This window comes from Paenibacillus luteus, assembly GCF_006542765.1.
GTDB classification, from domain to species: domain Bacteria; phylum Bacillota; class Bacilli; order Paenibacillales; family Paenibacillaceae; genus Pristimantibacillus; species Pristimantibacillus luteus.
Genome location: NZ_SKCD01000007.1, coordinates 1 through 179,888, shown reverse-complemented (window position 1 = coordinate 179,888; position 179,888 = coordinate 1). Strand labels below are relative to the sequence as shown.

148 protein-coding genes are annotated in these 179,888 nt (G+C 49.3%); 105 read left to right on the top strand and 43 right to left on the bottom strand.

The window, feature by feature from the left end; translation table 11 throughout:
- Positions 1 to 665 (top strand): IS3 family transposase (locus E0496_RS05695; protein WP_141500677.1); only part of this gene is annotated, 665 nt, incomplete at its 5' end.
- Between the two features lie 128 nt (positions 666 to 793).
- Here E0496_RS05695 and phnE (E0496_RS05690) read toward each other — a convergent pair.
- From phnE (E0496_RS05690) to E0496_RS05675, 4 genes are all read right to left on the bottom strand, one after another.
- The gene (gene phnE, locus E0496_RS05690; protein WP_141500676.1) at positions 794 to 1,597 is read right to left on the bottom strand and encodes a phosphonate ABC transporter, permease protein PhnE; all 804 of its coding nucleotides are present in this window, start codon (positions 1,595 to 1,597) and stop codon (positions 794 to 796) included.
- Complete coding sequence (gene phnE, locus E0496_RS05685) at positions 1,594 to 2,385, bottom strand: phosphonate ABC transporter, permease protein PhnE (protein ID WP_141500675.1); 792 nt, start codon at positions 2,383 to 2,385, stop codon at positions 1,594 to 1,596. Before phnE (E0496_RS05685) ends, phnE (E0496_RS05690) begins: the two co-directional genes overlap by 4 nt.
- Positions 2,382 to 3,155, bottom strand: coding sequence for a phosphonate ABC transporter ATP-binding protein (phnC, locus tag E0496_RS05680; RefSeq protein ID WP_139996718.1), 774 nt, complete (start codon positions 3,153 to 3,155; stop codon positions 2,382 to 2,384). Before phnC ends, phnE (E0496_RS05685) begins: the two co-directional genes overlap by 4 nt.
- Before the next feature lie 401 nt (positions 3,156 to 3,556).
- Complete coding sequence (locus tag E0496_RS05675; protein ID WP_175598016.1) at positions 3,557 to 4,519, bottom strand: phosphate/phosphite/phosphonate ABC transporter substrate-binding protein; 963 nt, start codon at positions 4,517 to 4,519, stop codon at positions 3,557 to 3,559.
- A 193-nt stretch (positions 4,520 to 4,712) separates the two neighbouring features.
- Between E0496_RS05675 and E0496_RS05670 the strand changes: the two genes are divergently transcribed.
- The 8 genes from E0496_RS05670 (at position 4,713) to E0496_RS05635 (ending at position 17,027) form a co-directional block, all read left to right on the top strand.
- Positions 4,713 to 6,305 (top strand): bifunctional metallophosphatase/5'-nucleotidase, encoded by a 1,593-nt coding sequence (locus tag E0496_RS05670; protein WP_141500674.1) that lies wholly within the window; start codon positions 4,713 to 4,715, stop codon positions 6,303 to 6,305.
- 106 nt (positions 6,306 to 6,411) lie between these two features.
- Positions 6,412 to 8,469 carry a methyl-accepting chemotaxis protein gene (locus tag E0496_RS05665; protein WP_141500673.1) on the top strand — a complete coding sequence of 686 codons (2,058 nt, stop codon included), beginning with the start codon at positions 6,412 to 6,414 and terminating at the stop codon, positions 8,467 to 8,469.
- A gap of 174 nt (positions 8,470 to 8,643) precedes the next feature.
- On the top strand, positions 8,644 to 9,642 hold the full coding sequence (locus E0496_RS05660) for a LacI family DNA-binding transcriptional regulator (protein ID WP_141500672.1): 999 nt from the start codon (positions 8,644 to 8,646) through the stop codon (positions 9,640 to 9,642).
- Between the two features lie 574 nt (positions 9,643 to 10,216).
- Complete coding sequence (locus E0496_RS05655) at positions 10,217 to 12,736, top strand: glycosyl hydrolase family 8 (protein ID WP_241674607.1); 2,520 nt, start codon at positions 10,217 to 10,219, stop codon at positions 12,734 to 12,736.
- A gap of 3 nt (positions 12,737 to 12,739) precedes the next feature.
- Entirely contained in the window at positions 12,740 to 13,672 is a 933-nt protein-coding gene (locus tag E0496_RS05650; RefSeq protein ID WP_338016158.1) for a carbohydrate ABC transporter permease, read from the top strand.
- Positions 13,669 to 14,550: a carbohydrate ABC transporter permease gene (locus tag E0496_RS05645; protein ID WP_141500670.1), complete on the top strand. Its 882-nt coding sequence runs from the start codon at positions 13,669 to 13,671 to the stop codon at positions 14,548 to 14,550. Before E0496_RS05650 ends, E0496_RS05645 begins: the two co-directional genes overlap by 4 nt.
- 45 nt (positions 14,551 to 14,595) lie before the next feature.
- Entirely contained in the window at positions 14,596 to 15,942 is a 1,347-nt protein-coding gene (locus tag E0496_RS05640) for an ABC transporter substrate-binding protein (RefSeq protein ID WP_141500669.1), read from the top strand.
- An 89-nt stretch (positions 15,943 to 16,031) separates the two neighbouring features.
- The gene (locus E0496_RS05635) at positions 16,032 to 17,027 is read left to right on the top strand and encodes a LacI family DNA-binding transcriptional regulator (protein ID WP_139996726.1); all 996 of its coding nucleotides are present in this window, start codon (positions 16,032 to 16,034) and stop codon (positions 17,025 to 17,027) included.
- 70 nt (positions 17,028 to 17,097) lie between these two features.
- Here the strand turns inward: E0496_RS05635 and E0496_RS05630 are convergent, their stop codons facing one another.
- Both E0496_RS05630 and E0496_RS05625 read right to left on the bottom strand, forming a co-directional pair.
- Complete coding sequence (locus E0496_RS05630) at positions 17,098 to 17,937, bottom strand: carbohydrate ABC transporter permease (protein WP_139996727.1); 840 nt, start codon at positions 17,935 to 17,937, stop codon at positions 17,098 to 17,100.
- On the bottom strand, positions 17,937 to 18,827 hold the full coding sequence (locus tag E0496_RS05625; RefSeq protein WP_139996728.1) for a carbohydrate ABC transporter permease: 891 nt from the start codon (positions 18,825 to 18,827) through the stop codon (positions 17,937 to 17,939). Before E0496_RS05625 ends, E0496_RS05630 begins: the two co-directional genes overlap by 1 nt.
- 74 nt (positions 18,828 to 18,901) lie before the next feature.
- Here E0496_RS05625 and E0496_RS35510 point away from each other — a divergent pair, with 74 nt between their 5' ends.
- From E0496_RS35510 to E0496_RS05600, 6 genes are all read left to right on the top strand, one after another.
- A complete protein-coding gene (locus E0496_RS35510) occupies positions 18,902 to 19,039 on the top strand; it encodes a hypothetical protein (protein ID WP_161601324.1) in 138 nt (45 codons plus the stop codon).
- Positions 19,040 to 19,095: 56 nt separating this feature from the next.
- Positions 19,096 to 20,928: a sensor histidine kinase gene (locus E0496_RS05620; protein WP_141500668.1), complete on the top strand. Its 1,833-nt coding sequence runs from the start codon at positions 19,096 to 19,098 to the stop codon at positions 20,926 to 20,928.
- Positions 20,921 to 22,564, top strand: coding sequence for a response regulator transcription factor (locus E0496_RS05615; RefSeq protein WP_141500667.1), 1,644 nt, complete (start codon positions 20,921 to 20,923; stop codon positions 22,562 to 22,564). Before E0496_RS05620 ends, E0496_RS05615 begins: the two co-directional genes overlap by 8 nt.
- A 130-nt stretch (positions 22,565 to 22,694) precedes the next feature.
- On the top strand, positions 22,695 to 24,014 hold the full coding sequence (locus E0496_RS05610; RefSeq protein WP_139996731.1) for an ABC transporter substrate-binding protein: 1,320 nt from the start codon (positions 22,695 to 22,697) through the stop codon (positions 24,012 to 24,014).
- 96 nt (positions 24,015 to 24,110) lie between these two features.
- A complete protein-coding gene (locus E0496_RS05605) occupies positions 24,111 to 26,210 on the top strand; it encodes a glycoside hydrolase family 36 protein (RefSeq protein ID WP_141500666.1) in 2,100 nt (699 codons plus the stop codon).
- 271 nt (positions 26,211 to 26,481) lie between these two features.
- Positions 26,482 to 27,507 carry a DUF3137 domain-containing protein gene (locus E0496_RS05600; RefSeq protein ID WP_141500665.1) on the top strand — a complete coding sequence of 342 codons (1,026 nt, stop codon included), beginning with the start codon at positions 26,482 to 26,484 and terminating at the stop codon, positions 27,505 to 27,507.
- Between the two features lie 127 nt (positions 27,508 to 27,634).
- Here the strand turns inward: E0496_RS05600 and E0496_RS05595 are convergent, their stop codons facing one another.
- A complete protein-coding gene (locus tag E0496_RS05595) occupies positions 27,635 to 29,674 on the bottom strand; it encodes an acyltransferase family protein (RefSeq protein WP_141500664.1) in 2,040 nt (679 codons plus the stop codon).
- A gap of 318 nt (positions 29,675 to 29,992) precedes the next feature.
- Between E0496_RS05595 and E0496_RS05590 the strand changes: the two genes are divergently transcribed.
- The gene (locus tag E0496_RS05590; RefSeq protein WP_206669715.1) at positions 29,993 to 31,249 is read left to right on the top strand and encodes a TolB-like translocation protein; all 1,257 of its coding nucleotides are present in this window, start codon (positions 29,993 to 29,995) and stop codon (positions 31,247 to 31,249) included.
- Positions 31,250 to 31,309: 60 nt separating this feature from the next.
- Here E0496_RS05590 and E0496_RS05585 read toward each other — a convergent pair whose 3' ends face one another.
- Together E0496_RS05585 and E0496_RS05580 are read right to left on the bottom strand one after the other, a co-directional pair.
- Positions 31,310 to 32,278 (bottom strand): MraY family glycosyltransferase, encoded by a 969-nt coding sequence (locus E0496_RS05585; protein ID WP_420799853.1) that lies wholly within the window; start codon positions 32,276 to 32,278, stop codon positions 31,310 to 31,312.
- 83 nt (positions 32,279 to 32,361) lie between these two features.
- A complete protein-coding gene (locus tag E0496_RS05580) occupies positions 32,362 to 33,714 on the bottom strand; it encodes an MATE family efflux transporter (protein ID WP_241674605.1) in 1,353 nt (450 codons plus the stop codon).
- A 251-nt stretch (positions 33,715 to 33,965) separates the two neighbouring features.
- Between E0496_RS05580 and E0496_RS05575 the strand changes: the two genes are divergently transcribed.
- The 4 genes from E0496_RS05575 (at position 33,966) to E0496_RS05560 (ending at position 37,396) form a co-directional block, all read left to right on the top strand.
- Positions 33,966 to 34,874, top strand: a complete 909-nt coding sequence (locus E0496_RS05575; protein ID WP_141500661.1) for an NAD(P)/FAD-dependent oxidoreductase — start codon at positions 33,966 to 33,968, stop codon at positions 34,872 to 34,874.
- 192 nt (positions 34,875 to 35,066) lie between these two features.
- Complete coding sequence (locus tag E0496_RS05570; RefSeq protein ID WP_141500660.1) at positions 35,067 to 35,876, top strand: GNAT family N-acetyltransferase; 810 nt, start codon at positions 35,067 to 35,069, stop codon at positions 35,874 to 35,876.
- Between the two features lie 40 nt (positions 35,877 to 35,916).
- Positions 35,917 to 36,855: a helix-turn-helix transcriptional regulator gene (locus E0496_RS05565; protein WP_141500659.1), complete on the top strand. Its 939-nt coding sequence runs from the start codon at positions 35,917 to 35,919 to the stop codon at positions 36,853 to 36,855.
- Between the two features lie 64 nt (positions 36,856 to 36,919).
- Positions 36,920 to 37,396, top strand: a complete 477-nt coding sequence (locus tag E0496_RS05560; protein WP_141500658.1) for a GyrI-like domain-containing protein — start codon at positions 36,920 to 36,922, stop codon at positions 37,394 to 37,396.
- Positions 37,397 to 37,485: 89 nt separating this feature from the next.
- Here E0496_RS05560 and E0496_RS05555 read toward each other — a convergent pair whose 3' ends face one another.
- Positions 37,486 to 38,052: a beta-class carbonic anhydrase gene (locus E0496_RS05555; RefSeq protein WP_141500657.1), complete on the bottom strand. Its 567-nt coding sequence runs from the start codon at positions 38,050 to 38,052 to the stop codon at positions 37,486 to 37,488.
- A 407-nt stretch (positions 38,053 to 38,459) separates the two neighbouring features.
- On the opposite strand from E0496_RS05555, the gene E0496_RS05550 reads away from it, so the two are divergent.
- The gene (locus tag E0496_RS05550; protein WP_141500656.1) at positions 38,460 to 46,034 is read left to right on the top strand and encodes an S-layer homology domain-containing protein; all 7,575 of its coding nucleotides are present in this window, start codon (positions 38,460 to 38,462) and stop codon (positions 46,032 to 46,034) included.
- 164 nt (positions 46,035 to 46,198) lie between these two features.
- Here E0496_RS05550 and E0496_RS05545 read toward each other — a convergent pair whose 3' ends face one another.
- From E0496_RS05545 to E0496_RS05535, 3 genes are all read right to left on the bottom strand, one after another.
- Positions 46,199 to 48,355 carry a YhgE/Pip domain-containing protein gene (locus tag E0496_RS05545; RefSeq protein WP_141500655.1) on the bottom strand — a complete coding sequence of 719 codons (2,157 nt, stop codon included), beginning with the start codon at positions 48,353 to 48,355 and terminating at the stop codon, positions 46,199 to 46,201.
- Positions 48,356 to 48,604: 249 nt separating this feature from the next.
- Entirely contained in the window at positions 48,605 to 49,627 is a 1,023-nt protein-coding gene (locus E0496_RS05540) for an LLM class flavin-dependent oxidoreductase (protein WP_141500654.1), read from the bottom strand.
- 142 nt (positions 49,628 to 49,769) lie between these two features.
- Positions 49,770 to 50,489: a 3-ketoacyl-ACP reductase gene (locus E0496_RS05535; RefSeq protein WP_141500653.1), complete on the bottom strand. Its 720-nt coding sequence runs from the start codon at positions 50,487 to 50,489 to the stop codon at positions 49,770 to 49,772.
- Between the two features lie 288 nt (positions 50,490 to 50,777).
- Here E0496_RS05535 and E0496_RS05530 point away from each other — a divergent pair, with 288 nt between their 5' ends.
- The 4 genes from E0496_RS05530 (at position 50,778) to E0496_RS05515 (ending at position 53,365) form a co-directional block, all read left to right on the top strand.
- Entirely contained in the window at positions 50,778 to 51,143 is a 366-nt protein-coding gene (locus E0496_RS05530) for a winged helix-turn-helix transcriptional regulator (protein ID WP_175598015.1), read from the top strand.
- A gap of 132 nt (positions 51,144 to 51,275) precedes the next feature.
- Positions 51,276 to 51,908 (top strand): 3-hexulose-6-phosphate synthase, encoded by a 633-nt coding sequence (gene hxlA / locus E0496_RS05525; RefSeq protein WP_139996747.1) that lies wholly within the window; start codon positions 51,276 to 51,278, stop codon positions 51,906 to 51,908.
- A 5-nt stretch (positions 51,909 to 51,913) separates the two neighbouring features.
- Positions 51,914 to 52,471, top strand: coding sequence for a 6-phospho-3-hexuloisomerase (gene hxlB, locus E0496_RS05520; protein ID WP_338325824.1), 558 nt, complete (start codon positions 51,914 to 51,916; stop codon positions 52,469 to 52,471).
- Positions 52,472 to 52,651: 180 nt separating this feature from the next.
- Complete coding sequence (locus E0496_RS05515; protein ID WP_141500650.1) at positions 52,652 to 53,365, top strand: HAD family hydrolase; 714 nt, start codon at positions 52,652 to 52,654, stop codon at positions 53,363 to 53,365.
- A gap of 10 nt (positions 53,366 to 53,375) precedes the next feature.
- Here E0496_RS05515 and E0496_RS05510 read toward each other — a convergent pair whose 3' ends face one another.
- A complete protein-coding gene (locus tag E0496_RS05510) occupies positions 53,376 to 55,148 on the bottom strand; it encodes a PucR family transcriptional regulator (protein WP_141500649.1) in 1,773 nt (590 codons plus the stop codon).
- A gap of 180 nt (positions 55,149 to 55,328) precedes the next feature.
- Here E0496_RS05510 and E0496_RS05505 point away from each other — a divergent pair, with 180 nt between their 5' ends.
- From E0496_RS05505 to E0496_RS05455, 11 genes are all read left to right on the top strand, one after another.
- Complete coding sequence (locus E0496_RS05505; RefSeq protein ID WP_141500648.1) at positions 55,329 to 56,567, top strand: amidohydrolase family protein; 1,239 nt, start codon at positions 55,329 to 55,331, stop codon at positions 56,565 to 56,567.
- Between the two features lie 32 nt (positions 56,568 to 56,599).
- Positions 56,600 to 57,847 (top strand): ABC transporter substrate-binding protein, encoded by a 1,248-nt coding sequence (locus tag E0496_RS05500; protein WP_161601322.1) that lies wholly within the window; start codon positions 56,600 to 56,602, stop codon positions 57,845 to 57,847.
- 27 nt (positions 57,848 to 57,874) lie between these two features.
- Positions 57,875 to 58,756, top strand: coding sequence for a branched-chain amino acid ABC transporter permease (locus tag E0496_RS05495; RefSeq protein WP_161601321.1), 882 nt, complete (start codon positions 57,875 to 57,877; stop codon positions 58,754 to 58,756).
- 25 nt (positions 58,757 to 58,781) lie between these two features.
- Positions 58,782 to 60,611 (top strand): branched-chain amino acid ABC transporter ATP-binding protein/permease, encoded by a 1,830-nt coding sequence (locus tag E0496_RS05490; RefSeq protein WP_141500645.1) that lies wholly within the window; start codon positions 58,782 to 58,784, stop codon positions 60,609 to 60,611.
- Entirely contained in the window at positions 60,598 to 61,314 is a 717-nt protein-coding gene (locus E0496_RS05485) for an ABC transporter ATP-binding protein (RefSeq protein ID WP_206669714.1), read from the top strand. The genes E0496_RS05490 and E0496_RS05485 overlap by 14 nt, the downstream gene beginning before the upstream one ends.
- Positions 61,315 to 61,342: 28 nt before the next feature.
- A complete protein-coding gene (locus tag E0496_RS05480) occupies positions 61,343 to 62,530 on the top strand; it encodes an amidohydrolase family protein (protein ID WP_141500644.1) in 1,188 nt (395 codons plus the stop codon).
- Positions 62,531 to 62,719: 189 nt separating this feature from the next.
- A complete protein-coding gene (locus E0496_RS05475; protein WP_141500643.1) occupies positions 62,720 to 63,052 on the top strand; it encodes a FlxA-like family protein in 333 nt (110 codons plus the stop codon).
- A 129-nt stretch (positions 63,053 to 63,181) separates the two neighbouring features.
- The gene (locus E0496_RS05470) at positions 63,182 to 63,619 is read left to right on the top strand and encodes an RrF2 family transcriptional regulator (RefSeq protein ID WP_141500642.1); all 438 of its coding nucleotides are present in this window, start codon (positions 63,182 to 63,184) and stop codon (positions 63,617 to 63,619) included.
- A gap of 117 nt (positions 63,620 to 63,736) precedes the next feature.
- Complete coding sequence (locus E0496_RS05465; RefSeq protein WP_141500641.1) at positions 63,737 to 64,111, top strand: DoxX family protein; 375 nt, start codon at positions 63,737 to 63,739, stop codon at positions 64,109 to 64,111.
- A 168-nt stretch (positions 64,112 to 64,279) separates the two neighbouring features.
- Positions 64,280 to 64,708, top strand: a complete 429-nt coding sequence (locus E0496_RS05460; protein WP_141500640.1) for an SRPBCC family protein — start codon at positions 64,280 to 64,282, stop codon at positions 64,706 to 64,708.
- A 1-nt stretch (position 64,709) separates the two neighbouring features.
- Positions 64,710 to 65,090: an ArsR/SmtB family transcription factor gene (locus E0496_RS05455; protein ID WP_141500639.1), complete on the top strand. Its 381-nt coding sequence runs from the start codon at positions 64,710 to 64,712 to the stop codon at positions 65,088 to 65,090.
- Between the two features lie 89 nt (positions 65,091 to 65,179).
- Here E0496_RS05455 and E0496_RS05450 read toward each other — a convergent pair whose 3' ends face one another.
- The 8 genes from E0496_RS05450 to E0496_RS05415 form a co-directional block, all read right to left on the bottom strand.
- Positions 65,180 to 66,010, bottom strand: a complete 831-nt coding sequence (locus tag E0496_RS05450; protein ID WP_141500638.1) for a 1,4-dihydroxy-6-naphtoate synthase — start codon at positions 66,008 to 66,010, stop codon at positions 65,180 to 65,182.
- Entirely contained in the window at positions 66,007 to 66,717 is a 711-nt protein-coding gene (locus E0496_RS05445) for a futalosine hydrolase (RefSeq protein WP_141500637.1), read from the bottom strand. The genes E0496_RS05450 and E0496_RS05445 overlap by 4 nt, the downstream gene beginning before the upstream one ends.
- Before the next feature lie 87 nt (positions 66,718 to 66,804).
- Positions 66,805 to 68,172 carry a TrkH family potassium uptake protein gene (locus E0496_RS05440; RefSeq protein WP_141500636.1) on the bottom strand — a complete coding sequence of 456 codons (1,368 nt, stop codon included), beginning with the start codon at positions 68,170 to 68,172 and terminating at the stop codon, positions 66,805 to 66,807.
- Positions 68,173 to 68,200: 28 nt separating this feature from the next.
- Positions 68,201 to 69,805, bottom strand: a complete 1,605-nt coding sequence (locus E0496_RS05435; RefSeq protein WP_161601320.1) for a histidine kinase N-terminal 7TM domain-containing diguanylate cyclase — start codon at positions 69,803 to 69,805, stop codon at positions 68,201 to 68,203.
- A 147-nt stretch (positions 69,806 to 69,952) separates the two neighbouring features.
- The gene (locus tag E0496_RS05430) at positions 69,953 to 72,220 is read right to left on the bottom strand and encodes a PAS domain S-box protein (protein ID WP_175598014.1); all 2,268 of its coding nucleotides are present in this window, start codon (positions 72,218 to 72,220) and stop codon (positions 69,953 to 69,955) included.
- A gap of 128 nt (positions 72,221 to 72,348) precedes the next feature.
- Complete coding sequence (locus E0496_RS05425; protein WP_141500633.1) at positions 72,349 to 72,834, bottom strand: hypothetical protein; 486 nt, start codon at positions 72,832 to 72,834, stop codon at positions 72,349 to 72,351.
- A gap of 182 nt (positions 72,835 to 73,016) precedes the next feature.
- Positions 73,017 to 73,520 carry a hypothetical protein gene (locus tag E0496_RS05420; protein ID WP_141500632.1) on the bottom strand — a complete coding sequence of 168 codons (504 nt, stop codon included), beginning with the start codon at positions 73,518 to 73,520 and terminating at the stop codon, positions 73,017 to 73,019.
- Positions 73,521 to 73,636: 116 nt separating this feature from the next.
- A complete protein-coding gene (locus tag E0496_RS05415; RefSeq protein ID WP_141500631.1) occupies positions 73,637 to 74,653 on the bottom strand; it encodes a cupredoxin domain-containing protein in 1,017 nt (338 codons plus the stop codon).
- Between the two features lie 285 nt (positions 74,654 to 74,938).
- On the opposite strand from E0496_RS05415, the gene E0496_RS05410 reads away from it, so the two are divergent.
- From E0496_RS05410 to E0496_RS36825, 5 genes are all read left to right on the top strand, one after another.
- Positions 74,939 to 75,157 carry a hypothetical protein gene (locus E0496_RS05410; RefSeq protein WP_141500630.1) on the top strand — a complete coding sequence of 73 codons (219 nt, stop codon included), beginning with the start codon at positions 74,939 to 74,941 and terminating at the stop codon, positions 75,155 to 75,157.
- Positions 75,158 to 76,074: 917 nt separating this feature from the next.
- Entirely contained in the window at positions 76,075 to 77,478 is a 1,404-nt protein-coding gene (locus tag E0496_RS05405) for an MATE family efflux transporter (protein ID WP_141500629.1), read from the top strand.
- Between the two features lie 277 nt (positions 77,479 to 77,755).
- Positions 77,756 to 78,289 carry a YceI family protein gene (locus E0496_RS05400; protein ID WP_139996770.1) on the top strand — a complete coding sequence of 178 codons (534 nt, stop codon included), beginning with the start codon at positions 77,756 to 77,758 and terminating at the stop codon, positions 78,287 to 78,289.
- A 257-nt stretch (positions 78,290 to 78,546) separates the two neighbouring features.
- Positions 78,547 to 80,541 carry a GTP-binding protein gene (locus E0496_RS05395; protein WP_141500628.1) on the top strand — a complete coding sequence of 665 codons (1,995 nt, stop codon included), beginning with the start codon at positions 78,547 to 78,549 and terminating at the stop codon, positions 80,539 to 80,541.
- A gap of 139 nt (positions 80,542 to 80,680) precedes the next feature.
- Positions 80,681 to 80,812, top strand: coding sequence for a hypothetical protein (locus E0496_RS36825; protein WP_277755827.1), 132 nt, complete (start codon positions 80,681 to 80,683; stop codon positions 80,810 to 80,812).
- A gap of 83 nt (positions 80,813 to 80,895) precedes the next feature.
- Here the strand turns inward: E0496_RS36825 and E0496_RS36425 are convergent, their stop codons facing one another.
- Complete coding sequence (locus E0496_RS36425) at positions 80,896 to 81,117, bottom strand: hypothetical protein (RefSeq protein ID WP_338325823.1); 222 nt, start codon at positions 81,115 to 81,117, stop codon at positions 80,896 to 80,898.
- Between the two features lie 422 nt (positions 81,118 to 81,539).
- Between E0496_RS36425 and serS the strand changes: the two genes are divergently transcribed.
- Positions 81,540 to 82,829 carry a serine--tRNA ligase gene (gene serS, locus E0496_RS05385; RefSeq protein WP_141500627.1) on the top strand — a complete coding sequence of 430 codons (1,290 nt, stop codon included), beginning with the start codon at positions 81,540 to 81,542 and terminating at the stop codon, positions 82,827 to 82,829.
- A 267-nt stretch (positions 82,830 to 83,096) separates the two neighbouring features.
- On the opposite strand, the gene E0496_RS05380 is transcribed toward serS, so the two are convergent.
- The 3 genes from E0496_RS05380 to E0496_RS05370 all read right to left on the bottom strand — a co-directional run bounded on the left by E0496_RS05380 (position 83,097) and on the right by E0496_RS05370 (position 86,471).
- The gene (locus tag E0496_RS05380; RefSeq protein WP_141500626.1) at positions 83,097 to 83,516 is read right to left on the bottom strand and encodes a DUF1284 domain-containing protein; all 420 of its coding nucleotides are present in this window, start codon (positions 83,514 to 83,516) and stop codon (positions 83,097 to 83,099) included.
- 93 nt (positions 83,517 to 83,609) lie between these two features.
- Entirely contained in the window at positions 83,610 to 84,128 is a 519-nt protein-coding gene (locus E0496_RS05375) for a DinB family protein (RefSeq protein WP_141500625.1), read from the bottom strand.
- 66 nt (positions 84,129 to 84,194) lie between these two features.
- Positions 84,195 to 86,471 (bottom strand): AraC family transcriptional regulator, encoded by a 2,277-nt coding sequence (locus tag E0496_RS05370; protein ID WP_241674602.1) that lies wholly within the window; start codon positions 86,469 to 86,471, stop codon positions 84,195 to 84,197.
- A 173-nt stretch (positions 86,472 to 86,644) separates the two neighbouring features.
- On the opposite strand from E0496_RS05370, the gene E0496_RS05365 reads away from it, so the two are divergent.
- The 5 genes from E0496_RS05365 to E0496_RS05345 all read left to right on the top strand — a co-directional run bounded on the left by E0496_RS05365 (position 86,645) and on the right by E0496_RS05345 (position 93,586).
- Entirely contained in the window at positions 86,645 to 88,162 is a 1,518-nt protein-coding gene (locus E0496_RS05365; RefSeq protein WP_241674599.1) for an extracellular solute-binding protein, read from the top strand.
- 739 nt (positions 88,163 to 88,901) lie between these two features.
- The gene (locus tag E0496_RS05360; RefSeq protein WP_141500622.1) at positions 88,902 to 90,461 is read left to right on the top strand and encodes an extracellular solute-binding protein; all 1,560 of its coding nucleotides are present in this window, start codon (positions 88,902 to 88,904) and stop codon (positions 90,459 to 90,461) included.
- 96 nt (positions 90,462 to 90,557) lie between these two features.
- Positions 90,558 to 91,508 (top strand): ABC transporter permease, encoded by a 951-nt coding sequence (locus E0496_RS05355; protein WP_141500621.1) that lies wholly within the window; start codon positions 90,558 to 90,560, stop codon positions 91,506 to 91,508.
- A 37-nt stretch (positions 91,509 to 91,545) separates the two neighbouring features.
- A complete protein-coding gene (locus E0496_RS05350) occupies positions 91,546 to 92,421 on the top strand; it encodes a carbohydrate ABC transporter permease (protein ID WP_141500620.1) in 876 nt (291 codons plus the stop codon).
- A 49-nt stretch (positions 92,422 to 92,470) separates the two neighbouring features.
- Positions 92,471 to 93,586: a glycoside hydrolase family 88/105 protein gene (locus E0496_RS05345; protein WP_141500619.1), complete on the top strand. Its 1,116-nt coding sequence runs from the start codon at positions 92,471 to 92,473 to the stop codon at positions 93,584 to 93,586.
- 173 nt (positions 93,587 to 93,759) lie between these two features.
- On the opposite strand, the gene E0496_RS05340 is transcribed toward E0496_RS05345, so the two are convergent.
- Together E0496_RS05340 and E0496_RS05335 are read right to left on the bottom strand one after the other, a co-directional pair.
- Positions 93,760 to 94,482, bottom strand: coding sequence for an amino acid ABC transporter ATP-binding protein (locus tag E0496_RS05340; protein WP_141500618.1), 723 nt, complete (start codon positions 94,480 to 94,482; stop codon positions 93,760 to 93,762).
- Positions 94,475 to 95,980 (bottom strand): ABC transporter substrate-binding protein/permease, encoded by a 1,506-nt coding sequence (locus tag E0496_RS05335; protein WP_141500617.1) that lies wholly within the window; start codon positions 95,978 to 95,980, stop codon positions 94,475 to 94,477. The genes E0496_RS05340 and E0496_RS05335 overlap by 8 nt, the downstream gene beginning before the upstream one ends.
- A gap of 254 nt (positions 95,981 to 96,234) precedes the next feature.
- On the opposite strand from E0496_RS05335, the gene E0496_RS05330 reads away from it, so the two are divergent.
- From E0496_RS05330 to E0496_RS05315, 4 genes are all read left to right on the top strand, one after another.
- The gene (locus E0496_RS05330) at positions 96,235 to 96,558 is read left to right on the top strand and encodes a hypothetical protein (protein WP_141500616.1); all 324 of its coding nucleotides are present in this window, start codon (positions 96,235 to 96,237) and stop codon (positions 96,556 to 96,558) included.
- A complete protein-coding gene (gene yidC, locus E0496_RS05325) occupies positions 96,528 to 97,352 on the top strand; it encodes a membrane protein insertase YidC (protein WP_141500615.1) in 825 nt (274 codons plus the stop codon). The genes E0496_RS05330 and yidC overlap by 31 nt, the downstream gene beginning before the upstream one ends.
- Before the next feature lie 18 nt (positions 97,353 to 97,370).
- Entirely contained in the window at positions 97,371 to 98,195 is an 825-nt protein-coding gene (locus E0496_RS05320; protein WP_141500614.1) for a sugar phosphate isomerase/epimerase family protein, read from the top strand.
- A 190-nt stretch (positions 98,196 to 98,385) separates the two neighbouring features.
- Positions 98,386 to 98,565, top strand: a complete 180-nt coding sequence (locus E0496_RS05315) for a hypothetical protein (protein ID WP_141500613.1) — start codon at positions 98,386 to 98,388, stop codon at positions 98,563 to 98,565.
- A 143-nt stretch (positions 98,566 to 98,708) separates the two neighbouring features.
- On the opposite strand, the gene E0496_RS05310 is transcribed toward E0496_RS05315, so the two are convergent.
- On the bottom strand, positions 98,709 to 99,221 hold the full coding sequence (locus tag E0496_RS05310) for a hypothetical protein (protein WP_141500612.1): 513 nt from the start codon (positions 99,219 to 99,221) through the stop codon (positions 98,709 to 98,711).
- A gap of 327 nt (positions 99,222 to 99,548) precedes the next feature.
- Here E0496_RS05310 and E0496_RS36820 point away from each other — a divergent pair, with 327 nt between their 5' ends.
- A complete protein-coding gene (locus tag E0496_RS36820; protein WP_277755826.1) occupies positions 99,549 to 99,671 on the top strand; it encodes a hypothetical protein in 123 nt (40 codons plus the stop codon).
- A gap of 342 nt (positions 99,672 to 100,013) precedes the next feature.
- Here E0496_RS36820 and E0496_RS05305 read toward each other — a convergent pair whose 3' ends face one another.
- Genes E0496_RS05305 through E0496_RS05295 form a run of 3 tightly spaced genes read right to left on the bottom strand, consistent with a single transcriptional unit; the run spans position 100,014 to position 101,667 of the window.
- The gene (locus E0496_RS05305; RefSeq protein WP_141500611.1) at positions 100,014 to 100,559 is read right to left on the bottom strand and encodes a chromate efflux transporter ChrA; all 546 of its coding nucleotides are present in this window, start codon (positions 100,557 to 100,559) and stop codon (positions 100,014 to 100,016) included.
- Positions 100,546 to 101,181: a chromate efflux transporter ChrB gene (locus E0496_RS05300; protein WP_241674598.1), complete on the bottom strand. Its 636-nt coding sequence runs from the start codon at positions 101,179 to 101,181 to the stop codon at positions 100,546 to 100,548. The genes E0496_RS05305 and E0496_RS05300 overlap by 14 nt, the downstream gene beginning before the upstream one ends.
- Positions 101,182 to 101,184: 3 nt before the next feature.
- Positions 101,185 to 101,667 (bottom strand): chromate efflux transcriptional regulator ChrS, encoded by a 483-nt coding sequence (locus E0496_RS05295; RefSeq protein ID WP_139996794.1) that lies wholly within the window; start codon positions 101,665 to 101,667, stop codon positions 101,185 to 101,187.
- A 255-nt stretch (positions 101,668 to 101,922) separates the two neighbouring features.
- On the opposite strand from E0496_RS05295, the gene ggt reads away from it, so the two are divergent.
- The 5 genes from ggt to E0496_RS05270 all read left to right on the top strand — a co-directional run bounded on the left by ggt (position 101,923) and on the right by E0496_RS05270 (position 106,836).
- Positions 101,923 to 103,503, top strand: a complete 1,581-nt coding sequence (gene ggt, locus E0496_RS05290; RefSeq protein ID WP_141500610.1) for a gamma-glutamyltransferase — start codon at positions 101,923 to 101,925, stop codon at positions 103,501 to 103,503.
- A gap of 39 nt (positions 103,504 to 103,542) precedes the next feature.
- Positions 103,543 to 104,742, top strand: coding sequence for an amidase (locus tag E0496_RS05285; protein ID WP_141500609.1), 1,200 nt, complete (start codon positions 103,543 to 103,545; stop codon positions 104,740 to 104,742).
- A 13-nt stretch (positions 104,743 to 104,755) separates the two neighbouring features.
- A complete protein-coding gene (locus E0496_RS05280) occupies positions 104,756 to 105,616 on the top strand; it encodes a fumarylacetoacetate hydrolase family protein (protein WP_141500608.1) in 861 nt (286 codons plus the stop codon).
- A 108-nt stretch (positions 105,617 to 105,724) separates the two neighbouring features.
- Positions 105,725 to 106,423 carry a pirin family protein gene (locus E0496_RS05275; protein WP_141500607.1) on the top strand — a complete coding sequence of 233 codons (699 nt, stop codon included), beginning with the start codon at positions 105,725 to 105,727 and terminating at the stop codon, positions 106,421 to 106,423.
- An 86-nt stretch (positions 106,424 to 106,509) separates the two neighbouring features.
- On the top strand, positions 106,510 to 106,836 hold the full coding sequence (locus tag E0496_RS05270; protein WP_141500606.1) for a hypothetical protein: 327 nt from the start codon (positions 106,510 to 106,512) through the stop codon (positions 106,834 to 106,836).
- Positions 106,837 to 107,046: 210 nt separating this feature from the next.
- On the opposite strand, the gene E0496_RS05265 is transcribed toward E0496_RS05270, so the two are convergent.
- Positions 107,047 to 107,178 (bottom strand): DUF4023 domain-containing protein, encoded by a 132-nt coding sequence (locus E0496_RS05265; RefSeq protein ID WP_141500605.1) that lies wholly within the window; start codon positions 107,176 to 107,178, stop codon positions 107,047 to 107,049.
- Between the two features lie 485 nt (positions 107,179 to 107,663).
- Here E0496_RS05265 and E0496_RS05260 point away from each other — a divergent pair, with 485 nt between their 5' ends.
- The gene (locus tag E0496_RS05260; protein WP_141500604.1) at positions 107,664 to 108,338 is read left to right on the top strand and encodes a hypothetical protein; all 675 of its coding nucleotides are present in this window, start codon (positions 107,664 to 107,666) and stop codon (positions 108,336 to 108,338) included.
- 151 nt (positions 108,339 to 108,489) lie between these two features.
- Positions 108,490 to 108,720 carry a cold-shock protein gene (locus tag E0496_RS05255; RefSeq protein ID WP_139996802.1) on the top strand — a complete coding sequence of 77 codons (231 nt, stop codon included), beginning with the start codon at positions 108,490 to 108,492 and terminating at the stop codon, positions 108,718 to 108,720.
- Positions 108,721 to 108,929: 209 nt separating this feature from the next.
- Here E0496_RS05255 and E0496_RS05250 read toward each other — a convergent pair whose 3' ends face one another.
- Both E0496_RS05250 and E0496_RS05245 read right to left on the bottom strand, forming a co-directional pair.
- Positions 108,930 to 110,552: a response regulator transcription factor gene (locus E0496_RS05250; RefSeq protein WP_141500603.1), complete on the bottom strand. Its 1,623-nt coding sequence runs from the start codon at positions 110,550 to 110,552 to the stop codon at positions 108,930 to 108,932.
- The gene (locus tag E0496_RS05245; protein ID WP_141500602.1) at positions 110,549 to 112,408 is read right to left on the bottom strand and encodes a cache domain-containing sensor histidine kinase; all 1,860 of its coding nucleotides are present in this window, start codon (positions 112,406 to 112,408) and stop codon (positions 110,549 to 110,551) included. The genes E0496_RS05250 and E0496_RS05245 overlap by 4 nt, the downstream gene beginning before the upstream one ends.
- A 183-nt stretch (positions 112,409 to 112,591) precedes the next feature.
- On the opposite strand from E0496_RS05245, the gene E0496_RS05240 reads away from it, so the two are divergent.
- The 8 genes from E0496_RS05240 (at position 112,592) to E0496_RS05205 (ending at position 122,454) form a co-directional block, all read left to right on the top strand.
- Positions 112,592 to 113,479, top strand: a complete 888-nt coding sequence (locus E0496_RS05240) for a carbohydrate ABC transporter permease (protein ID WP_139996805.1) — start codon at positions 112,592 to 112,594, stop codon at positions 113,477 to 113,479.
- Positions 113,479 to 114,312 carry a carbohydrate ABC transporter permease gene (locus tag E0496_RS05235; RefSeq protein ID WP_139996806.1) on the top strand — a complete coding sequence of 278 codons (834 nt, stop codon included), beginning with the start codon at positions 113,479 to 113,481 and terminating at the stop codon, positions 114,310 to 114,312. Before E0496_RS05240 ends, E0496_RS05235 begins: the two co-directional genes overlap by 1 nt.
- Positions 114,313 to 114,460: 148 nt before the next feature.
- Positions 114,461 to 115,774, top strand: coding sequence for an ABC transporter substrate-binding protein (locus tag E0496_RS05230; protein ID WP_141500601.1), 1,314 nt, complete (start codon positions 114,461 to 114,463; stop codon positions 115,772 to 115,774).
- A 215-nt stretch (positions 115,775 to 115,989) separates the two neighbouring features.
- Positions 115,990 to 116,862 carry a PP2C family protein-serine/threonine phosphatase gene (locus E0496_RS05225; RefSeq protein WP_206669713.1) on the top strand — a complete coding sequence of 291 codons (873 nt, stop codon included), beginning with the start codon at positions 115,990 to 115,992 and terminating at the stop codon, positions 116,860 to 116,862.
- Between the two features lie 98 nt (positions 116,863 to 116,960).
- Positions 116,961 to 117,335, top strand: coding sequence for a hypothetical protein (locus E0496_RS05220; RefSeq protein ID WP_141500599.1), 375 nt, complete (start codon positions 116,961 to 116,963; stop codon positions 117,333 to 117,335).
- 356 nt (positions 117,336 to 117,691) lie between these two features.
- The gene (gene hisB / locus E0496_RS05215; RefSeq protein WP_141500598.1) at positions 117,692 to 118,276 is read left to right on the top strand and encodes an imidazoleglycerol-phosphate dehydratase HisB; all 585 of its coding nucleotides are present in this window, start codon (positions 117,692 to 117,694) and stop codon (positions 118,274 to 118,276) included.
- Between the two features lie 411 nt (positions 118,277 to 118,687).
- On the top strand, positions 118,688 to 119,581 hold the full coding sequence (locus tag E0496_RS05210; RefSeq protein WP_141500597.1) for an AraC family transcriptional regulator: 894 nt from the start codon (positions 118,688 to 118,690) through the stop codon (positions 119,579 to 119,581).
- A gap of 557 nt (positions 119,582 to 120,138) precedes the next feature.
- Positions 120,139 to 122,454 carry an ATP-dependent DNA helicase gene (locus E0496_RS05205; RefSeq protein ID WP_141500596.1) on the top strand — a complete coding sequence of 772 codons (2,316 nt, stop codon included), beginning with the start codon at positions 120,139 to 120,141 and terminating at the stop codon, positions 122,452 to 122,454.
- Here E0496_RS05205 and E0496_RS05200 read toward each other — a convergent pair.
- Positions 122,437 to 122,919, bottom strand: a complete 483-nt coding sequence (locus E0496_RS05200; protein ID WP_141500595.1) for an HPP family protein — start codon at positions 122,917 to 122,919, stop codon at positions 122,437 to 122,439. The genes E0496_RS05205 and E0496_RS05200 overlap by 18 nt on opposite strands.
- A gap of 183 nt (positions 122,920 to 123,102) precedes the next feature.
- Between E0496_RS05200 and E0496_RS05195 the strand changes: the two genes are divergently transcribed.
- Positions 123,103 to 123,609 carry a Crp/Fnr family transcriptional regulator gene (locus tag E0496_RS05195; protein WP_141500680.1) on the top strand — a complete coding sequence of 169 codons (507 nt, stop codon included), beginning with the start codon at positions 123,103 to 123,105 and terminating at the stop codon, positions 123,607 to 123,609.
- Positions 123,610 to 123,651: 42 nt separating this feature from the next.
- Here the strand turns inward: E0496_RS05195 and hmpA are convergent, their stop codons facing one another.
- Positions 123,652 to 124,884: an NO-inducible flavohemoprotein gene (gene hmpA, locus E0496_RS05190; RefSeq protein WP_141500594.1), complete on the bottom strand. Its 1,233-nt coding sequence runs from the start codon at positions 124,882 to 124,884 to the stop codon at positions 123,652 to 123,654.
- A gap of 616 nt (positions 124,885 to 125,500) precedes the next feature.
- Here hmpA and E0496_RS05185 point away from each other — a divergent pair.
- Complete coding sequence (locus E0496_RS05185; RefSeq protein WP_141500593.1) at positions 125,501 to 127,246, top strand: ABC transporter ATP-binding protein; 1,746 nt, start codon at positions 125,501 to 125,503, stop codon at positions 127,244 to 127,246.
- 21 nt (positions 127,247 to 127,267) lie between these two features.
- Positions 127,268 to 129,289: an ABC transporter ATP-binding protein gene (locus tag E0496_RS05180; RefSeq protein WP_141500592.1), complete on the top strand. Its 2,022-nt coding sequence runs from the start codon at positions 127,268 to 127,270 to the stop codon at positions 129,287 to 129,289.
- A gap of 164 nt (positions 129,290 to 129,453) precedes the next feature.
- Here E0496_RS05180 and E0496_RS05175 read toward each other — a convergent pair whose 3' ends face one another.
- Positions 129,454 to 131,199 carry a methyl-accepting chemotaxis protein gene (locus E0496_RS05175; RefSeq protein WP_141500591.1) on the bottom strand — a complete coding sequence of 582 codons (1,746 nt, stop codon included), beginning with the start codon at positions 131,197 to 131,199 and terminating at the stop codon, positions 129,454 to 129,456.
- Positions 131,200 to 131,533: 334 nt separating this feature from the next.
- On the opposite strand from E0496_RS05175, the gene E0496_RS05170 reads away from it, so the two are divergent.
- Positions 131,534 to 132,742, top strand: coding sequence for a hypothetical protein (locus E0496_RS05170; protein WP_206669712.1), 1,209 nt, complete (start codon positions 131,534 to 131,536; stop codon positions 132,740 to 132,742).
- Positions 132,743 to 132,835: 93 nt separating this feature from the next.
- Here E0496_RS05170 and E0496_RS05165 read toward each other — a convergent pair whose 3' ends face one another.
- On the bottom strand, positions 132,836 to 135,490 hold the full coding sequence (locus E0496_RS05165; RefSeq protein WP_141500589.1) for a putative bifunctional diguanylate cyclase/phosphodiesterase: 2,655 nt from the start codon (positions 135,488 to 135,490) through the stop codon (positions 132,836 to 132,838).
- 255 nt (positions 135,491 to 135,745) lie between these two features.
- Between E0496_RS05165 and E0496_RS05160 the strand changes: the two genes are divergently transcribed.
- Entirely contained in the window at positions 135,746 to 136,192 is a 447-nt protein-coding gene (locus E0496_RS05160) for a MarR family transcriptional regulator (RefSeq protein WP_338325822.1), read from the top strand.
- A gap of 28 nt (positions 136,193 to 136,220) precedes the next feature.
- Positions 136,221 to 139,436, top strand: coding sequence for an MMPL family transporter (locus E0496_RS05155; RefSeq protein ID WP_141500587.1), 3,216 nt, complete (start codon positions 136,221 to 136,223; stop codon positions 139,434 to 139,436).
- Positions 139,437 to 139,520: 84 nt separating this feature from the next.
- Here the strand turns inward: E0496_RS05155 and E0496_RS05150 are convergent, their stop codons facing one another.
- The gene (locus E0496_RS05150; RefSeq protein WP_141500586.1) at positions 139,521 to 140,123 is read right to left on the bottom strand and encodes a PadR family transcriptional regulator; all 603 of its coding nucleotides are present in this window, start codon (positions 140,121 to 140,123) and stop codon (positions 139,521 to 139,523) included.
- Between the two features lie 242 nt (positions 140,124 to 140,365).
- On the opposite strand from E0496_RS05150, the gene E0496_RS05145 reads away from it, so the two are divergent.
- The 7 genes from E0496_RS05145 to bcp all read left to right on the top strand — a co-directional run bounded on the left by E0496_RS05145 (position 140,366) and on the right by bcp (position 146,238).
- Entirely contained in the window at positions 140,366 to 140,671 is a 306-nt protein-coding gene (locus E0496_RS05145) for a hypothetical protein (protein ID WP_206669711.1), read from the top strand.
- Positions 140,672 to 141,664: an FAD:protein FMN transferase gene (locus E0496_RS05140; RefSeq protein ID WP_141500584.1), complete on the top strand. Its 993-nt coding sequence runs from the start codon at positions 140,672 to 140,674 to the stop codon at positions 141,662 to 141,664. It abuts the gene before it with no gap.
- On the top strand, positions 141,657 to 142,211 hold the full coding sequence (locus E0496_RS05135; RefSeq protein WP_141500583.1) for a ferric reductase-like transmembrane domain-containing protein: 555 nt from the start codon (positions 141,657 to 141,659) through the stop codon (positions 142,209 to 142,211). Before E0496_RS05140 ends, E0496_RS05135 begins: the two co-directional genes overlap by 8 nt.
- A gap of 159 nt (positions 142,212 to 142,370) precedes the next feature.
- Positions 142,371 to 143,696: an ABC transporter substrate-binding protein gene (locus E0496_RS05130; RefSeq protein WP_206669710.1), complete on the top strand. Its 1,326-nt coding sequence runs from the start codon at positions 142,371 to 142,373 to the stop codon at positions 143,694 to 143,696.
- A gap of 316 nt (positions 143,697 to 144,012) precedes the next feature.
- Positions 144,013 to 145,071 (top strand): asparaginase, encoded by a 1,059-nt coding sequence (locus tag E0496_RS05125; RefSeq protein ID WP_161601318.1) that lies wholly within the window; start codon positions 144,013 to 144,015, stop codon positions 145,069 to 145,071.
- Position 145,072: 1 nt separating this feature from the next.
- On the top strand, positions 145,073 to 145,753 hold the full coding sequence (locus tag E0496_RS05120; RefSeq protein WP_161601317.1) for a VOC family protein: 681 nt from the start codon (positions 145,073 to 145,075) through the stop codon (positions 145,751 to 145,753).
- 14 nt (positions 145,754 to 145,767) lie between these two features.
- A complete protein-coding gene (bcp, locus tag E0496_RS05115; RefSeq protein WP_141500579.1) occupies positions 145,768 to 146,238 on the top strand; it encodes a thioredoxin-dependent thiol peroxidase in 471 nt (156 codons plus the stop codon).
- 106 nt (positions 146,239 to 146,344) lie between these two features.
- Here the strand turns inward: bcp and E0496_RS05110 are convergent, their stop codons facing one another.
- Entirely contained in the window at positions 146,345 to 148,207 is a 1,863-nt protein-coding gene (locus E0496_RS05110) for an LTA synthase family protein (protein ID WP_141500578.1), read from the bottom strand.
- Between the two features lie 341 nt (positions 148,208 to 148,548).
- On the opposite strand from E0496_RS05110, the gene E0496_RS05105 reads away from it, so the two are divergent.
- The gene (locus E0496_RS05105) at positions 148,549 to 149,445 is read left to right on the top strand and encodes a M15 family metallopeptidase (RefSeq protein WP_241674597.1); all 897 of its coding nucleotides are present in this window, start codon (positions 148,549 to 148,551) and stop codon (positions 149,443 to 149,445) included.
- A gap of 103 nt (positions 149,446 to 149,548) precedes the next feature.
- Here the strand turns inward: E0496_RS05105 and E0496_RS05100 are convergent, their stop codons facing one another.
- A complete protein-coding gene (locus E0496_RS05100) occupies positions 149,549 to 149,704 on the bottom strand; it encodes a DUF1540 domain-containing protein (RefSeq protein ID WP_139996831.1) in 156 nt (51 codons plus the stop codon).
- 72 nt (positions 149,705 to 149,776) lie between these two features.
- On the opposite strand from E0496_RS05100, the gene E0496_RS05095 reads away from it, so the two are divergent.
- A complete protein-coding gene (locus E0496_RS05095) occupies positions 149,777 to 150,751 on the top strand; it encodes a nucleoside hydrolase (RefSeq protein ID WP_141500577.1) in 975 nt (324 codons plus the stop codon).
- Between the two features lie 93 nt (positions 150,752 to 150,844).
- Here E0496_RS05095 and E0496_RS05090 read toward each other — a convergent pair whose 3' ends face one another.
- Complete coding sequence (locus E0496_RS05090) at positions 150,845 to 152,161, bottom strand: deoxyguanosinetriphosphate triphosphohydrolase family protein (RefSeq protein ID WP_141500576.1); 1,317 nt, start codon at positions 152,159 to 152,161, stop codon at positions 150,845 to 150,847.
- A 228-nt stretch (positions 152,162 to 152,389) separates the two neighbouring features.
- Here E0496_RS05090 and cls point away from each other — a divergent pair, with 228 nt between their 5' ends.
- From cls to E0496_RS04980, 23 genes are all read left to right on the top strand, one after another.
- Positions 152,390 to 153,838 (top strand): cardiolipin synthase, encoded by a 1,449-nt coding sequence (gene cls, locus E0496_RS05085; RefSeq protein WP_206669716.1) that lies wholly within the window; start codon positions 152,390 to 152,392, stop codon positions 153,836 to 153,838.
- Positions 153,839 to 154,501: 663 nt separating this feature from the next.
- Positions 154,502 to 154,633 carry a hypothetical protein gene (locus E0496_RS36815; protein ID WP_277755825.1) on the top strand — a complete coding sequence of 44 codons (132 nt, stop codon included), beginning with the start codon at positions 154,502 to 154,504 and terminating at the stop codon, positions 154,631 to 154,633.
- Positions 154,634 to 154,895: 262 nt separating this feature from the next.
- Complete coding sequence (locus E0496_RS05080) at positions 154,896 to 155,288, top strand: Fur family transcriptional regulator (protein WP_141500574.1); 393 nt, start codon at positions 154,896 to 154,898, stop codon at positions 155,286 to 155,288.
- Positions 155,267 to 156,100 (top strand): winged helix-turn-helix transcriptional regulator, encoded by an 834-nt coding sequence (locus E0496_RS05075; protein WP_141500573.1) that lies wholly within the window; start codon positions 155,267 to 155,269, stop codon positions 156,098 to 156,100. The genes E0496_RS05080 and E0496_RS05075 overlap by 22 nt, the downstream gene beginning before the upstream one ends.
- A 179-nt stretch (positions 156,101 to 156,279) precedes the next feature.
- Entirely contained in the window at positions 156,280 to 157,734 is a 1,455-nt protein-coding gene (locus E0496_RS05070) for a catalase (RefSeq protein ID WP_141500572.1), read from the top strand.
- Between the two features lie 576 nt (positions 157,735 to 158,310).
- Complete coding sequence (locus E0496_RS05065; protein ID WP_161601316.1) at positions 158,311 to 159,474, top strand: GntR family transcriptional regulator; 1,164 nt, start codon at positions 158,311 to 158,313, stop codon at positions 159,472 to 159,474.
- Positions 159,475 to 159,682: 208 nt separating this feature from the next.
- Complete coding sequence (locus E0496_RS05060; protein WP_141500570.1) at positions 159,683 to 160,993, top strand: glycoside hydrolase family 125 protein; 1,311 nt, start codon at positions 159,683 to 159,685, stop codon at positions 160,991 to 160,993.
- A 68-nt stretch (positions 160,994 to 161,061) separates the two neighbouring features.
- Entirely contained in the window at positions 161,062 to 162,435 is a 1,374-nt protein-coding gene (locus E0496_RS05055; RefSeq protein ID WP_161601315.1) for an extracellular solute-binding protein, read from the top strand.
- A 73-nt stretch (positions 162,436 to 162,508) separates the two neighbouring features.
- The gene (locus E0496_RS05050; protein WP_141500568.1) at positions 162,509 to 163,420 is read left to right on the top strand and encodes a carbohydrate ABC transporter permease; all 912 of its coding nucleotides are present in this window, start codon (positions 162,509 to 162,511) and stop codon (positions 163,418 to 163,420) included.
- Between the two features lie 86 nt (positions 163,421 to 163,506).
- Positions 163,507 to 164,361 (top strand): carbohydrate ABC transporter permease, encoded by an 855-nt coding sequence (locus tag E0496_RS05045; RefSeq protein ID WP_141500678.1) that lies wholly within the window; start codon positions 163,507 to 163,509, stop codon positions 164,359 to 164,361.
- Positions 164,362 to 164,725: 364 nt separating this feature from the next.
- Positions 164,726 to 165,559: a DUF427 domain-containing protein gene (locus tag E0496_RS05040; protein ID WP_141500567.1), complete on the top strand. Its 834-nt coding sequence runs from the start codon at positions 164,726 to 164,728 to the stop codon at positions 165,557 to 165,559.
- 362 nt (positions 165,560 to 165,921) lie between these two features.
- A complete protein-coding gene (locus E0496_RS05035) occupies positions 165,922 to 167,058 on the top strand; it encodes a betaine/proline/choline family ABC transporter ATP-binding protein (RefSeq protein ID WP_141500566.1) in 1,137 nt (378 codons plus the stop codon).
- Entirely contained in the window at positions 167,055 to 167,705 is a 651-nt protein-coding gene (locus E0496_RS05030) for an ABC transporter permease (RefSeq protein WP_141500565.1), read from the top strand. The genes E0496_RS05035 and E0496_RS05030 overlap by 4 nt, the downstream gene beginning before the upstream one ends.
- Before the next feature lie 27 nt (positions 167,706 to 167,732).
- Entirely contained in the window at positions 167,733 to 168,674 is a 942-nt protein-coding gene (locus tag E0496_RS05025) for an ABC transporter substrate-binding protein (protein WP_141500564.1), read from the top strand.
- 25 nt (positions 168,675 to 168,699) lie between these two features.
- Positions 168,700 to 170,058 carry an LLM class flavin-dependent oxidoreductase gene (locus E0496_RS05020; RefSeq protein ID WP_141500563.1) on the top strand — a complete coding sequence of 453 codons (1,359 nt, stop codon included), beginning with the start codon at positions 168,700 to 168,702 and terminating at the stop codon, positions 170,056 to 170,058.
- Between the two features lie 21 nt (positions 170,059 to 170,079).
- Positions 170,080 to 170,907 (top strand): DUF427 domain-containing protein, encoded by an 828-nt coding sequence (locus tag E0496_RS05015; protein ID WP_206669709.1) that lies wholly within the window; start codon positions 170,080 to 170,082, stop codon positions 170,905 to 170,907.
- Positions 170,908 to 170,935: 28 nt separating this feature from the next.
- Positions 170,936 to 171,850, top strand: coding sequence for a DMT family transporter (locus E0496_RS05010; protein ID WP_141500561.1), 915 nt, complete (start codon positions 170,936 to 170,938; stop codon positions 171,848 to 171,850).
- A gap of 67 nt (positions 171,851 to 171,917) precedes the next feature.
- Entirely contained in the window at positions 171,918 to 173,291 is a 1,374-nt protein-coding gene (locus E0496_RS05005) for a dihydroorotase (protein ID WP_141500560.1), read from the top strand.
- Positions 173,288 to 174,586: a Zn-dependent hydrolase gene (locus E0496_RS05000; RefSeq protein WP_141500559.1), complete on the top strand. Its 1,299-nt coding sequence runs from the start codon at positions 173,288 to 173,290 to the stop codon at positions 174,584 to 174,586. Before E0496_RS05005 ends, E0496_RS05000 begins: the two co-directional genes overlap by 4 nt.
- Positions 174,564 to 176,207: a urocanate hydratase gene (locus E0496_RS04995; RefSeq protein ID WP_241674608.1), complete on the top strand. Its 1,644-nt coding sequence runs from the start codon at positions 174,564 to 174,566 to the stop codon at positions 176,205 to 176,207. Before E0496_RS05000 ends, E0496_RS04995 begins: the two co-directional genes overlap by 23 nt.
- A 26-nt stretch (positions 176,208 to 176,233) precedes the next feature.
- Positions 176,234 to 177,331, top strand: coding sequence for a DUF917 domain-containing protein (locus tag E0496_RS04990; protein WP_141500557.1), 1,098 nt, complete (start codon positions 176,234 to 176,236; stop codon positions 177,329 to 177,331).
- A gap of 4 nt (positions 177,332 to 177,335) precedes the next feature.
- Positions 177,336 to 178,856, top strand: coding sequence for an HAL/PAL/TAL family ammonia-lyase (locus E0496_RS04985; protein WP_141500556.1), 1,521 nt, complete (start codon positions 177,336 to 177,338; stop codon positions 178,854 to 178,856).
- Between the two features lie 92 nt (positions 178,857 to 178,948).
- Positions 178,949 to 179,686, top strand: coding sequence for an IclR family transcriptional regulator (locus E0496_RS04980; protein ID WP_141500555.1), 738 nt, complete (start codon positions 178,949 to 178,951; stop codon positions 179,684 to 179,686).
- The last annotated feature ends 202 nt before the right edge of the window (positions 179,687 to 179,888 follow it).

Genomic DNA, 179,888 nt, shown 5'->3' with positions numbered 1-179,888 from the left:
GTTATCGCCAAATGCGTATCCAATTGAACCGTAAACTGAAAAAGACTTACAACAAAAAGCGATACTACGGGATCATGAGAGCTCTGGGATTGAAAGCAGTGATTCGGAGGAAACGTCCAAGTTACGTGAGAGCCACGGAAACACATGTTGCCGAAAACGTCATGAACCGTGACTTTCAAGCCGCTGCTCCGAACCTGAAGTGGTGTACAGATGTCACTGAACTGAAGTATGGGAACGGCCGAAAGTCCTATTTAAGCGCCATTATTGATGTGCACGATAACTCCGTCGTTTCGTGGGCGCTCAGCCACTCCAACAACAACAAATTGGTCATGGACACGGTAAAGAAAGCATATAGGGGAAAACGTGGGATCACGCCACTTCTGCATAGTGACAGAGGTTTCCAATATACCTCGCATGAATATAATCGCTTGAAGGTGAAATACGGTTTCACAACAAGCATGTCTCGTGTGAGTCGCTGCCTGGATAACCAGCCGATAGAGCGATTTTGGGGCACATTCAAGGCAGAAAGCTTTTATTTGAAGAAATACGATACCTACGATGAAGTTCTAGAAGATGTAAGGAACTATATTCGATACTACAACAACTACCGATATACGGAGCGACTTAACGGCTTGTCTCCCCGTGAGTATCGCCGAGCTTCGTAATGAAATAATCCCCCAGTTCTCTGTACTTGAACTGAGGGATAGGCCTAACCGTTTTTTGTTTTTTTCACTGTCTACTTGACAGGGAGCACTTCATTCATCAACCGGTACGGGCTGTTTGTGCTTTCCGATCAGACTAGGCGTCTGCGGATCGCTCCTGAGATCAGGTCGATGATCGTAATCAGAATGACAATACCGAGCAGAATAATGCCAACGCGGTCCCAGTTGCGAGTACTGAGGGCGAAGATCAGCGGCGTACCGATGCCGCCTGCGCCGATTACGCCAAGAATGGTTGCAGATCGCATATTAATTTCAAAACGGTAGAGCATATATGATAGAAAGCCTGGCAGTACTTGCGGGAGAACGGCAAACCATAAGATTTGCAGCCGGTTTGCCCCAGAGGACAACAGCGCTTCGACGGGGCCTTTGTCCATATTTTCGACTTCATCGGCAAACAGCTTGCCAAGCATGCCGACCGAATGCAAGCCAAGCGCAAGCACGCCGGCGAAGGAGCCAGGTCCAACGGCTTTAATAAACATGAGTGCGAGCACCATTTCGGGAACGGCCCGAATGAAGCTGAGCAGCATTTTGCCTGAGCCGGAGATGGCCCTGGAATTGCTCATGTTCACCGCAGCCCAGAAGGCAAGCGGCAGACAAAGCAGCGTGGATATAAACGTGCCTAAGACGGAGATGGCGAGCGTATCCAGCAAGCCTCGCAGTAAGTCCTCCCCTTCGGGCAAATAAACGAAACCCCAATCGGGCGAGAAAATGCCGCTTACAATTGACTTCGTAATTTGTACGGCTGTCTCCTTGATGCCTGTAAAGGGGACGCCTGCGAAAGCCCAAACATAGACGGCGGCAAGCGCCAAATAAATTAGCCAGCGGTAACGGTTCTTTTTCGGCCTCTGAACGAGGGTATTCCAAGGTTTGGTCATAATAGCTTCTCCCGCAGTTTCGTGCTTGAATAGTCAATGAGCAAGACGATGCCTAATGTAAAAAGAATAATGACGCAAGTCTTGTCGTATTCCAGAAATCCTAGCGTGATCTCATAATAATGCCCGATGCCGCCTGCGCCGACGAGCCCAAGCACGGCAGCTGCGCGGACGTTGATTTCAAAGGTATAAAGCGTAAAGGACATGAAGTGGGCCTGTATTTGCGGAATAACCGCATACCAGATCTGCTGCAGGCTGCCCGCGCCGACGGCGGTCATCGCTTCGAGCGGACCACGGTCGATGGACTCCAAAGCTTCATAGGAGAGCTTGGCGATCAGGCCCAATGAAAAGACGGCCAAAGCCATCGTTCCCGGCAGCGGGCCGATGCCGACGATGGCGACAAAGATTGCTGCTAGCAGCAAATCAGGAATCGTGCGGATGAGATTAAGCACAAAACGTACAGGATGGCGCAGCCACCAGCTTTTCGTAATGTTGCTGGCGCTTAGCAAGGCAACAGGAATGGCAAGAATTGCGCCAATGGTCGTGCCAATAAGCGCCATGCGAATAGTCTCCAGCATAGCTCCGACAATATTGTCGAAATACGTCCATTTGGGCGGGAACATTTCGGCTAGCAGGTCGAACATATTAGGAAAACCTTCGATCAGTTCACCCATTGTCGCTTCGGTCTGAACGGAGCTTCCCCATAGCAGCAGGATAACAATGGCTGCCGTCAAATAATGCTTGAGCTTGCTTGGCGGCTTCGGATGCGGAAGAGATTTATTGGTATTCATGCGCGCCGTGCTCCCAGCAGCTCGTCCTCTTCAATCGGGCGACCGTAAATTTCCGCGAATATCTCGTCCGTGGCTTCTGCTACCGGTCCGTCATACACGACCTGTCCACCTCGCAAGCCGACGATACGTGTCGCATATTGCCTAGCTAGATCGACGTAATGCAGGTTTACAATCGTTGTGATGCCCAGCTCTAGATTGATTTTTTTTAAATCGTCCATGACCTGCTTCGTCGTTAGCGGATCTAGCGAGGCAACAGGCTCGTCTGCCAAAATAATTTTGGCTTCCTGCGCGAGTACCCGCGCGATCGCCACCCGCTGCTGCTGTCCGCCGGAGAGCTCGTCGGCACGTGAATAGGCTTTCTCGATAATGTTGACGCGGTTCAGCGCCTCAAAGGCCAGGTTCATGTCCCGCTCGGGAAACCGGCCCGTCATGGTGCGGAGAGTGGAATGATAGCCTACGCGTCCAGCAAGGACGTTGCGAAGCACGGATGAGCGCTTAACAAGGTTAAAGCTCTGAAAGATCATGCCGATATTGCGGCGAATCAAGCGCAGCTGCCTGCCCTTGGCGCTGGTAATGGATTTGCCATCGATCAAAATATCGCCCTCCGAGATGTCATGGAGGCGGTTAATGGAGCGCAACAGCGTTGATTTACCGGCGCCTGACAGTCCGACGATGACGATAAATTCGCCTTCGCCGAAGGTAAGGTTAATTTGATTTAAGCCCTTTGTCCCGTTGGGGTACAATTTCGTAACGTTGCGAAGTTCGATCACGGGAGTATCATTCCTTTTTAAGGATAAGTTTTGATAGGTTTTATATATTTTCAGGAAGCGAATTTAGAGGGAAATTCTCCTGCTATTTAAATGCAATTTGGAGTTTTGGGGCAATTAGAAGGAATTTCTCCCTCTAATTCCAATGATCCAGCCCTATTTGACGCAAACCAGCTGGATTAACAGGACAAATTCCCACTAATTCACAAGCAAACGGAATAAAGCTAGTTTAGCGGGAAATTTTCCATCAAAATAGGCTAGTAGATGGAAACGGCCAGACATGCTTGTACAGTTGGAAAAAGCATAGCCAGCCCGGTCGCGAATCCGCCCGAACTGGCTGTCCATACGTCAATGCTTTTGGAATGGAAGGAAGCATGAAGCTTCTGCTTGAAACCTACTAACAACTACTCGGTTTTAACCTTCTCACCGTATTCGCGAACAATGTTGAAGATGCTGTCTTCGGATTTGACATAGCCTTGATGGGAATAAATATCGAAAATAATTTGGCGAGTTGCATCGTCTTGGCCAAGTGAAATAAAGGCATCCTGAATCTTAGCGATCCATTCCGCATTCATGTCGGAGCGAACGGAAATCGTGTCGTTTGGAATGTTCTCGGTGTATGTGAGGACGCGCGTGTCATCAAATACGGTTGGGAAATCCTTTGCAACGGTGGTACGGGCATCCTGGAAAATTGCCGCTGCGTCAACGTCGCCGTTCAGTACGGCGATTACGCCTTGGTCATGGCCTTTTACTGTAACAGCCGAAACGTCCTTCAGCGGATCGATGCCTGCTTCGAGCAGCTTGCCTGCCGGCCAAACGAAGCCTGCGGAGGAAGTCACGTTTTGGTAGGCAATCTTTTTGCCTTTCAGATCCTCAATTGTCTTGATATCGGAATCCTTCTTTACGATGATCATGGATTTGTAGAAATCAACGAGCTGGTCGGTAGGAGCGCCTGAATCATCCTGTACGCCAAAACGCTGCGCTTGAAGAATGACCTCGGCTGCGCCTTTATCCTTAGCTAGTACATAAGCCGTCGGAGGCAGGAAGCCTACGTCTACTTTTTTGGAAGCCATCGCTTCAATAATCGTGTTGTAATCTGTGGAAATGCTCACTTTGACCGGAATTCCTAGCTTGTCCGACAGCAGCTGTTCCAGCGGCTTAGCCTTTGCTTCCAATGTATCTGCATTCTGTGAAGGTACGAATTGTACGGTTAGTGTTTCTGGCACGTATCCTGCGGCCTGTTCGGTTGCAGCAGGCGCGTTGGTGCTGGCGTTGTTTGTCGCTGCGGCTTCATTGTTTGATTTGTTAGCGCCGCATGCGCTAAGCAGGGATACGGATAATAGTAGCGGTAGGACAAACTTGGTCATTTTTTTCAAGTGGTAACCCTCCAGATTTTCTAATGTATGGTACTTGGTTAACTATAAGGACGGTTTATTATCTGTCCGTAAAGCAGGCGATAAGCTTTTGTAAAGCAGCGGAACGGCATTCTCACCCCTCATCTGAATCGGTTAAGATATATGGATGCAAGGCGAATGAACGCAATCGGAGGGAAGTTATACCATGACTCAAACGAATAAATATACATGCGAAATAATGGTAACCAGCGATCTTCACGGTCACATTCGGCCAGTCGATTACCGCACTCGCGAGGAGCGGCCTGCGGGACTTGCCAAGCTGGCAACGCTGGTGAAGGAGGCCAGGCAGCAATCGCCAGAGCTTATTCTGCTGGATAACGGCGATCTGCTGCAAGGAACGCCATTTGCCTATTACGCAGCAACGGCCGGCAAGCAGCGGCTCAATCCTGCGATAGCAGCGTTGAATGAACTGCAATACGATGCAGCCGTGCCTGGCAACCATGAATTCAACTATGGCTTGGAGCTGCTGGGCAGGGCGATCGAGGATTCGGATTTTTCATGGCTTTCATCGAATATCCTAAGCGCCAAGACGGATAAACCCGCGTTTGGCCAGCCTTATATTGTAAGGACTTTAACAAGTGGAATCAAAATAGTAATACTAGGTGTTACCACGCATTACATTCCGCATTGGGAGAACCCGGCGCACTTGGAGGGACTCGCTTTTCAAGATGCGCTTGCATCCGTCAAGGAATGGGTTGCTACGATCCGAGCGATAGAGCAGCCGGATTTGCTTGTGGTTGCTTATCATGGAGGGTTTGAACGGGACCTGATGAGCGGGGAACCTGCCGAGAAGCTGACAGGCGAGAATCAAGCCTATGCGATGTGCACAGAGGTCCTGGGGATTGATGTGTTAATTACGGGCCATCAGCATCGAATGCTTGCGAGTGAGGTGAACGGGGTTACGGTTATTCAGCCAGGCTTCAACGGACAGGCCATAGGCAAGATCAGCGTCGCATTTGAAAGAAAGAAGGGAGATGGCTGGGCAATCGTGTCGAAACAGGCGGAACTGCTGCAAGCAAATGAAACAGTAGCAGCCGATCCCGCTATTATGGCGCTGACGCGTGAAGCGGAGGAAGAGACGCAGCGGTGGCTTGACCAGCCTATCGGCCGAATCAACGGAGATATGACGATCAAGGACCCGCTCGGCTGCCGCAGTGCGGACAATCCTTTCATTGAATTTATGAACAAGGTACAGATGGAGGCGGCTGGCGTGGACATTTCGAATGCGGCACTCCTGAATAATGAGTCGGAGGGCTTTAGCGGCGAGGTGACGATGCGCGCTATCCTGACGAATTTTATGTACCCGAATACGTTAACCGTATTGAGATTAAGCGGCAGCGATATTAAAGCCGCGCTGGAGCAGACGGCCGCTTATTTTCAAATGAACGAAGATGGGTCGCTCGGGGTCAATCCTGCCTATATTGAGCCCAAGCTGCAGCACTACAACTATGATATGTGGGAAGGCATCACGTATGAGCTGAATGCCGCGAGGCCAGTGGGACAGAGGGTGGCGAAATTGCTTCGGAACGGGCTGCCTTTGCTGGCCGATGAGCAGTTGGACGTCGTGATGAACAATTACCGGGCTGCGGGCGGAGGCGATTACGAGATGTACCAAGGCAAACCCGTGATTCGGGAGGTACAGATGGATATGGCGGAGCTAGTTGCGGGTTATTTGCAGAAACATAGCGAGGTAGAGGCGACTTGTAATCTCAATTGGCGAGTTGTTCTGGAAGGCTAACAATTATCTAAAGCATTCCTCTCATTTATCTAATAATACTCTGCTAGGATGGGATTACGATACGATTCGAATGCCAAACTAGATTGATTACAAGGGAGAGTATTAAATGCTTGCAGTTTTGAAATTGGATTATTGGTCAAAAATGTCATTCCGCTTTAAATTGCCTGCCATGATTTGTTTGCTCGTATGTATTGTTTTGGCATCAACCAGCTTCATTTCGTATCAGATCGCCTCCGGCATTACGCTGGACAAAAGCAAAGATGAGATCAAAGCTACTTCGGATCGCATTGGCGAAGGATTGTTTTCTGCCGTACAGCTCGAGCAGCAGTCTGTTTATTTGTTGTCGATTAACTCGGCGCTTACCGCTTTATTGGAGTTAAGAGGTGCGGGTACGATGACGGAAGAAGAGTTCTACTCTAAATCGAATTCCATGTTTGTGAAAGCAAATCAGACGCTGGAAGCGAGTATTAAAGGCATGCCGGGGAATGAGACGCTGATGCTGATTGATACCAAAGGCATTGTTATTGCGTCCAGTAATCCAGCGGTTGTAAAAAACAGCCGTGCTGACCGGCAATATTTCCAAGACAGTCTGAAAGGGAAAACGGTAGTTAGCGAATCGCTTTTATCGAAAGCAAGCGGAAACCAAGTGAATGTTTTCTCGCAGCCAGTATACGATTCGAACGGAAAAGTACAAGGGGTGTTTATCTCTTCCGTTGTATCTGCTTTTTTTGTAGATAAATTAGGGAGCGTTAAAATAAATGATAAGGGCAATGTGCTTATTTTGGACCGAGTAGGCACATTGGTTTACCATTCCGGTGATGAGTCCCTTATCGGAAAGCCGCTTGAGAGCGGAGAATACAATGAAATTACTAAAGGTGCCGGTGACGGAAAGCTTGCGCAAGGTGAAGTGAAGCTGAAGGAAAAGGTAGCTTATTACTCAAAAATACCTGCAGCCGATTGGACGGTAATCGTTGAGGATAGTTACGAGGACGTCAATCAACCGCTGCAATCCATGATGAGTAAGATGGCTACCTCCATGATTATCGCTTTGGTGGTGTCGATTATCGTTGGAATATTGATCTCCAGATTGGTGACAAGACCGGTGGCGCAATTGACAGGACTATTCAAGAAGCTATCTTCCGGCGACCTCACGACAGTGGCAACGGGCAAATACAGCGGAGAATTTAAGGAGCTCGCGGATAGCTTTAATACGATGGCCGAGCGCAATAAGAACTTAATCTCCAGTATGAACAGCTCGATAGCGGTGCTTCACAACAGCACGAGGGAGCTGGACCAAACCTCCGCCCGGACGTCAACTTCAATTATGGAGACATCAACGACAACTTCCGAAATTGCGAAGGCGATGGAGTCGCAAGCGAACGACACCGAATCGATCGTGAATAAATTTATGGACGTAGGCGACAAAATCGAAAGTGCCACAGGCACATCGCTTACGATCAAAGCGAAGGCGGACGCTATTACCGACATTTTTCAAGCTAACCATGAGGTTATCGAAACCCTGGTTGCCATCAATGTGAAAAATGAAGAAGAGGTTCGCAAAATATCGGAAATTACGCGGCAGCTTGCGGAAAGCTCATCTGGCATTGGGCGCATGACCGATGCGATTGCCGAGATTGCCAATCAGACCAAGCTGCTTGCCTTGAACGCTTCGATTGAAGCGGCACGGGCGGGAGAGCACGGCAGAGGATTCGCCGTGGTCGCAAGTGAAATAAGAAAGCTTGCGGAGCAGACCTCCGTACAATCCCAGGAAATTAACGCCATCGTGGGCCAAACGATCAATCACGTAGAGCAAAACAATCAAAGCGTTCATATCATTGAAGGCATTACGGAGCAGCACAATGACAGCGTAGGGCAAACCAAGCAGTCTTTCGATCTCGTCTCGGGGCATGTAAAGGATATTATCGAGCAGGTAAGAGAGATGGCAGAAGTGCTGTACGAGGTTGAGAATGACAAGAATGAAGTGCTTGCTGCCGCTCAAAACCTATCAGCTTCCGGAGAGGAAGTGTCCGCCTCTGTCGAAGAGGTAACCGCAACCGTACAGGAGCAGGCAGCCATGGTTCAGCAGCTTGCGGAAATGGTAACGACCATCGATAAACTTACACAGGATTTAGCGGTCGCTTCGGCCCAGTTCAAAACGGAATAGCAATAAGAGGCTGCTCCCCAAAGCCATGCTGCATGCATAGCTGAGGAGCAGCCTTTTTTTGGGGACTATGCTATATCCCGAAAGTTTCTTTTAAGTGAGCTTGGCCTTAATGTGAAATCTTAGGTTAAATATGGTATGTTAGTAGAAATAGCGTTTAACAGGAGCGGTTTGTTCATGAAGGTTAGTATTTTTGATGTGGCCAAAAAATCAGGTTTGTCGGTCGTGACAGTATCCAGGGTACTCAATAATTCAACTTCAGTTCGGCAAAAAAACAAAGATAAAGTGCTGCAAGCGATGAAGGATTTGGATTATCATCCAAACGCCTCGGCCCGAAGCCTGGCAAGCGGAAAAACAGGGATTATCGGACTTACGCTAACTACCTTGCATGATACGGTTTTGGATGCAGTCGTTAAGGAAATCAATGATTGCTTGGCAGAGCAGGGTTATTTCCTGGCGTTGTCCATTTCAGCAGGCGACGAAGACTCCTTTCAGCGCTCTATGTTTCAAGAAGACCGTGTAGACGGCGTCATCTTGCTATCGCCGATGAATGCAGATATATATGTGATGGAGCTCAAAAAAAGGAAGATTCCATTTGTAATTCTGGATAACCAGCAACGCAATCCCTCGGTTCCCTCTGTCGTGGTCAATAACTTTAAAGGCGGTTATGACGCAACCAAGCATCTCATCGATTTGGGACATACGGAAATTGCCCATATCAGCGGTCCAGATCCTTACTTAAGCAGCCGCGATCGTGAGCGTGGGTATTTATTTGCGCTTGAGGAGGCAGGGTTAACGCCATTCCATATTGAGCAAGGAACATTCGGCATTCCGTCGGGCTACAGCATTGCCATGCGCTGGATCCAGTCCGGCCGCTTGCCTACGGCGGTGTTTGCGGCGGATGATTTTATTGCTCTTGGGGTAATGGACGCTTTCAAGAACGAGAGAATACGCATACCAGAAGATGTATCTATCGTTGGATTTGACGATCAGATCTATGCGGAGGAATTTCGTCCTACCTTGACCACGATTCGCCAGCCGTTTGAGAAAATAGGACGTCAGGGTGTCGATATTTTGTTAAAATTAATTAAGGACCCATCCAAGCGGAACGTAACGATGGAATTCGATCCCACTTTGATTGTGAGAGAGTCAACGGGAGAGCCTCGGAAATCCTAATCGCAGGGCTCCTTACGGATAGATATCGTTAAAAGCGAGGACTTACAAGGTTTGCTGCTTCATTTAGCAAACCTTGAAGGTCCTTTTTTATTGCTGATTTCTTTTAACGATGAATCTCATCCTTATTCGACACTATTTCTCATCTTATATAGTTAAAACGCTTATACTTTTATTGTTTGATGCCATATCACTCCATTAAATTGTAACAAAAAAATGCAAAGAACAGCAAGAAACACACACTGATCTTGGGGTTTATCTTCAAAATACAAAGAAAAATACTTTGGAAGTGATTGACAGAGTGAGACTTACAGGATAAACTCTTTTTGAAAGATTAAAGCGCTTAAACTTTTAAAGGGGAAGTTGAAAATTAGCCTAAAGGAGTGGTAAAGCCATCAATGGGTTTGAAATTATCGCTCATATTGGCATCAAATTAAAATGATAACGCTTACAGAAAAGGTGTTATAGTATGCGCTTTTGTTTTCATTACAGAAAAGAAAAGAGGTCAAAAAACATGTTTATCAAAAGAAAAAGGAAGAACTCATTTCATGTAATCACGTGTTTGGTACTAACGTTCATGCTATTACTGACGCCATATTCAAGTTTTGCAGCTGAAGGTGAAACGGCTGCGGGAGCGGGGCCGTTCAAGGCATTCCCTCAGCACACGTCTTATGTGGAGGGCAGCATTAAGCCAAACCATGTGGCGCAAGCCGATTTGGATGATACCGTATCGAGATTATATGACGAGTGGAAAGCGAAATACTTGAAAGAAAATCCTTATACGCCTGGCCAATATTATGTCTGGTATGCAGATGGCGACTGGTTTGAAGACAATGAGATTACCGTTTCCGAGGCGCATGGTTACGGCATGCTGATTACCGCACTAATGGCGGGCCACGATGCGGATGCGAAGAAATATTTTGACGGCATGTATCGATATTTCAGAGCGCATCCAAGTGAGATTAATCCGGATCTGATGGCTTGGCAGCAAGCCGATGATGGAGAGTCGATCATAGATATTAACGGCGTTGACTCGGCTACGGATGGCGATATGGATATCGCTTATGCACTGCTGCTCGCAAGCGAGCAATGGGGCAACGACGGGGGTATTGATTATTTGGCGGAGGCCCGCAAGGTAATCAAAGCAATTATGGATAGCGAAGTCAATCAAACCGACTGGCTGCTCAGAATTGCCGATTGGGCAACGGACGGAAAATATGCAACGGCAACGCGTCCGTCAGATTTCATGCTGCAGCATATGAAGGATTTTGGAGTCGCTTCCGGCGATAGCCGCTGGAAGCAAGTAGTGGATCAAACTTATAGCGTTGTGCAGCATCTGTATAAGAACTATAGCCCGAATGCAGGCCTTCTGCCGGATTTTGTTATCAAGGATGAAGGCAGCGGCAGCTTTATCCCTGCACCGCCGTATTTCCTGGAATCGGACACGGACGGCGATTACAGCTACAATTCCTCGCGAACGCCTTGGCGGATAGGTACGGATTACCTCATTACGGGGGAACCGCGGGCCAAAGAACAGTTGAGCACTTTAAATATGTGGATTCGCGAGAAAACGAACGGCGAGCCAGAAAACATAATGGCTGGTTATCGTTTGGATGGATCGGAAGCATTAACGGATTATCAAGACATTACCTTCTCTGCTCCATTGATGGTGAGTGCCATGATCGATTCTTCCAATCAAGAATGGCTGAATAAATTATGGGACCACAATGCTGCGGTTAAGACGGAGGATGATCTTTATTTCGGAAATAACCTCCGTTTGCTTAGCATGATCGTCGTATCCGGCAACTGGTGGACGCCTACGATCGTGGATGCGGAGGCTCCCACTGAACCGGCGGATCTGAAGGCGGAAGCGGTATCCGGCTCTCAAGTTAATCTGACTTGGTCTTCATCCAAAGATAATTTGGGAGTAGCAGGCTACAAGGTTTTCCGTAATGGCGTCGAGCTCGCTGTGACGACGCTAACCTCTTATAGCGATACGGGCTTAAGCCCGGCAACTTCATATCAGTATTATATAATCGCGTTTGACCAAGCCAATAACTTCTCCAAGGCCAGCGATGCGAGAAACATTACTACGCCTGGCGGTTCAACAGGAAGCATAGGCGGCACAGGCGGAACGGGCGTCACCGAGGTTGTCTCTACGAATGGCAAAGCAACCATACCTACGGGTTACCCGGCTAAGGTGAGCTTGGGTGAGAAGATTAAAATAACGATCCCAGCCGGATCGACGGAGCAGCAAATGTTGCTCACGATTGAAGAGCTGCTGGATGCGGCTAAGCTGTTTGCGAAGAATGAGGTATCTCTCAGCCCGGTGTTTGAAATTCTGAAGGATAAGGCTGGCAAGTTCAGCAAGCGTATCACGCTTGTCTTCGAGTTTAACCCATCATTGCTGAAAGAAAACCAGACGGCGGGCGTATTCTACTTCGATGAGGCGACGAAGAAATGGGTGCTCATCGGTGGAGAAGTGACCGGTAACCGCATTGAGGTCGAAGTGGACCACTTCACGAAATTCACCGTGCTGGCGATGAACAAGGCGCCACTCAGCTTCAAAGATATCGAAGGTCACTGGGCTCAGTTCAATATCCAGCAAGCAACTTCGGAAGGATTCGTGAATGGATATGCTGACGGTACATTCAAGCCTAACCTTTCGGTAACGCGGGCAGAATTTGCCGTGATGATGATGCAAATGCTGAAACCAGAAACCAGTGGCAGTGAGCTGCTATTTAAAGATAAGGCCGCTATCGGCGAATGGGCTATCAAGGCAGTAGCTCAAGCTGTGGAAGCGGACATTATTAAAGGCTATGCGGATGGTACCTTCCGTCCAAATGCAAACATAACGAGAGCCGAGATGGTGGTCATGATTGCGAAGGTGGCCGGCATGGAGGCAGAAGCGGTGGGCAAAACCAGCTTTGCTGATGACAGCGACATTCCTGCCTGGGTGAAGAAAGCGGCTGAAACGGCTAAGACGCTTGGCATTGTACAAGGACGCAGCGGCAATGCCTTCGTATCGTCTGGCGCAGCTACTCGCGCAGAAGCAGTGACGATGCTGCTGAAATTAAATGAGATTTTAGAAAAATAAAGCTTGAATGATCCGGAGACGGAAGTGGGGGCGATTGTACTGAAGCGCAGCAAAGGGCAAAGGCGTGAAAGCAAATATTTTTACTTATTCATTTCGCCCTGGATGATCGGTTTTCTATTATTTGCACTGTATCCAGTGGGGGCTTCCTTGTATTACAGCTTTACGGATTACGACATTATTCATTCGCCGGTCTTTATCGGCGGGGATAATTTTAAAGAGCTCTTCCATGACGAGCAATTCTGGAACTCTATCGTCGTTACACTCAAATACACCTTTATCAGTGTTCCGATCACGTTGTTTCTTTCACTGATTTTTGCGATTTTGATCAACCAGAAAGTTCCCTTCAGCGGCTTCTTTCGTACAGCGATGTACTTTCCGAGCATGATTTCGGGTGTATCGATGGCGCTGCTCTTTTTTTGGGTGTTCAATCCGCAGGCGGGATTGTTCAACTATGGGCTATCGCTGTTTGGGATCGAACCGATTCACTGGTTCTTGGACGACCGCTACGCATTATGGGCTTTGATTATGATGTCATTTTGGGGATTAGGCGCAGGGATGCTTATCTTTCTCGCTGGTCTCCAAGGCGTGCCGTCGCATCTGCTGGAGGCTGCGAGGCTGGATGGGGCGGGGCGCTGGAGAACTTTTTGGAGCGTGACGTTCCCGATGATCTCACCGGTGTTTCTGTTTCAGCTGATCATAGGCGTGATCGAATCCTTTCAAGTCTTTACACAGGCGTATACCATTACTCGCGGAGGACCAAGTTATTCTACTTGGTTCTACGTATACAACATTTATATTAATGCGTTCAAAAATTTCCGTTACGGCTATGCTTCAGCGATGGCTTGGCTGCTTCTCATTGCCGTGTTAATCATTACTTACCTCATCATGAGGTCTTCGAAGCGTTATGTTTATTACGAAGGGGGGCGTGACAGATGAGCGAAGTAGCCCTGGAGAATAAAAAGAATACGGTGCAAAAAAAGAAGAAATGGAAGCTGTCGCAGCTAATCGGATTTGTTATCCTTCTAGTCGTGACCATAACGATGCTGTCTCCCGTTTGGTTTATGGTGACTACCTCGCTAAAGACGACGAAGGAATTGCTTCTTTTTCCTCCAACCATAATTCCGAAGGTGTTCGCGTGGGGAAATTTCAGTGAATTATTCACCAACACCGACATCAAATTCGGCCAGCAGTACATGAACAGCTTAATCGTTGCGATATGCACCGTCATCGGCACAATCATTTCTTCATCTCTAGTTGCTTTTGGATTTGCTAGGTATCAAACGAGAAGCAGCGGTTTTATGTTCATGCTGGTGCTTAGCACATTAATGCTGCCGTATCCGGCAATCATGATCCCGCAGTTTCTGCTCTTTATGAATCTCGGCTTGCATGATTCCTTGCTTCCATTGATACTGCCGTCCTTTTTTGGGTCTGCTTATATGATATTTTTGTTGAAGCAATTTTTCTCTACGATGCCGGATGAGCTTTACAATGCGGGTCGAATCGATGGCTGCAGCGAATTCCGCCTCTATTGGAATTTAACGCTTCCGTTAGCTGGCCCTGCGCTTGCGACGGTTGCCATCTTCTCCTTCATTTGGAGCTGGAATGATTTGCTCACGCCGGTCTTGTATTTGGATTCGCAGGAGAACTTTACGCTTCCGATCGGCATGGCTGCTATGCTGTCGTCGAAGTTCCGGCTTGCTCCGTGGAATCTATTAATGGCGGCTTCCATTCTATCGGTCATGCCGATTGTGCTTTTATTTGCAGTAGCACAGAAAAGATTTGTCGAAGGTATCGTGCTCACGGGCATTAAATAAGCCTTGCGCCGATATCGAATGAAAAATAAGGGGGAAATAAGGAAGATGAACAAGAAATGGATGTCCATTGCGATTAGCTTGACTCTCGTATTTGCTTTACTGGCAGCGGCATGCTCGAATAAGGAGAAGACAGATGGCGGCAAAGGCGAGAAAGTAACGATTACCCATTATACAATTGACTCGCCAGACAGAACCTTCGTTGAGAAGCTAATCCCGGATTTCGAAGCGAAGCATCCTAATATTAAGATTAAAGTAACTAAAGCGCCTTATGAGCAGTTCGACTCTAAGCTGCAATCCTCCATTGCTGCAAAGAATGCTCCGGACGTTACTTCTCACTGGGGATACGGCGGTTTTATGGAGTATTACAATAAGGATATGCTGATGGATTTGTCACCCTATTTGGAGGGCTTCAAAGCATCGGATTACAACATTCCCGATGATGTCATGGACATCTATAAGGTCGATGGGAAAACCTACGGCATTCCTCTTAATAGCTATGTGACCGTCATGCTTTATAACAAAGACTTGTTCGATAAGGCGGGTCTCCCTTATCCTCCAACGGATTATGAAGACAAAAGCTGGACCTTTGAGAAAATGGTAGAATACGCGCAAAAAATGACGGTAGACTCCAAAAATATGGAGGAAGCGCAGTATGGTGTCGATTTCGGCTTTGGCGAGCGTGATCAACGTCCCCAATACTTCGGAGCGAATGTTTATTCCGATGATACTTGGACAAATGGCGGCAAGCCTTCCGAAATTAACCTATCCAAACCAGAGGTAGTGGATGCCTATAAAACCCTCTATGGTCTCATTTACGATAAAAAGGTTGCTCCAACGCCGGCATTCTCTCAATCCGTTTCGGGCCAATTCGGTGATCCGTTCTTATCCGGAAAAATCGGAATGTCCGTGGTTGGCTCGTGGAGCTTGGCTGCTGCAGCGGATTTCAGCTTTAATGTAGGTGTAGCCGCAGTGCCGCAAAGCCCGAAAGGCGATGTAAGAAGCGTGCTTTACGTAGATCCGCTGTTCGTTCTGAAGGACTCCAAGCATCCGGAGGAAGCTTTGGAATGGATCAAATATTTGATTACGACTGAAATTCAGGAAAAATCGATTGAGCTCAGCGGTGGAAATCCGCCGGTAAACCAAGCGGCAGCTGAGAAATACTACAACAACTTTGAAGGCATCGACCCAAAAGGGATTCAACAGGTATTTGATGGCGCATATAAATATGGTTTTGAATCCTACAACCATCTGATTTCCAACTACTCGCAAATCAATGAATTGTTCATTAACGAGCTAGCGGGCGTTGAGAATGGCGATAAGAAAGTAGAGGAAGTGCTTCCTGTTATCGAACAGAAGCTGAAGGATCTTCTAGCGAGAGTAAACAAACCATAGAACATAGGCTTTGAGGAGGGGGCGTAGGTGCTGCTCCCCCGCTTTCTTTTTGTAAAGGTAATCACTTTGGTTTGAGGAAGGCGTTTGCTATGAAAGTAAGCATATTGGACGTAGCTAAGAAATCAGGGCTTTCCATTGTAACGGTCTCTCGCGTATTGAACAATTTACCTAGCGTGAGATCGGGCAATAGGGATCGTGTACTGCAAGCGATGAAGGATTTGGATTACCATCCTAACGCTTCGGCCAGAAGTCTTGCCCGTGGTAAGACGGGGATTATCGGACTATCCTTGACGACGCTCTATGATTCCTTTCTAGATTCCGTCGTCAAGGAAGTGAATGATTGTTTGGCGGAGAAGGGCTACTTTCTTGCGTTGTCGATTTCCAGCGGAGACGATGATCAAGCTCACCGCTCCTTGTTTCAAGAGGATCGAGTGGATGGCGTCATTCTGCTGTCGCCGATGCGTGAGGATGAATATGTGCTCGACCTGAAGAAAAATCAGATTCCGTTCGTGATGCTCGACAATCAGCAGCTTAATTCCTCCGCCACCTCTGTTATTGTAGATAACTTTCATGGCGGCTATGAAGCTACCAAGCATTTAATCGGGCTTGGCCATCAGGATATTGCGCATATTAGCGGTCCGGAGCTGTTCCTAAGCAGTCGTGAAAGGGAGCGGGGCTACCGTGCTGCCTTAGCTGAAGCGGGATTTCAGCCTTACTGCGTAGAGCGAGGGGATTTTGAAATCTCAACGGGCTATCGCATTGCCCAGGCCTGGATAGAATCCGGCAAGCTGCCAACAGCGCTATTCGCGTCGGATGATTACATGGCGCTTGGCGCGATGAATGCATTCATGAACGAGGGAATACGAGTACCGGAGAAAATATCTATTATCGGGTTCGACGACCAGTTCATTGCCTCCGAATTTCGGCCGATGCTGACGACCATGCGGCAGCCGGCGGACCAAATCGGAAGGACGGGTGTGGATTTACTGCTTAAAATGATTAATGGCGGAGTTAAACGAAACGTGACGGTCCAGTTAAGTCCGGAGCTTGTCGTTCGTGAATCGACTTCCCCTATGTCTTCATAATCGCAGGTGCGTATACGAAAAAGGCAGCTATCCTCTTCGGAGGGCAGCTGCCTTCTTTGCGTTTGCTTTCTTAACCTTTCACCGCGCCGGCTACAACGCCTTTGACGATGTACTTTTGCAGGAAGATGAACACGATAATCGATGGCAGCACGGCCATGACCATGGCGGTCATCGCATATTGCCAGTCGGAAGTATATTGGCCGACGAAGGTGTAAGCGGCGAGCGTCAAGGTTTTGGTGTCGGGCGAGCCGTTAACCATGAGCAGCGGGAGCAGGAAGTCATTCCAGATCCACATGACATCAATGATAACGATCGTTGTTGTAACCGACTTAAGGAGCGGAAATATCACTAGGAAAAATAATTTAAAGCCGGAAGCGCCGTCAATTGTAGCGCTCTCGTCGATTTCCTTCGGAATGCCCTTCACAAAGCCATGATAGATGAACACCGCGAGCGGTGCGCCGAAGCCCCAGTAAAGAATGCCGAGCCCCCAAGTGCTCTCGGACAAGTTTAAGTTTTTGGCAAGCTGAAGCACGGTAAGCATAATCGATTGGAACGGAATCAGCATCGGCATAATGCAGAGCAGGTAGATTAGGCCGCTCCAACGCGTCTTCGTTCTCGCCAGCTTATAGGCTGCGATGGAGGAGACAAGAATAATGCCGGCAAGTCCCACGGTCGTAATAATAAAGTTGTTAAGGAACAGCTTCGGATAGTTGATGAACGACCATACGTAGGAATAGTTCTCGAATACGAGCTGCTTTGGCAGGGCCACGACATCGGTCATGACCTCGCCGAAGCTCTTGAACGAGTTGTTGATCGCCAGAAATAAGGGATAGAGAAACACAAGCGAGAGAAGCACCATGACGACTTCCAGTACGATGCGCCCTGTTCTTGCTTTGGCATGCGTATTCATTAGGCTTCAACCTCCCTGCGTTTGAAGATCGTCAATTGAATGATAGTCACGAACAATACCGCAACGAATAGGATAAGCGCTTTGGCTGTTCCGTAGCCATAAAGATTGTTTTGGAACGTATCTCTGTAAATGTCATAAGCGATACTATAAGTCGTTCCGCCAGGTCCGCCGCCAGTCAAAGACAGGATGACGTCAAAGACTTTGATGGAGTTGGTCAACGCCATGAAGACGGAAATCGTGATGGACGGCGCTAGCAGCGGCAGCGTAATGCTGAAGAAGCGTCTTAACGGACCCGCGCCATCGACGGTTGCGGCTTCCTTGAGATCATCCGGCACCGACTGCAAGCCGGCAATGTAGATCACTAAGTAGAAACCGATTGACTGCCAAATCGAGACCAGCAGGATCGAGACGAAGGCTAGCCCGGGCTCGCCGAGCCAGCTTAGGTCGAATATGCCCCAGCCCGTGCTCTGCGCAAGCGATTCAAAGCCTTGCATAAAGATAAACTTCCAGATAAAGCCAACGATGACGAGGCTTAGAATATAGGGAATAAAGAAAGCGGCGCGCAGCCATGAAGTCGTTTTGAGCTTCATATCCAAAATAACAGCCAGCACAATGGCCAGCACATTCACGAGCACGATATACAAAACCGCATATTTGATCGTGAACCATGCGGAGCTTGCAAAGTTGGCATCGCCCGTAAAAATTTGCTTAAAGTTATCAAGCCCAACGAAGGTTGGATGCTTGGAAATTCCGTTCCATTTGGTCATGGAATAACGGATGGTCATGGCGAACGGGATATAGAACGCTACGGCGATACAAATTAATACCGGCAAGGTGAAGATGCCGAATTCGAGCTTCTCGCTCCATTTTCTCCCTAATGCTTTAAACATCAACGCACCTCTTTTCTTCTCTGTTCGTCTAATGGCTGTTTGCTTCTGCTATACAAGCGTGATTGGCGTATGCCATGATGAAAGGCAGAACGGCTAACGCGGGAACACAGGCAGAGCTCGTTTCCGAGGCTGTACATTTTTGTTTTCAATCCATCGCCATTCGTTATAATGTGTATTATAAAACAGCCGCCCACCTGCAAAAATGGATTTAAGAAATCAGTTAGGGGTAAAAAGGTGAACGGAATGCCGGGCTGAAGGGAAGAGGGAAATGATCATAAATCGAGCTGGGAAAGCCGTTAAAGCAATAGCCGAGCGCATGTCGAGAAGACTGGTGAACAAGCTTATTTTGCTTTTCACGTCCATTATTATACTCGTGGTCGGGTCGCTGACTTATATTTCATATCAAATGCTGCAGAAGGAGTCGGTCACAAGCAGCATAGCCAGCACTTCAAACAACCTGCTGCTCGTTAACCAGAACATGGAGGACTATTTGAAAGGAATGGAGCAGTTATCGCTGCCGCAGATCCGCTATGATGAAATTACTTATGCCATTACGCATGAGTCGGTGGATTATGCTTCGAAGATGTATTTGGAGGATTATTTGCGGGAGCTGTATTATTCCAGAAATGATCTGGAAGCGATCTTTCTCTATGTGGTGAAGGAGAAAAAATATTATGCCATATCGAAGGAAAGCTATAATATTACCGTTCGTACGGGCGTGGACCCTGCCATCACCAAGCTGCCATGGTACGAGAAGGCGATGTCTAGCCCTTTTAACCGTTCGTACCAGTCGTTTGTTGAAGCAGACTCGGAGCCTGGGTATCCGGTAGACACGGAAAATAGCTTTATGGCCTATCACCGGGTGCTTCGCTCGATCGTATCGAGGCAGCCTCAGGCCGTGCTGTCATTTTATTACGATTCCTCGGTCAGAGACGAAATATTAAAGGATATACCCTTCGATGCAGGTCAGCATTTGCTGTATTTAAGTCCGGATAATGAGCCCTTTTATACGGATGATCCTGCTTTTTATGAGCGGGCTAAGGCTGGAGGCTTATTGGAACGTTTGGGACAACCATCAAGCAGGCAGCTGACCTGGTCGGAGGAAGAACAGAAGTACCTTGTCGTTTATGACATCGGTGAGCAAGAGGGCTGGAGGCTCGTTAAGCCGATTCCTTATACGCAAATCTATGAGGCGGCCCGAACGACACGCAACATCAGCTTTTCAATCGGTTTTCTGTTCTTGCTGCTCTCGATTATTGCGGTTACGTATTTCTCTAATGCGATTACTAAGCCGCTGAGGAAGCTTTCTTATCAGATGAATCGCTTCAGTACGGGGCATTTCGATGCGGAGGCAGAGGTAAGAGGCCGAGACGAGATTGCTTATTTGTCCCGTCATTTCAACCAGATGGTGAGAAGGACGAATGATCTCATCAATGAACGCTACAAGATGAAGCTGGTGGAGAAAAATGCGATATTGAAAGCGTTGGAGGCTGAAATTAATCCGCATTTTCTATATAATGCGCTGCAAGCCATTTCGACGAAAGCGCTCAAGAGTGAACGCTTTGACATCGTTGATATGGTTGACTCCCTAGCATTAACGCTGCGTTATTGCATAAGCGGTAAAGATATCGTGCAGTCGCGCGAGGAGCTGAAGCATATCGAACATTATTTGTCGCTGCAGAAGGCGCGCTTCGGCAGCCGCCTGCAGATGACTTATGAATGGGATGAATCGCTTATGGCGCTGGAAATACCGAAGCTGTCGCTTCAAACCTTAGTGGAAAACTCGATCAAGCACGCGCTGGAGAAAGTATCGAGCACGATTACGATAGATATCCGGGCCAAGCTGACCGAAGAGCATGCCGTCATATCCGTGCATGACAATGGACCAGGCTTTACGCCAGAGCGGCTCATAGAGGTGAGGCAATCCTTTTTGAGCGAGTGGGAGGAACGTGAGGATGTGGAGGAGAGCATCGGGCTTGTGAATTTGCATACCCGCCTGAGGCTGCTTTACGGAGACGAAGCGATGCTTCGGATCGAAACAGACGAGCTTGGAACAACAATGGAGATGCGGTTACCGCGGGAAGGAATCAGCCATGTATAGAGTGCTAATTATTGATGATGAAGAGCCGCTTCGCGAGGCCATTCGCATATTAGGAGATTGGAAGGGCTTGAACGTGACAGAAGTGCTTGAAGCAACCGATGGCAAGGTCGGACTAGAGATGCTGGCTGCTCACAAAATAGATTTGGCCATGGTGGATATGAAGATGCCTGTAGTAAACGGCGTGGAGCTGCTGCAGATGATCGAGCGCGATTATCCCGATTTGCTGACAGTTGTGATTAGCGGCTATAACGACTTCGAATATACGCGTCAAGCGATACGTTCTAAAGTCGTCGATTACTTGCTGAAGCCGGTGAATCGCAACGACTTGAACCAATCGCTCCGCAAAGCGATCGACGTGTTGGATGCGAAGCGGAAGAAGGACAGCGATTTTATCAATCGCAATATCACGCTCAACATGTCGCTGCCGCGTCTCAAGGAAAAAGTGTATTTGTCCATTATTGAGCGCAGCTTCAAAAGCCAAAGCAATGAGGCCTTCCTGCCTTTAATCGGGGCGGATGATCCCGGCAACCGCTTTACGGCGGTCGTGCTCCGCGTCTTAAATCTGGAGCAGATTCGGAAAAGCCGCTTTCATGAGGACACCGACCTTTTGCATTTTGCGGTGGCAAATGTCATGAATGAAATTGCTGGCGACCATTTTGGCGCATTCAGCTTTGCGAGCCCGAAGCAGGAGCGGGAGCTCATTGCGATCCTGACAATGAATGGCGGTTATGCGGAGGATATCGCGTACCATTCCATGCATCAAATGAATAAGGTCATTTCGACGTTAAAGGAGCTTTTTGGCATTGTAGTAGCGGCAGGAATCGGACATTCCAGCCCCGATGTCATGCAAATCGCAGCGTCCTATGAGATGGCCAAAGGCGCCATTAGCGGGATTGATCTGCTTAGGCTGAAAGGAGCTACGGTAACCAATGCCGCGGATAAGAACGTATCCGCTCCGAAAGACAACCAGTCGCTGACCAGCCGGATTCTAAATATCCGCACTGCGCTGGAGGGCGGAAACCCTCAACATGCGAAGGCGCTTGTGAGCGAGTATATCAAAAGGTGGAAAGCCTCGGAGCAATTCAGTATTGGAGAAGCAGACCGGGCATTGCATGAGTTTGTGATTCTGCTGAATGACATGTCGCTGGAGCTGGGCGTGAAGCCTGAGCAGCTTCCGCTTACAGGCGACCATGCACTGCGGGGCATTGGCATCTCTACCGATTTTGGAAATATCGAGCAGTATGAGCAGCTTCTATATGCCATATTGGATTTTTTCAGCGGTCAAATTAGGAAATCGCAAATGACGAATCAGCCGTTTGAAGTAGGGGATATTAAAGCCTACATTGATCATCATTATTTTGAGGAAATAAAGATCTCGATGTTTTCCGACAAATATTTTTTGAGCAGGGAATACTTGATGAAGCTGTTTAAGCAGCAGTTCGGTTTCGGCATTCATGAGTATGTGCAGAAGGTAAGAATGGACAAGGCAAAGGAGCTGCTCAGCGATCCGAACCTGAAGATTCAGGATATTTCAGAGATGCTGGGGTATAAAGACAAGAACTACTTCAGCAAGGCGTTCCGCAATTATTATTCGGTATCGCCTTCGGAATTTCGGTCCTCCAATGGGGATAGCTAAAAAGTGAACAACGGGCAGCATGACACTTTTTTACCCTTAAGACTTCACTTATGTGCATTCTTATCCGATTTCATTTTCTTTAGAATAGGCATCGTAGACCACAACCAATGAAGGAAATGGGGGCATTACAATGTTAAAAAGATTTCTGGCACTGTCCGTCAGCCTCGTGCTGATTATCGGAATACTTGCTGCTTGCGGCAGCGACAAAAACAATACGACAGGCAACAACGAGGGTACGAATACGGGCGGCAACACAGAGGCCTCGGATAAACCGGTTACAATCAACATGTTCACCGCCTCTCCAGAATACACAGATGCTTTCAATGCATACATCGCAGAATACAAGAAAGTAAAACCGAACGTAACGATCAACTTGGAAATTATGCAAGCCGATTATAACACGGTCTTGAAATCGAAGATCGCGGCAGGCAGCACGCCGGACGTATTCCAGACAACGGCAGGCGGCGACATCGATACATTTGCAGAATACAGCGCGGATTTGACGAATGAGCCGCTTGCAGCAGCCATGACGGATTCCGTTAAAATCAACATGAGCTCCAAAGATGGCAAGGTGCTGGGCTTCCCTGTCAAAGGCAACCTGATGAACATGGTTTACAACAAAAAATTGTTGGCTGACGCTGGCATCACGGAAGTGCCGAAAACAACTTCGCAAATGGCAGATGCCATTACGAAGCTAGAAGCTAAAGGCATTACGCCGTTCGCGAATGCATACAAAGAGTGGTGGGTATGGAAGCATATTTTCCAAAACTTCGTCAATGCAGCTGCCGAAGATGCAGGCATTACGCCGAAAGAGCTGGTAGAAAATTTCATCGCCGGCAAAACGACGTTTAACGATCACCCAGTACTGAAAGATAACTTCTTCGCTTTCATCGATACAACGGTTCAGCATGGTACAAGCAAGCCGCTTGAGCGTGACAGCAACGCAGAAGTCAGCGACTTTGCTTCCGGCAAAGCTGCATTTATGACAGGCAAGGGCGCTTGGGACGAAGAAGCGATCAAAAAAATTACACCTGATTTTGAGCTTGGAATCGTGGGTTACCCAGTGAGCGAGAAAGCAGAGCAAAACCTGCTTGTTACTGGCGCTGACCAAGCGCTTCGCATCAACAAGGATTCTAAAGTTGTCAACGAAACGATTGCGTTTTTCAACTGGCTTTACACTTCCGATTACGGCAAAAACTGGTTCTCCAGCGTAGCGAAGGTTATTCCTCCAATCAAGGATGCTCCGCTTCCTGAACTGGATATGCCTAAGCAAATGGAAGAGATTCTAAAAACAGAAAAATCCGGCGATCTGTCGGTGAACTACTCTCTGGATACGTTCCACCAAAAATTTGGTGAGTTGATGCAAGGTTATATTGGCGGCAGCAAAACGAAGGATCAAGCGATTGACGAAATTCAAAAGGCTTGGGTTCAATTCGGATCTGCGGAATAAGCTTTGCCATAGGCTAACTCTTAACTCAGCACTTTTAAAGTGCTGAGTTAAGCTGTTTTATGGACTCCAAAAACGATTACAGGATGTGGAATAGCGATGAGCAAAAGAATAGATGTCAACGAAAACGGGCTATTTCTGAATTTTGAAATTACGGATAGCAACGATGTGCTGTTTCTTCATTTCGGAGCGCAGCCGCTTGTTGCCAGTGTGATACAGGATAAGCAAAAGCCGGGCTTCCGGCTTATGGAACTGCAGCTTACGGGCGAGGATCGCGCGGAATACCACGGTCGGACTCATCGGGCGACGTACCCCGGATTACGGATGGTTTATGACGGGCATGAGGATACCCGCAATTCGCTTGGACGCAAGTTCGAACTTGGCTTGCGCGATGAAGAAACGGGCCTAAAGGCGATTCAGCATTTTCAGTTCTATGACGGCGTACAGACGGTTCGCAGCTGGACGGTTCTTAGGAATGAGGGAGTGCAGGCTGCTGAGATCGAATATGTATCTTCATTTGCGCTGACGGGTCTGGATAAGGAAGGCACCCAGGATCGTGATGACAAAATGAGGCTGTATCTTGCCCATAACGGCTGGCAAAGCGAGCTGCAATGGCGTTCGTACACGCTGCCGGAGCTAGGCATGTCGCATCTGATCGACCGTGGCTCCAAGCGGGTCTCCTGCAGCAATACGGGTTCTTGGTCCGCCGCGGAGCACATCCCCATGGCTGTGCTGCAGAACGAGGAGGCAGGAACGAGCCTCTTCTGGCAAATCGAGCATAACGGCTCTTGGCACTGGGAGATTATCGAGCAATCGGACTGGCTGACGGTGCTGATTAGCGGCCCAACCGAGCATGACAACCACTGGTGGCTGAAGCTGGCGCCGGGAGCGGAGTTTGTGTCTGTGCCGCTGGCCATTGGCTCGGTAGAAGGTGGCTTCGAGGAGTCTATTGCGCAGTTGACGGCCTATCGCCGTCTCATTCGGAGACCGAATGAGGATAATCAGCTCCTTCGGGTGATTTTCAACGATTATATGAACTGCTTATGGGGTGACCCCACGACGGCTAAGCTTCTTCCGCTGATTGATGCGGCTGCCGAGGTCGGATGCGAATATTTTTGTATCGATGCGGGATGGTATGCGCCCGGGGAATGGTGGGACGGCGTAGGCGAGTGGCTGCCTTCCGAAGAGAGATTCCCGGAGGGAATCAAATACGTGCTCGATTATATTCGCAGCAAAGGCCTGATACCCGGCTTGTGGCTGGAGCTTGAGGTGATGGGCATTAATAGTCCGAAGCTGGCGGAGACCGATGACAGCTGGTTCTTCATGCGTCATGGCAAGCGGGTCAAGGATCGCAGCCGTTACCAGCTGGACTATCGCAATCCGAAGGTCATCGGCCATGCGAATGAAGTCATTCGCCGCTTGGTCGAGGACTACGGCGTTGGTTATATCAAAATGGACTATAATATTAACGCGGGCATCGGAACGGAAACGGCGGCGGACAGCTATGGAGAGGGCCTTCTTCAACATAACCGAGCCTACCTAAGCTGGTTGGACCATATTTTTGCAAAGTATCCCGATTTGGTGATCGAAAACTGCTCCAGCGGCGGAATGCGGATGGATTACGCGATGCTTAGCCGTCACAGCATTCAATCGACCAGCGACCAAGAGGATTATGTGAAATATGCGGCGATCGCGGCAAGCTCGCCGGCGGCGTTAACGCCGGAGCAATCGGCCATCTGGTCTTATCCGCTGCGTGAGGGCGACGACGAGGAAGTGATTTTCAATATGGTCAACGCGTTGCTGCTTAGGGTGCACCAGAGCGGGCATTTAGCCGAGCTGAGCCCGCGCCGCAAGGAGCTCGTCAAGGAAGCTCTCGATTATTACAAAAAAATTCGGGGCGACATTCCCGAGGCGCTGCCCTTCTGGCCGCTAGGATTGCCTACGCAGCAAGCGGACTTTGTAAGCTTCGGCCTCTATCACGATGATCGAATCTATGTGGCGGTTTGGCGGATCGCCGGAGAAGATGCTTCCGTGAAGCTGCCTCTTCCACGCTGGCAGGGACAGCCGCTTGAAGCGGTATGCGCCTATCCTAAAGAGGCGAAAGGCACGGAATGCCAATGGCTTGCCGCAGAAGGTGTATTGGAAGTAACGCTGCCTGTGGTGAAAACCGCTCGGTTGTTCGAACTGAGGTTAAGCTAGGCATATTCAGATTAGCTGATCAGAGCCGCAGCAAGAATGCAGCCAGACATGATTATCGCCATTTTGGACAGCTGCCGAATGTCTTCCTCCTCATGAGTTCATGCAGCTGTAAAGGAATAGAGCAAATAGGAGTGCTTTCAGGGACATCAATCCTGGAGCGCTCCTTTTTTAATTGAAGCAGGTAGTTATTTTTCTAAATAAAGGTTTACTCTCTAATAATGAACAAATAAAGCCGATATAAATATAAAAATTCTTAAAGGAGGTCGGAGTAATGCTTCCCACTTATGAAATTGCTATGACTAATGTCAACCTTCCCTATGACGAGCTCAAGCAAATTAAAGCAGATACGAATAAAAAAAGGCTTAGGGCAGCGGCTGTATTTTTGATTTGTACGATTATTTTAGTTGTTACTTTTCTAAACGTGGAATACTCTCTTCTAACTATTTTTATTATTGTTGTATGGCTGGTATCCCTGTGGTATACATTTCGTGTGTTTACTAAAGGGAGAGCAGTCTACAATGCGGCGCTGAAGCAAGCAGTAATTGGCGCTTTGGCAGACAATATGCTCAAGTTTGCGAAGCTTCCCTATGAATCAGATCAATATGAAAAATATTGTCATTATGCGCATGATGCTCGAATTAGTGATGAATGGATTGATGCGAGCGAGCTGTTCGTGTTTGAAAATAGGCATATAACAGGAGAAGATTACTTTGAAGGGAAATATGGCGTAACCGAATTTCATATGTCTGAATTGAAAATTACAACAGAGGATCACTTTTCTGATGCGGATGGCTATACTACAAAACAAAGGAATGTCGCTTTTAACGGTGTGTTATTCATAGCTGATTTCAAAAGGGACTTTGCTGGCCTAACAGTAGTAGAAACAAATTATTTAAAGTCCAATAGTAAGATGGGTAGTTTTTTTGCAAAAATGCTGCAAAATGCTGCTTCGACGACCAGCAAGAAGGCAAAGTCTACAATTGAACTTGAACATGCTGAGTTTAATCAATACTTTACTGTACGTACGGATAATGAAATCGAAGCACGCAGCATTCTAAGCCCTTCATTAATGGTTCAATTGCTTGATTTCTGTAAACGATATACAAGCCCGATGATGATCTCATTCCATCATTCTTATATGTTTGTTGCTGTATGGTCACAAAAAAACTTTATTGATAGGGGCATCAAGAAGAAATATGGTGAGTATGATCTGAGGAATGTTTATGATGAGATGGCTGTTTTTTTTCATATCATCGAGGAATTGGATTTAAATGATAGAATCAGGGGAAAGAAATAAAATTTATACTTTAATGTGACTCGTTAAAATAAGACTACACCTTGCTATAACGGCTTTTTAGCCGTTATTTTTCAAGGTGTAGTCTTATTTGCATGGGTTAACAGAAGGGCAGCAATTTCGCCACTTATCACTCCTCCTCCGTTATTTTGCCGTTAATGCCTCTTGCCAGCAGGTCGGCATAAAATTCTGCCCCCTCTTTGTTCAAATGCACGCCATCGGCGGAGAAAAAGTCTTCTTTGTCCTTACTAGCTGCATACCAGTCGACGAGCGTCACATTTTCGTTGCTGCCAGCCGTTTCCGCGAGCATTTCATTAACGGAATCCTGCCATTTGCGAGGCACTCGCGTGTTGATCAACAGGATGTGGCGCTCGCTTCCGATTGTCTCCAGAAGTTCACTCATTTGCTTCGCTGTGAAGATCCCATTTGTGCCAAGCTCGATAATGACCGTATCTCCAAGCTGGTTGCTGCTTTTCATGGATTCAACAATGGAAGCGGCTTGGCGGAACTGCCTGCCGATTTTTCCATCGATCACGATGCCGGGAAACCACTTCTCGAGATAGGGTCCCGCATCCAGCAGTACGGAGTCGCCGATAGCTGTAATTTCTACGGGTTCCTTGTCGGAGCCTGCCGGTTCTTGTTCCGGAGCAGGGCTAATGGAGCCTTCGGATGGGACGCTCTCGGTATCCGGAGCCGGAGAAGCCGTAGGGGCAGGCTGCTCTACCACGGCATGATCGACAGCTGGCGGCAGGCTTTCATTTTTTACGGGCCGGGCAGGTTTGCTATTTTCTTGCTTCTGCGGCTCATGAGGCTCGAGCGTTGTCTCTGGGTGAGGCGTAACTTCCGCAACCAACTCGCCTTGCTTAACGTGATCTGTTGGCGGAGTTTCCTCCTCGTTGTTGGCATTTACAATTTGGGAGTGCAAATTTTTTAGATTCACGCTGGCAGATTGCAAATCGGCGCTGCTCATACAGGATACGGTGGTAACGACAAGCACCGATGCGGTGAAATAGCCGGCTGACCGTTTGATTCGACCAAAGGGGATACGGCGTACAGCTTGCTGCTTCAATAGTCTTGCCAATCTCTCCAGTGCGCCGTGGCGGATCGGTTCTTCAATGAACCGCCAAGACAACTCAGCCAAAATCAAGGTTAGCACGACCTGCGTCATTGCCCGAAGCGGGTGCAGTTCACCGCTCTCAGCGGCAGGTGTAGTCAGCACAATAATCGGATAATGGTACAAGTAAATGCCATAGGAACGAACGCCTATCCACGTAAGCGCTTTGCTGCCGACGAGGCGGGCAAGTTTGCTTGCGGGATGGGCAAGGGCTGCAACCACGACGGCCGTTGCAACAGAGAACAGTACCATGCCGCCGCGGTAAAGGAAGGAATCGTACTCGCCGACTTTTCCGATCATAAGTAAAACAATGACAAGGCCCGCGGTTCCGGCTGTATCGAGCAGCATGCGGCTGCGGGAGGAGATCGCATCGGACAGCTTCCAACTCGGCCATACAATGGCAAGCGCTGCTCCTATAAGAAGGGAGAAGGCTCTGGTGTCTGTGCCGTAATATACACGGCTAGGATCTGCACCCGGCTGGTATAGCAGTATCATGGCGCCAGCGGATAAGGCGGCAGCAGCCAGCGTCCAGAGAGCGAGCTTGCCACGTTTGGGCACGAAGCGAATGACGGCGACCAGCAGCAGCGGCCAAACGAGATAGAATTGTTCCTCTACGGCAAGTGACCATAAGTGGCCGAATGGGGAGGTGGGACCGAAGCTTTCAAAGTAGGATACTTCATGAAAAATCAGCCACCAGTTACTAATATAAAGCAGTGCCGAGCCGATATCGCCTTTCAAGGAGAGCAGACGGTTAGCGTCGCTCATGGCAAGCCATAAAGAAACGGCAGCTAGCATAATGAACATAGCAGGCAGTAAACGGCGGGCACGCCGGATTAAAAATGTTTTCAGGTTAAGCTTCTTATTTTGATTTAGCTGCTTGAGCAGAATGTCCGTGATGAGATACCCAGAGAGGACAAAAAATAGGGTTACCCCAAGCAAGCCGCCAGGTACCCATTTTACGTTCAAATGATAGGCAATAACGGCCAGGACAGCTATAGCCCGCAGGCCGTCGATTCCCGGCATGTAACGGCTGCTGCTGCCAATAGGCTTAGGCATGTCGGGCTCCTCCTTTGCTTAAAGAAGGTAACAGAATGCAGAAAGTAAGGCGGGTCAGCAGAAAAAAGCGGGTGTAGCGGTGGTGGATGTTCGTACCGGTGATAAAGATGTTGTTCAGCCCCTCTGGAAGATAAATCGTTGTATAGCAAGTATAGGCCTGAATGTTGGAAAATGCGTAACAGAACAGTTACAAATAGGTATCAAAACGGAAACAAATACAGGCCGGCGAGAACGATAGCCGCTAGCTGCTGGGAGTATGTTTCAGCCAGGGAAGGGAACGGTAATGCTAAAGCTACTATTTAGGAGGATAAATGAATGATGAACCTTGCCAAAAAGAGTTTGGTTTTGCTGCTTGTTCTGGCATGGATGACGATAACATCCGTAACCCCTGCCATGGCTGCTAAGCGGGAAGAACCTTTAAAAGCGGCTTTTGTTCGGGGCGGCGAGCTTTGGCTAAAGGAGGGAACACGGGAGAAAAGGTTGGCTGCAGGACCCTTTGTGCGCCACCCAAAATGGTCCTTTGACGGGAAATGGCTGGCCTTTACGAAAGGGGAAGAGGAGCAGGAGCTGTGGGTGCTGGAGCTCCGCAGCGGAAAGGCGAGCCTTGTCTCGCCAAAAGGAGGCGGAAGATTTCAATGGTCGCCGAAGGATCGGAAGCTTGCATACCAAACGGAAGGGCTATTGTCCTATGTGGATGCGGATCAACCAGATAAGCCGCTCGGCCAGGCCGCAGGGATCGGCAATTTTTCATGGCTTCCGGCTGGCGGTGGCTTCTTCGCTTCCTCGCAATCGGAGCTGCTGCCTGACGGCTGGACGCCGATCAGCCTATATCAAATCCCGCTGCAAGCACTGGGCGATGCAAGCCAGTATATAACCGTTCATGTACTGCCTAAGCCTTCCGATGATTTTTTTTCAGTCGATACAAGTCTATTTAAATGGTCTGCGGATGGAAGTTGGATCGCTTTCCTTGCAAAGCCGACGGCTTCCCTGCCTGCTGACAGCAATACGTTATGTGTGATTACTGCCGATGGTGTCGTCTTTCGTACGCTGGATGAAATGGTCGGCAACGAGGAATGGTTTGCATGGGCTGAGAGTGGCGATCAGCTTGCCTATATTGCCGGTATTGGGCGCGAAGCCACCCATAATAAACAGCTTAAGGTACTGTCGGTAACGCATGAGAAAGGCTCTGCCTACACTCCGGAGGGGTATGTGGACCAAGCGTTTGCCTGGCAGGACCTTCGTCACATCGCGGTGTCGCGCGCAGTGGAATTGAAGCCGGAGAGGGGTGCGGCAGCGGCAGCCCTTCCGTTTATCGCACGAGTGGAATTGGAGAGCGGTAAACAAACCTCTATCACGCAACCCTCCGCTAATTTTGGCGCCTATTATCCGGTAGGACTTCAATCGAAGCTGGCTTGGGTGATTCACGGACAAGCAGCAGCTCGTGTTATTGTTGCTGAACAAGACGGCAGGCAGCCGGTAGAGTGGATCAAAGAGGTCGACAGTGCGGATTCTTATTATGGACAGTGGCGATGGCCGGCGGTCCTTTCCTTTTATGAGCGACCTTCTGCGAAGTAAAGGCTTCGTGGCAAGCAGGGCATAAAAAAAGAACCGGGAATGTTGTCCCCGGTTCTGATCTTAAATTTGGACTAGCAGCAAAATGATGGACGATAGGCAGAGGCAAGTACTGATCAGGCATAGAAACATGACCACCTGCTTGTGGTTAAGGCCTGCGCGCAGCAAGCGGTAATGGGCTTGGCTGGCGTCTGCCTGATAAATGGCTTTGCCCTGCATCATTCTTCTGATCACGACGAACAAATTATCGAAAATAGGTACGCCGAGCGCCAAAATAGGAATAAACAGCGACATGACGGTAGCCTGTTTAAATGCGCCGTCGAGCGCGATAACGGCCAATATGAACCCGAGGAAGGTAGCCCCGGCGTCCCCCATAAATATTTTGGCTGGCGGCTTGTTATAGCGTAAATAAGCAATCGTAACGCCTACCAAAATAATTGCCATAATGGCGGAGTTCGACTGCCCTTTCGCTATGGCGACGACGAACAGCGTAACTGCAGAAATGGCGGATAGCCCGCCGGCAAGCCCGTCCATCCCATCGGAGAAGTTGATGACGGTCGTTACGCCGAATATCCATAGGATCGTAAGCGCAAATTGTAATATTTCCGGCAATAAGACGTATTCGCCGGAAAGTGGATTATAAAAGCCTGTGAACGATATGCCGGAAGCATAAACGAGCACTGCCGCTGAAATTTGTACGATAAATTTAGGGAGCGACGGAAAGTCCTTGCCCTTTGTCTTGTACCAATCATCGACGGTTCCTATGACGAGTAGCAGCACGCCGCCGACAAAGATCGCTCCCGTTTGCAGCGAGAAATCTCTCGTAACCAGCAAATACGTGAGGAAGAAACCGATAAATATGACATAGCTTGCCGTAAGGGGAATAGGCTCCCTGTGGAGCTTGCGCTCAACGTCTTTGCGGGGCTTGTCCACAAAATCGAGGCGGAATGCCAGCCTCCCAAACGGGGGAATCAGGAAATAAACGATCGCAAAGGACAACAACAAAGAGAAGACGTATAAAATGTTCGTCACCACCGTTAATTATTGAAGGAACAACAGAATTATACAGCGCAAGCAGAAAATTGTCGATTACAGATATCATAAGTGAGAAGAACTTAATCTTCGGCTCCGGCCAATTGATTCATCCATTTACGCGAACGGAGTCGAATAGCGCCGCATGCCATGCGCACGATTTCCTCAATGGAAAGAAGAAAATATACCCCGTATACCGGCCATTTCAATACAAACGCCGCGAGCAAACCAAGCGGGACACCGATGAACCACGTGGCTCCGGCTTCCATCCGAAAGACAAAGTGACTGTCTCCGCCGCTGTTCAAAATACCGCCCGCTACAATCATATTGAATGCTTTCACCGCGAAAAAACCGGCAAAAACCCATAGCACGCCGATGCTGTAGCTATAAGTGACGGCAGTAAGCTGGAAGGCCGATAAATAGACCGGCGCGAGAACCGCCAACAGGAGCATAAGCAGCATGGACGAGAGTAGGCCGAATCGGACAAATCGCTTTGCAAACGCCATCGCCTCTTCCTTTTTCCCGGCGCCCAGCAGTTGGCCGATCATGATGCCCGCAGCGGCAGCGAGTCCGGATAGCAAGCCGAAGCTAATTGCCTGAATCGGATAAGACAAGGTCATAGCAGTGAGCTGAGCGCCGCCCATTTTACCATAGATGATAGAGTAAGACGTTTCTCCTAGCACCCATAGCAGCTCCGTCAGGAGCAGCGGATAGGTTGTTCGCAGAAAGCGGCCCGTCAGGCCTGAAGCCGTACCGAACAGCTCGCGGAGCCTCGCCGCACCGGGCAGCCTTCGGTAGTAAACAAGCCCGATCAATAAACCAGCTTCCATGATCCTAGCAATGACAGTAGCTGCAGCTGAGCCTTCGGCGCCAAGTCGGGGAAAGAAGCCATGGCCGAATATGAGGAAATAATTCAGAATTACGTTTACGATAACAGCTGCGAAGCTGATATACATCGGAAGCTTGACCGTTCCCGTGCTTCGCAAGACAGCAGAGTACATGATCGTTAGCATAGCGGGAATGTAGCTGAAGGAGATGAGGAACAGGAAGCGGGAGCCAGCGTTAATCACGTTGGCGTCATTTGTGAACAACCGCAGCCCATACTGGGGAAAAAGAGCTGTGCAAAGGGAGAAGAGCAGCGTAAAGGCGCCGCCGATAACAAGACCCAGCCCCAGAAGCCGGGATAGGCTTGTCGTATCCTGCCGGCCCCAATACTGCGCGGCAAAAATGGAAACCCCGGTTCCGATGCCCATGAGGACGACCGATAACACGGAATACAGCTTTCCGGCAATGCCGACAGCAGCGATGGTATGCTCGCCAAGGCTGCCAACCATGAGCTGGTCCGTGAGCTGGAGCAACGCCATAATGAGGCTTTGCAGCGTAATCGGCACCGCGATTTTGAATACATTTTGATAGAAGCCAGCTTGCTGTTCCAAATGATTCATCTCCCCGAAACAAGTGTTTGAAACAAAAAGAACAACCCTTCTCTTGGAATGAGAAAAGGGTTGTTCGATTAACTGAAAGCATTGCCCGTATGTAATTGGATATATTTGCATTGTAAATTGAACGTTCATCCACTGTCAATCGCCAAAATCACGGAGCTAGCAAATAATCGATGCATCCTTCTCGTGATATCGGAATAAGGATAACCAACTACGGCTATAGGCCGAAGAGAGGCGGTTCCGCGATGAAGCTGGATTGTGCCGTTATAGGCGGCGGGCCGGCGGGCTTAAACGCTGCATTGGTGCTCGGCAGGGCGAAGAGACACGTTATTGTGTTTGATCATAATAAGCCAAGAAACGCAGTGACGCGTCAGTCGCATGGCTTTCTGACAAGGGACGGCATGGCGCCCCGCGAGTTTCGCAGGCTGGCCCATGAAGACATCGCGCGTTATCCTTCAGTAACCATTAAGCCAGATAAGGTTACCGAGGTGAAGGCCGATCGGGCGGGTTTTACGCTGACAACGAGCAATGGCGTCATGTACCACGCACGGACGGTTATTTTGGCGGCAGGCCTTAGGGAATCTTTGCCGGAAATACCAAGCGTCCGCGAGTTTTATGGCGTTAGCTTGTTTAGCTGCCCCTACTGTGACGGCTGGGAGCTGCGAGATAAACCGCTTGTTGTTATTTCCGAGGGTTCCAATCTATTCGCTTTAACCAAAATCGTCTACAATTGGAGCAAGAATCTCCTCGTTTGCACCAACGGGAGAAATAGCTTGAATGCCGAGCAGATCGGCCAGCTTAAACAAAAGGGCATTCAGGTGAATCTTCACCGAATCAAAGAGTTAACAGGCGAGCATGGACGGCTGAGGCGGATCCGATTTGAAAATAACACGGAATTTGAGCGCGATGGCGGCTTCGTTACTCCCTCTTGGGATCAAGCGGCTTCGTTTGGCGAAGCGCTTGGCTGCGCCATGACGCCGGGAGGCGGCTTCGCAACGGACGACTATGGCCGTACGAGCGTCCCGGGCGTATATGCGGCAGGCGATACCTCAATTATTGTGCCTGCCCAGCTCATTGTTGCCGCAGGCGAAGGAAGCAAGGCCGCCATCGGAGCCAATACTGATCTGTCCCATTGGGACTTTTGGCGCGAGTAAAGCTAGTTATCGTTCTTTGGAACTGTTTTGTAGCCGTCTGTCTATTCCAGCCGGGCGGCTGATAAATGAGGAATCTTAAAGTGAAGCAAGGTTTGTTAGAGCAGCAGGTTTAATGGGTATTGGTTGTGGACGAAAACGATCAGGTGATCTGCTTGAAGCAAAAAGAACCATTCGTCGGAAGGAGGAGATGATATGCTAGAGAAGTTGCATCCCGATGACGGCGTTTTAAACCAGATTCCGTTTATGAAGGACGAGCTGCAATATAATTTAATTCACTTAATAACCGCAATCGATGGAGCGACAAGCTTAAAGTCGCCTGACGGGCGCCTTTTGTTTGCAGGATCGCCCGGACATAATGCTTGGCTGTGGATTTCCGAGGATGTAGACGATGAGCGCAAAGTTGAGTTGATGAAGGAGCTTGTTTCCTATTATGATGGGACAGACCTGCCCGGCATTTGCGGAGCGCCGCCTATAGCAGAGCTGTTTGCGAAGCTCTATGGGGAAGCGAATCAGCGCGGTCATCATGCCTATATGATGATGGAAACTTACTATTGCCCTAAAGCTATAAGGCCATTGAAAGTTAAGGGGAAAATGATTCAAGCCACAAGGCAGCATTTGGAGCTGGTTGCCGAATTTCTGGCAGGGTTCTCCGAGGATGCCTATGGCGCGTCGGTTATCCCTGCCAGCCAGCTGCCGGTCGCCGAGGGCATGATTATGAGAGGCAATTTGTACTTTTGGACGTTGGATGAGCTGCCTGTAGCCATGGCCAATATCGCTTACCGTTCTCCGCGCCACGGTCGGATTAACGCGGTATATACTCCGCCAGTGCTGCGGAAGAACGGTTATGCGAGCGCGATCGTTGCTGGTCTTTGTTCGATTTTGGAGGAAGAGAATAGGAAGCCTATGCTATATGCAGACGTTAAAAACCCAGCCTCCAATAAGGTATACAAAAACGTAGGTTTTATTGAGAGCGGCCCCATTGCGGAAATTCGCTTTGGTTAGCGGCAGGATATCGGATTAACTGAAGAAAGTAGGAAAGTCGTTGAAAATAGATCGTTTGCTGGCCATGACGGTGTTGCTCTTGAACCGTGGCCGGATCAGCGCCAAGGAATTGGCTGAGCGTTTTGAGGTCTCGACCAAAACGATTTACCGGGATATGGATACGCTCAGCCAATCGGGTATTCCCGTGTTAGCCCATCAAGGCACGACGGGCGGATTTGAGATCATGGAGCAGTACACGATATCCCGGCAATATTTAACATTAGGCGAGCTCTCGTCCATGATTGCTGCCGTGAAAGGCGTGGGAATGGCGGTGGACGATGCAGCCTACTCCACTTTGCAGGATAAAGTGATGGCGCTGCTGCGCAAATCTGACAAGGACAGCAATGGCCAGCGCGGGGAAAGCTTGGTGTTCGATCTTAATCCATGGGGACAGGGGCCGGAGGCGCGCCAAAAAGTCAATTTGTTCAAGCAAGCGATTGAAGATAAACGAATCGTGCAGTTGAGCTACATTAACCGCAATGGCACGGAAACGGAACGGACGGCAGAGCCCTATGCGCTGATATTGAAAGGAAATATTTGGTATGTGCACGCTTATTGCTTACTGCGCGGGGCATTCCGCGTTTTTCGTGTGTCGCGCATTCATCAAGCCGAAGCGCTGTCTGCAACCTTTGAGCGCCGTGAGGCTCCTGTGCTGGACAAGTATGCGTGGGATTCGGACTGGCTAGGGACGGATGAAGTGGAGGTTACGCTTGTTTTCCGCCCTCAGGCGCGTTACCGTGTCGGAGACTCCTTTCCTGCGGACAAAGTGACGATTGCCGAGGATGGCTCCTTGCGGGTCAAGAACAACTTTACGTTAGATGAGTGGTTTTATGGGATGCTGCTCAGCCATGGCGATCACGTAAAAGTCGAGCAGCCTGGCTTTGTTGCGGAGCAGGTCGTTCAGCGAGCCCGAAATATTATTGGACGATACGGTAACTAAGACAGACAGTTGTCCAGATTCCCCAGTTACAATAAGGACAAATCCAAAGAAATGGGGAGTCATCTTGCATACAGATCTGATTGTCAAACCTGGAGTTTCATTAGCAGGAATCGCTGTTCGCACCACCAATGCGGTTGAAACAGGGGGAAACGGACGCCTTTCGGGGTTGTGGAACGATTACTTTGCTAGCGGGGTCGCTGAGCGTCTTCAGGGGAACCATGCTCATTTGATTTATGCGCTATATACCGATTACGAGAGCGACGCTACTGGTGCTTATACGGTGCTGATCGGGCATGAGCGCGGTGATGTGCCGGTACCGTCTGGCCTAGCGCAGGCTGAGATTCCGGAGTCGAAATTTCTCGTTTTCAAGACGAAGAAAGGTCCGGTGTACGAGGTCGTTGCTCAAGCATGGCAAGAAATATGGGCATTTTTCGAGCAATCGACTATCGAACGCGCTTATACGGGGGATTACGAGTTGTATGACGGCCGGTCCTTTGACCCAGCCGCTGCCGAGGTTGACATTTATATTGCTGTAAAATAAAGTGAGCGACAGCATACCCAAAGAAGCATCATACAAGAAGCCCCCCAACTAAAGCTGGGGGGCTTCTTGTATGATGCTTTATGCAAGGGCTAGTCCTCGCGGTAATCCTGGCAAAGAACTTCTATTGCGCCCGTTTCCGGGCTGAGAATGAAGCCGTGTACCGGGATATCCTTAGGAAACAGCGGATGCTTGCGAATTAATTTGACGCTGTGCATGACGCCTTCTTCGGCGCTTTGGAAGCCTCTTAGAAACTTATCCATGCGGATGCCGGAATTTTCTAGTGTCTCAATAGCAAGCGGATCGATCCCGTGATCGATGAACTTGCTGACCATGCCTGCGGTATCGAGATTTGTCATGCCGCAGCCATGGTGGCCGATTACCAACACCTCGCGTGCTCCAAGCTCATAGACGGCAACGAGGATACTCCGCATGGCGCTTCCGAATGGCTGGGTCAGAATCGCGCCCGCGTTTTTAATAAATTTGGCATCCCCGTTTTTGAAATTAAGGGCTTTGGGAAGCAGCTCTATAAGACGCGTGTCCATACAGGTGAGAACGGCTACCTTTTTGTCTGGAAATTTGTCAGTGAGATAAGCTTCATAACTCTTCTCTTCGACAAATTTCTTGTTGAATTCTAACATACGTGGAACGATGGACATAATCATTTCCTCCTAGCCGCATGACTTTCTGTTTATATTAATTATTATTCATAGAAAGTAGGATGGAGTCAAATTTTCTGTTCGCGGCTGTTCAAAAAAGTCCTATCCTCATCGGAAATTTCACCATTTAACCAAGAATTCCATTGTTTCCCGTGTCCTAAGGGCCGTCGGGATTGGAATACGTTTTTCAACATGTGTGGGATCTGGGGAACCGTAGCGTTTGTGCTTTTTTATGGCGAGATGCACCAAACGAAATACTTTCGTTATTGATCCAAACCCGCGAAGCCTTGTTCTAACACGATTTTTGTCTTTTCCTCATAAAATCTTTCATTATTCTTTTATTGTGCTTTAGTAGACTTGTCTGTGAATCATTTATTCCATCAGATAGATCGAGAGGAGAATAAAGAATGCGTAGATCAGGAAAAAAAGCCTTGTCTATCCTATTGACGATAGTATTAGGATTGGGTGTTGTCGCACCTTCGGGGATTTTTGGAAACAACAAAGTGTTTGCGGCAAATGAGTTTTTAGGAAGTGGTACAGCAAGTAGCCCCTATCTCATCGGAACTGCCGATCAGCTTAACCAGATTCGGGGAGCTTATTTAAATGCAGGTCTTTATTTCAAGCAGACAAAAAATATTGACTTGAGTACTAGCGATTATAAAGATAACTGGACTCCTATTGGTAATAATCGCGCGACGCCATTTAGGGGGAATTTTAACGGAAACGGATTTGCAATTAATGGATTAAAAATAAATACAAGTGGTAATAACTTGGGTTTATTCGGGTTGACAAGCGAGGAAAGTGTCATTGCTAACGTGAATCTGGAAAATGTGGACGTTACTGGAAATAATAGTGTAGGTAGTTTGGTGGGTGCAAATAGAGGGAAAGTTTCATATAGTTATGCCACCGGAAATGTAGGCGGAAAAGATAGAGTAGGTGGCTTGATTGGCGATAATGGCGTTGCGATTTCTAATGGGCATGCCATAATCGACAATAGTTACGCTCATGCTAGCGTTACTGGATCGGGCTTCTCTTCAGGCGGTTTAGTGGGTACGAATAGCGGAGCTATTAATTACAGCTACGCCACGGGAAATGTAACAGGAGATTATGCAGTTGGCGGTTTAGTAGGTAATAATGATGGAACGATTAGCTACAGTTACGCCACAGGGGAAATGATAGATGGTCAAAGTATTGGCGGCCTTGTTGGCAGCAATTCTACAAATACTGAAATAAGGAACAGTTTTGCGACAGGCAAAGTTAATGGTAGTTTTTCTTCAGGTGGATTAACGGGTTACAATTATGGAACGATTAGCAAAAGTTATTCCACAGGTGAGGTGAACGGAGGACAGCATGTAGGTGGCTTAGTCAGCAATCTTGAAGTTAGCGGAATAATAAGTGATAGCTTTACTACGGGGAAAGTGAGCGGATATAGTTTTGTCGGTGGCTTGATTGGCTATGCTTATAGTAATAGTAGTGGATCATATAGCAATAGTTACGCAAGTGGTCATGTGAGCGGAGATGTTGTTCCTATAAGCCCTTTGACCAGCAATGGTGAAGGAAACAATATAGGGAGCATTTACCTAGACGAAAATATGAAGGGGCCTGTAAGTGGCTGGGATTTTACTAGCCTTTGGGCGATAGATCCATCGCGTAACGGCGGATATCCTTATTTGCAAGATTTCTTGTTTCAATTAAAATATGACGGAAACGGAAACACGGGCGGGACCGTTCCGATTGATTCCACTTTATATCTACCTGGAGAAACGGCTAGCATATATACGGGGACATTAAATTTAGTAAAGACGGGTTATACCTTTATTGGATGGAACACACAAGAAAATGGAAATGGAAAGAGTTATAGCGGTTCTTTCGAGATCATGCCCTATACAACCTTGTATGCGCAGTGGGAAGCACTAAGCTCAGCTGCCACTTTGACTTCCGGTATCGGAATCGTGAGTACTGACGGAACAACAAATGAAACGATCACCAATATTCCGTCTGGAACAACATTAGCTGTATTAAAAGAAGAAATTATGCCAGCGACTAATGCAACGTTTGAAATCTACGATGAAGACGGAGCCACCGTTGCAACAAACCTAACCTCAGGAAAGAAAGTCATTGTAACCGCAGCGGATGGGGTAACGAAAGTTACATATATCGTGTCTGTTATAGCAAGCAGTGCAAAGGATATTATGTCATTTAGTTTAGCGGAGCAGACCGGAGCAGCAACAATTAATAAGACTGCACGCACCGTTGAGATTCAAGTGGGGAATGCCACTGATGTAACCAACTTGAAGGCTACATTTACGTTATCCCCAGAAGCCTCTGCTAAAGTCGGCATTGTTGACCAAGTAAGTGGACGGAGTGCTAATAATTTTACAACTCCAGTTACCTATATAGTAAAAGCAGGGGATGGAAGCAGTCAAAACTGGACTGTAACCGTGAGAAAAAGCAGTGAGAAAGATATTGTGGCGTTCTCATTAAACGCCGTTACCCAAACCAAAGCAGCTACGATCAATACGACAGATTTTACCGTAGAGATTGAAGTTGTATACACAACCTCTTATAGCAGCTTGTCTAATTTGAAGGCCACATTCTCTCTATCACCTGATGCTTCAGCAAAAGTTGGCTCAATTACTCAAGTAAGCGGGACGACTGCCAACGATTTTAGGAACCCTGTTCAATACATAGTAACTGCAGCAGATGGTAGCACCCAAGAATGGACGGTCTATGTCTCTATTGAACTAAGTAGCGCAAAAGACATTACAGCATATAGTTTTTCTTCGCAAACCAAGCCGGCAACAATCAACACGGCAGCTCGTACGGTCGACATAGAGGTAAAGTATGGAACGAATGTGACTAATCTGATTGCCACATTCACATTAACCCCAGCATCCTCTACAAAGGTAAACGGGACAACTCAAAGAAGCGGCACAACTTCTAACAATTTCACGAACCCGGTCACTTATGTTGTGCAGGCGGAGAACGGTACAAGGCAGAACTGGGTGGTTACCGTGACTGTTGCGCCGCCGAGCAGCGCGAAAGATATAACAGCGTTCAGCTTTGCTCAGTTGACGCCAGTGGTTACGGGCACAATTAGCGGGACCAATATCTCGCTTACGGTTCCGTACGGTACGGATCCAAGTGGGTTAAAGGCGACGTTTGCGTTATCCGCAGGAGCCTCTGCGCAGGTCGGCTCCCTAGCTCAAGTGAGCGGGACGACGGCAAATGACTTCACTTCTCCGGTGACCTATATCGTCACTGCACAGGATGGTACAACGAAACAGTACACCGTTACTGTAACGGTAGCGCCGAGCAGCGCGAAAGATATAACAGCGTTCAGCTTTGCGGAGTTGACGCCAGTGGTGACGGGTACGATTAGCGGGACAAACATCGCGCTTACGGTTCCGTACGGCACAGATCGAGATGGGTTGAAGGCGACGTTTGCGTTATCCGCAGGTGCTTCGGCGCAAGTCGGCTCCATAGCTCAATTGAGCGGGACGACGGGAAATGACTTCACTTCTCCAGTGACCTATATCGTCACTGCGCAGGATGGCACAACAAAACAGTACTCCGTAAATGTAACGGAAGCTCCGAGCAGCGCAAAGGATATAACAGCCTTCAGCTTTGCGGAGTTGGCGCCAGTGGTGACGGGTACAATTAGCGGGACAAACATTGCGCTTACTGTTCCGTACGGAACAGATCGAGATGGATTGAAGGCCACGTTTGCGTTATCCGCAGGAGCCTCGGCGCAGGTCGGCTCTATAACTCAAGTGAGCGGGACGACGGCAAATGACTTCACTTCTCCGGTGACCTATATCGTCACTGCGCAGGATGGAACAACAAAACAGTACACCGTAACTGTAACGGTAGCTCCGAGCAGCGCGAAGGATATAACAGCCTTCAGCTTTATGGAGTTGGCACCGGTGGTGACGGGTACAATTAGCGGAACGAGCATCTCGCTTACGGTTCCTAACGGAACAGATCGAAATGGTTTAAAGGCCACGTTTGCGTTATCCGCAGGTGCTTCGGCGCAAGTCGGCTCCATAGCTCAAGTGAGCGGGACGACGGGAAATGACTTCACTTCTCCAGTGACCTATATCGTCACTGCGCAGGATGGCACAACAAAACAGTACTCCGTAAATGTAACGGAAGCTCCGAGCAGCGCAAAGGATATAACAGCCTTCAGCTTTGCGGAGTTGGCGCCAGTGGTGACGGGTACAATTAGCGGGACAAACATCGCGCTTACTGTTCCGTACGGAACAGATCGAGATGGATTGAAGGCCACGTTTGCGTTATCCGCAGGAGCCTCGGCGCAGGTCGGCTCTATAACTCAAGTGAGCGGGACGACGGGAAATGACTTCACTTCTCCGGTGACCTATATCGTCACTGCACAGGATGGCACAACGAAACAGTACACCGTTACTGTAACGGTAGCTCCGAGCAGCGTGAAAGATATAACAGCCTTCAGCTTTATGGAGTTGGCACCGGTGGTGACGGGTACAATTAGCGGAACGAGCATCTCGCTTACGGTTCCTAACGGAACAGATCGAAATGGTTTAAAGGCCACGTTTGCGTTATCCGCAGGAGCTTCGGCGCAAGTCGGCTCCATAGCTCAAGTGAGCGGGAGGACGGGAAATGACTTCACTTCTCCAGTGACCTATATCGTCACTGCGCAGGATGGAACAACAAAACAGTACACCGTAACTGTAACGGTAGCTCCGAGCAGCGCGAAGGATATAACAGCCTTCAGCTTTATGGAGTTGACGCCAGTGGTGACGGGTACAATTAGCGGGACAAACATTGCGCTAACTGTTCCTTACGGCACAGATCGAAATGGATTAAAGGCCACGTTTGCGTTATCCGCAGGAGCCTCGGCGCAAGTCGGCTCCATAACTCAAGTGAGTGGGACGACGAATGACTTCACTTCTCCAGTGACCTATATCGTCACTGCGCAGGATGGTACAACGAAACAGTACACCGTAACTGTAACGGTAGCTCCGAGCAGCGCGAAGGACATCACGGGCTTCAGCTTTGCAGAGTTTGCGCCGGTGGTGACAGGTACAATTAGCGGTACCAATATCTCGCTTACGGTTCCTAACGGAACAGATCGAAATGGGTTGAAGGCGACGTTCGCGTTATCCGCAGGAGCTTCGGCGCAAGTCGGCTCCATAGCTCAAGTGAGCGGGACGACGACGAATGACTTTACTTCTCCAATAACATACACAGTCACTGCACAGGATGGCACAACGAAACAGTTCACCGTTACTGTAACGGTAGCTCCGAGCAGCGTGAAAGACATCACGGGCTTCAGCTTTGCAGAGTTGACGCCAGTGGTGACGGGTACAATTAGCGGGGCAAACATCGCGTTAACTGTTCCTTACGGCACAGATCGAGATGGGTTGAAGGCGACGTTTGCGTTATCCGCAGGAGCCTCGGCGCAGGTCGGCTCCCTAGCACAAGTGAGCGGGACGACGGGAAATGACTTCACTTCTCCGGTGACCTATATCGTCACTGCGCAGGATGGCACAACAAAACAGTACACCGTAACTGTAACCGTAGCTCCGAGCAGCGCGAAGGATATAACAGCCTTCAGCTTTGCAGAGTTGACGCCAGTGGTGACGGGTACAATTAGCGGGGCAAACATCGCGCTAACTGTTCCTTACGGCACAGATCGAGATGGGTTGAAGGCGACGTTTGCGTTATCCGCAGGAGCCTCGGCGCAGGTCGGCTCCATAGCTCAAGTGAGCGGGACGACGACGAATGACTTTACTTCTCCAATAACATACACAGTCACTGCACAGGATGGCACAACGAAACAGTACACCGTTACTGTAACGGTAGCTCCGAGCAGCGTGAAAGACATCACGGGCTTCAGCTTTGCAGAGTTGACGCCAGTGGTGACGGGTACAATTAGCGGGGCAAACATCGCGTTAACTGTTCCTTACGGCACAGATCGAGATGGGTTGAAGGCGACGTTTGCGTTATCCGCAGGAGCCTCGGCGCAGGTCGGCTCCCTAGCACAAGTGAGCGGGACGACGGGAAATGACTTCACTTCTCCGGTGACCTATATCGTCACTGCGCAGGATGGAACAACAAAACAGTACACCGTTACTGTAACGGTAGCTCCGAGCAGCGCGAAAGACATCACGAGATTCAGCTTTGCAGAGTTGACGCCAGTGGTGACGGGTACAATTAGCGGGACAAACATCGCGCTTACTGTTCCATACGGAACAGATCGAAATGGATTGAAGGCTACATTTTCGTTATCCATAGGAGCGTCTGCGAAGGTTGGCTCCATAGCCCAAGTAAGCGGTACAACAGGAAATGACTTTAAATCTCCAGTGACATACACTGTCACTGCACAGGATGGTGCAACGAAACAGTACACCGTTACCGTAACGGTATCTCCGAGCAACGAGAAGGACATAACGGCTTTCAGCTTTGCGGAGTTGACGCCAGTGGTGACGGGTACGATTAACGGGACAAACATTGCGCTTACTGTTCCGTACGGAACAGATCGAAATGGATTGAAGGCTACATTTACGTTATCTGCAGGGGCCATGGCGCAAGTTGGCTCTATAGCACAAGTTAGCGGTACGACCCGTAATGATTTCACGGGACCGATTACTTATTCGATAACAGCGGCAGATGGCACTAAGCAGAACTGGGTAGTAACTGTTACTGCTAGTGCAGCTTTAAGCCACGATGCGACGATATCATCTACTCTAGGGACCGTAAGTGTAGGCGGAACGGCGTACGAGAGCATCTCGAATATTCCGTATGGCACAACGATAGCTGGTTTAAAGTCAGCTATTATCCAGGCGGCGGGAGCGACTTTTGAAATCTATGATGCTGACGGAACAACGATAGCAAGCAGCTTAACTTCTAGTAGCAAGGTCATTGTAGTCGCGCAGGATGGCATAACGAAGATTACTTATACGGTTTCCATTAATGCTGCACCTCCTTCTGGCGGCGGTTCTACGCCTCCAAGCGACCCAAAAGCAAGCTCGACGGATGGGAAGCTTACGGTTCCGGTAGGTAAGGCGGGAGAGATTAGTTTGGGCAAGGAAGTCATTGTCTCAATTCCAGCTAATGCAACCGATAAAGAGCTGAGAATTACGATCGACAAATTGACGGACACGCAAAACCTTCTCAAGAATAATGAAGTAATGATTACCGGGGTCTATGAAATTCTAAAAAACTTCAAGGAGAACTTTAATAATCCTGTCACGCTTTCCATTGCGTTTAATCCTGCCCTCTTGAAGGAAGGCCAATCGATGGCTATCTTCTATTATGATGAATTGAAAAAAGGCTGGGTGGAAGTGGCTGGCGGAATAATAACCGGCAATTATATTACGGTGAAGATTAATCACTTTACGAAGTTTGCTGTAATCGCCACAGGCCAATCGCCAGTGGATGGGCAAGAACCGACGAAACATTTGAGCGACATTACAGGACATTGGGCGGAGACAGCAATTAAGCAAGCAGTAGGAAGCGGAATGGTTAACGGCTATCCAGATGGAACGTTTAAGCCCAATCACACCGTGACACGGGCGGAATTCACAGTGATGCTGATGAATACGTTGAAGCTTCAAGGACTAGATGCAGGAACATCGCCGGCATTTACCGATGAGGCGAAAATTGGGGCATGGGCGAAGAGTGCAGTGGTGCAAGCCGAACAAGCGGGATATCTAAAAGGCTATGCAGATGGGACCTTCCGTCCGGATGCAGCCATTACTCGCGCGGAATTGGCGATGATCGTTGCTAACGCATTAGGTCTGTCGTTACAAGCCAGTTCCGAAACGGGCTTTGCAGACGACAAAGCGATTCCGGATTGGGCAAAAAACGCAGTCTCAGCCGTCAAGATGCTTGGCATTATGGGTGGAAAAGGAAACAATACATTCGATCCTAATGCCGGGACGACAAGAGCAGAGGCCGTTACCGTTCTTCTGAAAATTTTGGATCAAAAGAACAAGTAACTTAAAATAAAAGAATAATTTTGAAGTGAGGGTTATTCTTCAATCCGTTGATTCAACAGGTTGAAGGATAACCTTTTTGAATGGGTTGGCTCAAAACTCTTTAATTACCCTACTTAGATTGTGAAATCTTCGATGAAGATAGGCGGCATTTTGAACAGGCTCTTTTAGTGGATTAAGCCACTTTGCTTCGCTTTTTCCAGCATTTTGACGGCGTAGCGGTTAATCCATTTCTTTAAGGCGAGTCCCATAACTAGAGCGGCGCCGGAAAAAACCGCCAAGGCAATCAGGTCTCTGACGACAATATCCCACAAAATCCCACCCACGGCCTCGCGCATCATGCTAATCGCATAGGTAAAGGGCAAGAACGGATGGATCGCTTGGAAAAAAGGCGGCGTAACCTGAATAGGGAACGTACCCCCAGAGCCGGCAAGCTGAAGCACGAGCAGAACGATAGCCATTGCTTTGCCGACATTGCCGAATACGGACACCAGCGTGTACACGATAAGCATAAATACCGCGCTGAGCACCAAGCCGAACAAGATGAACCACGCTTTATCCGCCACATAAGCTTGGAGGAGCCAAATATCACCAGCCGTCACAAGCACGGACTGAAGCAGCGCAATAGTAAGGAAAGTGAGAAAGCGGCCGAAATAGATGTGGTAGCTACGGTACTTATTCTCATCATCATGGACATCCACGCTGAGCAGGGACACAAGCAATAGAGCCCCCACCCATAACGACAACGTCGTAAAAAATGGCGACATCGCAGAGCCGTAATTCGGAATCGGATAGAGCCGATTTTCTTTCAGGACGACTGGTTCTGCGAAGAAGGCCCCCTCGCGTTCCGCATCGTTCTTGAGGAGATCGACAAGTTCATTCAAATTCCCTTCCTTTTCCAGGTCGCGTATGCGCTGTGCGAAATCTTTAACCCGCTGCTCAGCAGCAGGCAGGTTCTGCTTTATTTTCGCTAGTTCCTTGCTGCCGGTCTCGAGCCCTTTGGCGGCATCGTTCACGATTTGCAGGGCGCTTGGCATATTTTTGTTCGCTGCTGCGAGTATTGACTGTGCGTCCGCTGCGGCTTGCTTGGCTTTGCCTACTACTTGCTGGATGCGAGGCAAAATGTCGGAATCATAGCGGCTCAGCAGGTCATTTAACATGGCAGAGGTCTCCACTGACAAGGTATTAAGCCGGTCGATGAGCGCCGCAGGGGGCTGCTCGCCCTTCTTGATAGCCGCATGAATTTGCTGTACAACCGCAAGCTGCTGCCCGAAGCGGGTATTGATTTGCTTTAAACGATCAATGGTAGGCGTGAGGAGCTTGCTTCCCGTCGAAGCCGATTCATTTAGACGCTCCAGCAGCTTAATTGTTCCTCCCGTAACGGAGACTGCGCTGGTAAGCCGTTTCTCGGCTAGGACAAGCGCAGCCAGTAGGGTCTCCGGATCTACATCCGCTCCTTGCAAAATAGAGGTTAGCTCCTCGATCGCGCCAGCCGTTTGGAGCAGAAGCTGCAAATCCTGCTTGATTAGCGGGCCAGCCGTGTCGAGTGCAGCCGTGCTCTGGTCAAAAAAACTGCCCAGCTGCTTCGTGAACGCTTCCCCTTCCTTCGCGAGCTTAGCGGCCTTCGGCAGCTCGGTTTGGACGGAAGCGACGATTTTCTTCGATTTATCGAGGTCTGTTGATGCCAGCGCTACGGCCTCATTAATTTTAGGAATGAGCGCCTCTAGCTTGAACACGGTGCTTCTAACTTGCTCAATGGCCGGCCGGTTTTCCTCCAGCTCTATGCCAATCTGATTGAAAATACGAAAAATCGTCTCGTTAGCCGTTTTGACGAAGCTGCTGCGGACTTCCTCAATAATGCCGCTTGCTCCTTTTTGGGCAATTTTAGGGGAAACCGCGTTTATTTTTTCATTTACGGCGTAATCCAGCTCCGCTTGCTGCAAATTGTCGGAAAGCACAGTCGCCATTTTGGCGGAAAAATCGACAGGGATTGTAATGCTGGCATAGTATTCGCCATGCTTCACGCCCGCAAGCGCGTTTTTCTCGTCAACGAAAACCCAGCCGATCTTCTTATTTTCCTTCAAGGAGGCAATAATTTCATCGCCAACCCGTATCGGCGTGCCGCGCAGCTCAGCGCCCTCATCATTGTTCACGACAGCAATGGCGAGCGAACTGGTCTGTCCGTAAGGGTCCCATGAGGCTTTAATATTGAACCACGCGTAAAGGGATGGCAAGCAGGCGAGTCCGATAATAATGATGGCTGCGGCGCTGTTTCGCAAAATATGGCGAAGATCTTTGGCGTAAATGGACAAAATATGGCTCAATATGTTCGACCTCCCAAAAATGCTAGTCTTAGTATTTCTGATTTCGCCAAAATCTACCCATCAATGCGAATATGGGAAAAAAGCATAGAAAAAAGCAGCAGCTCGGCAATACGTGCAGAGCTGCTGCTTCGGATTTAAAGGCTAGAATAGCCTTTTAGCTATAAAGGTAGAGCCTGCCTTCTAAAGGTACGGAAAGAAATTAGTTGTGCACACAAGTCGCTATGGCCGTTCGTTCTTCTTGCTTTGCGGTTACTGTGCAGCTTCGCGGCTTTCGTTCACAATCTCGGAGAGCAGCTCGAAGGAGCGAAGTCGTGCGCCATGGTCATAGATCTGGCTGACGACGATCATTTCATCGGCTTCTGTCTCTTCCAGAATGGCGTTTAACCGATCTCGAACGGTTGCTTTCGTACCGGCAATCGTAAAGCTAAGCTGTTTTCGGACCATCATTTTCTCTTGTTCACTCCATAGTCCGTCCATGCTATCCACGGGAGGATTGAGCTGCCCCATGCGTCCGCGGATGAGGTTTAGAAATGCCTGTTCTTGCGAAGTTGCGAGAAATTTGGCGGCTTCTTCCGTTTCCGCAATAATGACATTCACGCCAATCATGGCGTAAGGCTTCTCCAGCTCCGCAGAAGGACGGAAGTTGTCTCGGTAAAGCTTTAGGGCTGGCAGTACGAAATCCGGTGCGAAATGGCTGGCGAAAGCAAACGGAAGGCCATGATGCCCCGCAAGCTGCGCGCTAAAGCCGCTGGAGCCAAGCAGCCAGATCGGCACGCTCAGTCCTTCGCCGGGAATTGCTCTTGGCATAACCGCACGCGATTCATCGGTCGGATTGAAATAATGGCGAAGCTCATTAAGCTGTTCGGGGAAATCCTCGCCGTTGCTGCCAAGTCCGCGCCGCAGCGCTCGAGCGGCAATATGGTCCGAGCCGGGCGCTCTGCCAAGGCCGAGATCAATTCGTCCGGGATACATGGATTCAAGCGTTCCGAATTGCTCGGCTATGACGAGCGGAGCGTGATTTGGCAGCATGATGCCACCGGAGCCGACACGGATTTTTTCTGTACCTGCGGCTACATACCCTATGACGACCGAGGTCGCGGAGCTTGCGATGCCAGGCATGTTATGATGCTCCGCCAGCCAGTAGCGGTGATAGCCCCATTTTTCGGCATGCTGGGCCAAATCTAGCGTATTCCGGAACGAGGCAGCAGGCGTGCCGCCGGTGACGATAGGTGCAAGATCCAAAATGGACAGGGGAATCGTATGAATAGACATAATCGCATGAACCTCCTAAGCAATGAGTAAAAGGGTAGACCGTTCCGAGAAAGGATAGGTAGTGATTTGCGGAAATTCGAGATTAGACATAAAACCCCAAGCGCCAAGGAGAGGCGAGGGGCTGCATCAGTTGAGCAGAATTTTATTGCGGATTGGTTGTCCAAATGCCCGCGGTTTTAATGAACACGCGTTCCGGCAGCTTGAGGGCAGCGAGCACAAGCTCGGCCATATCCTCCGCTTGCATCATGCGGTCCTCGTCACCGATTTTTAGTCCGGCGTTCGAAGCCAGCTCGGTGTTGACGGTGCTTGGCGTTAGTGCCGTAACTCGGATGTTCGATTTGCGAACCTCCTGCATGAGCGCCTCAGTCATGCCGATGACGGCGAATTTGGACGCGCAGTAAGCGGAGCCCGTGGCGAAGCCGCGCTCGCCTGCCGTGGAGGCAATATTGATAATGCTGCCGCTGCTTTGTGCAAGCATCGTAGGAAGCGCTGCGCGTGTCACATAGTAAGTGCCCATAACATTAGTCTGAATAATGCACTCCCACTGCTCAGGCTCCATGTCGAGAAGGGTGCCGAACGTTCCAATACCGGCATTGTTGATCAGAATATCAATGGAGCCAAGGCTTTCCTTCAAGGCTTCTATCGCTTGATCCACATCTGATTTTACCGCTATGTCCGCAGTGGCAATATGTACACTAACCCCATATTTGCTAATTAGCTCTGCTTGAAGTGCTTCCAAGTCGGCGCTTGTCCGGGCAAGCAGGCCGAGGTTGACGCCTTCTCCAGCCAGTGCTGTGGCAATCGCTTTGCCTATTCCCTTGCCTGCGCCGGTAATGATGGCTGATCTATTTTTTAATTCCATGCTAATCTCTCCCTTGTTTCTTGCGTATTGTTTAATTCGTATGAACCAGCCTAGGTATGATATCCTTTTAACAAGTCATGGCATACGTTAAGCTCTCTTATTATGCTACACCACACGGAAGGCAAGTATCAACTTTTAAGAAATCTAAGCTTGAATCGTTTGCGAGATCATAAATAATAATGATGCGAAATCGGACGTAAGAGAGTTTTGGAATAAGAAAACATTCGGCAATATGGAGCTTTTTGCGTAAGAAGTTGTTATTTTTCGAGTTTAATCAATATCGATCGTATGATTTGGACACTAAAGGAGTCGTTTGTGTTGGGAGATCAGCATTTTAAAGAAACCGTGGAGTTGACCTTGAAGGTGATTGGCGGCAAGTGGAAGCCGGTTATTCTTTGCCATTTGACGGAGGGAACGCACCGCTTCGGCGAGCTGAAACGGGAAATGCCCGCCATTACCCAAAAAATGCTTACGCAGCAGCTGCGTGAATTGGAGGAGGATGCGATTATCGACCGAAAAGTCTATGTGCAGGTGCCTCCTAAGGTTGAATATTCATTAACGGAATACGGGTTAACGGTGAAAGAGCTGCTCAATGTTATGTCGCAATGGGGAGAGCAGCACCAAGAAAGACACCCGCGGGAGCAGGGGGAATAGGAGAAAAAACTTCTCATAGTTACCAAATGGATACTACGTTCCGTAAAAGTGCGTACTGTTTTATTTGCCTATGACGGTCTAGAATAGGGTTTGTCAGTGAAACAAACACAACCTATGAGGAGTGAACGATAAATGAAATTGCAATTAGCGTTGGATCTTGTTGATATTCCGGGTGCGATTGAAGTCGTGAAGCAAGTGGAGTCTTATGTGGATATCGTGGAGATCGGTACGCCGATCGTTATTAACGAAGGACTGCATGCAGTCAAAGCGCTTAAGGAGGCTTTTCCCAACCTAGCGGTACTTGCGGATTTGAAAATCATGGATGCAGGCGGCTACGAAGTGATGAAGGCAGCTGAAGCTGGCGCGGATATCGTAACGATTCTTGGCGTAGCTGAGGATGCGAGCATTAAGGGTGCGGTCGAGGAAGCCAAAAAACAAGGAAAGCAAATATTGGTGGACATGATCGCAGTGAAAAATTTGGCAGAGCGTGCTGCTCAGGTTGATTCATTTGGCGTAGACTATATCTGCGTACACACCGGTTATGATCTGCAAGCAGAAGGACAAAACTCTTTTGAGGATCTTCGCACGATTAAAGCCGTTGTCAAAAATGCAAAGGTTGCTGTTGCTGGCGGGATTAAGCTAAGCACGTTGCCGGAAGTCATTGCCGTGGGTCCTGACCTGGTTATCGTAGGCGGCGGGATTACAGGACAAGCCGACATGCAGGCTGCTGCTTCTGAGATGCAGCAATTGATTAAACAAGGTTAATGATGATGTCCAAATCATCCAAACTGGCAGTAGTCTTGGACGAGCTAAATCGTGCTGCAGAGCAGCTAGCGGGCGAACAGCTGGAGCAGTTAGCTGATGCGATCAGCTCTGCTGGCCGCGTGTTCGTAGCAGGGGCAGGACGCTCAGGTCTAATGATGCGGGCGTTTGCAATGCGGCTTATGCATTTGGGCCTTGATGTGTATGTGGTTGGCGACACGGTCACCCGCAGCTTAAGCAAGGGAGACCTGCTCTTGATCGGCTCAGGCTCGGGCGAGACCAAATCACTTGTGCCGATGGTCCATAAAGCGTTAAGCTTGGAAGCCCGCGTGGGGGCATTGACGCTTTCCGAAGCCTCGACCATTGGCGAACTGGCAGATATCGTAGTGAAGCTGCCTGGTGCGCCAAAGGATCAGGATGGGGAAGATGCTTCAACGGTTCAGCCGATGGGTTCTTTGTTTGAACAAATGCTTCTGCTCGTATGCGATGCTGTCATCCTGCAACTGATGGACAGGCAGGAGCTGACGGGCAAAGCCATGTATGGCAATCACGCGAATTTGGAATAGTTTGATCTAGATGCGAGAGACAAGCCCAGCGGTCATGTTGACGGTGGGCGGGTCTCTTTTTTTGTTGTCCATCTAGCCGGCATATATGGTAATATCAGAGAAAAGGTATTAATGCCGAAAGTCAAACGAGCCACAGACCGTTGTGCAAGCGTTTGCGCATTGAGATAGGGAGGACTTAGCCTGTATCAAACCTATATTTTTGATTTGTACGGCACATTAATTGATATACAGACAGATGAAGAAAGTCAGCAGCTGTGGGAGAATATGGCTCTCTACTTTCGATATAACGGCATGAACGTTTCCGGCCAAGCCTTGCAGGCGCTCACGCTCTGCCATATGGAGCAGCACTTGGAAGTGGGCAGGGGGCGATGCGAATACCCCGATTATGTCATGGAGGATGTATTTGCTGACGTTGTGAGGAAGCTGAAAGGGCGTGCAAATACAGCGTGGCTGCAAGAAACGGTCAGATGGTTCCGAATATTGTCGATGCGCAAGCTGATGCTGTATGAAGGCGCTATCGAGGTGCTTAACGGATTAAGACGTCAGGGAAAAAAGATCTATTTACTCTCCAACGGGCAAAAAACGTTTATTGAAATGGAGCTGAAATCGTTGGGGATCGACCGTTGTTTCGATGGAATAGCGATCTCGTCGGTGGCCGGGATCAGTAAGCCCGACCCTCTTTTTTATGCGTATTTATGCGGTAAGTATCAAGTCAATTTAACCGCCGCGCTGATGATTGGCAATGATCCTCGAACGGACATGGAAGGTGCTCGCCGGGTGGGCATTGACGGCTGTTATCTTCGCACAAGCGCGTCTCCTGTTCATCTATTGGAAACCAAAAGCAAGTGGCTGATCGAAGATGGCGATTTGCGAAAGATTCCAGGTTGGCGTTAGCTGAATGGGGCTAACGCCCAAAATCTCCCGAGCTTCGGTTCACGGAGTCGCTTTTCCCCGCATGCAAGAGGGGCAGAATGGCGAAGGCAAGTCGGAAGCGAAGGCTCTCTACAGGATCCTTAAGCTTAATACCCATCAGCTTCTCGCATTTGTCCAATCGGTAAATCACAGTATTCCTGTGGACAAAAAGCTGCTTGGCTGTCTCCACGAGCTGGCACTGGGTATCGTAATACACGTGCAGCGTGCGCATCAGCTCCTTTTGCTCATTCTCCTCCATGGTAGACAAGCATTGGAACGTTTCCTCATAAAATTGTTTCAGCTCATCGTAGGGGATCATTCGGAAGAGATAGCTGATGTCCTTAGATTGATACGATTGGATGAACCTCGTTTTTTTCATTTGATACCCGATATGAAGCGCCTTAACAGCTTCGTTATAGGAAATCCCAATATCCAGCACATTCGTCACCGGATTCCCTATGCCAAGCGAGATGCTCAGTTGTGACTGCAATTCCAGCTGCTCCTGCATGGCTGCCAACTGCTTCAGGAAAACACTCTCCTCCCATTCCGATTCCCTAATGCACATGAGCATGCCAAACAAATCATTTTTAGTGAACATGACAGGCGCTTCTCCAAGCTGCGAGAATTGCCGTTTAATCAGCTCATACTGGACATCCCGCTCTGAGATCAGACGCTCGTCAGCTAGTGGCGCAGCGTTTTTTGTCATGCTTGTCAGGATAGTGGAACTTTCGTCTTTGCGAGCAGCGAGGAGCAGCCAAGTCTCCTTTTGCTTGAGGCCGTATTTTTTGCCGCGATGCAGTGCTTCTTGCTCGGAGCTGATAAACCCATCGATCAAATCGGAGAAAAACTCGTTTTTGTACCGTCGTGACCGCTCCTTCACTGCATGGAGCTTAGTCATCTCCATACCTATGACGTTGGCGGCCTGCTCCAGCGTTAAGCTGTACTGGGTCGAAGCGGCCTCGTGGGGCTGGAAAGCAATGAGGTAGCCTTCATGGCGATAGGTGAATACCGGATAAATGGCCATGTAGCGATGTTTCCGCAGCGCAGGGTCAAGCAGGCAAAGCTGAACAGCGGCAGGCAGGGCCGGAATATCGCTTAACAGCTTATTACCGACTGTCATTAGCGGATGCAAGCTCGGCTGCTTGAAATGATAGGAATGCGCGGTCACCTGCAGCTTGCTGCCGAGCAGGAGGATCGGCGAGGATAGGAGCTGCGTCAGCGCGCCAATCATTTGGGGAATGCCGTTCCCCTTCATGATCATTTCGGAAAACTGTTTGTGAATGGTCAGCGAATACTGCAATTCATCGTTTTTGTTATCCAGAATCAAGCTGGTGGAGCGCTGCAATAGTTCGCCAAGCGAATAGTCCACGGACGAGATTTCGATGATCGGAAAATGAATCCGATTGGCTTCGTCAATCACCTCCTGCGGAATGTCCAGCGCAAACCGTTTTGTTTTGACCGCGAGCCCCGAGCATTTCAGATGATTCATTTTGCTCATGAGCTCTAGCAGCATAGAAGGTGTCTCTTTCATGAAATAGCCGTTCGTGAGCAGCAGCTCGCCGGGTCTTAAGAAATGGATAATATCAGGCGCATCCATAATATTAACGGTCTGAACGGTACGCGTTAAGCCGCTTTGCCCTGCAATAACCTTTGCTTTGGCAAAAACGGCATTCGAAAGCAATTGCTCAAGCAGCATAGGGTCCATCCTTCCATTCTTCGTGATGATATAAAAACTAACACCAATTTGGTTTGTTGTAAAGGGCATGCTGGACGAATGATCCAAAGAATAGAAGAACCTTTGGATCTATTGAACAATGACAGCAGCTAAACGAAAAGTTATGCTTTTTTTAAGAGATTATATGTCAAAAAACATAACACAACAGAGGGCTGTTTTTTCAGTTTCCACTCAAAATCATCATAAAATGTGTCAGTAGAGGTGAGAGCATTGCTTGATTTACTTCTTACACAAGTACGGCTTCAACAGGAAACCGCACTTATGGATGTTGGCGTAAGACAAGGGCGTTTCACGTATCTTGCCCCTAGCCAACCGAATCATAGGCCGGATGCGCTTCAAACGGAGGATGGAGCAGGAGGGATGCTGTTACCGGGGTTCATAGAACCGCATATACACCTGGAGAAAGCTTATCTGCTCTCTCGTATGGAGCAAGAGGCAGCATCCTTGCAAGATGCGATTCGCATGACTGCGGAGATGAAGCATGGGTTTACAAAGGAAGACATGCAGGAGAGATCACTCACGGTTATCCGTGAAGCCGTTCGCAGCGGTGTTACCCATATGCGCTGCCATGCCGAGGTTGATCCGATTCTTGGGTTGTCTGCGTTTGAAGCGGCGCTTGAGCTGAAGGAGCGAGTAAAGCCGGTACTGGATTTGCAAATCGTTGTTTTCCCACAGGAGGGCATAGCCCAAAGCCCTGGGACGGCAGAGCTTATGGATGAGGCTATGCGCCTTGGAGGGGATGTTGTTGGCGGCATTACGTACCAGGACGCTGATTTGAAGGAGCATTTGCGTTTTGTGTTCGATTTGGCCGAAAAGCATGGCAAGCCTATCGATTTCCACGCTGATTTTTCGGATAATCCCGAGCAGCTTGCCATTGCAGACATTGCGGCGAAAACGATAGCGGCAGGCATGCAGGGCTTAGTCGCTGCAGGACATGTCACTTCGCTTGGATCACTGGAGCATCATCGTGCGGTTTCGGTCGTGGAGCAAATCAAGAAGGCGGATCTCCAGATCATGAGTCTCCCAGCTACCGATTTGTACATCAACGGCAGAGGCGACCTAGAGAAACCAAGGCGCGGGTTAACGCCGATCGGCCTATTGCTTGAGCATAGCGTCAATGTCGTGATCGGGGTAAACAACGTGCGCAATCCGTTTACCCCTTTCGGAAAGGCAGATCCGCTGGAAACGGCGTGGCTGGTCGCGGTTTCCGCTTATATGGGAGGCGAAGCCGATGCTCGGCATTTGATTCATATGCTCACGGATGGGGCGGCTAGAGCACTTGGCGTGCAGGACTATGGGATACGTATCGGGGCGAAGGCGGATATGGTGCTGTTCGCCGTACAGACCGAACGCGATATTTTGCTGGATAAGCCAGAGCATCGAACGGTGTGGAAACGAGGCGTGAAATCGGCCGAGACGCGGGTATCCAGCGAGCTGCAAAGGTTTTGATGATAAAAACATATAGAGGAGTGGGTTTGAGGATGAAGAAGCAAAGCGGCAAGAAGTGGACACTGGGTTTATTGGTCGTTGTCATGATGTGGGTACTGGCAGCATGCGGCGGTGGCAATAGCGGCGGGAAGAACGCAGAAGCGGCTAACGCTCCGGCTTCCAGCGATGGAGCGGCAAGCAAGGAGCCGATTCTAATCGGCATGTCAACGGAAGCGACGGGCGATAACGCTATGAACTCGGTTAATCTTTATCAGGGCGTTCAGGTAGCGGTCGATCAAGTGAATGCTAAGGGCGGGATTGATGGACGCCTGGTTGAGCTGGTTGTGCGCGATACGGAGCAAAACCCGACGCGCGGCATCAGCATTATCCGTGATTTTAGCCAAAAGGAGAAGGTGCTTGCGGCTATTGGCGGTTTTCACAGTACGGTTATGCTGGCGCAGTCTCCAATCATTATGGAGGAAAAGTTCCCGTTTATGGTAGCCACCTCAAACGTTCCGGCATCGGTTGAATCCGGTATGCCATGGACGTTCGGCGTTCGGATGAACGCGAATATTACGGCGCAATATGCGCTCAAATTTATAAAAGAGCATTTCAATACGACAAAAATCGCGGTATTGCACGAGAACGGCGGTTACGGAAAAGGCGCGGCTGCCGCTATGACCAAGGTGCTGGAGGCTGAAGGGCTGAAGCCGGTTGCGGTGGAGTCCTTTGATAATGCCAAGGATAAAGACATGACCGCGCAGGTCAACCGTGCGAAGCAAGCGGGAGCAGAGGTCATCTACTTATTCGGTCAAGGCGCGGCGAATGGTTATGTGCTGCAAGCGATGGATAAGCTCGGCTGGAAGGTGCCGATTGTAGGCGAGAACGGCATGGCGAACAAGGGTGCCCAAGAAGTTGGCAAGGAGCTGGCGGAAGGCACGTATGCGATTCAAACGGCTAACTTCAACGTTGATCAGACACGTGAGACGGCAAAAGTATTTTTGGCAGACTTCACGGCGAAATTCGGCCATATTCCAACCACATTCGCCTCTGCGGCACAAGGCTATGACGGTGCGATGATGCTGTTCCAAGCGATCGAGAAAGCGGGCTTGTCCGGTGATTTGGCAAAGGACCGAGAGGCGATCAAAAATACGCTGGAGACGAATCTGGGCACTTACAGCGGCGTGATTAAGGATTGGGAGCAAGCCTTTACAACTGAAAATCACGATGCGGTGGACGTCAATTCCTACCTCATGTGCGTATGGAAGGACGGCAAGCTGGTCATTTCGGATAAGCAATAAGTTACTTCGTGGAAAAGAGGGATGGACATGTCGCTTATACTCCAGCTTGCCATTAGCGGGCTCTCGGTCGGCTGTCTCTATGCCTTGATCGCACTCGGCTACAGCTTGACGTTTGTCGTGAATGGCACGCTAAATATGTCGCAAGGACAGTTAGTTATGCTTGGCGGGGTGCTTATGTTCGGCTTTGCCGAGCTGGGGCACCTGCCCTTCTTCGTTTCCTTTCTGCTGGCTGCGCTCATAGTTGGGCTGTTGAATTTAGGCATAGAACGATTAGCGATCCGAAAGTTTGACAAAGGCGCGAATTCAATCGAATGGGTGCTTAGTACGATAGCGGTTGGCATTATTATTCAAGACGTTGCTCTTTATGTGAACGGTCCGGATGAAGGCGTTACTCCTTCGCCCATGGGAGATGAGATGCTTCGTATTGCTGGAGCAGGGATATATTGGAAAGAGTTTGTTTTTCTGCCGGTCGTTGCGGTATTGCTGGTGCTGTTAATTTTATTTTACAAAAAATCGCATTGGGGCTTATGGCTTCGGGCAACGGCGGACAATCGTACAGCCGTTGAAATAATGGGCATTAGCAGCAACAAGATTGTGGCGGTTGCGTATATGCTGAGCGGTTTGCTGGCAGGCATTGGCGGAGCCTTAATGTCTACGAACTATGCCGTTTCCGTAGATATTGGGCTTCCGCTCGGACTTAAGGCGATTTCGGTTGCGATTCTCGCCGGGGTTAACAATCCGAAGGGCATCGTCGCGGCAGGCTTGATTCTGGGCATTTCCGAGGCTTTCATTGGCCAGTACATCTCTACGGCATTCAGAGAGATGTTTGTGTATGGTTTGGTTATTCTGGTGCTGTATTGGAAGCCGATGGGGCTGTTTAATGCACGCAAAACGATAGTGAAAGTCTAGTGAGTTTAAGTCAGGGGGTGTGCAGATGAATCAGCTCATAGAGCGGAGCGCTGGCTACCGTGCAGCCGCAGGGTGGATTGCCGGCCTGGCAGCCATCGGGCTGCTTGCCGCAGGGCCATGGATGGTCGATACGTATTATTTGAACTTATTGTTTATGATCGGCATATTCGTTATTACGTGTACGGGCATGAATATTTTAATCGGCTATTGCGGCATCGTCTCCATTGGCCATGCGGGCTTAATGGCCATCGGCGCATATATGTCTTCTTTTCTCAGCACAAAATACGGCTTGTCCTTCTGGAGCGTAGTGCTGATCGGCATGGTCGTTTCGCTTCTTATTGGCAGCTTGATCGCCATTCCTACCATTCGAGCCGGTGGCGTCTATTTATCGATGATTACCATCGCCTTCGGTGTCGTGATTCATGAGGTGCTTATTCGGTGGGATGCTTTCTCCGGCGGCCCGCTTGGCATATCAGGAATAGCCAAGCCGCAGATTGGCGGTTATACCTTCGATCTGAAAGGCATGTATTTATTTGTACTAGTGATTTCAGCAGCTGCGCTTCTGCTTGCTCGCAATTTGCGGCGCTCCTCTTGGGGCAGGTCGATGATTGCGACGAAGGAAAATGAGATAGCCGCTGCATCGCTTGGCATTCGCAAGTTTGCGGTTCAGTATGCGGGCTTCGCAATTAGCTCGGTGTTAGCCGGACTATCGGGCGCGATTTATGCGCATGCCAATAGCTTTATTAGTCCGGACACGTACAATTTTCAGACCTCTGTCCAGCTGGTTCTCATCGTTATTTTAGGAGGAGCAGGCCGAGTGCTAGGACCGGTAATCGGCGCGGTTATTATCGTGTTTTTACCGGAGCTGCTTGATATGGAGAAGCTGCGTATGGCACTATACGGAGGCATTATGTTTGCTGTGCTTTTTTTTCTGCCGAAGGGCATCGTCGGTACGTTAGACAGCTGGCTTAGTCCTCGTATGAGGCGATTTGTCAGCATAAACCCAAGGCAGGCATCGTCGAAGCCTGAGGAGGCCAAAGCGTTGTTTGCTTCCCCTGTTCGGGCGGGTGGCCAGCCCATTCTTGTGCTTGAAGGAATCCAGAAATATTTTGGCGGGCTGCATGCCTTAAAAGAGGTGAGTCTTAAGGTAGAGGCGGGAACCATACATTCGTTGGTCGGTCCAAATGGGGCCGGCAAAACCACGCTGCTGAATGTCATCAGCGGATTATACAGCTCAGACCAGGGTCATTATACGCTGCGCGGGCAGCCGCTCATCCCGCGTTCCTTGTCGGCAGTTGCCGAGCTAGGTATTGCAAGGACGTTCCAGCATTCCCGTTTGTTCAAAGAGCTTAGCGTCCTTGAAAATGTGATGACAGGCCTAGCTAAGCGAGCGCAAAGCGGGCTTGGGGCATCCCTCCTAAGACTGCCCGGGCAGCTTCGCTCCGAGCGCCTCATGGAGGAGACCTCGCATGCGCTGTTGGATTTAATCGGCTATGAAGGCGATCGGGATATGCCGGCTAGCCAGCTCCCCTACGGGCATCAACGGATGGTAGAAATAGCGCGTGCGCTGGCGACAGCGCCTAGCCTGCTATTGCTCGACGAACCGGCAGCCGGAATGACGGCTTCGGAGATTGAGCAGCTGGAGCAGCTGCTTCGCAAGCTTGTCAGCCAAGGCTTGACGGTTATTTTAATCGAGCATCATATGGACTTTGTGCAGCGTGTATCGGATACGGTGACCGTGCTTGATTTTGGGAAAATAATCGGAACGGGCAGCCCGGAGCAAATGCTTAGCGATCCGCGAGTCATCCAAGCATATCTAGGTGCAGAGGAGGTGGCTGCCAGTGCTGAGCATTAAAGGACTTGAAGTGCGCTATGGCGCTATCCACGCTTTGAAGGGCGTGGATGTGGAGCTTAAAGAAGGTGAGATTGCAGCTGTGATTGGCTCCAACGGCGCGGGCAAAACAACGCTCCTGCAAGCCGTGCTTGGCCTTGTAAGACCTAATGCCGGCGTCATAGAGCTTGGCGGCAAGCCGATTACCCGTATGTCAGCGAACAAAACGTCAAATCTCGGCGTATCGCTTGTTCCGGAAGGCCGGGAGGTATTTGGCACCCTGACGGTTACTGAGAATTTGCGCATGGGGCTGAAGAAAAAAATCGGATCGGTCACGAAGCGGCAGTTCGAGAAAGAACTGGAGCTTGTATTCGAGAGGTTCCCCCGTCTGCATGAACGCCAGAATCAGCTGGCTTTCACGCTTAGCGGAGGCGAGCAGCAGATGCTCGTTCTCTCGCGTGCCATGATCAGTAAACCGAGACTGCTGCTGCTCGATGAGCCCTCACTCGGGTTAGCTCCTATTATCGTTAATGAAATTTTTGCTACCATAAACGAATTAGCATACGAAGGTACGGCGATTTTGCTAGTTGAGCAGATGGCGCACAAAGCGCTGTCCATTGCGAAGCGCGGTTACGTTGTAGATAACGGAAACATCACATTACACGGCTCGTCTACCGCTTTGCTGAATGATGATCGGATGATTAAAGCCTATTTGGGCGCACATTAACTATATGATGAAGTAGAGGGTGACGCAGGTGTCCATTACACAAATTAATCGTATCCGCATAAATGATCGTCTGTTTGATATCACGCTGGACTTGGAGAAAGGAATTATTTCGCATATAACGCCTAGCCATCCGGCTTCTGGAGGTGCGGTGGGAGCCGGGATTAGAGATGCGGAAGGACTGCACTATTTGCCGGCCATGACCGATATGCATATTCATTTGGATAAGCATTTTTTGGGCGAGCCATGGAAGCCGCTTCAGCCGTTTATCACATTGCCCGGGCAATTAAAGTTTGAAAAGTCTATGCTGGCATCGCTCCCAACTACGGTCGCTGAGCGCGCCCGCCGACTGATCGACCTGCTTCTACGCCAAGGAACGACTAAAATCCGAACGCATGTGGACGTTGATCCGCAAATTGGCATTTCCCATTTGGAGAATGTCCTGCAGGTCCGTGAGGAATACCGCGGCGTGATGGAAATTGAAATCGTCGCCTTCCCGCAGCAGGGGCTGCTCCGCTCGGATTCCATGCAAGTCATGAAGGATGCGCTGCGTGCTGGTGCCGAGTATGTCGGAGGCGTCGATCCTGCGGGATTGGACCGTCAGGTCGATCGCAGCCTTGAAGCCACATTCGAGCTGAGCGCTGAATTTAATGCAGGCGTCGATCTCCATTTGCATGACTCTGGACATTTGGGCTTGTATACGATTAGCCGTTTTGCGGAATTAACAGCTCAAGCTGGCAAAGGAGGCAGAGCGGCAGTCAGCCATGCCTATTGCTTAGGTCAGGTTACGGAGACGGAGTCGAGAGAGCTTGCACAGCAATTGAAAGCGAATGACGTAGCCATTATTACGAGTGTCCCGCTCGACAGGCCGATGCCGCGCGTAGACCAGCTGATTGCGGAAGGTGTTCGGGTATATGTAGGCTCTGACAATATACTCGATGCATGGAGCCCGTTTGGCAATGGTGATTTGCTTGCAAGAGGAGCGAAGTTGGCCGAGAAATTGGGCTGGATACTCGATGATGCGCTCCTTCAGACGTATCCGCTCATAGCGGCAGGCTCGCTTACACCACAAGTGGGCGACCCAGCGAGCTTCATGCTTGTGCCTGCCGTCAATGCGAAACATGCGATTGCATCGGCTCCCCTCCGTGAGGCTGCCTTCTCCAGAGGCAAGCTTATAGGCGGGAAATGGGCAGAAGCAGCGACAGGAGTTTTTGCTTGAAATATAGAAAAGTATATCATTTCGCTATTCTTTCTCTATATTTCTCGGAATGAAACGTGCTGCACCGCCAGAGGACGGCGTCAGCCGTTTCACCTTGGATCGAGCAGCATGCTCGTTCATACTGGGTTCATGATCCTTGTGTATAGTTGACTTTCGTTAGGAAAGCAAGCATAAGGAGGGATAGAAAATATGAACATATCATCTGCAACAGGCAGCAGTACAGCGTCATATTCGGCCGCATCATCCGCTGCATCCAGCTTGGAGAAACAGGTAAGCAGCCTGCAGGCCGAGCTTAAAAAAGTCAATGACAGTAAAGATGATCAAGCGACTAAGGATAAAAAAGCGCAGGTCATCCAGCAGCAAATTCAACAGTTACAGCAAGAAATCGCGAAGCAGAAGGCTGAAGCCAGCACGAACAAGGCAAGCGGGCTAGAAGTAAATGAAAACGCGAATGTTAGCGCTCCGAAGGCTGTTACTGGCCCAGTAGCGAATTCTGACCGTACATTTGATGTGCGGATATAAATTAAGCTAGGGAAGTTCGAATGGGCGGATGCAAAGGCATCCGCCCATTCGCCTTGCAAAAGAGGATTGCGGGAGGGTAAACTACCATAGACAATGGTTTTGAAATAAAGCTTGCGAGGAGGAAATAATATGAGTCAGTCAAAGCGAGGCAATCAAATCGGGCCTCCGCGATTTGTCATAGCCGTTCATGTACTCATTTGGCTTGCCAAGAGCGGAGGCCTGCTTTCTAGTGCGACTATTGCGGGACAAGTGAACTCTCATGCGACTTTTTTGCGCAGAGTGCTTGCTACATTGGTGCAATCGGGATTTGTTGATGCTAGGGAAGGTCGCGATGGCGGGTATAGCTTAAGTAGGCCAGCAGATAACATTACGCTTGCTGATGTTTATTTGGCAGTAAGAACAGAACCTTGCGAAGCGGCTGATGAACTGCGATGCAGCGGCGAAGAAGGCGCGGGCATACAGCTCGATCAGGCGCTGGAGCAAATTATGAATGCTGCCGATTTGCGTACCGTAGAATACTTAAAACAATATTCAATTGCTGATTTAACGGAAACGATTGACTTTTGAAAATGGGCAGATTAATATGTGCTTATAAAGGTTGCAGTTATATCGGATATACTGCAATTTTTTTGAAACAAACTGTGCTTGTAGTAGTGGCAGTTAATTGGACGAGGGGGAAAACGTATGGAAATCGTAGCGATTATTTTACAAAGCTTGCTGGGCTTGATGTTTCTAATGGCTGGTATAGGCAAAGTCTCCGGTACCAAAATGCATGTGGACCATTTCAACCAGTGGGGTTTGCCGCAATGGTTCAGAGTTGTAACCGGATTAGTAGAGCTTATTGGAGCGGCTGCTTTAATCGTTGGCATTTGGGAGCCGAGCTGGGCGGCAGCGGGTAGCTTGTTGCTTGGAGTGACCATGATTGGTGCAATCCTGGTGCATGTTCGCATGAAAGACAACATGAAAGAATCAGCTGCATCTATTGTGCTATTTGTTCTTTCCGTAGTCATCTTTCTTCTGCAAAGCGGAGAGCTTGCCCAGTTTCCTGGTTTTCAATAGTAAGGCTAGGCTGATGGCATAGGAGCGGACGTGAAGGGCAAGCTAGCGGATGAGAAGGTTATGTCATTTGACACGAAACCATAGGGTGTCATATACTCATAAAGTGAAACCAAATGGTTTCGTATTAAAGGGCTGCAATGGTTACGCATTGCTAATGGAGGACGTCAAATGGATAACAATATTTCACAGAATACATTATCGGATATTAGGCAGACACTTGTGCTTAACGCGCCAATACAGAAGGTATGGGCTGCGGTCGCAACCTCGGAAGGCATTGCCACATGGTTCATGCCGAATAATTTTCAAGCCGAGCTTGGTTATGAATTTCATTTGGAAGCCGGCCCTTTCGGGAATTCTCCTTGCAAGGTAACGGTGCTTGATCCTCCTAACCAGTTGTCTTTCGCCTGGGGCAAGGATTGGTCCCTGACATTCGAGCTTGTTGACCGTGAGGGCAAGACGGAGTTTACGTTGATCCATGCAGGCTGGGATGCGGATAAGGTTACGGAATTCGGACAGTCGCATGGCGAGGTGCATGGCCGGATGTCTGGCGGCTGGATCGGCATTGTGGCGAAGCTGCGCCAGATTATAGAGTCTTAATATGGCGGAGACCGCACCGAAACATGACGTATTTCAGGCCATTGCAGATCCAACGAGGCGCAAGCTGCTGCACCTGCTTGGGGACGAGGAGATGCCGGTCACTGTACTTAGCGGGCATTTTACGATGAGTCGGACAGCGGTATCGAAGCATTTGCGCGTGCTTGCGGATGCAGGACTCGTGAAGGATCGCAAGGTTGGCCGGGAAACGCGATATCGCCTAGATCCAGAGCCGCTGCTGGAGCTTAGGCGCTGGCTCGCCTATTACGAACGATATTGGGATAATAAATTGTCAGCGCTTAAGCGTTTTGTCGAGTCAGATGATCATGCTTTTGAAGAGTCATTTGGTCCGCTCGCTGCAGTAGAGCGGAATGATGGGCGATAGCCACCAGCAATGCCGAAGAGCCGCTAATTCCATGGAATTAGCGGCTCTTCGACATTTCTTAATGACTTACCAACCTAAGCTGTATTCTGTTAGCGCAGAAGCGACAAGTCAAAGCTGGGCACTAGGCCTTCCTCGGCAGCCCGTCCGAGAAGGGCTTCAATAGCAGCGTAGCCTTCATCGCCTAAGTTTGCCGTGAATTCATTGACATAAAGGTCAATATGGGCCTGGGCAACATCGGAAGACAGTTCTTGGGCATGCATCATAATGTAGGATTTGGATTCCTCCGGATGCGTCCATGCGTAGTCAACGGATGCGCGGATCCACTCGGTAATCGTGTCGGTATCGAGCTCACGCTTTGCAATAATAGCTCCAAGCGGAATGGGTAAGCCCGTATCCGACTCCCACCAGCTGCCGAGATCCGTCAGCATGGTCAAACCGTACGAAGGATAGGTGAAGCGAGCCTCGTGGATAACTAAACCAGCGTCAATATGCCCATCGCGTACGGCCGGCATAATTTCATGGAAAGGCATGACTACGATTTCCCCTACCCCGCCAGGTACGTTTTGCGCTGCCCACAATCGGAAAAGCAGATAGGCGGTGGAACGTTCGCTAGGAACGGCTACCCGTTTTCCGGCAAGAGAAGCAGCTTCACTCTCCCCGCCGTTGGTCAACACAAGTGGACCGCAGCCACGGCCAAGGGCCCCGCCGCAGGACAGCAGCTTATAATCTTCCAGCACCCAAGGCAGTGCCGCGTAAGAAATTTTCATAATTTCGGGTCCTTTGGATTTGGCAGCCCAATTATTCGTAATATCTATATCTGCATACGTTACGTCAAGCGTCGGAGCTCCAGGGATTAGCCCGTGTGCCCATGCGTGGAAGACGAAGGTATCGTTTGGACATGGTGAGTAAGCAATGTTCATGTTAAAACCTCCCGTATAGCTTTACTTGCTGCTTCTAATGAGGCTAGCGCTTCACCAATCCGCCAGGCTGCACGGTCACGCGGACCGACAGCATTGGAGATAGCGCGTATTTCGGCAAAGGGCAGGTTAAACCCGGTGGCCGCCTCTGCGACGCCAAAGCCTTCCATTCCTTCGGCGGCTGCGCCATCGACTCGCTTAGCAAGCGCAGACGTAGTCTCTGCCGTTCCAGTAGCCGTTGTTACGGTGAGGATGGGGCCGCTCAAGACGCTTAAATGGGCAGCTGCTATCGCATGAAATAATAGGCTGTTCCAATGGCTGCTTACTGCTATTCGAGCAGAGCCGAAACCAAGCTCGTCCACACTTAGGAAGCCTTCCGGCGTCTCTGCTCCCAAATCAGCGGCCACAATAAGATCGGCGACCACTAGCGAGCCGATATCGGCCCTGCCTGCAAAGCCGCCGCCAATGCCGGCGTTGATAACCAAATGATAGGGAACCGCAGCCTTCGCAAGCACCATCGCAGTGCGTGCCGCAGCGGAAGCTACACCTACGCCTACGGTAATGACATCGACGTTCGGCATATCCCCCAGTCCTCGAAGTACAGCATCACGCTCCGCTTCAACGGCAGTGGCGATGAGTATTCGTTTTTGATTTTGCAACTCATCTTCATGTAATAAATTGCTAGCATGTTTATCGGATTGTGATGTCATGAGACTATAATCTCCTCTATCTGGGAATCAGCAATAATGAATAATACCTATCGTATCATTCGCCAGATTCCAGATGCAAATGTCTGCTTAGCCGATGGTTATCTTGCCTTCAGGGTAACGGTACAGCTCTTTCTTAGACCGTGTGTTGAGTGCAAAGGCGAGTGTCACGGGCCCGAGACGTCCAACAAACATAAGCAAAATGATGATGATTTTTCCTGGACTGCTTAAATGCTCCGTTAATCCCGCTGACATGCCAACTGTACAATAAGCTGACGTCGCTTCGAACAAAATGGCGAGAAAGGAGCCTGCCTCTGTAATGGAGAGCAGCATCGTGGCTCCACATATAATGGAGAAGGCAATCATCGTAAACATGATCGCCTGATGAATTTGGTTCTTGGCAATTCGGTAGCGGAAGAGAACAACGTCGTCTTTGCCCCGCATCATAGCAATGATTGCTCCAATGAGGATCGCAAAGGTTGTGACTCGTATTCCGCCTCCCGTCGATCCGGGGCCTGCCCCAATAAACATCAGCAGAATAAGGAAAAACTGCGTGACCTCACGAAGCATGCTCGGATCAACGGTGCTGAGGCCTGCGGAGCGGGCGGTTACCGATTGGAATAAGGCGCCAAGCGTTTTGCCAATACCGGACAAAGGCTGCAGGGTATTCGGGTTGGACAGCTCCAGCGCAAATATAACGATTGCCCCAATAACCGTCAGCATGCCGGTAACAGATAATACAACCTTACTATGTAAGCTGAATTTTCTATTTTTAGGGTAGGTAACGAGCTCCGATATAACAATAAAGCCGATTCCTCCAAAAAAAATAAGCAGCATCGAAACGATATTCACAAACGGATCTTCAACGTAATGGATCAAGCTGCCCGGCCGTTCGGGAAACTGCGAGAACAGATCGAATCCCGCATTGTTGAAAAACGAGATGCTGTGGAAGACGCCAAAATATAAAGATTTGCCTACGGGCATTTCCAACATAAAATAGCTGCTCAATAAAATAGCACCGGTCAATTCAATGACCAATGCATACAGCAGCACTTTTCGAATCATGCGTACGATGCCTTCATTAGAGCCATAGTTCATAGACTCCTGAAGCACAAGGCGCTCGCGGAAAGAAATACGCTTGCGGAACAGAAGCGCAAATAAAGTTGCCATGGTCATAAACCCAAGTCCGCCGACTTGAGCGAGAACAATGATGACCACTTGCCCAAAGGTGGAAAGGTGCGTGCCGGTATCGAGGACGGTCAGTCCGGTGACACAGGTAGCGCTGGCAGACATAAACAAGGCATCGAGGTAGGAGATAGACTTGGCATCCGTAAAGGATATCGGCCGAGACAGCAGCTGTGCCCCAATAAAGATAATTAATATGAAACCAAAGGTCATGACTTGCGGCGGACTTGGTCGAAACCGCAGTTTATTGCGCAGGTCAGCTACTTTCAGCATGGCGTCAACTCCACCTATCTCGTTCGTGCTAGTATGGTTTTTTTGCTTTGATTGCATGTATTGAATCTTGCTCGTACAAATGAACGCAGTTTCGGCCGTTATGCTTCGACCGGTAAAGGGCAACATCCGCTTCGCTTAACAATGTTTCCAGCGGCACCTCAGGTTCTCTAGCCTGATTGACGCCAAAGCTTGCGGTAATGGTGAGTGCTTTGGCCGAGCTGTAAAGCGGATTGCTCTCGATCGCGGCCCGGAGATTCTCGGCGATCTGCCCGGCTTGTTCAAGCTTTGTGTCGGGCAAGCCGATAGCGAACTCCTCGCCGCCATATCGTCCAAACAAGGCGCTTGCCGGAAGCGTCTGCTGACAAATCGAAACGACATGCTGGAGCGCGAAGTCACCCACGCTATGTCCATAACGGTCGTTAATTAGCTTGAAATGATCAATGTCAAACAAAATAAAGGAACAAGGCTGCTTTCGCTGGTGAGCGGAGAGGAGCAGCTGTCTGCTTTTTTCCATGAAAAAAGTCCGGTTATAGATAGCAGTAAGTCCATCGATCTCGGCGAGATGACGCAGCTTGTTTTGCAGCAGGGTATGCTCCGTCACATCAATCATGACGATCGTTCGGCCTGCAAGCTGGCCGTTTGGTTTTAGCAGCTTGGAGGCTCTAATCCGATAATAGAACGTTTCGCCGCCGCGTATCCATTTAAATTCTTGCTCATGTTCGGTTGTAGGGTCTACATCAAAGGAGAAGGCTTCGGATTCAGCTCCACGCTTCCAAATATGATCAAGCTTTTGGCCGATCGCCAAGGGAGTGAGCGCTGGAATGATTTGAGTGGCTGCTCCATTAAAATCCATAATCTGATTCTCTAAATTAAGCACAAGCACGCCGTCCCGCATGCTCTCGAAGATATGCTCGCGGGCAATAGGAGCGACAGTAAGCAGAGCAGTTGAAAAGATAGCCGTTACGTATAAAATGGATGTCACGCACATGATGACGGGAACAGGATCCATGCCCATAGGAGTAAGCCCAAGCGTATAGGATAATGCACCTATCATAGGCAAAGCAATACCGATGGCGAGTGTGATCATCTGCTTGCGGTAAATCGTTTTTTTCTTGCGCCAGTAGCGTCCGAGTATGAACAGGCTGGCAAACATAGATCCAGAAGTAAAGCTGCCATGCACGTAATACCACAGTCCAGGCACAACCTCTACCATAGGCGAATCCACATTTGGTCGCAAGAATACCTCCTTGTAGAACAGGTGGTGAAAGTCATTGGTCATGACCATCAATAGAGTAATAGCGGGAATGACGAACAACCCCCAGGCTTTTTTGGGAGTGTTGAATCGCTCTATACCAACATAGTGCATAATCAGCAGTAAGGAGAAAATAGATATGAACGGCATGCCAAGGTACTCTATTTTGGTCCAAAAAAGAATTTCACCCAGTGTATCGCTTGCGAGTTCGAAAGCAAAAGCAAACGTATAGACGGCTGATAATAGGGTGGACCACATAAATAATTTCAGGCCGGCGAATTTTGACTTGTTGTAATAAGCATATAAGGCAAGCAGTACGTTAAGAACACCGGATATGATGACAATGATAATATACTGGGAAATAGGGGAATTCATAGTCATTGATAGATGCGGCTCCCAATGTAACAAAATAGTAGTTATTCCATATTGAAACAACTGCGTGAAGGATTCAAGGCTATGGACACATTTTAACATAGCTCTTCATTTTTCTACAAAACAATATAAAATCAGACAGCTGGGCCGTTGCTCCTAGCTGTCCGCAGGTAGTGAAATTTCTACGCAGGTACCTTTGCCAAACTCGCTGCGAAAAACGATGGTACCTTTATGAGCGGAAATGATTTGCTGGCTGACCATGAGCCCAAGCCCGTTGCCATTTTCTTTTCTCGTAAAGAACGGCTCGCCGAGACGGACTAAATCATCATTAGCAATTCCGCTGCCTTGATCGATGAACTGAAGGTTAATAGACTCCTTCGAATGATGCTCAATTTTCACGGAGAGAACGCCTCCGCCTGGCATCGCTTCAATGCCGTTTTTCATCACATTGACGAAAACCTGCTTTAATTGGTTGGCTTCACCAATCACGCTAGGCAACTCGGAATCCGCAAGCAAGGTTAATTGTACGTTGCTCATTTTTGCTTCTGAATCCAGCAGCATCATAATATTGCTAACCAGATTAATAATATCTATCGCTTGATAGCGGCTCGCTTGCGGCTTGGCAAACACTAGAAACTCGCTCACAATCATATTAATCTGATCCAGCTCGCCAAGCATAACTTCGAGATGGGCGGGCGATAACGAGCCTACCTGCTGGTGGAGCTGCACGAAGCCTCTCAGCGTCGTGAGCGGATTGCGGACTTCATGCGCAACGCCTGCGGCAATTTGACCGACGACAGACAGCTTCTCCGAGCGCCGGATAATTTCTTCCGTTTGCTTACGAGACGTAATATTCCGGGAAATAGTTGCAATGGCGATGATCTCTCCCGATTCGCTGCGGATAGGCGAGATCGTAATGCTCAGGTCGATAAGCTGCCCGGATTTTTTATATCTGACCGTCTCAAAGTCGGTGACGGAACCGCCGCGCAGCACGGTTGCCTCCAGCTCATGATGCGAGCTCACGTAATCGGGAGGCACATTGTCGAGCGGCGTGCCGAGTGCTTCTTCTTGGCTCCATCCGTACATGGACTCGAATGCGACGTTCACTTGAATGATCTGCCCCATTAAATCGGTCACATGAATGGCATCTGATGTGTGATTAACGAATGATTCCAAATATTGCTTCGTGCTTTGGAGCTCCGCAGCCGCTGATTTGAGCTCGGTCGTATAATGATTGAGATTATTGCCCATCGTATCGACGCGGGAGGCGAGCAGGCCGAATTCGTCGTCACTGCGTATCGTAATCACTTCTCCGAAGTTTCCAACTGCAATTGCGTTTACTTTGCGCATAATTTGATTCAAGCCGCGCATCATGAAGCCTGCAATGAAATAGCTTGCAATCATTGTAATCAGCACAAGTCCGAGCGAGATAATAATTTGCATGACCAGCAACCGGCTGACGGGCTCTTGAATGGCTTTTTGATCAAATACGACGCTAAAGACGTAGGTTTTGTTCATTTTAATTGGAATGAAGTTTTTGATGACGGGAATGCCATTGACGTTTCTTTTAACGGTTATTGCTTTGCCGGTCTCATTGGCCTCTTGGATATTTTCGCGGTCATTGACGGGGTCTTGATAGTTATAGTCGCCAAAGGGAATCTCACGGACATCCAGATTATAGACGGGCACTCCCTTTTTATACTTGATGATTTTAGCCTTTCCGTAAAACTCCAGGTCAAAGCCAGTAATCTCTAAAATATCGGATTGATCGGCAATAATCTTGTTGACGATAGCGTCGGTTCCAATGGTGTAATTAAAATCCATCAGTACTTGTGCGTTTACGTAAGGGTTGATCATATAGTTGGTAGAGCCGTCGTAATAGTAACCCCACTTCCGTACCTTGGAAGGGTCGGAGGTAGAGAAATTGAAAGGCCCCGACCAGAAATGCTTCAGTTTTTGCCCCTGCTCAATGCTCACTTCTTGTTTATTGAATAATTGTAGAAAAGCGACATGCCAATAATCCCATGTTTTTGAGCTCATATTAACTTCGTTGGGATCGGAGGATCTGACGGCAATCACATCGTCTCCAAAGCGCTGCCATAAGGTGATATGATCGACGCCCAGCTTGGCGCTGAGGCTGATCAACTGCTCATTGGTAATGTTATTGATATCGGGATCGAGCTGCTCTTTGGCAGCAAGAGATGCGATTCTCAGCTTGTCTCCGAGCGTATCCTCCATATATTGAAGGGCATTTTCGGAAGCTTCCACTGTGATGCTTATTTGCTTAGCGATATTGTTTAATTGAGTCTCGAGATTGGCCTCGGTCTCTGACTTTGTTGAATAGTAGTAGAGGGAGGTGCTTAAGGCTAATATAACAGCTACGATGATGGAGATGGAGAAGGATAGTTTGGCTTTTATAGACAACAGAAATTCCCCCCAGGGTCTTTGGTGCATGTACTACAATTAGACACGCAATGACAAAAATCCTGTTTGTAAGCATATAAAAAAGGAGAAACATGAATTGTTTCTCCTTTTTTTTCCATATTGTTGGTTTAAGCGCGCGTAAATTGCTCTTCTTGCAAATAAATCTCGGCTTCTTCGTAGGTTTCAAAGGCTGATTCCAAATTCAAATCCGCATATAAGTACCACAAGTCTTCCTCGAACAGCAGGGTCAGTACAGCATTATCCGGCCCGATCCAACGTTCCTCTTGCGGAGGCTTGCGTTTTTTCTTTTTCTTCGACTCCGGCTTCTCCGGCGGTGCAATGGCGAGGGCGCTAATGGATTTAGCAATAAGCGAGCGAAGCTCATCCTCGCTGTAATCTCTGATGTTCACGAGTCCTTTGTCGTCCGTAGCTATACCAGGCACGAGTCCGGCAAATACATAGCCATTACCGTTCGGGTGCAGATGGTGCACGACCGATTTTTTCTCATGGGCACTTTCCTCATAGTGAAAATTCGTGCGGCCCAGCGAGACGTCCTTTCGTTGCAATTCAGGAAACGACTCAATAACAGCCAGCTTTTGTTCAAAAGATAACATTTCTTTCCTCCTAAAGGTTTGCGGAGCAAACCACTTCGTAAGCATAAACTTAGGTTTGCGGAGCAAACCACTTCGTAAGCGTAAACTTAGGTTTGCGGAGCAAACCACTTCGTAAGCGTGAGCCTAAGCTTGCGCAGCCGCAGCTGCGACGCTTGATTATACCATACCGTGGGAGGGAGCTGTTAAATGTCTTTCTTCTTCATCAGCAGCATCATGGCGCCAGCGAGAACGAATACGATCGCAATGATTGGCTGGCTCAGCACGAACTTGTTGTAGATGGACCCGATGGAGAATACGGCGAAAAAAAGCAGGGAGAGCACGGTTAAAATATTAATCGGTATAAGCAGCCATTTGTTGCGGTTGCCGAACCAATAAAATTCGAATAACCCAACCGCGGGAGCGAGAATAAAGCCGGGCCACATGTAACCCCAATTGTTAAAGAGCATAGCGATCTGACATACAATCCCGGCGGTGAACAGAATGCCTCCTGGAATGAGGACGCCGATCCCTTTTCTGCCGATCATGGAGAAGTACAGCCAGTGGAAAAAAAGGCCAAGCGGAATGACGAATAGTGATGGCCAGAAGTAGGCGAATATTTTGCCGGGGCCGAAGGTTTCTCCTTGATTTAGAAACAGGCAAGCGCCGAGCAGTAGGAGGACAAGTCCGCCAATGTTTCTTACATTCATAGTTTTAGTGCACCCCAATCGTCGTTTTATTAGCTGCATTCAGCATAGCATACAATGAAAATAGCTGTCCTCCTGCTGCAGGTAAAACAGCGAGCTGGACTAAAGTCCAGTATGAGCTATTCCGGATGATCGAACGAGCTGCGGTTGACAACCGTCTTTTTCACCAGTTCGCCCTCCTTGACAACAAACACGGGCGTATTGGAGCATAATTTACCATTAATCGTATCGTAAGCGTTAAAGCTCCCGTTGTAGAAAGCAAAGCGATTATCCAATATCATTTTAAATTCACGATCGTAATGGCTGTTCAGGTTGAAGGGGGCCGGTTCTGCCTTGTTCCTGTATCGAAGAGGATCAAAGGTTGTCGTGGCAATCTGAGGAGGTATGGCTCCGCTGCCAACCTTGCTCATGAGTAGGCTGAGTGAATGTCCCTTGCCTTTCATCATGCTCAGATTGTCAGGCAGGCGGCTGCTCTCCATGGCTGTGATGAACGGGATGCTTAGCACGGCCGCCGCTGCCAGCAGAACGCCCGTATGTTTAAGCCTGCGTCTCCAAGGACGGTATAGAAGCGGGGCCTTCGCTGCAAGCTGGTTGTGGTGGATTTGAAGCATCCATAGCAGGCAGGCAATAAATAGCAGCAGCGCAGCAGGAATAGTTACAGTGAGCCAGCGAAACGGAACTGGTGGAACAAACGCAAAATAAAATAAGGCCAAGGAGCTGAGGGCCGTCAGTTGATAGGGAACAATGAAAGCGGGGTCGGAAGCTTGGCGCCTTCTAGCTACATCAGGAGGCGTATCCGTTCGCCCTTTCGTCCGCTGCATCAGCTTGCGCAGCCTTGGGTAGGAGCCAAGCCAGATCAGCAGGACCGGTATAACGGCTAATGGGGTTCTGATCAGCAGTCGGTCGAGCCATAGTGACGGAGAGAAAGCCGCTGCGAGCATAAGGTCGGCCACTGCCACCGCTACTGAGAGCAAGCTTAAACTGACAGACCAGAAAAGCAGCTTGCGCGTTTTGCGGTATAGCTGCTTTTCTGTCTGATTGAACACGAGCTTTGCCGCTTTGTTTGCCGCTATAAAGGAGAACAGAATAAAGAGCATAATCGCGCTGAGCTCTAGATTAGTTAACAAGGAATACATAGGAATAGCCTCCTGATCGAATCGTAATACATACCTGCTTATATTGAAGAATAAGAAACCGTTTACTAGTCGTTATTCATCTTATCTAGTTCAGCAGCCATACAAAACCGCCGTAAGTCGGAACGATCTACTGGACCTCTGACGGGGCAACGGCTCGAATAAGCTCGAACGGGCTCGAACGTTACAAAAAGCGGAAATAGTTCCTATGAAACGACATTTTACACCTCTTGTATAGTTCTATGAAAGCGCTACAATTAAGGTAATAAGAGGCAGGAGGTGAATAATATGAGCCAAGAAGAAGAAGTAGTTCAAGAAGGCGCGGAGGTGTCCGCAGAACTGATTTCGGAAGAGGCTCCAGCGGAAGAAGCAGTAGAAGCTGTGGAGGCTGAATCGGAAGAAGAAGTGGAAGAAGCGGCTGCTGCGGTTGAGGAAGAAGCTGCAGAGGAAGCGGAAGAAGAGGCGGCTGAGGAAGAAGCTGCTGAAGAAGAGTCTGAAGAGCAATAATGATATCTATCATTTTAAATTATAAAGAGGAAGACTGTACCTAAGCTGTCTCGACGGCGGGGTGCAGTCTTTTTTTTACGCTATAGTAATATGGATCGCCGAGTCGTTTCACAATAAACTGCGGTATTCTCTAAATATTCTTGCTATATAAGTTCAACAAATGAGTTTAGACGCAATGAGATTCTGAAAGAAGGATTCCATACGGACGCACAGTCGGTCTATGATAGCCTAAAGTCCAGAGGCCCTAAATGGACCGGATATGGCGGGGTTTTGGAGAATAGATCTAATTTTTAGATCTAATCGGGCTTAAATAGCCGAAGTAGCTGAAATAGGTCTGAAAAATAGATCTAATTTAGCCCAGCAGTTCCAAATGGACTGGATATGGCTGGGTTCTGGAGAAATAGATCTAATTTTCAGATCTAATTTGGCGTAGATAGCCAAAATAGCTGAATTAGGTCTAAAAAATAGATCTAATCTAGCTTAGCGGCTTCAATGGGCTGGATATGATTGGGTATTGTAGAAATAGATAAGTTGAACGAAAGAATTGATGGGTAAGTGAAGAGAGAGGATCGTACTGGAGAAACGAAGTGTTCGTATTAGCAGCCGGATTCTTAGTTTTACTTGTCTTAGTTAATCTAAGAACCTTGCTGCAAACGCGACCCGATTGAATGATCTACTCGAGCAGTGACCAGAAGAAGAAACTTTAGTTGAACTTATATAGCTAGGCATGAATGGCTTTTTTTCGATATAAAAAGCAAAGCAAAAGGTCGGAAAATCTGCTTTCTGGCGAGGTATGCGTTTACATTTGGATTGGTAGTATTTTATTCGCGTAAAATCGTAAATCTATCGTGCAATAGCTATTTTTATATGCTACGATACCTTGTGCTTTGCTTTTATTTTTAGAAGAAGGTGACAACATGAGTGCGGCAGCAGTGGGTAGTGGACAAGGCCAGCAGGATCCGAAAGGAATCAATTTGTTTTTTCTGACATGGCCTATATTTTTGGAAATCTTTTTGTTTATGCTTATGGGTATTGCAGACACGCTAATGCTGAGCGCCATTTCGGATAACGCCGTATCCGGGGTCGGGGCATCTAATCAATATTTGCACATCGCTATACTACTGCTAGAGGTAATTGGCAACGGAGCATCCATTGTAGTTGCACAATATATCGGTTCACGGAAGTTTATCGAGGCGGCGAAAATATCAGCGCTGGCGGTAACGCTCAATCTGGCAGTGGGACTGCTCATCAGCCTGACCTTCGTTTTGTTTGGCGGTCACCTGCTGCAAACGCTGAATTTGCAGGGCGAGATCATGGAGCATGCGAAGAGCTATTTATCGATTGTAGGCGGAATGATCTTCCTGCAGGCGATTATTAACTCGATAGCGGCCATTATTCGGGTACATGGGTTTACAAAGGAAGCGATGTACGTATCGCTGGGCATGAATATTGTGCATATTATAGGAAACTATTTGCTTATTTTTGGAAATTTCGGTTTTCCCGAAATGGGTGTGCAAGGCGCCGCGCTTTCTTCGGTTATCAGTCGAGCGCTAGCGCTTGTCGTCTTTTTCTGGATGCTGTATCGCATTATGTCGGTAAGGGTGGAGCTTCATTATTATTTCACTTTATCGAAGGAGTATGTCTCCAAAATTTTAAAAATCGGCATTCCGTCTGCACTGGAGCAGGTGATGTACCAGACTTGCCAAATCGTGTTTCTTTATTACGCGACTTATCTTGGGGCAGCTTCGCTGGCAGCCAAGAACTATGCAAACAATATTTCGATGTTCACCTATTTGTTTGCCTTTGCGATCGGAATGGGGACATCGATTATCGTTGGCAGGCTGGTTGGCGCAGGAGAGCCGACGTCGGCCTATCACCGGGTTTGGAAAAGCGTGCGCTGGGCAAGCGGCGTGACCTTGTTCGCCGTGTTGCTCGTCATTGCCTTCCGTGAGCCGCTTATGCGCATGTTCACGGACGATGAGGAAATCATCCGACTTGGCGTTAGCGTATTGCTGCTTAGTATCGTACTGGAGACCGGACGGACGATTAATATTGTACTCGTTAACTCGCTTCGCGCGAGCGGAGATGCGAAGTACCCGCTGTGGGTGGGGATGTTCTCGATGGTAGCAATGAGTTTGCCGCTCGGTTATTTCTTTGTATTCAAGCTGGAGATGGGATTAGCTGGAATTTGGCTTGCCATCGCGGCGGATGAATGGCTGCGTGCGTTTATTATGTTTTTCCGCTGGCGCAGCAGAGCGTGGGAGAAGCATGCGCTGGTCAAGCGCGAGCAAAAGGAACAACCTGCTGTTGTACACGGATAAAAACGGCTAAATAACAGCTGGAGCGTATGGAGAAAAGGGTGTCAGAGAAGGGGTTGTAACCTTCTCCGGCACCCTTTTTTTATATAAAAGCTCTTAAGAATAGGTAGATAAGCTATTGCTGTTAGGAGACAGGGCGTTTCGCTGGGTATCGGATAGAAAAAAATATAATTGACAAATTTGTGTCTAAGCCATAAAATACAGTTATACAAAATAAAAGTTAGTACATTATAAAAAGTAAGTAAATTATTATTTATGTAAACTTAGGAGGAAATTTAAAATGGCAAAATCACAATGGACGGTTGATTCCACGCACAGCAGTATTGATTTTTCAGTAAAGCATATGATGATCGCAAAGGTAAAAGGCTCGTTCCACGCGTTTGAAGCGAATATCGTGGCAGACGCGCATGACCTCACTTCCGCTGACATCCAGGTGACGATCGATCTAAGCAGCGTAGACACACGCAACAAAGACCGTGACGCGCATCTTCGCAATGCAGACTTCTTTGACATAGAGAAGCATCCTTCACTTGTCTTCACTTCGACTGCAATTACGAAAACCGATGATGGAGAGTACTCTGTCGTTGGTGATGTTAGCCTGCATGGCGTGACGCGTTCCGAGAAATTCAACGTTAGCTTCGAAGGCGCGGGCAAAGATCCTTGGGGCAATGATAAAGTAGGCTTTAGCGCGACGGGCAGCCTGAAACGCAGTGATTACGGTTTAACTTATAATGCGGCTCTGGAGACAGGCGGCGTTCTGATTGGCGACGAAGTGAAAATATCCATTGATATTGAAGCGATTCAGCAAGGTTAATCAAAATAGCTACGATTATAGAACAGCCTGTCGGATAGCGATCCGACAGGCTGTTTTTGTTCAAATATAAGACTTTATATGTTTCACGAGATAAAACATTCTTCTATTTCTATTAGAAATGGATACCCCTCCTCTTGCAGAGGACGGCGAAGCCGTTTCTTCTTGGTTTAGGAAGAGGTCTGCTCCCGTTTACGCTTGCTGTTATGCGCTTTCAGAGTTACGATAAGGAAAGGACAGCCAGTAAGGAGACATGCGTAATGGCAGCTAACGTAACAAAACATATACGAAATATCGGTATTTTTGCTCATGTCGATGCGGGGAAGACAACAACAACTGAGCAGATTCTTTATCGCAGCGGTCGAATTAGGTCGCTTGGCAGCGTGGATGCCGGTACGGCGCAAACGGATTTTCTAGAAGTCGAACGCTCCAGAGGCATCTCCGTGCGAGCGGCTGCAACGCGTTTTTCCTGGCAAGGCATGACCATCAATCTGGTTGACACGCCCGGACATGTCGATTTTCTATCCGAGGTTGAGCGTTCTTTGCGGGTGATGGATGGGGCGGTGCTTATTCTTTCGGCGGTGGAAGGCGTGCAGGCACAGACTGAGGTCATTTGGCATGCTTTGCGGGAGCGGAACATTCCCACGCTGATTTACGTGAATAAGCTGGACCGGATCGGTGCAGATCCCATAGGGACGTTGAAGCAAATTCGACGATTGCTATCGCCGTTGGCAGCCCCCATTCAGGCTCCGTGTGGAGTAGAGGATACCTTTGCTGGCATAAGCAGCGTATTGGAAACGGGTAGTGAATCTGAAGAAACAAGATGGTATTTGCAGCTGCTCGAAGAAACGGTTGCGGAGCAAGAAGAGGAGCTGCTGAATCACTACCTGGAGCATGGTACGCTGCCGATGGAGGAATTGACGGGTAGGCTGCCAGCCCTTACGCAAAGCGGAGCCTTTTTCCCTATTCTATTTGGTGCTTCAAGCCGAGGAATCGGGATCGAACCTCTCATGCAAGCCATGGTTACGCTGCTGCCGGCACCAACTGTAGTACTCGACGGGCCTGTATCTGGCGTCGTATTCCGTATTGAGCGGGACGCGGCGATGGGGCGGATTGCATATGTCCGCTTATATAGCGGTGTGATTCGCAACCGTGATTCGGTCTTTAATGAGACGCAGCAGATTGAAGAAAAAATTACACAAATTCGCAAAATCGACGGTCAGAAGGCGGAGGATGTAGGGTTATTGGAGGCGGGGGATATTGCTGCCGTTTGTGGCTGGAACCAAGCGCGTATCGGTGATATTATCGGGTGTGCGGATCATGTTCCTGGCGAGACACGGCTGGCTGTACCGCTTCTGACGGTGCAAGTGCGCTGGAGCAGCGAAGCCGATTATCCGGCTGTCGTAGCCGCGCTGCAAGAGCTGGCCGATGAAGATCCGCTGCTTGATCTTCAATGGCTGCAGGAGCAGCGCGAGCTGCATCTGAAAGTCATGGGGCCGATTCAGATTGAGGTGCTGACGCATCTGCTGAATCACCGCTATGGGCTGAAGGCGGAATTCGGTCAGCCTTCCGTTATTTATAAAGAAACGCCTGCTCAAACGGGCGAAGGCTTCATTGCTTATACAATGCCGAAGCCCTGCTGGGCGATTCTTCGCTTTCTCATTGAGCCAGGCGAACGCGGAAGCGGACTCACCTATAGCGCGGCCGTACGCTCGGAACGCCTGCTTGACCGTTACCAGAACGAGGTGGCTAGAAGCGTTCCGGAAGCGCTGCAGCAAGGGCTTTTCGGGTGGGAAGTTACGGATCTGAAGGTGACGCTAATTGAGGGCGAGCATCATGTGTGGCATACTCATCCGCTCGACTTCGCACTGGCTACGCCGATGGGGATTATGGACGGCTTGTCTCATACAGGAGTAACGCTGCTTGAACCGATGCTGTCTTTTCGCCTTTCTATTCCGGAGGAGAATGGCGGCAAGCTTATGAATGAGTTGATCCTCATGCGGGGTGAATTCGACACGCCGGTCGTTAGGCAGGAGAGAATGGAGATAGAAGGAAAGCTGCCTGTTGCCACCTCTCTTGATTTTCCTGCACGATTCGGATCGCTCACCAAGGGGCGGGGTATTTTGGCTACGTTTTTCGCGGGTTATCAGGAATGCCCGGCGGACGTATCTGCGGAGCGGGTGCGTCGCGGCGTCAATCCGCTGGATCAATCCAAATATATTTTAGCCTTCCGAAATGCGCTTGCCGGCTCGTAATGAACGGTTCGTCATTTGTTTGCAAAATTCTACGCGTCTTATATGCTGCAACCATTATTTGGCGTATACCGTCCGGACTAAGAGTGTCTATACTTGGGAGCTTAGAGTGGTCTGGACTTTACCCTTCAAGGAGTAGAATATGAATAAAGTAACAAAAGTTGTTTTATGGACGGTCGTTATCGTTGTGGTCACCGTGTTTGTACTGCTTTGTTTATTCGGCATTATCTTTTTCTCGGGCGTATGGTTTCGGGATGTTTTTATGCAGAAATAAGGATGAAGGCCTCGGCTATATGGATACTAAAAACCAGATCAGCGCATGTTTAGCGCGTTGATCTGGTTTTTTTATTGTTTGTTTTAATTTGATCTTACGGATGCTGCAAGGGCTAAGAAGGATATAGTCGCGCGATGAATACGGTCGATAATAGGCTGTCCGCCGGTTTCGTACTCTGTTATGCCATGGGCAAGCTCATTGCGCTGTGCACCGCCTACGGAAACCCACTCAGGGGCGTTAACCCCATGAAGTTTACGCACGATTGCCTGAAGCTGCAGTGGCGAGCTGTGTGCTGGTAGCGGCACTCCGGTTGCTCCCGGTTATGATTGCGATGTTCATGGTTAATCTTCCTTTCATCTAGCGATTTAATTGTCTTTATTTTACCATTCTCCTCTGGTGAAAGCGTCTGTAATTAGGCTGAATGTACGATTTTTCCAACGAGGGACATAGCAAGCTTGTGCTTTCGGCATATACTATGGTATAGTACAACAAAATTAATTATCGGATCACGCCAGTGAAGAGAATCCAACTCGGAGGCGTTCTCGTCAAGGGGAGGCAGCAAGCTCCCCCTAAGTTTACCGGGCCCGCCCGTTACTGCGGAACAAAGAGGATTGGACAGTGCGTCTGTTCGGTCAATTTGGGTGGCACCGCGAGTACAAAAACGCTCCTCGTCCCATAGGGATGAGGGCGTTTTTTGTGTTTTTCTAACGAAAAGGAGCGCGGTGTCATGTTGGACATGAAATGGATCAGAACAAATCAGGAGCAAGTACAGACAGTAGCCAATCAAAAGGGAATTAAGATTTTGATTGCAGAGCTGCTGCTGAAGGACGAGAAGAAGCGTTTGTTGCAGCAGAAAGTAGAGGCCTTCCGTGCGGAGCGCAACAAGCTGTCAAATCGGATTGGCAGGCTGGTAAAGCAAGGGGCTCAGGGCGAAGCGGAGCAGACTAGGCAAAGGGTAAAGGAATCGAATGAAAAGCTGGCAGTTCTAGAGACAGAGCTTGCCCTCGCTGAAGATCAGGTTGCCGAGCTGATGGTTTTGGTGCCGAACATCGTATCGCCAGATACGCCGGAGGGCCGATCGGATGCTGATAATGTGGAACGGAAACGGGTTGGCGAGGCGCCGAGCTTTGCCTTTGAGACCAGGGACCATATGGAGCTCGGTGAGCTTCATGATATGGTAGACGTGCAGCGAGGGGTAAAGGCGGCGGGCAGCCGCAATTATTACTTGAAGGGTACGGGAGTGCTGCTCCACCGCGCTGTACAGCAGCTAGCCATCGATTTGCTATTGCGGAAAGGGTACACGCTGCTGGATGTCCCGTTGATGGTTCGTACCGAAGCGATGAACCATACCGGTTTTTTTCCGCTAGGCGAGGATCAGACCTACCGAATGGTTAATGAGGATAAATGGCTGGTCGGTACCTCGGAGGTGCCGCTTATTACCTTTCATGCTAACGAAATAGTCGAGGCGGATACGCCAATTAAGCTAGCCGCTGCTTCGACCTGCTTCCGCAGTGAAGTAGGCTCGGCAGGAAGGGATGTACATGGATTGTATCGTGTCCATCAATTTGCGAAGGTGGAGCAGGTCATTTTATGCAAAGCGGATCTGGAGCTCTCGGAGCAGATGCTGCAGGAGATTACGGCAAATGCCGAGGAGCTGCTTCAGCTATTGGAGCTGCCTTACCGCGTAATGGCCGTTTGTACGGGCGATATGTCGCAAAAAACCTATAAACAATACGACATTGAGACGTGGATGCCCAGCCGCGGGGCTTATGGGGAAACGCATTCGTCGTCGAACCTGCATGATTTCCAGGCGCGGCGCTCGAATATCCGCTATCGAGCCGAGGATGGCACGCTCCTGTACTGCCATACGCTCAATAATACAGCGGTCGCAAGCCCGCGCATTTTGATTCCGCTGCTGGAGAACCATCAGCAGGAAGATGGTTCGATTCACATTCCTTTGGCGCTTCGTCCCTATATGAACGGCATGGAGCGGCTTATCGTTAGCTATATAAGTTGAACTAAAGTTTTTCGTATTGGTGGCTGCGCGAGTAGATCATTCTTTAGGGTCGCGGTTGTAACCAGATTCTTTGATTGACTAAGATATTTAATAGAAGAGATATCCAAACCATTCCAGAGGAGAGTATTAAACGTGGATTAGTATCACTAGACCACCGATTGTTACCTTTGATTTAAATAACAAAAAGAGCCCAGACAATCAGGGCTCCTTGACAGATGGTAATTACTTTAAACGTAGGGTACTACGTACCCTAAATCCAACTGTAAATTAAACGCCTACCTTGGGAAGAGGGACGCCTTGAGCGACAAGGCCAACGCCTTCAGCGCAAACACCGTACTTCTCCCATGGGCAAGTGGTGCAGAGGCTGCTAATATCTTCAGGCACCATAACAGCAGCTACGCGGCTGCAAATCGCCTGCCAACTGTCCCGCTCGCCTGCACGAAGTCTTAGCTTTGCAAGTACAGCTTCATCTAGGCCATAAACCGTGCCTTCACAATGGTAGGACTCATCCGGCGGATAGGCTTGGCAAACGTCATCCGGCCCTATTATAATTTCAACCACAGTGTCAGGTTTGGTACGCAGCGTTTCATAAATGATGGTCATATTGGCGCAAAAATCCTCGGAATACCCCATGCCCCGAAAACCGAGAAGGCATAGCAGATGGTGGCCGCGCAATCGAATTGTCATCACTTTACCGCTCCTTATGCTGAAAAGAATATGTTAACCATTTTAGCATAAGCGTAAGTTTACATATATATTTATTTCCTTAGATGACAACGTTTAATGGCTCAAATATTTGCTTTGAATTAATTTCCAGTGATGCAGCTCATGTCCGGCAATAATATAAGCTAAAGCTCTGGCTGAGATCGGGGCATCGTTCGCTGTTCCGGTACGCTGCCATGCCACTTCGGATAAACCGCGCAACAGCGCAAGCGTAGCTTTGCGGACAGAAATATAATCCTCAATAATTTGTGACAAGGTCCAATCCTGAAACGTGGAGCCGTTCATAAATTCATCCTGGTCATAGCCCGCAAGAGGCGTTTGGTCTCCACGCGCAATGCGAAGCAGGCGATAGGCCATGACGCGCTCGTTATCGGAGATATGTCCGATAACCTCTTTCAGCGTCCACTTTCCCTCAGCATAACGATAGTTTGACTGCTGTTCGGGAATGTCAGAGAGCAGCTCAGTCGTGCTGGTCAGCTGTTTCGTTAGAATTTCAATGATTGATTCTTCTCCAACCAAGCCAATATATTGCTCATAGTAGGGCAAATATTCTTCTTTAGACGGTCTCTGTGGCATGTGTACAGCCTCCTACTCAAATTTAAAAGCATATTTTTTTCCAAAAGCATGTACTCTCTTTATCGGTTATCCGTTCCGTTTTTTATAGCGGTATTGCCCAGGCGTCATCCCTTCCTGTTTACGGAAGGAGCGAATGAAATTTTGTGAATTGTTGTAGCAAAGCTTGGCGGCAATGTCCTTAATGGGCATTTCGCTGTCTTCCAGCCATCTCTTTGCCATCTGGAAACGGTAAATCGTCAAATATTCGCTGAACGAATAACCCGTTTCCTTGCGGAAAACGCTGCTCAAGTAGTTCGCATTATAATGAAGGCGTGAGGCGCATTCTTCCAGCGTGAGATCGGTATCGTATTGGTGCTGCACAAGATCGATTATTTTCTCGGAAATGTTATGGTATTGCGCTTCTTGACGGTCCTTGAAAATTTTAATCATCGGATAAACGACCCTAGTCCAGAACCAGTCTTCAATCTCCGCCGTGGTATGAAGCTCCAGCAGCTCCTCCAGCAGTGACCCCTTCATGGGGTGGATCTGAGTTAAGCTGACACCGGATTCTTGCATAATAATCAGCAGGTTATTGAGCAGCCGGGCAAGGGGGATTTGGTATTCCTGCGGTGACAATTCAATCGCAAATACGGCTTGCAAGAAAACGCGAAGCAGCTCCTTCGACCTGTCTTTGTCGGCGAGCTTGATCGCATCCATAAGCTCATTCTCCAGATGGGCTGGATAGTTGAGATTCAAATAATGTTTGCCCTCGTTCACGTTCTCATACTGGATGATGATGCCCTCGCCTAATTTGATCCGATGCTTGAGCGCTTCAAGCCCTTCCCTATAAGCGATAGGAAGAGAAGAGAAGGAAGAAAACGGGAGGCTCATGCCGATGCTGACCTGAACGTTCAAATAGCTTGTAATCTGCTGTTGAAGATGCTCGGTTATTGCGTATTTAGCATTATGGAAAGCCTCGGCATCGGGCTCTGCGCTTCCGATAATCGTGACGATCGTTTGATCCATAATTATAGGCGCAAGGCGCTGATCGGATGGGATGAGCTCCTCAAGCATGTTATGCACGGCAAAAAGCAGCAGCTCCAGGTCGTTTTTGGAGTAGCGGCTGTGATCGGGAAAATCAATTTGGAGTGTAATGGCCGCCATCGTTCTCCACGCTTTGAACTGCTGGCTGTAGCCGAATTGCTCTAGCCGCTCGGAAATTTCACTAGGCTTGACCGTCCCCTGGAAGGCTTTCATAAAGAAGAAAGTGCGTACCTGCTGGAGGTGTTGATGTACTTCCTTCTCCAGCTCGGTCTTAGACTGGAAGAGATGCGCGACACGCTCGCCGATCGCTTGGAACTCATTGGTTTTCCGCTTCCGAATATCCGTTGGACGTTCACCGATCTGGTTCAGCAGCAGTTGGATGGGCGAGTACATGCGGCGTGAGCCGATCCAAGCTAGAAGCATAGATAGGAGCAGCATAAACAGGCATACGTAGAGAGTGTACGTGCCGATTTTGTTGGATTCCTTCGTCATGGCGGAGATGGAGGTCGTCGATAAATAAGTCCAGCCGTTAAGCTCGGAGCGGAAGTAGGTTACGGAGTAATTATTTTGCTCCACAGCAGTCGTGAATTGACCGGAGGATTCGTCCAATTGCTCGGGCATTATTCCGCTTACGGCTACCGGCTTGCCAATCAGGGATTGATCCTGGTCCAGCAAAATACGGTTTTGATCATCCAGAATCATTATATTGGAGAAATGATCCCCCTTATTGTCGAGCAGCTCCTGCAGGCTGCAGGTCGGGATATTGGCAAGTGCCAAGCCGTACTTTTCAAGCCCGTTCGTCGGCAGCTTCTTGACGAGGCTGATGCTGTAGGCGCAGGCTTCGCTGCCCGCGGCTTCCTCGCTATAAAACCATTTGGACGGATTCAGTACCCAAGTGGTGCCTTCAGGGACTTGCATCAAACCGGATAGCTGTTCATAATAAGCATACTGTTCGAAGGAATAGAGACCCGAGTTTTTAATCATCCAGTTATGGCGCTCATTGATCAGCACCACATCCTCGAGCTTGGTGTCGAAGGATTGCATATGCCGAATTTCACTTCTAAGGTCGTCGTACATGACAAACTCATTAACCGTTAATGGCTGGTTCATCGCTTTTTTCAGTACCGTCGAGTTAATGACCTGATTTAGCGTATGGTTGACAGTCGTCAATTTCTGCTCTACATTTGAATTAATTTGCATAATCAGCTGCATTTTTCCTGAGTTTACATTTTTCTGGATTTCGTTGGAGGAAGTTGCGTAAGAGAAGGCGCCAATAAAAATAACCGGAAGCGTGCTGAGCAGAAAGCCGTAGATCGTCATTTTGCTTAAAAAGGTTAAGGACCGCACAGCTATCAACACCTTATCTGGGAATGAGAGAGCATTAGCTTTATTTTAGTAAACGCATACATTTTGAGCAATAATCATCTGGCTTGCAGATGATCATTTCCTTAGATTATGAGGAGAAAAGGCTGATAACACAAGGAGGATTACCGTTGGGAAATGATTCTTCACATGCAAGGCCAGCTCTTATCGTACGTATTCTCGCTGTGCTGCTTATTCTCTTTCTATGCTCCTCCTGTGCCTCATCTACCGCTGGGAACAAGAACGGAAGCAGCAGCTTACCCGTCATTTCCATTATGGCGCCGCTGCATTTTCCCCACCCGCCAAGTCAAGAAATTATTGCGGAAGTCGAAGTTTTAGCGAAAGTGAAACTGGATATCAATTGGGTTCCCGACGGCATTTATACAGATAAAATGAATACGGCGTTGTCCACAAACTCATTGAAGAAGGCGACGTTCGTGAAGCATACGGACTATATTTTTGTGAAAAATGCAATACGCTCCGGCTCGTTTTGGGAGATTGGCTCCTATTTGGAGAGATTCCCGAATTTAAGGCATCTGGACGCGGATATACTTGAACAAGCTGCTATTGATGGGCAGGTCTTTGGATTATATACGGAACGTCCTTCATCGAGGCAAGGCATTATTATTAGGGAGGATTGGCTTGACACTCTAAAGCTGAACAAGCCAGAAACACTTGAAGACCTCTATGAGGTCATTAAGCAGTTTACGCTGAGCGACCCGGATGGCAACGGCCAGCAGGATACGGTTGGGCTGGCGGATCGCAATGACTTGGTGTTCGGCGCATTTAAGACGCTAAGCTCTTATTTCGGTACGCCCAACAATTGGGGTATCGTAGACAAGAAGGTCATTCCGGAGTTTGAAACCGCACCTTATCTGGAGACGATGAACTTCATGAAGCGGCTGTATGATGAGAAGCTGATGAACGCGGATTTTGCGGTAACGAGCAAAGATATGCAGCGGGACCAAATTATCCGCGGAGCTGCGGGCGTTTATATTGGAAGCATGACCGATGTGCAGCGTCTGTCAGACGAGGCAAAGCAGATTAATCCGAAGGCTCGCTTCACGCTGGTGAACAGAATCCAAGGACCCGGCGGTTTCCATATATGGTCGATACCTAACTATAACGGTCTTTATTTATTCTCGAAAAAGGCGATCCGTACGGAAGCGGAATTGCTGGAGCAGCTTGCCTTCTTCGACCGCACCATGGACAAAGAGCTTTCTAATCTGATGCGATACGGAATTGAAGGAAAGCATTATACGCTGAGTGGTGAGCAGGTTCAGCTTCCCGAAGCAACCTCGCAGCTTCGTGTAACGGAGGTAAATGCGCTCTATCCACTCATGATTGCAGATCTAAGCAACCCTAACCTGTTAAAGGTAGCTGAGAAGGAGTCCATGTGGGAGCTGGCGGATCGTCTAAGTGCGGACAATAATAAGTTTATCGTTAAAGATCCGACGATTGGTCTGGAATCCAAGACGTACGATGAGAAGAGCATGGAGCTGAACAAAATCATCTCCGATGCTACCTACAAATATATACTTGGCCAAATTAGTGCTGATGGCTTCTATCAGGAGGTTGACCGCTGGAAGCGCAGTGGCGGCAGCCAGATGATGGCTGAGTATACGGATGCCTACTTTAAGAGGGAATAAGGTTTCATTTGAACAGCAGCTTCGGTTGAGCAAAAAAAAGAGGAGTCTGGCTGTCCGTTAGGGCAGGACGATTGCTCTTTTTTTTCTTGCCAATTTGGATGGAGCAAATGAATGCGAGTCGGGACTAATGACATATTATGAGTATTAAGTTGCATATCATAAGTCGATATATGTTATTATAATGATACTTTTGTCTCATTTAATCGAAATTTGTTCAGAAAATGTACAGTGGCATTTTATATAATAAAGATAATGTAAGTAATTCATCCTATATCCTAATCTAGACAACATGGAGTGTGACTTGAAATGAAAACGGAAATTTTCAAAGAAATACATAAGTTTAGCCATGACGATGAGTGGAGATACCGATTGCTTATCAGAGGCATTCAAAACATTCAGGAGGAGAAAAAAAGCCAAGGTTTCTTTAAGAAGCTCGAGAGAAGGTTCGTTCGAAAGTATAAAAGGATAAAAGTTTCCGCATGGAAATAAACATATAGCAGTGAACATTAACCGAGGGTGAAGAGCGATCTTCACCCTTTTTGCGTTGTCATCAAATCCACTTGGACGAACATGAATATAAGTATGTGCAAGTGTGGGTGTCATCTTCTTCAGCCATAATCATTCCATCAGATACGTCGCCGAAAGCGGGTGATATGAGGGAATGATTATTTCGGCATCGCCCATTGGCATGGTAGCTTGAAGGCGTAGCAACCAAATCGTAGATGGAGGTCAACGCTGTATGAAGAAAAAATCGTTTTCGATTCTGATGGGCATGGTTTTGACATTTAGCTTATTGCTGGCAGCTTGCTCAGGTGGCAACAAGGGCGGCAGCAACAATCCTTCAACGGCACCAAGCAACGACACCGGCGCAAAGACAGAAGAGACGGCCAAGCCGGCAGAAGCGGAGAAACCTACAGAAATTACGATCATGCTTCCGCTTAATATTGCGGAGACTCCACCAAATACGATTAAGAATGAGCTGGAGAAGCTGACAAATACGAAGCTTACTTACCAGTTCTTCCCTGCAGACACGTACGAAGAGAAGCTGAATGCTTCCTTCGCTACAGGCTCGCTGCCGCAGGTAACGTATCTGAAAAATCAGGCGACCTTCGTACAAATGAAAGAAGCGATCCGCGAAGGACAGTTCTGGGAAATCGGGCCGTATTTGAGCGAGTTCCCAAACCTAGGCAAGCTTAAGGAAGAGATTTTGAACAATACGAAGGTGGACGGCAAGCTGTACTCGGTGTATATCGGCAGGCCACTCGCTCGCCAAGGCATTATTTACCGCAAGGATTGGGCGGATAAGCTGGACATTGCCGCACCGGCCAATGTAGATGAGCTGTTTGCCATGATGGAGAAATTTACAACGGGCGATCCGGACGGAAATGGCAAGCCGGATACGATTGGTTTGGCTGACCGGAATGATCTTATCTATGGCGCATTTAAAACGGCATCCGCATGGTTCGGCACTCCGAACGGTTGGGGGGAGAGAGACGGCCAACTCGTACCTGATTTTACGACTCCTGAATATACGGCAACGATGGATTATATCAAAAAAATTCGTGATGCCAAGGCGATGAACGTGGATTTTGCAGCGACAAGCAAAACCGATCAAGTCAACATGTTTACAAGCGGCAAGGCTGGTGTCTATATCGGCTCCATGCAGGATGTCGATTCCCTTGTGAAGGATTTGGTCAAAAACGTACCGACAGCCGTCGTTGATACGCACAGCATGATTGCCGGTCCTCAAGGACAATTGGCCTCTTGGTCGATTCCTGGCTACAACAATGTAGCGCTGTTCCCTAAATCTGCAATTAAAGATGAAGGAGAATTGAAAAAGATTTTGGCATTCTTCGACAAGCTGATGACACCGGAAGTATCCAACGTGATGTACTGGGGAATTGAAGGCACTCATTACACAGTCGTAGATGGCAAAGCTAAAGCTTCTTCAGATAAAGAGCTGACTGAGCGCGAGGTGAAAGGCTACAAGGACAGCGTCATCGGCGAGCCGGAAACAAACGGCATGTATGAGGGTTTTCATGAGCTTCCTGCCCGTATTCATGCGGAGCAGCTCATCGTGGAAAACGAGAAGATAGCGGTAGCCGACCCTACTGCGGCGCTGGATTCGCCAACGTATACGGAGAAAGGAACAGGGCTGCAGGATTTGATCAAGGACGCGACTTACAAATATATTTACGGCTCGATCGACAAGGCTGGGTTCGACAAAGCGGTCGAGGACTGGAAGAAACGCGGCGGGGCTCAAATTATTGAAGAGTACAATGCAGCCTACAAAAAATAGAACGCAGCACCTGCTGCAAGCACAATAGCGATGCCTTGGAGATTGTCCGGACGTCCGGGCAATCTCCAAAACCTCCGGTGGAAAGGAAGATCCCGTATGCAGGAAACGGTTATTCAGCAGGCAAGGGTACCACAGCCTCGAACTAGCGAGCTTAAAAAGCGTCTATGGAAAAATAAATGGCTCTATGTCATGCTGCTGCCGGGAGTGTTCTATTTTATTATTTTCAAGTATATTCCAATGTTAGGTCTTGCAATTGCTTTCCAAGATTATAAGCCTTTCAAGGGGATTGGCGGAAGCGATTGGGTCGGCCTTAAGCATTTCGAGCGTTTGTTCACCGAGCCTGACTTTTTGAACATATTGACGAATACGCTGTTGTTGTTTGGCATGAATTTATTATTCTTTTTTCCGGTTCCGATTATTTTGGCGTTAATGCTGAATGAGGTACGGTTATCTTTTTTCAAAAGAACGTTTCAGACGCTTGTTTATTTGCCTCACTTTATGTCATGGGTCATTATCGTGTCGATCAGCTTCGTGATGCTGACGTCGGACGGCGGAATTGTGAATGAGCTGCTTGCGTATTTTGGATTCGAAAAAGTCAATTTCCTGCTCAGTCCCGAGTGGTTCAGGCCAACGTATATCATTCAGGTCATCTGGCGGGAAGCGGGTTGGGGAACGATTATATATTTGGCGGCCATCGCCTCTGTTGATCCGGGCTTGTATGAGGCAGCACGTATGGACGGTGCCGGCCGGCTCAGGCAGGTGTGGCATATTACGCTGCCGGCGATCCGAAGCGTCATCATTATTTTGCTCATTTTGAAAATAGGCGATGTGCTGGAGCTGGGCTTCGAGCATGTCTATCTGCTGCTGAATTCCATGAATCGGGATGTTGCTGAAATTATCGATACCTATGTGTATACGGCAGGGCTGCGGCAAGGTCAGTTCAGCTACAGCACCGCGATCGGCTTCTTCAAATCGTTTATTGGGCTCGTGCTTGTCATGGCAGCGAACCGGCTGGCTAAGAAGATGGGCGAGGAAGGCGTGTATTAAGCTTGGGCGTAGCAACAAAACTTAGGGAGGGTTCAGCATGGTAGAGGACAAAACGCTCAGCGGCCGGCTTTTTTCGATAGTGAACTTTACGCTACTCGCCATTATAGCGCTTGTGACGGTGCTTCCGTTCCTGCATGTCGTTGCCGGATCGTTCACGACAAGCGCCGAGATGGCGATGAAAAAGTTCATCCTTGTACCAACCATTTGGAGCTTTGATGCTTATAAATTTATTTTTTCGACCAATACGATATTCCGCGCCATGTCGGTATCGACGTTTATTACGCTGTTCGGTACGGTATTCAGCATGCTGACTACGGCACTGATGGCATACGGGCTCTCGCGCAGAGATCTCGATGGGCGCAAGGCCATCATGTTTCTGGTCGTCTTTACGATGCTGTTCAGCGGAGGGTTGATTCCGACGTTCCTTGTCGTGCGGGAGATGGGGCTGATCGACAGCTATGCTGCGCTCATTATTCCCTCGGCGATCAGTGCGTTTAACCTTATTATTTTGAAAAACTTCTTTCAAAATATTCCCGAAGGCTTGGAGGAATCGGCAAAAATTGATGGCTGCAGCGACTTCGGCATTTTGTTCCGCATCGTGCTGCCGCTGTCGATGCCTGCGATCGCAACGATATCCCTGTTTTATGCGGTGACCTACTGGAATACGTATTTGAGCGCCATTCTGTATTTGGATGACAGCGCCAAATGGCCGATCCAGGTACTGCTTCGCCAGATCGTTGTCCTTGCGAGCGGACTCGATTACAGCTCCGATCTGGATGCTGCCGTGCCTCCGCCCGACCAGACGGTGAAGATGGCGGTTATCGTGGTAGCTACGCTGCCGATTCTCATCGTCTACCCGTTCCTCCAGAAGCATTTTGCCAAAGGTGCGATGCTTGGTTCTATTAAGGGCTGATGCCGGGAGAGTATGCGTATGCTGATAAAAAAAGAAGAGGTGCTCAACGATGACAGAAAATTCAACGATAGCTTCGCCGATAAAATGGGCAAGAGCGGCTTGCGATTCTTTAATGGACGCCTACTTGCCGGAGGAGCTTCCGCCTGCAAGGCGCTGGCATTACCATCAGGGCGTGTTTCTTTGCGGCATGGAGCTGCTCTGGCAGGCAGGCGGCGAGGACCGCTACGCTGCTTACATCAAGCGATATGTGGATCAGCTCATTGATGATCACGGCAATTTCGATTTCGCCCGCGATGAGCTGGATGCGATTCAGGCAGGATTGCTGCTGTTCCGTTTGGATCAGGAGGGCGACAGCCGAAAGTACCGCATCGCAGCGGATAAGCTCCGCAGCCTGTTCCATACGCTGAACCGCACCTCGGAGGGCGGCTTCTGGCATAAGGACAAGTACGCCTACAATATGTGGCTGGATGGCTTGTATATGGGCGGCGTATTTGCGTTCAAATATGCTAACGCTTATGACGAACCAGATTTGCGCCAAATGGTGCTGCACCAAGAGCAGCTCATGCGGCAGCATATGAAGGACGAGCGGACAGGACTGCTTTATCATGCGTGGGATGAGAGCAAGCAGATGCCTTGGGCTGATCCCGAAACCGGCTGTTCGCCCGAGTTTTGGGCAAGGTCGCTCGGCTGGTACGGGCTGGCGTTAGCGCAGTTCATGGATGAAATTCCGGTCGGAGCCGAGGGGCGTGCAGAGCTGGAAGCAGTGTTGTCAGAGTTCTCGGCGGTGCTAGTAAAGCATCAGGATGCCGCGAGCGGATTGTGGTACCAGGTCGTGAATAAAGGGCACTTAACGGATAATTGGCTGGAAACATCGGGGACCTGCTTATTCGTTTATACGCTTGCGAAGGCTTATAAGCTTGGGCTAATCGGCGAGGAAGGCTTGGCTGCGGCAAGGCGAGGGTACAAGGGGCTTGTGAGCGTGGTGAAGTCAGACGAACAAGGACGGTTTGTTTTGCCGGATATTTGCATTGGCACCTCAGCAGGCGATTATGAAAGCTACGTGACACGGCCAACTTGCGAAAATGATCTGCACGGCGTCGGCGCTTTCGTGATGGCGTGCGTGGAGATGGAAGCTTTGATGAGAGAAAATGATAAGAGAAAATGATAAGAACATATGCTTCTTCCAAGCGGCAGCGCCTTGCAGGGCAAATTCTGAATCATAACGAAGAAGCCTTCTAACTGACATCTTCGTCGGTTAGAAGGCTTCTTCTCGGCAGCTATCGTAATGGATGTAACTCGAGTAGGTTTGTTCTGCGGCATAGTACAGAACCCGCTCTATTAAAGCACCTGCTCCAAAAACCGTGCAGCACGCTCGCTTTGCGGCTTGGTAAAGAACTGCTCGGGCTTCGTCCGTTCCACGAGCTTCCCTTGATCCAGGAAATAGATCGTATCCGCCGCTTCGCGGGCGAACTTCATCTCATGCGTGACGATCAGCATCGTCATGCCGGTCTCGGCAAGGCCGCGAATGACGGACAGCACTTCCTTCACCATTTCGGGATCAAGCGCCGAGGTCGGTTCGTCGAACAGCATAATGTCAGGCTCCATGGCCAGACTTCGAGCGATCGCTACGCGCTGCTTCTGGCCGCCGGACAAGCGGGAAGGGTAGCTGTCGGCTTTGTCCAGAAGGCCTACGCGAGCAAGCAGCTCCTTCGCCTTAGCCTGCGCCGCTTCTCGTGGCAAACCTTTCACCTGAATGGGCGCAAACGTAATATTATCCATGACCGTCATATGCGGAAACAGGTGAAAATGCTGGAACACCATGCCGATCCGCTGGCGGACGCGGGCGATATCTGTTTTCTGATCAGTAATCGCGGTGCCATCGATCGTAATCACGCCAGAGGTCGGCGTTTCAAGCATATTCAAGCAGCGGAGAAAGGTGGATTTGCCTGAGCCGGAAGGCCCGATCAAGGCAACCACCTCACCTCGGTCTATGGTTGTCGTTATGCCTTTCAGCACTTGGTTTTTGCCAAAGGACTTCGTCAAGTCGGTTACATTAATCACTGCGGCGCAGCCTCCTTTCAAGTCTATGGGCAAGTGCCGTCAAGACGAGCACGAGTACGTAATAAATAGCGGCAATAAACAACAAGACTTCAATGGACTTGAAGGTTGCCGAACGAACGACGTCAGCCCGGCGCATTAAGTCGGCAACGCCGATGACGGATACGAGCGACGATTCCTTGAGCAGCGCAACGCATTCATTCACAAGCGCAGGCAGAATGGTACGCAGCGCCTGAGGGAAGATGATGCGGAGCATCATCGTGCGGTATGGGACACCGAGTGCGATAGCAGCCTCGCGCTGCCCCTTGTCCACCGCCATGATGCCGCCGCGGATGGTCTCTGACAAATAAGCGGAGGAATTGAGACCGAACGCAAGCCCGGCTGCCATCAACGCGGGAATATCGTAATGGAAAATTTGCGGCGTTGCATAGTAAATAATCGTGAGTTGGACAAGCAGAGGCGTTCCGCGAAATACCGAGGTGTAGGCGGTCGCGAACCATTCGAGCGGCTTAATGCCGGATATTTTAAACAGCGACAATATGGTACCCCATACGAGTCCAAACAGTGCTGAAACGAGCGTAAAGAGCAGCGTGACATAAACGCCTTTTAATATATAAGGAATATAGCCCTTGAGCACGCTAAAATCGATGTTGAGATTCAGCAGCAAACTGGACTCCTTCTCCTTGTCGGGAAACCATTTGTCTACGATGCGGTCAAGCTCTCCGTTTGCTTTCATGTCCGCCAGTACGCCGTTAAATTCGGTGACAATGGGCGATTGCTTAGGAAAAGCCAGGGCATAGCCGTTGTCAGCCGACTCGGCTGGCAGGAAATTCATGACCAATTCGGGGTTGAGGCTGGTCATCTCCAGAGCAACAGCATCCTCAACGATGGCGGCATCGATCCGTCCGGAGTTCAGCTCCTGAATCAGATCGGGAATTTTATTGAGCTTCTTGAGGACAGCCCCTTCAATCGTTTCGGCATATAAATCCTGCGTGGAACCAAGCTGGGTACCGACTCTTTTGCCGGCAAGCGATGCTTCCGTTTCTAATGGCGCCGATTTTTTGGAAACGATCGTATTGCGGGCTGCGTAATAGATATCAGAAAAATCGACGTTCTTCTTACGATCCTCCGTTGCGGACATCGCTGACATAACGAAGTCAACGCGGCCGGTTTGCAGAGAGGCAATTAAACCATTGAAATCCATGTTTGCGATTTCCAGTTCATAACCGAGCTGGCTGGTGATATACTTGGCAATATCGATATCTAGTCCGACGATCTCGCCGCTGTTTTTGGCATCTACGCTTTCGTAGGGCGGATAATCGGCTGAGGTTCCAAGAATGAGCTTTTTTTTCTGGCCGTCCATAGGCGAGGTGGCCGCACTTTCCGCGTGCGCGGTCGATGAGCCTTCTTGGCCTAAAGGAATGGCTTGCCCCAGCGTAAGCAGGAGGAGCATAACGAGGATAAGCGACAAATAAATGCGGTTGAACTTTTTTCGTATCATGATGTCCTCTTTCTTCTAAGTTGATTGTTCATCGCCATGAAGCGCCTTACGAGCGGAGTTAGCTCCATTCGGGCAGCCGCCGGCGCATGCAACTTAGAAATTATATGGTGTTCGCCATCTATTTGTAAATAACCAGCTTCATCGGAGTTGTAACACATTTGTGCTGACTGGGCTCGTAATTAGCTGAGATTTACTGATATACTATCCAGATAGGATCAAAAGTATTTTGATGGACAGGAAGGGAGGTGAATACATTGTTTGAGTTTGAACTGCATGATATCGTGCCCTATTTGATTTCGCTTAGTCTGCTTTGTTCGTTGGCCTTTGCCTTTGCTACGCATTTGGATCTTGATGTGTATGCCTATTGGGAACGAAGCCAAATGTTAACCGTAATGTTCGTATTGATGCCACAGGTACTTATCCGAACCGTTCCGCTGCATCACTGGTTAGCCAGGAAAGTGAAGCGGAAGGAATCACCGGATGACGACATAGCAGACTGCTCCGCCTCGTTTGTTGCGCCATTTTCAAACAAACGAGGAGGATTTTTATGCAAACGGGCAATGTATTCACTTCTTTAAAATATAAACGGGTTATGATGGCAGGTTTGATGCTGCTGGGCTTGCTGCTAGTGAGCGGCTGCAGCACGGCTACAGGTACGATCGACGGCAATACGCCAGGTATATTCAACCACTACGTGATTTATCCATTATCCGCGGTACTACAGTATTTAGCGGACATGTTCCAAGGGAATTACGGTTTTGCGATTATCGGAATTACGTTGATTATCCGTTTGGTGCTATTGCCGCTTATGATGCGCCAGTACCGCTCGCAAAATCAAATGAAAACCAAGATGGCCATTCTTCAGCCTGAGCTGAAACAATTGCAAGATAAATACAAAAACAAATCGGATGCGGAATCCAAGCAAAAGCTTCAACAGGAAACGATGCAGCTTTATCAGAAGCATCAGGTTAATCCGCTTGCCATCGGCTGCTTGCCAATGCTGATTCAAATGCCGATCCTTATGGGCTTGTATTCAGCTATCAAGCTGACGCCGGAGCTTGCGGATCACTCGTTCCTATGGTTTAAGCTAGGCTCGCCCGATATTGTGCTGCCGATCATTGCAGCCATCGTTTATTTTGTGCAATTCAAGGTTTCCCAAACCACGCAGCCGAATGCAAACGCCGCTCAACAGAAGCAGCTTGCGTTCATGGGCTACTTGTCGCCGATTCTGATGGGCGTATTCGCTCTATCGGCGCCTGCAGCCATCTCGCTGTATTGGGTAACTGGTGGCCTATTCATGATTGCGCAGTCTTATCTAGCCAAAAAAGTGTACGCGCCAAAGGTGGAGGTCGCACTCAAGGGCAGCGTCTAATACGAAGGAGACGATCGGATGTCAGTCGGTGTATTGGCCCATTTATTCGGAAGCTTGCCTTATAAGGAGCTTGCTCCTAAAGTAGCAGAGAGCGGCTTCACTCATGTGCAGCTGGCTTTGTGGAAAGCGATCAGCGATGTCGATTTCAGCAAGCCAGGCAACATCAGCCCGGGGCTTGCAAATGCAATCGGCGAGCAATTCGACAAGCATGGCGTATCGATCTCGGTGCTGGGCTGTTACGTTCATCTCTTTGAACGCGATGAGGTGCTGCGCCGCGCCAATGTGAATCGTTTTAAAGAGCTGCTGCGCTACGCCAAGTTCTTTGGAGCACCGATGGTTGCGGCCGAAACCGGACGCAATGAGGGCGAGGACTACACCGACCGCGATTGGTTGGTTATGAAAGCGACGCTGGAGGAGCTGGCGGAAGAAGCCGAGAAATGGGGCGTATTTGTAGGCCTGGAGGCCGCAAACGATCATTTGGTCGGGACGGCTCCTGAGCTGGCCCGGATGCTGGAGGAGGTTCCCTCCTCCAACATCGGCGTCGTGATTGATCCCGGAAATTTGCTGACGGCAGCCAACTTTGCGAAGCAGGACCAAGTGATTGAAGAGGCTTTCGAGCTGCTGGGCAGCCGGATTATTGCGGCCCATGCAAAGGATCGCATCCTGCTTGAAAATGGCGAGCTGGGCACGGTAACGGCTGGACTCGGCAAGATGAACTACGAGCTTTATATGAAGCTTCTCAATCAATACAAGCCGCATGTGCACATCATCATGGAGGAAGCGAAGGAAGAGCAAATGGCGCAGTCGAAGGCGTTTATTGATAACATTCGCGGACGCGTGTAAGAACGGGAAATAGAGAAACCAGCAGATCAAGGGGGGACCTTGGGTTGCTGGTTTTTTTAATGGTATATCATCCAATAACAAGCGGGCCAGGAGGAAATGTTCTTGAACTAAAAGATACCGGCTCAAAAGAGCAACACCATTAGATCTAATACGTATTAGCATACTAGTTTAAGTTAAAGGGGACTAGAATATGCGTAATAAAATATGGATGATGGTCGGAGCATTAATATTTCTGATCTACGGTTACGATTTCTTAACGGCTTGGGTGAGTGGGAATGACATTTCTTATTTCAGCTTATTTCTCTCATTTGGAGGGCTGCTGTTATGTTTCACCCGATGGTTTGATATGAAAAAAGGATCCAAAAAATGAGGGCTAGGAGTAGAATATAGGAAAACCAGCAGATCAAAGGACTCTCTTGATCTGCTGGTTTTTAACGTTAAGAAGATGCTGCTGCAATTAGGGCTAGCTCTCCGTAAAGGATTTTAACAGAACGGACATCGGTCGATTTGAGATTAGGATGCACCCTTCAACCATTGGAGCAGCTGAGCCTGTGAATCACTGTGAACGACTCCCCGCAGCACCTGATTTTTTGTCACGATCTCTAGCTCCAGCTTATCTCCTGCACGGACAGGGCTTTCTTTCAAGCTATGCTTCACGACGGCCTCCCAAGGAATGAGCATGTCGTTATAATGAACCCCTTCGCTCGCAACGGAAAACACCATCTTATCTTTCTTCACGATGGTCATTAGGAAGAAAAGGTACATATAAGCATACCAGTGCTGTTGAATCCAGTTGTTATACCCCAGCAGGAATAGAGTCCATAAGAGGGTCATAGCGGCTGCATAGACAAAAATCGTGGCAACGATGATTTTATTATGCGAAAGAATTGAGGCGCTATAGATTTGAATGTTGTTTTTGGCTTTTTTGAGCATACGATATTGGCTGTACTCATTAAAGAGGAACCATGCCAATATTCCTGAGCAAATCAGATTTATGATTAAGAAGATCATATTTAAAAAAGTCAAACGTCCCACTCCTTGTTTCATTCATAATTAAGTTATCTCTACGGGTGAGTTACCCCCTTTATTTTATCATAAATGTTAATTATTACGTTAGACAATCTGAAACTTGCCGCACTTTTAAGTTTGAGTCGCATAATTAACGGGGGAAATCCTATTCGGCGTCATTAGCTTCAGGCTCCTTATTCAGGTTGAGCATTGACTTCAGTAATACCCAAAGAATCGAATCCAATTGATAGTCATTCTCATTGTCGTTATACTGAAGGGACTGGAAATTCAAAGTTACGGTTTATATTGTGATAAGTATAGCAAAGCCAGCTTAGGGGGTGCATCATGGAACGCAGCCAAAAGGGTTCGGAGACAGAGGGGCAAAGGCAGCCAAGGACGGACTTGCTGGAAATCCGCCGTTTTATGGAACAGCAGGTTAGGACTCCGAGCAGTTGGCGGAAAGTTTGAAGCCGCTCAGCGAAAAGGGGTTTCATTCCTCTATTGCGAAGTTTCCCGAAGAAGGCCACGTAAGCGTGCTCCCGGCAGCGATCAGCCGGTTATTAAAATTTGCACTGTTGAGCGGGCGCTGACGCATTCGTATTCGCTAATGCTTGTGCATGGTTTTGGGCTAAGCAGATGAAAGGACCGCCTTTCAGCTAAGAAAAATTAGCGGAGGGTCGGTCCTTTTATTTAAAATATAAGATTTTATATGTTTTACACGATAAAGAAGTCTTATATTTCACTGTCAAAGCTGCTTCAGCGTCTAAGGGACGCGGAAGACGTTTTTCGCAGATGCACCAAAAGCGCTACTTAAAGCACATTCAAATGCGGGATGACGAGCCCGCCATAGGCAAAAGCGATGACAATCACAATCGCGGGGTGAATTTTGCGGAACTGCATCGCCCAGAATGCGACGGCCGCAATGATCAGCGACTGGATCATGCCGATCGATGCAATGGAGCTCTCCGCCATTTGCCAGGTGAGCAACAGCATCATGATGGCAATGACCGGCTGCACCAGCAGGGTCATGCCTTTCACTACCGGCGATTGCCGATGTTTTTGCAGCACTTTGAGCAGCAGGATAAGCGCAACAGCCGAAGGTACGATCGTTGCAGCCAAAGCAGCAATGATGCCAACCCAGCCACCAACGTCGTAACCGACAAAAGCGGCGATTTTCGTTGCGATCGGACCAGGCAGCGCATTGCCCAAGGCTAAAATATTCGAAAACTCCACCGGTGTTGTCCATCCATGGTTCGTTACAATTTCCCGGTACATCAGCGGAATGGAAGCTGGTCCGCCGCCATAACCAAGCACATTGGCAATAAAAAAACCGATGATTAAATTAATCCAATCCACGAGTCACGCCCTCCTTCTGCTGTACGTCACGCAGCTTTTTCTTTTCTTTTCTTCGCTGAAGGGCAGCGACCGTCCGTAAATGAAAGGCACCGTAACCGAGAAATAAAAGAATAACAATAGCGGGATGAAGCTTGATGCCTTGCAGTAAGCCGAAAGCAAGCGCGAAAAATCCGAAGCCGATGTATTTGCCAAGCCCTTTTACGGCTTTTTCGCCAAATTCATAGGCCATCATGCCGAGCATGACGGCAATAACGGGCGTCACGGCACCGATCATTCCTTGGATGAAAGCAGCGCTGCTCAAATATTGGACAAAGCTCAGCAGCAATATCATCGCAAGCCCGGAGGGGACGATGTGGGCAAGGACCGCTACGATGGCCCCGATTGTTCCTTTCTCTTTGTACCCCAGGTAAGCCGCCATCTTGGTGGCGATCGGACCTGGCAGCGCATTCGCTAGCGCCAATATTTCACCAAACTCTTCGTCATCAATCCATTTGTAATTAGTGACTGCCTCGTAACGGATAAGAGGGATAACCGAGGGCCCGCCGCCATAGCCGATAATCCCCGTCTTGATCATCGCCCATGACAGCTGCATGTAGCGGTTGTTCATTAGTTTGCTCGCCATTATTTACAGCCTCATTCCCATACGGCTCTTATAGCGGTTGATCAGCACCTGGCAGTCGACGCTCATAATGCCAGGCAGCTTATAGAGCTTCTCCTTCAGAAAATGCTCCATCTCCTGATTGTTGCGGAACAGTCCATGCATATGCAGCTTGCTTGGACCGGTCATGTGATACAAGCTGGTGACGAACGGTTCTGTTGACAGCTGATCGGCTACGTCGTGCAGATGCTTCGGTTCAACCTCCACGTTGAAAAAGGCGGATACGTTTATGCCGATACGCTCGGGATTAATGACGGCTGTGAAGCGTTCAATGACACCGCCATCCATCAGTGCATTGATCCGGGATTGAACCGCAACGCGCGATAATCCGATTTCTTTTGCTAAGTCTGTGTAAGAAATTCTTCCATTAATATTGAGTTCGGCTATGATTTTGCGATCAATATCATCGATTTCAATCGTTGTAGGCTCATCTATTGGTTTCGATTGCATCGTGTATCAGCTCCAATTCTGCTCTGCTTTATTTCAAGGTGTACTGTAATATCACGTTTTAATTACCATATGTATAAATATATACACATTCACATTCGTTTTCAATACAATAAATTAAATTTGATTACATTTTAGTTGCCTATCATCTAGGAAGATGGTATTTTAAATTCATATAAAATGTTAAGTTATCTAACACAATAAATGAACTTATATCGTATTTTAAGAGTAGTGAACTATTATTTGGGAGTGGTAGCCATGAATCAGTCTGTCATTGGTACGAAAGCAATGATTGTAAGTCCTCATTATTTGGCGACTGCGGCTGGAGCCCGCATGCTGGAGCAAGGCGGCAATGCATTCGATGCCGCTGTTGCCGTCAGCGCGTGTCTTGCTGTCGTTTATCCGCATATGACGAGCCTTGGCGGAGATTCCTTCTGGCTCACCTATGAGCAGTCAGAGGGCAAGGTGCGTGGTTATAATGCAAGCGGGCGATCGGGCTATAACGCGAGCATAGGCTCCTACGCAGGAATGACGGCGATTCCGAACCGAGGCATCGGCAGCATTGTGACCGTACCTGGCATGGTAGACGGCTGGGACGCGGTTCACCGCGAATATGGCCGACTGCCTTGGGCGCAGGTACTTGCTCCAGCCATCGATTATGCGGAAAATGGTTATCCGATGTCGAAGGATCAATACCACAACACGGTTCACAACGAGGCGGTGCTGGCGAGAACGCTGGAGACGGCGGACATTTATTTGCCTGGTGGGCAAATTGTGAAGCCCGGGGAGCGGTTCAAGCAACTGGCACTGGCTAAGACGCTGCGCCGACTGGCTGAGTTTGGGCGCGATGAGTTTTATAAAGGGGAAACAGCCAAGGAAATGACAAGCTTTTTGGGCAAGGAAAACGGGCTGTTAACGGAGGATGACCTTGCTGATCATCATGGCGATTGGGTAACGCCAATCGAGGGCACTTACCGTGGCTATACTCTTCATCAAATGCCTCCTAACTCGCAAGGCTTCTCTGCGATTATGGCGCTTCATATACTCGAACAGTTCAAGCTCGGCGACATTGAGCATGGCTCGCATGAATATTATCAGTTATGCGTAGAATCGCTTAAGCTCAGCTTCCGTGACCGGAACCGATATTTATCCGATCCTGCTTTTACAAACGTGCCGCTGGAGCGGCTGCTAGACAAAAGCTATGCGGCTAATCTGGCAGCATCGATTGAGCTGCATCGTGCCTCAACCGAACAATCGGAGGTGCTTGGCAGCGATACCGCTTATGCAGCTGTAGTTGATGAGGAGGGTAATTCCGTTTCGTTTATTCAGAGTCTTTATTTTGAATTCGGATCGGGCGTTGTCGCTGGCGGCACAGGCGTTCTTCTGCAAAATCGCGGCTCGTTCTTCTCGTTGGACCCTAATCATGTCAACAGCTTGAAGCCGGCTAAGCGGACCTTTCATACGTTAATGCCGGCGATGGCTAGCCGCGGAGGAAAGCCGGCAGTGCTTTACGGTACGCAGGGCGGGGAAGGGCAGCCGCAAACGCAAACGGCTATTTTCACCCGTATGATCGATTATGGCATGGACCCGCAGCAAGCGATTAATGAGCCGAGGTGGGTCTGGGGCCGAACGTGGGGTGAGCCTACGCAGGAGCTGAAGGTAGAAGGCCGTGTGCCATCTGCGGTGCTGGAATCTTTGGCACAGGCAGGCCATGTCGTGAAGAAGGTCAAAGATTTTGACGGCATTATGGGGCACGCCCACGCGATTAAACGGGATGAACAAGGCTTTCTTCAGGGCGGATCGGATCCGCGCTGCGACGGAGCGGCTATTGGCTGGTAGACAGCCAGGTAGAATGAGAGATTCGGAGGCAGGATAGGGATGGATAAAAGCTGGAAGGCATATGCCAATGAGCAGGTCATCGTTGAACCGCTGGCAGAGGGAAGTCTAAGCGGCAAAACGTTTGCGGTTAAGGATGTTTTTGATATTGCCGGGCATACGCCGGGAGCGGGGAATCCAGATTGGTTGCGGACACACGAGCCGTCGGCCTGCCATGCTGTTGTTATAAACAGGCTGCTCGGCAGCGGGGCGAAGCTTGCGGGAACGACGATCACCGATGAGATTATGTACAGCATTAATGGCGAGAACGCCCATTATGGAACGCCGATAAACCCGAAAGCGCCGGGTCGCATACCCGGAGGTTCTTCTAGCGGGTCTGCGGTGGCTGTAGCTTCCGGGCTCGCGGATTTTGCTATTGGTACCGACACTGGAGGCTCCGTCCGCGTGCCATCCGCCTATTGCGGCATTTACGGCATTCGGCCAACACATGGGGTGGTGGCGACGGGCGGGCTTATTCCGCTTGCGCCAAGCTTTGACACGGTGGGCTGGATGGCACAAGACGCACAAACGCTTCTGGACGTGGGGCGTGTGCTGCTGGAGCAGGATTCCGACAGAGAGGAAAAACCATTTTCGAAGCTGCTGCTTGCTCAGGATCTATGGTCCTTAGTTGACGAACACTCGTCTGCTGCTGTGGCACCATATCTCCAAGCTATAGGTGAGCTTTTTGAGCGGAAAGAGGATGTTTTGGTTTCAACTGATGGCCTTCACGACTGGATGAACGCCTTCCGCACTATCCAAGGCATCGAAATTTGGAACGAGCACCGGGATTGGATTACACGCGTGAAGCCTGCTTTTGGGCCAGGAATCGCCGAGCGGTTTGCCTGGGCAAGTACACTGAAGAAGGAAGAGCATTCGGAGGCGTACCTATTACGCGAGTCGGTACGTGTAAAGATGAAAGGATGGCTAGGAGATGACACGCTCCTTGTTGTGCCGACGGTACCTGCGATTGCTCCGCTTCTGAACATGACGGGCGCGGAGGTGGAGCGGCGGCGCGTGCAAACGCTCGAAATGAGCTGTGTGGCTGGGCTTGCCGGCTTGCCTCAGGTGACGGTTCCTATTAAGGGGGAGCTGGGCTGTCCGATCGGAATCTCGTTTATTGCCGGCCGCAATCAGGATTTGCGTTTGCTGGAATGGGTTGCGAGTGGCGCAGCAGCAAAAATGAAGCAGCTTAATCTAGCATAAGGAGCGTACCCGAATGAGGATATCGACCGTTAAGGTGAGTGGACGAGAGCTGGCGGCGCTTTATGGCGCGCGAGGGCTTGTGCTAATAGAGACGATTAACCACATGGAGCAGACAAGCTGGAGTACGGAGCTGTTTGAGCTTATCCGCCTTGGCGAGCTGGAGCAACTGACCGAGTGGTATAACATAGGCGGCAAGGAAAAGCTGGCGAGGCTCGCAGGTATCCCGTTTGAAAAAGCGGAATATGCACCGCTGTACCGGCACCCACGCAAAATATGGGGCATTGGTATGAATTACGTCAAGGAAACGTCGGAACTGGCAGAAGTAAACCCCGAGGAAGAGCCGGTTAGCTTCATGAAGCCGGACACGACACTAATCGGACCGCTTGACGCGATTCGACTTCCGGTGGCTGCAGGGAAAATTATCGCGGAAGCGGAGCTTGGCATCGTTATAGGCAAGAGATGCAAAGACTTAGCAGAAGATGAAGCGCTTGAGGTGATTGCGGGTTATACGACAACCATCGATGTGACGGCATCTGATATCCACGCTAGAAATCCACGTTATTTAACGAGAGCCAAAAGCTTCGACACCTTTTTCAGCTTCGGACCGCAGCTCGTTACGAAGGATGAAGTGCAAGATCCTTTGCAATTGGAAGTGAAGACCGTGTTGAATGGCGAGACGGCTTATCATAACCATGTATACAACATGAAGTTTCGGCCTTCGTTTCTCATTGCTTTTCATTCGAAAGTGATGACACTGCTTCCGGGAGATGTGATTTTGACAGGTACGCCAGGGGCTGTCGTGATTCGCGACGGGGATATTGTGGAATGCCATATCGCTGGGTTCGAGCCGCTGCTCAATCCGGTTCGGGAATAAGGTAAGCAGGTAGCTGCGGCATAAAGGGATGATAAGCGGGACTTGCCGGAAGGTTTGAAAACTGCTATAAATAAGTAAGTAAATAAATAGATGTTTGGAGGAGAGACGATGATCGACGTATTCCCCGCTGCAACGCGGCATTCGGCGGATCTCGGCTGGCTGCGCAGCCAGCCAAGCTTCTCATTCGGTGCCTATTATGATCCGAATCGGACGGGCTTTAGTGTGATGCGTGTGTGCAATGACGATTATTTGGCTCCGGGCAAAGGGTTTGGCGCTCACCCCCATAGCGATATGGAAATTGTATCGATTGTATTGAATGGCCTCATTAGGCATGAAGACAATCTTGGCAATTCCGTCGTATCCTCCTTTGGCGAGGTGCAGCGGATGTCTGCGGGCACAGGCGTCATTCATACCGAATTCAATGCTTCGGAGACGGAGGAGCTGCGCTTGCTTCAGTTATGGTTTATGCCAAGGGAGCGAGGCCAAGCGCCATCCTATGAAGCGAGCCGCTTCGATACAGCGAATTTGCAAAATGCGCTGCTCCCAGTCGTCTCGAATCAAGGCCCAGAGCAGACGGCTTCCATCGCTCAGGATATGACCATCTATCTCAGCAAGCTCGAGCAAGGAAAGCAGCTTGAATATGAAGGGAAGCCAGGGCGCAAGCAGTTCATTTATGTGATTGAAGGAAAGCTGCTCGTGCATGGCGAGACGCTAGCGACTGGCGATACGGCGCAGATTGAAGCGGCAGACTTACTTGCTTTTGACGCGAAGGAAGCAGCCTTTTTTATGCTGGTTGATTTGCCTTAACGGGTAGAACAAGCTTACGCAAGTATTCTTACAGCCTACGCATTCCATGTAAGGCTGGCTGCGCAAAGGCAAAAGGAGGGACTCGGATGAAAACAACGTTTCAAGTCAAGCATGCGGTTGGCGGCAGGATGTTTATTGATACCAATAAAGAGGCAGTGCCGTACACGCTTACGCCGCAAGGAGAGGGCTGGTTGTTTACGGTCCATGTACCATGGAGCGAGAAAATAGCAGAACTGCTCGCCCATAAGCAGGAGCTCAATGTGTTTATTTTCAAGGAGTTCGAGGATCAGCCTACGCTGAAAACGTGGTACTACATCAAGGACGGGCTGGTCGAGTACGATACAGACCAAGAGAGCCTGACCATTGCCGCGGAATCGCGGATTGAATATTATCCTCATGAGTATTCGGTCTAATCGTTTCGGCATGTATTGAGCTGCAAAAAATCAAAAACCAGTCATGAGCCTCCTATGAGTGCATGACTGGTTTTTTTTGATGTGAGCCGTGGTGCTATTGGATAATAGAGCTCGCTTTGATTTTTTCGAGATCATCATAGTTTGCTTCATTGAATCGGGTTTTATCGACGAAAATGTATGACGTAATGTAAGCTCACGGCACAGGAGGACTTATTTATTGGTCCCATGCTGCTTGTTGGAGAGTCTTTCGGCCGGATTGCCATTGCCGCTGCGTCTTTTATTCAGCTCGGCTTTATGCTGTGTCGCGTTGACCTTTGCTACAAACTCTTTTGTGCTTTCCATAATGTTGAGCCTCCTTGGGGTGATATTTCTTTCGTATTACATTCATTAGAGTATCCAATATTTCGAAAATCAGGCATTAAAAAAGAAACGGCTTAACTATATAAGTTAAACTATAAAAAATGAAGTTTAAGTGAAGTGATAAGATCGTTCTGGAGAAACGAAGTGTTCGCCTTTGTAGCCGGATTCTTACCTTTAAATGTCTTAGTCAATCAAAGAATATGGTTACAACCGCGATCGTAAGAATGATCTACTCACGCAGCGACCCACACGAAAAACTTTAGTTCAACTTATATAGCAGGTTCTAAATCAGATAAAATGGGAATAAGTATAAGAAGAATGGCTTCTCGCAAAGCAGCTTTCCCTGTGCGTCTCGGCCGTTTGGGTTAGGTGTGACGACCATGCTGAATGCTTGGATAGACCGCTGGAATGGGGGTGTTGTAAAATAGTCCTAATACAGCACCTAAACAAACGAAGCGAGGGACATCATGTTTCGAATGATTGCGCGAGCGCACATAATAGAAGGTTTGGAGTCGGAAGCGATTGAAGCGGCAAAGCGGGAGCAAGCCGTGCACCTACTGATGGAGCAAGGGGAAATCATGACGGTGGGCTGCTTCAAGTGGGAAAGAAATGTTTTTGTTTATTGCGAGAGCGTTCAATCGCCGCTGGAGCCGGAGGCTCTGCTGCCCGGAATGGCCGCATACTTGGAGGCTTGGCCGGGACAAGCCGCGGCGCGGAAATGGATTCCGATGATCGATGTATTCCATTTCAACGAGCCGGCCAGCTATGAGCATTGGCTGCGCCAAGAGCCGGTCGAGCGGCGGGTAGGCCGAGTCGCACACTTGAAGCCGGAAATGGCAGCCAGCTACATTTATTATCATTATCAGCTTCAGGAGGAGCAAGCCTTCCAGGGGCCGAAGTATGAAATCATAGCGATGCACGAGAATCTGCTGTTTGGCTATCAGGAATTTCCCGCCGTAGTGGAGGCGCCGGTGCTCTCCGGTAGGCTTCAAACGAAAGGAACGCCTGCTAACTGGAGCGATTCAAGAATGGACCTGCATTTTCAGCCATGGGAGGATGGGCATCTTTTCTTCAAGCCTGTAGAGCAGCTGTTTGCCTACTATAAGGATGCCTCAAAAAAAAGGCTCAAAAACAAGGACTGAAATTTGCCTTTATTGGACGAAATATGGTACAATAAAATCATTGCAAGTTTGAAGCAAATATTCAAAATACACTGCTGTTTATAAATGATAACTGCCCCTAACTCATCAGTTCGAGGCAGTTTTTCCTTTTTTAGCGCGAAGGGGGCTGACCATGTACAATCGTAAAAAACCGCTTGAAGAAATTCCGGAAGAAAACACGAAGGTATGGACATGTGAGACGGAAGGGTGCAACAGTTGGATGCGCGATAACTTTGCGTTTGATCACGTTCCTACATGCTTGATCTGCCATGCACCGATGGTCAGCGGCGAAAGAATGCTGCCCGCGCTCAATAACTCCAATAGTGACATGAAGACGTTGAAGAAGGGCACTCCGATTATGTAGTCGCCACTTTAACAAAAGTAGAAAGCCCAGCCTTGCGCGAGCGGTTCACGCCGTTCGCGCAAGATGCTGGGTTTTTTTCAAATATAAGAATTTATAAGTTTGTTAGCTTATAAAGGGCTTATATTTCACCGTCAAAGCGCCTACAGCGTCCAAAGGACGCTGTAGGCGCTTTTGCTTGTGCGATGCCCCGCAGCATGGCATAGACTATGCTATTCTTCTCCGCCATAATGGTGCTTGCGGTAATCATTTGGCGAGCAATTCGTACGTTTCTTGAATACTCGGCTAAAATATTTCTCGTCCTGAAAGCCGACGAGCTCGGCTACCTGTGAAATTTTCAGCTGCCCGTTCGCGAGCAGCTCCTTCGCCCGCTTGATTCTAACCTCTGCGATAAAGTCGGACAGGTTTCCGCTTGTTTCCTGCTTGAATTTGCGCGAAATGTATTCCCGGCTCAGATAGAACCGCTCGGATATATCCTGCAGCGTAATTTCCTCGTGGGGATGCTGCTCGATATAGCTTGCAATTTCCTCGATTACGCTGCGCTCCTTCTCTTTTCCTGACAGCTGCACAGAAATTTCGCATGCCTCTTCATATACCGATCGTTTCCACTGCTCATAATCGAAACAGCCATTGCTAGTTACAGGCAGAAGCGCCTGCTCCTTAGCCGAACGGGGCTGGTCACCCGTATGGTTCCGCTCATGTTTGAACTCCCAAATGGACTTGGCAAGCTCATATTGCTGTCTCCACATGACTAGCTGCTCAAGCGACAGATAGCCGTCTTGATCGAGAATATCGAACCAAGGCAGCAAAGCGCGGCGAATCTGTTCCTTATTGCCGCTTTGAACGGCAAATCGAATTCGTTCCTCGTGCTCGCTGAAGAGAAGAGGCGTGTTTTTGTGAGTAGGGACGGCCGCGTCAAACAAATGGCAGTAAGAGTCATTTTTGAGCAAGTTTCTACGCAGCAGCGCAAGCTTCGCCTGTTGGTAGGCGCTTGCTGCTGAAGCGGGAAAAGGCGAAGCTTGCCCAAGCCCAAAGTGAAACCTCGTTTTCAACGCCAAAAAAAGCGCATCGTTCATTTCGGCAATCAACGAAGGGGCCAGCTCGCCATCTCCCCAGAACAGCAGCAGCAGCTCATGCCCCTGCCCCCGGTGGCGGAGCGCGAAGCCAAGCTCCTTTTCTTTAAGAAACTCATTGCATATATTCGTAAGCGAGAATAAGAGCAAATCAAGCCCCGATGCAAATTTCTCTCTAATTTCTGGAGAAGTAAGCTCCAATCTGACCAAGCCCATCCGTGCCTGCACAATCGGTTTTGTTATTCCCAGCTCCTGGCGCAGTGTCTCGGCAAAGCTTGCGTGCGCAGTGGGATTATGAATCAGCGATGAGAGATATTGTTCCAAATACATCGGCTTCAGTTGATTAAGCTCCATATTCATCCGGCGCTTGCGCGTACGTTCCTGTTCATCTGCTAACCAGCAGTCTACCGCTTTGGTGAGCGCGCTGACAAGCTGCTCAGCATCGATCGGCTTCAGAATATAATCGACGCCGCCGTATTTTACTGCATGCCGCACGAAGCTAAAATCATCATGTCCGCTGATGACGATCATTTTGCTGGCTGGCGCATGCTCCGCGACCCATTGCAGCAGCTCCGTACCGTCCATATTCGGCATCATCATATCGGTAAAAATGATTTCCGGCCGCTCGGTACGGATTAATTCCGTAGCGGCTATACCGTCTTGCGCTTCAAGCAATGAATCGATGCCGAACTGATCCCAGGGCACCAGCAGGCGAATCGCTTCCCTCACATGCTTCTCGTCGTCAATGATTAATGCCTTCATCGTTCATTCTCCTTTGTCAGCGGAATATGGATCGTAACGGAAAAGCCGTGCGGCTGCACATGGCGCAGCTCCATAGCGGCGCTCTCGTTAACATGCAGGCGCAGCCGGGAAAGCAAATTAAGCAGGCCGATGCCGCTTTCTTCCTGATCGCTATGCTGCTCGGGCGCATGCTGTGGCAGCCGCTCCAGCCGAAGCAGCACCTCCTGCAGCCGCTCCTCCGATACGCCGCTGCCATTGTCCTCAACGGTAATCGTGAGACGATGGTTCGCGACATCCAGTCGGCTGATCATGATCAGCTCGGAGGGCTCCTTCGAAGATTGCGCGAAGCCGTGCTTGAAGAAATTTTCGAGCAGCGGCTGCAAAATCATCTTGGGAACGAGAACTTGCCTGGTCTGCTCCTCGATGCGAAGCTGGACATGAAGCGCCGTATCAAAGCGCTGCTTCTGAAGATCGAGGTAAGCCTGCACGTAATCGAGCTCTCGGCTGAGCTCCACCATTGCATCCATCGCATTCATTTGATAACGCATCATTTTACCGAGTGAGGTAATAAGCGAATAAGCTTTCGTATCCCCATGCTGAAGCGAGACGGTTCCGATCGATTGCAGCGCATTATATAGAAAATGAGGATTGACCTGCGCTTGCAGCGCCTTCAGCTCATTGGTCTTGTTCGCGATTTCAAGTCGGTATTCCGTCAAAATTAAATTGTTGATCGTCTGCATCATGGAGCGGAAGCGTCTGGCGAGCAGCCCGATTTCATCGTTGCTGTGAATATCGATCGACACGTTTAAATTGCCGGTTTCGATCTTATTCACGTATCCGATCAACCGCAGCAGCGGCTTCGTAAACCTGATGGAGATGAATAGCGTAGCAAGCACCACGACAGCAAGGAAGGCAACGCCAACGGCCGTATTGATACGGGCGATCCGGTCGGCAGCGCTAAAGAGATGCTTGTACGGTGTTTGTTTGACTAAATACCAGTCCATATACGGCGTTTTGATCCGGTCGTAAAAAATCATCCCGTCGAAGGCTTCCGCCTCCCAATCGAAATGCCCGTTATCTGAACCAGAGTCCAAAACCATGCTAAGCCAGCTGGGCTGAACGGCTGTTCCGATCTCGTCAGGAGTTGAGGATAAAACGATATGGCCTTCGGCATCCATGATATAGAAGTTTTCCGGACCGCTGTCATAAAGCTGTCGGTTCAAATCCTCAAGCACCTGCAGCTTAACGTCAATCGAAAGCTCGGCAAGAAGCTCCTCGCTGGGGGCACGAAAAATCGGTCGATGGAGGGTAAATACCATCTCCTCGCTCGCGGACGATTTTAAATCGACGAGACCGTAATTGTGGCTTTTATGCGTAGGCTCGATATTCGCCTTCTTGGCGGTCATTGGAACCGCATTCACATTTTGCCCGACCTTGATGTCGTCATTCCAGAGTAGATAGGTTGCGTTCTGGTTTACGACGTACAACCTTACTTTGTGGAACTCGCTCACGCTTTGATAGATGTTGTACAGGTGATCCTTAAGCAAGTTGCGATTGCGGATGACGTCGGTAATATCGTTCGGAAACACTTCATCTTCCATGCTGTGCTCCAAAATATAATATAAAGAGCGCGGAACGTTCATGGCATTGTAGACGGCCAGCGACTTCTGATTAATATTGTTCATGTAATTCATAATGTTGGTTTTGCCGAGCGAGAGCAGCCGGTTGTTCTTGGCAATCGCTTCTTCGGTTATTGACTTGGTTGTCGCATTATAAGAGATAACCATGGAGGTGGCAATTGGCAAAATCGTGGCTGCGAGGAGCAGCAGCATAAGCTTTTTTCGAATCGTATTAAATGGCTTCACGGTGTTCATCATGGCATTCGCCCGCCTTCTCGTTCATCTCGCTCTTGCCTACACAGTAACCGATCATGCCTCGGATGGTCAATATAGTCCACCTACGTTATCATCATCCTCTGTGTTCCATCGGCTGGACCGGTTTTATACTGTGATTAGCAACAGATCTATTACGGCAGAGGGAAAGAGAAGGGGGACGTAACGATGTCCAAAAAAATGAAATGGTCCGAGTGGATGCAGCAAACGGTATTTGTCGGCCCGGGTCTTATTGCCTTTATACTGATCGTGTTAACGCCGTTCGTGATGGGCTTTTATTACACGTTTACGGAGTGGAATGGGCTTGATTTGGGCAATGCCAAATGGGTAGGAATGAAAAATATTATAAAAATATTTACGGACGACGAGCGGTTTTGGAAAGCCTTTTGGTTTACGACAAAGTTTACGGCTGCTGCTGTCATCGTAACGAACGTAACGGCGTTTCTGCTATCGCTGCTGCTGACGCGCAACTTGAAGAGCCGCAATATTTTACGGACGGTATTTTTCCTGCCTAACGTGATCGGCGGCTTGTTGCTCGGCTATATCTGGTATTTTATTTTTGTGAGAGGTTTCCGGGCGATTGGAGAGGCGACGGGAATCGGATTTTTTAATCTGCAGTGGCTGGGTACGCCGGATACAGCATTTTGGGGTATTGTGATCGTGTTCGTCTGGCAGACGGCCGGTTATATGATGATTATTTACATAGCCGCGATGATCAGCGTACCCAAGGATTTGATCGAGGCTGCCAAAATCGACGGGGCGGGGTCCTGGCAAATGCTGCGTTCCGTTACCGTACCGCTGATCATGCCAGCGATTACGATTTGTTTGTTCCTCACCACGTCCAACTCATTCCGCATGTTCGACTTGAACCTGTCCTTGACGGCTGGTGGGCCGGGCAATGCGACTGAATCGATTGCGCTGAACGTGTACCGCGAAGGGCTGGTCAACAACCGATACGGCCTTGGCACGGCGAAAGCGATGATCTTCTTTATCGGCGTTGCCCTCATTACGGTGACGCAGGTATGGATCACCAAGAAGAAGGAGGTGGAGGCGTAATGGATAATAAACAGCGTTACACGCCGCTTGTCCTGCTGCTGGAGATCGTCGGAATTGCAGTCGCGCTCGTATTTCTGGCTCCTTTTTACTTCTTGATTGTCAACTCGTTCAAGGAGCTCAAATATATTTTGCTCAATGCGGCTTCGCTGCCGGAGAAGCTGGGCTTCGATAATTTTAAGCGTGCATGGGTGGCGATTGATTTTCCAACCGTGTTTCTCAACTCGTTCATGATCACCTCCATCAGCGTACTGATGCTTGTTGTGGTCAGCTCCATGATGGCTTACCGGCTGGTTCGTCGCCCGACCGTCTTTAACAATTTGCTGCTTACGGTGCTTATTGCTGCTATGATTATTCCGTTCCAATCGGTTATGCTGCCGCTGATGCGCATTACGTCCCTGTTTGAACTGCGTGGGCATCTGTATGGCATTGTCATATGTTATATGGGGTTTGGCATTTCGTTATCGATGTTTCTGTACCATGGCTTTATTAAATCGGTGCCTCTGGAAGTAGAGGAGGCTGCGGTGGTGGACGGCTGCTCGCCTTACGGAGTATTCTGGCGCATCGTATTTCCGCTCTTGAAGCCGATTACGGTAACGGTTATTATTTTGAACGTGCTGTGGATCTGGAACGATTATTTGCTGCCGGTGCTGGTGGTGAATGATAAGCTAACGACTATTCCGCTGGCGGTCCAGAAATTTTTCGGCCAGTATTTGCGCAAATGGGATCTAGCCATGGCAGCGCTCACCTTAAGCACGATTCCGATCATATTGTTTTTCCTGTTTTTGCAAAAGCATATTATCGAAGGCATTACGGCCGGTTCCGTAAAAGGATAGGCGTAAAGCTTGAATAAATGGAAGTTATCAACATTTTACACCTAGAAGTACAATATATTCGGTGTTGTGCCACGAGGTTGCACAATTATAATGACGTTGTAAGCGCTACAAAACATAAGGATAGATAAAATTTGCGGGAGGTCATAAGATGAAAAAAATTTCCTTACTGATGCTGGCTGCTATTATGCTCATCGTTCTGGCAAGCGGTTGCGGAAGCAACAATAACGGTGGAAAGGCTACCAACGCACCAAAGAATACGAATGATAAGGGTAAAACGGAAGCTACCGAAGCACCGAAGAAGGACGTAACGATCAAGGTGTTTCAGTTTAAAGTAGAGATTGCCGATGCGCTGACCAAGATGGCTGCGGAGTACGAGAAAGAAACAGGCGTGAAGGTAGACATTGAGACGCATGGCGGCGGCGAGGATTACAGCGCACTTCTGAAAGCGGAGCTGGCTGCGGGCGAAGAGCCGGAAATTTTCAACTCCAGCGGCTGGGCAGGCTTTGATCCTTACGTAGACCGTGCGGCTGATCTGACAGGTGAGGCATGGGCCAAGGATTTGGTTGAAGCATCGAAGGCGCAAATTACTCGTGACGGCAAGCTGCTCGGCATGCCGATGAACCTTGAGGCTTACGGCTTCACATACAACAAGGATTTGTTCGCTAAGGCGGGCATCACAGAGCTTCCGCAAACGCTAGACGAGCTGGAGGCAGCGGCCAAAAAGCTGAAAGACGCAGGCATTATACCGTTCGCGCTGACTTCTGAATGGTGGTCGATGGGGATCCATACGCTTAATATCGCGTTTGCGAACCAAGCAGACCCAGCAGCATTTATCGAGGATGTGAAAGCAGGTACGGTGAAGCTGAAGGATGATCCGATCATGAAGCAGTGGATTCATCTGGTGGACATTATGTTCGCCAATGGGCAAGACAATGCGCTGACCACGGATTACAATACGCAAGTAGCTGAATTCGCAGCAGGCAAATACGCGATGATTCAGCATGGCAACTGGATTCAAGGCATGATCGATGAGATCAATCCGGCGCTCAATTTGGGTATGATGGCTGTGCCGCTTCTTGACAAGCCGAACGTATTCACTGGCGTGCCGAACAACTGGATCGTAAACAGCAAATCCGATCAAGTGGAAGAAGCGAAGGCATTCCTGAACTGGATGGTTACCTCGGAAACAGGTAAAAAATACATTGCGACCGACTTTAAGTTCGTACCGGCGCTGTCTTCGATTGAGCCTAACCCAGAGGCAGTCGGCAAAATCGGCGGCGATTTCGCAACCTTTGCGAATGCCAACCCTGCTCAGGTGAAGGGCTGGAACTGGGATCGCTTCCCGGATGGCATCACCCAGCAATGGGGAGCCGCTATGCAGGAGTACCTAGGCAAACAAATCACCAGCGATCAGCTGCTTGAGAAATTTGACAAAGCGGTACAGGATATCGTGAAAAAATAAGAAGACGAAGCGAGGCTATCCCGAAGTAGTTGCTGACTACGGAGAGACAGCCTCGCTTTTCCTTTGGTTAAAACCTTTATAATAAAGGTTCGAGCGGATAGGCAGATCGCATAAGCCAAATTGGCTATTGAAGTATAATTGAAGAAACCCAGCCATAACTATACAGTTGAGAGACAGAAACTCAGCAGCGTAAATAAGGCGGGGATCGTATGGTGATGACGAGATGGTTAAGCAAAAGCGCAGCAAAGCTGAGGCGTCTGCTATTTCAAGGCTGGCAGGCCATTTATCGTTTATTTATAAAATCGAATCGATACATGGCGACGCATCAAATAGTGACGGGCTATGCTCAGCATATCGGAAAGCGGGAGGAGCAGCAGGATGCGTATGGCTTCTCTTCTCTGGAGGATCAAAAATTGAGCAAGGGGCATGGTCTGCTCGCCGTGCTTGCTGATGGTATGGGCGGTTATGAAATGGGCAAGGAAGCCGGGCAGCTTGCGGTCGAGACGATGCTGAGCGTTTATGCTCATAAAGCGGAATGGAGCAGTGTGCCAGAGGCGCTGGAGCTGTCCATGCACTTTGCAGGCCAAGCGGTTTATGAGTTGGCGCTTGAACATAAGCTGGAGTGGCATGTGGGCACGACGCTTGTGGCGACTGTAATTCGTGAGGGGCAGCTGCACTGGATATCAGTAGGCGATAGCCGGATATATTTGTATCGCAGCGGTGTGCTTGTTCCTTTGACGCGGGATCATATCTATGCCAATCGGTTGTACGAGCGGGTACTGGCGGGAAAGCTTACGCTGGAAGAGGCGGAGTCGCATCCGGATCGGTACTTGCTAACTAGTTATTTGGGTATCCCGAGCGTGACTGAAATAGATGCTAGTCAAAAGCCGCTGAAGCTGCAGGAAGGCGATTGGGTTTTGCTCTGCAGCGACGGCCTTTACGAGGATTTAACGGAAGAGCTGCTGGAGGAAGCGGCTAATCTCTCCCCGCAGGATGCAGCGGATTATATCCTTCAATATGTTTTAGAACAACAGAGGCCTTACCAGGATAATGCAACGCTATTGATTTTGGCCTATACCCAAGCATAGCCTGCGACTTTGTTGAATTTATGCAATCTAATAATAATTGGTTAGAATGATGGGCCAAGTGGGTATTATAGGGTAGAACAACGGAGGAGGCAATCGAAATGATAAACGAGCAAGATCAACATAAACGGAAATCAAATAGCTTGGCGACCGAAAAGGATATTGATCCCGCGTTTGGCTTATTTACGGAGGATGTGCCGGAGGGCGCCGTTTCAGAGGCGTCTGAGCTTCTGCTGAAGCAATATCCGAAAGAAAATGAGCATGTGCATGAGCCTCATGTTCCTTATCCATTGGATGCTCGAAATGAAGTGGACACTCCTGAAGAGATTTCCGAGGAGCTGGCCGCCGTTCCGGATGCGGATCTCATAGCGAAGGACAGCCCCGTTGACCCTGCATCCCCGGGCGAGGAGTTTCATGGCACGGATTTGCTAAACGGAGTCGGCCGTCATCCCGAGGAAGAGACGGAAGATCTTTAATTGACTGAATAAACGTAAAGGGACGCCTCGGCGTCCTTTTTTTGCATGGAATCACATGAATAACATTCTTCTATTGCTATTGTTTGAAATGCTCGCGCGGCGATCAGTTAAATTTAGCTCTAGATGTCAGAAGAAAATAAAGTTCTAAACTGAGAAAATAAAATGTTAGACTGACGATACTTCATTAAGCTAACGGGCAATTTAGCGTGGCTGACCGACTTACATAACTTTACATTATTACTTTATTGCGTTAATATATTATAGTAGTAAAGTGATGAAGGATGCGGTCTTAATCGAATTCATTTGGCTAGCAATACCAAAAGGCAGTACCTCAGTTAAGAAGGGAGTTTGTTATAGTGCGAGAGGCATTAATTAACAGAAAAACAAAAGAAACAGAAATTAAACTGGATCTTAATCTCGATGAATACAGTGAAGGCAACATCAACACGGGAATTGGATTCTTTAACCATATGCTCATGCTTTTTGCTTTTAGGGCAGGAATAAAACTAAATGTGGATTGCAAAGGTGATTTAGAGATAGATGGGCATCACACGGTTGAGGACATTGGAATATGCTTGGGGCAAGCAATCAAAAAGGCTATAGGGGATAAAAAAGGTATAAACCGTTATGGTAGTTCGCGTATACCTATGGATGAGAGCTTAGCATTAGTGGATTTGAGTATATCTAATCGCTCTTTTTTAGTGTTTAACGTGGAAATGCCGTCAACACGAGCAGGCGAGTTTGAAACCGAACTAACCGAAGAGTTTTTTCTTGCTGTAGCGAATAATAGCGGGATAACCATGCACATCAATTTGGAATACGGCAAAAATACACACCATATAAATGAGGCGATTTTCGTGGCATTCGGCGATGCGTTGAAGAAAGCAATTAGGATAACAGGCGATGTTATTCCGTCTACGAAGGGTACGTTATCATTATGAAAAAAATATGTATAGACGCTTACGTGTGAAAAATTATGGGGGGGGGGGAGAATTTGTTTCATTGGACATCTGACGATTACGCTAACGGAGAACGATACTTAATTCCCATGTTCTACCTGCAAGTGCATAACTCATTGATTTTGCTTTGATGGCTTTCTTGTTTAATTAAATTGTTAATTAGTATTCTGGGGCGGGATTGCTATACCGCTTTGAACCTCGTCTTAATATAAAGCTCTCTGAACGTAGTCCCACCTTGTACCATCCAAGACGCTCTCTTTCTCTCCGACCACCTGAGCCTGACGTGCCGAAGCCGGGTGACACAAGACTAGCCCTGCATAACGGTGCAATGAAAGTCGGATACGTCTTCGCGCTTCCTGTTATTCTGTTCACGAGAGGAGGTCAGAAGCAGATATGGATTCGCTGAAGCACATGAACGCCGCGCTGGCATACATTGAAGCGCGGCTCACGGACGACATCGACATGACCGAGGCGGCGCGGATCGCGCTTTGCTCGGAGTATCACTTCACCCGAATGTTCTCGTTCCTGGCGGGCATTCCGCTGTCCGAGTACGTCCGGCGCAGAAGGCTGACGCGCGCCGCGGCAGAGCTGCGGCAAAGCGACGCGAAGGTGATCGACATCGCCCTGAAGTACGGCTATTCGTCGCCGGACGCGTTTGCGCGGGCATTCCAGCAGTTGCACGACGCGACGCCTTCCGAAGCCAGGAGGCCGGGAGCGATGCTGAAAGCTTATCCGCCGATGACCTTCCGATTGACGATACAGGGAGGAAGCGAGATGAACTATCGGATCGTGGACAAGGAAGCGTTCCGCATCGTCGGCTACAGCAAGCGGGTGCCGATCGTGTTCCACCATGGCGTGAACCCGTACATCGCGGCGATGTGGAATTCGCTGGACGAGGAGGAGTTCGTACGCTTGGAACGGCTGTCCGACGTCGAGCCGGCGGGACTCGTCAGCGCGTCGGCGAACTTCTCCGAGGGACGCAGGGATGAGCAAGGCGAGTTCGACTATTATATCGGCGCCGCGACGACGAATGCCTGCCCGGAGCGGTTCGCGGCGCTGGAGGTGGCGGCGACGACGTGGGCGTTGTTCGAAGCGGTTGGCCCGTTCCCGGAGGCGCTGCAATCGGTATGGGGGCGTATCTATTCCGAGTGGTTCCCGACGACCGGCTTCGAGCTGGCGCCGGGGCCGGAGATGCTGCGTAACGTGAGCAAGGACACGAGCTCGCCGGCGTTCCGTAGCGAGATCTGGATCCCGGTAAAGAAGCGAGCGAGCGAAAGGGAAGCGTAATGGGCAGGGCAATGGAGGGCTGTTTCGCGACAGTTCTCTTTTTTGGCTTTATAACGCAACAATGTTGTGTTGTATTACGACAAAGATGGAAGTGATGGATGGTCTCTAGCATGGGAGTTTGGGAACCAGAGATTTTATCATCATATTCATGCCCAGGCACGTATTCGGTCTTTCGAATATCATCATCTGAGAATCGAACATCAAGTGAATACTTAATCATACTACTTACATCTTTGTTATTGACCGCTGTAATAAGGTTTTTAAAAGTTTGTTCTATATTCTTTTTCAGTATTTGCTGACGTGCTAGTTCCAGTTAAATAAATAATAAGGGTTAATGTTACAGCGGTGAAAAGAACCGCGAAATAGGCTGATTTTTTTTCATGAGCGGTTCTCCTTTTATGACAATAAAATACAATTAAAATCGTACTAGCACTTTGATGAAAGGTCAATACATAGAGGTTATGCACAGCCAAGAGATTTACGTTTGCATTGGCGCATGTGGTACAATAAAAGGAACAAATGTTCTTTTTGGGAGCGGTAGACGAGACGTTATGCTAATGAATGATACGGTTACGATTTCAGTGAGACACTTGGTCGAATATGTATTTCTTAGCGGGAGCATCGATGTTCGGCTAAATACGATCGATACGATGCATGAGGGCACGAAGGCGCATCAGAGAGTGCAGCGCACGTATAGTGAGCAGGATCATAAAGAGGTTTATGTCAAAGCGGATATCCGGGTGGATGATCTGCTATTTGTCGTGGATGGCCGCTGTGACGGGCTGCTGGGGACCGAGCCGCTCTTGACCATTGACGAGATTAAATCAACTGGCGGCGATCTCGACCGGATTACGGAGGATGGATATCCTGTGCACTGGGCGCAGGCGCTATTCTATGCCTATATGTATGCGAAAGAGCATGAGCTGCCGGCTATGCGCATTCAGCTTACCTATGTACAGACGGAAACGGAGGAGGAACGGCGGTTTGTAAGGAAGGCCAGCTATGAGGAGCTGGAACAATACGTTCATGAGGTTGCTGCGCGTTATGCGCCTTATGCCCAGCTGCGCCGAGGCCATGAGCTTGCCCGCAACGAGAGCATAAGCGGGCTCGCTTTCCCTTTCGATACGTACCGGGCAGGGCAGCGTAAGCTGGCTGGAGCGGTATATAAATCCATTGATGAGGGCGTGCGCTTGTTTGCCAAGGCGCCTACGGGCATTGGTAAGACGATCTCGACGACTTATCCGACGATCAAAGCGATCGGTTCGGGCATGCTGCAGCGCTTTTATTATTTGACGGCGCGAACGACGACGAGAGCAGCGGCCGAGGATGCGCTGCTGTTCATGCGCGACAAGGGACTTCACCTGCACGCGGTCACCATTACGGCGAAGGATAAGATTTGTTTTCAGGAAGAGGTACGCTGCGAGAGGGAGCATTGTCCTTATGCGGATGGATATTATGACCGAATAAATGGCGCGGTCCTTGATATATTGGCGCAGGAAACGATCATGACAAGGCCTGTCATAGAGGCTTATGCCCATAAGCACAAGGTGTGTCCGTTTGAGTTTTCGCTGGATTTGGCTTACGCTGCGGATGCGGTCATCTGTGATTATAATTATATTTTTGATCCTCGCATTTCATTTAAGCGCCAATATGCCGAGATGAAGAAGCGAACGGCACTGCTCGTGGATGAGGCGCATAATTTGGTCGACCGGGCGCGCGAAATGTTCTCGGCCGAGCTGTCCAAGGCTCCGTTTCTGGCGCTGCAGCGCGAGCTGAAGGGAGTTCATGGCGAAGGTTACCGCACGGCGAAGGCGATGAATGATTATTTTATTGCGCTGCGCAAAAGCAGTGACGGGGTGCCGCATTTGGTCGAACGGCAGCTGCCGGAGGAGCTGGTTGCGCTCGCAGAGAGCTTTGCATCAGCAGCCGAGCAAGCGCTAGCCGCAGGACTGGGTGCAGGCGGACAGCTGCTTGATCTGTATTTTAACGCGCAAAACTTCATCCGCACGGCCAAGCTGTTCGATGAACGTTACGTCGTTTACACGGAGCTATCCAAAAACGATGTTCGGCTTAAGTTATTTTGCTTAGACCCGTCGCTGCTGCTGCAGCAAATGGGCAAGGGCTACCGCTCGCATATTTATTTCTCCGCTACACTCTCGCCGGTCTCTTATTATATGGACATGTTGGGAGCGAGAGAGGAGGATTATACGCTGGCGGTCCCATCGCCTTTCTCCAAGGAACAGCTGGATGTGATCATCAAGCCGCTTTCGACCCGATACCATGACCGAGACGAGTCGAAGCAGCCTATTGCACAGTTAATTTTGCAGCTCATGAAGGAACGGCCGGGCAATTACTTTGTCTTCTTTCCATCGTATGCTTATATGAATGCGGTTTATGAGACGTATATGGAGCTGAAAGAATGGTCAATTCCGGCAGGCTCCGCATTCGATGCGGAGGTGTTGCTGCAAAGGCCCGATATGTCGGAAGAGGAACGCGACAGCTTCTTGAAGACGTTCGCGGGTGACAAGGAACAATCGCTAATTGGCTTTGCCGTCATGGGCGGCGTGTTCTCTGAGGGTGTGGATTTAGTGGGAGACCGCTTGATCGGTGTCATCGTGGTCGGCGTCGGGCTGCCCCAGCTTGGGGTGGAACGGAACATGCTGAAGGATTATTTTAACGGACAGAACAAGAACGGTTATGATTATGCTTACGTCTATCCCGGAATGAACAAGGTGCTGCAGGCTGGTGGGCGATTAATCCGGTCAGAGAACGATCGCGGTACGCTTGTGCTTATTGATGACCGGTATTTGCAAGCCCAGTACCAGCGTTTGCTGCCGGAGGAATGGAAACCGGATCTACATCACGGAGTCTGAATCGGCGTTAACCGTTTTTTTGGAAAGCAGCATCATAGCGCCGAATTTTCTCTCGGCAAAAGCAGCCATGGATAAGGTAAAGAGCAAACCGAGAAGCGATCCGCAAACGGACAGCGGAATGACCCATACCAGCGGAGGCTGCGTGAAAAAAGGAATGAGCGAAACGGCTAAAATCGGCGGCGCATTCCATTTGAATTGATGAATCAAGAAGATCACGATCAATAAAGTGAACAGCAGCGATAGTACGCCAGTGCTCCAGAATACGAACAATGAGCCAATTAGGGAGGACAACACGGCGCCAAAAGCGATTTTGCGTATTTCTTTTTTCTCGAACGGCCGTGATATAAAGAGCAGGCTGAAAGCGCCAAGCGTCGGGAAAAACAGGGAATGCATATATGGGACATGCAGGGAAATCCAATAGATTAGAATGATATACAAGCAAATGGCATAAGTTCGGATGCGCATGCGGGGCGTTCTCCTTCTTTCTTCATCAAATACCGGTCAATGTTGACTCAGCATGTAATATTCTACGCCTCCTGTTCTTGTACCGTCAATCACCTAGATCTGTCATTTCGTAATCGGCTTTCTGCTCGAAATCAAAAAAATGCTCATCCTTGAAAGGATGAGCATGGAGAAAGGAACGTTTTGATGCTGCTGCATAAAGGGCAAACGTTGTTTCGACAAGGAGAGAGCGGCTCGCTCTATCACTTACAAAGCGGACTGCTCAAGATCGTTCGCGTCTATGAGGACGGAAGCCCGTTCCTCGTTAATATTATTGTGCCGGACGAGATCATTCCCCATCATTCGCTAATTACCCCTATGCCGTACCATGGAACGGCGGTCGCCCTCCTTGCAAGCGAGGTCGAAGTGGTCCCGCCGCAGCAATGGTACGGAGAGCTTGCGCAAAATCCGGAGAAAAACCGCGAGATCGCGCTGCTGCTCCAGGGCAAGCTGCGAATGATGCAGCAGCGAATTGACCAGCTTACCCAAATCTCTCCAGCCGACAAGCTTAGCAAGCTGCAGCAATGGTTCGCCGCGTACATCGGTCCGGCTGCAATTACAGACGTCCTAACCCAGGATGAGATTGGTCAGCTTATCGGATTAAGGCGAGAGACGGTCAATCGGCTGCTTCGGGCATCGCTGAAGCAAAAATAGGAAATTTCATTTCTTGAACCAACCTCATATCTCGATCTCGCGTTAGCCCACTACGGCTGGCTCAAGGCTAGCCGCAGGGCCAAAAAACTCAAAATGAATGTCTGCTTCGGGCACTCCCAGCTGCCGTAGTGACTGGTTAATGGTCGCCATAAAGGGTGTCGGTCCGCAAAAATAAAAAGATCGGTCGGTATCTGAAAGGACAGATTGCAGCCAAGGCAAGTCGATATAGCCCTTCTTGTGATAGCGCTGCTGTTCCTCATCTTGCTGAGTAGGGTTCGCGTAGCAGTAATATACAGACAGCTGCGGATGCTTGCTTGCCAGTGCATTGACCTCGTTTCTCATGGCATGAACATCGCCGTTTTGGGCGGCATGAACAAAGGTGACAGGGCGTTCTGGATAGTGCTGCACGAGCGTGTGAAGCATGCTGAGCATTGGCGTCAGCCCAACTCCCCCGCTAAGCAGCACGACCGGACGTTGATCAGTCGTATCCAATACAAAATCGCCGGCGGGTGCAGAAAGAGACAAGCTTGTTCCCGCTTGAGCACATTGATGAAGGTAGGTGGAAACCGCACCTTCGGGATGATCACCCTGTCCTGCCTCACGTTTAACAGAAATTCGGTAATGGCCTGCGTCAGGAGCATCAGATAAGCTGTATTGGCGAATCTGGGTATGCTCCGAGCCATCCTGCTTGATCTTCACGCTTACGTATTGCCCAGATGCAAAGCTGGCCAAGGGACCGCCATCCTCCGGAACCAGATAAAAGGACGTAATCACCTCACTTTCCTTCACTGTACGATCGATGCGAAAGGAGCGAAAGCCTTCCCAACCGCCAATTTGGGTGTGCGCTTGCTCATACATGTCCTTCTCGATGCCGATAAAGGCATCCGCAATCATACCATACGCTTCTGCCCAGGCATGCAAAATGTCATCGGTCGCGGCGTCTCCAAGTACCTCTTTAATAGCCATAAGCAAGTACTTACCAACAATTGGATAATGCTCTGGTGCTATGCCGAGGCTGCGGTGTTTATGTCCAATTTGCTTCACGACCGGAAGAATCGCGCTCAGATTGTCGATATGCAGCGCTGCCGCGTAAACGGCATTTGCCAAGGCGGTTTGCTGCCTGCCCTGTTTCTGGTTAGCCTGATTGAAAAGATTCAGCAGTTCTGGATGATTCGTGAACAGCAGCTGGTAGAACCTCTTTGTAATCGTCACGCCGTGAACCTCTAAAACAGGCACAGTCGACTTAATAATGGCAATGGTTTTTTCGTTTAGCATGTGAACCCCTCCACCTCTCGTTTGTAACGGATATTGCAAGTATAGATCGATAAGCGCACGGCAATTGTGATTTTAATCACAATAATCTGCAACAATTTGTGACAGGCGGATCGATTCATAGGCACAAAAAAGAATGCGTTTTCGGGTCTTGACAGTATTTTCAACCAATGGTAAAGTGACTAATATATTTTAACGAGAGGAGGATTACGTTCTATGGGTACAATCAATCATTTTAACTTTGTTGTTGCTGCTGTGAACGATCGTTTGAACTTGAATAACGTAATCCATCCGCGCGTCGAATCTCTTTAATGAAGGTTTTCCGATCATTAGAGGCGCATGGTTACGTCACCGTAATCATGCGCCTTTTCTATGCTTGCGAGACACGACTGGAGTCTGGTCGATACTCGCACAGGAAAGAAGTGTGTCGTTACGGCGGCGCGCTTCTTTTTTTTGCAACTATAGGCCTTTATTAGGCTCCTTATGGTGGGCCAGCCTATATTTCAAGGCGAGACAGTGCCTTGCCGCTAATCGGTAGGTTTAACTGTCGCGTGGTATCCGGGAATTAATTAAAGGTTAACGAAGCTTGGATGGATAGCGGAAGGTGTGGTAGAAAAGCATGTTTAGTGTACTCAAAAAATTAAGCTGGTTTTTTAAATTGAATTGGAAACGGTATACCGTTGCGATTTCACTTCTTATTTTCACAGGATTTATCGATGTTATACCCCCTTGGCTAATCGGATATACGATTGATGGCATTCATCAGGATCTGCTGGGTCAGGCTGATTTCAACCGCGTGCTGTATGGCTGGATTGCGTTGACGATTGTTGGTTATATCATAACGTACATATGGCATTATCAGCTGTTTGGCGGGGCCTTCGTGCTGGAGAAGCTGCTAAGGTCACGTTTGATGGGCCATTTTCTGAGGATGACGCCGACTTTTTATGAACGAAATCGCACGGGTGATCTCATGGCGCGCTCGACGAATGACCTTGGGGCAGTAGCGACGACAGCAGGCTTCGGCATTTTAACGCTGATTGACTCCACGCTGTTCATGATCACGATATTGATCGTTATGGCTGGATTAATCAGCGTGAAGCTCACGCTTGCAGCGCTGCTTCCTTTGCCGCTTATGGCGCTGGCTATGAAGCATTACGGCAAAAAAATTCATGAGCGGTTCATGGATGCGCAGGATGCGTTCGGCGAGCTGAACGACCAGGTGCTGGAATCGGTATCCGGCGTTCGGGTAATCCGGGCGTTTGTGCAGGAAGAAGCAAGTGAGGCGCGTTTTGGCGCCAAGACAAATGATGTGTTGAATAAAAATATCGCCGTTGCCCGCATTGACGCCCTGTTTGAGCCAACGATGAAAATTTTGGTCGGAACGAGCTATTTGATCGGGCTGTGCTATGGCGGCTACTTAGTTTTCCACAATGAGATTACGCTTGGCGAATTGGTTTCCTTTAACGTATTTCTTGGGATGCTGATCTGGCCGATGTTCGCGATCGGTGAGCTGATTAACATTATGCAGCGCGGCAACGCTTCGCTCGACCGTGTTAGCGAGACGCTTGGCTATAAGCCGGATGTTTCCGATGCAAGCGCTCCTGTTCATGTCAATGAGCCTTCCTCGCTTTCTTTTGACAAGGTGACATTCCGTTATCCGTCCTCGACGGTCGATAACTTGAGCCAGGTTTCCTTTACGCTGCATCAAGGCCAGACACTCGGCATTGTGGGCAGGACCGGAAGCGGGAAGACGACGCTTCTGAAGCAGCTGCTTCGTGAATACCCGCTTGGCAAGGGAAGCATCAGCATATCGGGAACGCCAGTGGGCAGCCTGAAGGTTGATGATTTGCTTGGTTGGATCGGTTATGTGCCGCAGCAGCCTGTTCTCTTCTCCAAGACGATTCGCGAAAATATTTTCTTCGGACTCAAAGAAGGTACCGAAGAGGATTTGCAGCGTGCGCTGGAGCGGGCTTCGTTTGCGAAGGACATTAAGTTTTTGCCGGATGGATTGGCAACAATGGTTGGCGAGAGAGGCGTAGCGCTGTCCGGTGGGCAGAAGCAGCGCGTAAGCATCGCGCGCGCGCTCATCGCGGATCCGGAGATTCTGCTGATGGATGATGCGTTGTCAGCCGTTGACGGGAAGACGGAAGCCGAAATTATTGAAGGCATCCGCACGGAACGGGCAGGCAAAACGACACTCATCACGACGCATCGCTTATCAGCAGTGCAGCATGCCGACTGGATCCTCGTGCTCGATGAGGGCAAAATTGTCCAAGAAGGCACCCATGAGCAGCTGCTCGAGAGCGGCGGCTGGTATCGCGAGCAATATGATCGCCAGCAGCTGGAATCTATTATTGAAACGTAAGAAATTGGAGCGTGAAAAACAATGGGCACTACAGGAAAACGATTGTTTCAATACGCCATGCTTTATAAAAAACCGATCATGCTTGCGCTTCTGCTGCTTATCTTAGCGGTATGCGCTGAGCTTGCCGGGCCGCTGATCGCCAAACGGATGATTGACCAAAATATTCTCGGTATCGAGAAGAAGTGGCATGAGGTTGAGGGCAAGCAAGATTTTGCAGTCCTTTATAAAGATACATGGTATAAGCGCGAAGATCACTTTGCAGCTTCCGAAGTGAAGGGCAAAGAGGTTCGCGTGCTGCAGGTAGGACGCCAGTTTTATTGGCTGAATGATACGCTTGTCTCTGATCAGGGCAAGCGCACGGTCGAGGGGAATACGTTGACCGTCACAGATAAGGACACGGGGGAGCAAGCCGTATATCCGGTAACAAAGCTTACGAATCCGGAGCTCTACTCGTTCTATAAACCGGAATTCCCTTCATTAATGAAACTAGCCTTTATGTATTTTGGTTTCTTGCTGCTGGTCGCAGTCTTTACTTACGGACAGCGTCTTATGCTGCAAACGTCGGCGAACCGGATTGTTCGCAAGCTGCGTACCGATATTTTTGCGCATACGCAGCGGCTGCCCGTCAATTATTACGATAACTTATCGGCAGGTCAGGTTGTCTCTCGTGTCACTAACGATACAGAGGCGATACGTGAACTGTACGTTTCGGTTCTGGCAAACTTCTTCACAGGCATTATTTATATGGCGGCTATTTATGGCGCGCTGTTCCTGCTGGATGTCCGGCTTGCGCTTATTGCGCTTCCGCTCATACCGATTCTGATTATCTGGATTGTCGTCTACCGCAAATTCGCGGCCAAGTACAACCGGATTATTCGCTCGAAGCTTAGCGAAATTAACGGTATGATCAATGAATCCATTCAAGGGATGACGATCATTCAAGCCTTCCGCCGCCAGAAGGAGACGACGAAGGAATTCGATGAAATGAACGAGCATTATTACAAGTACCAGAATAAACTGCTCAGCCTCAATTCCATTACGTCGCATAACCTTGTCAACGTCGTTCGAAATATTTTGTTCCTAATCGTACTCTGGATGTTCTGGGGCGATTCGCTCCGGGGCGCGGTATCGGTTGGTGTGCTGTATGCGTTCGTTGATTACATGAACCGGATGTTTGCGCCAATCGTCGGCATCGTTAATCAGCTTTCGAATCTCGAAACGGCACGTGTCTCTGCTGAGCGCGTATTTAAGCTGATGGACGAGGAAGGTATCGATATCGTACCTGGCAAGATGGAGCGCTACAAAGGCGAAGTCAAATTCGAGGACGTTTCGTTTGCCTACAAGAAGGACGAATATGTGCTCAAACATATTTCCTTCCATGCCCGCCAAGGCCAGACTGTCGCGCTGGTCGGTCATACCGGCTCGGGTAAAAGCTCGATTCTGAACCTGTTGTTTCGTTTCTATGATTCGAATGAGGGGAAGATCATCGTCGACGGCACGGATGTACGCGATATTCCGAAGCAGCTGCTTCGCCAGCATATGGGCATTGTACTGCAGGACCCGTTCCTCTTTACGGGTACGATCGCTTCCAATATTAGTTTGGATAACCCGGAGATTAGCCGTGAGAAGATTGAACAGTCGCTCCGCGATGTCGGTGCGTATGAGATGTTCAGCCAACTGACAGGTGGCATAGATGCACCGGTTATCGAGAAGGGCAGCACGCTATCCGCGGGTCAGCGGCAGCTCATTTCCTTCGCGAGAGCGCTAGCCTATGATCCGGCGATTCTTATTTTGGATGAAGCGACAGCCAGCATTGATACGGAAACAGAAGCGATCATTCAAGAGGCGCTTGATGTGCTCAAAAAAGGACGGACAACGTTTGTTATCGCGCATCGCCTGTCTACGATCCGCAACGCGGATCAAATTCTGGTGCTGGATCGCGGCGTTATCGTAGAGCGCGGCAACCACGACGAGCTGATGGAACAGCGCGGCAAATATTTCGCGATGTACCAGTTGCAGCTTGGAGCGGCACTTCCCGCGTAAAGGCAACGAAAAAGAAGGCAAACGGGATCATGCCCGTTTGCCTTCTATTTGCAGATATAAGTCTTTATATGTTTTACACGATAAAGAAGCCTTATATTTCTGCGAGAAACGGATCGCCACCTCGTGCAGAGGACGGCGAAGCCGTTTCTTCTTATTTTATCTGCTTAGGTTTTGAAACGGCCGATAGCTTCATTCAGGCTAGAAGCCAAGTTGCGCAGCTGCTCGGACGAGCTGGCGACTTCCTGCATGGAGGCAAGCTGCTCTTCCGATGCAGCAGCCACGCGCTGCGAGTTGCCAGCAGCGCTGGCTGTGATCGTCTCCAGTTCATCCAGTGAAGCGGCAATCTGCTCGCTGCCAGCCGACATTTGCTCGGACGCTGCAGATACTTCCTGCACCTGGCTGGAAACATCGCGGATAGACGTGACGATCGTGCGGAACGACTCGCCAGCTTGGCTGGACACGGTCGAACCCACGCGAGCCGCTTCTACGGATTGCTCCATGGAAGAAACAGCTGTCGAGGTGTAGCTGCCAATGCTGTGCAGAATGGTCCCGATTTGTTCGGACGACTCTTTCGACCGCTCAGCAAGCTTGCGGATTTCATGAGCTACGACAGCGAAGCCTTTGCCGTGCTCGCCAGCACGCGCTGCTTCGATGGAAGCATTCAGCGCAAGCAGGTTCGTCTGATTCGCGACATCACCGATTAAGCCGAGAATGCTGCCTATTTTATCGCTTTGCTCTTTCAGTTCGTGCAAGGTTGCTACCGTAGAGACGACATTGTTCTCAATCGTTTGCATTTGCTGGAGCGTCTGCTCGATAACGGTTTCGCCTTCTGAAGCAAGTGCGGTCGTCTCGGCTGCGAGATCGGATACGGAAGAGGAGGATTCAGCGATCCGCTGAATGCCGATCGTCATTTCCGTCATCGCCCGCTGGCACTCTTGGAAGCTTTGCAGCTGCGTTTCTGAGCCGGAGGCCACTTCTTGGATGGCTTCGGTTACTTCCTCCGTTGCCCGCGACGTTTGCTCTGCGCTTTGCTGCATATTGAAAGCTGATCCAGCCACTTCGTCTGAAGTCGTGCGAATATTGCTGGTGAGCTGGCGCAGGCTGGCGATCATTTCGTTAAATGCCATGGATACCTGGCTGATTTCATTGTTCCCTTTCACGGCAACGGCAAGCGTCAAGTCCCCTTTGGCCGCCAGCGAGGAAACTTCAGCAAGCCTCTTAAGAGGCCTCAACACCATACGGATGAGAGCGATAATAATACCGATGGCGATGGCGGACAAGAGAACGGCAATGCCGATGCTTTGCCATAACATTGCGGACATAGCATCATTTATTTTTTTATAGTCTATATCGATACCGAATAAACCGATGAATCGGCCGTTAGGAGTTTCAACTTTAGAGAGATAGGTTACCCACTCTCCAAAAGCGTCCACTACAGGAGCAGTCACGACAGAGCCGTTGTCCATCGCCTTGTGTACGTCCTCTTGGAAGGCTGGCGTTAGCTCATAGTCCTGGCCGGGCCCAAGGCCTGCGGCATTCAGCTCCTCGTTGCTTTGAATTACTTTCAGATAGGACTTTCCGTCTTTCTCAATGATGTCAGGCATGTAGACGTAAGCATTGGATACGATATCATTTTTGATCATCACGTCAAGCTGCAGCTTGAGAAGCTTGAAGTTGTCGTTGTTCGTGTCATTTCCAGCCGTAATTTCTTTGTTGCCAAATGCAAGCAGATCATGGGCAGCTTCCATTTGATAACTAAGTGTTTGACCAATCCGTTCGATTTCAGCTAAATAGTTTTTTTTCTGCGTGTTATAGGACAAATATTCGGTCACGCCAATAACCATAACTAATAGAAGGGCTAATACGATAGAGCTGGTAACGACTAAGCTTTTGTCTTTCAAACGTAACATGGGACCACACCTCTTAATTATTAGTTAGTTATGATAGTATATCGTCGAATAATGTCGAAAAATGTAGACATAAGCATATTTCCATTTTTCGACAGTACATGATGTCCAATCTGTTCTCACAATATCAAATTAATGTTAGAAAAGTGTTCAATTATAGAAGAATGAGATAAATAATTCGTGTTATTTCAAATTAGCGCTGTCGATAAATAGCAAATCGTGTATGAGAATTTCTCCTATTCAGCCAACTTTCAGCGGGTTTTAAAGAAGCCTTAAGTATTTGTGGTTATGCTAGGTCTTGTAACAACAAATCGAAAGTGAGAGGTGGAATTAAATGATGAATAAAGCGAAAGCAATCACAGCAGGTGCCATTGCACTAACTTTGGCACTTGGAGGCGGAAGCCTATGGGCAGGCCAGCTTGTTAATGCGGCTGCTGCAAGCAGCGGTAAACCGGCACTGCAAAGCACACAGTCAGACAATGGTGCAGCTAAGAAGGATCGTGCAGATAAACGCGGCGGCTTCGGACGCGGCTTTGAACAAATACAAGAACAATTGACCACTTACTTAGGAGTGGATGAAGCAGCGCTTCAGACGAAGCTGGAGACCTTGACGCTCTCGGAGATCGCAGTGGAACAAGGCAAAACACGCGCTGAGCTGAAGGAGAAGCTAGTGGAATGGCTGGAAGCTGCGGCACCTGCGAAGACGGAAGCCGGGACTACGACCGATGCAGATCAACAAACGGATGCGGGGAAACAGCTGACTAAGCCAGATGCTGCTACTATCGCAGAGAAATTGCTTGATTCCAAAGGCTTTGGCTTTGGCAAGCAGGGCGGGGGAGGCGGCAAAGGCGGCTTTGGTCAAAATCTTACAGCAGCCGCTGCTGTGCTCGGCCTAACTGCGGATGAACTGAAAGCAGAACAGGAATCGGGCAAGACGCTCGCCGCTGTTGCAACCGAGAAGGGCATTGAGGTGCAAACAGTCATTGATGCGCTTGTGAGCGAGCAGAAAACGAAGCTGGACGCTGAGCTGGCAGCGGGTTCCCTTACGCAGGACCAATATGATTCGAAGTTTGAAAAGGCGGTTGAACATGCAACGCAGCATGTCAATGGCTTGCTGCCGCAGCGAGGTGAAGGCGGCAGGGGCGGCTTTGGAGGAGGCAACCTGGATGTTTTTGCGACAGCGCTAGGCTTAACAGAGGACGAGCTGAAGGCGGAGCTTGAGTCTGGCAAGACGCTTGCGGCTATTGCAGCAGAGAAGGGCATTGCTGTCCAAACGCTGATCGATCTGAACATAAAGGATAAACAAGCCAAGTTGGCTGAGCAACTGGCAGCGGGTACGATTACGCAGGAGCAGTACGATACAAAGCTTGAAGAAGCAACAGAGCGTGCGACTAAACAAGTGAATGGCGAGCTCCCTGCGCGTGGTGAGAACGGGGGCAAAGGCGGTCATGGCGGCAAAGGACCGCGCGGAGAACGTCCGGATGGCGCTGCTCCACAGGCGACAACAGGCACGGATGCAGCGGAGACGGATTCTTCCAACGCATAGGCCTCCGTTTAAGTTAAACATGGGATTGCTATCCCAGATATAGGGAAAAAGGAGCTGTCTCTTAAGGTCATCGACCGAGAGACGGCTCCTTTTCTAATGTTGTGTTGGTATTTCAACATGCGTGCTGAGCATAAGCGCGAGCTCTTGCGGGGGGAGCGGCCTGCTGAAAAGATAACCCTGCAGCTCATCGCATTGCAGCTCCTTGCAGAACCTCGATTCGTCGTCGGTCTCTACGCCCTCAGCGACTACTTTCATATTCATGCTATGAATCAATTGAATAATCGCTTTGACAATCGAAGATTTCTTCTCGTCGCTTGTAATACCTTGAATGAATGAGCGATCGAGCTTAACGTCCGAGATCGGCAATCGTTGAAGCTGATTCAGGGAGGAATAGCCTGTGCCGAAATCATCAATGGAAATTTGGATGCCTAGAGCGCGAAGGTATTGAATGGTCTCAATGACCTGCTCCATATTTTGCATAAATACGCCTTCTGTAATTTCTAGACTGACATATTGCGGTTCAAGTCCGGTATCCTTCAAAGCCTGCACAATCATTTCGGACAACTGCCCTTGATAGAAATGTCTCGCTGATATGTTCACCGATACGCATATCCGCTGCAAGCCGGCATCCTGCCAAGCTTTATTTTGACGGCATGCCTCACGGAAGACCCAACTGTCGATTTCTAAAATAAATCCTGATTGTTCTGCAAGCGGGATGAACTTATCCGGCGGAACCATGCCAAGCTCTGGATGCCGCCAACGGATGAGCGCTTCAATCCCACATAGCTCGCCGGTAGCCGCATTCATTTTAGGCTGATAGTGCAGGGAGAACTGATTTTGTTGAAGTGCAGGGTACAATTCATTTTCCAGCTGCATTTTCTCGGTCATTGTGGAAACAAGCTGTGGCGTAAACAGGCGGTAGCAGCCATCTCCCTGCTCCTTGGCGCTGTACATGGCAATATCGGCATTGCTAATGATCGTATCCATGTTGTCGCCATCTTGCGGATAATGGCTGATGCCTACACTTACCGTTAGAAAGAGCCGTGCCTCAGCCAACACAAAGGGCTCGTTAAAGGAATCCACGACCGCTTGCCCTTTAACACGGATAGCAGCTTCATCCTCATAATGCCCCACGAATACAAATTCATCACCGCCCAATCGGAAAACCTTGCAATCCTGCAGTGCTGCGGCTTCGAAGCGCTCTGCCGCCTTCTGCAGCAATTGATCGCCAACCGCATGGCCGAGTGTGTCGTTAATTTGCTTGAATCGGTTAATATCAGCGAACATGACAGCTATCGGCTTATTGAATCGGGCATAGTTATCAATCATTTCTTGTACATACAGGGTGAATTGCAAGCGGTTAGGCAGCCCAGTCAGCATATCGGAATAAGCAAGCTGGTGAAGCCGCTCTTCTGACTGCTGCAGCATGATGGCCTGGGCTTCAAGCCTTTCATTGCTATTTCTTGCCTCTTGAAACAGATGAATGAGATTGGTCGACATTTGCTTGAAATTGACAATTAACGATTGAATTTCTACGAAGCCGCTGGCAGGCCACACAACAGTATCTGATTTTTCAAGAGTGAGCGGTAGATCGGTAGTGACCGCAGCCAACCGCTGCAGGCTTTGAGAAAGCCAACGGTTAATTAAATAAGCGAGAATAGCCGCAAAGATGGCAAGGCCGATTAAGTAGTAGAAATGCGTTAAATATTTAGAAAATAAATAGTTCTGATAATGTTTGATCGGCAGTTCAATATACATTTGAAAACCGCTGGCCGAGACGTTGTCTTTGTAAACAAATTGCCCGTCATGCCAGGTTTGCAACTCCAATGAATACTTTTTTTCTGGCGGCATGGTTAGCAGCAATTGCGGGTTGACGATAGTTGTTCGGCTATCGGCTTCGTAATGGAGGAGTTGACCGACTAGGCTGGTACGGCTTGATGCTACAACGGTATAAGTAGAATTGGTAAAGCTAATGACAAGGTCGCTAGGCGAGCTTTGCAGCAGGCTTTGGAGGAAGCGAGCTTGTTCTTGGACGGTTATGCCGCTGTTCATAGGCTGCCACTCGTTCCAGATGTTTAGGATGCGATTGGCTTCACTTGAGGAAAGGCGCTGGGCGTACATACACGCTTCTTTGAAGGAGCTGAGGCTGTTTACATAGATATTGAGCAAGAAGGATAGGAATACGATGCCAAGGGAGAAATGAAAAAGCACCCTGCTGAACGAGCGGGGCCGGCGATTGTCGAAGGCGAAGCCACTCCATTTGCGCAGAGGGAAGTACTGCTGAATCATTTCGGCGAACAAGGCATTGAACATGCCATTCAGAGCGATGATACAGGTAATCAAGATCAAATCTTTCGAGGCAAGTGTAGAATTGGCAGCATGAAGACCATATGCGGTTGGCATGCCGATCAGGAGCCAGAATGCAGCGTCAAGCCGGAATAGGCGGTTTTTGAATCTGCTCAGGAAGAGGCCGATTACGGCGGCTTCGACCAATAATAGAAGATGATAAGCGGGTTGGTCAAAAAGGAAGATTCCGATGCAGGGCACAACCGTTGCTGTAAGCAGTCCTGGTACGAAACCGAAGATGCGTAAGCCAAGCAGCACAAACAGGCTGGTTAAGGAAAACGTGATCCCATACAAAAATTGGAGATGACTGGATTCGGATGCTAGTGCAAGCAGTAGTAATAGTGTAAATGCGAAAGCAATCGTACGGGGTTTATTTTGCTGCTGAAGAAAAGGGTTGCTCACCTGCTGCGGCCTCCTGAATGTGCTTTTGAATATTTTTCCTATTATTCGACATTATTTTTGGAAATCCTGCTTGCTAAAAGGATAAGCCGTAGGAATTGAATCGTTTGTAAAACGATACCTATTCCATTATTGTTCACGATACGTTCAAAACTATGGCGTTGCGTTCAATATATTCATTTGATATAGTTCTATTGTAGAACTATTCTATAATAGAATTAAATTTGTGGTTTGGCTTCATCGGCCACTAAGGAGGACATGAGTGTGGATCGAGCGTTATTGAAACAAATGATCGATCGCTATGAGGCGGCCAACTTCCTCGTTAACCGTCGGTTAAACGCGATGATCCGCGAGCTGATGCCGGATGATCTGACGGTTGACCAGTTCTCAACGCTTCGCTACTTACGTTCGAGGGAGAGGTGCACATCTTCTGAGCTTGCGGACATTTTCTGCGTAGGCAAAAGCTCCATAACTGCCATTATTACGAGACTGTTTGACAAGAATCTCATTCAGCGCATGCCAGATGAGAAGGACCGCCGTGTGATCTATTTGGCGCTAACCGAGGATGGTCAGCAGATTTGCGACAGGATGGAGGAAAAGATTCAAGTGCTTCTTGCTAAGTATATGAATCGTTTTGAAGAGCAAGAAGCCATTTTCTTTATAGAAACCTTCGAGAGGCTTGCGGGGGAATTAATGAAACCTTAGTTAGATTTGACGTGGAGGGAGAACAAAGATGAGGACTGTATTGAAATTTAGGTGGCTGGTGCTAGCACTGTGGCTGGTAGCTGCTACTTTGCTCATGCTTTCGGCACCAGGCATGGAGGAGCTTGTTCGCACGAAGGGCCAGATTAACGTGCCTGATGGCTATTCCTCAACGATAGCCAATGAATTGGAGAAAGCCGTTGGCACAAGCGAGGGAGCCGGAGCGAGCACCGGAATGGCGACCGTGCTTGTATTCCATAAGGACGGCGGTTTGTCAGATACGGATATCGCAGAGGTGAAAAGCGGTGTCGACAAGCTAAAGAGCGATGGGGAATCCATCGGTGTCCTATCGGTTACGACTCACTTTGATACCAAAGAGTTGGAAGAGCAAATGGTATCCGAGGATGGCAGCACTATTCTTGCGCTCGTGAACGTAGAAGCAGGCGACCGTGAACTGGCGGAGCTGCGGGATGGACTGTACGAGGCCATTTCAGACGTGAAAGTGGAGCATTATTACACCGGTAACTGGCTCATTTCTGAGGACGTTGTCCAAAGCTCGCAGGAAGGGCTTAAGAAAACCGAATTTATTACGTTAGGCTTTATCCTCATTATTTTGTTTGTGGTCTTCCGTTCGGCGGTCGCGCCGCTCGTACCGCTTGTAGCGGTCGGTTTTACGTACTTAATTTCGCAATCGATCATAGCGTTCCTGGTTGAATATTTCGACTTTCCGCTGTCCAACTTCACGCAAATTTTCTTGGTTGCGGTATTGTTCGGAATCGGGACAGATTACTGCATCCTGCTCATCAGCCGCTTTAAGGAAGAGCTTACTCATAGTGGCGGCGATAAGACGGAGGCCATTGTTAATACGTACCGCACAGCGGGCAGGACTGTCTTGTTTTCAGGCTTGGCCGTGCTGGTCGGCTTCGCGGCGATTGGTTTCTCCACCTTTATGCTTTACCGCTCGGCGGTTGCCGTCGCGGTCGGCGTTGCCATTTTGCTAGTAGCGTTGTTTACGATCGTGCCGTTCTTTATGGCTGTACTTGGCACAAAGCTGTTTTGGCCGGCGAAGGGCTCTCTGGAGCATAAGCCAAGCAAGCTCTGGGGATCGGTCGGCAAATTTTCACTGAAACGCCCTTTATGGGCACTCATTATATTAGCCGTTATTATCGTTCCGTTCCTGACAGCCTATAAAGGGACAATTTCTTTTAACTCATTAGACGAGATTGGGGATAAATACGATTCCGTTAAAGCATTTAATCTCATCTCAGACAACTTTGGGCCTGGAGATTCGCTTCCGACCACGGTTATCGTTAAAACAGATAAACCATTGGATACGCCTGAAGGGCTTGCAGTGTTGGAGCAAGTCAGCCGCGAGCTGGCGAATACGGAGGGCGTTAAAGCAGTACGCAGCGCCACTCGTCCAACTGGTGAGGTGATGGAGCAATTCCTTGTTTCGGACCAAGTGGTTACTCTCGAGGATGGTCTTGGCCAAAGCGGGGAAGGTTTAGGGAAGATCGGAGATGGGCTTTCTGAGGCTAGCAGCGCGCTGAGCGAGAATGCGCCGAAGCTGAATGAAGCCGTTGATGGTGCCGGACAGCTCGTTGAGGGCACGAATAAGCTTAAGGACGGGGTCGTACAGCTGGGCGATGGTTTGAAGCGCATCCAGCAAGGCTTACAGGACGGCTCCGCTGGCGCAGGTGAGCTTAGCGAAGGGCTGAAGCAAGCACAGGCTAGCGCGGAACAATTAGCAGGCGCAAGCCGCCAATTACAGACCAGTTATGAGCAGCTAGGCGGAGGCCTTGGTCAGTTGACGGGCGCTTATACGACAATCGCTGCTGAGCAATCGAAGTTTGCAGATGGCTTATCGGGGGTAGAGCAAGGGCTGTCGGGCCTTCAGGAGAGTTATCCTGAGCTGCAGGATGATGAGAGTTTTAAGCAAGCGTTAAGCACCTTGACCCAGCTGCAAGCGGGAGCAACCGCAATCAGTGGACAATTGACTCAACTAAATGAACAGCTTTCCGGCATTTCTTCGGGCATGACGCAGGCAAATGCCGGCTTCTTGCAGGCAGCAGAAGGCCAATCGGCGCTTGCTGCGGGTCTTGGCAAGCTGGCAGAAGGCCTATCGGAGCTGCAAAAAGGGATTGCGCAAGCGGCCGCAGGCCAAGGGCAAATTGTCTCGAAGCTGCCAAGCGTAACGCAAGGATTTAATGAGCTAACCGATGGTCAAAAAGAGCTTCAAGCCGGATTTGCTTCACTAAACGATCAGCTTGGCGAGCTTACGAGCGGGCTTGATCAAAGCGTAGACGGCTTAACTCAAGTAACGGATGGACTGAATTCGGCAGGCGGCTACCTGAATGGGCTAGCGGGATCGCCGAATAAACAGATGACAGGCTGGTACATTCCAGAAGAAGCGATTGCGAACGAGGAGTTCCAAACGGCGCTTAATGTGTATATGTCAGAGGATCGCCAGACAGCGAAATTCGAAGTCATATTTGGCAGCAATCCTTATTCGCAAGAAACGATGGCGCAAATCGATGGGCTTGAAGCAGCTGTAAACCGCGCGATTCAAAGCACGGATTACAGCGGAGCGCAGGTCGCAATTGGTGGCGTAACGAGCATGAACAATGATTTAAGCAATATATCGAAAGCTGACTACTCGCGTACGGTTGTACTGATGCTGATCGGAATTTCAATTATATTGATCATTCTCTTCCGTTCGATTGTCATGCCGCTTTATATGATTGCATCGCTGCTGCTTACTTACTATTCGTCATTAGCGATTGCAGAGGTCATATTCGTAAGGCTGCTTGGACAGTCAGGCATTAGCTGGGCGGTTCCGTTCTTCGGCTTCGTCATGCTGGTGGCGCTTGGAATCGACTATAGTATATTCTTGATGGATCGATTCAAGGAATACCGCCACCTCTCACCTCAGGAAGCGATTCTTGAAGCGATGAAAAACATGGGTACGGTCATTATGTCGGCTGCCGTCATCCTAGGCGGAACATTTGCTGCGATGCTGCCTTCGGGCGTGATGTCGCTTCTACAAATTGCAACTATCGTACTTTGTGGATTGTTTATGTACGCCTTGCTTATGCTGCCGTTATTCATTCCAGTCATGGTACGTACGTTCGGGCAGGCCAACTGGTGGCCGTTCATGGGACGCAAACCGGATGCGGAGCAGGATAAACGCATGCATGGGGGACAAACGCTGAAAGGCCAGCAAGTCTCACATGATTCAACCCACTAATACATGAAAAATAGGATTACCCAAGGTCTATGCGTTAATGACCTTGCGGTAATCCTTTTTTTATTCCGTTGATTCAACCTCAGCTTAATGCTGCTTAGCATGATGCTCCTGTTCATGTCCGGTTAGAAATTCATTGATTTGCAACTGCTGCTCGTAAAGCAGAAGCTGCAGCTGCTCGGCACGTTCCTTGCAAGCAGAGGCTTCCTGCTCAGCTCGGGTAACCAGCCGCAGCAAATCATAGGTTTCACTCGATAAACCGAGCTTTAACCGTACTTTTTCGATGCGAAAGGCTTCAGCTTCTGGCGCTCTGCTGCCGTCCTCTGACTTACCGCGTTTTGTATTCTCCGGTAACATCAATAATCCGGAGCGTCCCAGCTCCGTAATGCTATATACTTTTTTGCCCGATTCCTCTAGACGGAAGGTGATAAATCCGCTTGCTTCGAGCATTTGCAACGTGGGGTAAATCGAACCAGCGCTTGGCGAATAAAGTCCGCCTGATTGCTCCTTCAATATTTTCATCATCTGGTAGCCGTGCATAGATTCATTCTCAAGCAGCTTCAACAGCGCAAATTTGACGCCGCCGCGTCCAAAATAACGTTTGCCGCCACTGCTGTGCCGATGACCATCCGATGCTCCAGGACGCTTCGTTTGCTGTGCTCCAAAACGAGCAGTTTGTGATTTTATCATAAAGAGTCACCTCATTCTTTTATCATATGGCACTCAGCTAAGTAAAGAAGGCTTCTTCTACTACAGCATTGACAATGATTATTATTATTATTTACAAAAGCAAAAATATTATTGAATTTTGAAGTTGCTTTTACCCTGCTTTAACCTGATTTTCAGAATGCCGGTTTATACTTTTCCTTAATTCGATTGATATAACAGTTATAAAAGGGACGGTGAAGCTGGAGATGAATTCATCTAAGCTAATGAAATGGCAGCTGGGGGCCTGTGGAGCGTTTGCTGTTTTTCTCGTGTTTGGATCCGTGCAGAACAGCCAGGCTTTTCAACAAGCGTACGCGCAGAAGGTTGGCGATAGCACCAGTTCATCTTTAAGTCAGCAGCTCGAGGATGAGGATGCGATCGTGGAGGATTGGGCGCAGCGGCAGCCTGTGGGCAGAACCCGGCAATATAGTGAAAGCAGAGGCAATGGCAGCTGGTCTACGGAACCGGAGGCAGATTCGAGTGAGAGCTCCGGCGGCAGCGGCATGCGGTCTCAGACGGGGCGTTCGTAGATGAATAATCGGACAGCAATTCACTTTCGGGCCATGAATACGGACGTTGAGGCCATCCTCATTCACAACTCAGACGCTCAGTCACCGGGCAATGCAGAGGACAATTCTGAGGCAGGCGAGTACGCAGCATTCGTTAAGCAGTGGTTTCTGGATATGGAGAACAGACTTAGCCGGTTTCGTGCGAATAGCGAACTGAGCCAGCTCAATCGCTCTGCCGGCAGTTGGCAGCTTGTCTCTCCTCTTTTGTTTCAAATTTTAGCTGAAGCCAATAAGTATCGAATGCTCACGGGAGGTCTGTTCAACGTTCATATGTTAAAGGCGCTTGAAGCAGCGGGATACAACCAAACCTTCGAACATATCGGTCATATCCAAGCCTATCCAATCATCAGCAGTTGTCCAGCGACAAGCGATACGCTGCTGGAAATGAACGCAGGGATGAAGGCAGTAAGGCTTCAGCGAGGCGCAGAGGTTGATTTAGGCGGCATTGCAAAGAGCTGGTCTGCTCGAAAGCTTGCCGACTGGCTGCGTCGCAAACGCGGCGTTCAGGCTGGGATGATTAACGCAGGCGGCGATGCGGCAGTCTGGGATGTGCGAAGCGACAGCACGCCGGCTGAGCTGCGGATTCAAAATCCATGGGATCCCGGTCGTGCGGAAGCGGTTATTTCACTTCGCAATGGAGGTGTCGCTACCTCCAGTACGCTGGGACGGAGCTGGAGTAGGCCGGACGGCTCTAGCTGCCATCATATTCTTGATCCACGCACGCTGAGGCCAAGTCGCAGTGATGTTGTACAGTGTACCATTACAGGGCCTGACGTTACGGCGTGTGAGGTGTGGGCGAAGGCGGTATGTATTGCCGGCTTAGAGGAAGGTACAGCGCTGCTGGCGACGTACGCTCCTGAATATGCGGGTTTTATGTACACCGCAGACCGTACGCTGCGCAAGCACGAAGCTTCCAGTGATCGTAAAGGGAAGGAAGGGATCGGGGATGACTGATTGGTTGATCGAATTGCCTACCTGGCAGCTTACGCGTATATTTGCGATTGCGGCTTACTTGCTGCTGTTTGGCGGGATGGCTATGGGCATGCTTTACGGCTACCCGTTCATGAAGGGAAAGAGGAAGGCAACCCTCTATAAGGCCCATATGCAATTAACGAATAGCGGCACGCTGTTAGCCTTGCTCCACATGGCAGTTTTGGTTATCGATACCTATACGCCATTCAAATGGACAGAGCTGTTGATTCCGTTTATGGCCCATGAACATCCTCTCCTGTACGGGCTGGGTACGCTGTCGTTATACGGGATGCTGCTGCTGCTCCTCACGTCAGATTTTCGCCATAAGTTCTCCCGCCGTATTTGGCTAACGATTCATTTGCTTTCCTATCCGATCTTCATCATGGCGCTTGCACACGGATTTTTCTCAGGTACGGATACCGAACTTCCCTTAATCAAAGGGATGTATGTGGCAACATTGGTGATAACGCTGCTGCTTGCAAGCGGGAGGATGCTAGTGAAGAAACCAGCCCGCCGCGCTGCTGCTTGAATGAATGGTTGTTACCGTTTTAATAACGGGCGGTTGGCTGAACTTTTTTTGAAAAAAATAGAGTAAAACGGTATTGCTTGAAGAGCAGGAAGCCGATAAATAAAGTAGAGATGGAAGAACCTTTATTGGATCGGAGGAAATGCAATGAGGCTCCGTATGATGAACAAAGCTCTGTATCTGCTCTCGTGGATGATCATGATATCAATTATAAGCAGCTGCGCGAACAACGGAGATAAACAAAGCATAGGCACGCAGACGCCTGCTCCTGATTCCGAAAAAGTGACTTTAAAGGTCGTCCAAAGCCTGATGACCCCACAGCGGACGGCAGAACTCAAGAAGCTAATCGGGCAGTTCGAACTCCAGAATGCCAATATCCGCATCCAGTTAATTACGCCGACAGAAGATAACGCGGACGATGCCATTTTAACGATGCTGGAGGATAACCAAGACATAGATATCGTAGAGGTACGTGACATAACGGCGCATACCTATGCCTCTCGCGGACTGCTGGTCAGTCTGGAGCGCTACTTGCCGGAGTGGAGCAACTATTCGCTCATTAGCGAGGATGCCAGATTGATGGCTAGGGATATTGGGGACATTACCTATTATATTCCAAATAGTCTTTACCAGGTCCAGCTCTATTACCGAAAGGATTGGTTCGACGCTAAAGCGCTTCAAGCGCCGGAGACATGGGAACAGCTTTACTTTGTCGGTAAGCAGTTGACGAAACCAGAGTTGGGCCGTTACGGCTTTGCTTTTCGCGGTGGGCCGGGTGCCGCCAATACGCTCACCAGCATGATCCAAGATTACAACGGAGATGGCGTTAGCAGCAGCGATTCCATGTTTGAGTTGGACGGGACAACAATCTTTGCCGGAGAACGAGCAGCCGAGGCGCTTGAGCTTTACCGTAAGCTTTACGTTGAGACTTCACATCCCAAATCCATAGATTGGGGATTCAACGACCAAGTAAATGCTTTCGCAAATGGCGAAGCAGCCATGCTTATTCAAGATTCGGACATCATCCCGCAAATTAGGGAAAAGCTGAAAAATAACGAGTGGGCGACGGCTCCTCTGCCAACGGGGCCCCAGGGCATATCCCACTATAACGTTGGCGCTGCCGGCTGGGGCATTGCCTTGCAGTCCAAGCATAGGGACGAGGCTTGGGCCTTCATTACGTATTTGTCCTCGGCCGAAAGCAATAGAGCTTTTGCTGATGCCGCAGGGCTCAGATCCATCTATAGCGGCGCTATCGACGATGAGAAATATTCAACGAGCCCGTATGCCCCTTATATTTTGATGGCCAATGATCCTATTCATTACAGAGGAGTCAAACGGCCGAGCCATTACACAAATTTCAGTGAGTATTACCAGATGGGAACGGAACTCGGACGGCAATATTTGCAGAATACCCTTTCTACAGAAGCCTTGCTGGAGACATTCGATGATTTCTGGCAGCGTCAAAGAAACCTGGCTAACCGCCAATAGAAGAAGAGGAGGCTCTGCCGGTATAGACGGTAGCAGCCTTTTTTTGAATTATAGAACTTACATGTTTTTCACAAAGAAATAGTCTTATATTTCTAAGAGAAACGGATAACTGCCTCTTACAGTGGTCGGTGAAGCCGTTTCTTTTTGCTGGGATTCTCAGGACGGCGGATGTGTCGTATGAAGCAGGAGACAGAGGGTACCCTGATAAGAGCAGGTAGGCAGCTTGACCAAGACCCTGTGACGCATATACGATAGATATCCATCAACCTTTATGAATGAAAGCGTAGGACTAGCGAGATGGCAAGGAGGACCGAACATGAAACCTATTTTAGTAGTATTTACCGGTGGAACCATCGGAAGCAAACGGCAAGGAGCGGGTATAGACGTTGATCAGTCAGGCGCGTATACGCTCATTGATGTCTATCGCAATAGTTCTCATAAACGGGAAGATATTGTGCTTCAAGCTGTGCAGCCTCTGAATTTATTAAGTGAAAATTTGACAACGGATGACTGGATCGCGCTGGCCACTGCACTTTGCGAGCTGGATTCAGCCCTGTATGAGGGAATTATTATAACGCATGGCTCAGATACGCTGGCATATAGTGCATCGATGATGGCTTATTTGTTTGCTGCTACGGACATTCCGATCGTTCTAACGGCAAGCAATTATCCGCTGGCGGATGAGAGAAGCAACGGGCTTCGCAATTTCGCCAATGCGATTCATTTTGTGGCTGAAAAAGGGCTGCCAGGCGTATTTGCGGTTTATGAGGATGACCAGGGCATCTCGCAGGTGTATCTCGGAACCCGAATGACCCAAGCCATCTCATTTACAGACCAATTCGGCAGCCCTTATGGCCTTACATACGGAACCATGGTGGACAAGGCCTTCCACTGGCGGGACCATCCGCGCAATCCAAAACCGGATGCACTTCTAACACGGCCAAATGCTTCTTTGGACTGGGCACCGGAAACTCTGTGTCTCGAATCCGGAATCGTCTACATCCGGCCCTATCCGGGCTTAAATTATTCGTTCTATGATTTTTCGGTAAATCGCCCAAAGGCGGTGCTCCATGACTTGCATCATTCAGGTACGGCATGTGGGATAGCGGAAGGGCCTTACTCGCTCCCTCATTTTATAACACGCTGTACTGCACTTGGCATCGATGTCTACATATGTCCGATTAAGGACCGTTCAGATGCGCTCTATTCCTCTTCTCTCCGCTTGATTGAAGCGGGTGCCATTGTAATCGAGAAGCTGTCTATCGAAGCAGCCTTAACGAAGCTCATGCTGGCATACGGCCAATTTAATGATCATGTGTCGGCAAAAGCATTCGCTACGGGCAGTACTTTGTATTACGAACACAACGAGGTGTAAAATGATTATTGAGAAGCTTGTCATCTTAACAGCGGATACTGCAAGCCTTCAACTGTTTTATACGAATAGGCTCGGCTTGACGCTTGTTCATTCGGAGAAGGACAGCTTTACGGTACGTGCAGGCTGGAGCGAGCTTACTTTCCAGGAGCCCGCAGCAGGCGCGTATCAAGGTGAGTTTTACCACTTTGCCTTTACGATCCCTGAGAACAAGCTGCCGGAAGCGAAGCAATGGATCGAATCGTTGGTGCCCATCGGCACTGAAGCTGGGATTGATATTTCCTTCAGCGAGTCGTGGAATTCACATTCCGTTTATTTTGAGGACCCAGCGGGTAATATTTTGGAGCTGATCGCGAGGCACACGATGAGCAATGGCGTAGACCGGCCCTTTGATGCCAAGCAGGATATCCTGTGCATCAGCGAGATTGGCGTGCCTACCCGCGGTGTTCCGGCAGCAGTAGATCGGTTTGCCGAGCTCGGCATTCTGACCTATAAGACGCGCAGCGACGATTTCAACCCGATTGGCGACGACAATGGCTTGCTGATGGTCGTGGAGACGGGGCGAAGGTGGCATTTTACGAACAAAACGGCTCAAAGCTTTCCGGTCCGCTTGAAGATTCAAGGTCTTCGCGAGTTGTATTTGAAGGAAGATGAAGGCGGCTTGACGATTGAAATGATAAAGTAGAGGAGAATGGACCAATGGGAGAACAGTTAAAGGTTGGCGACCAAGTTCCAAATTTCAAGTTATTAGCATCTAATGGCGAGCAGGTGGAGCTTTCCGATTATGCAGGCAAGAAGCTTGTAATCTATTTCTATCCGCGCGACATGACGCCTGGCTGCACAACGGAATCCTGCGACTTCCGTGATTTTAATGGACAATTCGGAGAAAATAATGCCGAGGTCATTGGGATAAGCCCAGATGATTTGGCTTCGCATGAGCAATTCGTTGGCAAGCATGAGCTGCCTTTCCTGCTGCTGTCGGATACCGAGCATACGGTTTCGGAGCTATTCGGCGTATGGAAGCTGCGGAGCTGGAATGGCGAGGAGTTTATGGGGATTGAGCGTTCCACCTTCTTGATCGACGAACAGGGTAAGCTTGCCAAGGAATGGCGCAGCGTAAGCGTAGACGGACATGTTCAAGAAGTGCTCCAAGCGGTGAAAAACAACTAGTCCAGATAAACAGGGCAAAAAGATATTCTGTTGAATAAAAATAAGGCTCACTTTGAAGCAGCTTGCTGCGCTTCAGAGTGAGCCTTTTTTAGTGATATCTACACCATTATTTCTTCTTCCAGCTAGGCAGCTGGCTGACATAGCTATCGGATAGATTAAGCAGCTCCAGCGCGCGCTGGTACTCATCCTCCGTCGCTTCTTGTTCCTTAAGGCCGTCTCCGGCTAACGAATAATGCTTGCCGTCTTCATAGCCGCTGCCTGACATGAATAGCTCTTTGCTGCTTAAGAATGAGCCAGTCGGGAGATAATAACGCTGAGGAAGCACGTTATACGACTGGTTGAACAAGTCTTGGCCAAAATGGATATGATCATCCAAGGAAATGCCAAGCATGTTCGCAATCGTTGGCAAAATATCTACCTGTCCGCCAAGCTGATCGAACACTTTTCCTTCCGTTACGCCTGTAGAAGCAACAACGAGCGGAATATTGATCATATCGGTGTAGCTGTATTCATGTCCGTAAATTTCAGCCATGAGCGCTTTATCATCGCGATCCAAAGAATAAATAGGAAGACCTAGATGATCACCGTATAACAGAATCAAGCTGTTGTCCCAAATGCCGCGTTCCTTTAGATCTGCAATAAAGCCGCCAAGTGCGTAATCCGCATAGTTTTGAGCACGGATATAATCACCGACAAAAGTATTCTCATAGCGCTCAGGGAGCGTCATTTTGTATTTGTCCGCTGGAATCGTGAACGGGTGATGCGATGTCATCGAAATGACGTGCGAGTAGAACGGTTTGCCGTTTTGGCTCATGCGATCCATCTCTGCTGCTGTTTTCTTGTAAAGCTGCTCATCGGAAGCGCCGAAGAATACAGTGTCCTCATCGCCAAAAAACTTCTGGTCGTAATAACGGTCGAACCCAAGCGCCTTGTAGAGCTCGCCTCGGTTCCAGAATTCAACGACATTCGTATGGAACGTAGTCGTGTCGTAGCCGTTCGCTTTAAGCAGCTTAGGCAAGCTTGGAAGCTCCTTGTCAGCATAAATCATCGTTGCAGCGCCACGAGGCGGAATATAGAACGATGTGTTGACGACAAATTCAGCGTCTGACGTATTTCCTTGGCCAACCTGCTGGTAGAAGTGCTTGAAATAATAGTTCTCGTTGACGAGCTTATTTATATTCGGTGTAATTTCTTTGCCATCAATCTTCAGATTGACGAGGAAGTTTTGGAACGACTCCATCTGAATGATAATGACGTTTTTGCCGGAAGCCGTCTTCCACAGCTGTGGAGCAGCGGGCTGCTCGATTTTCTTTACTTCATCGATCTTGGTTTGCGTAATATGGTTTGGATCTACAAAATCAATGTCTTTATTAGAAAAAATCATGTAAGCCTCGTAATTCAGAATGCCCATTTGCTCCGCTTTGACAATTTCGTTCATGCTCGCACGGTTTGGCAAAATGTTGAACAAGCAAAGCGCGATTGAAATGGTAAACAAGGCTACAACGAGACGTTTGCTCTCCTTGCGGGAGCTTTCTTTCTTCCAGTTCAATGCCTTCTTGCGGCGAAAGAGCAAGAAAGCCATAATGATGATATCGGTGAAGATGAGCAAGTAGTAGGGGTCCATGAGCGAGAATACGCTGTTCTTGACCGCTGTAACCTGGTTTACCTGCTCAAGCGCCAGATAGGTAACGATGACGCCATAATATTTGTAATACATAATGACGGCGAACAAAATGAGCGTCATGACTAAATTCGCGATTAAATAGTAGACCAGCTTGCGTTTGGATGAGAAGTATTCTATGAAACAATACACAATAAGTACAAACGGTATTTCTTTTAAAATCGTAGTCCAGGAGAATCCATCTTCGAAAATAACCATCCACGCCAAATAGCTTTTCAAAAGCATAATGAACGAGAAAAAAAGGATGGGACGAGTGCTTAGCAGTCGTTTGGGAGTTAAAAATGACATATAACCGCCTACCTTTCACAGCAAAAACAGGCCGTCTCTCCGAGGCAGCCAGCCCGCTAATATTAATATATATGCGCTCTGTAAATTCTTATCCCATTATGCTCCTAATGACAGGTGAATGTCAAAAGGCAAAAGGCTCCTCCATGCCCAAGCATATAATTGGTTAATCATTAATTAATACACGTATTTGCTCTATTTCTATCACGTTACATCATTTCCAAGTTATTAGATTGAAACATTATAAAGCTTTTAGTAGTCTATTAAGTAGATGCGATGGACAAACCGTGAAAACAAGTGCAAATACATGAAAAATATGTAAAAAAATATTCCGGAGGCTAATCATGAAAAAAAGAAAAAGCAGGCTGCTTTTGTTCGTTATGGTATGCGCAGCAATGGTGATTGGTTACTCTCTATATAAGACGGGAGATTTTGCAATCTTTCCGGGCAAGCAAGCGTCTGCCAATGGTGGAGCGTCAGGGAACGGCGGCGAGGTGTCAGGCGGCGTGGATGCCAAGCCGGGGACTAAACCAGAAGACAAGCCAACGGGAGAGCCGCCTGCAGCAACCGATAAGCCAACTGCTAATCAAGGAAACAGCGGTAGCGGCAATGGAACTGCAGAAAATGAACAAACCGAGGATGGAATGGCCGTCATTGCGAAGCCAGCGGACGTAGCGGTGCTTGTAAACAAGCAGAACAAGCTGCCCGAAGAATATAATCCTTCGGATTTGGTCTATCCTGACGTTCGTTTTATTTTTTCGGATAAGGTGGACAAGCGCAAGATGAGACAGGAAGCATCTACGGCGCTCGAAAAGCTGTTTGCTGGAGCAGAGAATGACGGCGTACTGCTGGCGGGAGTTTCGGCTTATCGGTCCCACAGCACGCAAAAGACGCTTTTTGAGCGCTATGTCAAACGTGATGGGCTGGAGAAAGCCAGAACCTATAGCGCCTTTCCCGGGACGAGCGAGCATGAGACGGGTCTCGCCATAGACGTAACCGGAAGCGATGGCAAATGCGCGGCGGCCGATTGCTTCGCAGGTACGAAGGAAGCGGTATGGCTGGAGAAGCACGCCCATGAATATGGGTTTATTATCCGATATCTAAAGGGAAAGGAAGAGATTACGGGTTATCAGTACGAGCCTTGGCATCTTCGCTACGTAGGCGAGGACCTTGCTGCTGAGCTAGCCGAGAGCGGCGAGACGCTTGAGGAGCATTTTAATGCGGTTCCGGTTACAAAATAAATAGAATTAGGAGCTGCGCAAGCTGTCTTTAATTCGAACCCGCTTAAGATTACGGCATTCGAATCAAGACGCTTGCGCTGCTTATTAACGGTAAAGCCTTTCGTTAGATCTTTGCTTCAAACGTTTTACAATCGGTTTCCTCGGAGTGGCTTGCTTGCTTGCCACGGTTGCTGACAACATAAATGGATGAAGCGCCGCAGTGGTTTCCCGCTGCCCAGAACTTGCATGAGTTCACTTCACATAGTACATCCTTAGCCATTGACAATTCACCCCCTTGTTTATAGGATGGACAAACGATATATCGTTTTATACTCGGAAAGGACGGATATATATGGCAAACACAAAACTTTATTTTAATCATGATGCTGGCGTTGATGACCTGGTATCTCTATTTCTATTGCTGCAAATGGAGGATGTTGATCTGATTGGCGTTTCAGTTATCCCGGCAGACGGCTATTTGGAGCCAGGCGAGAAGGCGAGCCGCAAAATCATTGATCGCTTCGGCAAACAAGAGAAAACCGTTGCAACGGAGGTCGCGCGCTCTAATTCTCGTGGCGTGAACCCATTTCCAGCCGAGTGGCGCATGCATACGTTTTTTGTCGATGCGCTGCCGATTTTGAATGAGGCAGGAACGATTCGTACGAAAGTCGCCGAGCTGCCTGCGCATTTGCATATGATCGAGCAGCTTCGCCGTTCCGAGGAGAAGGTTACGCTGCTGTTTACTGGTCCGCTTACGGATTTGGCGAGAGCGCTGGACGAGGCGCCAGATATTGAAGAGAAGATCGAGAAGCTCGTGTGGATGGGCGGCACATTTAATGAACGGGGCAATGTTCAGGAGCCTGAGCATGACGGTACGGCAGAATGGAATGCCTTCTGGGACCCGGAAGCGGTTCACCGCGTATGGGCAAGCAGCATTCCGATCCTGCTAGTTGCTCTGGAGAGCACGAACAAGGTGCCTCTTACGATGGATGTTCGCAATCGTTGGGCTTCGCTGCGGAAGCATGAAGGACTTGATTTTGTCGGTCAATGTTATGCCGCATGTCCTCCGCTTGTTTACATGGAAACCAATTCTACCTACTATTTATGGGATGTACTGACGACAGCCGTTGTCGGAAACCCGGATTTAGTGCAAATCAAGACGGTACCAAGCGGCGTGATCAAGGATGGTGCGAGCCAAGGCCGTACGGTGGAGCTCGCGGATGGCCGTCCGGTTAGCTTGGTTTACGATGTCGATCCGGTTCGTTTCTTCGATTACATTACGGAGCTTTCGGCTAGCGCGGTAAGTACGGTTGTAGGGAGAGACTAAAGTGAAGATAAAGGCGGATCATTTGGAGAAGCCTTGCAAAAGAAGAAGCACAGCTGGAAGTGAGTCTCACTCCCTGCTGTGCTTTTTTTTTAGTTAATCCAGCTCATAAATTGAGCCTGATTTGCTGGCATAGAGCTCTGCGTAGACCTTCTCCGCATAAGCATCGGTCATGCCGGAAATATAGTCAGCAACAAATCGAGGCCAACTCCATTTGCTCTTATGCTGCTCATAATTCTCGATCCAATCCGGTGGGATAATGAGGCGCCCTTGCTCTTGCACCTTAAAGCTATCCCACAGCCTTCGAATCATAATTTCACTGCGCATTTGTAGGCGCTGAACACGGAAATCCTTAATTAGCGTAACCCAAGCGAGCTTCTTCAAAATTTCCATCGTCCGCAGCAGATCGATATCCTGCTGTCCGTTGTTGACGAAAGTAACCTTTTTCCAGCCGCGCTGCGTGTCGTCGATAATGCCGACCTTGCCTGCGAACAAGCTGACCCATCGAGCTTTCATCTCACGTCTGGTGCGTGAGGATTCCCTCTCACAGCTAACATAAAGAGCTTCCCATTGCTCTAAATAAGAGATAAGCACACGCTTCACCATGGCGGGAATGTCGACTTCGCCCCAGCCGATGCCCGTATTGCCCTTATCCTCTACAATTTCCTGTACCACATGATCAATAAGCCGGCTATCTTCGAAAAAAGTACGGTTCATCTGGATTTTGCCTGCACGAATGCCGTCCTCGATGTCATGGGTGGAATAAGCAATATCATCGCATAGATCCATCAGCTGCGCCTCAAGCGTCGAACAGCCAATCGGAATTTGCCATGACCGACGGAGCTGTTCGATTTCTGCCCATTCGGTGGTGTATAAGCCTTTGAGCCGCCCAGGCTCACCGAGGCTGAAGGGATATTTGTTGACAGCAAGCAATACGGCGGCAGTCAAATCGAGGCCGCTGCCGCTGCCGGCGCGCTTCTCCAAGAACATGAGGATGCGGAAGTTTTGCGCATTCCCCTCATAAGGCATTCCGTATTCTTCCATGAGCACATGATTGAGCACTTCCTCGCCCTTATGTCCGAAAGGCGGATGGCCGAGGTCGTGGGCAAGTGCTGCAATCTCCACGACAGCGGGGTCCAGTACGAGGCCGGGATGCTCTTTGCGATCTAGAAAATCATATTGTTTGCCAAGTCTTCTGGCTACCTCACGCGCAATTTGCGACACTTCTAGTGAGTGGGTTAGTCTTGTCCGGTAGTAATCGCCCGTGCCTGCGCCGAATACCTGCGATTTACCCTGCAGTCGGCGGAAGGCAGGCGATTGAATGAGTCTTGCGTAATCGCGTTCATATTCATCCCGTTCTTCACTAAAGGTGCCGAGCGCTTTCTCGTCCAGCCTGAATTTGCGTATATCCATCGTTGTTCCTCCAGTGCCACTGCTGCGGGTTCTGTCCAAGAGAAAGTGGTTCTTGATCCCGCCTTGTTAACAGGCGTATATTTTGATGCATTTTAATCGGAAAGGGGTATTAATGAAGCAATCGTTTCTTCTGCTTGAATTGTAGCATATAATCAGGGTTGAACATACACCGTGCTTGGAGTATGATCGCATTAGCTTTTACATAAGACTGAGGTGTTTATGATCAGAATCGCAATAATGCAAAACGCATACGCAATCATTATGCTGCTTAACATTTTTTTGGCGATAACCGTCATCTTCTTGGAACGTCGCAATGCAAGTACCACTTGGGCTTGGCTGATGGTCCTCTTTTTTATCCCAGTCATCGGGTTTATCATGTATTTAATATTGGGGCAAAAGGTTCGCAAGAGAAAGCTGTATAAGCTGCTTGGAGACAGCCAGCGCATTATCGAGCATACAATTGAGCGACAAATGCGACAGCTGCGCGATGGTGAACTGCTGCACAAGGATACGGAAATGCAGAGCTACCAGGATATGATCTACATGAATCTGAAAACAAGCTACGCCTTGTACACGAGCAATAACGCGGTTGATATCTTCACGGAGGGCAACCAGAAATTCGACGCGCTGCTGAAGGATATTGCAGAGGCCAAGCATCATATTCATCTCGTCTACTATATCGTGCGCGACGATGAGCTGGGCAGACGGCTCGTAAAGGCGCTCGCTGCGAAGGCAGCGGAGGGCGTGGAAGTTAAGTTTCTATATGATCACATTGGAAGCTCTGGCTTGCCAAGGCGTTATTTTCACGATTTATTGGCGGCTGGCGGCGAGGAAGCGGCGTTTTTCCCGTCTCGTATTCCGTATTTGAACTTGAAGATAAACTATCGCAATCATCGCAAGCTTGTCATTATTGACGGTCAGGTAGGTTATATTGGCGGCTTTAACATCGGTGACGAATATCTGGGCCTGAATGAGCATTTCGGAGAGTGGCGTGATACCCATCTGAGAGTGCGGGGCAACGCGGTGCTGCAAATGCAAGCGCAGTTTCTAATGGACTGGAACCTTGCTGCGTCCGGGAAAATATCTTTAAATGAACTGTATTTCCCAATTATGAGCGAGGATACAGGCACGATTGGGTTGCAACTGGTGGCCAGCGGGCCGGATACGGAATACCAGCAGATTAAAGATGCTTATATCAAAATGATCTATGCGGCGAAAGAAACGATCTGTCTGCAAACTCCTTATTTTGTGCCAGACGAGAGCTTGATGACGGCGCTGAAGATCGCGGCATTATCAGGGGTTGACGTTCGTATTATGCTGCCGAGCAAGCCGGATCACTTCTTTGTCTACTGGGCAACGCATTCGTATTTGGGTGAGCTTCTTTCCAATGGTGTCTCTTGTTATATGTTCGAGAAGGGCTTTCTTCATGCGAAGACGCTGGTTATAGACGGCAAGGTCGCTTCCGTTGGTACCGCAAACCTTGATATCCGCAGCTTTAAGCTCAACTTCGAGATGAATGCGTTTATCTATGATACGCAGACGGCAGCCAAGCTGCAACGCATTTTTGAGATGGATATGAAAAATAGTACGCAGCTGACCACGGAGATTTACGGCGAGCGTCCGCTGATGAATCGGTTCAAGGAATCGATTTCTCGGCTACTCAGTCCAATCCTATAGACACACATAAGAAGGGCTTCTGCTTATCAATGGATAACCAGAAGCCCTTCACCTGCTTGGTAGTGAACTATTCAATTTATTCAAACGCTCCAATCCGATTCTTTCCTTGTTTCTTCCTCGTCCTTTCGAATTTGTTACAAACCTTATCGACTTCGATCCTAGTTTTACTGACCTCGATCAACTTCCTTTCGATTTGTTTCAAATCCTCTTCCTTCCGTAAGTACCTGACCTTCAACTCATCGACCTTTCCTAATCACTGTTGTCCCCGCATGTCCTGTATTTCCTTCGGTGCTCCTTCCCGAGTTAATGAGACATGCTTCGCTAACCTACTTCAATGGGCTATCCCCTCTCGTTTAAGATAGGCTTAGTATATCTCATTATTATAATTTTGTAAATATTCAGTTTATTTATTTCGACAAAAAAATTGAAACGATTACAGCGAATAAATAAGGTGGACATAGAATGGAATGCAACTTAGAGGGAAGGATGATTTCGATGCAATGCGAAAGCTGCTTAGTGGAGGAGAAGAGTTACTTTCTCCAATTCGATGATCGGTCGGAAGCGGAATTTCTTGCTCGATATTTACCAGACCATTCAGATAGGCTGTGGCAAAAATATGATGATTAACGTTACTGGCTGCATGAAACTTTATTTTATAATATGATGGATTACGCCTTGGCTCATTTGAACGTGTCTGGGATCAGCGCGGTGGAAGCGAGACGGAATACAGTGATAGAAAAGGTAAAGGGCCTCCTGCCGCTGCCGCAATTTCAGCAGGAGCGCGAGGCGCACTGAATAGATGCAGTAATTAGGAAGCCAGCTACTTGCAGAGGGAATTGAGTGCAGAGATGACCTAGCCTGTGCTTGTAGGAGCTGGGTTATGAATGGTTTCAAGGCTACTTTTTCGGAAAACCGGCACCGCATTCGCAACATACCATTTAGGAGGCTGGTTGCTGGTTGCTGGTTGCTGGTTGCTGGATTTTTGTTTCAGGTTGACCGCTTTGGCCTTTAAATTTATACTTAGTCTAAAGTCATTAATCAAAGGAATGATGTTCATATGAACAAAATTAACTTAACAATACAGCGGAAATCGATATTGGAAGTGATACAGGCTGCTCATGATCATCCCACTGCGGCAGACGTAATTGAACGGTTGCGGGGCAAAGGCTTTAATTTTGCATATGGTACAGTGTACAATTCGCTTCGTTATTTAACCGATGCAGGCCTTATCCGTGAATTAAAGCTGGGTGAAGCAGTTAGCCGCTATGATGCGCGTACGGACGAGCATCAGCATATCGTATGTACCGTATGCGGGCGAGTGGATGAGGTGCTCACTCAACTGCCAGCGGAGTGGCTGCAGAAGGTTGCACTGGAGACAAAATATAAAATCGAGCATGCCCAAGTCGTAATCGAGGGGGTTTGCGAATCATGCGCGACGAAGGAAGCCTAAACCCTGCTGCTTCAAACGAAGCAGATCCGCTGCACGCGGCGGATGAAACCTTGAGCTACACGGAGGAAGAGTTGCTGCAGAATGGCATGATCTGCTCGATTACGCAGCGGGTCATGATCATCAGTCCTTTTCCCGAACGTGTCAAAAGCCTGCTCATTGCATTATCTTCGGAATGCTTTGACGTATTTTCGCTGCATGATTTTAATAAGAGCATGCTGCAAAGTCTTCAGCCGGAGCTGCTTGTCTACGATGCCATTCCTGTCCTTCATGCGGTTGCGGGAAATACTTTACAGGCTGGAGCCGAGCTGCTTGAATCCGCGGATTTGCACGCAGTTCCGGTCTTGATTCTGCTGGATCAGAAATCGTATGATACGCGCGGTACTTTTGCGCTGGGGGCGGCTGAACTGCTAGTGTGGCCGGCTAAGCCGGAGCAGGCAGTCAAACAAATCAACCGAATGCTTCTAGGCCGACCAGCTATAGCGGGCAACGCTGGGGCTATGGGCGACATGCGTACATTTAAAGATATTTCTGTTGATCTTAAGAAAATGACGGTTGACCGAGCTGGGCAGCGCGTTGAGCTGACGAAGACGGAATATGATCTTCTTCTGCATTTTATGTCATCTGATGGTTCCGTACTCACGCGGGAATCGCTTCTGGACACGGTATGGGGACTACATTTCTATGGCGGCAGCAATCTGGTGGATGCCCATATTAAGAGCTTGCGCAAAAAATTGAAAGACAGCGCGGTGGCACCTAAATATATCGTGACCGTTCGCGGTGTAGGTTACCGGCTTGCGGATCTTCGCGACTGAGAGGGATCGCTCATTGATCAGCATCTTGCTCCGATATGAAGCGGCTGCGCAGTGACCTCTTCATGAAACATTCATTGTTCATTCATAGTCTATTCATGACAGCCCTTCGGCTATCCGCTATGATTGGTTTAGAGATTTAGATCAAGTCTAAATATATAAACCAATGAAGAGGTGCTACGATGGAAAACTACCTGACCACTAATTTAGGAACGCCCGTTGGCAATAATCAGAGCTCACGTACAGCAGGACAGCGCGGACCCGCTTTAATAGAGGATTACCATTTGCTTGAGAAGCTGGCCCATTTCGACCGAGAGCGGATTCCGGAGCGAGTCGTTCATGCCCGCGGCGCTGGGGCACATGGAGTATTCCGTACCCAGGTAAGCATGACGAGCCATACGAGGGCTCATTTCATGCAGGAAACTGGTACAGAGACACCGGTGTTTGTAAGGTTTTCTACTGTTATCAACGGTACGGGCTCACCTGAGACGGCTCGCGATCCGCGCGGCTTCGCGGTTAAATTTTATACGCAGGAAGGCAACTACGATATTGTAGGTAACCATTTGCCCGTGTTTTTCATTCGTGATGCGATGAAGTTTCCGGACATGGTTCATTCTCTGAAGCCAGCTCCCCATACGAACCTTCAAGATCCGGCGCGCTATTGGGATTTCATGACGCTTTCCCCGGAATCGACGCATATGCTGACTTGGCTTTTCTCGGATGACGGGACACCAGCCACATATCGCGAAATGGACGGCTTCGGCGTACATGCTTTTAAGTGGATCAATGATGTTGGAAAGCCGACCTATGTAAAATACCAGTGGAAGTCTAAGCAAGGGGTGCGTAACTTTACAGCAGCTGAAGCCAGTGAGATGCAGGGCAAGGACTTTAATCATGCAACCCGCGATTTGCATGATGCGATTGAGCTAGGCAACTATCCCGAATGGGAGCTGCACGTTCAGTTGATGCCGACAGAACACGTGGACAGGTACGCATTTGATCCCCTTGATCCGACGAAGGTCTGGCCAGAGGATATGTACCCGCTGCAACAGGTAGGAACGATGACCTTGAACCGCAATCCGGTCAATTATTTTGCCGAGGTGGAGCAGTCAGCCTTTTCACCAAGCTCATTGGTGCCAGGCATTGAGCCATCTGAGGATAAGCTGCTTCAGGGCAGGCTATTCTCATATCCGGATACGCAGCGTTATCGCCTCGGGTCCAATTATTTGCATATCCCGGTTAATTGTCCTTATGCGCCTGTTCGCAATCATCAACGGGATGGTGCGATGACCATGCATGCTAATCCGTCCACGGTCAATTATGAGCCGAACAGCTCATCGGAGAGCCCGAGAGAATCAGAGTCTCATACGGACTCCTATGTTCCGCTCCAAGGGGCGGCTGGCCGCCAAAAGATTGATAAAACCGATGATTTTACCCAAGCTGGCGACCGATACCGCTCGTTACCCGAAGAGCAGCAAGCCAACTTGCTCGCAAACCTGATTGGTGAGCTTAAGCAAACGAATGACGATATCCGGCTGCGCGCGATTTGCAATTTCTTCCGAGCCGATCGTACGCTCGGGATGAAGCTATCCCAAGCACTTGAGGTGGACATCCGCAAGTATATGCCTCAGGAATAGGTGTGTTAAGCCCGTGAGCTCTTAACAATTGTGGAGTTCACGGGCCTTTATGGTTGATGCTGACTTCCCGGTTCTTTATATTTTCTAACCCCATACACACATGTTTCCTTGAAAGGCCGCTGTTTCATAATGACGCTTTATATTTTAGGAAGGTTACCTATATCCAGTCACAAGATTTGCAGGAAACTTCAGATACAATTGTTATGAATGAGCGTATTCATCTGAATATGCTCATTTTTCTTGGTTTCTTTACTTCAAAGAGTCCAAGGGCTGAATTCCCATCGGTTGTATGCTTGGCAATATTTTTGCGGTTATCTGGCTTAAATAAGTAGTTGAGCTCTAGAGATAGCGTAGTTCCCTGTAATAGGATAAAATATAAACAATCGTTATGCCGCTTCTTGAAGAGGCGTTATTTTTGTTGAGGAACATCATAAAGTAGCGAGAATAGCTGATCTTCTAATAGAATAACCTTTCAATAAATGACATAACATAGTATACTAGGTTGATATATACGTAAACTAATTTCAGAATGACTAATCCAATGCTGAAGGTGACTATATGATGGAAGGCATGAATATGTTGAAGCCAAGATATGAACAAATGTACCTTCTGCTTCGCGAGAAAATCCTAGTTGGCGAGTATTCGGTGGGAGAGCGGATCCCCTCAGAGAAAGAGCTGATGGAGGAATTCTCTGTAAGCCGAATCACCTCGAAGAAAGCGCTGGATATGCTCGTGCAGGATGGCATTATTATGCGCCAGCCTGGTCGGGGCTCATTCGTGATCGAGCATAAGCCCCCCTTCAGACCAGGTGAAGTGCCGAGCGTTCTTGAGCAAGCCCTGACTGTGTCTCGTCCGAAGCAGATGGTGCTCGGGGTGATTATGGAGGATTTCAGCGATAGCTACGGCAAGGAAATGCTGGCCGAGATGGAGCGTACTGCGCAGGCGCTTGGTGTGTATATCCTGCTGCGCCTTTCCTTCTCGCGCCCTGAAGTAGAAGAGAAAGCGATCCGTATGCTGCGTGAATACGGAGTGGACGGCTTAATTATCTATCCGACAAGGGGACAGAACTTCAGTCCGGAAATTCTCAGGCTTGTCATCGACAAATTTCCGCATGTGCTCGTTGACCGTTATATGAAGTGGACGGATACGACCGCAATAAGTACAGATAATGTGGAAGCCACGCGCAATGGCGTACAGCATCTGTTTAATTACGGTCATCGCCATATTGGGCTGCTGGCCTCAAGAGTGACGGATAATGTAGCTATTGAAGAAAGAATTGAAGGCTTCGTTCAGGCGCATGCCGAACGGGGCATCCTGCTTGATCGCTCATCCTGGCTTACCGATATGAACTGGAGTGTGAGCGACGAACCGGCGTCAACATCGATTGACAGAAATGTGGATATGGTTCAACGCATGCTGCGGGACCATCCGCAGGTTACTGCACTGTTTGCTATGGAATATGAGCTGGCTCTTATCGCCAAGGAAGCGATCGAGAAGCTGGGTATGCAAATTCCAAAGCAATTATCTGTCATTTGCTTCGATAGTCCGCCGAGCACCTCAGCTCTCTATCCATTTACTCATTTGCAGCAGCAGCAGAAGGAGATAGGGAAGCTTGCGGTCAACCATGTGCTGAAGCATATTGAAGGGGAAGTTATCTCGGGCAAAATTTCCTTGAATGCCACACTTATAACCGGTAAATCGACAGGTCCGGCCCCCGAGCCAATGAACGTACAGGTGTAATGGCTGGCATTTATAGAATAGATTGAAAGCTGGTTTAACAAATAGTCCTTGTTTGTCTCCTGTGACAAACAAGGACTATTTTTATGTTGCTATGTTGTTATGTCATTTTAATAAAAAAATATAATATGATATATTGACATAACATATAATATGTATTAATATCTATTTACGAACTAATGAAAGCGCTTAACAGAGAGGAATGCAGGAGATGACAGAATTAACAAAGTCGCTGCCCGTATCGGTGCAGTCATTGATAAGGGCAGTAGAGAACAAGCTCAGAGATCGTCCGAAGCTGGCTCGCATGTTTACCAAATGTTATACCAATACGTTGACGACGACCTTGCGACCACAGTCCGACAATACGATATTTGTCATTACGGGAGATATTCCGGCGATGTGGCTCAGAGATTCGGCAGCTCAGGTGCGGCCATATCTGATATTGGCAGAGCAAGATTCGGAGCTCGCAGACATGATTGAAGGCGTTGTCAGACGGCAGCTTCACTATATTGTCCTCGACCCGTATGCCAATGCTTTTAATGAGAGCGCTAATGGCATGGGGCATCAGAACGATTTAACAGAAATGAACGACTGGCTTTGGGAGCGTAAATATGAGATTGATTCACTCTGCTATCCACTGCAACTTGCTTATCTATTGTGGAAAACGACAGGGCGTACGTCCCAATTCGATGAATTATTTCTGGAAGCATGTCGCATCATATTAAAAATATGGACAATCGAGCAAAATCATGATGAGGCTTCGACATATCGCTTTGAACGCAAAGACTGCCCGGCGTCAGATACATTGCCTCACCAAGGCAAGGGCAATCCAAGCGCAGTGACGGGCATGACCTGGTCAGGCTTCCGACCGAGCGACGATGCTTGCACTTACGGCTACTTGATACCCTCCAATATGTTTGCTGTCGTAGTGCTGAATTATATGGAGGAGATTGCCCGGGAAGTCATGGGAGAAGAAGGGCTTGCTAACGAAGCTGCGTCATTACGCAAGGAAATTGAAGCAGGTATTGAGGCTTATGCGTCTATTGAGCATAGTGAATTCGGTCGCATGTACGCTTACGAGACGGATGGCCTTGGCGGTTATAACCTGATGGATGATGCCAATGTGCCAAGCTTGCTCTCGCTGCCGTATCTCGGCTATTGCTCGATCGATGATCCGATTTACTTGAACACGCGCCGTTTTGTACTGAGTGAACAGAATCCGTATTTCTTCCGTGGAATCGCAGCTGAAGGAATCGGCAGTCCACATACGCCAGAGGATTACATTTGGCATATTTCGCTGGCGATGCAAGCGTTGACATCGGGTGATCAAGTTGAGGTTGATCGATTGCTGTCTGTGCTGGAGCATACGGATGCAGGAACGGATTTTCTGCATGAAGGGTTTCATAAAGACAACCCTGCAGAATATACGCGTGAATGGTTTTCCTGGGCCAATTCGCTGTTCAGCGAGCTTATATTGGTGTATTGCGGATTCAAGGTTCCATCAGGCATGAAGCCTGTCTAATAGAGGAACAACAAAGAATTTTAGTACAATTCTGCTGGGTAAACGAACAACAAAGGGGAGCGAGTAGCATGACAGGGACAAAAAAGTGGTTGGCAGGTACAATTGCGGCATTAACGGTGCTGACAGCGGCATGCTCAGGGAATACGGGTACAAGCGATTCGGCAGGCAATCAGGCCAATGCTGGCGGACAAGCGACAAAGACTGTCAAGGTCGCCTACGGCAAATGGAATGAGACCGATAACTGGGGCAAATGGCTCGCTGATGTGAAGGTTGAGTTTGAGGCAGCCAATCCGGGTGTGAAGGTTGAGCTTCAGCCGATCGAAGGCTCGCAGTATGCAACGAAAATCCCATTGCTGATGATGGATGGAAAAACGTCGCCAGAGGTGCTTGCAGAGGATTCGTTTATGATTAACGCAGATAGCGAAGCGGGTTATCTCGAGCCGCTTGACGTTGCTTCGTGGTCAGATTGGAGCAATTTCAACGATGGCATCAAAGCTGCAGTAACGGGCAAGGGCGACAGCATATACGGCGTTCCGTTCTCTACTGATGTTCGTGGGCTTTACTACAATAAAGAGCTGTTCAAGCAAGCGGGACTTCCTGTTCCATGGGAGCCGAAGAGTTGGGATGACATTCTGAGCGCTTCGCGCATCATTAAAGAGAAGCTTCCGGATATTATTCCGTTCTGGATGAATTCTGGCAAAGCAGGCCAGGAAGCAACTACGATGCAGACGCTCGAAATGCTGCTTTACGGTACGGATAACACGCTTTACGAAGACGGTAAATGGGTAACGCAAAGCCCTGGCATGCTAAGCTCTCTTCAATTTATTAATAGTATTTATTCCGAAGGCATGGGACCGAAGCTGTCGCAAGTATTGACCTCCCAAGCAGGGCAAGTGCTAGAAACCGACTTGATGCCTAACCAGAAGGTTGCGATTGTGCTGAACGGCAATTGGCTTACAGGCAACTGGGCAGAGAACGGCGGCAAGCCATGGCCGGAAGCGCTTGATGTGTACGGCTTCGTGAAAATGCCGACGCAGAACGGACAGGAGCCAGGCTTCACGTCGATGTCCGGAGGCTGGACATTAAGCGTTGGAGCAAAGTCGAAGGAAAAAGAGCTTGGGTTCCAATTTATTCAAATGGCTACCAATAAGGTAAATAATAAAAAGTTTGCCATTCTTGATGGCGCCTTGACGCCGCGCACCGATGTTGCGTCAGATGAGGAGTACACTGGTCAGCCTGGAACCTTGTACGGCGTAGCAGCGGAGTTTATTACTTACACACATGTGCGTCCTAGCAACTCGGAATATCCGGGTGTATCTACTCAAATTCAGGAAATGGTCGAGAAGGTCGCTTCTGGCAGCTTATCTCCAGAGGATGCTATGAAGGAATATGCCAAAAATGTGGAAAGAACGGTTGGCGCAGAAAAAGTGACGGCGAAGTAAAGTGCAGGAGGAGGCCGATTGTTGCTTACTAACAGTCGGCCTTACTTGTTATATTCAGTCAGGAGGATTCGAGATGGAAGCGATTAATCCGCGGGGTTCGGGAGTGAAAAGAAAGCGGGGAAGCGGGGAGCAATGGAGAGCGGCGATGTTCTTAACCCCTAGCTGGCTGCTGCTCCTGCTGTTCTTTTTTGTACCTGCGCTGTTAACTTTTTATTTGGCCTTTACCAATATGTCCTTGACTGGTGCGGCAGCGGCGCAAACAGAGTTTATTGGCTTTAAAAATTTTACGAATATGTTTCAGGATGCGACCTTCCGTACATCTGTATTTAACACGATTCTATTTTTGTTGTTCTCCGCAGTCATTGGCCAGCAGGTCATGGGATTTCTGATTGCATTTCTGATGAATGGTCGGAATCGAACCTTTCGAAGTGTCATCGGCTCTATTGTTATCGCGGGCTGGGTTGCGCCGGAGGTGGTGTGCGCCTTCGTATGGTTCGCATTTCTTAACGATAGTGGAACAGCTAATGCAATGATTGAAAGCATCGGGCTGAAGCCCATAACATGGCTGTATACATTCCCGATGGTTTCCGTTATTTTCGCAAACATTTGGCATGGAACGGCATTCTCGATGCTGGTCTTTCAGGCCGCGCTTGGCGATGTGCCTCGCGAAGTAGAAGAGGCAGCGATGATCGATGGAGCGAGCGCCTGGCAGCGACTGATTCGTATTACAATTCCGATGATCATTGGTTCGGTCGTGACGAACATGGTGCTCGTCACGCTGCAGACGCTCGGCTCATTTACGCTCATCTATGCGCTGACAGGCGGAGGACCGGGCAATGCAACCGAGACACTGCCGATTTACATGTATCATCAGGCTTTTGTGAATTATCAATTGGGCTACGGAACGGCTATTTCACTGATGCTTCTCTTAATCGGCATCATAGCCAGCTTGCTGTATATGAAGCTGTTGAAGGTGAAGCTGTAGAAAATGAGCTTAAGGTCAGGCTGTTAAAGTTGTGCCTAGGAAATCAAAATGAATGCTATGTATGATCTACATGAGGAGGATGAATGATGAGCAGTAACGTACGGAAACGCCCGAAATTTAATCGTTATATGTTGGCACGGGTGCTTCCTTATATCATTTTGAGTATCATCGGGCTGTTGTTTTTGTTGCCGCTGCTGTGGCTGTTGCTTGCGTCTTTTGATGGGAGCGCTACGCTCGCTTTGCGAATGCCTGCAGATTTGACGGCTGCCAATTATGCCTCAACGTTGTCGAGTGCGGACAATCAAAGAGCTTTTATGAATGGCTTGATTCTGGCGTTAGGACAAGCGCTGCTTGTTGTTGTTGTAGCGGGCCTTGCTTCTTATCCGTTATCGCGTTATCAGCTGCGCTACAAGCGCCCTTTTATGTACATTATTTTGTTTGCTACCGGCTTGCCGATTACCGCTGTTATGGTGCCGGTGTATCAGTTTTTTCTGTATTTGAAAATTCAGGATTCTCTCCTGTTCACGACTTTGTTTCTCGCGGCATCCGCGCTGCCTTATTCGATCTGGATGATGAAAAACTTCATGGATTCTGTTCCGCTGGAGCTAGAGGAGGCGGCATGGGTGGATGGAGCTTCAATCTGGACGACGATGCGCCTCGTTGTGACTCCGCTTATGCTGCCAGGTATTTTTACAGTAGGTATCTTTGCATTCGCAGGCAGCTGGGGCAATTTCTTAGTTCCATTCATATTGCTGCAAAGCCCGTCGAAGCTTCCGGCCGCTGTTGCCATCTATCAATATTTTGGCCAAAACGGGATTGTGCAGTACGGTAAGCTGGCTTCCTTCTCGATTATCTATACGATGCCAGCAGTTGCTCTATATATTATAGGTCAGCGATTCATGTCCCAAGGCTTCAGCTTTGGCGGAGCAAGCAAAGGCTAAACGAGGGATTGAAGCAGCTTATGCTGCCGAAGTTCCTGACGGGGAGAATCGTTCAGACTATTCATTCCAATTGTGGCTTTCGGGATTAGCTTGCAGTGCAATAAACCGAAGACCGGTTTCCGTTAAAGGAGGCCGGTCGTTTGCTGTTTGCGAACTGTGAAGCCTCTATTATCAGGTTTATATTGTAGGATATCCATTGCGATAAGGGACATGAGATAAACTGCAATCATATTTCTCATAATTCCATATACTTAAATCCCTATTGGTTTTATATGAATATCTATTGTGCGACATAAAAGTCGGTGCTAATATATAAATGTGATAATCAATTATCTATTATTGATAAAAAAGAGGAGGAATAAACATGAGTCTTCATCAAACGGAGCAGGAAACTTGCCAGGTAGCGGATACGTCGAAAAAGAATTTGAAAGCCGAGCTTAACCCACGTTGGGTGCGCGTTCAGGTGGATGGCGTGACTATCGCGGACAGCAAGTCCGTCATTACTCTTCATGAGCGGGGGCATTTGCCCGTCTATTATTTTCCGGTGGAGGACGTCCGCAAGGATCTGCTTGTACCGTCCGCGCATCAAACCCACTGCCCTTTGAAGGGAGACGCCTCCTACTGGAGTATCCAGGTAGGCGAACGCTTAATTGAAAATGCCGTGTGGGGCTACGAGAACCCGATCCCGCAGAGCGAGGCGCTTCGCGGGCATGTGGCTTTCTACTGGAACAAGGTCGATAAGTGGCTGGAGGAGGAAGAAGAAATATTTGTTCATCCCCGTGATCCGTACAAGCGTGTTGATGCCATTGCTAGCTCTCGCCATATCCAGGTTGTGCTGAATGGGGTGACGGTAGCAGACAGCAAGCGGCCGGTGATCGTGTTTGAAACGGGCGTACCCGTTCGCTATTATTTGCCTATCGAGGATATTCGCCAGGAATACTTCTCAGAATCGAACCTACAAACCAGCTGCCCATATAAAGGAACGGCAGCCTATCTGACTGCAGATATAAACGGTAAAACGTACGAAAATGTGCTTTGGAGCTACCCGGACCCGATCCCGGAAATACCGAAAATCGCAAAGCTGCATTCGTTCTACAATGAGCGAGTGGATGCGATTTTTGTGGACGGTGTGAAGGAAGCGGAGCCGAGCTGGTACCGGTCTGCGCTTGATTTCTTTAACGCCAGCGAAATTAAGTAATTGAATACACGAACGGCATAATACCGACGTGACTGACCTGTTGACAGGAGGTCTTTTTTTATTCCCTCGTTTAAGTTGTTAATTCCGATAGGTTTAGTGTAAATAATCGTTGACATTCAACTACTTACATAATATTATTGTAATACAGTTAGTTATTATCACATGTTAATAATAATTTGAGGTCAACCTTGCGATAGGAGGTCTCATTTTCCCATAAGGGAAAGTGGGGCCTTTTCTGTATCTATAGGGACTTGGGCAGCTTTGGCTCCCCAAAAGCCTTTGTCGATTATTAAGAAACGCTTTTACAGTCTTTTGGAACGGCGCCAGCCGTTAACGCATGTTTATAGAAGGGATGGATGGGGATGAGCGAGGCCGCCGTTGAATTCAAGCAGGTAAGTAAAAATTATGGCGCGGGATTCGTGCTGGAAAACTTTAATCTGACTGTGCCCAAGGAACGGATTGTAACGATTATAGGTCCTTCCGGCTGCGGAAAAACGACCATTCTGAAAATGATCAATCGCCTAATCGAGCCTGAGGCTGGTCAAATCCTTCTCGAAGGCAGCAACATTGGTGAGCTGAATCCCGTGGAACTCAGGCGGAATATCGGATATGTCATTCAGCAAATCGGATTATTCCCGCATATGACCATTGAGGAGAACATATCGGTCGTCCCGCGGCTGAAAGGGGAGCCGAAGCAGCAACTGAAGGAGCGTACCGAGGAGCTGCTGTCGCTTGTTGGGCTGGAGCCCGAAGCCTATCGAAAACGGTATCCCCACGAGTTAAGCGGGGGGCAGCAGCAGCGAATCGGCGTAGCTAGGGCGCTGGCCGCGAATCCATCAATCGTGCTTATGGATGAGCCATTCAGCGCGCTGGACCCCATCAGCCGCATTCAGCTTCAGAAGGAGCTCATCAAGCTTAATGAGCATGTGAAAAAAACGATCGTCTTCGTCACGCATGATATTGATGAAGCGCTGAAAATTGCCGATCTGATCGTGCTGCTGAAGGATGGCAAAGTCGTTCAATCCGGCACGCCGGAAGAGCTGCTTGATGAGCCCGCCAACGATTTCGTCCGGGAATTCATCGGACAGGAGCGCTTTAAGCCGCTGGTTCCGCAGCACACGGTAGCCAACATGCTGGCTCATCATTTATCGATCTACTCCCACTTCAAAGTAGCCGATGCGCTGCAATATGTGGAGCAGCATGAGCTGGATGCGCTGGCTGTAACCTGTGAGCAAAACAAATATTTAGGCATCATCGGGCGGGAACAGCTGCAAGGAGAGCAGGCTAGGAGCAGCGAGAGGCCGATCAATGAAGTGATGAAGACCGATGCTCCTTACGTGAGAGGCGATGCGCCGGTCTCGCAGCTCTTCGAGCTGCTGAAGAAAAACCGCATCGTGCCGGTAGTGGACGCGTCTCATCAGCTGCTGGGGGCGGTTACGCAGTCCAGCTTAATTGAGGCAATTGGTAAACAGTTTAACAGGGAGGAGGTGCTGGCATGAATCAATTTTGGAACACGGTGAAGGCGGATTGGGAGCATATTTTGCAGAAAACGTTGGAGCATGTGGAGCTATCCCTAGTCTCGGTCATTATCGCGTGCCTGATTGCGATTCCGATCGGCATTTACCTCACGACGCATAAGCGGCTGGCAAACGGGATTATTACGGTCGTCTCGGTTATTCAGACCATTCCGAGTCTCGCCTTGTTCGGGTTCATGATTCCGCTGGTCGGAATTGGCACCAAGCCGGCGATCATCGCGCTGACGCTCTACGCACTGCTTCCGATTTTGCAAAATACGTACGTTGGCGTATCCGGCGTGAATCCTGCCTTAATCGAAGCCGGTACGGGCATGGGAATGACGCGCTGGCAAATACTCCGAATGGTCCAGCTTCCGATTGCGCGCAGCTTCATCATGGCTGGCGTTCGGGTAGTAGCCGTGCAAACGATCAGCTTGGCGACGATTGCGACTTATATTGCCGCAGGCGGGCTTGGGGATATCATTACGCGGGGAATTTCGATGATCAATACCAATGTTATTTTGATGGGCGCGATTCCGGTTTCATTGCTAGTCATTGTCGTTAATCTGCTTCTGCTGCTGCTTAACCGGCGCATGACGCCTAAAGGGCTGCGGGAGCAATCCAAAATATAAGAGAGTACAGGAGAGGGGAAAAGGGAAATGAAAAAGTGGAATTTTACAGCAAGCAGCAGGGGGAAACGTTCGGTTCGAAAAACGATTGCTTTGGGGGCGGCAGCTTTATTAATAGCCGTCATGAGCGGGTGCTCCACCTCGGGTTCAGGCAAATCGGATACCATTAATATCGCAACGAAAGGCTTCGCTGAATCGGATATTTTGGCGAATGCGTTCAAGCTGCTCATTGAAAATGATACGAAGCTAAAAGCCAATGTAGAGACGCTCGATAACTCTTTGCTTTGGAATGCATTAAAGGAAAATAAAGTGGATGTTTATGCGGAGTATACCGGTACGGCACTCATCAATATTCTTAAAGCGGAGCCGGAATTCGACCCGCAAAAAGCCTATGACAAGGTAAAAAAGGATCTAAAGGAGCAAAATCAGCTAACGGTGCTGGACCCGATTGGCTTCAACAATACCTATGCTTTCGGTCTGCATAAGGACCAAGCGGAGAAATACGGCATTAAGACGACTAGCCAGCTCGCGGAAAAATCAGGGGAGCTTATCTTCGGCGCAAGCGAGGAGTTTATTAATCGTCCCGACGCTTGGCCACCAATCCTTGAAAAATACAATCCAAAGTTTAAGGAAATCAAAACGATTCAGAACCCTGGGCTTGCGTATCAGGCGATCGACCAAAAACTCATCGATTCTATGATTCTTTATACGACGGACAGCCAAATCACCGTGAAGCCGATTGTCGTGCTTGAAGATGACAAACATGTATTCTTGCCTTATTATGCTGTGCCGATCGTACGCGACGAGGTATTGAAGAAGCATCCGGAGCTGGAAAAAGTGCTGAATAAGCTTGCAGGCAAAATCACCGATGCTCAGATGCAAAGCTTGAACAGCGAAGTGGAATTGAAGCAGCGCCCGGCGCTTGATGTGGCGAAGGAATGGCTGACGGCAAATGGATTGATTACGAAATAATCGAATGAAGGAGTCGTGAGGCAAAATGAGTACACCGAAAAAACAAATGGCGCTTGGCGCCATGATGTATTTCCCCGCTGGGGAGCACATCTCAAGCTGGAGACACCCGGAAGCGGAAGCGGAGGGGCTGCTTGATTTCAATTATTACAAGCGAATTGTCCAAACCGCCGAGCGCGGGAAGTTCGATATGTTTTTTTACGCAGATGAGCTGTATGTGTGGGATCGATTCGAATCCGGCATCAGCCACTCCAACAGCATTAGGCCAGAGCCATTTACGCTGCTCTCGGCACTCTCCGTTGTGACGGAGCATATCGGACTGGCTGCAACGATCTCCACAACCTACAACGAGCCGTACCATATCGCTCGCAAGTTAGGTACGCTGGATCATTTCAGCGGCGGGAGATCCGCTTGGAATATCGTCACTTCGCAGACCGATGAGGAAGCGCGCAATTTTGGCAAAGAAAAGCACCTCCAGCATGCACTCCGATACGAGCGGGCAGGCGAGTTCGTCGAAGCCACGCAGGGACTATGGGACAGCTGGGAGGATGACGCGCTGCTTTTTAATAAAGAGAGCGGATATTTCGCCGACAAAGACAAACTTCACAACTTGGATCATAAAGGCAAGGATTTTAACGTACGGGGCCCGCTCAACGTTTCTAGGCCGCCTCAAGGGCATCCGGTGCTTATTCAAGCGGGTGCATCCGAGGCCGGCAAGGAGCTGGCGGCTGCCAAGGCAGAGGTCGTTTTTGCACCGGGATCGACGTTTGCGCCCGGTGGCCTGCTGGAGGACGGCCAGCGCTTGTATCAGGATATTAAAGGCAGAATGGTGAAGTACAACCGGCATCCGGATGAGCTGAAAATATTGCCGGGCATCATGCCGATTATCGGACGAACGGAGGCGGAGGCGCAGGAGCGCATTGCCATCATCGAGGAGCTGACGCCGGAGAAGCTTGGTTTGGATTTGCTGTCCCATTATTTGGGTCATGACATATCGGGCTACCCGCTCGATGAGCCGCTGCCATTTATTCCGGAGCTTGATGGCTTTAATCAAAGCAAAAGCGGCCTAGAGCGCATCCGGGAGCTGGTTCAGCAAGAGCCGTTGACGCTGCGTCAGCTGTATCAACGCATAACGAAAAAACGCGGGTTTGCAGGCACGCCCGTGCAGATAGCCGACCATTTGGAAGATTGGTTCGTCAACGGAGCCGCGGATGGCTTCAATATTGCATTCCCGTATTTGCCGGGAAGCTTGGATGACTTTGTCGATTTGGTTATTCCCGAGCTTCAACGCCGGGGATTGTTCCGTACGGAATACACCGGACGCACGCTGCGCGAGCATTTGAATCTGCAGCGGCCAGCCAATCGGCATACGTCGGTTCGCGTTTAATCGATAAAGGAGAGATGGATGATGGCGCATATTGATCCGCAGTGGTCTTTAAGGGACGGAGAGCACGAGGGCTGGCAAATCCGGGCGGAGCGAAGCCCGAAATGGATTCGCGTTGTGTTTGGCGGAGTTACGATAGCCGATAGCAAGCAGGTGCTTGTCGTGACGGAAACGGGAAAACTGCCAGTCTATTATTTCCCTCAGGATGATGTGAAAAGCGAGTATATCGCTTGGTCTGAGCAACGCGTGGACCATGGGCATAAAGGCGAAGCCGTATACGGCGATATTTCGTTAGGCGGCCTTGTGTTTGAGCGAGCCGCGTGGCAGTATCCAAATTCGGCAGGAGAGGGGAGCATTATCGCAGGATATATCTCCTTTGTCTGGAAGCAGGCGGATGCCTGGTACGAGGAGGAGGAGCAGGTCTTCGTTCATGCGAGAGACCCCTATTCCCGCATTGATGCGATTCCAAGCTCGCGCCACGTACAGGTTTATATCGGAGGCAAGCTTGTTGCGGACAGCCATCGCCCGGTCATTTTGTACGAAACGGGCTTGACGCCGCGCTACTATTTGCCCAAGGAAGATATTCGGCTGGATTTGCTAGCACCATCTGAGACATCGACGCAATGCCCCTACAAAGGCACGGCTTCCTATTGGTCCGCTATTCTGGAGGATGGGAAGACGGCCAAGAATATCGTATGGAGCTATGCGGAGGCGCTGCCGGAAGTGAACGAGATTGCTGGAAGACTGAGCTTTTACAATGAAGAAGTGGATGCCCTCTATGTAGACGGCGTGCAGTGGAAGCTGCAGGAAGAGGATCGGCTTCCGTACAAAAACACCGCTCCGCATACCTGATGAGCAGTCAGATAGGGATGGGGATGCTATGCCGTTGACAGCGTCAGCTCAAAAATCGGCTTATATCGGGTTATTTGCCGTTACGATTCTATGGGGGATCAGCTATGTGCTTAGCGCATATTTGCTGAGAGGTTTTTCCCCCGTGCTTCTATCCTTTCTTCGAATTGCGGTGACGGGCGTGCTGCTGCTGGCTATCAGCGGGACGCAGCCCCTTCAGCGGCCGACAAGGACCGAGTGGCTGCTGCTGCTCGCGTCCTCCTTTTTTTTCACACTTATTCAGCAGCCATTTTATTTTCTTGGGCTTCAGCATTCTTCCGCTGCCAACGGCTCGCTTATTTATGCGGTGGCACCGCTCGTCACGCTTCTGCTGGAGGCCGTGTTCTTCCGGGTGAGGCTGCAGGGCAAAAAGATCGGAGGAGCGCTGCTTGGTTTTGCCGGCGTCTTGATTATCGTCCTTGCAGGACAATCCGCGCTAGGCGTGTCCATTGGCGACTTGTATTTGCTCATTGCGATGCTTGGCTTCTCGGTCAGCCTGCTGTTTATCCCTAGGCTGTCACGGCGCCTATCGACCTTCTCCATGAATTTATATTCAACCTTTGTTGGTATGACGCTTATGCTTCCGCTTACGTTCAGCGAACGTGCGCTTGGCAAGCTGGAAATGAGCGGCGAGGCGTGGATGTGGCTGCTGCTTATCGCTGCGGGACTCATAAATGTATTCGCGGGTTGGTGGTGGACCCGCGGGGTAGCGGTCGTCGGTGCGGGCACGGCTTCGTTATTCAATAACTTGCCGCCTTTTATCGCCTTGCTTGCCGGTTATTTATGGCTCGGGGACCCTATTAAGGCCACTCAGCTTCTCGGCGGCATGATTATTTTGGCTGGTGTTTTTATATCGAATTATTCCGGATTCCGCAAGCGGGCAATCGAAGCGGGAAGCTCCGGATAATCGTACCGCATCTAGCGGCTGAGAGCCAAAACCGTTCCATCTACTCCACAAGGAAAGAGGTTATGGCATGTTCTATGATTTAATTGTGCGGGGCAATCTCGTATTGGAAGACGGCGTCATCTTCGGAGAAGTCGGAGTCAAGAATGAAACCATTCATCATATCGCCCCAGCGGGCTCACTGCTTGGGGCGCGAACGCTTGATTTTGGCGAGTGCTATGTTTTTCCCGGGATGATTGACGCGCATGTGCATTGCTTCAGCAATCCGCTAGAGGGATTCGTCACGACCTCATCCTCAGCAGCAGCGGGCGGGATTACCACTATGCTGGATATGCCCTATGACCTGCCTGCTCCGATCAATTCTGCTTCGCTGCTGGAGCAGAAGATTGAGCGATTAAACCGGGAAGCGCTTATCGACATTGGCCTTTGGGCTACCATTGCCAAAACAGGCGGGACCGATGAGATTATTCCGCTGGCGAAGGCAGGAGCGATAGCGTTTAAAATGTCTACCTTTGAGACTGATCCCCATCGCTTCCCAGAAATTCCGGACAGTGAAATCATGAGAGCGATGGCGCTGATTCGGGAAACCGGTCTCCGGGCTGCTTTTCACGCGGAAAATAACGAATTGATTAAAAGCTTGACCAAGGAATATATGGATGCCGGACGGCTGTACGCGAGAGCGCATATGGAGACCAGGCCTCCGGTAACCGAGACGAGTGCCGTGCTGAAGGTACTGGAATTCGCCTATTGGACGGGAGTCAAGGTGCATATTGTCCATGTGAGCCATCCGCGAACGATTGAATTGATTAAGCGGTACAAGGACGACCAGGTAGATGTTACCTGTGAAACCTGTTATCCCTATCTGCTTATGGATGTCTCCGCACTGGAGAAGTTTGGACCCGCTGCCAAAAACAATCCGCCGCTACGTCTCGCACAAGATGCGGCAAAGCTGTGGGAGCAGCAGCGCAAGGGAGGCATTAACATCATTACTTCCGATCACGCGCCTTGGGGAGCGGATCGCAAAGAAGCGGGCAAGGACAATATATTTCTTGCTGCTTCAGGCATGCCCGGCGTGGAAATTATGGTTCCGCTGCTATTCGACCGCGCCGTTATTCAGGAGGGCGTCCCGCCAGAGGAGTTCGCCAAATGGATGGCGCAATCTCCCGCAGAGGTATTCGGCATACCGGGCAAAGGGAAAATCGAACTGGGCTTCGATGCCGACTTTACCGTTATTGATCCGCTGCAAAGTTGGACGATTGACCAGACTAAGCTTCTCTCCCATTCCAAGCTTTCCCCGTTTCATCAGCATAAGGTACAGGGCAAAATCAGGCATACCATCGTTAGAGGGAGAAGCGTTTATGACGGTGAGCGGATTGTAGCCCAGCCGGGCAGCGGCCAGTTTATTGCAGGCGCAGCCTATAAAAGGGAGGTTGTCAGCTCATGAGCTTGACCCGAATACACATTGACAGCGAACGAATACGGCAGCAAATCGAAGCGCTTGCCGTTTATATAGATACAAGCAAGCCAGGCTGGACGAGAAGGCCCTTCACATCCTGGTATGAGCAAGGAAGAGAGTGGCTGCGCCAGCGTATGCGGGAGAATGGCTTGTCGGTGCGGCAGGATTCGGCATCCAACCTGATCGGCCAATTGCCAGGCAGCGAGCCAGGCTTGAAGCCGATTATGGTCGGTTCCCATACCGATACCGTTACGGGAGGTGGGAGGTTTGACGGCATTATTGGTGTCATTGCCGGACTCGAGCTTGCACGGGTGCTGAAGGAAACGGGTATTATCCTGCGGCACCCGCTTGAAATTGTGGACTTCACCGCGGAGGAGCCGAGCGAATTCGGCATTTCGACGATTGGCAGCCGCGGCATGGTGAATCAATTATTGGCAGAAATGCTGCTGCGCAAGGATCCAGAAGGATTAGTTCTCCGGGATGCCATCCAACGGGCTGGAGGTTCGCCGGATGATATCGCCGCGCAGGCCAGACGTTCAGGAGATGTGGCTTTTTATTTGGAGCTTCACATCGAGCAAGGGCCGGTGCTGGAGCAAACCGGGAACACGCTTGGCGTCGTTACCGGCATCGTGGGCATCCACCGATTTTCCGTTACGGTAGAAGGCGCGCCGAACCACGCCGGAACAACGCCGATGGGGCTGCGTGCCGATGCATTGACCGGCTCGTCTGAGCTGGTGCTTGCAGTCGAAGAAATTGCAAGCCAGAAGTACGCTGAGCCTGTGGTGGGAACGGTAGGCCGGCTGTTCGTAGAGCCAAATGCGTCCAACGTTATTCCGGGAAGAGTCGTTTTTGAGTTGGAACTCCGTTCCCTAAATACGAAGATAGTGGAGCAGGCTGCGGCGGCGCTTCGGGTGAGAGCTACTCAAATCGCAGAGCGCAGGGGGCTTAGCATACGCTTGGAGCCCTTGTCGCAATCGGATCCGATTAGGGTAAGCAGCGAGGTGCAATCGATCATTCGGGAGGTGTGCAGCGCGATCGCTCCGACGATAGAGCTGCCAAGCGGCGCGGGGCATGATGCGAACCAACTGGCGCGCATCGCGCCGATCGGCATGATCTTCGTGCCTAGCGAAGGAGGGCGCAGCCACTGTCCGGAGGAGTGGACCCCTTATGCTCAGGTTGCCACCGGAATTGAAGCGGTTATTCAAGCCGTGCTTTTATTTGACCAACGATGGGATGCGTTGGAGAGAGAGGATGATTCCAATGGAACGGATAGCGGCAGCTAGAGGCACCGAGCTTCGCTGCAAGGGCTGGCGGCAGGAGGCTTTACTCCGGATGCTGGAGAATGTGCTGGAGAACGGCGAGAACCAGAAGGAGCTGATCGTCTATGCGGCGCTTGCTAAGGCCGCGCGTGATTGGCCCTCTTACCATGCGATTGTTCGTACGCTGAAAGAGCTGGAAGAGGACGAAACATTGGTCATTCAATCGGGTAAGCCAATCGGCATCTTCAAGACGCACCGCTTTGCGCCACTGGTCGTCATGGCCAACTGCAATTTGGTCGGTCGCTGGGCGACGAGTGAAAATTTCTACAAGCTGCAGGAGAAGGGCTTGCTGATTTGGGGTGGCTTAACGGCAGCGGCTTGGCAATATATCGGCTCGCAGGGCGTCATTCAAGGGACGTATGAGATTTTTCAGAGCATCGCAAGACAATATTTTGAAGGCCAGCTGCAAGGGCGATTTATTCTGACGGCGGGCTTAGGTGGCATGGGCGGTGCACAGCCGCTTGCCGGTACGCTTGCCGGCGCAGCGATTCTCTGCGTTGAGGTTTCCGAAGAGAGGGTAGAGCGGCGGATTCAGTCGGGCTATCTTCAGCGTAGGACCGATCAGTTGGATGAAGCGCTTGAATGGATAGCAGAAGCGGTCAGCAGCAAGACGGCGTTATCCGTTGGTCTTATCGGCAATGCAGCCGATATTTATCCAGAAATTGTGAGGCGGGGAATTGTACCCGATATCGTTACCGATCAAACCTCCGCCCATGATTTGCTTTACGGCTATGTTCCTTCAGAATATGGAACGGCGGAGCTTCAGCAGCTTAGGGAAACGGACCCCGAACGCCTGCAGCAGGCGGCAGGGGCATCGATCGCGCGCGAGGTGCGGGCGATGCTGGCTTTTAAGGAGAAGGGCTCAATCGTATTCGATAATGGCAACAACATTCGCTCACAAGCGCAGCTGTTCGGCGTAGAGCAAGCGTTTGACATCGATATTTTTACCGAAGCCTTTCTGCGTCCCTTGTTTGCTAGGGCGATCGGTCCTTTTCGCTGGGTTGCCCTGAGCGGCGACGTCGGCGATATTCAGAAAATCGACGATTATATCCTTCAGGCCTTTGCAGATAACCAAATTATCGTGAACTGGATCCGTTTGGCGCAGGAGCATGTTCCCGTCGAGGGCTTGCCCGCGCGCATCGGCTGGTTTGGCCACGGCGATCGTACGAAGCTGGCTTTGGCGGTCAATCAAATGGTTAAGGAAGGCGTCTTAAGCGGACCAATTGCCTTCTCGCGTGATCATTTGGACGCGGCCTCGATGACTCATCCTAATATTATGACCGAAAAAATGAAGGACGGCAGCGATGCGATTGCAGACTGGCCGCTCTTGAACGCTATGCTGAACTGTTCATCGATGGCGGATCTCGTTACGATTCATTCCGGCGGAGGTGGTTATTCCGGCTATATGACTAGTGCCGGCGTGACGCTTGTGGCGGACGGCACGACCGAGAGCGGCATTCGTTTGGAGACGACGCTGAATAACGATACGAGCCTAGGTGTACTTCGCTATGCGGATGCCGGCTATGAGGAATCGCTGGACGAGGTTGAGCGGAAGGGGATTCGGAGAATCAACACCAATCTATAATAACTGTGGAAAAGGGAGGAAACGAGATGCGAATTTTGACGGAAGAGGACGTATGGGCAGCCGTAAGAGGAGGCTCTGTGTTTGCAAGCGGGGGAGGCGGATGGGTGGATCATGGGCTCCAGATAGGCGGAGCGGCAGTAGCGATCGGCCAGCCGCGGCTGGTTTCCGTCGATGAGCTGCCGGATGACGCCATTGTCATTACGGCGACGGCCATAGGCGCTCCGGCAGGTACCGATTGGCAAATGCTAGGCACTGATTATATTAAAGCGGTGCAGCTTCTGCAGGAAAACTACGAAGGAAAGATCGTAGGCATCATGACTCCTCAAAACGGCATGTCCAGCACGATTAACGGCTGGCTTCCAGCTGCGCTTCTTAATCTGGTCGTCGTGGATGCCACCGGCGATATTCGCGCCCATCCGACCGGCAAAATGGGCTCGATGGGACTCGCGGCCCTGCAGGATTACGAAACGATTCAAGTTGTCGTCGGCGGCAAGCGCGATAACGGCTCGTATATCGAGCTGGTCGTCAAAGGCTCGCCTGCCCGCACGTCGAATATTTTGCGAACGGCGGCCGATCAGGCAGGCGGCTTTATCGCTTCGGCACGCCACCCGCTTCCGGCTTCCTATATTAAGGAGCATGCTGCTATCGGCGGCATCTCCATTGCCATTGCGCTTGGAAAAGCCATTATTGCCGCGCAGCCGCAGGGCGGCGACGCAGTAATCGATACGATTTTAACGCAAACGAGAGGCACGATCTTGGGACAAGGGACGGTCATTCGCAGGGAGGTTCATTATTCCGGGGCCTTCGATATCGGCACGATCGATGTAGAAACCGAGGCAGGCGTACTTACGCTTCATGTCATGAACGAATATATGGCGGTAGATGATAGCAGCGGCAATCGGCTGACCACCTACCCTGATGTTATTACAACACTCTCTTCGGAGACCGGACTGCCTGTCAGCGTAGGGCATGTTGCGCTTGGAAGCAAGCTGGCTGTCTTGTCTATTCATAAAAGTGAGGTTCCGCTGAGCTCGAGCGTGAAGGACTCGTCCGTTTATCCGGAAGTGGAGAAGGCGCTTGGCATTTCGCTGGCTGCCTATGCGCTGGAAGGCTTGCAGGGGTAGCCGGATGACAAACGGGCAAAAATTGCGGACGCTTTTGCTTGACGGCAGTTCTTTGACCATAGAGGATGTCGTGGCGGTTGCGGCTGGGCTTGTCCGCGTCGAAATAGCGGAGGATGCCTGGCAGCGGCTGGTACGTTCTCGTCAATTTATCCTTAAACAGACGGAGAGTGATTCGCCGATCTATGGATTCAACCGCGGCGTGGGCCTAAATAAGGATTGGGTTGTCGAGGAGCAGGCTTTCGAGAGCTACAACCGCAGTCTGCTGTATGCCCATTCTGCCGGGGTCGAGCCTTATGCCAGCGAGCGCCAGGTTAGAGCGACTTTGCTTGCCAGACTGAACACGCTGCTTGTCGGCACAACCGGAGCTTCTCCTGAATTAATCAAGCAGTATGCCGAGTTTTTAAATGCGGGCATTCATCCTCTGCTGCCAAGCAGAGGGTCCGTCGGCGCTGGCGACATCACGCTGCTGTCCCATCTCGGGCTTGCCTTTATCGGTGAGGGAGACGTGATCTACAAAGGGACGAGAATGGCGGCGGAGGAAGCCCTCCAGCAGGCAGGATTACAGCCAATCCGTCTTGGAGCCAAGGACGGGCTTGCGATCGTGTCCTCCAATGCCGCAGCCGCGGGACATGGAGCCTTGGTGCTGCAGGAGGGCGAACGGCTGCTTGCGATTGCTGACCTGGTTTATGCGCTTTCGCTGGAAGCGCTGCAAGGGCAGCTGACGCCGCTGGATAAGAGCGTTCACCGCAGCCGCCCTTACGAAGGGCATGGCAGCAGCAGCTCGCGGATTCGCAGCTACCTAAAAGGCAGCAGCTTATGGAGCCATAGCACGGGAGCCTTGCAGGACCCGCTCAGCTTCCGCAGCGCGTCGCCCGTTCACGGCGCAGCCCTAGAGGCGCTTGGTTACGCCAAAGGCTCGCTGCAACTTCATTTGAACTCATCGGAGGATAATCCTTGCGTGCTTGAAGATGAGGGGCGCATTTTGCCAAGCGCCAGCTTTGAACCGCTGGCCTGGGTGCTGGGCTTTGAAATGCTTGGCATCGCGCTTAGCCATGTCTCCAAAATTGCGTGTTACCGAACGATTAAGCTGAGCACGCCATCATTCACGGGGCTGCCGCGCTTCTTGGCTCCGGAAGCTCATATTCTCGCCTTCAGCACCATTCAGAAAACGTTCACTGCACTCGATGCGGAGATCCGGCATCTCTCAAACCCTGTTTCGGCCGATTATTATTCTTTGGCCGGCGATATGGAGGATCATTCGACAAATGCGCCGCTAGCGATCCATAAGACAGGTGAAATCATAGACCGACTTACCTATATTCTGGCAATAGAGGCCATACATGCAGCCCAAGCCATTGATCTGAGGAATGGGATCAAGCTGGGAGAAGGCACGTTGACCGCGTATAATAGAATCAGAGAGGTGGTTCCCTTCTTGGATCGGGACCGCAGCTTAAGCGGAGACATAAAAGCAGCCTATACGTTATTGAAAACAGGAGGGCTTGACGATCAGCTGGGAGAAGCTTAGGCAGCCCGTGCTATCCATACCAGAGAAGGTATTCCAAGCCGACAGCCGAATATATAGGGGTGAATATGAGTACAAACGTAGAGGTGCGACCCATGAATGGAACACAGACCTTAAGCCGGGCTTTGGATATTCTCTTTGCGCTGGCCGAAGCGGACGGCGCTTTATCCGTCAGCGACATTGCGCAGAAGGTGTCGATACCGGAGAGCTCGACCTACCGTTTTTTGCAGACGCTTGAACAGAACGGAATCGTTGAGCGCAGGGGCAAAGGACAGATTGGCCTCGGCATGCGGATTTTGGATTTGGCAAGAAGCCTCAGCCAGCAGGTGCACCGGGAGCTGGTCCCGCTCGCACTGCCGGTTATGGAGGAGTTGACGAAGGAGACGAATGAGACGTCGCTGCTGTTTATTCGCTCCGGCACGAATGCGATCAGTATCCAGACCATTAAGAGCAAGGCGCTCATTCAATATTCAGCCGAGAATGGAAGAATACTGCCCTTGTACTTGGGCGCGTCGAGCAAAGTCATCTTGGCTTACGAAAGCGAAAAAATTATTCAAAACGTCCTAGACAAGTGGGCGCCAGAGCTATCGGAGGGGAAGCTGCTGCAGGAGCTGAGCGGAATACGTGAGCAGGGCTACGCGCTTACGCAGGGAGAGATTGATCCCGACGTATTCGCAGTCGGCGCGCCGGTATTTGATTCCCGGGGCACACTTGTCGCAAGCCTCTCCATCGCAGGCCCTAAATACCGTTTTGACGAAACGCTCAAAAGGTTATCCATTGAAGCGGTTCTGCATGCTGCAGAGCAGGTGTCACGCAAGTTGGGGAAAGAATAAGCTGCACACCACATAAAAACAGCCGCTCAACCTCCATTTTGAAGTGCTCCCTGTCAAGTAGACAGTGAAAAAAACAAAAAAACGGTTAGGCCTATCCCTCAGTTCAAGTACAGAGAACTGGGGGATTATTTCATTACGCAGCTCGACGATACTCATGGGGAGACAAGCCGTTAAGTCGCTCCGTATATCGGTAGTTGTTGTA

Bases quoted from the DNA above. Each gene is read 5' to 3' on its own strand.
- yidC (WP_141500615.1), top strand. From the start codon at position 96,528: ATGCAAACGGGCAATGTATTCACTTCTTTAAAATATAAACGGGTTATG.
- E0496_RS05465 (WP_141500641.1), top strand. From the start codon at position 63,737: ATGGAAATCGTAGCGATTATTTTACAAAGCTTGCTGGGCTTGATGTTT.
- E0496_RS05230 (WP_141500601.1), top strand. From the start codon at position 114,461: ATGAAAAAAATTTCCTTACTGATGCTGGCTGCTATTATGCTCATCGTT.
- E0496_RS05125 (WP_161601318.1), top strand. From the start codon at position 144,013: ATGAAACCTATTTTAGTAGTATTTACCGGTGGAACCATCGGAAGCAAA.
- E0496_RS05590 (WP_206669715.1), top strand. From the start codon at position 29,993: ATGAACCTTGCCAAAAAGAGTTTGGTTTTGCTGCTTGTTCTGGCATGG.
- E0496_RS05155 (WP_141500587.1), top strand. From the start codon at position 136,221: ATGAGGACTGTATTGAAATTTAGGTGGCTGGTGCTAGCACTGTGGCTG.
- E0496_RS05570 (WP_141500660.1), top strand. From the start codon at position 35,067: ATGCTAGAGAAGTTGCATCCCGATGACGGCGTTTTAAACCAGATTCCG.
- E0496_RS05105 (WP_241674597.1), top strand. From the start codon at position 148,549: ATGAAAAAAAGAAAAAGCAGGCTGCTTTTGTTCGTTATGGTATGCGCA.
- E0496_RS04990 (WP_141500557.1), top strand. From the start codon at position 176,234: ATGCGAATTTTGACGGAAGAGGACGTATGGGCAGCCGTAAGAGGAGGC.
- E0496_RS05420 (WP_141500632.1), bottom strand. From the start codon at position 73,520: ATGAATGTAAGAAACATTGGCGGACTTGTCCTCCTACTGCTCGGCGCT.
- E0496_RS05490 (WP_141500645.1), top strand. From the start codon at position 58,782: ATGAATCAGCTCATAGAGCGGAGCGCTGGCTACCGTGCAGCCGCAGGG.
- E0496_RS05500 (WP_161601322.1), top strand. From the start codon at position 56,600: ATGAAGAAGCAAAGCGGCAAGAAGTGGACACTGGGTTTATTGGTCGTT.
- E0496_RS05205 (WP_141500596.1), top strand. From the start codon at position 120,139: ATGAATGATACGGTTACGATTTCAGTGAGACACTTGGTCGAATATGTA.
- E0496_RS05665 (WP_141500673.1), top strand. From the start codon at position 6,412: ATGCTTGCAGTTTTGAAATTGGATTATTGGTCAAAAATGTCATTCCGC.
- E0496_RS05470 (WP_141500642.1), top strand. From the start codon at position 63,182: ATGAGTCAGTCAAAGCGAGGCAATCAAATCGGGCCTCCGCGATTTGTC.
- E0496_RS05235 (WP_139996806.1), top strand. From the start codon at position 113,479: ATGGATAATAAACAGCGTTACACGCCGCTTGTCCTGCTGCTGGAGATC.
- E0496_RS05450 (WP_141500638.1), bottom strand. From the start codon at position 66,010: ATGAACATTGCTTACTCACCATGTCCAAACGATACCTTCGTCTTCCAC.
- E0496_RS05015 (WP_206669709.1), top strand. From the start codon at position 170,080: ATGGCGCATATTGATCCGCAGTGGTCTTTAAGGGACGGAGAGCACGAG.
- hxlA (WP_139996747.1), top strand. From the start codon at position 51,276: ATGAAATTGCAATTAGCGTTGGATCTTGTTGATATTCCGGGTGCGATT.
- E0496_RS05195 (WP_141500680.1), top strand. From the start codon at position 123,103: ATGCTGCTGCATAAAGGGCAAACGTTGTTTCGACAAGGAGAGAGCGGC.
- E0496_RS05605 (WP_141500666.1), top strand. From the start codon at position 24,111: ATGAGCAAAAGAATAGATGTCAACGAAAACGGGCTATTTCTGAATTTT.
- E0496_RS05300 (WP_241674598.1), bottom strand. From the start codon at position 101,181: ATGGCGAGCAAACTAATGAACAACCGCTACATGCAGCTGTCATGGGCG.
- E0496_RS05025 (WP_141500564.1), top strand. From the start codon at position 167,733: ATGAAAAAGTGGAATTTTACAGCAAGCAGCAGGGGGAAACGTTCGGTT.
- phnE (WP_141500676.1), bottom strand. From the start codon at position 1,597: ATGACCAAACCTTGGAATACCCTCGTTCAGAGGCCGAAAAAGAACCGT.
- E0496_RS05550 (WP_141500656.1), top strand. From the start codon at position 38,460: ATGCGTAGATCAGGAAAAAAAGCCTTGTCTATCCTATTGACGATAGTA.
- E0496_RS05610 (WP_139996731.1), top strand. From the start codon at position 22,695: ATGTTAAAAAGATTTCTGGCACTGTCCGTCAGCCTCGTGCTGATTATC.
- E0496_RS05405 (WP_141500629.1), top strand. From the start codon at position 76,075: ATGAGTGCGGCAGCAGTGGGTAGTGGACAAGGCCAGCAGGATCCGAAA.
- E0496_RS05095 (WP_141500577.1), top strand. From the start codon at position 149,777: ATGGCAAACACAAAACTTTATTTTAATCATGATGCTGGCGTTGATGAC.
- E0496_RS05675 (WP_175598016.1), bottom strand. From the start codon at position 4,519: ATGACCAAGTTTGTCCTACCGCTACTATTATCCGTATCCCTGCTTAGC.
- E0496_RS05510 (WP_141500649.1), bottom strand. From the start codon at position 55,148: ATGCCCTTTACAACAAACCAAATTGGTGTTAGTTTTTATATCATCACG.
- E0496_RS04995 (WP_241674608.1), top strand. From the start codon at position 174,564: ATGGAACGGATAGCGGCAGCTAGAGGCACCGAGCTTCGCTGCAAGGGC.
- E0496_RS05380 (WP_141500626.1), bottom strand. From the start codon at position 83,516: ATGACAATTCGATTGCGCGGCCACCATCTGCTATGCCTTCTCGGTTTT.
- E0496_RS05620 (WP_141500668.1), top strand. From the start codon at position 19,096: ATGATCATAAATCGAGCTGGGAAAGCCGTTAAAGCAATAGCCGAGCGC.
- E0496_RS05350 (WP_141500620.1), top strand. From the start codon at position 91,546: ATGGTAGAGGACAAAACGCTCAGCGGCCGGCTTTTTTCGATAGTGAAC.
- E0496_RS05090 (WP_141500576.1), bottom strand. From the start codon at position 152,161: ATGGATATACGCAAATTCAGGCTGGACGAGAAAGCGCTCGGCACCTTT.
- E0496_RS05440 (WP_141500636.1), bottom strand. From the start codon at position 68,172: ATGCTGAAAGTAGCTGACCTGCGCAATAAACTGCGGTTTCGACCAAGT.
- E0496_RS35510 (WP_161601324.1), top strand. From the start codon at position 18,902: ATGATGAAAGGCAGAACGGCTAACGCGGGAACACAGGCAGAGCTCGTT.
- E0496_RS05600 (WP_141500665.1), top strand. From the start codon at position 26,482: ATGCTTCCCACTTATGAAATTGCTATGACTAATGTCAACCTTCCCTAT.
- E0496_RS05475 (WP_141500643.1), top strand. From the start codon at position 62,720: ATGAACATATCATCTGCAACAGGCAGCAGTACAGCGTCATATTCGGCC.
- E0496_RS05435 (WP_161601320.1), bottom strand. From the start codon at position 69,805: ATGACTATGAATTCCCCTATTTCCCAGTATATTATCATTGTCATCATA.
- E0496_RS05045 (WP_141500678.1), top strand. From the start codon at position 163,507: ATGAGCAGTAACGTACGGAAACGCCCGAAATTTAATCGTTATATGTTG.
- E0496_RS05355 (WP_141500621.1), top strand. From the start codon at position 90,558: ATGCAGGAAACGGTTATTCAGCAGGCAAGGGTACCACAGCCTCGAACT.
- E0496_RS05640 (WP_141500669.1), top strand. From the start codon at position 14,596: ATGAACAAGAAATGGATGTCCATTGCGATTAGCTTGACTCTCGTATTT.
- E0496_RS05375 (WP_141500625.1), bottom strand. From the start codon at position 84,128: ATGCCACAGAGACCGTCTAAAGAAGAATATTTGCCCTACTATGAGCAA.
- E0496_RS36825 (WP_277755827.1), top strand. From the start codon at position 80,681: ATGAATAAAGTAACAAAAGTTGTTTTATGGACGGTCGTTATCGTTGTG.
- E0496_RS05135 (WP_141500583.1), top strand. From the start codon at position 141,657: ATGACTGATTGGTTGATCGAATTGCCTACCTGGCAGCTTACGCGTATA.
- E0496_RS05315 (WP_141500613.1), top strand. From the start codon at position 98,386: ATGCGTAATAAAATATGGATGATGGTCGGAGCATTAATATTTCTGATC.
- E0496_RS05455 (WP_141500639.1), top strand. From the start codon at position 64,710: ATGGCGGAGACCGCACCGAAACATGACGTATTTCAGGCCATTGCAGAT.
- E0496_RS05265 (WP_141500605.1), bottom strand. From the start codon at position 107,178: ATGGAAAGCACAAAAGAGTTTGTAGCAAAGGTCAACGCGACACAGCAT.
- hmpA (WP_141500594.1), bottom strand. From the start codon at position 124,884: ATGCTAAACGAAAAAACCATTGCCATTATTAAGTCGACTGTGCCTGTT.
- E0496_RS05225 (WP_206669713.1), top strand. From the start codon at position 115,990: ATGACGAGATGGTTAAGCAAAAGCGCAGCAAAGCTGAGGCGTCTGCTA.
- E0496_RS36815 (WP_277755825.1), top strand. From the start codon at position 154,502: ATGGATTACGCCTTGGCTCATTTGAACGTGTCTGGGATCAGCGCGGTG.
- E0496_RS05040 (WP_141500567.1), top strand. From the start codon at position 164,726: ATGAGTCTTCATCAAACGGAGCAGGAAACTTGCCAGGTAGCGGATACG.
- E0496_RS05255 (WP_139996802.1), top strand. From the start codon at position 108,490: ATGTACAATCGTAAAAAACCGCTTGAAGAAATTCCGGAAGAAAACACG.
- E0496_RS05400 (WP_139996770.1), top strand. From the start codon at position 77,756: ATGGCAAAATCACAATGGACGGTTGATTCCACGCACAGCAGTATTGAT.
- E0496_RS05655 (WP_241674607.1), top strand. From the start codon at position 10,217: ATGCTATTACTGACGCCATATTCAAGTTTTGCAGCTGAAGGTGAAACG.
- E0496_RS05275 (WP_141500607.1), top strand. From the start codon at position 105,725: ATGATCGACGTATTCCCCGCTGCAACGCGGCATTCGGCGGATCTCGGC.
- hxlB (WP_338325824.1), top strand. From the start codon at position 51,914: ATGTCCAAATCATCCAAACTGGCAGTAGTCTTGGACGAGCTAAATCGT.
- E0496_RS05080 (WP_141500574.1), top strand. From the start codon at position 154,896: ATGAACAAAATTAACTTAACAATACAGCGGAAATCGATATTGGAAGTG.
- E0496_RS05245 (WP_141500602.1), bottom strand. From the start codon at position 112,408: ATGATGAACACCGTGAAGCCATTTAATACGATTCGAAAAAAGCTTATG.
- E0496_RS05180 (WP_141500592.1), top strand. From the start codon at position 127,268: ATGGGCACTACAGGAAAACGATTGTTTCAATACGCCATGCTTTATAAA.
- E0496_RS05030 (WP_141500565.1), top strand. From the start codon at position 167,055: ATGAATCAATTTTGGAACACGGTGAAGGCGGATTGGGAGCATATTTTG.
- E0496_RS05360 (WP_141500622.1), top strand. From the start codon at position 88,902: ATGAAGAAAAAATCGTTTTCGATTCTGATGGGCATGGTTTTGACATTT.
- E0496_RS05200 (WP_141500595.1), bottom strand. From the start codon at position 122,919: ATGCGCATCCGAACTTATGCCATTTGCTTGTATATCATTCTAATCTAT.
- E0496_RS04980 (WP_141500555.1), top strand. From the start codon at position 178,949: ATGAATGGAACACAGACCTTAAGCCGGGCTTTGGATATTCTCTTTGCG.
- E0496_RS05060 (WP_141500570.1), top strand. From the start codon at position 159,683: ATGACAGAATTAACAAAGTCGCTGCCCGTATCGGTGCAGTCATTGATA.
- phnE (WP_141500675.1), bottom strand. From the start codon at position 2,385: ATGAATACCAATAAATCTCTTCCGCATCCGAAGCCGCCAAGCAAGCTC.
- E0496_RS05065 (WP_161601316.1), top strand. From the start codon at position 158,311: ATGTTGAAGCCAAGATATGAACAAATGTACCTTCTGCTTCGCGAGAAA.
- E0496_RS05495 (WP_161601321.1), top strand. From the start codon at position 57,875: ATGTCGCTTATACTCCAGCTTGCCATTAGCGGGCTCTCGGTCGGCTGT.
- E0496_RS05645 (WP_141500670.1), top strand. From the start codon at position 13,669: ATGAGCGAAGTAGCCCTGGAGAATAAAAAGAATACGGTGCAAAAAAAG.
- E0496_RS05530 (WP_175598015.1), top strand. From the start codon at position 50,778: ATGATTTGGACACTAAAGGAGTCGTTTGTGTTGGGAGATCAGCATTTT.
- E0496_RS05575 (WP_141500661.1), top strand. From the start codon at position 33,966: ATGAAGCTGGATTGTGCCGTTATAGGCGGCGGGCCGGCGGGCTTAAAC.
- ggt (WP_141500610.1), top strand. From the start codon at position 101,923: ATGAATCAGTCTGTCATTGGTACGAAAGCAATGATTGTAAGTCCTCAT.
- E0496_RS05130 (WP_206669710.1), top strand. From the start codon at position 142,371: ATGAACAAAGCTCTGTATCTGCTCTCGTGGATGATCATGATATCAATT.
- E0496_RS05425 (WP_141500633.1), bottom strand. From the start codon at position 72,834: ATGTTATCTTTTGAACAAAAGCTGGCTGTTATTGAGTCGTTTCCTGAA.
- E0496_RS05070 (WP_141500572.1), top strand. From the start codon at position 156,280: ATGGAAAACTACCTGACCACTAATTTAGGAACGCCCGTTGGCAATAAT.
- E0496_RS05285 (WP_141500609.1), top strand. From the start codon at position 103,543: ATGGATAAAAGCTGGAAGGCATATGCCAATGAGCAGGTCATCGTTGAA.
- E0496_RS05595 (WP_141500664.1), bottom strand. From the start codon at position 29,674: ATGCCTAAGCCTATTGGCAGCAGCAGCCGTTACATGCCGGGAATCGAC.
- E0496_RS05335 (WP_141500617.1), bottom strand. From the start codon at position 95,980: ATGATACGAAAAAAGTTCAACCGCATTTATTTGTCGCTTATCCTCGTT.
- E0496_RS05660 (WP_141500672.1), top strand. From the start codon at position 8,644: ATGAAGGTTAGTATTTTTGATGTGGCCAAAAAATCAGGTTTGTCGGTC.
- E0496_RS05050 (WP_141500568.1), top strand. From the start codon at position 162,509: ATGGAAGCGATTAATCCGCGGGGTTCGGGAGTGAAAAGAAAGCGGGGA.
- E0496_RS05035 (WP_141500566.1), top strand. From the start codon at position 165,922: ATGAGCGAGGCCGCCGTTGAATTCAAGCAGGTAAGTAAAAATTATGGC.
- E0496_RS05240 (WP_139996805.1), top strand. From the start codon at position 112,592: ATGTCCAAAAAAATGAAATGGTCCGAGTGGATGCAGCAAACGGTATTT.
- E0496_RS05000 (WP_141500559.1), top strand. From the start codon at position 173,288: ATGAGCTTGACCCGAATACACATTGACAGCGAACGAATACGGCAGCAA.
- E0496_RS05160 (WP_338325822.1), top strand. From the start codon at position 135,746: ATGAGTGTGGATCGAGCGTTATTGAAACAAATGATCGATCGCTATGAG.
- E0496_RS36820 (WP_277755826.1), top strand. From the start codon at position 99,549: ATGGAACGCAGCCAAAAGGGTTCGGAGACAGAGGGGCAAAGGCAGCCA.
- E0496_RS05075 (WP_141500573.1), top strand. From the start codon at position 155,267: ATGCGCGACGAAGGAAGCCTAAACCCTGCTGCTTCAAACGAAGCAGAT.
- E0496_RS05280 (WP_141500608.1), top strand. From the start codon at position 104,756: ATGAGGATATCGACCGTTAAGGTGAGTGGACGAGAGCTGGCGGCGCTT.
- serS (WP_141500627.1), top strand. From the start codon at position 81,540: ATGTTGGACATGAAATGGATCAGAACAAATCAGGAGCAAGTACAGACA.
- E0496_RS05415 (WP_141500631.1), bottom strand. From the start codon at position 74,653: ATGTATTCCTTGTTAACTAATCTAGAGCTCAGCGCGATTATGCTCTTT.
- E0496_RS05220 (WP_141500599.1), top strand. From the start codon at position 116,961: ATGATAAACGAGCAAGATCAACATAAACGGAAATCAAATAGCTTGGCG.
- E0496_RS05345 (WP_141500619.1), top strand. From the start codon at position 92,471: ATGACAGAAAATTCAACGATAGCTTCGCCGATAAAATGGGCAAGAGCG.
- E0496_RS05670 (WP_141500674.1), top strand. From the start codon at position 4,713: ATGACTCAAACGAATAAATATACATGCGAAATAATGGTAACCAGCGAT.
- E0496_RS05110 (WP_141500578.1), bottom strand. From the start codon at position 148,207: ATGTCATTTTTAACTCCCAAACGACTGCTAAGCACTCGTCCCATCCTT.
- E0496_RS05120 (WP_161601317.1), top strand. From the start codon at position 145,073: ATGATTATTGAGAAGCTTGTCATCTTAACAGCGGATACTGCAAGCCTT.
- E0496_RS05055 (WP_161601315.1), top strand. From the start codon at position 161,062: ATGACAGGGACAAAAAAGTGGTTGGCAGGTACAATTGCGGCATTAACG.
- E0496_RS05555 (WP_141500657.1), bottom strand. From the start codon at position 38,052: ATGTCCATCGTTCCACGTATGTTAGAATTCAACAAGAAATTTGTCGAA.
- E0496_RS05370 (WP_241674602.1), bottom strand. From the start codon at position 86,471: ATGACGATCTACGGCTTTCTGCTCAGCACGCTTCCGGTTATTTTTATT.
- E0496_RS05005 (WP_141500560.1), top strand. From the start codon at position 171,918: ATGTTCTATGATTTAATTGTGCGGGGCAATCTCGTATTGGAAGACGGC.
- E0496_RS05270 (WP_141500606.1), top strand. From the start codon at position 106,510: ATGAAAACAACGTTTCAAGTCAAGCATGCGGTTGGCGGCAGGATGTTT.
- E0496_RS04985 (WP_141500556.1), top strand. From the start codon at position 177,336: ATGACAAACGGGCAAAAATTGCGGACGCTTTTGCTTGACGGCAGTTCT.
- E0496_RS05395 (WP_141500628.1), top strand. From the start codon at position 78,547: ATGGCAGCTAACGTAACAAAACATATACGAAATATCGGTATTTTTGCT.
- E0496_RS05260 (WP_141500604.1), top strand. From the start codon at position 107,664: ATGTTTCGAATGATTGCGCGAGCGCACATAATAGAAGGTTTGGAGTCG.
- E0496_RS05320 (WP_141500614.1), top strand. From the start codon at position 97,371: ATGTCAGTCGGTGTATTGGCCCATTTATTCGGAAGCTTGCCTTATAAG.
- E0496_RS05100 (WP_139996831.1), bottom strand. From the start codon at position 149,704: ATGGCTAAGGATGTACTATGTGAAGTGAACTCATGCAAGTTCTGGGCA.
- E0496_RS05145 (WP_206669711.1), top strand. From the start codon at position 140,366: ATGAAATGGCAGCTGGGGGCCTGTGGAGCGTTTGCTGTTTTTCTCGTG.
- E0496_RS05615 (WP_141500667.1), top strand. From the start codon at position 20,921: ATGTATAGAGTGCTAATTATTGATGATGAAGAGCCGCTTCGCGAGGCC.
- E0496_RS05185 (WP_141500593.1), top strand. From the start codon at position 125,501: ATGTTTAGTGTACTCAAAAAATTAAGCTGGTTTTTTAAATTGAATTGG.
- E0496_RS05170 (WP_206669712.1), top strand. From the start codon at position 131,534: ATGAATAAAGCGAAAGCAATCACAGCAGGTGCCATTGCACTAACTTTG.
- E0496_RS05630 (WP_139996727.1), bottom strand. From the start codon at position 17,937: ATGAATACGCATGCCAAAGCAAGAACAGGGCGCATCGTACTGGAAGTC.
- E0496_RS05410 (WP_141500630.1), top strand. From the start codon at position 74,939: ATGAGCCAAGAAGAAGAAGTAGTTCAAGAAGGCGCGGAGGTGTCCGCA.
- E0496_RS05250 (WP_141500603.1), bottom strand. From the start codon at position 110,552: ATGAAGGCATTAATCATTGACGACGAGAAGCATGTGAGGGAAGCGATT.
- E0496_RS05010 (WP_141500561.1), top strand. From the start codon at position 170,936: ATGCCGTTGACAGCGTCAGCTCAAAAATCGGCTTATATCGGGTTATTT.
- E0496_RS05150 (WP_141500586.1), bottom strand. From the start codon at position 140,123: ATGATAAAATCACAAACTGCTCGTTTTGGAGCACAGCAAACGAAGCGT.
- E0496_RS05140 (WP_141500584.1), top strand. From the start codon at position 140,672: ATGAATAATCGGACAGCAATTCACTTTCGGGCCATGAATACGGACGTT.
- E0496_RS05295 (WP_139996794.1), bottom strand. From the start codon at position 101,667: ATGCAATCGAAACCAATAGATGAGCCTACAACGATTGAAATCGATGAT.
- E0496_RS05460 (WP_141500640.1), top strand. From the start codon at position 64,280: ATGGATAACAATATTTCACAGAATACATTATCGGATATTAGGCAGACA.
- E0496_RS05540 (WP_141500654.1), bottom strand. From the start codon at position 49,627: ATGTCTATTCATACGATTCCCCTGTCCATTTTGGATCTTGCACCTATC.
- E0496_RS05020 (WP_141500563.1), top strand. From the start codon at position 168,700: ATGAGTACACCGAAAAAACAAATGGCGCTTGGCGCCATGATGTATTTC.
- E0496_RS05535 (WP_141500653.1), bottom strand. From the start codon at position 50,489: ATGGAATTAAAAAATAGATCAGCCATCATTACCGGCGCAGGCAAGGGA.
- E0496_RS05625 (WP_139996728.1), bottom strand. From the start codon at position 18,827: ATGTTTAAAGCATTAGGGAGAAAATGGAGCGAGAAGCTCGAATTCGGC.
- E0496_RS05210 (WP_141500597.1), top strand. From the start codon at position 118,688: ATGGATTCGCTGAAGCACATGAACGCCGCGCTGGCATACATTGAAGCG.
- bcp (WP_141500579.1), top strand. From the start codon at position 145,768: ATGGGAGAACAGTTAAAGGTTGGCGACCAAGTTCCAAATTTCAAGTTA.
- E0496_RS05445 (WP_141500637.1), bottom strand. From the start codon at position 66,717: ATGACATCACAATCCGATAAACATGCTAGCAATTTATTACATGAAGAT.
- E0496_RS05635 (WP_139996726.1), top strand. From the start codon at position 16,032: ATGAAAGTAAGCATATTGGACGTAGCTAAGAAATCAGGGCTTTCCATT.
- E0496_RS05175 (WP_141500591.1), bottom strand. From the start codon at position 131,199: ATGTTACGTTTGAAAGACAAAAGCTTAGTCGTTACCAGCTCTATCGTA.